The organism is Schaalia sp. JY-X159 (assembly GCF_014525425.1).
Taxonomy (GTDB): domain Bacteria; phylum Actinomycetota; class Actinomycetes; order Actinomycetales; family Actinomycetaceae; genus Scrofimicrobium.
Genome location: NZ_JACEXI010000002.1, coordinates 403,701 through 620,642, shown reverse-complemented (window position 1 = coordinate 620,642; position 216,942 = coordinate 403,701). Strand labels below are relative to the sequence as shown.

Annotated in this window: 187 protein-coding genes, 6 tRNA genes, 1 other RNA gene and 2 pseudogenes (1 of these 196 cut by a window edge); 100 read left to right on the top strand and 96 right to left on the bottom strand. The window is 58.6% G+C overall.

Annotated features, from left to right (window positions below):
• The 8 genes and pseudogenes from IDL90_RS05720 to IDL90_RS05690 form a co-directional block, all read left to right on the top strand.
• Window positions 1-723: pseudogene (locus tag IDL90_RS05720) on the top strand (hypothetical protein); the annotation flags it as partial.
• On the top strand, window positions 720-1,469 hold the full coding sequence (gene istB / locus IDL90_RS05715) for an IS21-like element helper ATPase IstB (RefSeq protein WP_187994661.1): 750 nt from the start codon (window positions 720-722) through the stop codon (window positions 1,467-1,469). The pseudogene IDL90_RS05720 and the gene istB, both read left to right, overlap by 4 nt.
• Before the next feature lie 623 nt (window positions 1,470-2,092).
• Complete coding sequence (locus IDL90_RS05710; protein WP_187994660.1) at window positions 2,093-5,119, top strand: hypothetical protein; 3,027 nt, start codon at window positions 2,093-2,095, stop codon at window positions 5,117-5,119.
• 518 nt (window positions 5,120-5,637) lie between these two features.
• Window positions 5,638-5,901 (top strand): ribbon-helix-helix domain-containing protein, encoded by a 264-nt coding sequence (locus IDL90_RS05705; RefSeq protein WP_182141493.1) that lies wholly within the window; start codon window positions 5,638-5,640, stop codon window positions 5,899-5,901.
• A 560-nt stretch (window positions 5,902-6,461) separates the two neighbouring features.
• Window positions 6,462-7,004 (top strand): hypothetical protein, encoded by a 543-nt coding sequence (locus IDL90_RS11290; protein WP_223175195.1) that lies wholly within the window; start codon window positions 6,462-6,464, stop codon window positions 7,002-7,004.
• A 78-nt stretch (window positions 7,005-7,082) separates the two neighbouring features.
• Window positions 7,083-8,114, top strand: a complete 1,032-nt coding sequence (locus IDL90_RS11285) for a Mu transposase domain-containing protein (RefSeq protein WP_223175194.1) — start codon at window positions 7,083-7,085, stop codon at window positions 8,112-8,114.
• Window positions 8,107-8,883, top strand: a complete 777-nt coding sequence (locus IDL90_RS05695; RefSeq protein ID WP_187994659.1) for an ATP-binding protein — start codon at window positions 8,107-8,109, stop codon at window positions 8,881-8,883. The genes IDL90_RS11285 and IDL90_RS05695 overlap by 8 nt, the downstream gene beginning before the upstream one ends.
• Before the next feature lie 186 nt (window positions 8,884-9,069).
• On the top strand, window positions 9,070-10,947 hold the full coding sequence (locus IDL90_RS05690; protein WP_182141495.1) for an AMP-binding protein: 1,878 nt from the start codon (window positions 9,070-9,072) through the stop codon (window positions 10,945-10,947).
• A 67-nt stretch (window positions 10,948-11,014) separates the two neighbouring features.
• Here IDL90_RS05690 and IDL90_RS05685 read toward each other — a convergent pair whose 3' ends face one another.
• Complete coding sequence (locus tag IDL90_RS05685) at window positions 11,015-12,199, bottom strand: class I SAM-dependent methyltransferase (RefSeq protein WP_187994658.1); 1,185 nt, start codon at window positions 12,197-12,199, stop codon at window positions 11,015-11,017.
• 59 nt (window positions 12,200-12,258) lie between these two features.
• Here IDL90_RS05685 and IDL90_RS05680 point away from each other — a divergent pair, with 59 nt between their 5' ends.
• A complete protein-coding gene (locus IDL90_RS05680; RefSeq protein ID WP_262509040.1) occupies window positions 12,259-13,491 on the top strand; it encodes a sugar MFS transporter in 1,233 nt (410 codons plus the stop codon).
• 76 nt (window positions 13,492-13,567) lie between these two features.
• Window positions 13,568-14,707 (top strand): UDP-N-acetylmuramate dehydrogenase, encoded by a 1,140-nt coding sequence (locus tag IDL90_RS05675; protein WP_187994706.1) that lies wholly within the window; start codon window positions 13,568-13,570, stop codon window positions 14,705-14,707.
• Here IDL90_RS05675 and IDL90_RS05670 read toward each other — a convergent pair whose 3' ends face one another.
• On the bottom strand, window positions 14,708-15,199 hold the full coding sequence (locus IDL90_RS05670) for a phosphoribosyltransferase (RefSeq protein WP_187994656.1): 492 nt from the start codon (window positions 15,197-15,199) through the stop codon (window positions 14,708-14,710).
• Between the two features lie 86 nt (window positions 15,200-15,285).
• Between IDL90_RS05670 and IDL90_RS05665 the strand changes: the two genes are divergently transcribed.
• On the top strand, window positions 15,286-16,455 hold the full coding sequence (locus IDL90_RS05665; RefSeq protein WP_187994655.1) for a cation:proton antiporter: 1,170 nt from the start codon (window positions 15,286-15,288) through the stop codon (window positions 16,453-16,455).
• Window positions 16,456-16,457: 2 nt separating this feature from the next.
• Window positions 16,458-17,078 (top strand): NUDIX domain-containing protein, encoded by a 621-nt coding sequence (locus IDL90_RS05660; protein ID WP_187994654.1) that lies wholly within the window; start codon window positions 16,458-16,460, stop codon window positions 17,076-17,078.
• 32 nt (window positions 17,079-17,110) lie between these two features.
• On the opposite strand, the gene IDL90_RS05655 is transcribed toward IDL90_RS05660, so the two are convergent.
• A complete protein-coding gene (locus IDL90_RS05655; RefSeq protein ID WP_187994653.1) occupies window positions 17,111-17,998 on the bottom strand; it encodes a D-hexose-6-phosphate mutarotase in 888 nt (295 codons plus the stop codon).
• A 100-nt stretch (window positions 17,999-18,098) separates the two neighbouring features.
• On the opposite strand from IDL90_RS05655, the gene IDL90_RS05650 reads away from it, so the two are divergent.
• From IDL90_RS05650 to IDL90_RS05630, 5 genes are all read left to right on the top strand, one after another.
• Entirely contained in the window at window positions 18,099-19,112 is a 1,014-nt protein-coding gene (locus tag IDL90_RS05650) for an aldo/keto reductase family protein (protein WP_187994652.1), read from the top strand.
• 10 nt (window positions 19,113-19,122) lie between these two features.
• Complete coding sequence (locus tag IDL90_RS05645; RefSeq protein WP_187994651.1) at window positions 19,123-19,707, top strand: hypothetical protein; 585 nt, start codon at window positions 19,123-19,125, stop codon at window positions 19,705-19,707.
• An 89-nt stretch (window positions 19,708-19,796) separates the two neighbouring features.
• Entirely contained in the window at window positions 19,797-20,306 is a 510-nt protein-coding gene (locus IDL90_RS05640; protein ID WP_187994650.1) for a phage holin family protein, read from the top strand.
• Window positions 20,303-20,611, top strand: a complete 309-nt coding sequence (locus tag IDL90_RS05635; protein ID WP_182141506.1) for a hypothetical protein — start codon at window positions 20,303-20,305, stop codon at window positions 20,609-20,611. The genes IDL90_RS05640 and IDL90_RS05635 overlap by 4 nt, the downstream gene beginning before the upstream one ends.
• Window positions 20,612-20,784: 173 nt before the next feature.
• Window positions 20,785-20,991 (top strand): DUF3073 family protein, encoded by a 207-nt coding sequence (locus IDL90_RS05630; protein ID WP_398401741.1) that lies wholly within the window; start codon window positions 20,785-20,787, stop codon window positions 20,989-20,991.
• A 144-nt stretch (window positions 20,992-21,135) separates the two neighbouring features.
• On the opposite strand, the gene mnhG is transcribed toward IDL90_RS05630, so the two are convergent.
• The 6 genes from mnhG to IDL90_RS05600 are packed head-to-tail and all read right to left on the bottom strand — an operon-like array spanning window position 21,136 to window position 27,542.
• Window positions 21,136-21,486, bottom strand: a complete 351-nt coding sequence (gene mnhG, locus IDL90_RS05625; protein ID WP_187994649.1) for a monovalent cation/H(+) antiporter subunit G — start codon at window positions 21,484-21,486, stop codon at window positions 21,136-21,138.
• Window positions 21,483-21,917, bottom strand: coding sequence for a monovalent cation/H+ antiporter complex subunit F (locus tag IDL90_RS05620; protein ID WP_187994648.1), 435 nt, complete (start codon window positions 21,915-21,917; stop codon window positions 21,483-21,485). The genes mnhG and IDL90_RS05620 overlap by 4 nt, the downstream gene beginning before the upstream one ends.
• Window positions 21,914-22,474, bottom strand: coding sequence for a Na+/H+ antiporter subunit E (locus IDL90_RS05615; protein ID WP_187994647.1), 561 nt, complete (start codon window positions 22,472-22,474; stop codon window positions 21,914-21,916). The genes IDL90_RS05620 and IDL90_RS05615 overlap by 4 nt, the downstream gene beginning before the upstream one ends.
• Complete coding sequence (locus IDL90_RS05610) at window positions 22,464-24,230, bottom strand: Na+/H+ antiporter subunit D (protein ID WP_316930289.1); 1,767 nt, start codon at window positions 24,228-24,230, stop codon at window positions 22,464-22,466. Before IDL90_RS05610 ends, IDL90_RS05615 begins: the two co-directional genes overlap by 11 nt.
• Window positions 24,227-24,664 carry a Na(+)/H(+) antiporter subunit C gene (locus IDL90_RS05605; RefSeq protein ID WP_220458747.1) on the bottom strand — a complete coding sequence of 146 codons (438 nt, stop codon included), beginning with the start codon at window positions 24,662-24,664 and terminating at the stop codon, window positions 24,227-24,229. Before IDL90_RS05605 ends, IDL90_RS05610 begins: the two co-directional genes overlap by 4 nt.
• A gap of 1 nt (window position 24,665) precedes the next feature.
• Window positions 24,666-27,542, bottom strand: coding sequence for a Na+/H+ antiporter subunit A (locus tag IDL90_RS05600; protein ID WP_187994646.1), 2,877 nt, complete (start codon window positions 27,540-27,542; stop codon window positions 24,666-24,668).
• A 171-nt stretch (window positions 27,543-27,713) separates the two neighbouring features.
• Here IDL90_RS05600 and IDL90_RS05595 point away from each other — a divergent pair, with 171 nt between their 5' ends.
• On the top strand, window positions 27,714-29,969 hold the full coding sequence (locus IDL90_RS05595; RefSeq protein ID WP_187994645.1) for a (Fe-S)-binding protein: 2,256 nt from the start codon (window positions 27,714-27,716) through the stop codon (window positions 29,967-29,969).
• Here IDL90_RS05595 and IDL90_RS05590 read toward each other — a convergent pair.
• From IDL90_RS05590 to IDL90_RS05575, 4 genes are all read right to left on the bottom strand, one after another.
• Window positions 29,899-31,017 carry a hypothetical protein gene (locus tag IDL90_RS05590; RefSeq protein WP_187994644.1) on the bottom strand — a complete coding sequence of 373 codons (1,119 nt, stop codon included), beginning with the start codon at window positions 31,015-31,017 and terminating at the stop codon, window positions 29,899-29,901. The two genes, IDL90_RS05595 and IDL90_RS05590, sit on opposite strands and share 71 nt — an antisense overlap.
• A 4-nt stretch (window positions 31,018-31,021) precedes the next feature.
• Window positions 31,022-31,648: a dCTP deaminase gene (gene dcd, locus IDL90_RS05585; RefSeq protein WP_182141514.1), complete on the bottom strand. Its 627-nt coding sequence runs from the start codon at window positions 31,646-31,648 to the stop codon at window positions 31,022-31,024.
• 24 nt (window positions 31,649-31,672) lie between these two features.
• On the bottom strand, window positions 31,673-32,707 hold the full coding sequence (locus tag IDL90_RS05580; protein ID WP_182141515.1) for a low specificity L-threonine aldolase: 1,035 nt from the start codon (window positions 32,705-32,707) through the stop codon (window positions 31,673-31,675).
• A 19-nt stretch (window positions 32,708-32,726) separates the two neighbouring features.
• A tRNA-Gly gene (locus tag IDL90_RS05575) sits at window positions 32,727-32,800 on the bottom strand.
• 214 nt (window positions 32,801-33,014) lie between these two features.
• Between IDL90_RS05575 and trxA the strand changes: the two genes are divergently transcribed.
• Window positions 33,015-33,374 carry a thioredoxin gene (gene trxA, locus IDL90_RS05570; protein WP_182141516.1) on the top strand — a complete coding sequence of 120 codons (360 nt, stop codon included), beginning with the start codon at window positions 33,015-33,017 and terminating at the stop codon, window positions 33,372-33,374.
• Between the two features lie 162 nt (window positions 33,375-33,536).
• On the opposite strand, the gene recR is transcribed toward trxA, so the two are convergent.
• The 3 genes from recR to ffs all read right to left on the bottom strand — a co-directional run bounded on the left by recR (window position 33,537) and on the right by ffs (window position 36,333).
• Window positions 33,537-34,136 (bottom strand): recombination mediator RecR, encoded by a 600-nt coding sequence (gene recR / locus IDL90_RS05565; protein ID WP_182141517.1) that lies wholly within the window; start codon window positions 34,134-34,136, stop codon window positions 33,537-33,539.
• Complete coding sequence (locus tag IDL90_RS05560) at window positions 34,133-36,139, bottom strand: DNA polymerase III subunit gamma and tau (RefSeq protein ID WP_316930288.1); 2,007 nt, start codon at window positions 36,137-36,139, stop codon at window positions 34,133-34,135. The genes recR and IDL90_RS05560 overlap by 4 nt, the downstream gene beginning before the upstream one ends.
• Window positions 36,140-36,237: 98 nt before the next feature.
• Window positions 36,238-36,333: signal recognition particle sRNA small type (ffs, locus tag IDL90_RS05555), an RNA gene on the bottom strand.
• Window positions 36,334-36,421: 88 nt separating this feature from the next.
• Between ffs and IDL90_RS05550 the strand changes: the two genes are divergently transcribed.
• Together IDL90_RS05550 and IDL90_RS05545 are read left to right on the top strand one after the other, a co-directional pair.
• Window positions 36,422-38,248 carry a glycerophosphoryl diester phosphodiesterase membrane domain-containing protein gene (locus IDL90_RS05550; protein WP_187994643.1) on the top strand — a complete coding sequence of 609 codons (1,827 nt, stop codon included), beginning with the start codon at window positions 36,422-36,424 and terminating at the stop codon, window positions 38,246-38,248.
• Between the two features lie 28 nt (window positions 38,249-38,276).
• On the top strand, window positions 38,277-38,690 hold the full coding sequence (locus IDL90_RS05545; RefSeq protein ID WP_223175193.1) for a phage holin family protein: 414 nt from the start codon (window positions 38,277-38,279) through the stop codon (window positions 38,688-38,690).
• A gap of 59 nt (window positions 38,691-38,749) precedes the next feature.
• Here the strand turns inward: IDL90_RS05545 and IDL90_RS05540 are convergent, their stop codons facing one another.
• The 3 genes from IDL90_RS05540 to IDL90_RS05530 all read right to left on the bottom strand — a co-directional run bounded on the left by IDL90_RS05540 (window position 38,750) and on the right by IDL90_RS05530 (window position 41,221).
• Window positions 38,750-38,899 (bottom strand): methionine/alanine import family NSS transporter small subunit, encoded by a 150-nt coding sequence (locus IDL90_RS05540; protein ID WP_182141521.1) that lies wholly within the window; start codon window positions 38,897-38,899, stop codon window positions 38,750-38,752.
• Window positions 38,896-40,527 carry a sodium-dependent transporter gene (locus IDL90_RS05535; RefSeq protein ID WP_187994642.1) on the bottom strand — a complete coding sequence of 544 codons (1,632 nt, stop codon included), beginning with the start codon at window positions 40,525-40,527 and terminating at the stop codon, window positions 38,896-38,898. Before IDL90_RS05535 ends, IDL90_RS05540 begins: the two co-directional genes overlap by 4 nt.
• Before the next feature lie 133 nt (window positions 40,528-40,660).
• Window positions 40,661-41,221: a tyrosine-protein phosphatase gene (locus IDL90_RS05530; protein ID WP_316930294.1), complete on the bottom strand. Its 561-nt coding sequence runs from the start codon at window positions 41,219-41,221 to the stop codon at window positions 40,661-40,663.
• An 83-nt stretch (window positions 41,222-41,304) separates the two neighbouring features.
• Between IDL90_RS05530 and IDL90_RS05525 the strand changes: the two genes are divergently transcribed.
• Window positions 41,305-43,539 carry a sensor histidine kinase gene (locus IDL90_RS05525; RefSeq protein WP_187994641.1) on the top strand — a complete coding sequence of 745 codons (2,235 nt, stop codon included), beginning with the start codon at window positions 41,305-41,307 and terminating at the stop codon, window positions 43,537-43,539.
• A gap of 69 nt (window positions 43,540-43,608) precedes the next feature.
• Here IDL90_RS05525 and IDL90_RS05520 read toward each other — a convergent pair.
• Window positions 43,609-43,693 (bottom strand) — tRNA-Ser (locus IDL90_RS05520).
• A gap of 200 nt (window positions 43,694-43,893) precedes the next feature.
• Between IDL90_RS05520 and nhaA the strand changes: the two genes are divergently transcribed.
• Genes nhaA through IDL90_RS05505 form a run of 3 tightly spaced genes read left to right on the top strand, consistent with a single transcriptional unit; the run spans window position 43,894 to window position 47,003 of the window.
• A complete protein-coding gene (gene nhaA / locus IDL90_RS05515; protein WP_187994640.1) occupies window positions 43,894-45,138 on the top strand; it encodes a Na+/H+ antiporter NhaA in 1,245 nt (414 codons plus the stop codon).
• A gap of 12 nt (window positions 45,139-45,150) precedes the next feature.
• The gene (locus IDL90_RS05510) at window positions 45,151-46,236 is read left to right on the top strand and encodes a DNA adenine methylase (RefSeq protein ID WP_187994639.1); all 1,086 of its coding nucleotides are present in this window, start codon (window positions 45,151-45,153) and stop codon (window positions 46,234-46,236) included.
• A 2-nt stretch (window positions 46,237-46,238) separates the two neighbouring features.
• Window positions 46,239-47,003 carry a LytR C-terminal domain-containing protein gene (locus IDL90_RS05505; RefSeq protein ID WP_187994638.1) on the top strand — a complete coding sequence of 255 codons (765 nt, stop codon included), beginning with the start codon at window positions 46,239-46,241 and terminating at the stop codon, window positions 47,001-47,003.
• Between the two features lie 5 nt (window positions 47,004-47,008).
• On the opposite strand, the gene IDL90_RS05500 is transcribed toward IDL90_RS05505, so the two are convergent.
• Window positions 47,009-47,602 (bottom strand): CDP-alcohol phosphatidyltransferase family protein, encoded by a 594-nt coding sequence (locus tag IDL90_RS05500; RefSeq protein WP_187994637.1) that lies wholly within the window; start codon window positions 47,600-47,602, stop codon window positions 47,009-47,011.
• A gap of 57 nt (window positions 47,603-47,659) precedes the next feature.
• Here IDL90_RS05500 and IDL90_RS05495 point away from each other — a divergent pair, with 57 nt between their 5' ends.
• Together IDL90_RS05495 and IDL90_RS05490 are read left to right on the top strand one after the other, a co-directional pair.
• Entirely contained in the window at window positions 47,660-48,556 is an 897-nt protein-coding gene (locus tag IDL90_RS05495; RefSeq protein WP_187994636.1) for an ABC transporter ATP-binding protein, read from the top strand.
• On the top strand, window positions 48,553-49,365 hold the full coding sequence (locus tag IDL90_RS05490; protein WP_223175192.1) for a hypothetical protein: 813 nt from the start codon (window positions 48,553-48,555) through the stop codon (window positions 49,363-49,365). Before IDL90_RS05495 ends, IDL90_RS05490 begins: the two co-directional genes overlap by 4 nt.
• A gap of 839 nt (window positions 49,366-50,204) precedes the next feature.
• On the opposite strand, the gene IDL90_RS05485 is transcribed toward IDL90_RS05490, so the two are convergent.
• A complete protein-coding gene (locus IDL90_RS05485) occupies window positions 50,205-51,641 on the bottom strand; it encodes a uracil-xanthine permease family protein (RefSeq protein WP_187994635.1) in 1,437 nt (478 codons plus the stop codon).
• 175 nt (window positions 51,642-51,816) lie between these two features.
• Between IDL90_RS05485 and IDL90_RS05480 the strand changes: the two genes are divergently transcribed.
• The gene (locus tag IDL90_RS05480) at window positions 51,817-52,836 is read left to right on the top strand and encodes a hypothetical protein (protein ID WP_187994634.1); all 1,020 of its coding nucleotides are present in this window, start codon (window positions 51,817-51,819) and stop codon (window positions 52,834-52,836) included.
• A gap of 6 nt (window positions 52,837-52,842) precedes the next feature.
• On the opposite strand, the gene IDL90_RS05475 is transcribed toward IDL90_RS05480, so the two are convergent.
• The 4 genes from IDL90_RS05475 to IDL90_RS11690 form a co-directional block, all read right to left on the bottom strand.
• Window positions 52,843-53,583 (bottom strand): glutamine amidotransferase-related protein, encoded by a 741-nt coding sequence (locus IDL90_RS05475; RefSeq protein WP_187994633.1) that lies wholly within the window; start codon window positions 53,581-53,583, stop codon window positions 52,843-52,845.
• A gap of 49 nt (window positions 53,584-53,632) precedes the next feature.
• Entirely contained in the window at window positions 53,633-54,346 is a 714-nt protein-coding gene (locus IDL90_RS05470) for an anaerobic ribonucleoside-triphosphate reductase activating protein (protein WP_187994632.1), read from the bottom strand.
• Entirely contained in the window at window positions 54,343-56,154 is a 1,812-nt protein-coding gene (locus IDL90_RS05465) for a ribonucleoside triphosphate reductase (protein WP_187994631.1), read from the bottom strand. Before IDL90_RS05465 ends, IDL90_RS05470 begins: the two co-directional genes overlap by 4 nt.
• A gap of 229 nt (window positions 56,155-56,383) precedes the next feature.
• On the bottom strand, window positions 56,384-57,262 hold the full coding sequence (locus tag IDL90_RS11690; protein ID WP_187994630.1) for a phosphatase PAP2 family protein: 879 nt from the start codon (window positions 57,260-57,262) through the stop codon (window positions 56,384-56,386).
• 94 nt (window positions 57,263-57,356) lie between these two features.
• Between IDL90_RS11690 and IDL90_RS05455 the strand changes: the two genes are divergently transcribed.
• The 3 genes from IDL90_RS05455 to IDL90_RS05445 are packed head-to-tail and all read left to right on the top strand — an operon-like array spanning window position 57,357 to window position 60,689.
• Window positions 57,357-57,800 (top strand): hypothetical protein, encoded by a 444-nt coding sequence (locus tag IDL90_RS05455; RefSeq protein WP_187994629.1) that lies wholly within the window; start codon window positions 57,357-57,359, stop codon window positions 57,798-57,800.
• The gene (locus IDL90_RS05450) at window positions 57,793-58,263 is read left to right on the top strand and encodes a YbjN domain-containing protein (protein ID WP_187994628.1); all 471 of its coding nucleotides are present in this window, start codon (window positions 57,793-57,795) and stop codon (window positions 58,261-58,263) included. The genes IDL90_RS05455 and IDL90_RS05450 overlap by 8 nt, the downstream gene beginning before the upstream one ends.
• The gene (locus tag IDL90_RS05445) at window positions 58,260-60,689 is read left to right on the top strand and encodes a DEAD/DEAH box helicase (RefSeq protein ID WP_187994627.1); all 2,430 of its coding nucleotides are present in this window, start codon (window positions 58,260-58,262) and stop codon (window positions 60,687-60,689) included. Before IDL90_RS05450 ends, IDL90_RS05445 begins: the two co-directional genes overlap by 4 nt.
• A 214-nt stretch (window positions 60,690-60,903) precedes the next feature.
• On the opposite strand, the gene IDL90_RS05440 is transcribed toward IDL90_RS05445, so the two are convergent.
• On the bottom strand, window positions 60,904-61,917 hold the full coding sequence (locus IDL90_RS05440; RefSeq protein ID WP_187994626.1) for a hypothetical protein: 1,014 nt from the start codon (window positions 61,915-61,917) through the stop codon (window positions 60,904-60,906).
• 179 nt (window positions 61,918-62,096) lie between these two features.
• Here IDL90_RS05440 and IDL90_RS05435 point away from each other — a divergent pair, with 179 nt between their 5' ends.
• Genes IDL90_RS05435 through IDL90_RS05420 form a run of 4 tightly spaced genes read left to right on the top strand, consistent with a single transcriptional unit; the run spans window position 62,097 to window position 70,051 of the window.
• Window positions 62,097-64,028 carry a hypothetical protein gene (locus tag IDL90_RS05435; RefSeq protein ID WP_187994625.1) on the top strand — a complete coding sequence of 644 codons (1,932 nt, stop codon included), beginning with the start codon at window positions 62,097-62,099 and terminating at the stop codon, window positions 64,026-64,028.
• Window positions 64,025-65,644, top strand: a complete 1,620-nt coding sequence (locus IDL90_RS05430) for a class I SAM-dependent DNA methyltransferase (RefSeq protein ID WP_223175191.1) — start codon at window positions 64,025-64,027, stop codon at window positions 65,642-65,644. The genes IDL90_RS05435 and IDL90_RS05430 overlap by 4 nt, the downstream gene beginning before the upstream one ends.
• On the top strand, window positions 65,641-66,867 hold the full coding sequence (locus IDL90_RS05425) for a restriction endonuclease subunit S (protein WP_187994624.1): 1,227 nt from the start codon (window positions 65,641-65,643) through the stop codon (window positions 66,865-66,867). Before IDL90_RS05430 ends, IDL90_RS05425 begins: the two co-directional genes overlap by 4 nt.
• Window position 66,868: 1 nt before the next feature.
• Entirely contained in the window at window positions 66,869-70,051 is a 3,183-nt protein-coding gene (locus IDL90_RS05420) for a type I restriction endonuclease subunit R (protein ID WP_223175190.1), read from the top strand.
• 226 nt (window positions 70,052-70,277) lie between these two features.
• On the opposite strand, the gene IDL90_RS05415 is transcribed toward IDL90_RS05420, so the two are convergent.
• Window positions 70,278-71,135 carry an SDR family oxidoreductase gene (locus IDL90_RS05415; protein WP_187994623.1) on the bottom strand — a complete coding sequence of 286 codons (858 nt, stop codon included), beginning with the start codon at window positions 71,133-71,135 and terminating at the stop codon, window positions 70,278-70,280.
• Between the two features lie 208 nt (window positions 71,136-71,343).
• On the opposite strand from IDL90_RS05415, the gene IDL90_RS05410 reads away from it, so the two are divergent.
• The gene (locus tag IDL90_RS05410; protein WP_187994622.1) at window positions 71,344-71,637 is read left to right on the top strand and encodes a DUF2249 domain-containing protein; all 294 of its coding nucleotides are present in this window, start codon (window positions 71,344-71,346) and stop codon (window positions 71,635-71,637) included.
• 3 nt (window positions 71,638-71,640) lie between these two features.
• Here IDL90_RS05410 and IDL90_RS05405 read toward each other — a convergent pair whose 3' ends face one another.
• The 9 genes from IDL90_RS05405 to IDL90_RS05365 form a co-directional block, all read right to left on the bottom strand.
• Window positions 71,641-72,090: a TIM-barrel domain-containing protein gene (locus tag IDL90_RS05405; protein WP_187994621.1), complete on the bottom strand. Its 450-nt coding sequence runs from the start codon at window positions 72,088-72,090 to the stop codon at window positions 71,641-71,643.
• Window positions 72,091-72,312: 222 nt separating this feature from the next.
• Window positions 72,313-72,531, bottom strand: a complete 219-nt coding sequence (locus IDL90_RS05400; RefSeq protein ID WP_223175189.1) for a LacI family DNA-binding transcriptional regulator — start codon at window positions 72,529-72,531, stop codon at window positions 72,313-72,315.
• Between the two features lie 68 nt (window positions 72,532-72,599).
• Window positions 72,600-72,947, bottom strand: a complete 348-nt coding sequence (locus IDL90_RS05395; protein ID WP_187994620.1) for an Rv3654c family TadE-like protein — start codon at window positions 72,945-72,947, stop codon at window positions 72,600-72,602.
• 106 nt (window positions 72,948-73,053) lie between these two features.
• Complete coding sequence (locus IDL90_RS05390) at window positions 73,054-73,383, bottom strand: hypothetical protein (RefSeq protein ID WP_182141546.1); 330 nt, start codon at window positions 73,381-73,383, stop codon at window positions 73,054-73,056.
• Window positions 73,384-73,468: 85 nt separating this feature from the next.
• Window positions 73,469-73,711, bottom strand: a complete 243-nt coding sequence (locus IDL90_RS05385; protein ID WP_187994619.1) for a DUF4244 domain-containing protein — start codon at window positions 73,709-73,711, stop codon at window positions 73,469-73,471.
• 136 nt (window positions 73,712-73,847) lie between these two features.
• A complete protein-coding gene (locus IDL90_RS05380) occupies window positions 73,848-74,990 on the bottom strand; it encodes a type II secretion system F family protein (protein ID WP_187994618.1) in 1,143 nt (380 codons plus the stop codon).
• Window positions 74,990-76,132 carry a TadA family conjugal transfer-associated ATPase gene (locus tag IDL90_RS05375; protein WP_187994617.1) on the bottom strand — a complete coding sequence of 381 codons (1,143 nt, stop codon included), beginning with the start codon at window positions 76,130-76,132 and terminating at the stop codon, window positions 74,990-74,992. Before IDL90_RS05375 ends, IDL90_RS05380 begins: the two co-directional genes overlap by 1 nt.
• Window positions 76,096-77,064 (bottom strand): hypothetical protein, encoded by a 969-nt coding sequence (locus tag IDL90_RS05370; protein WP_187994616.1) that lies wholly within the window; start codon window positions 77,062-77,064, stop codon window positions 76,096-76,098. The genes IDL90_RS05375 and IDL90_RS05370 overlap by 37 nt, the downstream gene beginning before the upstream one ends.
• Before the next feature lie 118 nt (window positions 77,065-77,182).
• The gene (locus IDL90_RS05365) at window positions 77,183-77,980 is read right to left on the bottom strand and encodes a hypothetical protein (protein ID WP_182141551.1); all 798 of its coding nucleotides are present in this window, start codon (window positions 77,978-77,980) and stop codon (window positions 77,183-77,185) included.
• A 126-nt stretch (window positions 77,981-78,106) separates the two neighbouring features.
• Between IDL90_RS05365 and IDL90_RS05360 the strand changes: the two genes are divergently transcribed.
• The 3 genes from IDL90_RS05360 to IDL90_RS05350 all read left to right on the top strand — a co-directional run bounded on the left by IDL90_RS05360 (window position 78,107) and on the right by IDL90_RS05350 (window position 80,994).
• Window positions 78,107-79,243: a hypothetical protein gene (locus tag IDL90_RS05360; RefSeq protein ID WP_187994615.1), complete on the top strand. Its 1,137-nt coding sequence runs from the start codon at window positions 78,107-78,109 to the stop codon at window positions 79,241-79,243.
• A complete protein-coding gene (locus IDL90_RS05355; RefSeq protein ID WP_187994614.1) occupies window positions 79,240-80,136 on the top strand; it encodes an alpha/beta fold hydrolase in 897 nt (298 codons plus the stop codon). Before IDL90_RS05360 ends, IDL90_RS05355 begins: the two co-directional genes overlap by 4 nt.
• A gap of 174 nt (window positions 80,137-80,310) precedes the next feature.
• On the top strand, window positions 80,311-80,994 hold the full coding sequence (locus IDL90_RS05350) for a Crp/Fnr family transcriptional regulator (RefSeq protein ID WP_187994613.1): 684 nt from the start codon (window positions 80,311-80,313) through the stop codon (window positions 80,992-80,994).
• Between the two features lie 345 nt (window positions 80,995-81,339).
• On the opposite strand, the gene IDL90_RS05345 is transcribed toward IDL90_RS05350, so the two are convergent.
• A complete protein-coding gene (locus IDL90_RS05345; RefSeq protein ID WP_182141556.1) occupies window positions 81,340-81,498 on the bottom strand; it encodes a DUF4177 domain-containing protein in 159 nt (52 codons plus the stop codon).
• A 27-nt stretch (window positions 81,499-81,525) separates the two neighbouring features.
• The gene (locus IDL90_RS05340; RefSeq protein WP_187994612.1) at window positions 81,526-81,867 is read right to left on the bottom strand and encodes a WhiB family transcriptional regulator; all 342 of its coding nucleotides are present in this window, start codon (window positions 81,865-81,867) and stop codon (window positions 81,526-81,528) included.
• A 102-nt stretch (window positions 81,868-81,969) separates the two neighbouring features.
• Between IDL90_RS05340 and IDL90_RS05335 the strand changes: the two genes are divergently transcribed.
• From IDL90_RS05335 to IDL90_RS05320, 4 genes are all read left to right on the top strand, one after another.
• The gene (locus tag IDL90_RS05335; RefSeq protein ID WP_187994611.1) at window positions 81,970-84,162 is read left to right on the top strand and encodes a transglycosylase domain-containing protein; all 2,193 of its coding nucleotides are present in this window, start codon (window positions 81,970-81,972) and stop codon (window positions 84,160-84,162) included.
• A gap of 6 nt (window positions 84,163-84,168) precedes the next feature.
• Window positions 84,169-85,176, top strand: coding sequence for a metallophosphoesterase (locus tag IDL90_RS05330; RefSeq protein ID WP_262509035.1), 1,008 nt, complete (start codon window positions 84,169-84,171; stop codon window positions 85,174-85,176).
• Window positions 85,177-85,199: 23 nt separating this feature from the next.
• Window positions 85,200-85,273, top strand: a tRNA-Pro gene (locus tag IDL90_RS05325).
• Window positions 85,274-85,385: 112 nt separating this feature from the next.
• On the top strand, window positions 85,386-86,270 hold the full coding sequence (locus IDL90_RS05320; RefSeq protein ID WP_187994610.1) for a YwiC-like family protein: 885 nt from the start codon (window positions 85,386-85,388) through the stop codon (window positions 86,268-86,270).
• A gap of 31 nt (window positions 86,271-86,301) precedes the next feature.
• Here IDL90_RS05320 and IDL90_RS05315 read toward each other — a convergent pair whose 3' ends face one another.
• The 5 genes from IDL90_RS05315 to IDL90_RS05295 all read right to left on the bottom strand — a co-directional run bounded on the left by IDL90_RS05315 (window position 86,302) and on the right by IDL90_RS05295 (window position 90,513).
• Window positions 86,302-86,766 (bottom strand): ribose-5-phosphate isomerase, encoded by a 465-nt coding sequence (locus IDL90_RS05315; RefSeq protein WP_187994609.1) that lies wholly within the window; start codon window positions 86,764-86,766, stop codon window positions 86,302-86,304.
• A gap of 75 nt (window positions 86,767-86,841) precedes the next feature.
• Window positions 86,842-88,092 (bottom strand): ornithine--oxo-acid transaminase, encoded by a 1,251-nt coding sequence (gene rocD, locus IDL90_RS05310; RefSeq protein ID WP_187994608.1) that lies wholly within the window; start codon window positions 88,090-88,092, stop codon window positions 86,842-86,844.
• A 52-nt stretch (window positions 88,093-88,144) separates the two neighbouring features.
• A complete protein-coding gene (locus IDL90_RS05305) occupies window positions 88,145-88,540 on the bottom strand; it encodes a phage holin family protein (RefSeq protein ID WP_187994607.1) in 396 nt (131 codons plus the stop codon).
• A gap of 57 nt (window positions 88,541-88,597) precedes the next feature.
• Complete coding sequence (locus IDL90_RS05300; protein ID WP_187994606.1) at window positions 88,598-90,256, bottom strand: hypothetical protein; 1,659 nt, start codon at window positions 90,254-90,256, stop codon at window positions 88,598-88,600.
• Entirely contained in the window at window positions 90,256-90,513 is a 258-nt protein-coding gene (locus IDL90_RS05295; protein ID WP_187994605.1) for a hypothetical protein, read from the bottom strand. The genes IDL90_RS05300 and IDL90_RS05295 overlap by 1 nt, the downstream gene beginning before the upstream one ends.
• Before the next feature lie 154 nt (window positions 90,514-90,667).
• Here IDL90_RS05295 and purB point away from each other — a divergent pair, with 154 nt between their 5' ends.
• A complete protein-coding gene (gene purB, locus IDL90_RS05290) occupies window positions 90,668-92,152 on the top strand; it encodes an adenylosuccinate lyase (RefSeq protein ID WP_187994696.1) in 1,485 nt (494 codons plus the stop codon).
• Window positions 92,153-92,191: 39 nt separating this feature from the next.
• On the opposite strand, the gene IDL90_RS05285 is transcribed toward purB, so the two are convergent.
• Complete coding sequence (locus tag IDL90_RS05285) at window positions 92,192-92,785, bottom strand: hypothetical protein (protein ID WP_187994604.1); 594 nt, start codon at window positions 92,783-92,785, stop codon at window positions 92,192-92,194.
• Entirely contained in the window at window positions 92,766-94,346 is a 1,581-nt protein-coding gene (locus IDL90_RS05280) for an alpha/beta hydrolase (RefSeq protein WP_187994603.1), read from the bottom strand. The genes IDL90_RS05285 and IDL90_RS05280 overlap by 20 nt, the downstream gene beginning before the upstream one ends.
• Before the next feature lie 128 nt (window positions 94,347-94,474).
• On the opposite strand from IDL90_RS05280, the gene IDL90_RS05275 reads away from it, so the two are divergent.
• Both IDL90_RS05275 and IDL90_RS05270 read left to right on the top strand, forming a co-directional pair.
• Window positions 94,475-94,714 carry a heavy-metal-associated domain-containing protein gene (locus tag IDL90_RS05275; protein WP_316930287.1) on the top strand — a complete coding sequence of 80 codons (240 nt, stop codon included), beginning with the start codon at window positions 94,475-94,477 and terminating at the stop codon, window positions 94,712-94,714.
• 1 nt (window position 94,715) lies between these two features.
• Complete coding sequence (locus IDL90_RS05270; RefSeq protein ID WP_187994601.1) at window positions 94,716-97,172, top strand: HAD-IC family P-type ATPase; 2,457 nt, start codon at window positions 94,716-94,718, stop codon at window positions 97,170-97,172.
• 170 nt (window positions 97,173-97,342) lie between these two features.
• Here IDL90_RS05270 and IDL90_RS05265 read toward each other — a convergent pair whose 3' ends face one another.
• Together IDL90_RS05265 and IDL90_RS05260 are read right to left on the bottom strand one after the other, a co-directional pair.
• The gene (locus IDL90_RS05265) at window positions 97,343-98,212 is read right to left on the bottom strand and encodes a glycosyltransferase (RefSeq protein ID WP_223175188.1); all 870 of its coding nucleotides are present in this window, start codon (window positions 98,210-98,212) and stop codon (window positions 97,343-97,345) included.
• A 443-nt stretch (window positions 98,213-98,655) separates the two neighbouring features.
• On the bottom strand, window positions 98,656-99,570 hold the full coding sequence (locus IDL90_RS05260; RefSeq protein ID WP_187994599.1) for a DUF5926 family protein: 915 nt from the start codon (window positions 99,568-99,570) through the stop codon (window positions 98,656-98,658).
• 106 nt (window positions 99,571-99,676) lie between these two features.
• Here IDL90_RS05260 and pgm point away from each other — a divergent pair, with 106 nt between their 5' ends.
• Both pgm and IDL90_RS05250 read left to right on the top strand, forming a co-directional pair.
• Window positions 99,677-101,347 (top strand): phosphoglucomutase (alpha-D-glucose-1,6-bisphosphate-dependent), encoded by a 1,671-nt coding sequence (gene pgm, locus IDL90_RS05255; protein WP_187994598.1) that lies wholly within the window; start codon window positions 99,677-99,679, stop codon window positions 101,345-101,347.
• 76 nt (window positions 101,348-101,423) lie between these two features.
• On the top strand, window positions 101,424-102,677 hold the full coding sequence (locus IDL90_RS05250; protein ID WP_187994597.1) for an MFS transporter: 1,254 nt from the start codon (window positions 101,424-101,426) through the stop codon (window positions 102,675-102,677).
• Between the two features lie 679 nt (window positions 102,678-103,356).
• Here IDL90_RS05250 and IDL90_RS05245 read toward each other — a convergent pair.
• Genes IDL90_RS05245 through mgtE form a run of 3 tightly spaced genes read right to left on the bottom strand, consistent with a single transcriptional unit; the run spans window position 103,357 to window position 108,614 of the window.
• The gene (locus IDL90_RS05245) at window positions 103,357-105,972 is read right to left on the bottom strand and encodes a hypothetical protein (protein ID WP_187994596.1); all 2,616 of its coding nucleotides are present in this window, start codon (window positions 105,970-105,972) and stop codon (window positions 103,357-103,359) included.
• A complete protein-coding gene (locus IDL90_RS05240) occupies window positions 105,969-107,168 on the bottom strand; it encodes an exonuclease SbcCD subunit D (RefSeq protein ID WP_223175187.1) in 1,200 nt (399 codons plus the stop codon). Before IDL90_RS05240 ends, IDL90_RS05245 begins: the two co-directional genes overlap by 4 nt.
• A gap of 51 nt (window positions 107,169-107,219) precedes the next feature.
• Window positions 107,220-108,614, bottom strand: a complete 1,395-nt coding sequence (gene mgtE / locus IDL90_RS05235; RefSeq protein ID WP_187994595.1) for a magnesium transporter — start codon at window positions 108,612-108,614, stop codon at window positions 107,220-107,222.
• 523 nt (window positions 108,615-109,137) lie between these two features.
• Here mgtE and IDL90_RS05230 point away from each other — a divergent pair.
• The 4 genes from IDL90_RS05230 to IDL90_RS05215 all read left to right on the top strand — a co-directional run bounded on the left by IDL90_RS05230 (window position 109,138) and on the right by IDL90_RS05215 (window position 114,745).
• Entirely contained in the window at window positions 109,138-110,775 is a 1,638-nt protein-coding gene (locus tag IDL90_RS05230) for an ABC transporter substrate-binding protein (protein ID WP_187994594.1), read from the top strand.
• Between the two features lie 106 nt (window positions 110,776-110,881).
• Window positions 110,882-111,808, top strand: coding sequence for an ABC transporter permease (locus IDL90_RS05225; RefSeq protein WP_182141576.1), 927 nt, complete (start codon window positions 110,882-110,884; stop codon window positions 111,806-111,808).
• Window positions 111,801-112,775 (top strand): ABC transporter permease, encoded by a 975-nt coding sequence (locus IDL90_RS05220; protein WP_187994593.1) that lies wholly within the window; start codon window positions 111,801-111,803, stop codon window positions 112,773-112,775. The genes IDL90_RS05225 and IDL90_RS05220 overlap by 8 nt, the downstream gene beginning before the upstream one ends.
• A gap of 182 nt (window positions 112,776-112,957) precedes the next feature.
• Complete coding sequence (locus tag IDL90_RS05215) at window positions 112,958-114,745, top strand: ABC transporter ATP-binding protein (protein WP_187994694.1); 1,788 nt, start codon at window positions 112,958-112,960, stop codon at window positions 114,743-114,745.
• 45 nt (window positions 114,746-114,790) lie between these two features.
• Here the strand turns inward: IDL90_RS05215 and IDL90_RS05210 are convergent, their stop codons facing one another.
• From IDL90_RS05210 to IDL90_RS05190, 5 genes are read right to left on the bottom strand one after another with little or no spacing between them, the layout of a single operon-like run.
• Window positions 114,791-115,474, bottom strand: a complete 684-nt coding sequence (locus IDL90_RS05210; RefSeq protein ID WP_187994592.1) for a uridine kinase — start codon at window positions 115,472-115,474, stop codon at window positions 114,791-114,793.
• A 45-nt stretch (window positions 115,475-115,519) separates the two neighbouring features.
• Window positions 115,520-117,160, bottom strand: coding sequence for an NAD(P)-binding protein (locus IDL90_RS05205; RefSeq protein WP_187994591.1), 1,641 nt, complete (start codon window positions 117,158-117,160; stop codon window positions 115,520-115,522).
• A gap of 2 nt (window positions 117,161-117,162) precedes the next feature.
• A complete protein-coding gene (locus tag IDL90_RS05200; protein ID WP_262509034.1) occupies window positions 117,163-118,623 on the bottom strand; it encodes a thiamine pyrophosphate-dependent enzyme in 1,461 nt (486 codons plus the stop codon).
• A gap of 8 nt (window positions 118,624-118,631) precedes the next feature.
• On the bottom strand, window positions 118,632-119,891 hold the full coding sequence (locus IDL90_RS05195) for a transketolase C-terminal domain-containing protein (RefSeq protein WP_182141580.1): 1,260 nt from the start codon (window positions 119,889-119,891) through the stop codon (window positions 118,632-118,634).
• Window positions 119,875-120,453 carry a 2-oxoacid:acceptor oxidoreductase family protein gene (locus tag IDL90_RS05190; RefSeq protein ID WP_187994590.1) on the bottom strand — a complete coding sequence of 193 codons (579 nt, stop codon included), beginning with the start codon at window positions 120,451-120,453 and terminating at the stop codon, window positions 119,875-119,877. Before IDL90_RS05190 ends, IDL90_RS05195 begins: the two co-directional genes overlap by 17 nt.
• Before the next feature lie 327 nt (window positions 120,454-120,780).
• Between IDL90_RS05190 and IDL90_RS05185 the strand changes: the two genes are divergently transcribed.
• Window positions 120,781-121,293 (top strand): hypothetical protein, encoded by a 513-nt coding sequence (locus tag IDL90_RS05185; protein ID WP_187994589.1) that lies wholly within the window; start codon window positions 120,781-120,783, stop codon window positions 121,291-121,293.
• Between the two features lie 319 nt (window positions 121,294-121,612).
• Here the strand turns inward: IDL90_RS05185 and dnaB are convergent, their stop codons facing one another.
• Window positions 121,613-122,965 carry a replicative DNA helicase gene (dnaB, locus tag IDL90_RS05180; RefSeq protein ID WP_259349523.1) on the bottom strand — a complete coding sequence of 451 codons (1,353 nt, stop codon included), beginning with the start codon at window positions 122,963-122,965 and terminating at the stop codon, window positions 121,613-121,615.
• 340 nt (window positions 122,966-123,305) lie between these two features.
• On the opposite strand from dnaB, the gene IDL90_RS05175 reads away from it, so the two are divergent.
• From IDL90_RS05175 to rplI, 5 genes are all read left to right on the top strand, one after another.
• Complete coding sequence (locus tag IDL90_RS05175; protein WP_259349524.1) at window positions 123,306-124,748, top strand: MATE family efflux transporter; 1,443 nt, start codon at window positions 123,306-123,308, stop codon at window positions 124,746-124,748.
• A gap of 175 nt (window positions 124,749-124,923) precedes the next feature.
• Entirely contained in the window at window positions 124,924-125,217 is a 294-nt protein-coding gene (rpsF, locus tag IDL90_RS05170) for a 30S ribosomal protein S6 (protein ID WP_182141584.1), read from the top strand.
• 32 nt (window positions 125,218-125,249) lie between these two features.
• Window positions 125,250-125,813, top strand: a complete 564-nt coding sequence (locus tag IDL90_RS05165; protein ID WP_182141585.1) for a single-stranded DNA-binding protein — start codon at window positions 125,250-125,252, stop codon at window positions 125,811-125,813.
• A 58-nt stretch (window positions 125,814-125,871) separates the two neighbouring features.
• Window positions 125,872-126,111 (top strand): 30S ribosomal protein S18, encoded by a 240-nt coding sequence (gene rpsR / locus IDL90_RS05160; protein ID WP_182141586.1) that lies wholly within the window; start codon window positions 125,872-125,874, stop codon window positions 126,109-126,111.
• An 18-nt stretch (window positions 126,112-126,129) separates the two neighbouring features.
• Window positions 126,130-126,591, top strand: a complete 462-nt coding sequence (gene rplI / locus IDL90_RS05155; RefSeq protein WP_182141587.1) for a 50S ribosomal protein L9 — start codon at window positions 126,130-126,132, stop codon at window positions 126,589-126,591.
• Window positions 126,592-126,677: 86 nt separating this feature from the next.
• Here the strand turns inward: rplI and IDL90_RS05150 are convergent, their stop codons facing one another.
• Window positions 126,678-129,053, bottom strand: coding sequence for a transglycosylase domain-containing protein (locus IDL90_RS05150; RefSeq protein ID WP_187994588.1), 2,376 nt, complete (start codon window positions 129,051-129,053; stop codon window positions 126,678-126,680).
• Window positions 129,054-129,146: 93 nt separating this feature from the next.
• Entirely contained in the window at window positions 129,147-130,631 is a 1,485-nt protein-coding gene (locus IDL90_RS05145; protein ID WP_259349525.1) for a CCA tRNA nucleotidyltransferase, read from the bottom strand.
• A 105-nt stretch (window positions 130,632-130,736) separates the two neighbouring features.
• Here IDL90_RS05145 and IDL90_RS05140 point away from each other — a divergent pair, with 105 nt between their 5' ends.
• The 6 genes from IDL90_RS05140 to IDL90_RS05115 all read left to right on the top strand — a co-directional run bounded on the left by IDL90_RS05140 (window position 130,737) and on the right by IDL90_RS05115 (window position 140,398).
• The gene (locus IDL90_RS05140; protein WP_182141590.1) at window positions 130,737-131,285 is read left to right on the top strand and encodes an NUDIX hydrolase; all 549 of its coding nucleotides are present in this window, start codon (window positions 130,737-130,739) and stop codon (window positions 131,283-131,285) included.
• A 19-nt stretch (window positions 131,286-131,304) separates the two neighbouring features.
• Window positions 131,305-133,422 carry a DUF6049 family protein gene (locus IDL90_RS05135; RefSeq protein ID WP_187994587.1) on the top strand — a complete coding sequence of 706 codons (2,118 nt, stop codon included), beginning with the start codon at window positions 131,305-131,307 and terminating at the stop codon, window positions 133,420-133,422.
• On the top strand, window positions 133,419-136,175 hold the full coding sequence (gene murJ, locus IDL90_RS05130; RefSeq protein ID WP_187994586.1) for a murein biosynthesis integral membrane protein MurJ: 2,757 nt from the start codon (window positions 133,419-133,421) through the stop codon (window positions 136,173-136,175). The genes IDL90_RS05135 and murJ overlap by 4 nt, the downstream gene beginning before the upstream one ends.
• Window positions 136,176-136,214: 39 nt before the next feature.
• Complete coding sequence (gene trxB / locus IDL90_RS05125) at window positions 136,215-137,147, top strand: thioredoxin-disulfide reductase (RefSeq protein ID WP_182142776.1); 933 nt, start codon at window positions 136,215-136,217, stop codon at window positions 137,145-137,147.
• A gap of 50 nt (window positions 137,148-137,197) precedes the next feature.
• On the top strand, window positions 137,198-138,451 hold the full coding sequence (locus IDL90_RS05120; RefSeq protein ID WP_182141593.1) for a PLP-dependent aminotransferase family protein: 1,254 nt from the start codon (window positions 137,198-137,200) through the stop codon (window positions 138,449-138,451).
• Between the two features lie 381 nt (window positions 138,452-138,832).
• Window positions 138,833-140,398 carry an IS1634 family transposase gene (locus IDL90_RS05115; RefSeq protein WP_187994585.1) on the top strand — a complete coding sequence of 522 codons (1,566 nt, stop codon included), beginning with the start codon at window positions 138,833-138,835 and terminating at the stop codon, window positions 140,396-140,398.
• A 252-nt stretch (window positions 140,399-140,650) separates the two neighbouring features.
• Here IDL90_RS05115 and IDL90_RS05110 read toward each other — a convergent pair whose 3' ends face one another.
• From IDL90_RS05110 to rpmH, 8 genes are all read right to left on the bottom strand, one after another.
• Window positions 140,651-141,904 (bottom strand): ParB/RepB/Spo0J family partition protein, encoded by a 1,254-nt coding sequence (locus IDL90_RS05110; protein ID WP_262509033.1) that lies wholly within the window; start codon window positions 141,902-141,904, stop codon window positions 140,651-140,653.
• Between the two features lie 6 nt (window positions 141,905-141,910).
• Entirely contained in the window at window positions 141,911-142,795 is an 885-nt protein-coding gene (locus IDL90_RS05105; RefSeq protein WP_310649230.1) for a ParA family protein, read from the bottom strand.
• 71 nt (window positions 142,796-142,866) lie between these two features.
• Window positions 142,867-143,487, bottom strand: coding sequence for a 16S rRNA (guanine(527)-N(7))-methyltransferase RsmG (gene rsmG / locus IDL90_RS05100; RefSeq protein ID WP_182141597.1), 621 nt, complete (start codon window positions 143,485-143,487; stop codon window positions 142,867-142,869).
• A complete protein-coding gene (locus IDL90_RS05095; protein ID WP_182141598.1) occupies window positions 143,487-144,044 on the bottom strand; it encodes a R3H domain-containing nucleic acid-binding protein in 558 nt (185 codons plus the stop codon). The genes rsmG and IDL90_RS05095 overlap by 1 nt, the downstream gene beginning before the upstream one ends.
• 29 nt (window positions 144,045-144,073) lie before the next feature.
• Window positions 144,074-145,429 (bottom strand): membrane protein insertase YidC, encoded by a 1,356-nt coding sequence (gene yidC / locus IDL90_RS05090; protein ID WP_182141599.1) that lies wholly within the window; start codon window positions 145,427-145,429, stop codon window positions 144,074-144,076.
• Window positions 145,430-145,510: 81 nt separating this feature from the next.
• Window positions 145,511-145,807, bottom strand: a complete 297-nt coding sequence (yidD, locus tag IDL90_RS05085; protein WP_182141600.1) for a membrane protein insertion efficiency factor YidD — start codon at window positions 145,805-145,807, stop codon at window positions 145,511-145,513.
• Complete coding sequence (gene rnpA / locus IDL90_RS05080; RefSeq protein WP_182141601.1) at window positions 145,804-146,184, bottom strand: ribonuclease P protein component; 381 nt, start codon at window positions 146,182-146,184, stop codon at window positions 145,804-145,806. The genes yidD and rnpA overlap by 4 nt, the downstream gene beginning before the upstream one ends.
• 27 nt (window positions 146,185-146,211) lie before the next feature.
• A complete protein-coding gene (rpmH, locus tag IDL90_RS05075; protein WP_182141602.1) occupies window positions 146,212-146,349 on the bottom strand; it encodes a 50S ribosomal protein L34 in 138 nt (45 codons plus the stop codon).
• Between the two features lie 417 nt (window positions 146,350-146,766).
• Between rpmH and dnaA the strand changes: the two genes are divergently transcribed.
• The 9 genes from dnaA (at window position 146,767) to IDL90_RS05030 (ending at window position 157,735) form a co-directional block, all read left to right on the top strand.
• Complete coding sequence (gene dnaA / locus IDL90_RS05070) at window positions 146,767-148,200, top strand: chromosomal replication initiator protein DnaA (protein ID WP_182141603.1); 1,434 nt, start codon at window positions 146,767-146,769, stop codon at window positions 148,198-148,200.
• Between the two features lie 437 nt (window positions 148,201-148,637).
• Window positions 148,638-149,774: a DNA polymerase III subunit beta gene (dnaN, locus tag IDL90_RS05065; protein ID WP_182141604.1), complete on the top strand. Its 1,137-nt coding sequence runs from the start codon at window positions 148,638-148,640 to the stop codon at window positions 149,772-149,774.
• A gap of 20 nt (window positions 149,775-149,794) precedes the next feature.
• Window positions 149,795-151,021: a DNA replication/repair protein RecF gene (recF, locus tag IDL90_RS05060; RefSeq protein ID WP_187994584.1), complete on the top strand. Its 1,227-nt coding sequence runs from the start codon at window positions 149,795-149,797 to the stop codon at window positions 151,019-151,021.
• On the top strand, window positions 151,014-151,673 hold the full coding sequence (locus IDL90_RS11845; RefSeq protein ID WP_182141606.1) for a DUF721 domain-containing protein: 660 nt from the start codon (window positions 151,014-151,016) through the stop codon (window positions 151,671-151,673). The genes recF and IDL90_RS11845 overlap by 8 nt, the downstream gene beginning before the upstream one ends.
• Window positions 151,674-152,017: 344 nt before the next feature.
• A complete protein-coding gene (gene gyrB / locus IDL90_RS05050) occupies window positions 152,018-154,096 on the top strand; it encodes a DNA topoisomerase (ATP-hydrolyzing) subunit B (protein WP_187994583.1) in 2,079 nt (692 codons plus the stop codon).
• Window positions 154,097-154,323: 227 nt separating this feature from the next.
• A complete protein-coding gene (gene gyrA, locus IDL90_RS05045) occupies window positions 154,324-156,849 on the top strand; it encodes a DNA gyrase subunit A (protein WP_316930293.1) in 2,526 nt (841 codons plus the stop codon).
• Window positions 156,842-157,291 (top strand): DUF3566 domain-containing protein, encoded by a 450-nt coding sequence (locus IDL90_RS05040; protein ID WP_187994582.1) that lies wholly within the window; start codon window positions 156,842-156,844, stop codon window positions 157,289-157,291. The genes gyrA and IDL90_RS05040 overlap by 8 nt, the downstream gene beginning before the upstream one ends.
• A 91-nt stretch (window positions 157,292-157,382) precedes the next feature.
• Window positions 157,383-157,459: transfer RNA gene (locus IDL90_RS05035), tRNA-Ile, on the top strand.
• A gap of 203 nt (window positions 157,460-157,662) precedes the next feature.
• Window positions 157,663-157,735, top strand: a tRNA-Ala gene (locus IDL90_RS05030).
• 100 nt (window positions 157,736-157,835) lie between these two features.
• On the opposite strand, the gene IDL90_RS05025 is transcribed toward IDL90_RS05030, so the two are convergent.
• On the bottom strand, window positions 157,836-158,894 hold the full coding sequence (locus IDL90_RS05025; protein ID WP_187994581.1) for a mechanosensitive ion channel family protein: 1,059 nt from the start codon (window positions 158,892-158,894) through the stop codon (window positions 157,836-157,838).
• 164 nt (window positions 158,895-159,058) lie between these two features.
• On the opposite strand from IDL90_RS05025, the gene IDL90_RS05020 reads away from it, so the two are divergent.
• The 4 genes from IDL90_RS05020 (at window position 159,059) to IDL90_RS05005 (ending at window position 162,968) form a co-directional block, all read left to right on the top strand.
• A complete protein-coding gene (locus IDL90_RS05020; protein WP_187994580.1) occupies window positions 159,059-160,036 on the top strand; it encodes a DUF1648 domain-containing protein in 978 nt (325 codons plus the stop codon).
• Complete coding sequence (locus IDL90_RS05015; RefSeq protein ID WP_187994579.1) at window positions 160,020-160,418, top strand: GntR family transcriptional regulator; 399 nt, start codon at window positions 160,020-160,022, stop codon at window positions 160,416-160,418. Before IDL90_RS05020 ends, IDL90_RS05015 begins: the two co-directional genes overlap by 17 nt.
• Window positions 160,411-161,238 (top strand): NAD(P)H-hydrate epimerase, encoded by an 828-nt coding sequence (locus IDL90_RS05010; protein ID WP_187994578.1) that lies wholly within the window; start codon window positions 160,411-160,413, stop codon window positions 161,236-161,238. The genes IDL90_RS05015 and IDL90_RS05010 overlap by 8 nt, the downstream gene beginning before the upstream one ends.
• Window positions 161,239-161,381: 143 nt before the next feature.
• Window positions 161,382-162,968, top strand: coding sequence for an HNH endonuclease signature motif containing protein (locus IDL90_RS05005; RefSeq protein WP_187994577.1), 1,587 nt, complete (start codon window positions 161,382-161,384; stop codon window positions 162,966-162,968).
• Between the two features lie 75 nt (window positions 162,969-163,043).
• On the opposite strand, the gene IDL90_RS05000 is transcribed toward IDL90_RS05005, so the two are convergent.
• The 3 genes from IDL90_RS05000 to IDL90_RS04990 form a co-directional block, all read right to left on the bottom strand.
• Window positions 163,044-164,522 (bottom strand): glycoside hydrolase family 1 protein, encoded by a 1,479-nt coding sequence (locus IDL90_RS05000; RefSeq protein ID WP_187994576.1) that lies wholly within the window; start codon window positions 164,520-164,522, stop codon window positions 163,044-163,046.
• 23 nt (window positions 164,523-164,545) lie between these two features.
• Window positions 164,546-166,459, bottom strand: a complete 1,914-nt coding sequence (locus IDL90_RS04995; RefSeq protein WP_187994575.1) for a glucose PTS transporter subunit IIA — start codon at window positions 166,457-166,459, stop codon at window positions 164,546-164,548.
• Window positions 166,460-166,607: 148 nt separating this feature from the next.
• Window positions 166,608-167,444, bottom strand: coding sequence for a PRD domain-containing protein (locus IDL90_RS04990; RefSeq protein ID WP_187994574.1), 837 nt, complete (start codon window positions 167,442-167,444; stop codon window positions 166,608-166,610).
• A 171-nt stretch (window positions 167,445-167,615) separates the two neighbouring features.
• Between IDL90_RS04990 and IDL90_RS04985 the strand changes: the two genes are divergently transcribed.
• Window positions 167,616-169,460 carry a glycoside hydrolase family 2 protein gene (locus tag IDL90_RS04985; RefSeq protein WP_223175186.1) on the top strand — a complete coding sequence of 615 codons (1,845 nt, stop codon included), beginning with the start codon at window positions 167,616-167,618 and terminating at the stop codon, window positions 169,458-169,460.
• Here IDL90_RS04985 and IDL90_RS04980 read toward each other — a convergent pair.
• From IDL90_RS04980 to IDL90_RS04960, 5 genes are all read right to left on the bottom strand, one after another.
• The gene (locus tag IDL90_RS04980; RefSeq protein ID WP_187994573.1) at window positions 169,434-170,255 is read right to left on the bottom strand and encodes an amino acid ABC transporter permease; all 822 of its coding nucleotides are present in this window, start codon (window positions 170,253-170,255) and stop codon (window positions 169,434-169,436) included. The two genes, IDL90_RS04985 and IDL90_RS04980, sit on opposite strands and share 27 nt — an antisense overlap.
• On the bottom strand, window positions 170,252-170,893 hold the full coding sequence (locus IDL90_RS04975; RefSeq protein WP_187994572.1) for an amino acid ABC transporter permease: 642 nt from the start codon (window positions 170,891-170,893) through the stop codon (window positions 170,252-170,254). The genes IDL90_RS04980 and IDL90_RS04975 overlap by 4 nt, the downstream gene beginning before the upstream one ends.
• Before the next feature lie 40 nt (window positions 170,894-170,933).
• Window positions 170,934-171,929 carry a glutamate ABC transporter substrate-binding protein gene (locus tag IDL90_RS04970; protein ID WP_187994571.1) on the bottom strand — a complete coding sequence of 332 codons (996 nt, stop codon included), beginning with the start codon at window positions 171,927-171,929 and terminating at the stop codon, window positions 170,934-170,936.
• Between the two features lie 160 nt (window positions 171,930-172,089).
• On the bottom strand, window positions 172,090-172,875 hold the full coding sequence (locus IDL90_RS04965) for a gamma-glutamyl-gamma-aminobutyrate hydrolase family protein (protein ID WP_182141619.1): 786 nt from the start codon (window positions 172,873-172,875) through the stop codon (window positions 172,090-172,092).
• Between the two features lie 59 nt (window positions 172,876-172,934).
• Window positions 172,935-173,696 carry an amino acid ABC transporter ATP-binding protein gene (locus tag IDL90_RS04960; protein WP_182141620.1) on the bottom strand — a complete coding sequence of 254 codons (762 nt, stop codon included), beginning with the start codon at window positions 173,694-173,696 and terminating at the stop codon, window positions 172,935-172,937.
• A gap of 135 nt (window positions 173,697-173,831) precedes the next feature.
• On the opposite strand from IDL90_RS04960, the gene IDL90_RS04955 reads away from it, so the two are divergent.
• The gene (locus IDL90_RS04955) at window positions 173,832-175,211 is read left to right on the top strand and encodes an NAD(P)/FAD-dependent oxidoreductase (RefSeq protein ID WP_182141621.1); all 1,380 of its coding nucleotides are present in this window, start codon (window positions 173,832-173,834) and stop codon (window positions 175,209-175,211) included.
• A gap of 59 nt (window positions 175,212-175,270) precedes the next feature.
• Here IDL90_RS04955 and IDL90_RS04950 read toward each other — a convergent pair whose 3' ends face one another.
• Window positions 175,271-175,744: a hypothetical protein gene (locus tag IDL90_RS04950; protein WP_182141622.1), complete on the bottom strand. Its 474-nt coding sequence runs from the start codon at window positions 175,742-175,744 to the stop codon at window positions 175,271-175,273.
• 163 nt (window positions 175,745-175,907) lie between these two features.
• Here IDL90_RS04950 and IDL90_RS04945 point away from each other — a divergent pair, with 163 nt between their 5' ends.
• The 4 genes and pseudogenes from IDL90_RS04945 to IDL90_RS11465 all read left to right on the top strand — a co-directional run bounded on the left by IDL90_RS04945 (window position 175,908) and on the right by IDL90_RS11465 (window position 178,489).
• Entirely contained in the window at window positions 175,908-176,978 is a 1,071-nt protein-coding gene (locus tag IDL90_RS04945; protein WP_182141623.1) for an NAD(P)-dependent alcohol dehydrogenase, read from the top strand.
• A 53-nt stretch (window positions 176,979-177,031) separates the two neighbouring features.
• Window positions 177,032-177,556: a peptidylprolyl isomerase gene (locus IDL90_RS04940; protein ID WP_182141624.1), complete on the top strand. Its 525-nt coding sequence runs from the start codon at window positions 177,032-177,034 to the stop codon at window positions 177,554-177,556.
• Between the two features lie 45 nt (window positions 177,557-177,601).
• Window positions 177,602-177,718 (top strand): annotated as a pseudogene (locus tag IDL90_RS11840) (B-box zinc finger protein); the annotation flags it as partial.
• A 33-nt stretch (window positions 177,719-177,751) separates the two neighbouring features.
• Window positions 177,752-178,489, top strand: a complete 738-nt coding sequence (locus IDL90_RS11465) for a rhomboid family intramembrane serine protease (protein WP_316930286.1) — start codon at window positions 177,752-177,754, stop codon at window positions 178,487-178,489.
• 124 nt (window positions 178,490-178,613) lie between these two features.
• On the opposite strand, the gene IDL90_RS04930 is transcribed toward IDL90_RS11465, so the two are convergent.
• Entirely contained in the window at window positions 178,614-178,880 is a 267-nt protein-coding gene (locus IDL90_RS04930) for a cell division protein CrgA (protein WP_182141626.1), read from the bottom strand.
• A gap of 137 nt (window positions 178,881-179,017) precedes the next feature.
• On the opposite strand from IDL90_RS04930, the gene IDL90_RS04925 reads away from it, so the two are divergent.
• From IDL90_RS04925 to IDL90_RS04915, 3 genes are read left to right on the top strand one after another with little or no spacing between them, the layout of a single operon-like run.
• Complete coding sequence (locus IDL90_RS04925) at window positions 179,018-179,710, top strand: DUF881 domain-containing protein (RefSeq protein ID WP_187994569.1); 693 nt, start codon at window positions 179,018-179,020, stop codon at window positions 179,708-179,710.
• Between the two features lies 1 nt (window position 179,711).
• Entirely contained in the window at window positions 179,712-180,479 is a 768-nt protein-coding gene (locus IDL90_RS04920; protein WP_316930285.1) for a class E sortase, read from the top strand.
• A 10-nt stretch (window positions 180,480-180,489) separates the two neighbouring features.
• Entirely contained in the window at window positions 180,490-180,642 is a 153-nt protein-coding gene (locus IDL90_RS04915; protein ID WP_182141628.1) for a hypothetical protein, read from the top strand.
• Window positions 180,643-180,649: 7 nt separating this feature from the next.
• Here the strand turns inward: IDL90_RS04915 and pknB are convergent, their stop codons facing one another.
• From pknB to IDL90_RS04880, 7 genes are read right to left on the bottom strand one after another with little or no spacing between them, the layout of a single operon-like run.
• A complete protein-coding gene (gene pknB / locus IDL90_RS04910; protein WP_187994567.1) occupies window positions 180,650-182,503 on the bottom strand; it encodes a Stk1 family PASTA domain-containing Ser/Thr kinase in 1,854 nt (617 codons plus the stop codon).
• Window positions 182,476-183,738 (bottom strand): serine/threonine-protein kinase, encoded by a 1,263-nt coding sequence (locus IDL90_RS04905; RefSeq protein WP_262509032.1) that lies wholly within the window; start codon window positions 183,736-183,738, stop codon window positions 182,476-182,478. The genes pknB and IDL90_RS04905 overlap by 28 nt, the downstream gene beginning before the upstream one ends.
• Window positions 183,735-185,186 (bottom strand): penicillin-binding protein 2, encoded by a 1,452-nt coding sequence (locus IDL90_RS04900; protein ID WP_187994566.1) that lies wholly within the window; start codon window positions 185,184-185,186, stop codon window positions 183,735-183,737. The genes IDL90_RS04905 and IDL90_RS04900 overlap by 4 nt, the downstream gene beginning before the upstream one ends.
• Window positions 185,183-186,598 carry an FtsW/RodA/SpoVE family cell cycle protein gene (locus tag IDL90_RS04895; protein ID WP_187994565.1) on the bottom strand — a complete coding sequence of 472 codons (1,416 nt, stop codon included), beginning with the start codon at window positions 186,596-186,598 and terminating at the stop codon, window positions 185,183-185,185. The genes IDL90_RS04900 and IDL90_RS04895 overlap by 4 nt, the downstream gene beginning before the upstream one ends.
• Window positions 186,598-187,878 carry a PP2C family serine/threonine-protein phosphatase gene (locus IDL90_RS04890; RefSeq protein ID WP_187994564.1) on the bottom strand — a complete coding sequence of 427 codons (1,281 nt, stop codon included), beginning with the start codon at window positions 187,876-187,878 and terminating at the stop codon, window positions 186,598-186,600. Before IDL90_RS04890 ends, IDL90_RS04895 begins: the two co-directional genes overlap by 1 nt.
• Window positions 187,878-188,363 carry an FHA domain-containing protein gene (locus IDL90_RS04885; RefSeq protein WP_187994563.1) on the bottom strand — a complete coding sequence of 162 codons (486 nt, stop codon included), beginning with the start codon at window positions 188,361-188,363 and terminating at the stop codon, window positions 187,878-187,880. Before IDL90_RS04885 ends, IDL90_RS04890 begins: the two co-directional genes overlap by 1 nt.
• 6 nt (window positions 188,364-188,369) lie before the next feature.
• The gene (locus tag IDL90_RS04880; protein WP_187994562.1) at window positions 188,370-189,080 is read right to left on the bottom strand and encodes an FhaA domain-containing protein; all 711 of its coding nucleotides are present in this window, start codon (window positions 189,078-189,080) and stop codon (window positions 188,370-188,372) included.
• A gap of 277 nt (window positions 189,081-189,357) precedes the next feature.
• Here IDL90_RS04880 and IDL90_RS04875 point away from each other — a divergent pair.
• The 4 genes from IDL90_RS04875 (at window position 189,358) to IDL90_RS04860 (ending at window position 193,673) form a co-directional block, all read left to right on the top strand.
• Window positions 189,358-189,441 (top strand) — tRNA-Leu (locus IDL90_RS04875).
• Between the two features lie 235 nt (window positions 189,442-189,676).
• Window positions 189,677-189,898, top strand: coding sequence for a hypothetical protein (locus IDL90_RS04870; RefSeq protein ID WP_187994561.1), 222 nt, complete (start codon window positions 189,677-189,679; stop codon window positions 189,896-189,898).
• A 142-nt stretch (window positions 189,899-190,040) separates the two neighbouring features.
• Entirely contained in the window at window positions 190,041-190,976 is a 936-nt protein-coding gene (locus tag IDL90_RS04865; protein WP_223175182.1) for a phospholipase D-like domain-containing protein, read from the top strand.
• A 240-nt stretch (window positions 190,977-191,216) separates the two neighbouring features.
• A complete protein-coding gene (locus IDL90_RS04860; protein ID WP_187994560.1) occupies window positions 191,217-193,673 on the top strand; it encodes a GH36-type glycosyl hydrolase domain-containing protein in 2,457 nt (818 codons plus the stop codon).
• Here IDL90_RS04860 and IDL90_RS04855 read toward each other — a convergent pair.
• From IDL90_RS04855 to IDL90_RS04825, 7 genes are all read right to left on the bottom strand, one after another.
• Window positions 193,670-194,719: a LacI family DNA-binding transcriptional regulator gene (locus tag IDL90_RS04855; protein ID WP_187994559.1), complete on the bottom strand. Its 1,050-nt coding sequence runs from the start codon at window positions 194,717-194,719 to the stop codon at window positions 193,670-193,672. The genes IDL90_RS04860 and IDL90_RS04855 overlap by 4 nt on opposite strands.
• A 155-nt stretch (window positions 194,720-194,874) precedes the next feature.
• Complete coding sequence (locus IDL90_RS04850; RefSeq protein WP_187994558.1) at window positions 194,875-196,089, bottom strand: ABC transporter permease; 1,215 nt, start codon at window positions 196,087-196,089, stop codon at window positions 194,875-194,877.
• Window positions 196,089-196,823 carry an ABC transporter ATP-binding protein gene (locus IDL90_RS04845; RefSeq protein ID WP_187994557.1) on the bottom strand — a complete coding sequence of 245 codons (735 nt, stop codon included), beginning with the start codon at window positions 196,821-196,823 and terminating at the stop codon, window positions 196,089-196,091. The genes IDL90_RS04850 and IDL90_RS04845 overlap by 1 nt, the downstream gene beginning before the upstream one ends.
• Entirely contained in the window at window positions 196,777-198,135 is a 1,359-nt protein-coding gene (locus tag IDL90_RS04840; protein ID WP_223175181.1) for a hypothetical protein, read from the bottom strand. Before IDL90_RS04840 ends, IDL90_RS04845 begins: the two co-directional genes overlap by 47 nt.
• An 8-nt stretch (window positions 198,136-198,143) precedes the next feature.
• The gene (locus IDL90_RS04835; RefSeq protein ID WP_187994556.1) at window positions 198,144-199,169 is read right to left on the bottom strand and encodes a hypothetical protein; all 1,026 of its coding nucleotides are present in this window, start codon (window positions 199,167-199,169) and stop codon (window positions 198,144-198,146) included.
• Window positions 199,170-199,294: 125 nt separating this feature from the next.
• Entirely contained in the window at window positions 199,295-200,029 is a 735-nt protein-coding gene (locus tag IDL90_RS04830; protein ID WP_187994555.1) for a 5'-methylthioadenosine/adenosylhomocysteine nucleosidase, read from the bottom strand.
• The gene (locus IDL90_RS04825; protein WP_187994554.1) at window positions 200,026-200,583 is read right to left on the bottom strand and encodes an S-ribosylhomocysteine lyase; all 558 of its coding nucleotides are present in this window, start codon (window positions 200,581-200,583) and stop codon (window positions 200,026-200,028) included. Before IDL90_RS04825 ends, IDL90_RS04830 begins: the two co-directional genes overlap by 4 nt.
• Window positions 200,584-200,640: 57 nt before the next feature.
• On the opposite strand from IDL90_RS04825, the gene IDL90_RS04820 reads away from it, so the two are divergent.
• The 5 genes from IDL90_RS04820 to IDL90_RS04800 all read left to right on the top strand — a co-directional run bounded on the left by IDL90_RS04820 (window position 200,641) and on the right by IDL90_RS04800 (window position 206,665).
• Window positions 200,641-202,143 carry an L-serine ammonia-lyase, iron-sulfur-dependent, subunit alpha gene (locus tag IDL90_RS04820; RefSeq protein WP_187994553.1) on the top strand — a complete coding sequence of 501 codons (1,503 nt, stop codon included), beginning with the start codon at window positions 200,641-200,643 and terminating at the stop codon, window positions 202,141-202,143.
• Between the two features lie 337 nt (window positions 202,144-202,480).
• Window positions 202,481-202,726, top strand: coding sequence for a glutaredoxin-like protein NrdH (nrdH, locus tag IDL90_RS04815; RefSeq protein WP_182141645.1), 246 nt, complete (start codon window positions 202,481-202,483; stop codon window positions 202,724-202,726).
• A 22-nt stretch (window positions 202,727-202,748) separates the two neighbouring features.
• Complete coding sequence (nrdI, locus tag IDL90_RS04810; protein ID WP_182141646.1) at window positions 202,749-203,180, top strand: class Ib ribonucleoside-diphosphate reductase assembly flavoprotein NrdI; 432 nt, start codon at window positions 202,749-202,751, stop codon at window positions 203,178-203,180.
• Window positions 203,150-205,306, top strand: coding sequence for a class 1b ribonucleoside-diphosphate reductase subunit alpha (gene nrdE / locus IDL90_RS04805; protein ID WP_182141647.1), 2,157 nt, complete (start codon window positions 203,150-203,152; stop codon window positions 205,304-205,306). The genes nrdI and nrdE overlap by 31 nt, the downstream gene beginning before the upstream one ends.
• 45 nt (window positions 205,307-205,351) lie before the next feature.
• Entirely contained in the window at window positions 205,352-206,665 is a 1,314-nt protein-coding gene (locus IDL90_RS04800; protein ID WP_187994552.1) for a serpin family protein, read from the top strand.
• Between the two features lie 36 nt (window positions 206,666-206,701).
• Here IDL90_RS04800 and IDL90_RS04795 read toward each other — a convergent pair whose 3' ends face one another.
• Together IDL90_RS04795 and IDL90_RS04790 are read right to left on the bottom strand one after the other, a co-directional pair.
• Window positions 206,702-207,757 (bottom strand): NADPH-dependent oxidoreductase, encoded by a 1,056-nt coding sequence (locus IDL90_RS04795; protein ID WP_316930284.1) that lies wholly within the window; start codon window positions 207,755-207,757, stop codon window positions 206,702-206,704.
• Window positions 207,758-207,837: 80 nt separating this feature from the next.
• The gene (locus IDL90_RS04790) at window positions 207,838-209,607 is read right to left on the bottom strand and encodes an ABC-ATPase domain-containing protein (RefSeq protein ID WP_187994551.1); all 1,770 of its coding nucleotides are present in this window, start codon (window positions 209,605-209,607) and stop codon (window positions 207,838-207,840) included.
• Window positions 209,608-209,652: 45 nt separating this feature from the next.
• On the opposite strand from IDL90_RS04790, the gene IDL90_RS04785 reads away from it, so the two are divergent.
• The 3 genes from IDL90_RS04785 (at window position 209,653) to nrdF (ending at window position 212,860) form a co-directional block, all read left to right on the top strand.
• Window positions 209,653-210,411, top strand: coding sequence for a ribonuclease H (locus tag IDL90_RS04785; RefSeq protein ID WP_187994550.1), 759 nt, complete (start codon window positions 209,653-209,655; stop codon window positions 210,409-210,411).
• A 7-nt stretch (window positions 210,412-210,418) separates the two neighbouring features.
• Window positions 210,419-211,726: an alpha/beta fold hydrolase gene (locus IDL90_RS04780; RefSeq protein ID WP_187994549.1), complete on the top strand. Its 1,308-nt coding sequence runs from the start codon at window positions 210,419-210,421 to the stop codon at window positions 211,724-211,726.
• A 123-nt stretch (window positions 211,727-211,849) separates the two neighbouring features.
• Window positions 211,850-212,860: a class 1b ribonucleoside-diphosphate reductase subunit beta gene (gene nrdF / locus IDL90_RS04775; RefSeq protein WP_182141652.1), complete on the top strand. Its 1,011-nt coding sequence runs from the start codon at window positions 211,850-211,852 to the stop codon at window positions 212,858-212,860.
• 44 nt (window positions 212,861-212,904) lie between these two features.
• Here nrdF and IDL90_RS04770 read toward each other — a convergent pair whose 3' ends face one another.
• Complete coding sequence (locus IDL90_RS04770; protein WP_316930283.1) at window positions 212,905-215,037, bottom strand: MMPL family transporter; 2,133 nt, start codon at window positions 215,035-215,037, stop codon at window positions 212,905-212,907.
• Between the two features lie 136 nt (window positions 215,038-215,173).
• On the opposite strand from IDL90_RS04770, the gene IDL90_RS04765 reads away from it, so the two are divergent.
• Window positions 215,174-215,773 carry a MarR family winged helix-turn-helix transcriptional regulator gene (locus IDL90_RS04765; protein WP_182142581.1) on the top strand — a complete coding sequence of 200 codons (600 nt, stop codon included), beginning with the start codon at window positions 215,174-215,176 and terminating at the stop codon, window positions 215,771-215,773.
• Here IDL90_RS04765 and IDL90_RS04760 read toward each other — a convergent pair.
• The gene (locus IDL90_RS04760; protein ID WP_187994547.1) at window positions 215,770-216,459 is read right to left on the bottom strand and encodes a TetR/AcrR family transcriptional regulator; all 690 of its coding nucleotides are present in this window, start codon (window positions 216,457-216,459) and stop codon (window positions 215,770-215,772) included. The genes IDL90_RS04765 and IDL90_RS04760 overlap by 4 nt on opposite strands.
• A gap of 109 nt (window positions 216,460-216,568) precedes the next feature.
• On the opposite strand from IDL90_RS04760, the gene IDL90_RS04755 reads away from it, so the two are divergent.
• Window positions 216,569-216,942, top strand: partial view of an aldo/keto reductase gene (locus tag IDL90_RS04755; RefSeq protein ID WP_187994546.1) — the start only. 505 nt of this gene lie beyond the right edge of the window; only the first 374 of its 879 coding nucleotides appear in the window; it begins with the start codon at window positions 216,569-216,571; its stop codon lies off the right edge, out of view.

Genomic DNA, 216,942 nt, shown 5'->3' with positions numbered 1-216,942 from the left:
CTACGCCGGAACCTCATGGTCCCCACCCCAGTAATCACTGATCTAGCGGTCTTCAACCAAAACTTACTCACCCGCTGCGACGAGCTCTTGGATCAAGACCATTACCGCAAGAAACAAGCCGTCAAAGACTTGTTCGCCCAGGACCACACTGCCGGACTGCCCCTACCAGCCATTACCTTCTCCCCGGTGCGTTACACCACCCGCAAAGCAGACCGGGAAGGCAAGATCAAGTTCGAGAATAACTACTACCTAACCCACCCCGGACTAGCGGGCGGGGAAGTCACTCTCGGGGTCGGACACGAAACCATTACATTCCATAACCGCCAAGGTACCCACATGGGAGAACTCCCCAGAAGTTTCACACACCAAGAAAACACAGTATCTAACCCCCAAACTCTCCTAGACCTACTCGCCACCCGGGCCGGGGCATGGAAACAAACCCCGCTACGAGACCATATGCCCCCACACCTAGTCACCGCCCTTGACCAGGTTGACTACGAAGAACGCCGCCGAACACTACGTGTTCTGCAAACCACCAGCCACACCCTAGGCTTCGCCGAAACCATGCTGGCAGCAGCCAAACTCACCTCTGACAAGCAACGCATAACCCAAGGCCCACTAGAACTCTTAGCCGCAAGAGTCGGCATCACCCACCACAATGACCCAGCCGTTGACCTGAACATCTACGACCAACTACTCAACAACGAGAACACCCCAGCATGAACACTCAAACCGCAACCCCGTTGACACTAACCAATCAGATCCGCACTCACGCAAAAGAAGCACGCCTAACCGGAGCAGTTCTAGAAGAACACCTCCAAGACGCGCACCCAGAAAACCTCAGCTTCCTCGCCACCTACCTAAAAGCCGAAGTCGCATCCCGCAAAGCCTCCGCCCGCAAAAGACTCATCACCACCGCCCGACTCCCGTCCATCAAAACCCTAGAAAACTACGACTGGTCCAAAGTCGTGCTCCCACCCGGACTCACCAGCCAGTCCCTAACCAGCCTAGAGTTCCTCACCACAAGTGAAGACCTCATCTGCTACGGCAACGTCGGCTGCGGCAAAACCCACCTCGCTACCGCCCTGACCTACCAAGCCTGCCAAATGGGCATCCGCACCCGTTTCACCACCGCAGCCGACCTAATCATGGAACTACGCAAAGCCAAAAACGAAGGCCACCTAGACAAAGCCCTCAACACCTACAAAAAGTTCCAACTACTCACCATCGACGAACTCGGCTACCTACCCATCGACCCCGAAGGCGCCCGACTCCTCTTCCAAATCATCGCCAACACCTACGAAACCAGCAGCCTCATCATCACCACAAACATCCCCTTCTCCAAATGGGGAACCATCTTCGGAGACGACAACATCGCCGCCGCCATCATCGACCGACTCATCCACCACGGACACCTCCTACGCCACCAAGGCAAATCCTGGCGAGTAACCCACGCCCTCATGCAATAACCAACTGGCCGGAAAAAACCCTGCAACATGGCCGACTAAAACTTGACAGAACACAAAGCACGATAGTCGACCACCTATCAGGCATGATTGGGACTGCTGCCAGTTTGGACTTGGAGTCAATGCGACGAGCGCGTCCTCCGCACCCCCTACTAGATTGCTAATCGATGAGTCCTCTGATCAACTCAGCGCGGTCCGTACCTCGAGGTCAGAAACCCCGCATCTATCCCGCAGACACAGCAGCAGCCGCCGACCAGCAACAGTATCTGAAATCAAGTTCCACCAGGCCAAAGCAAAGACAGCGGTATCCCGCAGCAACCTCCTGATGAAATGGGCTTCAAAATCGAGGGTTTTAAATCTAAAGGTCGGTAGCTTGGTGAGATCAGCCAACTAACCACAACTGGATCAAAACCGGGGCATCTGCATATTTCATCGATCGTCGATTCGCCATATATGTATGGTCAGGTCGAGGAGAGTGCTGGTCGTGGAGACTTCACATACTGAAGATTCCAGCACGCCGTGAACAAATCATTCTGAACAACTCGTCCGGTTGGTGCCGCCTAAGAAAACCCACAGTGCGCCTATTATTGAGATCACACTGACCATCAAGGAACGACGGAGGCGCGGTGTCAGAGTTCGTAAGCCCTTACTCCAAAGGTGGCGGCGGGTCACGATTTGAAAACCTGGTAGGCCTTCAATATGCCACGAATCTGCTGAGTGGAAGGCTCTGTTCCTTTGGCGAGCAAATCGAAGAGATAGCATGGCAGACAGATAGAGATGGCTTCGATGACATACGTCTGGCCTTCGTGCCAGACAGTGGACTGCTAGACACAATAGATATCCAGTGCCGACATCGCCAGGCGTTCACGGGCGGTGACTCTAAGTTTCAAGATCTCGTGGCGGACTCGGTCGGGTTCGTTCGTGAGTACGAAGGATCTGTTCCAGTAACTCATGCGCTGGCGATAGTTGTTGACTGGGCATCTCCGGCCAATAGAGATATGCGGGATCTCTGCGATCTTGCGCGGTCATATCCGACTTTAGAGGGCTTTCAGGCAAATCTCGACGTCGTTCGCGGAAAACTGTTCCAGCGCTGGAAACACGCCCAAAAAGCAGCTAAGGGATTATGTACAGATGAGGAGCTCTTTCGCGCGCTTCAGGTCCTTCGTATTGATTCGGTGGATATTGAGCAAGAAAGCTCGCCCGCCAGGATTCAAATTCTGGAGGAACTGTCCTCGTTCTGGACGCCGCCCGACCGACACCGCGGTATTGCCTTGGTCGGAGCGATCTTTGAGATCGTAACGGAGCTAAACAGTTCAGGCGGACACATTGATCGCTCGCAGCTACTGAAACGACTTGGTCCCCTGGCTCCCCCAACAAGCCACACCAAAACTCGCCGCGAACGATTGAAGAATTTGGCGGAAGCGGGGGTCAGCCGATCTGCTTCAGTAATCGGCATGATTGGTCTAGAACCGCATCACGCAAGCAATCTTGCACGTAGGCTCATCACTGAGCCCACTCGAGTGACTACTGAATCCTCCATCGCTGTCGTGACAGGACCAATAGGAATAGGAAAAACTACCGAGCTTGAAAGGCACCACCGCAGAGCGATAGAGCAGGCACTTGACAATCCGAAAGCACCATTACCGATACACGTGCTCGCAGCCCAGATAGCAACCGAATCCCTTGAATCAATAGTGGAGCGAGAAAGGGCATTCCTCAGCGGGGAGCCTTCGGCTCCTGTCGCTTTAACGATCGATGGTCTAGACGAAGTAGACCTCACGCTGGAGAGGATACTTCCAACCCTCAACACCCTCACCACGCGGTCACCTGGTTCCACAGTGCTGATTTCAACTAGAGCAACTGTTAGCAAAAGCATCAAGCAGCTCAAGATCCCGAAGCTTACTGACGAGGAAGCGACAGCTCTAATAGACGAAGTCAGGAAGCACAGGGCATTCCATGTGCATGGGCGGCCTGAACGAGTGGAAATGCTTCAGCGACCTCTCTTTGCCCTCTACTTCGCAATTAGCGGCAATACGTCCGAAAAGCGGAAGACTGAGGCGGAGCTCATTGATTCGATTGCCCGTCAGGCATGCAGTGAAGTTAAACCTGCCGTATTCGAGAAGCTCATTCAACTCGCGGTGAAGTGTCTTAATCAAGGTGGCGGGGCGGTGCCACAACTAGAAGTTGCTTTGCTTCCTGCAGAGCTGAACCAGCTCCTCAAGTCACGGATCGTGGTCACTGTTGACGGGAAGTTACGCTTCCAACTCGCGGTGCTCACTGAGTGGTTTGCTTGCTTCGCTTTGTTACGTACTCCTGACCTACTTGAAGAGACAGTCTCTTCACCGACAATGGCACGACGCTGGCGTTATGCCCACGCACAGGCGCTGAGGCAATCAGATGAAGTGAACGCCGATCGCATAATGGCCTGCCTCACCGAACACTCTCCGGGCACAGCAGCATGGGTATCAAACGAAGCAAAGGACATCGTGAGCTTTGGCCGGGCCAACGATTTTGCCCCTGACATCGTCACGCCTAAGAGCAGGATCCTGCTGGCAGACTCACATTGGTATCGCACACTTGCCAAACTTCCGGATCTTCATAATCCAAGTAATCCCGAGATCGAATTCGAGATCGAGACAATCCCCGGAGAAGTGCGATTAGGCACCCGACCGCGAGGAACTGGGGGACCAACAAGAGTCCAGTCCGTATTCAGTCGCGACAATGCATGGTGGTGGGTTCGCCAAGCCCAACCGCGTGACAGCGGGAAGTGGATCTGGGAATGGACATTGGATTCTGCGATACGAACGGTCGACAAGTGGCTGGAGAACGGAGCCAGCCTAAACGCAGTACCTGCTGCACGCGCCGAACTCGCGTTCGACTTCGCGCATCACATTCTCGATACCTCCCACCGAAGAACCACGGAGCCAATCCGTATCGAGGATCTGGAAGCTGTAATTCGGCCGATCCGCGAACAAGCACCCGATAGTCGGGTCACATTTGTCCGAGGTAGCCGCAAGCTTGATTTACAGGAAGCCGAACTCTTCGTCGCTTCACTGAAGTCCTGGGGTTGGGTGGAAGTCAAGAGTCCGTGGCCGACCCCGGACCGTCTCGCCAGATGGGTATGGGACAATTGGTCACCAGAGCAACTCTTGAAACGACTAACAGTTTCGACAAAGGCAGCACTCAACATCTACCAGCAGCTCGTCGATTCGTTTCTTCCAGACCTCAAACCGAGCTTGAATACCTATGCGATGCTTCCAGCTCGAGTGTTAGGTTCTGTCGCTTTCACAGACGACGAAGGATGGGAAGGTCAGCCACGCATACACTGGCGTTTGCAGCCTCTGCCACCAGACCAGAACAACGACGCCCTATGGACCATTGCTAACATCGAGACGGCCTACGCCAGGACAGACTGGAACGAATTGTCGGCAGAATTCGAGGCTGTACGCGGACGACAGGCTCAGCCGCCATCCTTCACAGTACATGGAGGCCTGCCAGGGATCTATGAGAGCAGACCCGCTGGTCTCATGGCACTCGATCTCCTTTCCTCCGATCTCAAAGCAATCAAATGGTGTACCACAATTCGAAAACTCGATAGCAGCGTTCGTTTTGCCCCCATTGACGCCGGTCCGACAGACGAGCTTGCGTATTGACCCACGTGCACTAACAGTCCGTCTAGCCATGAGATTTCTGGGAACCACTGCCGCTTCGACGCTGCCTCCCGGCAGAAAACCGCAGCCCGACCGAGCCGCCGTCATTGTTGCTGCCCAAAATAGCTCTTCCGTCCGTCGTTTTACGGCTGCACAGGTCGCCAGCTAGTCTCTTCTGGTGGGTCACATATCGTCTAGCGGCCCCACGAAGACTGACTTTCCGAGTCGGGATTATCCCCACCCAATGGCTACACAACCCCGCATCTATCCCGCAAATACGGAAGCAACCACCAACAAGCATCAGCAACTGAAAGCAAGTCCCATCAGGTCAAAGCGAAGATAGCGCTATCCCGCAGTAACTCCTGATAAGCGGGGGTTCAAAATCGAAAGGTCACGGGATCGACGCCCGTCGGAGCCACGAAAATCCCAGCGTGTTCTACCCGCTGGGATTCTTTTTGCCTACACCCACCCTCCAACCCCAAAATCCCTGAACCACACCATTTTCGTTATACGATATTGGTATGGGTACCAACGAGACAATCGACGGCAAGCCGGTAACCGAAGAACAGATTCAGGCATGGGCTGATGAGGCCGAGGCCGGATACGACTACGTCGCAATGAAGAAGCGCGGAAGGGGTCGGCCCGGACGCGGAGCAGTTGCTTCCCAAGTTATCGCCCTGCGTCTGACCAAAGAGGAAGTCGAGAGACTTGACGCTCGCGTGAAAGAAGAAGGAACCACACGCTCGGAAGTTATCCGAGAGGCGCTGCACCTGGCCTCAGCATGAAGGTCAACCCCTCCCCGCACGTAAACACGGGATAACAGACGACGACGCACTTTACGCCGCCGAGTGGGCACTGTGGATTGACGACCTCGACGAAGACAATCCATCGCGTCAGCTAAGAGTCGGATTCGACGCCAAAGGACGACTACTTGAACTGGTCATCCTCGTTTTTGACAGCGGAAACGAACTGGTCATTCACGCAATGGAAGCCCGACCAGGAGTAATCGACCTACTACCGTGACGAACCCGGTCGCAACCCTCAGCCGCGCCACCCGCCGCGCCTCGCTTCACTGCGCTGCGCGAAATGTATACGTTGGGATGAAATGTGCGTCTGGGGTAGCCCCCCACGCGGGGTTTTCACCCCCACATATGCATTTCACGACGTGTCGGTCTTGCCCCGAAATTACCAGCGTGCGCCATTGTGTTTAGCCGCCCCTTTCGGTAGCGCCTGTGGGTCGAACCGGAGCAAGCGCGGGTGTATCTGGTAGCGCGGTGGTAGGTCTTGCCGCAGGATTGCTTTCACCCATGCCCATAGGGGTCATGGCTGATGGAAGGAATCCTTGATGGCTGAGTACCGACAAATCATGTTGCTCCTGCTCGAGCAGCGCCCTTATCGACAAATCGAGGTGATGGCCGACTGTTCACATCGATCAATCGCGAGAGCCCGCCGCGTTCTCAATGAACAAAACCTCACGAACGCAGCTCAGGTTGAATCCCTCACCATGGAAGATCTCGATCGGCTCTTCACTGACGGGAGGAAGAGCGTCACGGGAGAGTTTGCGCCGATCAATATTGAGAAGGTCGTTGCAGCGAGAGTCGGACGGAAGAAACCACCATTGAAAGTGCTGTGGGCAAAGTATGTGCAATCAGAGGCTCCTGCTGGGGTGCGCCATTACGGGTACGACCGATTCTGCGAACTCGTTGCCGAGCATGTGCGCGTGAATGACCTCACTGCCCCGATCACGCATGTGTCTGGGCATACGATGCAAGTCGACTGGGCAGGCACCCGCATGCAACTCATCGACCCGATCAGTAGGGCCACCACCCCGGTGTCGGTGTTCATCGCGTCGCTGCCGTACTCGGGGCTCGTATTCGCTCGTGGGTAACTTGATGAGAAACAGCCCGCTTGGCATGACGCTCACCGACGCGCATTCGAATATGTTGGCGGCGTCACCTTGCTGGTGGTGCCCGACAACGCGTCGACGGCATCGAACCAGATCAGTAAGGCCTCGCGTGCCCGAGACGTGAACGACTCATATGCCGAGTTTCTAGAGCATTACCGGACCGCTGCTGTTCCCACACGATCAGCTGCGCCAAGAGATAAAGGGAACGTGGAAGCGGGCGTGAAAGTCGTCACGAACTGGGTGATTCACTACCTCGCAGATCACGTGTTCGCGTCTCTCGATGATCTCAACGAAGCAGTCGCAGAACGTGTGGAATGGATTAACCATAGAACCCCGTTCCGGGGCGAACAACGCAGCCGGATGGACTGGTTTGACGAGGCCGAGAGAACAGAGCTCCTCGAATTACCGGCCCAGAGATGGGAGCCCGTGGCATGGCGCAAAGCGAAGGTGCATCGCGACTGGCATATCCAAATCGACACGATCAAATATTCAGTCCCGTACGAGTTTGCTGGGTTGAATGTCGACGTTCGTATCGTCGGTGAACAGCTAGACGTGCTTGCCGACGGCGAGATCATCGCGACGCATCAGCGCGGGAGCCGTCGGAATGGGTACGTCACCGATGCTGAACATGCGCCCGCCTATCTCAAAGAAACAGCGGGACTTTGGACGCGCGCATATTTCCTTCGGCAGGCCGCGAAAGTAGGACCCGGAACGGTTGCTGCGCTCACGAGGCTGCTTGATGGGAAGAAGATCGAGGCACAAGGGTTCCGGTCGTGCATGAACATCCTCGATCTGGGGAAACGTGGCAGCCGACAACAACTCGAACACGCCTGCAAACAGCTCACCGACAACGACGCGCGCCGGCAGATCAGTTACACCGCCGTGAAACACGCGCTGGCGGTGGTGAGAGCTACGCAAGACGAACGCCCCCAAATCATGCGGTCTGATGCGAGAACAGCGGGGACTGAGTCGTCTCACTCGCATCGAACCGCTGATCGTGACACGAGCGGCGCGCATCTGGCAGGGCCCGGGGCGTTCAGCCTCGAAGTACTCACCAGCACCCAGTCAGAAGCGGAAGGGACCAATGTTTGAGCAGCACCTCACCGAGGACGATATGCCCCTGTTCACCAAGCTGCGCATGACTGCGTTTGGTGAAACCGTCATTGATATGGCGAACGATCCCGCCTGTGATGAGTGGTCGTTCTCGCAGAAGATCAGGCACGCCTTGAACCGAGAGATCGAGGCTCGGGGTGAGCGCCGTATGTTGAAACTGTTGAAAGCGTCGCGCACCCCGAACCCTGCCGCCTGTGTTGAGGACATTCACTACCTCGATGGGCGTTCGCTCAATCGTGAAGTCGTGGCCAGGCTTGCGGCTTGTAGATGGGTAGATCACTGCACAAACCTGATCATTCTTGGGTCATCAAGCGTGGGGAAATCATATCTTGCGCAAGCCATGGTGAATGCTGCCTGTCGTCGTGATTACTCAGCGAAGTATTACCGGTTGGATGATCTCGCGAACCAGCTCGCCGTTTACCATCACACCGACCCAGCCCGACTGAAGTTCCTGCAGGAGCTTCACTCGTGTGATGCCTTGGTTCTAGATGATTTTCTTACGACGCCGATCAGTAGTGAGACCGCGGCTGAACTCCTCAACATCCTCGCCGCGAGAGAAGGTCGCGGCTCGACCATGGTCACAAGTCAGTTCGATCCCGAGGACTGGTACAAATCGTTGCATGATGCCGTGATCGCGGAATCCATCTTGAATCGGATCGTGTCGAACGCAGAGATCGTGCAACTGGCTGGCCCGAACATGCGCAGACATGCCATTATTGATGCCAGCATCGAGGGCAACGGCGGGTAACGCACCCCAAACGCGGGCGGGAGAGCGCTCCGGTTACACCCGCCCGCGCTACCAGTTCGACCCACACGCGCTACCAAATAGCTCCGCTCTACACATTGTGCGCCGCGCTTACGACGCACCAGAACTAGGACTATCGGCGTACGATATCGAGAGGATATTTGAGGTAAAGGTTGAGGAGCTACTTCCGTGGCTAAACGCGAAACAATTGCTGAGCAGGCGCACAAGCACTACGAGCCCGGAGTTCCCTTTGAAATCCCCATCCCAACGGAGTCGGTCTACCACCTGCTCGAGGACGCAGCAAAGCGCTACCCCAACACCGTTGCCCTGGACTACTTCGGAAAAACCATCACCTACGCAGAGGTCCTTGACCAGGCTGAACGTGGCGCTCAAGTGCTGACTGACCTGGGCGTTGAACGCGGGGACGTAGTTGCACTCTCACTGCCGAACTGTCCCCAGGCTTTCGTCGCCTTCTACGCGTGTCAAAGGATTGGGGCGATTGCCGCCCAACACAACCCCATGGCACCCGCCGATGAGATTGCCGGTCAGGTCGCGCGTCACAAGGCCAAGGTTGCCATCGCGTGGGAAGGGTCGGTCGCTCACCTCCCAATCGGCGGGGACTCCACTTTGGAGACTGTGCTGTCCGTCGACATCACCGCTCACATGCCCGTCAAGACCCGCATCCTACTTACCCTTCCTGTCAAGGCCGCCCGCAAGCAGCGTGCTTCGCTGAGATCCCCGGTCCCGTCCTCGGCCCTATCGTGGGATAGGGCCGTCCGGGAAGCCAGCCCACTTCCCGCTCACTACCCGCACGCCAAAGTCGATGACATCGCGGTCATTCTCCACACCGGCGGAACCAACGGGGTCCCCAAGTCGGTTCCCCTCACCCACCGCAACCTCGGCGCCAACGTCGACCAGTGCCTGTTCTGGGTCTTCAAGTTGCACGAGGGCGCAGAAGTCTTCTTCTCACTCCTCCCCTACTTTCACGCTTTCGGTCTGACCTTCTTCCTACTGGCCTCGGTGAAGAAGGCTGCGACCCAGGTCGTGCTCCCCAAGTTTGACGTCGACCTCGCCCTCGAAGCACACCGCCGACGCCCCGTGACCTTTTTCGTCGGCGTCCCTCCAATGTTTGAACGGATCGCCAAGGGAGCGTTGGAGACGAACACCGACATCTCCACGATTCGTTTCGCAGTTTCCGGCGCCATGCCGCTCAGCGAAAAGGTTGCGCACCTCTGGCAGTCGGCCTCGCACGGCATCATTTTGGAGGGCTACGGACTCTCTGAGACCTCCCCTGTTATCTCCGGTTCTCCCCTCAGCAACAACCGTCGCCTCGGCACCCTGGGCCTGCCGTTCCCTTCCACACAGGTGCGCCTGGTCGACCTCGACGACCCCACCAAGGACGTGAAAGAGGGCGTGCGCGGGGAGATCCTGGTCAAGGGACCCCAGGTTTTCTCCGGGTACCTCAACGCCCCCGAAGAGACCGCGCGCGCATTCACCGAGGACGGGTGGTTCCGCACGGGTGATGTCGCAATCAACGACGACGGGTACCTCTATATGGAGGACCGAATCAAGGAACTCATCCTCTCCGGTGGTTTCAACGTCTACCCCAGCCAGGTTGAAGAGGTGATGCGCCTCTACCCGGGCGTTCGTGACGTTGCGGTGGTCGGATACCCCGTCGACGACAGTCGGGAAGTCGTGGCCGCCGCTTTGGTGATGGACGAGGGCGCAACCCTGCCCACGTTAGAGCAGGTCCGCGAGTGGGCCGGAGAGAAGCTCTCTGCTTACGCGATCCCCCGCAAACTGGAAGTGATCAGCGAACTACCCCGCAACCAACTGGGCAAGGTGCTGCGCCGCAGCGTCAAAGAGCAGCTCTTGGACCCGATGTCGAGGGCGTGGGAGAGCACAACAAAAGCAGTGACCGAGTTCGTGACGGACGGGCCCTACAAGGGTTCCGATGACCCGACCGCAAACGTCGAGTCCGCGGACACCCTCGGTGAGGCGCAGCCGGACCACGCTCCCGCTGACCCCCCAGCACCGGACTCAGAAGAGGCTCCCGAGGCCAAGTAGCCAACAAACCAGGCACCCACCACTAAACGCGTTCCCGCCACACCCGGGGCGCTCAAGTCACCAAGGCTTAGACCCGCCGCCCGACCCTGTGGCAAACAATGGCGCTGTGCTTCCCGAGGACGCGCGTCAAGATCACTGTCGCGGCCCCAGCACCTTTGAGTTTCAACGTCTTACGGAACTGATCGGGGTCGAGGTCGACTCCCCTCTTGAGGATCTCCAGCGAGCCAACCCCCCGCGCCCTCAAGTAGCTCTTGAGCGCCTTGATAGGCATCACATCAACAACCTCGAACGCGCGAGCCAGCGGGGTGTCCACAAGGTTGTCGCCGGTTAGGTAAGCGATGGACTCAGAGACCGGAGCTGCTCGCAAGAGATCCGCCGCCACGTGGAGACCGCCGGAGCGAATCACCGCCCCATCAGGCTCGTAAAGGTACTTCCCAAGCGGCGCCGGCTCCACCATCACCGCTTCTGAACGCGGATCCTGGGACGTCTCAATCTCCACTGAATGCGTCCCAGAAATGACCAGGGCGGATCGGCCCGGACTCCCCCCAAGCGGCCCGAACCACAACCCGGCCTCGACCACATCCCCGTCCACTGAAACCCACTGGGCGTGCACGTCGGCGGGCAAATCCGCGTAGGCAATTCCGGGGGCAATCTTGACGCCGAGGGCGGGGACCACGTCTCGAATGGCGAGGACACGGTCCAGCGGCGGAGAGTAGTCGGCTGGGTTGAACGTCCGCCCTCGGGCACTGCGCCGAGCCGGGTCTGCGAACACGCCGTCAAACGGGGCGAAATCCACGCCGAGCCCATCCCCGAAGACAACCGTCGCCTTTGGAAACGGCGCCAGGTTATGCCGGGCGAAACCCGCGGTCGCCTGGTCGAACTCGACCGCCGTGACCGCCAGTCCAGCTCGTGAGAACGCCAGTGAATCCGCCCCCAAACCACACGTGATATCCGCTACTGCACGGCAGCCAGCCGCAACATATCTGGCTGCGTGAAGATCTGCGACAACCGCCCTCGTCGCCTGTTGAAGACCTGCTTCGGTGAACAGCATCGATGCTGCGTGTTCGCCAAACTTTGCGGCGGCGCGGTCCCGCAAGCGTTGCTGCGTAAGGGCTGCAGCGATCAGGCCCGGATCGTAGCCTTGTTTGCGCAGTTGCATTGAGAGGGCGTCCACCGTGGAGGGGTCATACGGCGGTAGGGAATCCAGCAGCGTCGACCCGACCGGAGTTTGTAAGAGAGAGACACCGTCCATGCTGAGTATTGTCTCAGTAGTAGCAAACCCACTCTCCAAGGACGACCAACTTGTACTCCATGCTTCTGGCGATAATCTACTTCGCGTTCATCAGTCTCGGCCTCCCGGATGCTCTGGTGGGTGCGGGTTGGCCAGTCATGCATCAGGACCTGGGCGTGCCGGTGTCCTACGCGGGGTTCATCACGATGACGATCGCAATCGGGACAATTTTGTCGAGCCTGCAGTCGGATCGCCTCACCCGCAAACTCGGTACGGGGCTGGTGACAACGCTAAGTGTGGCGCTGACGGCCGTCGCCCTCCTTGGTTTTTCAGTTTCCACTGAGTTCTGGATGCTGATTCTCTGGGCGATCCCCTACGGCTTGGGCGCCGGGGCGGTCGATGCGGCACTGAACAACTATGTGGCACTGCACTACGCCTCCCGCCACATGAGTTGGCTGCACAGTTTCTGGGGCGTTGGGGCGGCCATCAGCCCGTTCATCATGAGCTACTCGCTCACCCAGGGGTTGGGGTGGAACACCGGGTACCGCGTTGTCGCCATCCTCCAGATGGTGCTGGTCGCCATCCTCTTTGCTGGGCTGCCACTGTGGAGAAAGGTTCATCCAACGGTTCCTGCCGCCGCTGCCGGTGAAGGTGGCGACGAGGGCGAGGGCGGACAAACCCTGGAACGCACTACAGGCAACGACGGCAAAGAGAAGCCCCTCGGCCTCATCGGAGCGTTGAAAATCAAGGGAGTTCCCTTCGTCCTCCTCGGGTTCTTGGCCTATTGCGCACTTGAGGCGACGGCGATCCTCTGGGCATCCACCTACCTGGTGCAGCAACGCGATGTTGCGGCAAGCACGGCGGCAAGTTTTGCCTCCCTCTATCTGCTTGGCATCACGGCGGGTCGCTTCCTCAGCGGCTTCGTTGCCGACAGGGTCGGGGACCGCAACATGATCCGACTGGGCATCCTGGGGGTCTGCGTCGGCGTCATACTGATTGCACTTCCCTTGGAGAACGACACCCTCGCGCTTGCTGGCCTGGTCATTGCTGGCTTTGGCAGTGCGCCGATCTACCCCTCCATCATTCACTCCACACCCGCGAACTTTGGGCCAAGCAAGAGCCATGCCATCATCGGCATCCAGATGGCATCGGCCTACCTGGGTGCGACATTGGCTCCACCATTGTTTGGATTCTTGGGGCAGGCCGTGGGCATGTGGTTATTCCCCTTCTACTTGGCGGCTCTGGCTGCGCTGATGCTGGTGATGACTGAGGCACTCAACCGCTCAGTCGCGGCCCACCCAGCCCAGCCGTAGGCAGAGCCTGCCCCACCGTAGGACATTAGTCCCACGCGCCCCTTTCTTCTGGGCGGAGGGGGACGTAGTGTGGAGTATGGACTTCTCAGAACTAACCACCCTGCGGGTTGGGGGCTTGGCTCCCCCGATAGTCAACGCCGACTCGGAGTCAGAGTTGGCGCAAGTCATTACGGAAGCGGACTCTGCGGGCGAGGACGTCCTCGTCCTTGGAAGTGGCTCACACCTGGTTGTTTCAGACCGGGGCTTCTCAGGTCTACTGGTGAGGGACAGGCGCAAGGACATTGCAGAGGTCGACTCGTATGTTTCGTGCGGGGGTTCGACCGTCAAGGCAACCGCAGGCACAGACTGGGACACGTTCGTTCAGTTCACCCTAGAAAACGACCTGGCCGGCCTGGAAGCACTGTCCGGCATCCCCGGGACCGTCGGAGCCGCTCCCGTGCAGAACCTTGGGGCATTCGGGCAAGAAGTGGCACAAACACTGGCGTCGGTTCGAGCCCTAGACCGCCTGACCGGTCGCATCCGCACCCTGAGTCGTTTCGACTTGCACCTGGGTTATCGCAGCTCCATCATCAAACGCTCAAGGTTCTCCGCGGATGCTGGCGGAGGTCAGGTGTGGGGACCAACCGGGCGATGGGTTGTGCTTGAAGTTGCCTTCCAACTGCGCAGCGCAAGCCTCTCAGAGCCGGCTCGCTACCGGAGTCTGGCGGAGTCTCTGGGGGTCGACCTCGGAACCCGAGTGCCCTCGTGGGAGTTGCGCGAACACGTGCTGAAGCTGCGTGCCGAGTCCGGAATGCTCGTGGGTGCTCACGACACCGACCACGACACCTGGTCGGCGGGATCCTTCTTCGGCAACCCAATACTCTCCAGCCAAGACGCCGCCAAGCTTCCCGAAGAGGCGCCGCGGTTTCCGGTGCGTAACCAGGCCATGTTCGTAAGTGGAACTGTCCACAAGCAGGCGCCTCTTGTTGAAGGAAAACAGAAGGTGCCGGCTGCTTGGCTGATACGTCAGTCGGGGTTTGAGCCCGGATATCGGGTCAACACCGACTCTCGTGCCGCACTGTCTTCGAAGCATGTCTCAGCAATTACAAACCGCGGGGGCGCAACCGCAACGGAGATCATGGAACTGGCCGACGCGGTGCACGATGGGGTGGCGGCAAAGTTTGGGATTTCACTGGTGCCAGAACCTGTCCTGGTCGGTTTGGAGGGCCTCGACTAGTCAGTTGTCGCGGTTCGACTCCCCGTTGACCGGCGGCAACGATGACCAGGGGAACGCAATCCACTCCGAGGTCGGCTTCCACACGAAGTCGCAGTCGATCACCGAAGTGGGCTTTTGGTATAGAACGGCAACCTTGATCTGGTCCGTGTACTCGCCACAAATGTCATATACGAACTGCAGCGTTCGGCCAGAATCCGCCACGTCGTCAACGATTAGCACCCTCTTGTCGCGCAGGCCATGGTGCGCCGGCACCGGGTCGATCAGACGCGGGTCAGGCAGGGTGGTCCCAATTCCCGTGTAGAACTCAACATTGAGCACCAGTAGAGATTTGAGGTCGAGGGCGTACGCAATAGCACCCGCCGGAATCAAACCTCCGCGCGCAACGCAGACAATGATCTCCGGCTCAAAACCCGAGCGCCACACCTGCGCCGCCAGAGCTCGTGACGCCTCACCAAACTGATCCCATTCAAGCACTTCACGCTCATTCTCCATCGTCCCATTGTTCCAGCGATCGCCACCTCAACCAACCCTGCCCGAAGTAAGATTGACCGACCGCGAAGGTGACCGCTAGGAGCGACATGGCATTGGAGATCCTTCTTATCCCCTTAGCAGCGCTCCTCGCACCGATCTTGGGGGCACTGCTACGCCGCTGGGTCTCAATACCTTTAATTGTTTTTGAGATCCTCCTTGGCATTCTGATCGGGCCGTCAGTGCTTGGATGGGTCCAGGGTGGAAACGCTCTAGATCTGATGTCAAACCTCGGCCTGGCACTGCTCTTCTTCATGGCGGGCAACGAAATCGACATTGCAAGCATTCGCGGGCGAACCGGGAAACGTGCGCTCGCCGCCTGGGGAATCTCCATTGCCATTGCCCTGGCCGCAGCCCTCATCATTGGTACCACCCCCGCAGCAATCGCGATCATCACCATTGCCCTGGTTGGCACCGCTTTGGGGACAATCACCCCAATCCTCCGGGATGCTGGACTGAACAAAGGCCCCATCGGCACTGCGATCTCTGCCGCGGGAGCCATTGGCGAGTTTGGGCCCCTTGTGGCGATAACCATCTTCCTCGGCAGCAACAGCCCCATCGTTGCCTTCGGCTACCTTGCAGTGTTCGCAGGTGTCGCTGCCTTTGCGTTCTTCGGGGCGTCACATCGCGAACGCCCGCGACTAGTAGCACTGATCAGCGCCTCCCTACACACATCAGGTCAGTTCGCTGTCCGTGTCGTGATCGCGCTGTTGGCTGCGTTGGTAACACTCGCCCTGACACTGGGCGTCGACTTCCTGCTCGGTGCGTTCTGCGCCGGAATGCTCTCAAAGGTGCTCCTCCGTGGCATTCCCGCCAACGAACAAGAATTCGTCGAAGGCAAACTCGAAGGCCTCGCCTACGGCTTCATGATCCCCATCTTCTTTGTCACCTCCGGGGTGATGTTCCCCCTGTCAGCACTGCTTGAAGACGCCCGGGCCCTAATCATGGTGCCTGTGTTCGCCCTCGTCATCCTGGTCGTTCGCGGAGTTCCGGGCTTCTTCACTCTGGACCGTGGAGCAACAGTGCGCGACCGCGCCACCGTGTCGCTCTTTACCGCCACCTCACTGCCCCTGATCATCGCTGTCACCAACATTGGTGTCCAAGAAGGGGCGCTCTCTACGGAACTTGCCGCAGCCCTCGTGGGGGCCGGCATGCTGACTGTGCTCCTCTATCCGTTGCTCGCCCTCGCCGTATCCAAGACCCAGAAAGTAGACAGGTAGTCATGCGCGGAGACGCCAAGAAGTCCTGGCCCGTTGAAGAGCGGACAACCCTGGGATGCGGAGCCATTTCCACGTTTGTGAACGAGGTCGTCCTCACCCCGGCGGGCACTAGGATGAACCGCCAGTTCCTCACCCACCCCGGCGCTGTCGCGGTGGTTGCCTGGGATGAGGCTGCGGATGAGATCCTGGTGCTGCGTCAGTACCGCCACCCCGTCGGCATGGAACTTGTGGAGATTCCCGCCGGGCTGCTTGACGTCGAGGGCGAAGACTACTGTCTTGCTGCCCAACGCGAACTGGCTGAGGAGGCGGAGATTCAGGCGGGACGCTGGGATGTGCTGGTCGACATCTTCTCAACGCCGGGTGCCTGCGAAGAATCACTGCGGGTTTTCCTTGCCCGCGACCTCTCCAGCGCCCCGCGTCCGCAGGGTTTTGTTCCCGAAGACGAGGAGGCCGAAATGACCTCAACCTTCACGTCCCGGGCCGCGATCGTGGAGATGATCCTCAATGGGGAATGCGAAAGCCCCTCTCTTGTCTCGGGCGTTTTGGCTCTGGAGACGGCGCGGCTGCTCGGCAAACTTGACGACCTGCGCCCGTCCGACGCGCCGTGGCTGGCGCGTCAGTAGCCGCCTGAGTTACAGGGCAGTAGCCGTCTGGGCTACAGGGCAGTGACCTCGTAGCGCACTCGCATCGTGTGCTCTTCTCCCGGTTGCAGGGTCACTGCAGACTCAGCGGCGTTTGCCGCCTCAACACAGACGAAATCCCGGTACTCTTCATCCCCCAAATGACTCATCGTTCTTGCAAGGTCCGGCCCTGGATTCCACACGATGGTTGCGCCGGAGCGTTCTTTCACGATGCGGATGGAACGTCCATTGCCGACGTCGCGCAACTCCAGCGCTGCGGGCGACTGGAAAACCCTGTCGACCTCGGCCCCAAACGTGACGGGTCCATCCTGAACCCCGGACGCACCACCGGCAGCCTTATCAACGTAGCCGGTACCTTCGAGGCCGAACAGTTCAGTCGAGGTCGAATCCGCAACCGCAAAGTATGTGTGCAGGGCTTCTTCGTACCAGAAGGGATCGCTGCCGGTGTTTTTCACGGTGAACGTCAAGTCCAAAAGGACATCTGAGAACACGGCCTCCAAAGTTGCAAGGAACGGCTGCAGGGAGGGGCCCGAGGGCGCGTCGGGAAGATCCTCATCGCTTAGTTCATAACGCACCAGCCACGCCCCGTCCTCGCCAACACTGCTGGCAGCCTGTCTCCAGTTGACGTTGCGGGCAAACCCGTGGCTGCCTGCGGCGCGTGAACGACCGAGGAGCACCACACCGCCCTCGTCCTCGTCTCGCAACGCGCCAAACCAGGGGAAGCACAGTGGAATCCCCCCGCGAATCGGGGAGCCAACCCCGTAGGCGCTCTCTTTGGAAACAAAGAGGAGCGGGCCGAAGCTTGCGCTATCCCAGCGGGTGATTTGACCACCGGCCGAGTGGGCTGCAAACCCGCCCTGAGAGGTCTCTACTTCTGCAACCACATCTTCATTTCGCAACATGACTCCATTGTTCACCGTTTGGGCCGATCCGTCACCGCGTTTCTCACCGCGTCCCATAATCGCAGTACCCCAAAGACGTCTCCACTGCTAGTTTTGAGGCATGGTTGAATATCGCTACTTAGGCAACTCCGGACTGAGAATCACTGAGATCACCTACGGCAACTGGGTGACACACGGCCTTCAAGTCGATCGAGACAAGGCCATCGCAACGGTGCACCGCGCCCTCGACCTCGGCATCACCTCTTTTGACACCGCAGACGTGTACGCAAACACGGGGGCGGAGAAGATCCTTGGTAAGGCGTTGAAGGGCATCCCCCGGGAGGACCTGGAGATTTTCACCAAGGTGTACTGGCCGGTTGGCAATAGGGGCCCGAACAACGCGGGACTGTCACGCAAGCACATTTTTGACGGCATCCATGGTTCACTACGGCGCTTGAAGGTCGACTACGTGGACCTCTACCAGGCTCACCGCTTCGACTATGAAACTCCCCTCGAAGAGACGATGCGCGCGTTTGGCGACATTGTTCGCCAGGGCAAAGCCATGTACATCGGGGTGTCGGAGTGGACGGCTGAGCAGATTCGGGAAGGACACGCCCTCGCCGAAGAACTTGGCTTTCAGTTGGTGTCCAACCAGCCCCAGTATTCGGCGCTGTGGCGTGTTATCGAAGACAAGGTCGTCCCAACCTGTGAAGAGCTTGGCATGTCACAGATCGTCTGGTCGCCCATGGCTCAGGGTGTCCTCTCTGGGAAGTACATTCCTGGCGAGCAGCCTCCCGCGGGATCACGCGCCACAGATGACAAGGGCGGGGCGAACTTCGTCAAGAGGTTCATGGATCTAGAGACCTTGCAGGCCGTGCAGCGCCTCAAGCCGATTGCGGCCGAGGCCGGACTCTCGATGCCGCAGATGGCCATCGCATGGGTGCTAGCAAATCCAAATGTTGCCGCCGCACTAGTGGGTGCATCACGGCCAGAGCAGCTGGATGAAACCGTGAAGGCATCCGCGATCACCCTGGACACTAACACGGTGGAGGCAATCAACTCGGCACTGGCCGGTGTGAGCAACCAGGATCCTCAGGCGACCTACTCAGTTTCCCCACGCACGCGCCCGATCTAGACTTTGTTCCATGCCCGCCGGAGTCCTCTTTGCCAGCCCCGTACTGGTCTCTCACCTGAACGTCCTCGACAACATTAGGTTGCCCTGGGTCGTCGACGGGGAACGCCTGGACCAGGCATACCTGGATATCCTTGTCGACACGTTGGAGCTGCGGGACGTGTTGCTATCCTTTCCCGCTGACCTGTCAGAGGAGCTTCAGTTCCGCGTTGCCGGAGTGCGGGCTTTGGCTGGACGGCCCTCGACCGTGCGCGTCTATCCACGTACGCAGGCTTCGCAGTGCCTAGACGACCTGGTCTTTCTTGCCGGTGCGCTGGGGCAGGAAGTCGAACTGGTTGACGCGGTAACCGAGTCCGAGGGCGACGGATCCCTAAAGCCTGCTGTCGCTCTCCTCCCGGAGTCCCTTGACGACATTGCTCCTGCCCGAGAACTGTCGGCCAGCCAGGTACGACTTGTCGATCAGGCTCAGCAAATACTGGACCTCCTCCCGGGGCCTGTCATAGAGACGGGCGAGTTTCTGCACCGCGGTTCCGAGGGGACTTCGTTACACGGGACGAAAAACAGTGCACACAATCATGATCTGGCCGACAATTCATGACAGACTAATGCTTGTATGGAGAAGGGGTCGCTACGGCTGGCCCCGAGGGTCGATTAGACCCACAGATGAAGGACAAAGAGGAGAGCGTCATGACTTCCCCTAGTGAAGAGGGCATCGAAGTAGTTGTGGAAGAGGTGGAATGGATTGATCCAACACCTCCAAAGCGTGCCCGACGGCCTCGGCCCACACCTCCGGCTCCACACGCGTCGATTCCGGTGCTAATTGAGAATGCAGTCCAAGAGGTCAAGAGCTACTTTGAGTCCCAGCTGGAGGTGTTGAAGCTCAAGGCCAAGAGGACAGCTAGCCAGGCCGCAGCTTCGATCGTCATGATCGTCGCTGCCGTCCTTTTTGCCCTGCTTCTCCTGTGGTGGACATTCCACACCGCCGAGGTCGCTTTGGCATTGGTAGTACCCGCTTGGGCAGCTGCCCTGATTGTCTGGGGCATTCTTCTTCTCTTGGTCATCATCTTCGCCGCCATTGGGGCGATTATGGCTTTGGGAGCAAAGAATGATGCACCGAACCCCAAAGAGATGGTCGAAGATGATATTCAGACGCTTAAGTCTGACCTCACACAAGCCAAGGAAGGACTGGACAAGTGAGCAAGACGTTTGCGCAGACCATCGAGGATCTGCAGAATAAGGCCACCTCAAGCAATGAGAAGCTGTCTGAAACCCTGCAGCAACTACTGTATGAAGTTCAGCCTCAGACCCAACTTGACTACCTGCTCGCTCAGGCCAAGTATCAGGCCGAAGTGGCAGCCTACAATGCCCTAACGACCCTGGATGAGGCGCGTGACGGTGATGAGGATGCCCGCATGAAGGTGGCCAAGGCCGCGGCCATCGGTGCTGCAGTTGTGGGGATCTGCATCCTTCGCCGCTCAATGAAGCGGCGACGCAGGCACTAACAGCGTGAGCCGGTGCGAGCACGCCCACCACGTGGTCGTGTAGCAAACCGTCCGCACAACGCGGTAGAATGTGCCCGCGACAGAATTATTTGGATCCAGGGGACCGGATTACGGACCCGCAAGAGGTAGAGGGGGTCGACGCCATGGGGCGCGGCCGTCAAAAGGCAAAGCACATGAAAGTGGCGCGCAGCCTCAAGTATTACAGTCCTGAGACTGATCTTGATGCACTGCAGCGTGAGTTAACCATGTCCGGCGACCAGACGTCGGGGGCGGATGAAGAGTCCGACCCTAAAGACGATGACGAGTGGGATGAAGATCCATGGGATACGCCCTCATCGTCCTATGCGGGCGCTTGGGAAGAGTACGAGGATAAGGATTAGCCTGCCGGTGCGTTCTGCCACCCCACATCCGTGAAATGTATACGTGGGGACCAGAAGTGACTCTGGGGTACGCACCCCAGGCATACATTTGGCCCCGCCGTATACATTTCAAGAAGACTCGGGTGGTGGACGCACGTCTTGGGCCTAGTCCTCTTCCTCAGGCTCAAGCTGGTCCACAACCAGGAACGCTGTCTTTGCCAGCCCTCCACGGTAGGCTGCCCGCCCCAACAGGTGTGATGCAACCGGAGCCGCAATCATTTGGATTGCGAGCACCGCAAGACTGATGGCCACCCAAGCCCACGACCGCAACGTCAAGGTCAAACCGCCCAGGATCAGTATCAACCCCAAGAGTTGTGGCTTCGCTGCTGCGTGGGTACGGGAAAATAGGTCGGGCAGCCTGACAAGGCCAAGCGCAGCAACAAAAGTGAAGAACGCTCCCGCAAGAACCATTAGTGCGCCGACCACATCAAGGATCGCGCCGAAGTCTATGCTCATGCTGTTCCCTCCGACTGCGAGGGATCTGCCCCGCCGACGTCGCCCGTCGTCTGAGCCGCTTCGTCCTGGCCCACTATCTGAGCCGCATCGGGGTCACCAACTAACGCAGGCTCATCCGCGTCGCCCCTTACCTGCGGTGGAACAATTCGGTGTCCAGGGCGGCGACTCATGCCAACGCCTGTGAATCGCGAAACGGTCACAGTGGAGAAGAAGGCTGTGAGGGCAAAGACGATCATCAGGGCCGCGAGGTCGTAGCGGTTTTGGAAAATGATCAGGATCGCCACCACACCGACGATGGACGCCGAGAAGACATCGATCGAAACGGCGCGGTCCAAAGCCGTCGGCCCCTTAATTAGTCGGTAGGTCGCCAAGACCATAGCCACGACGAGGGCGACTATTGCGACTGCAAGTATAGTTGCCACTGGCGTCATACCGCGCTCTCCTTACCCTGTCGGCTCCTGGCCAGCCCTGTTTCTCTCAGCACCTTCGAGGGCGCAAATGCGAGCAGCACCCGCTTCTCTTGAGCGGACACCTCTTTACGTACGCCCTCTATCCCGCCGTGGGTCTTCATATCGAGGACGTGCAAATACAGCGCCTTTTCAGTCCGTGAGGCCTCAACAACGATGGTTCCAGGCACCATGGAAGTCATGACCGCAACCATGGTCATGTACACCGGGTTGTCGCTTCTGACAGGGCACTTGACGATTCCATCCTCATGGGGATGGCCAGACACCACCAGCCACGAAACCTGCACACCTGCAACAAGCAGGTCGTAGAGGAAACGTAGTGCCAGAACAATGAAAGACACGGGGCGTACGTGCCAGAGGTTAGGCATGATCGGTAAGGGAAAGACTATCTGCACCCCAACCGCAACCAGCAGCCCACCTACGATGACTAGCCAGTCAAGCGACCCAAACACCGCTAGCCACACAAGGAGAAGCCAGGCAGTCATCGAGAAGGAGACATGACGTCGCACTTTAGCTGGCATCAGAACCCCCGATCTCTGGCAAAGTCGGCTCGGCAGGAAGAAGCGGTGGAGCTGGATTCAGGTTCTCCCATGGCGGGTGGAAGGGAGGAAGTTTCGACGTGCCACCGCCGCGACCGTCCTCGCCCAAGACCGCGGTCACGTAACTATCCCGATCCATCATGTTCTCTGCAGCGCCTGCTGCAAAGGAGTAGATGGGACCAGAGAATGCTGCCATTCCGAGCTGGAGCGCAACCAGTGCTGTAGCAACCGCGTACATGATGGCATTCGATGCTCCCCCACCACGTTCCACTTCGGTCTTGGCTGCCAGCGCGTACTTCTCCGTTGCACGCCCATCACGCACAGCCTGTTCGAAGCGACGCAGTCGACGCTCCTGACGACCAGAGAGCCTCTGTCCCTCTGTGGGGACAACAAAGTCGTCAAACTCCACTCTCTTGGGTTGCCAGAATGCCCTACTCCAGAACTTAACCGCCACATAGAGCGTCAGGAAGGACGTCAGAATACCGGCAGCCATAAGGGAGTACGCCATAGGAGTACCGACCTGCACGGATGCTTGGGCCAAACCAAGCTTCCCAATGAACCCCGTCATGGGCGGCATCCCCACCAGGTTCAGTGCCGTGATCAGAAAGAGGATCGAAAGCCCAGGATGATCCCGAGCAAGGTCGTGCAAGCGGGTCAGTGATGTCGTCCCACGCGCGCGCTCGATCAGACCAACGATGAGGAACAGTGCTGTCTGCACAATAATGTGGTGCGCCGCGTAGTAGATGGCGCCACCGAGGCCGGCCACAGTCCCCAAGGAAATGCCCCACATCATGAAACCAATGTGAGAAATCAGAGTAAACGACAGGAGTCGTTTGGCGTCATCTTGGGCGACCGCCCCCAAAATGCCAATCAACATTGAGAGAATTCCAACGACCCCGAGGAGCAGACTCAAACGGTCGCCCGGGAAAATCACGAACTGCAGACGAATGATCGCGTAGACGCCAACCTTAGTTAGGAGGCCGGCGAACACGGCGGTGACTGGTGCGGGTGCTGTTGGATACGAGTCGGGAAGCCATGATGCCAGCGGGAAGATAGCCGCCTTGACACCGAACGCAACCAGGAGGATCCCCTGCATGATCAGCGTCGTCGAGGGCGGTAGCTCCGCTAACCTGACCGACAGTTGAGCCATGTTAACCGTGCCCGTTGCGCCGTAAATCCATGCGATGCCGATCAGGAAAAGCACCGAAGACATGAGGGAGACGACGACGTAAACAGTCCCGGATCGGACGCGCCCTCGGGTCCCACCAAGAGTGATGAGGACGAATGAGGCCGCAAGGAGGATCTCAAACCCAACGTACAGGTTGAAGAGGTCGCCGGTCAGGAACGAGTTGGACACCCCGGCTGAGAGGATGAGGAACGTCGGGTAGAAGACAGCAACCGGGGAAGTCGGCACAGGATCAGAAACATTCTCACCTATGGAGTAGATGAGGACCGCAAGCGCAACAATCTGCGACACCACCAACATCAGTGTCGACAGGCGGTCCGCCACCAGTGTGATACCAATCGGCGCCGCCCACGATCCGACGTCGAGGACGATTGGCCCCTGCGCTGCACCGAAAATGAGGAACACTCCGACGATTGTCGCGGCCAGCATTCCAGCGAGTGCGATGACCTGCTGAATGCGGGGATGGCGACTCGCTACCAGAGCGGCTCCCGCAGAAACCATGGGGATAAGGACGGGAAGCGGCACTAACCACGCCAGGGATGCCGGGTTCACCTGTTGTCCTCTTGGTCGTAGAAGATCTCAGCGTCCTCGGTGCCTTGCGTGTAGAGCTCCTCCAGGCTTTCATCACCTTGCCGGCGGGCCTGACGCGCAACGCGGCGGTCCTCAATATCGTCCACAACCTCGTCATTGCCCGTCAGAAGCCAGGAGCGGTAAGCCAGCGCGAGGCCGAATGCAGTCGTCCCCAGGGAGAGGACGATGGAGGTGAGGATCAGGGCCTGCGGGAGCGGGTCCACTATGGTGTCAGCCGTCCCGCCCAGTAGTGGCGGCATCCCTCCTGAGCCTCCCATTGCAAGGATGAGGACGTTAACGCCGTTGGTGATTAGTGCCAGACCAATAAAGATGCGGGACAGGGTGCGTTCAAGGGTGAGGTAAACCCCTGCGCCGACCAGCACACCCACGAAAATGAAGACAACTAGCGAAGGCAACTTACACACCCCCCTTGGTGCGCGTAGGAGTGGATGAGCCGTAAGCTCTTGCCGGTCGATCGCCCTGGCGGTCCACTTCTGCCCCCAATGCCGAAACCAAGTCGACAATCAGCCCCATGACAAGGATGTAAACGCCGACATCCAGGATCATTGCAGTTGTGAAGTGCAGTTCCCCAAGGGCGCCCAAGGGAATGTCTACCGGTGTGGACTGGAACGGCACGTTGCCGAAGAGGAGTGGTGCCGCGCCACCTGCCGCTGCAACAAACAGGCCTGTTCCAAGCAGATAACCCGCAGGGATCGGCATTGCTTCACCCAGCTCATAGCGCCCGCCAGCCAGGTAGCGCAGCACGAATGCCAGTCCAGCGACGACGCCCCCGACAAACCCACCACCCGGTTCGTTGTGCCCAATCAGTAAGAGCCAGATCGACAGAACAATCATGGTGGGGAACAGCAACCGGGTCGCAACTTCCAAAACCATGGAGCGGTCGTGCGGGCGCAATGCTGAAGCTCCCGGCAGGAAGCGGCCGGGCTTAGCGGAACGCTTGCTGATCCGGTCGATCCGGCCCGTCCTCGACATCACGTAGATCAGTGATGCGACACCTGTTGCAGTGACCAGAAGGACCGACAGTTCGCCCATTGTGTCCCAGGCTCGGATGTCAACCAGGATGACGTTGACTATGTTGCGTCCGTGGCCGAACTCTAGGGCCTCCCTTGGCATCAGTTCTGAGACAGGGGTGTGGATGCGAGCAGAGAAAGCGTAGTAGCCACCGACAGCGGTGATGGTGCCCGCAAGGGTGCCGACGAATACTTTAGAAATCTTGCTGGAGACCAGCGGTCGTGTGGAGAAGTAGGTTGGCAGCTTGCGGAAGACGAGGATGAACACCACGAGGCTGACGGCCTCGACCGCGAGCTGTGTCAGAGCCAAGTCTGGGGCGCCGTGGATCGCAAAGAGTAGGGAGACCGACATTCCAACAGCACCCAACGCCAGGGCTGCGCGGATGCGCCTTCGCGCCCTGACGGTGACGAACACAGCGATGATCCCCACCCCCACAATTGCAGCTTGAAGCGCTGAATCCCATAGCGGAGGAAGGTTGCGCGGCGGGTTGGCCCGCAAGATCGCATAGGTGGTCAAGGCAGCCGCTGAAAGCATGATCGTTGCGAGTTCGCCCGGCAGGGAACCCCTTTGAATAAAGGAGGTGACGCGGTTCGCGAAAAGCTCAAGATCCCTCAGGGACAGGGCAAAGATTCGGGCTGCAGATATTGGTGTGTGGATTGACCTTTGGAACTTGGAGACCTGGGGGCGGAACACTGCCAGCAGGACACCGCCGATCAGAATGACCAGGGTAATGAGGGCGGGAGCCCAACCGGACCAGAGAGCAATATGCGGATAGCCCGACATGCCTTTGGTGGGGCCTGTTGGTGAGGTGAGTAGCTGCTCAAGCGGGTGCGCCGCAAAACCAAGGAATGCACCGCTGGCAAGAATAACAATCGGAGCGATAACAAGCTTCGAGAGCGGGCGAACCTTGACGTCCACCTTGATCTTCTTGGTCCCGAAAGCCCCCCACCAGAAACGCCAGGCGTAACCAATTGTCATCATCGACCCGAGGGCGAGCACCACGAGCATCATCATGTTCGCCGTGGACCCTCCGGGAAGTCCAGGCGAATAGCCGCCTTCAAGCAGCGCTGAGATTAGAGACTCTTTGCCAACGTAGCCCAGGGTGATTGGAATCCCGGCCATCGACAGCGCAGCCAGGCCCGCAAAAGTTGCCAGCACCGGCATGCGGCGTGCGAGCCCTGTTAGCTCCCAGAGATCTCGGGTTCCCGTGGCACTTTCTACAGCACCGACGGTCAGGAACAGCGAAGATTTGAAGAGCGCGTGGGACAGCATGATAACGAGGCCGGCTGCAAGTGCGGCTGCGGTCCCCATGCCCACAGCGGCAATCATCAGTCCCAGCTGCGAAACTGTGCCGTAAGCGAGGATTAGTTTGAGGTCACGCTGACGCAGGGCCAGATAGGAGCCGTGCAGCATCGTGTAGAGGCCTATGACCACAGCTAGCATCGACCAACCGGGAACGAACGTGAACCCGGGCGTGAACCGTGCAATTAGATAAACGCCGGCCTTCACCATTGCGGCTGCATGGAGGTAGGCAGAGACCGGGGTGGGAGCAGCCATCGCGCCCGGGAGCCAGAAGCTAAACGGCACCTGCGCAGACTTGGAGAGACCCCCGACTAAGACCAACAGCGCCGCCACAATAACGAGGGGCTGAGTAGGGTCCAAACCCCCTGTTTGTAGCGAGTGGATTAGCTCTGAAGCCCGGAAAGAGCCTCCCGGTGTAACGCCGAGTATAACTAGCCCAGCGAACATGACTAAACCGCCGAAACCCGTGACTAAGAACGCCTGACGGGCAGCGACTCGTGCTGGGGCGCGCGTGGAGTGGTGACCAATCAGCAGGTACGACAGAACCGCCGTCATCTCCCAGAAGAGGTACATGATCATCGTCTGGTCGGCGACCACCACGCCATACATGGCTGCAGCAAAAGCCATGAAGAAGGTTGCGAACCTTGTCAGGCCAGCAGCGCTGCTTGAAAAATAGCGCGACGAGTACACCAGAACGGCAGCTCCGACGCCACCGACCAGTATCATCATCAACCAGGACAGCGTGTCCAGGCGGAAGACGATGTCCAGGCTCAAAGTGGGAACCCAAGAAACGACCTCGAATCGATCCTCACGGAACACACTCGGCGTCTGTAAGAGGGCCCAAATTGCAGCAGATGCTGGCGCAAGAGCCAGAACTAGAAAAGAGTTTCGCCCCCACAGTCGCACTGCAAGCGGTGCGCAAAGCGCAGCAACAAGTTGCACTATGAGCAGCGCGAACATTCTCTGTGCAAGCCTCTCGTCTTGGGGGTGGGCATATTAGGAACCAAGCGTGCAGAACGGAAGATTCAACATAGGTTGACTACTAGCAGAATGATTCTAGCTTGCCTGTTTCATCGCTCTCACCCTGAAAGGGGATAATGAGCCATCCGCGGAATTGTTAGGAGCCCCACCATGGCGTCGGCTGCAGTGACCTATCTCTGTATAGGTCTGGCACTTTTTACAAGCGTCATTGGCTGGACCGTGTTCATTCGCGGTGTGGCGCGTATTGTCACGGTGATCCGAGCCGGCGCGGCTGAGAGTGGCCGGTGGAACTCCCCGTGGAAGAGGCTGTGGACGTCGCTGCGTGTCTCACTATCCCACGACACCTTTAAGAACCGGCCGGTGGTTCGCGTCGCACACTGGCTGGTCATGGTGTCGTTTGTCGTCCTCGTCCTGACGCTTGTGGCATCGTACGGGCAGCTCTTCAACCCTCTCTACACCCTCCCAATCCTGGGCCACTCTGTCGTGTGGAACTGGGTTGTTGAGGTACTGGCCGCCCTCGGAGCCGCGTCGATCATCGCTCTTTTTACCATCAGGATCGCCACGATGGCTCGGGCTAAGCGAAGCGGCCAACCCCGCTCTTCCCGCTTCTTCGGGTCCACCCGCTGGCAGGCATGGTTTGTGGAAGGTGTCGTCGCGACCGTCTGCCTGGCTGTCCTTTTCAGCCACGGTTTCCAGTACGCCCTCGGACAACACATTGGCGATCCGTTTGCCACACCGTTGCACTACCCCCTGACCTCATGGTTCGGATCCCTCGTCTCCGGGTGGAGCGGCGAAGCCCTCGCCAACGCGGTCGTCATCGTTGTCACCGTGAAGATTGTGGCGTCGATGGTGTGGATGCTCATCGTTGGTTCGGACATTGCCATGAGTATTTCGTGGCACCGCTTCCTGGCGCCCGTGAACATCGCGGCCGGGCGCAACGCCGACGGAGGCAAGTCTTTGGGTGCGCTTGCACTTCCGCTGGTCGCCGGCAACCCCACTCCCCATCTGGCTGAGGAATTTGAAGAGGCCGAGGTCGAGGACGCCCAGGCTGACACTGACTCCTCCCCCCAGACACGACCCGCTGTGATCGGCCTCGGATCCACCGAAGACCTGACGTGGAAAGACCGGCTGGACTTCATGTCCTGCACGGAGTGTGGCCGGTGTCAGGACCTGTGCCCCGCATGGAACACTGAGAAACCACTGTCACCGAAGCTCATGATCATGGCGCTTCGTGACAATGCCGTCGCCGCATCCGGCTTCACCCCGACAAACCAGGCCGGCCCAGACACGTCAGACGTCCTCGGCGCACTGAAGGCCGCCAACACTGCTGGTCCCGAGGGCGTCTCCCCAGACAATGCCGCCCTCGCAGGGGGCGTTCTCAACCCGGACATACTCTGGGATTGCACCATGTGCGGGGCGTGCGTCGACCAGTGTCCCGTCGACATTGAACACATCGACCACATCGGCAACATGCGCCGCTTCCAAGTACTATTGGAATCCGCGTTCCCCCGCGAACTGACGCGACCCTTCAGGGCCATGGAAACCAAGTCCAACCCCTACAACCAGTCCCGCCGCAAGCGCCTGGACTGGGCGGCCAAACTCGACTTTGATTTCCCTGTGATCGGCGAGGACGTAGAGGACGCCACCGACCTCGACTACCTCTTCTGGGTGGGGTGCGCCGGAGCATACGATGAGAAGGCGAAACGCACCACCGCCGCGGTCGCCGAACTGCTTCACACCGCGGGTGTTTCCTTCGGTGTCCTCGGATCCGCGGAGGGTTGCACGGGCGACCCTGCTCGCCGCGCCGGCAATGAGATCCTCTTCCAAATGCTTGCGGAAGCGTCCATTGAAACCCTGGATGAAATCAAAGCCAAGCGGATCGTGGTGACATGCGCGCACTGCTTCAACTCGATTGCCAACGAGTTCCCCCAGCTTGGTGGCCACTACGACGTCATCCACCACACGCAACTGCTAAACCGTCTGGTCCGGGAGGGGGCGCTGACTCCGGTTGCGCCAGACCCGGAGCAGGCGCAAACCGTGACCTACCACGACCCGTGCTTCCTTGGGCGTCACAACAGGATCTATGCGCCACCCCGGGAGCTCCTTGGCTCTGATGTGAACCTGAACCTGGTTGAAATGCCCCAAAACCGGGAACTCGCGATGTGTTGCGGTGCCGGCGGTGCCAGGGCATGGATGGAAGAGACCCGTGGAACCCGCATTGCTTCCGCAAGGGTTGATCAAGCCCTCTCCACCGGTGCGACCACCGTTGCCACAGCATGCCCCTTCTGCACACAAATGTTGGACTCGGCGATACCTTCCGAGGCAGAACTAGAAGTTAAGGACGTGGCTGTTCTTCTACTTGAGGGGGTTCATCGAGGGAAAGAAGGAACCCGTCCTCGTCAATAACTGCGCAGTTGGGCAGGGACGTCGCTATCACGGCAGCAACGGTCTCAGCGATCTGTTCCGCCCTGTTGCGTTCAAGGCGCACGCGTCGGGAGCGCGGGGCCTGGTGGGAAGATGAAGAAAGCTCTTCGGGGACGGCCCAGACGACCTCGTAAACAAAGAGAGGTGGTTTCGCCCAACGTTCCCAACGCAAAACCCGGGGGACAAATGTCTCGGGTCGCACCCCGATGAGGATCTGTGAAGCCGACGTCACCGGAGCCAATAACGCGTAGGGTATGCCCGGCGCAACAGATGCGGGACCGTCCTCGTTGGGTAACGCGACATCTGGAATGTAGGTGGACAGCCAGTCGAGCAGCTGCTCGGGCCCAACCCACTGATCGGTGAGGACACGCAAACTCACTGACGCATCCGCGTCAGCCCGAATGACGACCCCACTACCCGCAACCCGCACGCTACCGCGCAGGCGGTGTGCGATGCGGCGCATGACATCAAGGACCTTCTGCTCAACCCCAACCGGCATCCCCGTCGGGAACGCCCTCGCCCACTCATCAAACGCCATCACTGCGCTACTTGGCGGTGCGCCTCGCCTGGCGGGACAGCGCAACAGCCACACCTGTTCGTTGTCCGAGGGCGACCCGAGGGCGGCGGCGGTATCCTCATCTAGTGACCAGGGCCCCTCAAGAGTCACACTCTCTTGCAACTGGAGGATCCCGGGTGCCAGCCACCCGGCCTCATTCCACACGGAAACCGCCAGCGCTTCCACGTCATCAGGCGTGACTTCGTCAGGCACCAGCAAGAGGTGGTAAGCCTGCGCCATTGATGCCTCAAGGTTGCCACGGGGCTGCGAACGTTCAACACTTAGGGGCAGGGGGGCGGCCTCATCCACAACCAATTCCCCCGTCTCCGCGAAACTGAAGGTTGCGGTCGACCCAACCCCATCCAGCACGTTCAAATCGGTCTCAACCAGGGGGTTGGGACTTTCCTTGAGGTGCGCGATGCGGTCGTAAATGGACCTGCGCGGCGGGGTCGGCGCGCCACTCATCTGCCGCATCCCATCATTGGACTCCACCTGCGTCAGATGAGTCGGCTGGCACAGGGGCCGAGGGCGGAACATGAACCCGGTCAAACCGCAGGTGAGAGCGGGAGGCCGTGGGGCCACGCTGTCCCTGATAGTGGGAGCCGAGCGTTGCGGACCCATACGGCGCCTGGGCTGGGCTCGACAGGTTGAAGAAGCACAACTGTCCGATGCGCATGCCAGGGTAGAGCAGGATCGGCATGGTCGCAGTGTTGGACAACTCGAGGGTAACGTGTCCGGCGAAACCCGGATCGATGAAGCCCGCGGTTGAGTGTGTCAACAACCCGAGGCGCCCCAAGGAAGACTTGCCCTCCAAACGGGCCGCGACGTCGTCACCAAGTGCAACCTTCTCCAGTGTGGCGCCAAGGACGAACTCCCCGGGATGGAGAACAAACGGCTCGTCCTCGTTGACCTCAACCCTTCGGGTCAGCTCTGGTTGCGCCACGGAAGGGTCAATCACCGCGTACCGATGGTTGTCGAAAAGCCTGAAGACGCGGTCCAGCCGGACGTCAATGCTGGCTGGCTGCACCAGCCCAAGGTCAAGCGGGTCCAACTGGATGCGACCGCCCTCGATGGCAGTGTGAATATCACGATCACTCAGAAGCATAGGAGCATCATCCCACGTCCGGGCTCAGCATCCGCGAATTGCCCGGACGAGGTCGACTATGTCCCTTTCAGTAGTGTCAAAAGAGGCCATGAGGCGAACAAGGTCGGGGTCGCCCGGCCAGTCATAGAAATGGAAGCGGCTGCGGGCGCGCTTCTTCTGCTCCGCGTTCAACTTGGCGAAGACCACGTTGGACTCAACCGCGTAGGGAATTGGCACCACTGCCTGTAGTTCATCCCCGAGGCGGGTGGCCATTTCATTAGCGTGGAGTGCCGATTGCCGCCACAGATCGCCCTCGTATAAAGCGAGAAGCTGGGCCGATATGAAGCGCATTTTGGACCCCAACGCCATGTTGGTCTTGCGCAGGTAGTCAATCCCGGTGGCGAGTTGCGGGTTCAAGACCACGACGGCCTCGGCGCCCATCGCCCCATTCTTTGTTCCACCCAGGCTCAGAACGTCAACGCCAACGTCCGTGGTGATCTCACGGAATGTCGAGTTCAGGTGTGCGGCAGCGTTGGAAAGTCGTGAGCCATCGACGTGAAGAGCCATGCCGTTGTCGTGGGCAAAGTCGGCGAGGGCGCGTACCTCTTGCGGCGTGTAGCAGGTGCCGAGCTCCGTGACCTGCGAGATTGACAGCGCAAGAGGTTGGGAGCGATGCGGATCCCCCCACCCCCACGCTTCAGTAGCAGCCAGATCCGGGGTTAGTTTTCCGTCGGGAGTGTCGACGCCCAGGATTTTGATTGCGCCGACTTTTTCAGGGGCTCCGCCCTCGTCCCGATTGATGTGGGCAGTGTGAGGGGCGATCACCGCGCCCCACCGCGGGAGGACTGACTGCAACGCAATAACGTTGGCGCCTGTACCGTTGAAAACCGGGTAGATCTGGGTTTCGTCACCGAAGAGTTGGGTTGCGAGGGCGCCTAGGCGCTGCGTCCAAGGGTCTTCCCCATACGAGGTCGCGTGTCCGACATTGGCTTCGGCGAGGGCGGCCAGGATCTCCGGGTGGACGCCCGAATAGTTGTCGGAGGCAAAACTGCGTGAACGATCAGCATTGTTGTCAGTCATGAGGTAACGCTAAATCAAATGGAGCGGATGACGAGAATCGAACTCGCGCTATCTGCTTGGGAAGCAGAAGTTCTACCATTGAACTACATCCGCATGTCGCTTGGACGTCCTACAGTCTAGCAAGAAAATTTTCGGGCGGGTAACTGGTGCTCAGACTCGTCACCCCCTCGGCCGTGACGAAGCTAATACCCCACCCGGTATTTCTACGCGGGGAGCGGAAACAACCGACTGATTGGCCTTCTGCCCTGCCCTGGAGTTGCAAAAGTCAGTACGCTGGGCATAGCAATCTGATTTACGGAGGAGAACAATGAGCACCAAAGACCTCACGGCCGAAGACTTCGAGGCAACGGTAACTGAAAACCCGATCGTCCTGGTCGACTTCTGGGCCGCGTGGTGTGGCCCTTGCCGCCAGTTCGCACCTGTCTATGACAAGGCTTCTGAAAAGAATGCCGACATTGTCTTCGGCAAGGTGGACACGGAGGCTCAGCAGGAACTGGCTGCCATGGCTCAGATCACTTCCATCCCAACGCTTATGGCATTCCGTGATGGAATCGCTGTTTTCCGTCAGGCTGGCGCACTGCCAGGACATGCACTTGATGATTTGATCGGACAGATCCGCGACCTCGACATGGATGAGGTACGCAAGCAGATCGACGCCGCAAACTAGCAGGCGCTTGACAGCCCCTACGCCCGTCCCCACGCGAAATGTATACGTGGGGACGGAATGTGCGTCTGGGGTACGTACCCCACGGTCACTTTTGGCCCCCACGTATACATTTGGGGAGGGCCAGCCTTAGGTTGGGCTAGATGCGTAGTCTCCCCTCCAAAGTTAGATGCGCAGTCGCCCCTCCAGAGCTCGACCCAAGGTCACCTCATCGGCATACTCAAGGTCGCCGCCGACCGGAAGCCCTGATGCCAGGCGCGTAACAGACACACCCATCGGTATGACGCTGCGCGCAATGTACGAGGACGTGGCCTCGCCCTCGACCGTTGGGTTCGTCGCAAGAATTACCTCTTGCACAGTCCCGTCACCCAGGCGAGCAAAGAGCTCCCGGATTCGCAAGGAATCAGCTCCCACCCCCGCAAGTGGATCTATAACGCCCCCCAACACGTGATACATGCCGCGGAAGGCCCGCGTCTTTTCAATTGCGTTGATGTCTTTCGCTTCTTCCACAACGCAGAGGACGGTACTGTCTCTACGGGTGTCAGAGCAGATCGAGCAAACCTCAGCCTCTGTGACATTGCCGCAGATCGAGCAGAAATGGACGTTCTGCTTCACAGCTTCGATTGCTGAGACCAACTCCTGAACTTCGGAACCTTCAGCTCCAAGCAGGTGAAAAGCCAATCTCTGTGCACTCTTCGGCCCGATCCCGGGCAGAGCACCCAACTGATCTATCAGATCCTGGATCGCTCCTTCGAAGCCACTCATTCCTCACCGTCCAGGTCAAACGCCGACAGTTCCTCTTCCGGGGGTTCCACTGGCTCTGGGCCATCGAAATCCCCTGGTGACTGGGCATCGGAGGGGGTCGCCACAATCTTCTCGTCTATCACCGAGCCCCCAAGAATACCGAGGACCATATCCACCGCCGGGCGTCCCTTGTAGGACGGGGTTGAGTTGGGTTCCGGCACCGGGCCGGCATCCGGGGTCGGCTCCGGTTCCGGGGTCGGCTCCGGTTCCGGGGTCGGCTCCAGGGTCTGGGCGGAATCTGTGTCCGTCTGGGAATCCTCCACGTCCGCGCGAGGTTCCCGTTCAGCCTCTGCACTTTCGTCACCGCGCCCAAATCCCGCAATGACGTTGTCGAGATCTTCAATCCAGTGTGCCTGCACCGACACGGTCGCGTCCAACATGTTGCTCAAGATCAACGCCAGCTTCTCAGAGCCCCCCATGCGGTCAAACTGGTTGACGGTTGTCGGATCAAGCAAGAAGATATGTGAGGTGAAACCATCGGCTTCCACCCCGCGGAAGTTCCGAAGCAATGAGGGAAAAACGGACCCCATCTGGCCCATCTTCTCGATGATCTCTACCCAGTGCAGCCTGACAAAAGCAGCATCTGGGAACTGCGTGTCACCATCGGACTGCGGCAGAGCAGGTGACGCACCGGGTCGATCCGCAGGCACCGACCGGGCAGGTGGCGGTCCCGTCTGCGGCGCAGGAGCCGAGCGGGCAGGGGTCGACTGAACTGGCGCGGGTCCTTGCGGCGCAGGTGCGGATTGGGCAGATGTGGATTGGGCAGATGCGGATTGCGCGGGTATAGATCGGGCCGGCACCTGGCGGGCAGGCGCCAACTGAACGGGTGCCGGTGCGTCCTGCATGGATGGCTGCACCGCCGGAGCCTGCCCCTTCACCAACAGGCGGGCTAGGAGCAGTTCCAATTGCAGTCGGGGCGCCGTAGCCCCCGACATCTCCCGGAGTGCAGATTCAACTATGTCCGCACTCCGCGACAGCAGGCGGCTACCCCACTTTGAGGCCTGTGTATGCATGACAACCAACTGGTCAGCAGGTGTTTCCACCAGGATGTCTGATGCCCTTTCCCCAGCCAAAGCGCATACCATCAGGTCACGTAAGCGCTGCAGCAGATCCTCAACAAAACGTCGGGGCTCCTGGCCTGTCGCGATGATCTCTTCAACGATCCTGAACGCGGCGGCACCATCACCATCACCCAGTGCGTCGACCGCCCTCTCCAGTATGGATGCGTCGGTGTACCCGAGCAGTTCAACAGCCTTCTCAACGGTCACGACACCGTCAGACCCCGCGATGAGCTGGTCGAGCACAGACAGTGAGTCCCGCACAGATCCGCCGCCGCTACGAATGATGAGCGGATACACGCCCTCGTCAACCTGAACGCCCTCCTTCGCTGCCAGATCGCGCAGGAACGGACCAAGTACGGATGGTGCGACCAGGCGGAACGGGTAGTGGTACGTGCGTGACCGGATTGTGTTGATGACCTTGTCCGGCTCAGTTGTCGCGAAAATGAACTTGACGTGTTCGGGTGGTTCCTCAACCACCTTCAGAAGGGCATTGAACCCCTGTGGTGTCACCATGTGGGCTTCGTCAAGGATGAAAATGCGGTAGCGATCACGCGTTGGGGCGAACGCAACCCGGTCACGAAGAGTCCTTGCGTCCTCGACCTTATTGTTGGACGCCGCATCAATTTCCACTACGTCCAGGGAACCCGGGCCCCCTGATGCCAACTCCACACATGAATCGCAGACTCCACACGGACTCGAAGTCGGCCCTTGGGCACAGTTCAAACTGCGCGCAAGTATTCGCGCCGACGTGGTCTTGCCACAACCACGCGGACCTGAAAAGAGGTATGCGTGCGTGACGCGTCCACTGTCGAGGGCGGTCTGCAACGCATCGGTCACGTGACTTTGACCGATGACGTCCTGGAATGTGTCTGGCCTATAACGGCGGTACAGTGCTGTGCTCACAATTAGACCTTAGAACCTCCGGGAAACAGCGGCACCTAACGACGAAGTCACTGCGGAAAACGCCAATCACAGCGAACTGTGGAAAACCGCATTTAGGTATAAGTGATCCCCCGCGCACCCGACAGAGCGACCGTATCCTTGCTGCCTTCCGGCCCTGGGGAGGTTCGGGTGATGCCGTCGCACGGGGGATCGCCACAATCCTACACGCTCGGGGCCGACCCGACGGAATCCCGAAGTGATGAGAGAATCACTACCAGGTTCAAGTTGAGGGAGCCCCGAGCAATGCCAGATGGTCCAAGAGTCACCCCGAACGAGGACGTCCCTTCCACTTCGGGTCCACTGTCCCTATTGAAGACCTCCTGGAATGCCGTCATGGCCGTCAAGGGTCGACTTTTCCTCCTCATCATCCTCAGCAACCTAGTTCTCACGGCGTTGGCATTTCCCCTTGCCCACTGGGTTTTCCGTGAAGCACTGCGCGCGGACGGCATGTATGCCATTGATATGGATGACTTTGCGATTGCGCCGGGGTTCCCCATCACCGTACTACTGCTCGCGATTGCCCTGCTCATAGTGTTACTCGCGTTGGTCGTTGAGTTTGCCGCGATCCTCCTGCTCCTGCACGACCCCGCGCTGACATGGAAGCAACTGGGTCGTGAGGTACTCAGGGTTGGTAGGAAGGTTCTCCACCCCTCGTCCATTTGGCTCGCCCTCTACCTCCTTGTCCTAGTTCCCCTCTCCGGCTTCGGATTCACTTCGGCGGCTCTGAACGGAGTCGCCGTCCCAAACTTCATCACCGAGGAGCTCGACAAACAGACCTTCACCCGAGTCGCCCTCGTCGTTCTTTACGTGATTCTAGGTTACGTCAACATCCGCCTGGCAGCAACGCTTCCGATCTTTGTACTTTCCAAAGATGGTCAGACGAGGGCGCTTTCAACCAGTTGGCGCATTACTCGTGGTTTGCGCCCATGGACGCTGGTCGTTGCCGTCGTCGTCTTGATCGCCGGATTGTCCGCGGTTTCAGTTGCTGGTTTCTACCTTCTTCTTTCTCCCACGTTCCTCGCGGACAACGTGGCTCCCGCAGCCTCACCCGTGGTCGCAGGACTCTCTTTCGGGGCCGCGCAGGTCCTCTCTCTTCTCTTGACCGGTTTTGCCGTCGCGCTCCTCGCGGGAGTTCTGACCGCCTACAGTGCCGTCCACACGAGCAAAGTCACGCCCATCTCCCAGCCCCCCACTCCGAAGAAGAGCAGGCGGATCGGCGTGGCCAACACCGCGATTACCGTTTCTGCCATGGCAGTCCTTGGCGCCCTCGCCATTCCCACAATGTACGCAATCTCTGACCATCCCGAGACAATCGTCATTGCTCACCGGGGCTTCACGCAGGGCGGGGTTGAGAACACGATTGAGGCGCTCGAGGCCGCAAATGCCGCGGGTGCTGAGATTGTCGAGTTCGACACCATGCAAACCAAAGACGGCAGGTTTGTTGTCATGCACGACACCGACCTCGGACGCCTCACCGGGAAGTCCGTCAAGGTGAAGGACCTTACCCTGGACGAACTGACCGCGATGACTGTGCACGACAATGCAGGCAACAGTGGGCAGATCCCCTCCCTGGTCGAGTACGTCACGCGCGCGAATGAACTGGATCAGCCGCTACTCATCGAACTTAAGCTTTCGGGGGCAGAGACTGAAACACACGTTCAGGATCTGTTGGACACGTTGGACGAGGGCGATCTACTTGGGGGCCACCTTTTCCATACGTTGGACAAGGCATCTGCAGATGAGCTGAAGAGCCTTCTCCCCAACACGACCATTGGCTACATCATGCCGTTTGCAGGACTGGGGATTCCACAGACTCACGCTGACTTCCTCGTCCTCGAAGAATCTTCCGCTGGTGCGCAGATGCAGCGGAACACGACCGATGCGGGCATGGGCTTCGTCGTTTGGACCGTCAACACTAAGGATGGACTGAACGTGAGGATGATTGACGGCGTGGACGCAGTCATCACTGATCGGCCAGACTGGGCACTGACAATCCGCGAGCACCTTCAAGAGGACAGCGGACTAGCCGGCAGGCTCTCCCACATTATGTCGTCGCTGTTCACCATCTAGTTGTTGAAGAGTCCCCCGAGGGACGAAGATGGGCCATACACAGTATCCGCCGAACAATCTGAAAGGCGCCACCATGAAGAACATGGGCATCAAACTGGCAATATTCTTTGGCTCGTCCGCGATCGGGTTGCTGGTGGCATCCCTGTCACTGCGTGGGTTCAGGATGACCTTCTGGGGCTTCCTGGTAGCCGTGGTGGTTTTCTCCGTGGCCCAGTCGATCGTGGCGCCACTTGTCGCCAAGCTCATCGAAAAATACGCGGCGTCCGCCATCAGCCTCGTCGGGATCATCTCAGCGTTCCTGGCCCTTTTGGTGGCCACGCTGTTCACGGGCGGTTTGCGGATCTCAGGTGTTGGCACATGGGTGCTCGCCACGCTCCTGGTGTGGATCATTCCCGCGATTGCAACGATGCTTCTCCCGAAGGTTTTCTCTTCGGCCGACTAGACGTACCTGTCGCTGGGCGCCTAGGGGTGGACCTCCCTTTGGGGCCGGTCGCCCCGGGTTTAGTCGTCCCCCGGGTCATCTCCCGCTTCGCCACCGGGTGGGAAGTGGGAAACCTCAGGGTTGCGCACCAGGAAAATGATGCTGGCAACAAGCCCGCCCCAGATAATGAGCAGCGCGAACACTAAGAAGAGGATTGCCGTCGTCGTCACTTTTGCTCTCCTTCGCTGGTACTCGCCGCGCTGGTAGCGCCCGCCTCACTGTGGTTCGTATGCGACTGGGAAAGGGCAGTGTACGAGGGCGAGTACGGCGGCCAAACCTCAAACTTCATCGGGTCCGTACGCCACTTAGTCGCTGTTAGTATCCCAGCGCCGACAATCATCGCGGCGATGACACCCCACCCGAATATCAGCAGATACCCCGTGGAATACCCGCCGTAGGGCTCAGCGATGAGCGCCTCGATAGCAGATAGCAGCATGTAGGTGAGGACAACGGGACTGAGAACCGACACCAGCACCCACCATCCCCATTTCACTTTGAATGTGGACAGTTCACTGAGGTGGGTGAACAGTTCCGGACCGCTACGTTGTACCCACATCACCGTGATCGTCATGGCTATGGCAGCTCCGACAATCCCCAGGTTGTTGGCCCAATTGTCAATGGTCTCGAGGGCGAACAGGCCGGTGGCTGTCCCAAAAAGCGCCACGGAAACCAGTGCCAACGGGATGCCCAACCTGTAGACGGCTTGCGCCCTGGTGAGACCGAACTTGTCGATAAACCCGGCGAAGATAACCTCGAGGATGGAGATCAAGGATGTCAGACCCGCAAGCGTCAGGGACCCGAAGAAGAGCAGGCCGAAGAACTCACCCCCGGGCATCTCAGAGATGATTGCCGGGAAGGTCATAAACGCGAGCGTTACGCCTGTGAGTCCTTCGAGTTCGCTGACCGCAACTCCCTGCTGGTGAGCGAAGAACCCCAGCGTTGAGAACACTCCGATCCCGGCCAGGATCTCGAAAGAGGAGTTGCCAAAGGCAATGATCAGTCCAGGGGAGGTCAGGTTGGTGCGGCGCTTGCGGTAGGACGAGTACGTCATCATTATGCCGAAGCCAACCGACAGGGAGAAGAAGATTTGGGAGTAGGCGGCAACCCATACCGATGGGTCGCCGAGGGCGCTCAGGTCGGGTGTGAAGAGTGCGTTGAGGCCTTCACTTGCACCGGGCAGGAAGAGGGCGCGGACCACCAGAATCAGGAAGCCAACTACCAGAAGAGGGATGGCCACGATGTTGACGCGCTGCACACCTTTCGCGACACCAGCACGCAAGACCGCAAGCGTGATGATCCACATGAGCGCAAGTGGGACGAGGACGCTGGGCACGAATGCCATTGAGAACAGTGAGCCGTCCGTTGGGACCTGCAGGTAATCGCCGGTGAAGAAGCCGGGTGCATCCGCGCCCCACCGCAGATCGAATGAGTAGACAAAGAAGCTCGAGGACCAGGCAAGCACCGCCGTGTAGTAGATCGCGATGAAGACGCAGATCATGACTTGGAACCACCCGATGCTCTCCCCGAGGAAGCCCGCAACTCGGCGTAGTGCCAGCGGCGGGGAGCCCTTGAAGCGGTGTCCGATCGCGTAGTCGAGGAAGAGGATGGGGATCCCGGCGGTGAGAAGGGCAATCAGGTATGGGATGAGAAAGGCTCCACCGCCACTCTCATACGCGACTCCAGGGAAGCGCCAGATGTTCCCTAGTCCAACTGCCGAGCCGATGGCAGAGAGGATAAAGCCAACCTGTCCGGTCCATTCGCCCCGCTTGGGTGCAACTTGCGCTTCTACTGCTGCCACGCTCTGGTATCCCCACTACTTCCACTGGTGCTGTCCGGTGCAAGTTTAGGGATTTGTTGGAAACATGCGTCCTCGTCTCGCCAGTTGTCGGACGAGGGCGCCTGCAGTTTGAAGCGCCCTCGCGCACAGCGAGCTACTTAACGAGCAGCGTGTCCTTAAGTGAATCAATCTCTTCCTGGGTCAGACCATTGGAGAGGACGAACGCTTCAACTGTGCCGTGCTCCTTGCGGATTGTGGCAAACGCATCTTGGATGGCGTCTGCCGGGCTTCCCGTTGCGAGGGCCGCAACAGCGGCCATGTCAATGCTTCCGGAATCTGGAACCTTCGCCATCATGTCTTTCATATTGGCTTCCATCTTTGCGAGCCACGCGCCCTGCAAGTTGGCCTGCGTCTGCACATAGTTGGCGACAATGTCGTCGTCGGATACCCCCAGCAGGGCCTGCGTTAGTGCGATGACCACACCCGTGCGGTCCTTTCCTGCCGTGCAGTGAACCAGTGCCGCACCACTTTGAGTTGCGGTTGCGATAGCTGCGATGCTCTGCGCTAGTTCGGTCGGAGAACTTGCGATCATTGATTGGTAGAGGTCGCTGACGGTTGGAACGTTCGCCATCATCGACTTGATGGATCCCGAGAGGATCGGAATCTTCACAACATTGAACCCAGCGTCTTTGAAGTATCGTGGTTGCGACTCGATCTCTGGATCTGTGTGAGAATTTGTCCCATGACAGAAGAAGGGGAAACCGCGGACAGAGCCGATTCCAAGGCGGTGTGACCTAGGTGAACCACGGGAAGAACGGCGAGCACCAAGGACTTCACTCAGCGCTGATTAGGCGGATGTCGGGAGTGATTATCGCTGGCGGATCGCTGGCGAACCTCGTCATGTTTGCAGCATCTCAACCTGGATCGGTGCCGTTGCTGGTTCGCTATCATCCCGTGGTCTTAGCACTGCTCTTCATCACTCCGATTGTCGGTGGCGCTGCAGCACTTCTTGGAATATCGGACACGCGAAGGCAAGCAACCGTAGCGGTGCTGGACCGACTGTGGACCACGTCCGTTGTCGCCACGCTTGTCTGCTACCTGTGGCTACTGGTCTTCCCCGCTTCTAGTAGTGACACGAGCACTGGTTATGCACTTGTCGCACTCCTCACGTCCTACTGGATGTGCGCTACCGCCCTGTCAAGTGTGGCTTTGCCAATGTGGGGGCGCCTAGTCTTCATGGCGGTAGTCACCCTGTTGCTTTTGACGCTTCCCGTGCGTTACGGGCTTGTGTATGACTCCTCCGAAGTCGTGACTGTTCTCTACACAATGTGCTTCAACTTGCCGCTACTACTGGGGATCTCTTGGGTCTATGCGCAAGCCGATGAACTAGACGACACCAGTGCCGACTTCCGTGAGGCTCAACTTGCACTTGCCGATGAAGAAGCAGAGAACACGGCCCTTCGTCGTAGCAACGAGTTCATCCATGACCACGTCCTCTCCGTCCTCACCGCCATTTCTCAACACCACCAAAACTCCCCCGTGTTGCAGAAAGCCGCGCGGGACGCGACGTTGGTAATCCACAGCTCAGAATCATCCGGTCCGAGGACGATAGACGACATTGTCTACTCCCTGTCCGAGAAGTTCCCCCAAGTACAGGTTCAAGTCGATGGCGACACCCCAGCCTTTCACTTCGGTGCTGCTGGAGATGCGCTGGTGGGCGCGGCGATCGAAGCGATCCGTAATGCTCGCCGACATGGTCGACAAGACGGCGGCGAACCCGAGATCTCTGTGCAGATCTCCACGCAGGGACCAACTGTGATTTTGACTGTTCAGGACAATGGCAAGGGATTTTCACAAGCGCAGGTGGCGGAGGCTGGCCGCTTTGGAGTCGACCAGGGGATCCGGGCCCGAATGGAAGAAGTGGGTGGGAGCGCCAGCATCATTTCGGCCCCCGGCAGAGGCACAAGAGTGACGCTGACATGGTCTGGGCCACTCACGCCCGTCACTGAGCAGACCCTGTTAGAGGCGTCAAGCAATCGGTGGCTGTCAGGAATTAGACACTCCCTGGACACACCGTTTGCGCCCGTCTTGGTGGCGGTCCTCTTCATCGCGTACGCCGCAATCATCACGTTGAACATTCCGGGCTTCACCTCCCTGGCCCCCTCACTGGTCGCGCTGATTCTGTATGCGGTGTCCTCCGCAGGTCTGTTGTTCAGGCGGTGGCCTCAGGGAAGGATTACGACTTGGGCTGCACTGCTGATGGTTGCAATTGCTGGGGGTGCTAACTACCTGGCTCTCCTGTCGGTTCCCGGCACTCCAGACGCGGCCCGATTGACCTGGAGCCTTGGGCTAACAACACTGATTGCCTGCGGGCTGCTTGTTCGTGGACGCCCGGCATTTGCATGGGCCCTTCTTGGCGTGCTCTTCGCTACGACTTCACTATGGGCACTCAGGGTCAGTCTTCCTATGCAAACTGCGTTTGCCCTGGTGGCCGGGCAGGTGGTCACACTCCTGTTCTGGAACCTGATCGTTGGGAGATCAGCTGCGACGGTGCGTGACCTGACACTTATGGACCAGGCGTGGGTACATATGCACGCGGACCAGGTGATATCTGCTGGAGTTCGACGGAAGATGGACGAGGTGCTTGCCCAGATGCGCGTGGTCGCCCTCCCGATTCTGGAGCCGGTTGCGAGCGGGCTTCCACTAACGCCACAGCAGAGTCTTGCGGCTCGGTTGCTTGAGGCCGAACTCCGCGACGGGATTCGGGCCGCGTCCTTCACGGGAACGCCCATAGCTGCGGCCGCGCGAAGTGCCCGCGAGCGTGGAATTGAGGTTGTCCTCCTCGATGAAGGTATTGCGACGTCGCCGCCTTCGGCGATACCGCAATCATTTGAGAAGAAGGCGGTTCAGGTACTCGAAGCTTCCGCTCGAGGACGAGTGGTTGTGAGACTCCTCCCCCCTGGGAGCCCCACTGTGGGGACCATCCACAGCGAGGGCGTTCTCACCACGGTGCCTCACGCTGTGGAGGCGTGACAAAGCGGCGATAGCGCGCATCATTGCAACGAAAAACCCCGGTATTTCAACGAAACACCGGGGTCGCTGCGGAGGATGGGGGATTCGAACCCCCGAGGGCTTGCACCCAACACGCTTTCCAAGCGTGCGCCATAGGCCACTAGGCGAATCCTCCGGCATTGGATTAGCTTGTGGCTGCACCAACGTCCCACAGCCTAGCGAAGTATCACCCCTCTTGAGAACTTTGCAGATTGTGGCGTTAGACCCACCCCGGTAGCGGAGGCACGTGCCGAACGTGCCAAAAGCGCCAAATCTAGCCGGTCACACCCCCGGAATGGCCACCGACCCCTGGTAACTGTGCCAGACTAAATAGCGATGACAAACCAACCTGTTACCCATTCCCCCTTTTCGCGCGTTACCAACTGGGTCCGTAAAGAGACCTCGGGTGGAATCCTGCTGATCATTGCTGCAGGCATCGCACTAATCTGGGCGAACACGCCGTGGCGCGACAGCTACCACGCACTCTCGCAAACGGTAGTCGGCCCGGCCTCGCTTCACCTTGACCTCACTCTGGCGACCTGGGCGGCTGACGGGGTTCTTGCCATCTTCTTCTTTGTGGTCGGGGTAGAACTCAAGCGGGAGTTGGTGGTCGGGAGCCTCTCCTCCCCCCGCGAAGCAGCTGTCCCCATGATTGCTGCTGTTGGCGGCATGACACTGCCCGCAGTCATCTTCGTCTCGATCGTCGCCCTCTCGGGGGATGCGTCGTCTCTGGTTGGCTGGGCCGTCCCCACGGCCACCGATATCGCCTTCGCAGTTGGGGTCTTGGCCGTGTTTGGAAGGGGTCTTCCCCGCGCATTGCGGACCTTCCTCCTGACCCTTGCAGTCGTTGACGACCTGCTGGCGATTGTCATCATTGCCATTTTCTACACCGAACAATTGAACTTTGCCGCCCTCGCCGTGTCCCTTCTTTTCATCGCAGCCTTCGCGGCTGTGGTGAGGGCCCGCAAGGTCCATGTCCTTCCCCTCATCCTGCTAGCGATTTGCGCCTGGTTCTTCATGCATGAATCTGGCGTGCACGCCACTGTCGCCGGCGTTGCCATGGGTCTCACCGTCCCAGCACGCCCCATTCACCTTGAGAACTCAGACAGAAGCGCCCGTTTTTCGTACGCCCTCGATCCGCTCTCTTCCGGGATTGTGCTACCGATTTTCGCCTTCTTCGCCGCGGGCGTGACCATTGTTGGCTTCGGCACGGAGATCTTCACACAACCGGTGTTCTTTGCGGCAGCCACCGCCCTCGTCGTCGGGAAGTTCTTCGGCATCCTCCTCACAACCACTGCAACGGTCAAACTCACCCCGCTGCGCCTGCCCGACGCCATTGGTTTGCGGGACCTCATCCCGATTGGCTTCCTGACTGGAATGGGTTTCACCGTCTCCCTGCTCATCACCGAACTCTCCTTCGGAGGCACCGACCACATGGCCCCCACTAAAGTCGGCGTGCTGGTGGGCACCCTGATCGCAGCGATCCTTGGTGCGGTCGCCCTGCGTCGCGCAGCCAAGAAGCCGAGGACGTCTGACATGAACCTAGACGGGATTCTTGATAAAGACACTCGGCCCATCTAAGGGGCAGCTGCGTTGATCAAATACCTCGGGTCCAAACGGCGCTTTGTTGGTGTCATTGGGTCCCTTTTTGAGGCGAGTGGCGCGGCCACCGCCCTCGACCTTTTTACCGGGACGACGCGGGTTGCCCAGGAGTTCTGCCGACGAGGCGCCCACACCACCGCCGTCGATGTGGCGACCTACTCTGAGGTCTTGGGCCAGTGCTATGTGGAGATCGACGCCGATACGGTCGATATGGACGAGGTCGAGGACGCCTTGGAACACCTTTCTTCCTTGAAACCCGTACGCGGGTACTTCACGGAAACGTTTTGTGAGCAGAGCCGCTACCTTCACCCCGACAATGGCATGCGAGTCGACGCCATCCGTGACGGTATCGAAGAGTTCTACGCTTCTGACCCGCTGAAGTCCATCTACCTGACGTCCCTACTCCTAGCTGCGGACGCAGTTGACTCCACAGTCGGTCTGCAGATGGCGTACTTGAAGAAGTGGGCCCCCAGAGCCCTCAAACCACTTGAGCTGCGGGTCCCCAAACTCACCCATGGCACGGGCAAAGCGATCCGTGGGGACGCGCTCACGGTTGCACGCACGCTACCTCACGTCGACTTCGCGTACCTGGACCCGCCTTACAATCAGCACCGCTACTTCACGAACTACCATGTTTGGGAGACGCTGATCCGCTGGGATAGCCCCGACCACTACGGTGTGGCGTGCAAACGCACTGATGCGCGCGAGGACGAAACCAAGAGTGCCTTCAACTCCAAGCGAACGATGCCCATCGCCCTCGCGCAGACCATTTCTGCAGTCCGCGCAGACGTCCTCGTACTCAGTTTCTCAAATGAGGGCTTCGTCCCCCTGGCGGAGCTGGTTGCCATGTGCGAATCGAGAGGTGACCACGTGGAGGTTCTGGGGTTTGATGCGCAACGCTATGTGGGTGCCAAGATTGGTATTCACAACTTGGATGGGGAAAAGGTAGGAAGGGTGTCCCACCTGAGGAACACGGAATACATGATTGTGTCTGGACCCGAAGAGTTAGTGATGGAAATGATTGACCGGTCAGCCTTGCGTCATACTGCCCACGGGGCAGAGTCGGGTAGGTTATGAACGTGACTTCAGCACCACCGCCACCAGAGAACCCGAACCGCCTCACAACCGGTCCGACGGAAGGCTACTACTCAAGCCCTCGGACTGAGTTTCGCCGTGCGCGCGCCCGAAGCCAAACAGTTGTATTTGGGTCGGCCATCATTGGCGTGATAGCACTCTTCCTACTGGGGTTTCTCGGCGTCAACGGCGCCCTCCCAGTTCCCTTTGGTGGCGACTTCTCCAAGGAAGAAGTCTTTGCAGAACCAGGTGATATTCCATGCCCAACTGCGGGAGCCCGTGCTGAAAACCCAGCCGGGGTCTCACTGAGGATTCTGAATACAACCTCAACTCCGGGACTGGCTGGTTCAGTCGGCGCAAGTCTTGAGGAACTTGGCTACACCATTGCTGGCACGGACAACGCCGCCCAATACCACGGCGTGGCGCGGATTGAGGCAGGGCCGCGTGGAGTTGATGCGGCCTACACCATCGCCAGATACTTCCCAGGGGATGTGCGGATCATTCTGAACTCGTCGGAGGATCTTTCCCTGACAATCCTTCTTGGGAACCAGTTCACTACTCTTGTTCCGCCAGAGGAACGTGCAACGCTGCTTGAGAGCAAAGGACCTCTGGTTCCTCTTTCCGGTTGCTTGCCAGTAGCAGAACCTGCCGACGGCTGGGAGGTTCCCGAGTCCGGCCAGTCGGGCCAGTCGGGCCAGTCGGGTGCTTCAGGCGCTTCGGGCGAAGACCAAACGTCCGTCGAAGAAGGGACTGACGAGGGCGAAGGCTAGTCTCTCTACCGCTTGTTGGTCCGGGTGGAACGCCAGGACTGCACCATTTGCTGCACGTAGGTTGCGCCAGCAACCCAGTGGATGCCCACCCCCACCCACACCACGACCAATGCTGCAACCCTCCAGCCCGGACTGTGAAGAGCTTCCGCAAAGAGGAGCATCGGCAGGCCGACAAGGAGAAGCGCCGTCCTAACTTTTCCGAAGATGTTGACGTGGGAGTTCGGGTACCCCTTGAAGAGGACCAGTGCTATGCCCGCGAGTGTTACATCCACGACTGCGATGAGGGCGAATACTTCCCAGGGAAGAATCCCCGTGAAAACCATGGTGAGCGACGTGAGAAGGATTGAGGCACGATCCGCAATGGGATCCAGTTCTTCCCCAAGGCGGCTGCGCTGGTTGAGTCTTCGCGCAAGGTATCCGTCTAACCAATCGGAACTTCCCAGAAGGAAGAGGGCGACCAGGGACCATGCGTAATGGCCGGAGACTATTAGGGCCAGAGACAATGGCATGAACACAACAATTCTCAAATAAGAAAGAATGTTGGGAATCGTCCATACCTTCTCCATCGGATCCGGCGATGGGTTCCTACCTGTGGCCATTATCCCCTCTGTAAGCTGGACACTATTCGAAGTCCCATTATCCCCCGGGGAAGGCCTATGCAAGGACACACGATCCACATCGACCACCTATCGAAGAATTACGGCTCCATTGCAGCGGTGTCTGACCTGTCTTTTGCTGTCCTCCCGGGTAGGGTGACAGGCTTCTTGGGGCCCAATGGTGCGGGGAAGACGACAACGTTGCAGATCCTCCTCAATCTGGTTCGCCCCAGCTCGGGTTCGGCGACATTTGATGGGTCTACCTACAGCCAGATACCACGGCCAATGCACGAGGTCGGGGCACACCTCTCCTCGGACGCCTTCCATCCAGGTCGGACGGCTGGGGACCATCTGCGGGTGATGGCTGCTGGCAGTGGTCTCAGCGTTGCACGAATCCCGGCCCTGCTTGAGCTTGTCGGCCTCAGTACTGATGCAGACCGGAGGGTCGGTGGCTACTCACTGGGGATGCGGCAACGGCTGGGACTTGCAACCGCTCTTCTTGGCGATCCTTCGGTGCTGATCCTTGACGAGCCTGCGAATGGTCTCGATCCTGAGGGGATTTCTTGGCTGCGCACCTTCCTGCGGAGTCAGGCTGATGAGGGCCGCACCGTCTTCCTCTCTTCACACCTTCTCAGCGAAGTCCAGCAAATGGCAGATGACATTGTCATCATCAACCGCGGGAAACTGGTTACCGCCGGTGGCGTGCATGCTTTGGAGCAGGCTGGTGGCACTGTGGTTCTGGTTGATTCCCCCCAGAGGGAGCAGTTGATGCACGCTCTAACTGTCGCCAATTTGCCGGTCGCAGATCACCCTGGAAGTCCGTTGCGGATCGCTGGAGCCAACGCGCGCGATGTCGGTAACATCGCCCTCGTTACCGGCATACCACTGAGTCACTTGAGCGAAGAGACTACCGGCCTCGAGGCACTGTTCCTGTCAATGGTGGGGGGTGCGCGATGAGTCGCTTCATGGATGCAGTAAGAGCGGAATGGTTGAAGGTCTTCACGACAAGATCGTGGTGGGTCTTGGGCCTTGTCATGGTGCTCTACATTGGTTTCACGGCGGCCCTCATGGCACTGCTCACCAGTTCCCTGTTCGGTCCATCCGGAGACATGCCGCTCGAGGGCACTGGCCTGACAACAATGGTCTACTCTTTGGGAACCGCAATGGGTTATGTGTTCCCCGTGCTGATCGGCGCACTTTCGGTTACCGCTGAATACCGCCACAACACGATCACACCCACGTTTATTTCCGTGGGACAACGCGGCCCGGTCCTAACTGCGAAGGTTGCGGTTCAGGGCACGCTGGGCCTGCTATACGGGGTTGCAGCGCTACTCAGTGCCGTCCTCGCCAGTGTCTTTTTCTTCATGGGTCAGGGGATGTCGACGGGCCTCGCAGAAGGCGAAACCTGGATGATGTTCTTGCGTTCAGTCATTGCAATGGGTTTGTGGGCTGTGGTTGGCGTTGGTTTGGGTGCGCTGATTCGTTCCCAGGCCGGTGCGATCGTGGTGGTTTTGGTCTTCACCCAGTTCATCGAGCCGCTGGCCCGCATGGCTGGGGGATTCAACGACACCATCTCTCAGGTCACCAAGTTCCTCCCTGGGTCTGCGTCTGATGCATTTGTCGGGTCAAGCATTTATTCCGAGATCACCGTGGGCGGTGCCGGGCAAACGCTACTTTGGTGGCAGGGCGGTCTGGTCATGGCAGGGTATGGAGTGGTGGTGGTCGTCGCGGCGTGGTTGACTCGCTGGCGTGCTGACGTTTCGTAGGCACTCCGGGGCGCGGTCATACGGAGCCCGCTAGGCCATGGCGAGCCCGCCCGGCCATACCGAGCCCGCCCGGCCATACCGAGCCCGCTAGGCCCAGTTCACCCTGGATCACACCGTTATGTAAGCCTAGTCGGCTCGCTATGGCTTGGCTGGCTCGCTATGGCTCAACGGCCCTCCATGCACCGGGCTGCGGGCGTCCCTCTCGCCTCTACAGCCAGCGGCCGCCCGAATCCCGCCGCCCACCATCAGGTACGTCAGCCCGAATCCCGCCGCCCACCATCACGTACACCCCTCGCCCGCCTGCAGTTTCGTGAAATGCATATGTGGGGAACGGGAGTGCCCCTGGGGTACGTACCCCAAGCGATCATCTCGCCCCCACATATACATTTAGTGACGCGGCAATGCGTGTCGGACTGCCTGTGAGTTTGGGTTGGGAGATTGAGAACCTTGAATGCTGCGCCATACGGAGCGAGTTACGCCTTACGGAGCGAGTTTGGCCCCATTTGCCCCGAAATGACATTGTTATGCAAGCCAAACTCGCTCCGTAAGGCGTAACTCGCTCCCTTATGACACGGGGTAGCGCCGGCACCAACCTTAACAACAAGCCAACGACAATTCACCGACTCCAGATAGTCTGGCCGTCCGCGGTGCGCATCTAGGGTTGCCGCCGTCGCGTAAGGTTGCCCGAAAACTCGCAAGAAACGGGCAACCTTATGTGATACCGGCAACCTTAGGGTGGGCTGGGGGCCGGGGGCCGGAGCCAGTGGGCCGGGGGCCGGCGACGGCCCGCACCAAACGGGGCTGGGCCGGGCCGGGTCTCTTCGAACCAACCGCGCAGCCTACTTCTGAGGTTCCCCATCCCACATGTGTTGGATGTCGTCCTCGGGTAGCACCCCGTCGAGGCCGTCGGGAACAGCATCTGGGCGTGGCGACCGACGCCGCTTAGCGTAAGCAACAGACTCCAGTTCGGTCCCCGAGGGCGCGGAAGCAGGTGTCGCGGCCTCCAGGTTCGTTCCGCGGACCTTGGAAATCCAGTTCATCACCTGGTAGATCAAGATCGCCGAGAAGGAGCCGAGTGCGATCCCCTCAAACACCAGCCCACCTGGCGCCCAGGTGAAGTTCGCAATACCGATGATCAGGGCGACAGCTGCCGTGTTCAGATTGACCGGGTTCGAAAAGTCAACCTGGTTCTGCACCCAAATGCGCACACCCAACAGGCCGATCATTCCGTAGAGGACGGTTGCCGCACCGCCGAGGACGCCCGGGGGAATGGTTGCAATGATCGCTCCGAACTTAGGCATCATTGACAGAGCGAGGGCGGTAAACGCGGCGATCAAGTATGCGGCGGAAGAGTAGACGCGGGTTGCGGCCATAACCCCGATGTTTTCCGCGTAGGTTGTTGTCCCAGAGCCACCACCTGAGCCAGCCAGCATCGTGGAAATGCCGTCTGCAAACAGGGCGCGCCCGGTCATGTCGTCAAGATTCTCCCCAGTCATCGCTGCTACGGACTTCACGTGCCCCACGTTCTCTGCAATCAACACGAACACAACCGGGACAAATAGACCCAGGGTTGACGGGTCGAACGCCGGCGCCGTGAAGTGCGGCAGTCCAATCCAAGCCGCCTCACCAATCGCTGAAAAGTCAACCTGGTTCTGCAGGAGGGCGGCCCCGTAACCGATGAGGACGCCAAAGAGGATCGAAAGGCGACCTATGATCCCTTTGAAGAGAACTGTGATGAGGATGATTGACACGATGGTGATGACCGCGGTCAATGCGCCTTCTTTGACCCAGTTCCACGCGGCAGGAGCCAGGTTGAACCCGATCAGTGCGACGATAGCGCCAGTGACCACCGGGGGCATGACGACGTCAATCCACCGTGCGCCAGCGAAATGAACCACGACCCCAACCAGGGCGAGCGTGGCACCGGTTGCAATGATGCCACCCTGCGCGTAGTTGGCTCCCAGGCTGGAGCTGACCGCCAAGATCGGCGCTATCAGGGCGAAAGAAGACCCGAGGTATGAGGGAATACGGCCCGAGGTGATCAGGAAGAAGAGGATCGTACCAATGGCCGTGAAGAACAGTGTCGTATTGGGTGGGAACCCTGTCAGAAGGGGAACTAGGAACGTGGCGCCGAACATGGCGACAACGTGCTGCATGCCAATGCCGGTGGTTCGCCCCCATGAGAGCCGCTCGTGTGGAAGAACGACCTCTCCCGGCCCAACTTTTGCTCCATCACCATGAAGCTGCCACTTGAAGAGGGGTTTCTTAGCAACCATCAAATGCTCCGATCAGTCGTTTGTGCGGATCTATCCGCAGCCACACCGGCCGGAATACCACCATATTCGATAGTCCCTGTCCTAGTTCTGTGCCTCATCACATGCCGACCAGGATTGCGGAATTGCCCAGAATTGGGTGATTATGGACCAGGCTATTTCCTAATTTGGAGTTGAGATGTCGCGCGAAGAGCTGGAAGCCGAGGCCGCAAGCCCGAGTACAACTCCGACGCGCCTCCAAGAGCTAGCCAACAGCTACCCGAAGTTGCGTCCTCTGATCGCCATGAATCCCGCCACATACCCCGCGTTGGTGAAGTGGCTGGCAGATCTTAACGATCCAGCGATCAACGTGGCATTGGCACAACGAACTGCTGCAACCAGTTCTTCACCCGGGGGCCCTCGACGGGTTTCTGTGATGGGGCGTAGTGACGAAGCGTCACTCCCGACTGCGGCAGCATCGGCTCGCCCGTTCGCCTCTGAACCCATGCAGACTGCCGAACCCGTGGCTGAGCCGTCACAACCATCAACTCAAACTGGGGAACTTGGCATCGCCCAGCAGGCAGCAAATCCAAACAGGACGCCACTGATCATTGTGGGTGTCCTCTTGGCTGTCATAGCCGTAACCCTTATGGCGCTGCTTTTTGGGGGTGGCAATCAATCTGACCCCGCTGACGGTGCTGGCCAGTCTGACTCCACTGCCGCAGCCTCCCCAGAAGATCAGGGGGATGCTCCAGATTCGCAGGATGAAGCAGTCGACAACTCGCAGGATAGCGCTGCGGAGGACGCGGATGAAATTATCGCATATCCTGCTCCAGACACAGCGTTGGTGAGCGACCATTTTGTGTCACCCAGCGGAAACATTGCCTGCAAGCTCGGTTCCGAGGGCGTAACGTGCACCATCAATGCCCACGCCTTTGCCGACCCTGCTTTGCCATCATGTGGGGCTGGGCCGACATCCCTCACAGCAACTCGCGCGACTGCGGATCTGGACTGTAGTGCCGCGCAGGTCTCAGGGTCGGGAGCAACAAGCCTGGCGTACGGGGACTACGCGACCTACGAGACTTTTGCCTGCCGATCGACGGAGTCTGGAATAGCCTGCTGGAACATGGTTTCCGGGGTTGGATTCGGAATTGCGCGCGACGGCTATCAGATTTCACTGACAGGTCCGATCGACCCGAACAACTTCCCCTGGAACTAGCAGCCCTTAGGCGCCTTCCTTGAAGTGCCGTGCAAAGCCTTTGATCACCGAGGCGGCAGCGTGGGTTCCCGACGTGTATCGACCTGCGGCAACCAGGGCCTCAACGTCACCAAAACCCGTATCTCCCGCATCCTCGAAGGCTTGCGCCTTGCTTGAGATCAGGCCCGCATCTAGTTCCGGGTTGAACTGGGTCGCATAGACGTTCTCACCATGGCGGACGATCTGAATCGGAGCGTAGAGTGAGCGCGCCAATCTCACTGACCCTTCAGGCAACTCATCAATCGCCTCACTGTGATTGGCGTAGGCAATGAACACGGCCGGGGATTCAGAAAGAACCGGGTCCTTCTTTCCCTCGTCAGTGAGTTCAATATCGACTAATTCGGCAAACTCGGCGTTGGTCGCAGATACGGTTGCGCCAAGGACTTCACCAAGAACCGTCATTGCGGTGCCTGTTGCCAAGAGAGGGGTGCCAGCCTCTAGGAGCTGGGTGAAGAGATCACTCAGTTCAGCGCGCACATCCTGTTGGGTTTGCGAGACGTAGAGGTCGTCAGATGCCCCTCCGTAGGGCGAGCCCGCAACGAACACACCGGCGTAGTCTTTCGGCTCGATTGGTGGCAGACCCAACAGGTCAAACTCAGCTAACTGCAGCTCGTCGCGTTCCAGTCCAGACGCGCGCAGGTAGGCCTGGTATTCGCTATCAAGGGCTTCTTCTTCCCCACGGGTGGAGACCAACAGAAATGGCTTCATAAAAGCCAGCTTAGCCGCGATCCAGCACCCACCACCCGACAACCGGCTATCAGCGGATGATCAAGGTGTCGAAACCAAGCTCCCCGAGCCTGCCGCGCGCCTCTTCATCCATCCATCCGACCTCGGGAAGAGCGTGTGGAGTAGATGCGGGATAACGGTAGCGTTGCAGGGCAAACGTCCTCGTCCCCCGCTCCCGCGCCCATGCCGCCACCTGCTGCCCGTATCCGACCAAGTCACCCCCGGGTGCCAATCCCGGCCACAGTGTCAAGCGAACTTCGTGGTCAACTTCCCCATGTTTGACGAGGACGGCCAGCGACTCTTCAGCCTTGTCACCACCCCCACGCCCGGTCGCCAGCGGGTAGTCTTCCGGCAACGCTTTGATGTCGAGGCCGACCCAGTCAAGCAGACCCTCCTCCAACAGGGTCTGAAGCGCCCTCGGATAGGCACCTCCCGCGTGAAGTCCCGTGAGGAACCCCCGTCCTCGCACCTGCCTGAGGGCATCCGCAAGCGCGCCGGAGGACGCCTGCATGAGCGCCTCTCCCCCTGAAAAAGCAACCCCATCAAGGAGCCCAACGCGAGAGTCGAGAATGTCGAGGACGTCCCCCCACTCAACAGAGCCACTGGCCCGTGGATCAAGGATTTCCGCATTGTGGCAGTACGGGCACCTCCAGGGGCACCCCTGGAGGAACACGACCGCAACGAGCTTTCCCGGCCAGTCGACCGTTGAGAAGGGGACGAATCCGGCGATGTTGAGTTCGCTCAAGCGAAGGCGACCTCCTTGAAGGGAACACGTTCGGCGTGTTCGCCTTTCTTGCCGATATTGAATGAGGAGACGGGACGGAAGTACCCCATGACCCGCGTCCACACCTCACATTCTTGGGGTTCCCGGTCGGGGAACTGGGTGGCGCACTTCGGGCAGGTGGGCTGTTCGCCCTCGAGGTATCCGTGGCGCGGGCAGATCGAGAATGTCGGTGTGATCGTGATGTAGGGCAGCCGGAAGGCCGTCAGTGAGCGGCGCACCATTTCCTTGCAGGCCTCGCCACTTGTCATGCGTTCACCCATGTAGAGGTGGAGGACGGTGCCGCCTGTGTACTTCCCTTGCAGCTCTTCCTGCTCCATCAGCGCCTGGAACGGGTCATCTGTGTAGCCAACGGGCAACTGGGAGGAGTTGGTGTAGTAGGGCTGGTCGTATGTCCCCGCCTGGATGATGTCGGGGTACTGCTTGCGGTCTTCCTTTGCGAAGCGGTAGGTGGTGCCCTCAGCTGGCGTGGCCTCAAGGTTGTACATGTGTCCCGTGGACTCTTGCAGTTCCACCATGCGCTCGCGAACGTGGTCGAGGACGCGGACCGCGAACGCGTGCCCCGCCGGGGTCGTGATGTCGTCGAGGTCGTTCGTGAAGTTGCGGATCGCCTCATTCATCCCGTTGACACCGAGTGTTGAGAAGTGGTTGTCGAGCGTGCCCAGGTAGTGGCGGGTAAAGGGGAAAAGCCCCCCGTCCATCTGCTCCTGAATGACTTCACGTTTGGTTTCCAGTGTTGCGGCACCAATGTCGATGAGGCGGTCAAGTTCCGCGATAAATCCGCCCTCGTCCCCCTTGTATTCGTACCCCAGCCGCGCCAGGTTGATGGTGACAACCCCGATTGACCCGGTGAGTTCAGCGGATCCGAACAGACCGTTACCCCGCTTCAGCAGTTCGCGCAGGTCTAGCTGCAGTCTGCAGCACATCGAACGAATCATTCCGGGGTCGAGGTCGGAGTTGATGAAGTTCTGGAAGTAGGGCAGTCCGTACTTGGCCGTCATCGCGAAGAGCCGATCGGCGTTGGGGCTGTCCCATTCGAAATCTTTGGTGATGTTGTAGGTGGGGATTGGGAAGGTGAAGATTCGCCCTTCGCTATCTCCCTGCTGCATGACATCCATGAAGGCCTGGTTGATCAGGTCCATTTCGACCTGCAGGTCACCGTATGTGAAGTCGCAAACTTCCCCGCCGATCAGCGGGTGTTCGTCGACGAGGTCGCTCGGGCAAGTCCAGTCAAACGTCAGGTTGGTGAACGGACACTGGCTTCCCCACCGGCTTGGAACGTTGAGGTTGAAGATCAGTTCCTGCATATTCTGGCGGATCTCTTCGTACGTCATGGAGTCCAGTCGAACGAAGGGCGCCATGTAGGTGTCGAAGGAGGAGAATGCCTGCGCACCTGCCCACTCATTCTGCAGGGTGCCCAGGAAGTTGACGATCTGCCCTGAGGCTGAGGAGAAGTGCTTCGGCGGGCATGACGCGATAGCGCCGGGAACGCCGTTGAAGCCTTCTTCCAGAAGTCGACGCAGGGACCAACCGGCACAGTAGCCAGAAAACATGTCGAGGTCATGGATGTGCAACGCCCCGCTGCGGTGCGCGACAGAAGCTTCAGGCTGGTAGCACTTCTCTAGCCAGTAGTTGGCAATCATCTTCCCCGCCACGTTGAGGATCATTCCCCCCAGCGAGTATCCCTGGTTGGCGTTGGCGTTGACGCGCCAGTCGGAACGCCCCAAGTACTCATCAATCGTTGTCAGTGCATCAACATTGGTGCCTGCCATAGTCGGCTCCTTTTCAGTGGACACAATCCGCGTAAAGCACACGCGAGGTCGCTACAGAATGATCTCTTTGTGGAAGTTTTGGGCTAAATCCCGGCCCTCTGCCAGAACCCAAACTAACGCTACACCACTACATATAGTGTACGACACGCAGGGAGACACTACATATCGTGTTTTTGCCCAAAAGTGGGCACACTAATTCCGAAAGCTCCTAGGACCTTGGTCTGCAACCCTAATTTCCTGCCAGGTGGTCCACACCAAGCACACTCAGGGACGAAACCGCAAAGATAAGAACTGTTGAAAACACGGCAAGAAACACTCCCGGCTGCACCATGACAGCCAGCTCTGTGATCTGCATCGCACTAACCGGTTGGCCTATTTCCGTCCTCGACCCCCATGCCATCAGCGCCACGCCAATGGCAGAAACCACCAGGGCCACCCACGCCAAGACAGCAGGAGAACGCCCTCGGAAGTGGTCGTTGAACGGTCGCCACTCCGACGGCACAACCAACAGCGCCACTGCCGTTGCAACCAGGATCCCGGCCAGTACGTCACTGAGGCGATGCCACCCCAAAGAAAGCACCGTCACCCCAACGAATGCGATCGCCACCCACGCAACCCCACCCGCAACTGACTTCCACCTCTGCGGAACCGCGGCAATCAGAGCCAGACCCACGGAGGTGGCCAGGGTGACGTGACCGGATGGGAACGAGTTCGCCAGAGAATGACCCACTTCCATGTCGGGTCGAACCAAAAGGTACTTGAGCATCTGCGTCGCACCGTTCGACACAACAAGCAGAGCAACGATGCGCACCAACAGGGCAAACCGCTTCCTCAACAACACCGTGACTATCAGGATCAGCGCGAACAGCAAAAGTGCAGGTATGGAAGCCAGTGTGTGCAGAACTGTCCGCGCCACGTCTTGGAACGGCATGTGCGCCTGGAATGAGTACATGATCAGGGTGTCCAGCCACTGCCCTGTGACCGTGAAAAGCGAGAGGTACGCGAGCGCGACAACGGACACCACCGCCGCGACTACTCCGAGGACGCGAAAGCGCAGTACGCGTCGAGCAAAGGTAGCGATGTACTGCTCCCGGCTCTGATCCGACACCTCAATCTCCCAACCATTTACTGTTCGCTACCTACTGAATCTTCCACCCAATAGCGTTAGTGTGGTGTGACTGACGAAATGGGAAGGGGGAAGAATGCCAACACCACGTCCAGTAAGTATGCAACGGATTCGGGGCGCATTCGACTCTCTACACATGCCTTTCCAAGAGGTTGGCTCCGGCCTGTGGCAGCAGGTGCAAGCCACCCACGTTGTGTGCGGGACGGTCGAGGGCGGGAAGATTCTTTGTTTCAAAGGCACCTCCACTAGGACTTACACCGCAGATGAGGACCTGGTCCAACTGGGCCACTTCGTCACCATGTCCAACCGGAATCGCGCCTTCCCAAAGGCATACATCGAGGCTTTTGAGACGCCCGGGAAGTACACCGTGGGGGCTGAGACAAGTCGTCTCATTACATCGGGTTTGAGTGAAGCCCAGTTCAATGACTTCTTAGAACATGCCTTCCTGGTCCTCACCTCTTTCTTCCAAGAATTTGAGGGATCCGCAATCGCACAGGCGGGGGTGAGAGACGATGACTGAGACGACGCTGCACTCCGCGCCCGAAGGCAAGGAAGACCCGTACCCCGTGTCGATGTCCCGAGTGAAGGCAGCACTCGCAAAACTTCAGCCGCAACCCGACCTCAGCGGTGTTGCGGACGAGGGCGGTACGGTGCAGGTCGGTGACAGGACCTATAGCATTTCCTTTTTTGGGCGCCGCGACTACCTTTCTGTTCGGTCAAACTGGGATCCGAACCCACAGAGCTCTGCCCGCAGCCTGTTTCGGGCCGTGAACTCTTGGAATAGGTTCCGCCACTTTCCAACCGCTTACGTTGATCGCAAGAAGGATGATTCGTTCACCGTTGTCGCAGACATGGTTATCCACTGCCGCCACGGGCTCTCGGACTTGCAGCTCGATGAAGAAGTTGCCCATGCAATACCGTGTTGTGCGCAAGCGATCGACTACGTGCAATGGGCATATGAGCAGATGCAAATCGACCAGTGAGCGACGCTTCCTCTTGCCAACCCTCCTCCCTGGTCGACTACCTCCGCACTGCCGGAGCGCGTGACCAGAGGCTGCTCCACATTGAAGAGATCCCCGGCCGAAGCGCATCCCGGGCGCCGTGGCCCGACTTCATTCACCCGGAAGTCGTCAGCGCATACAGCGCCGGTGGCGCCAGCTCTCTGTGGTCCCACCAGGAAGAGGCTCTCCGCCAGCTCCATGCCGGAAAGCACGTTGTTATCGCGACGGGCACAGGATCTGGCAAGTCGTTGCCTGCTTGGGTGCCAATCCTCTCCGACCTCATGGACACTGCTGGCGACACGTCGCTTGCGGGCTACCGCAGCAGGCCTTCAGCCCTCTACCTGGCCCCCACCAAGGCTTTGGGTGCCGACCAGTTGGAATCCCTCAACAAGGCGGCAGCACTCTTATCAGAGCCGATACACATTTCCGCCGCCGACGGTGACACTGCCACCGAGGTGAAGAAGTGGGCGCGGGCCCACGCTGACGTTGTCCTTTCCAACCCCGACTATGTTCACCACGTTCTGCTTTCCGGCCATGAAAGGTGGACGCGGTTCCTGCGTTCGCTGCGTTACATCGTGGTTGACGAACTGCACTACTGGCGGGGTGTCACAGGTTCGCACGTGGCGCTGATTCTGCGCCGCCTGCTCCGCATCGCGCGGAGCCTGGGCGCGCACCCGCAGGTCATCATGCTTTCCGCGACAGTGCGCAATCCAGAAGAGCTGGCACAGCGGATGGTCGGCGCAGACAATGTCGCAGCAATTACCAACGACGGGTCACCCGCTGCGCCTAAGACCCTGGCGTTCTGGCAGCCCGCCCTCAGCCCAGCAGAGAAGACCAAACTTGAGTACGCGGGTGATGAAAATGCGCCCGCTTACCCCATTCCCGCCCTGCGCATCAGCCCGTGGACTGAGGCAGCTAACCTGGCTGCAGCTTTCATTGAACGGGATGCCCGGATGCTGACATTCGTTCTCTCCCGTTACGGGGCCGAGGCCGTGGCATCACAAACCCAAGATCGCCTGGAGCGGATGGGTTCGTCACGGGCTCACAGGGTCAGTCCTTACCGTGGCGGGTATCTGCCCGAGGAGAGGCGCGAACTGGAAAAGCAGTTGCGTGAGGGCGTCCTACAGGCCGTTGTCACCACAAATGCCTTGGAGCTCGGTATCGACATTTCCGGCCTCGACGCCACCATCACCTGTGAGTGGCCCGGTTCCCGCGCCTCACTTATGCAACAGGTTGGACGCGCGGGCCGCGCTGGCCGCAGCGGTGTCAGTGTTTTCATTGCTGGTGAGAACCCTTTGGATAATTACCTGGTGCACCACCCTGACGAGGCCCTCGCCGAAGTGGAAGCGAACGTCCTCGACCTGACGAACCCTTACGTCTTATCACCCCACCTCTGTGCGGCAGCGGCAGAGAAGCCGCTCCAAGAAGAAGACCTACAGCTGTTTGGCCTCACCAGCACCGCGCTGCTGGACGCCCTCTCTGAGCAGGGTTACCTGTGGAAGCGCCCGACCGGTTGGCACTGGAACTACTCGCTGACCATAAACCCTCACGACCTCACCGATATTCGGGGCGGCGGCGGGGACGTCCAGGTTGTCGACATCAAAACTGGGGCCGTTATTGGCACAGTCCCCGAGGACAAGGCTGACGCTGAGGTGTTTCCCGACGCGATCTACATCCACCAGGGCAAGACATTCCACGTCCTCGAACTCTCTGGAGTGAACGCACCTGGCGAGGGGCGTCGCCCCCAGCGTGTGGCAGTGGTGGAGCGCGTTTCCACCCCACTACGAACCCGAACTGGGCGCCATTCGGATGTCAAGATTCTCAAAGAGACCCGTACTTGGACGTCCGAGGACGGCTTGGTGGAATGGCATGTTGGCGAGGTCGAGGTTTCCTCCCGGGTCACTGACTACGACCTTCTTCGCCTTCCCCATATGGAATTCATTGCCAACTATGAACTGTCTCTGCCGCAGCGCATCCTGCCAACCATGTCGACCTGGTACACGCTGAAGCCCGGGGCGCTCACCGTCGCGGGTATTGATGGCCCGGATGTGCCCGGGGCGCTACACGCAGCCGAACATGCCGCAATTGGCATGCTGCCCCTGGTGGGAACGTGTGACCGTTGGGACCTGGGCGGACTGTCGATTGCGGAACACAGCCAAACGAACCTCCCGACCGTGTTTGTCCACGATGCCCTGCGCGGCGGCGCCGGTTACGCGGAGTACGGATTCCGTCACGCAACCGAGTGGATCAAGATGACCGCCCAGGTTGTTGCGGATTGCCCGTGCGAGGACGGGTGCCCCTCTTGCATCCAGTCACCAAAGTGCGGCAACCGCAATGAGCCACTCTCAAAGCGCGGCGCCCTGGCCCTTCTGACGTTCTTGGCAGAGCGCAGCCCGGGTACCCGCTGACGGCACCCCCGCCCGGGCCGGCGGGGGCAAATCCGCTAACTTCACTCCTGTGGCGCCGTTTCGCTGTTATTTTGCCGGATTTCACGCCACAACAGTGAAGTTAGCGGCAATCATCCATCAGCCAGCAGCCCCGCAACAAACTCTGGGTTAGCACCGATGTGACCACCAACGCGGACCCATTCCCCGATGCGGCGCAGTCGCCTCATCCAAGCGGTTACCCGTCACGACCTGTCACTTGCAGGTCAGAACCTTCTGCACTCAGTAGCGGTAGTTCGATGGTCGCACCCAAGACACTCGTGTAACTGGTCAACCCAGCAGACGCTGCGGTGAACGAAACAATGTCGTCCTCAAGTAGCTTCTGGGGCGTCTCCCCGGACACCATGAGCATCACGGTGTCTTCCCAGAAGACCCTGGAGTATCCCTGGTCTGCTGTGATGTTGATGCGATAGCCGCTTGTTGTCCCTGAGGCCCCAAGAGTCTGGATGATCTTGCCTTCAAACCGGAAGTACTGCCCGATCAGCGTGTCGCCGGCCCTGAACAGATCCTCGTAGCCAATAGGCTGCGCGGCACTCTTCTTCTGCGCAATCTCAGCTTCAAGCCTTTCCTTCTCTGCGGCAATCCGCGCTTCTTCATCAGCCTCCTTCTTGGCTGCGACCGAATCATAAACAGCCGCAACAAGAGCATCAAGGGCGACGGTTTGCGCCCGAAGACTCTCAGTCTCGTTGGATATCCGCGAGGTCAACGCCTCTACTTCCTCATTCGACTGTCCCTCGATGTCAATCACCGTCGTGTCCTCAGCGTCAGCATGAGCCTGAGTGGCCCGCTCCAGTTCACCCGATAAATCGCTCAAAGTGGAGGGATCCGCAACAGCGCTCTCCTCCACAGACACCAATGCTGTTCTCGCGCTAGAGAGTGACTCTGACAGTTCATGAAGGGCATCTTCGTGAGAGGTGACTGCTGCGGCGAAAGCCCCTTCAACGTCAGCCCGCAGCTCACTCCGTTCCTTGACTGCACCCAATGCAGCAATAATCCCAAAGATCACAACAGCAACCAACGCCGTCACCACCGCGGCAAGTACCCAGAACTTTCTCCGCCTGTAGAAGGGCGCGGGTCCTTCACATTCAACGTCAACTGCATCCGCTCCGTCCTCTGCCACCTCCACTTCGTCGTTCACCACCGCCACTGCGTCGCCACTTACTTCTAGGTCTGGCGTGTCCATGCCACTCATCAGGTCTCCCTACTGGTTGTTGTCCTGTTGGACGAGGTCGAAACTTCAGGAAGACCAACACTAAGACCGCTAGACGCAGTTGCTGCCTCCCTCTATCGATAAGCCCTCTTATCACTTGTTCACCTACCTAGGCGAGCAGACTTCCATTACCCTCAGATAACCGAACAAAAGGGGGCACGATGGCAACCATCACCATGCAGGGGATAGCTGATCTGGCTGGGGTGAAACGTCCCGTGGTATCGATGTGGCGCAAACGCTTCGCAGACTCGGGCAACCCATTTCCAGCTCCCCTCGACAACGCGAAGCTGAAGTTTGACGCAACCGAAGTCGGCCAGTGGCTGCGCGGCACAGGACACGGCAACAACCCGGATGCCCACCTTGAGACCCTGCTGCACTCCTCCTCTATTGCCGACGCACAGGAGGACCTCAACACCACAAGCGCCCTCCTCCTTCTTAGTGAACTGTGTGGGGAATCAATCCAGACCCTGCCGACACAAGTAGCCGTCGACACAGCTGTGGCCGTGGGTGCGCAACCTGTCCTGACGACACCCCAGATTGAACAGGCCTTGCAAGATCCAGCGCTCGCTCAAGCAATCGATGAACTGGTAGAAGCTGCTTACTCCGGCACCGGCGCCCTAGATGGTTTCTACAGCAAGGAGCGGTTGCGTAATCCTGAGCTAAATCGGGAAACCTTCACTGCCCAAGCGGAAGCGTTTCTAGCTGAAATCCTCAGTGAGGTGATGCGTTCCGGCTCACGCGTCCTCGCACCTCACGGCACCGCCGCACTCCTTCTTGTCAACGCTCTCGCTGACCTGTTAACGGAGGATGACCACATATATGTGGTCACCGAAGAGCTGGCTTCACCCACCCCTTCGCAACTTCTGGCTTGGCGCCGTCTGGTTGCCAAAGGCGTAACGCTGATCAACTTCGAGGACGCCCTGCGCGGCTCTGAGCCAACCACCCACCTTTACGTCGCCTTCGATCCAGCCTCTGGCACGTTCTTCAACGACATTGAGGACCTGGTTGAAGACCTTGATCTTGACGACCAACTGATTGTGATTGGACCAACCCGGCTTCTACTGGACAGCGCGGGCGCTCCGGGACGGCGCAACCTGCTCACCCCACACCCTGATTACACCGAACGCCTGCGCTACATCACAGAACTTCCCCGCGGTCTGAGCCGCACCCAAACACGGCTTCGTTTGGGACTATGGGCATTCGGCTCCCCTCAATCCAGGCTCACGGTCACGTCGTCACACGCCTGCGCGCCCGTGACGTCTGTCGGAGCAAACTCCTTGGCTTCCGACCTGGCCGCCGCCCTCGACGGTGATGGCTCCATCACAGTGCACGCCTTTCCCAACAGTGCTGTCCGTGCATCTAGGTATCTACTGCGTCGCGAGTCCCTTTCACTGACCCCAGACCTACTGCCACCCGTCGACGGTGGTGAACGTTTGGCCCTCATCTGGCAACTCGATGACGGCATCATGGGAGACACTCCCCTTATCGCCACCGAGTCCGACCGGGTTACCGTCCCGTTCTCCGAAGCCGCGCAGACCCGAGGGCGCGACCTCTCCGGCTCCCTGATCCCAGATGATGACCTCACCAATCCAAATCCCGGTCACGTCCCGGTTCTCGGAGTCGAGGAAATCGCGGGAAACTCCCTGCCCGGTACCCGCACAATCGATCGCCTCCTCCTTGAGAAGGTTGCACCCAGGTCACGCTTCACCAAACCCGGCGACGTCATCTACGCGGCCGGTACCGGGGCGATGGTTGACGAGGTCGGGGGCAACGCCGTACAAACCCCCGCCCGCATCTTCCGCTGCAATGAGGATCCCTACCTGGGCCGCGTCCTCACCCCAGAAGTGGTCTGCCAGGACATCGCCACCCAAGCTCACATGGAGCGCGGCACCTGGCAACTTCGGCCAGTCACGCCGCAAGCGGCCGAACTCATTTCCCCCTTGGCTGCGCGCATTGCCGCCCGACGCGCCGAACTGGAAACGGAGCTGGCAAACCTCGCCACGCTCCATGAACAGCTGCTGAATGGCCTTGCCGATGGCACACTGAATGTAGAAGAAGAATCGTTAGAATCCAGCGAAGCAGGCTCCGAATGACTGACACCATGTCCCGCCCATCCACGCCCGGAAATGGGGTCGCTACCACCTCTAAGGAACTGAAGGACACGTTGTGGAAGGCAGCCGATAAACTGCGTGGCTCCATGGGAGCGGGTCAGTACAAGGACGTTGTTCTCGGCCTGGTCTTCCTCAAATATGTTTCTGACGCTTTCGAAGAGCGTCGCGACGCCATACGTGCCGAACTTGCGGGTGAGGATCCTGACTACCTTGCCGACACCCTTGAGGAGGCTGACGAATACCTTGGTGAAGGCGTCTTCTGGGTCGCCCCCGAAGCGCGCTGGGACTACATTTCCGCCAACGCCAAGGGCATCCCAGCCACCGCCACGCAGGATGCCCAATCGATCGGTGAGATCATCGATCACGCCATGCGCACTATCTCTTCCGATAACCGCGCCCTTTCCGGCACCCTCCCCACCATGTTTGGTCGTGACAACATTGACCAGCGCCGCCTGGGCGAGTTAGTTGACCTCTTCAACTCCGCACGCTTCACCGGCGAGGGCGCCACGAAGGCCCGAGACCTGCTCGGTGAGGTTTACGAGTACTTCCTTGATAAGTTCGCCAAAGCCGAAGGTAAACGTGGCGGGGAGTTCTACACGCCCCCCGTCCTTGTCCAAACCCTGGTTGAGATCCTTGAACCAGATGAGGGCCGCGTTTACGACCCCTGCTGCGGTTCCGGCGGCATGTTTGTTCAGGCTGAAAAGTTCCTCACCCGCCACGATCAAGACCCCACCAAGATCGCGGTGTACGGTCAGGAACTCAATGAGCAGACCTGGCGCATGGCGAAGATGAACCTCGCCATCCACGGTATTGACTCCACTGGCCTGGGCTCCCGTTGGGGTGACACTTTTGCCCGCGACATTCACCCGGGCATCCAAGCCGACTATGTCCTGGCCAACCCACCCTTCAACATTAAGGATTGGGCCCGCTCCGAAGAGGATTCCCGCTGGCGCTACGGCGTCCCCCCGGTCCGCAACGCCAACTACGCCTGGATGCAGCACATCCTCAGCAAACTCAGCGTGCAGGGTGAAGCCGCCGTGGTGATGGCAAACGGCACCATGGCTTCCAACACGGGGGGCGAGGGCGATATCCGCAAAGCCATGCTTCAAGACGACGTGGTTTCCTGCGTGATCGCCATGCCCCCTAACCTGTTCCGCAGCGTCGCGATCCCTGTCTGCGTCTGGTTCTTCGCCAAGGACAAGGGCATCGGCACCAAGGGCAACATCGACCGTCAGGGTGAGGTCTTGTTCATCGACGCCCGCGAAATGGGCCACATGGTTGACCGCGTGGAACGCACGTTCAGCCAGGACGACATCGACACCATTGCCACCACCTACCGCACCTGGCGCGGCAGGGACTCTGCGGAAGGTGAGTACGAGGACGTTCCCGGCTTCTCCAAATCCGCCACACTGCAAGAGATCGAAGATGCCGGTTGGGCACTAACCCCCGGCCGCTACGTCGGCATGCCTGAAGCCCCCGAGGACGACGAACCCATCGACGACAAGATCACCCGCCTCACCGACGCCCTAACCGAAGCCCTCAACGAGTCCTCCCGCCTTGACACCGTGGTACGGGAGCAGATGGGGAGGCTCGCGTGAGTATTCGGACCAGCAGCAGTCACCCCCTCGTGGCGCTGGGTGATGTCTTAGAGTCCATCTCTATGGGTCCCTTCGGATCGAACCTGAAAGTCGAAACATTCCGAGAGTCAGGCGTTCCTGTACTGAGGGGCGGGAATCTAGCAGGTCACAGGGTCGATGACTCAGACACGGTATTTGTGACACCCGAGAAGGCGGCGGAACTCAGTAGATCACTTGCGCGTCCGGGCGATATCGTCATCACGCACCGAGGGACGCTCGGCCAAGTATCGCTGATTCCCAGGGATGCGAAGTACCCTGAGTACCTTGTCTCTCAAAGTCAGTTGCGGATCACGCCCGATGCCAACCAGGCCGCTTCCGAGTACATAACCTACTGGCTGCATTCCCGCGTGGGGCAGCAGCAACTCCTTTCCTACGCGAGCCAAACTGGTGTTCCAGCAATCTCCCAACCAACCACGAGCATCAAATGCTTACAGATCCCACTTCCACCGCTCGAAACGCAACGTGCCATCGCAGAAGTCCTCGGGGCGTTGGACGACAAGATCGCGGCAAACCACCGAGCAATTGAGATAGGCCGCGCCCTGCTCCTCGCGAAGTGGCAGCGTGCAACGAGCGGATCAACTGACATTGTGTTCTTGGAGGACATCGCAAGCATCAACCCTCGGACCCCAGTTGCAAGTGAGCCTGAACCTCCCTATCTGGACATGAAGAATCTTCCAGAGTTTGGATTGCTTGTCTCGGACTGGGGCTCACGAGAACCTCGTGGGGGCGCTCGTTTCCAGAATGGAGATTCACTACTTGCTCGAATCACTCCATGTTTTGAGAATGGAAAAATGGCGTTCGTTGACTTCCTCGAAGAGGGTCAGGTTGGCTACGGATCTACTGAGTACATCGTTCTCAGACCGAAGCCCGGTATCCCAGCTGCAGTTCCGTACGTGATAAGTGCGAATCCAGAGTTTCGTGCGGCTGCAGCGTTGCTTCGTACCGGTACCTCAGGGCGTCAGAGAGTTCAGGGCTCCGAGCTCGCCAGCTCTGTCATAGTCATCCCCGACCGCGAGTCACTGTGTGAATTTGGCAAGTTCTCTCAAGCGTTACTGAAGCGACTCGGCGCGGCACGCACTGAAAACCAAGTCCTCGCCTCCACCCGCGATGAACTACTGCCCCTGTTGATGAGTGGGCGGATTACGGTGGGGGCGGCCTCGTCGCGTGTGGAAGAGGTGGTGTGAGGTGACGGTGTTGTTCAGTGAGGATGCGCTTGAGCATTTGATGTTGGACTGGCTGGAAGAGTCTGGTTGGTCTATTGCTGCCGGTGCGACGGTGGCTCCAGGGTCAGGTGAGCGGACATCGTGGGATGACATTGTGCTACACGGAAGTGTGGCGGCAGCACTGCGGAATCTGAACCCAGAAGTCCCTGAAGAGTACCTGCGCCAGGCTGCAGCAGAGGTGCTGACGCCTCAGTCGCAGGATGCGATCACGGAGAACTACAGGCTGCATTCCGTCCTCGTCTCCGGATATCGCGGGATCACTTACATTGATGAGTCCGGGCAGCAGGTGACGCCGACAATTCGGTTCATTTCTGCTGACGTCACGAAGAACCGCTATCTGGCAGTCAACCAGGTGACGGTGGCGGACAGGGAGTACTCGCGCCGCTTTGACGTGGTGCTTTACGTCAATGGGTTGCCGCTAAGTGTCGTGGAACTGAAGCGCTCCGGGGATGAGGCAACCAGCGCTGAGATGGCGTTTGACCAGTTGCAGACGTACGTTGCTGAGTTCCCTATGGCGTTCAGGTTTGCGGTTCTGGTGGTGGCAAGTGACGGGGTGACAGCCCGGTACGGAACGCCTTTCACCCCGTGGAACCACTTCGCACGTTGGAATGTGGATGAGCATGGCGAACTGGTGGACGAGGGGTATCACGGGGTGCGGGCATCCGACCTCGAACTCCTAGTTAGCGGCTTGTTGAACGTAGAGACGTTCGGCGAAGTGCAGCGGGACTACGTTGCTTTCGATGCATCCGAGAAGGGTTTGCTGAAGAGGATTGCCAAACCCCACCAGTACTTCGCCGTGAGGAAGGCGATCGACAGTACTGTGCGGGCGGTGGATTCCGACGGTCGCGCGGGGGTGGTGTGGCATACGCAGGGGTCCGGCAAGTCGATGGAGATGGAGCTGTTCACCGCTAAGGTGATGCGCCACCCCAGACTTGCGAACCCCACCATCATTGTCATTACTGACAGGACGGAGTTGGATAACCAGCTTTCGGACTCGTTCACATCCAGCACACTGTTGCCAGAAAAGCCGCAGAAAGTAGTGAGTCGGGCGGCGTTGCGTGAAGAGTTGGCGCAGAGGCGCACCGGAGGAATCTACTTCACGACCCTGCAGAAGTTCGGGCTGACCGAAGATGAGAAGGCTGCGGGACAGAAGCATCCACTGCTGTCTGACCGGCGCAACATCATTGTCATTGTTGATGAGGCGCACCGCAGTCACTACGACAACATTGACGGGTATGCGGCCCACCTCAAGTCGGCGCTCCCCCACGCGACACTGATCGCTTTCACCGGGACGCCCATTGCCGAGGGCGAGAGGGATACGCGTCGGGTCTTCGGGGATGACATTGACACCTACGACCTCCTTCGGGCTGTCGAAGATGGGGCGACGGTGCCGGTGGCGTTTGAGCCGCGCCTCATCAAGTTGGAACGGGCCGAAGGTGTGCGGGATGTAGACATCGACGACGCTGCTGAAGAGGCTACTGAGTCTTTGGATGAGGCCGATCGGGACCGCTTACAGAAGAGCGTGGCGGTGCTCAATACCGTGTACGGGTCTCCGCAGCGGCTCAAAGAACTGGCTGGCGACCTCGTAAAACACTGGGAGGTGCGTCGTGATCTGATGCAGCCGTTCATCGGCGGGCCCGGCAAGGCGATGGTGGTGTGTTCGACGCGGGAGAATGCGGCGAAACTCTACGAAGAGATCATTGCGCTGCGGCCCGACTGGCATAACGAGGCTCCCGATAAGGGCGTGGTCAAGGTTGTCTACACGGGAAGCGCCTCTGACAAGCCGCTTATCCGTCAGCATGTGCTGCGTCCCAGCCAGTCAAAATTGGTGAAGAACCGTATCAAGGACATTGACGACGAACTGGAACTGGTCATCGTCAAAGACATGATGCTCACGGGGTTTGATGCGCCGCCGCTGCACACCATCTACCTAGACCGCCCCCTCAAGGGTGCGTTGCTGATGCAGACGCTGGCTCGCGTCAACCGCACCTTCGGTGGGAAAAGAGACGGGCTGCTGGTCGCATATGCGCCGGTCACCGACAACTTGGCTGCGGCGATGAGAGAGTGGACGCAGACAACAGAAAAAGGGGGAGCTCGAGGGAGCGGAACCACTGCTGCAGAAGCCGCAGAAGTTGCGATGGACGCGGTAGAAGAGTTGCGCGCCCTGGTCGGCACGGAGTGGAAAGCACTGGTCAACCAGGATCCAAAACGGGGATGGATACGGGCCATCCAACAGGTGGCGACCATGCTGCTGTCCCCGAAGACGCCCGGCAACATTGATCCGCAGCGCCCCAACAAGAGGTTGGTTGCAGAGAAGTTCAAGGCGATTGCCACCGGGCTGGCGCGGGCCTACGCGATTGCGGCGAACATGCCTGAGATGGAGCCGATCAGCCACGAGGTGCGATTCTATGAAGAAGTGCGCGTGTGGATGGCGAAGCTGGAAGCACAGGACCGGATCGCCCGTGGTGAACCATTGCCAGAGGATGTGCGACGGCTGCTTGGGGACATCATCGTCACTTCGACCTCGACCGAAGGTGTCATCGACATCTATAAGGAGGCCGGCCTGGAACGTCCTCGTCTGGACGCGGTGAGGGGCGCGTGGACTGACGATGTCATGAAGCGCGGTAGGGCCGAGTTGGCGATCGAAGCGTTGAAGGCGACCCTGCTGGCCGAATCCGGAAAGGTTACCAAATACAACGAGGTCCGCAAGAAGGTCTTCTCAGAGCGTGTCAATGAGTTGATGAACCGCTACGCCAACCAGCAGCTCACCGCCGCGGAAGTCATTGCGGCAATGGCGGAGATGGCCGACGACATCCTCGAAGAGGCGAAACGTGGCGAGCAGTTCGATCCTCCGTTGGAAGAAGACGAGCTGACCTTCTACGACCTCATTGCCCAAAATGAGTCTGCGGTTGATGTGCTTGGCGGTGGCGTCCTCGCACAAATTGCGCGGGAGCTGGTCGACACCATGAGGAAGGATGTGCGGACCGACTGGACGGTGCGGGAAGACGTCAAGGCGCGGCTGCGAGCCAACGTGAAACGGTTGCTGCGCAAGTACAAGTACCCGCCCGATCGAGCGCCAGAAGCAGTGCTGCAGGTCATGGCACAGATGGAGGCGATGGCGCCACGCTTGGCACTCAGGGGTTAGGTCGCCGCTGTCAGCATAGAAACAAGGCTAGGTCGCCGCTGTCAGCATAGAAACAAGGCTAGGTCGCCGCTGTCAGCATATGTCGCCGATAATTCGCCGAAACAATGGCGACCTCCGCCGACTTCGGCGACCTTGGGGATATGAGGTGCACCCCAACTGCGGCGACCTTGGGATTGCGGTGGCGCCACGCCTCGCCCCAATTGGCTAGACGTGGCGCCACTTGGTGTTACTCGGGCTTAACCGCGTTGAACTCCTGCATCTTCTGAATGTAGCGTGGCATTTCGTCAGCCGGTAGCGGCTGAGGCCAGTCATCCGCACGGAAGTAAGCGTCGGTACCACCGTCCAGGAAGATGACGGAGCCACACAGGAAGTTAGCGGCCGGGGACAACATAAAGATGACCCACTTGGCGACTTCCTCAGGCTTACCGAACTCCCGCACTGGGATTGGGAACGACTTGATGGCTTTGGCAAGCTCCGGGTCAGCCAGCTGCTTGTCGATCAGAGGCGTGCGAACCGCACCCGGCGCTAGGGCGTTGACGCGAATGCCGCGCCCTGCCCATTCCTCCGTGACGCCGATGGTGCGCATCCAGTGAGTGATAGCGATCTTTGAACCGGCATACATGAAGTTCGGGAAGGCGTCTGGGCCAGCAGCCTCACCAATCGCTAGGACTGAGTCCATGTCCCTGGCCTTGAAGGCTGCGATCAGCTCCTTGGGGATGCCCGGAACAGTGGTGGTGGAGTTCGAAGAGAAGATGACAACTTTGGCGTTGCCTGCTGCTGCGAGAAGATCATGGATCCCTTCCAGCAGCTCAACCACACCGAGGAAGTTGACCTTCGCGACCAGTTCTTCACGACCCGGGATTGGCCCAAGACCAGCAGCAAGAACAGCACCATCAAGGCGGTTCCCGGCTGACTTATAGATCTCTTCAATTGCGTGGCGGCGACCGTCCTCGGTCGACAGGTCGGCGATCACGTCGGCGTTGTGTAGGTCAACACCGATGGCGCGGTGACCCTCCCAACGCAACTGCTCAACTGCTGCTCGCCCCATACCGGAGGCTGCGCCGGTAACTACATATACTCCCACTTTGGCTCCTTTGCCTTGCGTCTCAACGGAACTGGGCAGAAACGCCTGGTAGTGGCGTTACTGCCCACCATTCGATCGTACGCGTGGATCCCGGCTAGCACGCAGGAAAGGTAGTGAAAGCCCACTTGAACACAACTGTACGACACCTGTCGTTTAGATGTATGGTGGCGGCGTGAGCTTTTCAAGTCGATAAGTGTGAGGAACAGAAGTGCCTGAGAGCATTGAGATTGCCAGCCAGAAGCCAGGCGGATGCGCGTGCGGACACACCGATGTGAGCACACCGGTGCTCGACGTTCGCACCATCCCACACCAGATCCGCCACGCCACCATTCACGGGGCGTTCGACGCAATCGCGCCCGGGGACGCCCTCGTCCTTATCGCACCACACGCCCCGGTTCCCCTACTGCGGGAGCTGGAAGGTCGATTCCCAATCGACGTTGAGTACCTCCAAGAGGGACCGGAGGAATGGCACGTCAAGGTGACGCGAGGGGCTGCCGGCTGACGGCTAACGCACCCGCTCAAAGACCTGTAGCGTCTCTAAGGTGACGGGAACGGTGATGGTTTGGCGTCCGCCAATAGGGTCGCCCTCTGTACCGAGCTGTTGCCAAGATCCGTCCGGCAGCGTGACACTGCGAACTGTCGCGCCCTTCTCAAGCACAGGTGCAACCACATAGTCCGAACCGAGCATGAACTGGTCGGTGATGTCCGCAAGCGAGGCGTCCTCGTAGGCGAGCGGACGGATGACCGGCTCCCCACTTCGGGTCGACTCCCCGGCGAGCCCCAGAATGACCGGCATCATCTGTTCACGTGTCTCAACAGCATTCCTGACCGCGCGGTAGTGCGTTTCGTCGAGGACGCGGGAGGGAAGAACAGAGAACTGCATCATCGGTGACAGAGCAGCCAACTGGGCGTAGCGGACAAAGAACTCCTGGTCAACGCTCGACTGGTCTTCCATCGCATTGATCTCCCCACCCCAATCATGTCGGGGCAGACAATGGCGTAACCCATCATGGACTGTGCCAGCATCTCCGGAATCAGCGATCCCAGCCCCAGCAGACCCCACATGGGAGGCTTGTCGGCAAGGCGCTGACCCAGGGGCTGTCCCGCCATGTTCCAGCATGTACGGAACTCGTTGAATGGATAACGCAACCCAACGCGCGCCAAGTTCTGGCACATCTCAACCGGGGATGCGTGCATGAATCAGGCCGATGACGTTGGCGCGGTTCGAGGCAAGGGCTCGTGCATTGGCATTGGGATGATAGCCGAGCTCTGTCATAGCAGCCTCGACACGCTCCCTTGTCTGAGGAGAAATTGAGCGCGTACCACTCATGACATATGAGACGGTGCTCTGAGAAACACCGGCAAGCGCAGCAACGTCGCGCGATGTGGCCATCATCGTCCCTCTCTCCGCTACGGAACCATTTCCATGTAACCATAGACGGAGTCAAGCGGGTACGCCCACGGTCACCAGTTTGGCGACGGGCCAGCGCGGGCCCTTGCCGAGACGGCCGCGGTGAAGACAAACAGGGACACGGGTCTTTGGACCACGACCCTGGTGTCCGCGTCGGTGACCCAACATTCACTGAGAACCGCCCCGTTGCGTTTGGCGACCTCTTCCGCCTGAGCACACGGCAAACTCCGCGTGGGTGCGGCCTCAAAGACCGCAACTGAGGAGATGTCCGCACCGGCTAGAGCAGCCATGTCCGCAACCGCTTGCACGTGAGTCTTGGCCGACCACACGGCGGTCACCGAAGAGATGAGGAGGGCAATCACCACCAGGGCGGCCGAGAAGCCGGCAAACCAGATGGTCATAGAACCCTCCTCACCGCCTGTGGTGTCACCCGTGTCAATGGCACGCGTCCTCGGGCTCACCGAGCTGCGCCGAGCAAGAGCACCGGTCAGAGGGGACATTTCCTTCTTATCCACCGCCGAGGCCGCCAACAAATGGTTCCTTTACCCCCGTGACTTCACACCTCACAGCCGGAGCCTGCCAGGGACCGACCTGGAATGGTGCTGCCGATGCCCTAGCAGTTATCCATGAGCCCGCGTCACTAACCTGAACCGCAACGTCCACCCGGGTCACAGCTGTTGGGCCCATGTCGGCCATGCCCAAGGAATGTGCCCTTGCAGCATCCCGGGCAACCTGGCACACCTCCCCGTGCAGACCCGCAACCGAAACAGCCACAATCAGAGCCAAGGCCACAAAGACCACCCCACCCAGGGACAGAGCGGTCTCAACGGTAACCATCCCTTCCTCATGGTGATTTTTGGGGTTCTCTTCGCGCCGAGGACGAGTTCGCAAAGATACCTGACGCCGCGCCACCGCCTGACTCCTACAGAGACAATGCGGACTGGATGATGCTGGTGAGCATGCCCTTAACGCCACCACTCTTCAGCACCGCCAGCAAGAGACCGGCAAATGCTGCGGTTGCAACTGCGCCCAGGGCGTACTCAACAGTCGTCGATCCTTCCTCCGCATCCCGGGCCGCCACGACGGCAAATGCCGACTCTGGCAGCCGCACAAGGGAGTCTTCTGATGGACGCCCCACCATGTTGTTCGGTACCGGTAGTTTCATTTTGTTTCCCCTTCTTTCGTTTCTTTGAGCCGATTGGCTCGACCGTGCCGTGGGGTAACCATTGCTGAACGCAGATCCAGAATCCACCACCTCAAAGCAAATCTGTTGACAACACCAGATTCCTCGTCCTGTGGATTCAACCGACACCCAGGAGCGTTTGACTGCCCAGCAAGGAGAAGACAATCGGAACCAAGCCCAGCAAAACGAATGAGGGCAATAGCAGGAGACCCAGAGGAACAGCCAGCTTCACTGCGAGGCGCTCAGCAGCCTCCTTGGCCTGGCTAACGGTTCTACGCCGCGAGTCACCAGCAACCTGCTCAAGGAGAGGTGTGGGGGAAACCCCGTCCTCCCACGCTGGCCGCAGCGCACGTTCAAGGAGGCCACCATCCGGAGGGCAGGGAGTCCAGGCTTCGTCCCAACGCGCGCCAAGCAACAGCTCCCGCGCGATCCGTCCGTAAGGCGGCTCTTGGAGCGAAGAGCCCAGTGACTCGAGGACGGAAGGTATCCCGCCCCCGCCGCGCAATCCGGAGACCATCAGGTCGCAGAGTACGGGCGCCCGTAGCTCATCCTGCGCTCTACCAGCAGCGCTACTGATGAGGCGCCGACTAACCAAGTGTCCAGCAACACCCAGAACCACCCCGGTAGAACCCACCAAAGAGGGCACTAAACCAGAAAGGAACCAGGTCAGAGGCGCTGCACCCAGAGCCTCTCCGCCAAGAATGCCGACCACCGGAAGTGCGGTGAGAACCCGGGAGGACAGGCGCGGGCCCGCAAAGGCGATTCTCTGCGCTGCCGCAGCCTCTTCCAACTCGTTGAGGCTACGCGCACAGGACAGAAGAACATCCACCAGCGGCGCACCCGTTTCCACTGAGAAACGCGTCGCTGCCACCACCATCTGTGAACCCTCGGTATCCATCGCTTCCAACGGCTCTGGGACACCGCTGCTTCCCATCGTCACATCCGAGTCACCGCTGGCTAACAACCAGCTCCTCCTCCACGCTTCCTGTGTGCCGCCCCCGGCCCTCAACCTGGTTGCCACCTGGACGCATAGTGCCGCCAAATCAATGTCGTCACCACCGCGTCTGGAACGCCGTCTCAGCAAGGGCACACCAGATTGTTGAGCCTTCCCAGAGGGATCCCCACCCAACGCTCCCGAATCAGCGCGTGGAGTAAGACCCTTGAGGATCTGCCTTTCTCTGGCACGCGATTGGGACCACACCACCCCAATAAACACGATGACAGAGACAACAAGGCCCGTTACCGCTGTCTCCAGATCCATCACTGTCGCCCAGACGCCGAGTTTGAGGCGTGCCTGCCACGAGGAACCTTGCGATCATCGCGCCAAGAGGTTGATCCCACCAACCGTTCTTCCACCAGACGCAACTCTCCGATCGCCTGCACGTAGCGGCACCCGCCCTCGTCCCTATTCAGGAAAACAACCAGGTCAAAGGCAGAGGCCGCCATGGCCGCGACTGCTGCACGCTCCATGTCTGCCAATAGTCCGAGGGCGAGCAAACGGGCGGGGACGTCCTCGATCGAATTGGCGTGAATCGTTGCCATCCCTCCGCGGTGACCCGTGTTCAAAGCAGTGAGAACCTCACGCACTTCACCACCCCTGCACTCACCTAAAACCAGCCGGTCCGGCCGCATCCGCATACCGCCGCGCACCAACTCCTCAAGACCAACACCTCCCTCACCTTCAATGTTGGCCGGACGTGCCTGCAGGGACACAACGTGGGGATGGTTGATGGCAAGCTCTGTAACCTCCTCGATCACCACAATCCGCTCATTTGCAGCAGATAGTCCCAGGAGAGTCGCAAGCAGAGTGGTCTTGCCAGCGCCGGTTGCGCCAGCGATGAGGATGGAAGCTCTGCTAGCAATGGCTTCCCGCAGCAGTTCCGCGGCGGCGGGTGACAGGGTCTGCCTTTCAACCAGGTCTTCCAAAGTGAATGGGTGAGAACGAAGAACCCGCAGGGAGATTGATGTTCCGCTCTGCGCCAAAGGAGGAATTACGGCATGCAGGCGAACCGGGCCTGGAAGAACACCGTCAACAATCGGCTTCGCATCATCCAACCTCTGAGAAGCGGCTGCTGCCATCTGGGTTGCGAGCCTTCTTACCTGGTCCTCACCTTCAAGATGCAGGTCAACACGTTCCAAACCCGTTCCTCTGTCCACCCACGCGTTGACACCGGATATGACAACATCCGTCACCGCCGGTTGGCGCAGAAGAAGCCACAGGGGCGTGGACATGCCGACCCTGGCGGCCTGGATCTCATGCCACTGGTCAATCCGCGCCCGAGGGCCATCCGCGGGAGGACCGTGCTCTATGATCGCCTCCGACGCGCGCCCGCCCTCGGCAACCAGCCTGCGCGCCCCCGCGATCCCTAAGCGACCCACAGCTTCTCTTGAGTTCTTCTCCATCCTCGAGTCGACCCCAACCGCGGTGACCTGCGCCATTTGAGATCGAACCTGTCAGCCACAGCATGAAAAATTGGATGGGGGCGCCCATTCAAGAGATAGAGCGGCTCCTGCACCTCGGAAGTGCTGGCTTTCCAACGCCCGAGAGCAGCTGCCCCGCGCTCATTACCAGTGCCAGTCAGCACCGTCAGCACCCTTTTCTCAGTGGTCTCCAACCTCTCAGCTAACTCAAACAGCGCATCAAGATGCACCCCACAATCGACGACAACACCGCGGTTCAGTGAGCGCGCAACAGCAAAAACCCGGTCATCATCCGGCCTTAGTGGAATCCCCAGGCTCATGGTCAAAGTTGGTACGCCAGCAATTCTGGGGAGGTTCGCTATCAGCCGTGGAGACGGCGGAAGATCACGGGGATCGATGTCGTCCCACACGAGTACTTCATCCTCCAGTGCCAGGTCACCACCCCAGTTACCCGCCGCGTCAAGAAGCACGGAACGCGATGCTCTGGCAAGCCGGTACGAGGCCGTCGTTGCCCCACCGCCACCATGCCACGCACCGACCAGGACAATCACATCTTCCTTGGCCCTCTCCCCCACATCGTCCTCGTCAGCCGCTCTTGAAAGCAGGTGCAGAAGTGCGACCTCGTCCCCTGGAATCACGATGTCGACATGTCCGTGCGCGTCACTGTCTTGCGCCCCAGTGACTGTGATTCGACGTAGGGAGGCAAACAGCTCCGGCACCTGGACGCCATGCTCCATCACTAAGATGTCGTTTCTCTTCACGCCTCTGCGGAGCGTGATCGCGCCATCAGCAACAACGGCAATGGGACGCAGCAGGGCCAGCCGACACATGTCCGCAAGCGACTCACGTAGCTCCGCGTCCTCGGTCATGACCCACACCCTGGGACGTGGATGTTCGTTTGTTTCGTTATTCATACCCCAAGAAAACAAGATTGCGGGCATGCCTGCCACCACGAATTGGCCTCCCTGTGGAACACGCTGTAAACCGTGTATTGGGGACAAACTCCACGTTGCAGGTCTACTCCGGGAGTCCCTAGCGGGTTGGGAACCTTCCAGCTTGGACGGATCGTGCGACCACTTCCCCCGCGGCGCACCCGTCGATGACGCACCTGTTGACCAGTTCACTCCATGCCGCATTTGGTGCCGCATGGTCGTTGACGATCCCCGCGTAGGTGGACCTGTTCCTCGATGGCCAGTCGGAGAGAACTGCAACACCGGTTGGTTCCACGCCGGATCTTGCAAGCATCCATTTCGCGAATATCACGCCCGTTGCACCCGACCCGACCTCGAACAACTGATTGGAAACTATCAGGCGCCAGGACTCCGACGCCTTGTGGAGCGCTGTGGTCTCAGGTTCCGCGCTGAGCGTTAGGAGTCGACGAAGCACGGTCGGCTCCCGGGGGACAGCAACGGAAGCCGGTGAAAGGAACCCGGCTGCGACCAGGTACGAGCAGACATCTCGGTTGATCCCTGCCAACACTGCGGGAACGGCCCTGGGCGCACCGGCTTGGGATGGCTCGCGCTGGTTGAGGGCTGGAAGCTGCTGCTCGATCTCCCACACGGCCCTCCAGATTCCCAAGGTCTGCGCCTCACCAGCGTCAACTTGGTCGAGGGCGTCTGCTTGTGAGACCAGCACCCTCAAGTCGGCAGCTGGCAGACGAACGCCCTCGATGAAGGAAATCCCCATTGCCTCCTGGATGGCCGCTTCTGCCCGGGCCTCACGCCACCGGCGCCGCAGACCTTCCGCAAAGCGGAGCTGGGAGCACGCGGAGTGCACCATGCCGTCTGTCGTCTCCACTCCGACCTCGCAATCAGTTTCATGGATCTTCAACGCCAATCCACGCCAGCTTAGGTGCGCCAAACACGAATAGTTGGACAATCAATGCAACGAGCCGGGCGGGGTCCTTTGGATCACGGCGTTGTAGCGATATGTTTGCACCAAATAAGGAGGTCCCCAGTGGTTGAGCACAATAGAGATGCTGACTTTGATCCAGCAGTCCCCGCCGCGTCCGACGACATCGTTGAACCCACCCCCCGCGTTGAAGAAGATGTGACTTGGGCATCTGTCCTCACCGGTGAAGAACTGGATGCCCCAGCAGGTGGGGCTAGTGGTAACACGGAGGAACTTGTGGGGGTCACAGATTCCGCTGCCGCAGAAGGAGACACCGCCCTCGAACCCACGGGCGATGAAGATGACTTTATGGGGTTTGAAGAGAACATCAGCGTTGCGCACACCGACTTTAGTCGTCCAACACTTGCCTCACAGCGTGGCACCGCAATGGGTGAGGCCGTGGCAACCGACGAGGTGACGACGAACACTCCCCCCGTGGATAACTTTGAAGAAGAGGACGCGACACAGATACTCCGCCGATCACTCATTCAGGGTGATGCCGCAACAGAGACTGTCGTTGAGGCAGCATCTGCGGCGACCCTAGCGGGTGGAACATCGACACTCCACCCTGCTGCCGCCACTTTTGAAGAGGCAATGACGACTGCGCCGCCCTCAATCACGTTCGAGGCCGAAGCGCTTCCCGTACTTCCCAGCCGCGCAATGCCGCGAGTACTCTCCGTTCTCTTCACTCTCTTGTTTACGCCTGTTGCCTGGTACCTACTGGCTGATGCTGCCGCTCGGTTGGCTTTTGCCCAGGGAAACCCGATGGTTTCCGGGAACATCAACGCGGCTGCTCTCGGTGAGTTGTTTGCGGGACTTATAGCAGTCACCATCATCGCGATCCTTGCTGCCCAGTCATCACTGGGGCTAATTGTGGTCGGAACGTTGGTGATGATTGCGGGCGCACCGTTCCTCGTTGTTCCCGCACTGGTGGGGGAGACTGGCTACTGGGGCGCGACAACCATCGCTGATTGGAACGATTTTGGCGGCAACATCGCCAACCATTTCCTCGCTTCTGGTTTCACCGGGTTGCTGTTTGCTTTTGGCTTCCTCATGGTGGCACTTGGCTGGGTAATTGCTGCAGTACGTCGGGCTGGGCGCAGTGAGGAGGCGCTGCGGATATCTGTGGCAACAACGAATCCCCATGCCATGAAGGCCCGATGGGCGCGCAAAGCTACGGAGAAGGCCCAGCGTTACCAGTGAGTGCTGCCTCCCAAGTCCGCACTGCTGGTCCGTGGGTTCACCGCGATGTACATGCTCGCGGAGTCTCGTTTCACGTGGTTGTTGCCGGGGATAAACCAGGCAGACCAACGGTCTTTCTACTCCATGACTTTCCGCTGAACTGGTGGTCATGGCGTGAGCAGATCAAGGCTCTTTCAGACGGCGGGTTCCGTGTCATTGCAATGGATTTGCGCGGGATGGGAGGAAGCGACCTCCAACCCGATTCAGTAGAGCTTCTCGACCTCGCGGAAGATGTCGTGGCAGTAGCCAACGCCACGGGGACACCTTCATACACCCTGGTTGGCGCCGGTATCGGGGGTGCCGTGGCATGGACGGTGGCTCATTTGGCACCGGCGGAGCTGCGTTCCGTCGTGACGTTTGCTGCGCCCCACCCCCTGTCTCGCGTGGGTCGCGGCTCAAGCGACGTCACAAGGGTCCCCCTGTCACGCAAACGCAAGCTGCGTAGCGGCTCTCTGGTCGAGTCAATGCTGACCTCGTGGTGCGGACCGTCCCATGCCAACCACATGTCAGGGCTGGCCGAGCAATACGCTTCCCCACTGCGGCGCGTGTTTGCAGCAAATGCGGCTCTGGAAGTTGAACAGGCAACTAAGAAGCCATCGTCAGCATCCAAGAAGGTCTTGGAAGGACGGGTTGAAGTTCCAGTCTGGTCAGTGCGGGGGATGCGGGACGGGCACGTTCCTCCGTCCTCGTACGCGGACGACTCAACTCTCAGCGGGCAGGTGGTTTCGCATGTGGAACTAGCAGAGTCAGGGCACTTTCCGAATGAAGAGGAACCCGAGGCCGTCTCACAGATCCTGCTTGATCACTTGGCAACGACATATCCCGATCGTGAAGGAACCCGCAGTCAAGGTTAGGAGACAATGAGGTTTAGCCACATCTGGTGGATTCACCGTATTGTCGGTCTGTTGGTCATCTGGCAAGCTAGTATTACATTGGCGTGGGGTCACTCACATGGCGTGAGTGCGCGAGCCGGGGGACCCCTCCTTCAGCAACCGCAAAAGATGTAGTAGATATGGAGTCAATGGAACATGAGTGTGGACGATCAGTTCATCAGTCGAGTGCCCCTATTTGCCGGCCTCAACGAACAGCAATTCGCAGCCTTGGCAGCACGCACCAGTCACACTTCACTCCGAAGAGGAGAGGTGCTTTTCGAAGAGGGTGACCCGGGAGACCGGCTGTACATCGTTACCGAAGGCAAGATTAAGCTCGGTCATACCTCAAGTGACGGTCGGGAATCACTTCTGGCAATTCTTGGTCCGGGTGAAATCATCGGGGAACTAACCCTGTTCGATCCGGGGGCACGTTCCACGACGGCCACAGCAGTTTCCTCAGCGACGCTTTTGTCGCTGAACCATTCGGATCTGTCGACGATGCTGGACACGAACCCAGAGGCTGCAAAGCATATGCTCCGTGCCCTGGCACAAAGGCTCCGCAGGACAAATGAGTCCCTCTCTGACCTGGTCTTCTCGGATGTTCCAGGACGCGTCGCAAAGTCGCTCTTGGATCTGGCGCGCCGATTCGGCACTCAGACGGATTCAGGAATCCATGTCCCTCACGATCTAACTCAGGAAGAGCTGGCCCAGTTGGTTGGTGCTTCTCGTGAGACGGTCAACAAGTCGCTCGCTGACTTCGTGTCGCGTGGGTGGATTCGGTTGGAAGGCCGGGCTGTGACCCTGCTCGATGTGGAACGGCTGCAGCGCCGCGCTCACTAGAGCCCCCTCGCACCACTGGTGACCCTCGGCCGCACTGGTGACTTCCCACGGTACTTTCGCTGAGGTTCCTGCAACAAACAGAAGGTGGAGCACCCCTTAAGTCGGGGGGCTCCACCTGTTTTTGTTGGAACTCTTGCGCGCCCACACACGCAGACTCGGATCTTCGCCTCTACGACCGGTCACCAATGCCGTCACTACCCACCTCAAACCGCGAAATCGAATAGTATCGACAGTTTCGGGCCGAATAACAGCGTTATGTGTCGACACTGTTCGATTTCGCGGTTTGAGCGCGGCCCAAGTGCAAGGCAACAGCAGCGGCAAAGCCCAACCAAAAAGGCGAGGCTGCTACTGCTTTTCGCGCTTCAAATACGCCACCAGGTTCTCCGGGTTTGAGGGTCCAGGAATAACCTGCACCAGCTCCCACCCATCATCACCCCAGGTATCAAGAATCGCCTTGGTGTTGTGAATGAGCAGCGGAATCGTTACATACTCCCATTTTTTCATGAGCCAAGCCTACCTGCCCATGTCGAATCAGCCACGCACCAGCGCCAATACCTTTGGGGTCTGGGACTTACGAAGCTCCATCGCAACAGTCTCCTCAGACGTCTCCAGCCACCCGGGCCAATCGTCCACGGTTGGGAACCTGCGCCTGATGGCTCTTCGTTCCCTCTCTGTCAGACCCCCCCAAACCCCATAGTCACAACCACATTGCAATGCATCTGCCAAGCACTGCAGGCGAACAGGGCACCCCGAGCATCTTTGCTTGGCTGTGCGCTGTGCTGCTCCCTTCACAAACAGTGAGTCGGGCGGATCTGACGCGCAGCGTGCATGAACCACCCAGTTCTGGTCTTCCCAGTCTTCAGACGTAAACATTTAGCACCTCCGCACATCTACAGCCCTTCACTCCAGTGTGAGGCGAGCCTCGCAAGATGTGCTTCTATTCCACACGCCTACTCTACTGACTAGGCTAGTGTTATGGCCAGTTCTACCCGTAACAGCAGTTCACGCAGGCTCAACCTTGTACAGTTTGTCGCAATTATCGCCGCTATCGCGTTGGTATCGACACTGCTGGGGGCCCTTGCAGCTGGATTCGCGCTGCCAGCCGCTGGTGCCGGGGGCGCGATCATCAAAGCCGTACCCGCGACATTCCGCGAGCTCCCCTCCGATATGGAAGTGATTGAGCCGGCGGAAGAGTCCCGGATGCTGAACTCCGATGGAAACGTCGTGGCGCGCTTCTTTGCTGAGAGACGGACCGTTGTCCAGTCTGAACAAATCGCGCCGATCATGAAGAACGCCATCATCGCGATCGAAGACCGGCGCTTCTACACTCACCACGGCATTGACCCTGATGGCATGGCACGCGCCCTCGTCAACAACCTCACCAGTGGGGACACTCAAGGCGCATCAACCATCACCCAGCAGTACGTGAAGAACATGCTCCTTGAAAAAGGTCTGCAGGCAGGGGACCAAGACCTCATTGATGAAGCTACGGAGTTCTCAGCGGAACGTAAGTTGCGTGAGGCCCGCTATGCGATCGCTTTAGAAACCAAGCTCACCAAAGATGAAATTCTTACCGGGTACCTCAACCTTGCAACTTTTGGAGTCAACCTCTATGGGGTCGAGGCCGCGTCGAGAACCTACTTCTCTAAGTCAGCAGCAGATTTGACTCCCGCAGAAGCCGCGCTACTCGCTGGAACTGTTCAGCAGCCAAGCCTTTTTGACCCCCTTGTGAATCCCGAAGAATCACAGAACCGCCGAAACGTTGTGCTTGGGGAGATGCGTGAAGAAGGCTTCATTACCCAGGCTGAGTATAACGAGGCCGTTGCAACACCTATCGAGGAGATGCTCAACCCAAGTTACGCTGTCGCGGGTTGCGGTGGTGCCGGCTCTGCCGCATACTTCTGCCGTTTCGCAATCGAAACCTTCCTGGCAGATGAGACCTTTGGAGCAGACCGTGCAGAACGCGAACACCTTCTGAACACAGGCGGACTCACGCTACGAACATCTCTGAGCCGACAGGATCAAGACGCAGCCGTGGCGGCAGTTAATGGCCGTGTCCCGGTTGGGGATGGCTCCGGCCTGAATGTTGCCCTGTCTTCGGTTGTTCCACAGAACGGGTACATCGTTGCCATGGCACAGAACACGCCCTACGGGCCAGCCACCGAAGCGAACCCTACGGCCACTGAAGTCTCTTTCAATGCGGATTCCGCTCACGGAGGCGGCATGGGATTCCAGGCTGGTTCAACATTCAAAATGTTCACGCTGGTCCAGTGGTTCTACGAGTCCCGCTCGGCATACGAGGTCGTGGGCGGTCGTGGAAACACATTCCCAAATGGCTCTTTCAAATGTGGGGGTCAACCAATCTACACAGAGCCTTGGTCCCCCGGTGAATCAAACCAAGGGAAAGCGGGCGCATACAGCGTACTTGATGCGACCCGACTCTCCGTAAACCAAGCCTTTGGCGACATGGCAACAAAGGTCGACTTCTGCCAAATCTTTGAACGGGCCAAGGCCATGGGGATCACGGACCCGGAAGGGAATACAGTGCTTACTGTGCCGGGTAATATCATTGGTTCCTCAGAAGTTACCCCCCTTGAACTCACCGCGGCGTACGGTACCCTAGCGAACCATGGGACCCTCTGTTCCCCAATGGCCCTCCTTGAAGTAGAGGATCGCGATGGCACCATCCTCAAGACCTACCAGCCGGAGTGTGCCTCCGCCATTGACTCAACCGTCGCCAAGCAAGTTACGAACGTCCTCTACAAGGCCTACCAATCCCAGCCGTACCAAATCGGGCGTCCCTACGCGGGCAAGTCGGGCACGACCGACGAAAACTCGAGTGTGTGGTTCGTTGGCTTCACCCCCCAGCTTTCCACCGCCATTTGGGCCGGAGTGGCAGACAACCCGATGCGGCCTGGCCAAAACCTTATGATCAATGGCGAGTACTTCGACTATCTTTACGGTGGTCCTTTCCTTGGGCACACTTGGGCCAATTACATGGTGAATGCTCTTGAGGGCCAAGAAGTTCAAGGCTTTGAAGACGTATTCATTGGGAATAGGCCTGTAGCCCAGCCTGTGCAGCGAGCCAACACCGCGACCGCCCAGCAGGGCGCAGCTACCCAAGACGCAGCGACACCTGATACCCCTGAAACCAACACCGGAGGATAGTCCGCCATGCCTCGACCCTCTCTTGAGGAAATTGGTAGTCGACAGTCCCTAATGGGATCGCGGTTTGTCGGCTTCATGCGCTGGTCCAGTGGAGCGCTGGCCGGACTAACAGCAGCCGCTGGAGCAGGGGTGGGTCTTGCAGCCCTCGAGGCGCGTTTCCCAATTGTGCGGCACTTCAACGTTTCAGTGCCAGCCCGTCCCGGGTTGCGCGAAACAACCATTCTGCATATCTCTGATTTGCACATGTTTGAGCGCCAGGGTTTCATAGTCGATTTTCTTGCACGGGCTGCACGCACTGAGAAATTCGACATGGTGATCTCGACGGGCGACAACCTCGGCTCAGCAGACGGTGTTCCCCTCCTTTTGGAAGCCTTGGAACCCCTGCTGGACAAGCCGGGTGCATTCGTCCTCGGCTCCAATGACTACTACCTACCCCAGGCGAAACTCTGGACCTCCTACTTGATGCCGGGCCATTCGGCGACCAACGCAGCGAACAGGGCGGCGCTCCAACCCGACCTTCCCTGGTTAGAAACAGTCAATGCCATGACCGGGGCGGGCTGGATCGACCTCACCAATCAAGCTGGCTCCCTGCATGTTCCAATCGAAGACTCACACCAGACAGTTGCGTTGGTCGGAGTCGATGACCCTCACATCAAGCGTGACCGGCCAACTGCTCCCAACGCGGATTGGTGGGAACCTTCGTCGCTGAGGATCGGCGTTACGCACGCCCCATACCGCCGCGTCCTCGACAACTTCACAGGCCTTGATTCCGATCTAATCCTGGCGGGGCACACCCACGGTGGTCAGATACGCCTTCCCGTTTACGGAGCGATTGTGACCAATACCGATATTCCACGACGTCACAGTCGCGGACTCACCCACTGGTCTACATCGACACCGCCTGCATCCTCGTCTTTGCACGTCTCCGCGGGTTTGGGGACTTCCCGATACGCTCCCGTCCGCCTCTTCTGCCGCCCGGAGGTTTCACTTCTGCGGGTTTGTCCCACGGTCTAGAGAGCCATATACTTGTGCAGTCACGGGGTGTGGCGCAGCTTGGTAGCGCGCTTCGTTCGGGACGAAGAGGTCGTGGGTTCAATTCCCGCCACCCCGACCGTGATGTGTCGGGACACCAGCACTGGTGTCCCGACATTTTTGTCACCACGTCCTCCGATCCGCGGGGGATTTCGAGGCCGGGTAGAGCAGGATCTCGGCAGTAGGTGAACATGAACAGTACAGAGACAACGACCTCGGCTCCGCACGGCGCGCGGGTTCACGCACTGGTTCGTAAAGGATGGCTCACAAACCAGCACGGGGCTTGGGCCATGATGCTGGTCCCCATACTGGTGGGCAGTATCCTGGGTGGCTTCACATGGCCGCAAGCGCTCCTAACCTTCGCCTGGCTGGCTGCTTTCTTCTTCTTCAACGCCCTTGGATTGTGGATCAAGGTGGGTGCGAGCGCCCGGAAGAGAGCCGGTGGCAAACCCCTGGACCCGAAGCGTAAAGCCGCCGTTGCCCGTCGACAGGCTCGCTATCGTAGTGCGCTCATCACCTATGCTTCATTGGCCGCTGTGGGTGCATTGGGGCTGGTGTTGATCAAGCCGGACCTGGTGGTCTGGGCGCCGGCCCTTGCAGTGTGCTTTGGCGTTGCCGTATGGGAAATGTGGAGGGATGCAGACCGTAGTTTCCTTGCGCGCGCATCTGCTGTCATGGCCTCCCAGCTTCTCACTCCTATTGCATTCTCCCTGGGTTCCAACCCGCAGGACTGGGCTCGCATGTGGCTTGCGACGGCGGTTCTCACGCTCTATTTCGTTGGAACAATCCCCTACGTGAAGACGTTGATTCGGGAGAGGGGTAGCAGGGCGTGGATACGCGGTTCCATCGCATACCATGGCGTCGTGCTGACCGTTGCGCTCGTCATCGCAAGTTTGGGGATGTTGTCCTGGTGGATTGTTGCCCTGTGGGTTCTTCTACTGGTGAGGTCCGTGGCGTTCCCCGCATGGTCGAACAAACTGGGCAAACCCTTGCGTCCCGCGATTGTCGGCTTCACGGAGTTCGCTGTTTCCACAGCGGTCGTCCTCGTCCTCGTCCTTCCTGCTACCCTGTCTTAGGGCGCCCGGTACGCTGGCCCGTTCGCACGCGCTATCCGTCGCAGCGAGTCGCCTCATATTCAGCCATCATGTCTATGCGCTCGATGTGCCGTTCATCGTCTGAGAACGGCGTCTCTAGGAAAATGTCCACCAATCGGGTCGCCTCGTCAATGGTGTGTTGACGGGCACCAATGGAAATAACGTTGGCTTTGTTGTGCTCGCGGGAGAGTCTTGCCGTGGATTCATTCCACACCAGAGCGGCCCGAACACCATCAACCAGATTCGCAGCCATCTGTTCGCCGTTGCCCGATCCGCCGAGGACGATGCCGAGCGCATTCTCACCATCTTGAACCACCGCTTCACCACAGGCGATACACATGGGCGGGTAGGCGTCGAGCGCATCGTAGACGTATGCACCATGGTCCACGACCTCGTATCCACTGTCCTTGAGGTGTTCCACAAGAGCCTCCCGCAGCTCAAAAGCAGCGTGATCAGCGGCAATATGTACAGTCTTCATCGCATTTCCCTCTCCATCAGTGTCGACGTGGTCAAGCACGTCCGCCCTGGTTCATCCTTGCAGTTCCGACAAACTTCAGGAAGCCACTTGTCCCAATGTTGCTTCTAGCGCATCACACAGGAAGTCTATGTCCGCCTCAGTTGCACACAGGGGCGGACTGATTCGCACAACAGAACCGTGAGCATCCTTCATCAGTACCCTATGTGCCATCATAAGCTCACAGACTTCCCTTCCAGTCACCACGTCTGGGTTGAAGTCGATTCCCACCCACAGTCCAATCTGGCGGAACCCATCAATCAGACCCGCGTGCTCAACCATCATCCCTTCAAGCCTGTGACGTAGTTGAACACCGCGGTCGAGGGCGTTTTGCTGGAACTCCCCCGTCTTGGTGATTTCGATGACCTCGAGGCCGATCGCAGCCGCTATCGGGTTTCCACCAAATGTGGACCCGTGGGTACCCGGGGTGAAGACTTCGAGGACGCCACGCCGACCCACAACTGCTGACACCGGGTAGACACCCCCACCGAGGGCTTTGCCAAGTGTATAAAGATCAGGTTGAACACCGAGGAGTTCACAGGCGAAAGTCGCTCCCGTTCGCCCGAAACCCGACTGGATCTCATCAACGATCATGAGAACGTTGTTGTCGTCGCAGATCTTCCGGATGTCGGGTAGGAAGCTTTCGGGTGGGATCACGACGCCTGCTTCGCCTTGAATTGGTTCGGTGAGGACAGCGACTGTGTTCGGTGTGATCGCTTCCCGGACTGCCTGAGCATCTCCAAATGGAACGGAGATGAACCCCGGTGTGTAGGGGCCATATCCTTCCTTGGCGTCCTCGTCCGTTGAGAAGGAGACGATGGTGGATGTGCGTCCGTGGAAGTTGTCGTCCATGACGATGATTTCGGCTTGGTCGTCGCCAACACCCTTCACGGTGTAGCCCCATTTCCTAGCTGCTTTGATCGCGGTCTCCACAGCCTCTGCGCCACTGTTTGCCGGGAGGACCATGTCCATCCCCGTGAGATCCGCGAGGGCGTTGCAGAAGGCCCCCAAGTTCGCACTGTGAAAGGCCCTGGCGATGAGGCCGAGCTTGGCGATCTGCTCTTGCGCCGCGGCGACGATCCGCGGATTCGAATGTCCAAAGTTCACTGCAGAATACCCTGACAGAGCGTCCAAGTACCTCACGCCGTCCACGTCGGTGACCCAGGCTCCATCACCTTCGGCAAGGACAACAGGAAGTGGGTGGTAGTTGGTGGTAACCGTGTGTCGTTCGGCCTCGATCGCCAGGGCGGTCAGTGGACCGAGGGTGGTCTGCTGCGAATTTTCCGTCATTGGATATCCTCCCAAGTTCTCTTCATAGCAACGTACCGCAAAGGGGGCTGCCTCAGACCATATTCTGTGCTGGTTTCGAGGGGAGGATCGCGCTGAGGAGTCCCCCCACAATGGCGGCCACGATTGCGGTGATGGTTCCGCCCCAAATTGCCCCGCCCCACCCGTCAACTACGAGCGGAACTCGGACAATCGATGACCCCCAACCCACGATGAAGAAGACCAGGCCATTCGTCACCAGCGCGAAGAGACCTAGCGTGAGGATGTAAAGGGGGAATGCCAGAACGCGGATTACCGGGCGAATCAACCAGTTCACGCCCGTCAGAACAGTTGCGATCACGAAGAGGTAGAAGAGGGTCGACTGCCATGCCTCACCCTGGCGAAAATCTACGGTCGGGAGGAGCCATGCAGCAACCCAGATGCCCGCCATGTTACCGAGTGTTGTAGTCAAGAAGCGCATAGTGGATTCTCCCACGACCAGCGCGGTAACGCGATTCCCACCCCGCCGTCATCGCGCTCTTGAGGTGCGGAAATACAAGGCCTCAGAACTCTCAACATTGCTGAGATCCAGTGAGGTCACCCGCGACTGCGACCACTTAGCAACTTCGCTTGCCATTGGGTTCGTAGCCGCCTCACTGTCGATCTGTGTCGCCGCCGCTGCATAGGTTCGCAGCGAATGTGCATTGCCCTGTGAAGAACCTGGGAGGGCCCGTGGATCAAAAAGTACCGTCACCCTCTCTTTGCCAGCATCCGCGGGAGCCCCGTCAAGCGAAGGAACAATGTCGCTGAGGTTTTCCAGGTTCAGCACCGGAACATCAACGTCCGCCCCAACGCCGGCTGTTGGCGCACCAGCCGTCAACACGGAGACGACGTTGTACTTCTCTTTGACCTGTTTGTTCCCCGCCAGGTCAAGCGCTATCGCACCTCCCTGAGAATGGCCCACAAACTCGACGGGTTCACCCGGTCCTATGTCTGCGAGGTGCATCGCTAACTGAACGGCAGCGGTCTGGTCAGAGTTTCTCCCTGCGACAACCTCAAGGTTGGACTGCATATCTTGAGGGTTGTTGCTTCCCGGTAGCCACTCTTGCGTTCCGCGCACCACCACGGACCACGAATAGCGCGGCGGGCCGCTTTGACGCGATCCTCCCCCGCGTCCTTTCACCGCGGCCGAGGGCGGAGCCACAATCCGATGACGGAGTATCTGCACTTCTCCGACCGAGGGCGAAGACCCAGAGATGGCAATCCGAGCCAGTAGGGCGGAGGCAGTGAAGGGGGTCGCAACCTTTGTGTCCGGCACGTACGGCATCATCGGTGATACCTGGCCGCCACCACCCAGAGCCGCTGCCAACACGTCCTCCTCGGATCCCCGCTTCAAGACCGCGGAGTCCAACCGTGACCGTGCTCGCACCACGGCGTCCTCGTTGTTGCCCGCGGGGTGAGACGGAATGGCTACCGGAGCCCCTACCGCCAGGGTTGCGGGAGAACCCCAGACGGCATTGCCTGCCTGGTCAGCGACGACAACCCCACCGCCCCGCCCGGAAAAGAAGTCTCCCAAAGACTTCCACCAGCGGGCGATCGTGACCACGCTTGAGTGAAAGCCAGTCGTAGTGCCCGTGACTGAAAGAAGGTGAGCTTGCGCCTCAACACCACCGGAGGGAACCGTCCCGTTTACCGGTCCCCCATTTGACTGGAACTGTCCCACCATGGCGGGTAGGGCGCCCAACAGTGCCATTCCGGCGCCGAATCGCGCCCCCAACCCCTGACCAGCCGGAAAGTCACACCCTAAAGAAGTCAGAGAGGCACAAGCTGCAGCGTAACCTTCAACGCCCGCCTCAGCACCGGCATAGATCAAGGCTGCTTGGCTCAACCACTCGGCGTGACGATCGCTGAGAATAGTGAACTGTTGCAGGTCCTGCCGCACCTGCACCAGCTGGACTTGGGCAACTGCAACCTGCTCCTCCAGTTCTACGCCGAGCGGCGTTGTCACCGCCCCCATGGAACCAGCAGGCCACGCCCCGCCAAACCCAACTTGGTGCCCAACCTCCCACAGCACCATGGCCGCGCGACGAGCCGCCGCAAGCGCATCGGACATCTGCACCACTGCAGAAACCAGTTCCGAAGTGTCCACCTGCGTCTGTCCGTCGCTGACCCACATCCACTGCTCCATCACCCCACCCCCTGTAAGGCGGCAGCGGCCAGCACCTCAGCCCGCAGTTGCTCAATCATTTCCAACCTGACGCGGAGGACATGCAACTGCCTGTAGACCTCTGAACCAAGGCCGACAATCTGCGTGAGATTGTCAGCGCAAGCAATAGAGGCACTGCCCTTCCACGTCGGACAGTACGTGTGACTCAACGCAGCAAGGGCATAGTCAACTGACCTTTGCGCCGCCGCTACGGATTCTCCATGAGTTTCTCTAAACATCCCTCGAAGGTAGACGGCCCCCGGGTTCACGGCATCCGCATAAACCCACTTCTGTGGAAAACACCGCCTTCGGCGTTCTGGGAAGAATCCGTTGATGTCTATCCTTAGGGAAGACGTACGCGCCGCCCAAGCCTTTGGAGACACCGTGACCACCATGCCAACCCAGGGACTCCCTCCCTTCAGTGCTGACCCAGATGCAGACCGCGGATGGGCACTGTCCCCCCTTGATGGACGCTACCGCGCACAGACCCACCGTTTGACCAACTACCTGTCCGAGGACGCAATCAACCGACTGCGTATCTACATTGAAGTTGAATGGCTGGTCTTTATCTCGACCAACGACCTTGTCGACGGTCTGCCTCCACTTTCCGCTGAAGACATCGCCTACCTGCGAAGCCTGCCCGCGGATTTCACGGATGACCGTCGCGCACGCCTTGCGGCCCTTGAGGCGCAGACACGCCACGACGTCAAGGCCGTTGAGTACCTGGTTCGCGAACACATTCTTGCCCACACCGTCAGCGAAGATACTGGCGGTGTCCCTTCCGCCCTCGACCGCTACGCCGAGGCCGTCCACCTGCTGTGCACATCTGAGGACATCAACAACCTCTCAGTGGCCCTGGGGGTGTGCGGTGCCGTCGAGGACGTCTGGCTGCCTGCCGCACGGGGCCTGGTGAGCGGGCTTTCCAAGATGGCGCACCACCTTGGCGATACTCCAATGCTGGCGAGGACGCACGGACAGAGCGCCACCCCCACCACTGTGGGCAAAGAACTTGGTGTTTTCGCCTGGAGACTGCAGCGCGCCCTCAAACGCATCGAAAAAGCCGAGTACCTGGGGAAGTTCAACGGGGCGACAGGAACTTATTCGGCGCACGTTGTGGCGCTTCCAAACGTCGACTGGCTCACTACCAGTCGCAACTTCGTGCACGGCTTAGGTTTGACGTGGAACCCTCTTACAACCCAGATTGAATCCCACGACTGGCAGTCCGAACTCTATTCTGACATCACGCGTTTCAACCGCATCGCCCACAACCTTGCGACAGACATGTGGACATACATTTCGTTGGGATACTTCAAGCAGGAGCTCGCCGCCCAGGGGTCCACTGGTTCATCAACCATGCCCCACAAAGTGAACCCGATCCGCTTCGAGAACGCCGAATCGAACCTGGAGCTCTCAAATGGCGTCCTCGACGTCCTCGTCCAAGCCCTGTCTACATCGCGTATGCAGCGCGACCTTTCAGACTCTTCCACCCAGAGGAACATCGGGGTTGGACTTGGATACTCGCTGGTTGCGATTGATAATCTGGTTCGGGGGTTGGCGGGGCTCACAGCCAACGTGTCCCTACTTGCCGAAGAGCTGGATGCCCACTGGGAGGTGGTCTCTGAAGCGATTCAACAGGGACTGCGGATCGCGGAACTCCAGGACGCCCAGAACAGCGCGGGTGGCGCGGAGGACAGGGAATCCACACTTGGACCCTATGAACTCCTCAAGGCCGCAACGCGGGGGCGCACTGTCTCCCGAGACGACATGCTTGAGGTCATCAATCACGCCGATTTGCCAGACGATCTAGCGGAGCGCCTCCGCAACCTCACACCGGCGACCTACACGGGCTTGGCTGCCCGTCTGGTCGACCTTCTCTAGTCGGCTCCGTCTGGCACAGCTTCCCGGCAGGCAGTCCTCTTACGGGTGCCAATCGGGGTCAGCTAGAGGAGCACCAAAACGCTGATAGAGGTCCTCCACCCGCGCAATTTCGTCCTCGAACCCCAAGGTGGTCATGTCGGCGACAGTGATTGCCTTGGCGCCCTCGTCCCCCGTATTTTCAAAAATGATCCGTCCGCGCACCGCCACCGGGGCTATCTCCGGGTTGTCCCACGCCACCAGTACGGCACGATCCAGAAGGTCCGAAAGCAGACCCGATAAGGTCTTCTGTTCCGCTTCAGAGTAGGCCCTAAGCTCCTCGATTGTCGCCATCATGACCACGTCAAGAGTGAGGAGAAGCGGCTTACCGAAGCTCTCGTCCAAATCAACCTTGACCACGACCCTCGCGCCCTCGGGCAGCATTTTGAGGAGGGGGCTCAGCCTGAGTTTCTCTCTGACAACCAAACGGATGCGTTCAGTCCGGCCCGGAACCGGGGTCGGCTTGACGTTGCCCAACAGGTTCTTAACGGTTCCCGCCACCACGGCTAGGCCCGCACGCGGCGCATATTTGCTCAGGTCCCGCAGAGGACGCACCAGTTTCAGGTCAAGGACCCATTCACCCAATCGTCGAGGCATTCTCTTCCTCCCCGTTGTCTTGGCTTGTTTCGTCCCCGGCTCCCTCAATCAATTTTGTTGCTGCAGTCACCAGATCAGAACTTGCGACCACGCTTGTCACGTGACCGGCAAGTTCCCCAATGCGTTCCACAGCTGGCCTAGCAACCTCTTCGTCGATCAGCACCTCGCTGTCATATCGCACGGGTTGCCATCCGGTCGGAGCAGCCACGTCAAACATATTGGTCCAAGGGAAGCGGTCGACCTCACTACGCAACTCCTGCCACACATAGAGATGGAAAACCCGGGTGGGTTCACCGTCCTTGGGGAGGTAGTCCTGGAGAGCGCCCACCGCCTTGCCAGTTCGTCCAAATGGCGCGACTATCCTCTGGCGTTCCATCCTTCGCACGGTTTCCGTGTAGGTCGAGGACGAATGCGCGTAGAAGAGTGGGTTCATGCGAGGTGCATGCAATTTGCGCTGAACCGTCACGCGTTGATCAAGGTTGCGTCGCGGCGTGCCGTCAAGCGAGGGGACAATATCCTGGTCGTGTTCGACCGCAACCGCTACCACATCGTCGCGCAGTCTCAAGCGTCGTGTTGGTGAACCCAGTGTGAGGATGCGGTCGACCTTTACTCCAACTTCATCGACAGGCGTGGCCGCTAGCGCCGCAGCAATCATGCCGCCTTGAGAGTGGCCGCAGATGAAGACCTTCTCTTCAGCCATCGCCTCAGGCGCGATACCGTCCCGATACATTGCTGTGCGGATGGCATCTATGGTTCCCCGCCGCATCGCGTTGGGCATGTTCAACTCTTCACGCAGGTTTGCTTCCAAATCGGCGGGGTTGGGCTGGGTCGCGTACTCCGCATGGTCTGTTCCTGGCAGTGAGACTAGCCAGCGCCGAGTCGCGCCCTCACCGACCCTTGTCACCTTGATGCTCTGACCGTAGGCGCGGGCCCAATAGAGGTCGTCAATATCTGCCGCCATGTCCCGCAGGGATGTCGGGGCGCCGTAGCGGCGCACCCCCGGCTTCGGGTGGCCTGGATCCAAGTCCAGGGGTGCGTCAGGGTTGGCGCTGTCCCACCACAGCCTTGTTAGGACACGGCCGCCCTTGAAGTAGCCGAGGGTTTTCCCTGCGGCCAGTCCCGTCACCATCAAAGCGTCGTAGCCGGTTGCGGGGATTGCTTTGAGATTTCTTGCGGCCCGCCCCTCTGGGTCTAAACCCAGCACGACTTGAACCCGCAGAATGCGGGCTCCGAAATAGGCGATCTCTCTGCCAAGTTTGCTAAGGGCACGCACCGTAACCGTATCGAGGCCGGGGTTGTCAAAGTAGATGTGCTGCACCTGAGAGAACACGGCGTCACCGGATTGGCGTGCACGCTCCTCCAACGTGGATCGCACCAGTGGGTCCCTGCTGAACACGAGTGAAGAAACAGCGGATACTGCAACACTCTTTGCAAGGGGCCGAACCAAGACGTTCAAGTGGTCCCACAGAACCCTCTGGGAAACTGCCTGCGGGACACGGCGTAGGGGATAGTAGTGTTCCACTTCATCCTCTCCGTCGGCTGCCCCAATCGTATAGGCCATGGGAGCCGTAGGTCCGACTTCACCCCGCCAAGCAACAGTTCGCCTTGAGCATTGAGCTCTGGAGCATGTCGGAGGCTGTGGGTATCGTTGGGGGTGAGCGAACACCGCTCCAGACGAAAGGACCCACCGTGGAACAGATTGATCGCACTACAGAGTTGTATGTGGATGGACTGACTTGCGGGCACTGCGTTGCAAGCGTGACGGAAGAGGTCTCAGAGGTGCCGGGCGTAAAGAACGTCGAAGTGATTCTCAATTCGGGTGGAACATCCAGAGTCACGGTCGTTTCGGATGTGCTCCTTGATGATGAAGCCCTACGCGATGCTGTCTCCGAGGCCGGCTACGTGCTGAAGGAAATCAAGCGCGACTAACATGGAAACTCTTTACGATTCCACTCCCCGAGTTGGTGAGGACGCGTCGGCTCGGGCGCAGGCATTACGAACCCGCTTCTTTGTCGCGCTTCCCTTGGGAATCGTCATCATGGTGGTTTCGATGGTTCAACCACTGCAGTTTCCTGGTTGGCAATGGGTGATTGCTGCCCTCACCCTCCCTGTCGTGACCTGGTGTGCTTGGCCTTTCCATAAGGCTGCCTTCATGGCTCTGCGTCATGGTTCAACCACCATGGACACCCTGGTGAGCCTGGGCATTATCGCCTCGGCAGGATGGAGCTACTGGGCACTGTTTTTCGGCGGAGCAGGCGAAATCGGCATGAAGATGAGCATGACGCTCATTCCACGTCTGGACCACTCGGCCCATTCGGGTCACGCTGAACTCTACTTTGAGGCCGCCGCGATGATTGTCGTCTTCCTTCTGGCCGGGCGCTGGGCTGAAGCTCGAACACGCTACCGAGCCGGGGACGCCCTAAGAAATCTCTTGGACCTGGGTGCCAAAGAGGCAACTTTGGTCACGTGGACTGCCGCGGGGCGACGCTTAGAAACAACCGTTCCGGCACGTAGCCTCAAAGTCGATGACTACTTCCTGGTCCGCCCGGGAGAGAAGGTCGCGACCGACGGCATCGTCACAGAAGGTGCCTCGGCTATCGATACCTCCCTGCTCACTGGGGAATCCCTACCCCAAGACGTCGCCATTCACGATGATGTCACCGGTGGAACAATCAACACGTGGGGTGCGCTCGTTGTCAAAGCGACCCGCGTTGGTGAGGAAACCACGCTGGCTCAAATCGGAAGAATGGTGTCTGACGCGCAGGCAACCAAGGCCCCCGTTCAGAGGCTCGCAGACCGGGTCTCCGCGGTCTTCGTCCCAATCATCATTGCGATTTCCCTCCTCACACTGATCGTCTGGATCGCTCTTGGGAACCCGTTGCAGGCAGCGTTCACTGCTGCTGTCTCCGTGTTGGTAGTCGCATGCCCATGCGCCCTCGGACTTGCCACACCCACCGCGCTGCTGGTCGGCTCGGGTCGCGCATCGCAACTCGGAATCCTTATCCGTAATGCAGAGGTATTGGAACAGACCAGGACGATCACCACCGCCGTCCTCGACAAAACCGGCACGGTCACCAGTGGCGTGCTTTCCATCGACAAGGTTCTGCCCGCAGCACCTGATCAGGATGAAGAATCTCTTTTGGCTCTGGGGGCTGCTGTGGAAGCAGGATCTGAGCATCCACTCGCCAAGGCTATCTACCGGACGGCAGCAGAACGTGGTTTGCAAATGCCAAGTATCAGCGCATTCGCTAACCACGCAGGCAAGGGCGTTTCAGCGGGTCTGGGCAGTGGGAACGACGCTGTCGTCCTCGTCGGTGGTTCAAGATGGTTGGCTAAGCACGGTATCGCGCTTCCGGTTGGACTGGCGGACCAGCAGGCCTCGTTTGAGGATTCGGGGGCGACTGTGGTCGCTGTTGTCTCGGCACCCGCCTCAAATTTTGTGGCCAACGGTGATCTGCAATCCGGGGAGGAACTCTCGACAGACTCCCTGGAAGGTCTACTTGACCAGACTCTGGAAGCAAGCCACCTAGCGCAGGTCACCATGGGTGTCACCGGGATGACCTGTGCGTCGTGCGTGGGGCGGGTGGAACGTAAACTCAAGAAGCTCCCAGGCGTATCTGCGCAGGTCAACCTGGCTACAGAGACAGCAACGATCACGCTGGATCAGGACTACTCCGACAGGGAGCTTGAGGACGTTGTGGCCGCAGCCGGTTATGGCGGAACCGTTCAGCGTCGCGAGAACCTGGAGGGCGCCCCGCTCGGCGCGCCAGACACACCCCCACAACGCGAGCGAGTCCTTCCCGAGAAGATCACGGGAGCGGTAGTTCTGGGTTTGATCGTGTTGCGTGACACCATCAAACCTGACTCGGCCGAAGCGATCGCGGAACTGTCCAGCCTTGGAATCGACTCGGTCCTGCTCTCCGGGGATAACACTGCGGCGGCCCGCCACGTCGCATCCCAGGTGGGGATAACTGAGGTGCGGGCTGAGGTACTTCCATCGGAGAAGCGGGACGAGGTCGAGCGGCTGCAAAATGAGGGGAAAACCGTTGTCATGATCGGAGACGGCGTCAATGATGCCGCTGCGATGGCTCAGGCTTCCAAACGGGGCCTGGGGATGGCTATGGGATCCGGCACGGATGTGGCGATGGCTGTTGCCGACATAACCTTGGTGAACTCGGATTTGCGCTCCGCGCCCCGCGCGATTCGCATCTCACGCAAGACACTACGCGTCATCAAGGGGAACCTGTTCTGGGCTTTCTTCTACAATCTGCTGGCCGTGCCGTTGGCTGTCTTGGGACTGCTGAATCCGATGATTGCGGCGGCTGCGATGGCGTTCTCTTCGGTGTTCGTGGTTGCCAACTCGCTGCGGTTGCGCACAGCGGGCTAGCGAAACCCGACCCGGGTCCAAGCAAGCCCACGTGGCCCAAGAGACCCCCGCGTGGACCATGACCGGTCGGAATCCTGTCCCTAAGGTTGCCGCCGCACGAACGGGGGCAACCTTACGTGATACCGGCAACCTTAGGCTTGCTGGAAGAGTGGGTGACGCCCCTTGCAACCCTATGAGAGGTCTGCAACCTTAGAAGAGTGCGGCGGCTCGGCCTCATCCGTATCACCGGGCGGGCGCGCAGGTCCGGAGATCATTCCGTAGGGGATACCCAATCCCTGGCGGAGCTTCTCCAGGCGGTCAGCGCGCTTGATCCTGCGGGAGCGAAGACGTTTCGCCCTCACTGTCCACCAAATGTCGCCGCGCCGGGGCACAGCATAGTTGTCGCGCCGACCTGCCTCACCCCTGAACTCAAACGCGCAGGGAATTTCAACAACCGTGAAGCCCAACGAAATCAAGTCGACCGTCATTGCGACGTCCACTGCCAACCCGGTAGAAAAAGGCATTATGGCATTGACCGCTTCACGGGTTAGGCAACGATCCGAAGACAGCGGGTCGAACGTCAGCCACCCGGTAATTCCCCGAATCGTCTTGTAGGCCGCCTTCTCTGCGGCTCCACGGCGCCCCGACTTGGTCTCCTCTGGAATAACGCCGATCGCGCAGGCCGCGAGCTTGCTGTTGACCGCATCAACCAGCGCCGTTGCCTCAACTGCACTATCCCCAAGGTTCGGATCCAGGAAAAGCAGGTGACGCGCAGGCCAGTCGACACGATCACGCATCGCCACGACCTTGACGCCTGTTTCCAGTGCAGATGCCCTTCCCCGAGGCACGGAGTGACGCACCACGACAGCGCCAGCTCCCCTGGCTGCATGAGCTGTATCGTCATCAGACCCGTCATCCACAACCACAATCAAATCCACATCCGGGATCGCGTAGCAGGCGCGCACAGTCGCAGGAATCGTCTCCCTGTCATCGCGCGCGGCGATAACAACAGCTACCCTCTGGGGCCCGGAACTCGCTGTGGAATGACTCACGCCGACCATCTTAGTCGTGTCCGCGGATAACTTCTCGGCTGCTCGCAAACGCCCTCGGCAAGGTTTGCTGCCGAAGGTGTTTTGAGGAGCTGCCGAGGGCGTTTTAGTGACTAAGCAGCACCCCCGCCAAATGGAGATGCTTGGCAGCCAAAGCCCTATAAAATGCAAGCCCGCGCAATCCTACGCAAGACCAAGCCCAAACCCCGCGGATTCGTGAAATGTATACGGCGGGAGCAATGGTGACCCTGGGGTCCGTACCCTACGAGCGCATCGGTTCCCCACGTATACATTTCACGACACGGCGCTCACGCTGCGATGTGTTCGCCTCATCGAAGGCTCTTCGGTCGCCGCGCGGGACACCGCCACTAACTTCACTGCTGTGGCAGATTTCCAGCGCGAATTCACCGGTTTTCACGCCACAACAGTGCAGTTAGTAGCTGCTGACCGTCTACCTAGCGAATTGTCACCTGTCGGGAGATGAGCCCGGCCCGCGCGCGGCGTTCATCATCAGTCAGTGGCGTGTCATTGGTCAGCGCCTTCGCGAGCTGATCGCGGAGCGCAAGAGCCGGGGCTTCCAGGTCTGCCGGGGTCGCTTCGGGGTCCACCTGGAACACCGGGATTGCAACACCACACGCCCGGAAAGCGCCGACAAACTTCGAGTTCTCCCCAAGTTTTGCAGTGCCACTCGCTTGCAGTCGCGCTAGAGCCGTGAACAGCGGGTCCTCTTCAATCTCGGTGACGTAGCGGACGAAGTTATTGTTCATCTGGCACCAGAACATCCCATCCACGCCCTCGACGGCAGCGGTTGGAACCATATCGTCACGGTTCTGCTGCAATGCGACCAGCATGTCCTCATCCAGATCTTCTTCCGGATTGAACCAGTACTCGAAATCTTCGCGGATCTCCACCTGCGTTGGGTGCGCCGCATTCTTCATCTTCTTGTCGTCAGCAATGAATGCGCGGTTGAGGACGTCTTGGAGTCGCGGAGCAGGATCACGCACGTCAAACTTGACGACACCTGTTTCACCCGAATCCTCCATGGCAATCGCCGCTGTCAGCGCGCCCGCCAGGTCGTGAGAGAGGTCGGAAGAGTTGAAGCGGGTCTGCAGGCCCACCAGAATACGGCCGTCCTCGCGCACCATCGCGGGTGCACCATCAGGCAGGAGTGTCACAAAATCAAACTCAGACGAACCATTGTCAGCGTTGGTCTTTGCGGGCAGGACGGCACAGGGAATCAGTTCGCGCATGGCGACCAGATCCCTCTCAATCGTCAGCCCTTCAAACGGACGGTCAACAAATGGAATGAGAGGACGGAACTTCTCACGTTTTGACGGATCAATCTTTTTGCGTCGGCTAGCTTTTCCCATGGCAGACAGAGTAGCCGCAAACGGGTGGAAACTGCCTAGTATTGGTGGTGACGAACACTCCGACACCGGTTAGGAGTCGGTTCAATAACATAAGGAAGTGTTATCCATGCATGAGCGCGCTGGAACGGTAGCAAGGCCCGAAGATCTGATTGATGTCGACGCCCTTTTGGCGTCCTACTACGACATTGTCCCCGACTACAACGACCCAATCCAAAGGGTTTCATTCGGCACTTCGGGACACCGTGGTACGTCCTCGAACGGAACATTTAATGAGGCGCACATCATTTCGATAACGACCGCTATCGTGGAGTATCGCGCCGCGCAGGGAACAGACGGACCACTTTTCGTCGGTGCTGACCCACACGCCCTGTCTGAGCCGGCATGGCGAAGTGCCCTCGAGGTCCTCTCAGCCGCGGGAATCACCACCTACATCGACGCAAGACGTTCATGGACCCCAACACCTGCCGTGTCGCTGGCGATTCTTGAGGCGAACGGCGCTCCCGATGCGCTGCGCCAAGAAGGCCCCGGCCTCGCAGACGGTATCGTCATCACCCCTTCACACAACCCGCCCTCGGACGGTGGTTTCAAGTACAACCCACCGACCGGAGGCCCCGCACAGTCTGATGCAACCAAGTGGATTGCAGATCGCGCGAACGAACTGCTCTCCGGGGGGTGGCGCGATGTTCCCCGCACCTTCTCACAAGAACCATCGTCAATGGCGAACGTGGAGTTCTACGACTTCCTAGGACGGTATGTCGACGCACTCGAGAGCGTCATTGATTTTGAGGTGATCCGCGAAGCGGGGATTCGCATAGGTGCGGACCCCCTCGGCGGAGCTGCAGTGGACTACTGGGGAGCAATCGGCGAACGCTACGGCCTCGACCTCACCGTTGTCAATGAAACAGTGGATCCACGCTGGTCCTTCATGACGCTGGACTGGGACGGGAAAATCCGCATGGACTGTTCTTCGCCGAACGCCATGGCATCACTGCTTGCCAAGATGGTTCCGGACGAGGACGGTGTGTATCCCTACGACATCGCAACCGGCAACGATGCCGATTCCGATCGGCACGGGATCGTCACTTCCGATGGGCTGATGAACCCCAATCACTTCCTAGCGGTCGCCATCCAGTACCTGTTCACGCACCGTGAGAACTGGCCTGCCAATGCACGGATCGGGAAGACCCTGGTTTCGTCTTCGCTGATCGACCGTGTTGGTAAGGCCATTTCTCGCGACGTCATGGAAGTGCCGGTTGGTTTCAAGTACTTCGTTACCGGTCTCTTGGATGCCTCCCTCGGATTTGGGGGTGAGGAGTCAGCAGGAGCCTCCTTCCTCCGCAAGGACGGCACGGTGTGGACTACGGATAAGGACGGCCTCGTCATGTGCCTCTTGGCCGCTGAGATCATGGCTGTAACCGGTAAGACTCCCTCACAAATCCACAGGGAGCAGACCGCTGAGTTTGGTGAGTCCTGGTACGCCCGAATCGACCAGGTGGCAACGAAGGCTGAGAAGGCGAAACTTGCTCAGTTGTCCCCCGAGGACGTCACAGCAGATACCCTGGCTGGCGAATCCATTACTGCAAAGCTTGTCCGCGCACCGGGAGACAACGAACCCATCGGTGGGTTGAAGGTGACGACGGAGAACAGTTGGTTTGCTGCCCGCCCCTCCGGCACCGAGGACGTCTACAAGATTTATGCCGAATCGTTTGTGAGCCCCGAGCACCTGCGGGAGGTTCAGGAAGCAGCGAAAGTGGTGGTTGCAGCAGCTCTCGAGTAGGGCTGTGAGGATGCGCTGCCTGTGAGTTCCCAAACAGCGTGCTTGCTAGGGGTTGCAGGGTCCCTAGAATGCTGTGGTGCTGAATCGTTACCGCGAAATCCTCTCCCTGCCTGGAGCCCTTCAGTTTGCCCTGGCTGGCCTCTTGGCGCGCGCACCCATGTCGATGGTCGGCATATCGATCATTCTGGCTATTCGCGCACTGTATTCCAGCTACTCGCTGGCTGGACTAATAAGCGCGATGCAGGTTGTTGCTTTCGCAGTGTGTGCTCCGGTGTTGGCACGGATGGTTGACCGTTATGGGCAGATGCAAGTCATGCTGCCTTCGGTCATGGTCTCTTCCCTTTCTGTTGTGGCGTTGATTTTTGCGATTCTAAACCTTGCACCCCCAGCCATCTTGGCGATCCTGGCAGTTGTCATGGGTGCGACCTCGGGTTCACTGGGTGCCCTAGTCAGAGCCCGTTGGGCCTACGTCTGCAAGAGCCCCGCTCAACTTCAGGTTGCCTACGCTATGGAAGCCGCTTTCGATGAGCTGGTGTTTGTCTTGGGCCCAGTTGCTGCAACACTGCTTGCCGCCTCGGTGCATCCTGTTGCTGGACTCTGGGTTTCACTGGCATTCATGGTGGTTGGCTCTCTACTGTTCCTTCTTCAGCGTTCCACCCAACCACCAACCAACCGTCCCGTACCCGGACAGAAGAAGCGCTCCGTCATGCGCAGTGGCACTATGCTTGCCCTGGCCGGAACCTACGTCTTCACTGGTGCTCTCTTCGGTGCGAATGACCTTTCGGTAGTCGCTTTCGCAGATGAAGTGCAGATGTCCTACATGGCTGGGGTCATCCTGGCTTCTATGTCTCTGGGCTCACTGATCGCTGCCGTTGTTTATGGGGCGCGCGTATGGTCCACTCCTCTATGGAAGCTGTTCATCGGCGGCGTTGTGATCCTTGCCTTCTGGGCCAGCACGTTTGTCTTTGCCCCCAATCTGATGGTGCTTGCCATCCTGATGTTCTTCTCGGGTCTGGCAATTGCACCGACAATGACTAACGTCAACACGGTGGTGCAGAGAATCAGTCCGCCTGAGCGTCTGACTGAAGGTTTGACTTGGATGTCTACGGCAATGACGCTTGGGGTCTCGCTTGGCTCAGCGTTGGCTGGGCCTGCCATTGACTTAGCTGGGCACCGCGGTGGCTTTGCCTTCACGCTGATCTTTGCGTGGCTCATGGTCATTGCGGCGCTGCTGGGCATCAAGACTCTGCGACGCGTCTTGCAGCAAAAGCCGGTACCACTTCCCGAGTTCGAAGCGGTGCAACCATCCCACGAAACAGCCCAGCATTAGCGAGCCAGGTAGGCTTGCATAACGGTGTGATTCTCGACCAACTCGGGCCTAGCCGACTCCGCATGCCTCAAGTGGCTCCGTAGTGCTGGCACACCCAGCGGGGTCAGCATTCCAGGCACCGGGCCGGCACGTCCAGGAACCGCAGTGAGCTGTCCAGGCACCGGTGCGCGAAATGTATAGGTTGGGATGAAATGTGCATTTGGGGTATGTACCCCAGACATACATTTGACGCCCACGTATACATCTCAGGGCGGGCGGCAGGCGCGGGCTGCCAGACTGTGCGGAGTCGGAGGGTTGTTGCCTGCTTGGCGTTGGCGTTGGCGTTGGTACCGGTGCTGCCCCGTGTCATAAGGGAGCGGGTTGTGCCTTACGGTGCGAGTTTGGTTTGCATAACAGTGTCATTCGAGGGCAAATGCGGCCAAACTCGCACCGTAAGGCGCAACCCGCTCCGTAAAGCTTGAGTGCCCCGAGCTGCCGGGCACACACGGGGGGGGACCGAGGCGCAGTGGGTCGAGCGGCGCGGTCGCGGTCGCGGGGACCTGTCAAGCGGCACGGGGGCGGGCGGGCAGCGGAGGCTTGCCAGTGGGCAGACCTGTGGGTGTGTCCGTGTGTGTCATGCTGGGTGTGTGCGGAAGGGCGCGCCGTGGGTGTGTGCGGCGGGGCGAGGCCGGATCGGACGCTACAGCCCGATGAAGCTTGCGCTCCCCACGTCCTCAAACCTATCTCTTTGGCATGTCAACACAATGACCTGAGAGTCTTGGCCGACACTGTTGAGAATCAGGTTCAGCCCGGCAAGTCGATCCGGGTCTGCGAATCCCAAGGAGTCATCAAGCACAACCGGAGCTCCCGAACTGGAGTCCACCAAACTTGCACACACGAGACGACCCAGCAACGCCAACTGTTCCTTGGCCCCCGCAGACAGGGAAGCGAAAGGCACGACCACCCCATTGAGCGTCCGAGAAACGATGCTCAAGTCCCTATCCACTTGGACCGCAAAGTCCGCGCCAAACAGCGTTCTCCCCCACCTATCGATTCCCTGTTCGAACGGTCGAACATACTGTTCCTGCGCATGCTGCTTGTGCTTGATCAGGACGTTCCGCAGCAGTTCTACGGCTCTCGCACGTCTCTCCACACGCTCATTCTCTACGGTTGCAGACTGAAGATCTGCCTCCAGAGTTTGCACCCTGTCAAACACCCCTTCGTCGCCGCGATCTTTCAGAAGGGCAGAAAGCTCAACATTCCTATCCTCGAGGGCCTTGAGGCGGTCCGCCTTCGCTGGCACTGCCTGGCGCAAGTTGAGGAGTCGGAGCGCTATTGCCTCACCCCCACCCTCTTCCAACCTGTCCGCAAGCGCCCACGCCTCTTTGTCAGAGTCTGCTTTCTTTCCTCCAAGTTCCTCGAGCTGCACCGCGACGTCGTCATCAGACATTCGTTTCCGCAAGTCGGCGAGCCGTGCCTGCTTGTTCCCCAGCTCAGCTACAAGCTTGGCCACCGCAAGGTTTTGCTCCGCAAGCCGTTCCCTTGTTCTATCCTCCTGTTTGCGGGCTGCCTGCAGCATGGTGCGGACGTCGGCGTGCTCTTCCTGTGCCCTGTCTTCGTCAGAATGAAGCTGCTCCTGGGCATCCGCCAGTTCCGCAACGTCTCCATCTGCGACCGTGGCAACGTCGCGCCCGGTGAGCTTTCCTTCGAGGACGGCCACCGCGGAGCGGAGGTCATCGAGGCTGGAATCTTCGGTAATGGCCTGCAGTGCATCCGTGGCCCGTAGCACTTCAGATTGAGCAAGGCCATGCTCCACGCTGCCCTCCCGCGCCTGGTCAACCGTGGTAGCCCCCACCTCTTCAAGTGCACGAGCCAACTCCCGCCGAGCACCCCTAAGTCCCTCTTCAAGCTTCTCTGGCGACCGGCCCGCTGCCACTTCTATCTTCACGACTCCGGGAACATCGACCGTCAACCTTCCGAGGACTTCTGTGGTGAAGGAGTCTTGGACAACCGTCACGTCGTCTTCCCCGGCTCCTAACACTGAGACATCCCGTTCACCGAGTGGATGAACGGTGACCACGGGAGCGCCAGCCCTCCACGCCCCCTCAGCGGCATCTGCCCGGTTGGAGCATTCGAGGATCTTCCCCCACTTCTCACCAGTGACCGGGAGGGATGCAAGCTTCTTGACGGCCGCACGAAGGCGTTTATCAGCCGCTTCAGCTCTAGCAACCAACCGTCGTGCCGCATTGAGATCTTCCACATCGCGACGTAGGGACAGCTGATCTTGCGCAACCCGAACCTTCTTCCGGGCAACCTCAAGAGCCTTTTCTGCAGCAGAGTCCTCCTCTTCCCTCTCCGCCCGCTCCGCAACCTCTTCGGCTAGCCGCGCCGTCAGTTCCTCAGCCCTGATACCCGACTCTTTGACGCCCTGCGCCGCACTTGCAATCTGCTCTTCCAGGCCAACGCGTAGCGCACGCTCAGCCTTCAGCGCCTCAATACTCTGCTCCGCCTCAGCCGCGTCTGCACGCGCCCGTTCCAGTTGCCCTTGCAACTCTTCCAGTGCCCTATTCTCTTCCTGCGCCGCCGTGAGGTTTGTCTTGTCGAGTTCCAGCTTCTTCGTGAGTTTCTCTATCAAACGCTCATTGCCCGAGAATTCTGCAGTCCATTCTTCCGCTGCCCGATAGCGTTCACTAGCGGCGTCCAAATCGGTAGCCAGTTGCTCCACTGCCTCACGCGAGCTTCTCAAAGTACCGGTGGCTTTGCCGCCCGCGGTGAAGTACTCCCGATATTCCTTCTCTACCCGTTCCATGAGGACATCAGCTCCGTCCCCTTCAGGCATCTCTCCTAGAGCCTGCTGTAGTGCTGTCACATCCGCCAACTTCGCCTGTTGCAAAGAGTCGCCCTGAGCCACATCGACCTGATCCAGAAGGTTGAGGTCGACCGTCTCTGCCAACAATCGCTCAAACCGTTCGTGCGCTTCATCACCGGTAAAGTGCTGCAACCGTCCAGCTCCGTCGGTCACTTCAAGTTCCGTGAGAGGACGTCGCAACCACTGCTTCCGATAGGTCACGGCGTACGGGCCCGTAGCCAGGTCCAGTTCAACAAAGGGAGCACCATCGCGACCAATTGGCGCAACGTCTTTGATTGCAGCTGCCTTGGAAGAGTCCTTATATCTGCGCAGAAGGCCGATCGCCTCCCGGATTGAGGACTTGCCAACTTCATTGGGCCCCCAAACAACATTGACACCCCCACCCAGCTCCAGCTCCGCGTGGTCAATGCCCCGGAAGTTACGCAGCAACACCCTGTTGTACTTCACGACGTCCCCCCGGCAAGTCGATAGAGCAGCCCCAACGAGTCGGCTGCCACCGTTGCGTCCGTCCCGGCTTCGTTGCGTGCCTGCGCCTGGAGATCACCCGCCGCCGCCAGTGTGAACCCACCCAGGCCCAGACCAGAAAAGTCATCGTCTTCAGACAGCACCGCCAGGTCAGTGTGGCTCTCCCAAACATCGAGGCGTGCGAACAGGTCACCCATGCGGTCGAGGACGTCATCAAGTCGCGCCTTTTCCCGCACGGACAGCGTGCCCGTCAGCGCTAACTTCAGTCCCGTCTTCTCTTTGTTCGTCACCTGTTCCAACTCTGCCAACAGGCGGGCCACGTCGTCATCATTGTTGAGAGCAAAGGCCAGTGCACGCAGTTCCCAACTGCCAACGTGTTCCACCGCTACCTCTGCACGTCGCGACTCTCCATCAATATCAACGACGAGGACGTTGCCCGGATTGATCTCGCGTTCCGCAGTGACCTCAGGGGTTCCGGGATACCAGATGCTTGGCTCCACCTCAAGCGTCCCGTGTCTGTCTCCCAGAACCACAAAGTCAATTGCCCCCTTGCTGATCTGCGCCATTAGGAACGCGTCGTCGACCAGTCCTAATGCGTCGGGAGCCGCGGACAGCGAGCGAACCGCGCCGTGAGCAACCACAAGGCGCAGCGGCCCACCGCCATCGGGAGCCGTACCCTCTTCCCCATCATCCGAGCTCGCTACCTGCTCAACGGCTGCCCTGGTCAGATCTGTACGGGGAGTTTTGCTAAACCAAGGCGCGGCAATGAGCTGAACCGTCGAGCCGTCACGGCAAGAGATTGTTTCAGCCACTCCGCTTTCCCTGAGGACCTGCACTCCGCGCGGGCACCCCCGCAAGAACTCTGGAGAGTCGTAGATTGAAGCAGCATCGAGCGGGTCGTGATTACCCGGTAGAAGGTAGACGGGAACCGTGTACCCCCGCAAGACTTCAAACGTTCGGCTGAGAATCTGTCTGTCCAACTGGTTGGATTCAAACACGTCCCCGCACACAACAACGAAGTCCGCGTTCTTTTCTTCCGCTACCCGGCCCACCCGCGCGACCGCGTCGAGGCGAGCCTGGGAGTAGCGCGCGCGAGCCTCAGGCGGCAGGAATGCCGCCTGTTTCCCCAGTTGCCAGTCGGCTGTTGCAATGAAACGCACCGTCTCCCCCTGTCTCACCCTTCCCCTGAAAGGCTACCGAGCACCTCCGACATCTGCCGGATGAACGCCCTAGAGGCCGGGTATCAAGAGCTTGGCCACGCTGAAATAGATCAGCAACCCTGTCCCATCAACGATGGTGGAAATCATCGGGGCCGACACGACCGCGGGGTCAAGGCGCATCCTCTTGAGAATCAGCGGCAGTATTGCTGCAACCATCGAAGACCACATGACAATTGCGGCCAGCGAAATAATCACCGTTATTGTGATCGGCCACCCGACTCCCAGGGTCCACGCACGCACCAACCCTGCAATAGCCATCGTTCCAGCTATCAGAAATCCTGTGCGGAACTCCTTCCACATCACGCCCCAGACGTCGCGTAATCGCACACCGTCAGCAGCAATCGCACGGATCAAAGTCGTAGTGATCTGGGTTCCGACGTTTCCACCTGTACCAATCAAAAGAGGGATGAAGAAGTTCAAAGCAATCGCTGCTGCCAAAACGTCCTCGAACGCCTGCATAACGTTCGACGTGTACATGGAGGCAAGAAAGAGTACCAACAACCACACGACACGCTTCGACCACAGCCTGACGGGCGAGGCCTGCATGTAGGGCACCTCGAGTGGCGCGGATCCACCCATCATTTCAACGTCCTCGGTCGTCTCCTCGCGAAGAATCTCATTGACCGAGTCCATGGTGATCACACCGAGGATATACTTCCCGTCCATCACCGGAACGACCTCGGAATCACGTGCCCGCACGCGGTGGACAACCCGTTCCTGGTCTGCCAGAGGTTTCACCGACCACTGCTGGAGCCGGTCCGCCGGAACCATGTGGTCCGCAACGAGGTCGGCCCGCTTCGCAAGAACCATGGCGTTCTGGGAAACCCATCCGAGGGCGACCTGACCCTGGCTGGTCTGTTCGGTTACGAAAACGCCCTCTTCGAGAGAATCGGGGTCCCTCCGTGCCACTGCGACAGCGTCGGCCATGGTCGCTTCGCTACCGACTTGAAGGAAAATCGGACGCATACGGGACGCTGCCGAATCATCGGGCCAAGCCAATAGTCCACGAACGAGGGCGGAGCGGGAGTACTCCATCGCTCGCAGGACCTCATGACGGTCGTCCTCGTCCATCAGTTCGATGACCTGGGTTGCCTCATCTGCATCCAACGTATCGAGGAGCCCCGCGGCTACCGGCAGTGGCAGCTTCCTTAGGAACATGTACGCCTGATAGTCCCCAATGGACTCGAGGAGCTCGCGGGCTGATGCGGGCGTGAGCAGTTCGGTAAGCCGTTCCGCCTGCGGCACGTCGAGGTCGTCGATCTGGTTACCCATGAGGTCGTGATCCACGTCTGTGAGCCACAGAGAAAGAGCGCGCGGAGTCCCGACAGCCACAACTTCTCTGAGCGTTTCGGGCACAGTTGATAGTGGTTCAGGAGCCCGACTCTTGAACATCTTGAATTTCATGATGAGCCTTGGATTGAGGTTGGCTAACTGGCTGTTTTCCTCGCATCCGTTCCCCGGCCCACTTCAAACAGAATGAACTGTCTTTGCGAATCGGCTACCCGTGGCAGCGCTGGGGAGGCGGACACGAGTTGCTACTTTGACTTCCCAAGTCCTGGGCCACCCCCTTAGGTACTGAGGCAGAGCCTCTTTCCATGTCCGGGAACCCGAAATGTAGGGGCTCCGAACCCATGAAGAGTCTACCCCCCGATAATGTGGGGTAGGGGTGGGTTGGAACACCCCGGAGAGCCCGGATTTCATTCATATTTTGAAGCAGAAGTGCCAATCTTTGTCTCAGGGAATTTTGGAACCATTCTGTTATCTTTGGCTGCAAACCCTCTCCGACCTGTGCGTTTATCAAACCGTTACCGAAAATTTGCGTTCGGATGATGAACGTGGCCTTCGCAAAACGCACATTACTCCCTATGGTGCAGAGGTCTGGGCGCCCAATGCGCCCCGAAACCTATAGATCCTGTAAGGAGGGACTATGAGTCTGAAGAGGACTTGGCTGGCAGTACCGGCCGTACTCGCACTCTCACTAGCCGCCTGCTCCAGTGGCGGTGGCACCGGCTCTGAGAGCGGCACGGACCAGAGTGGCGATGCCGGAGCCGGAGAAGTTTCAGCGGAGATGATCACCGCTAACTCAACCGAACCCCAGAACCCACTTATTCCCACCAACACGAACGAGGTCGGTGGCGGTAGGGTTGTTGACCTGCTGTTCTCCGGTTTGGTTTACTACGCAGCTGACGGTTCAGTCCACAACGAGGCCGCAGAGTCGATCGAGACCGAAGACTCTCAGACCTACACTGTGACCCTCAAGGCCGATCAGACCTTCTCTGACGGTACGCCGGTCACCGCTGCCTCCTACGTTGACGCGTGGAACCTTGGAGCAAAGGGCGAGCACCTTTCCGCTTACTTCTTCGCTCCTATCGCAGGTACCACCGAGGACGGCCTCATCGAGAGCGGCGATACAATCTCCGGTCTAACCGTCGTTGACGACACCACCTTCACCATTGAACTCAAGCAGCCAGAATCTGACTTCCCGCTACGCTTGGGCTACTCGGCATTCTTCCCGCTCCCCCAGTCCACTCTTGACGATCCTGAAAAGGGTGGCGAAGAGCCAATTGGCAACGGCCCCTACAAGCTCGGTGGCGAAGGATGGGTTCACAACGAACGCCTCCAGCTGGTTCCTTCTGAGAGCTACACCGGCGGACGCACTCCGGCAAACGGTGGCATCGACTTCATCTTCTACCCGACTCAGACCGCTGCTTACGCAGACCTGCTGTCCGGTCAGTTAGACGTCCTCGACGCCATCCCGGATGAGGCACTGGCAACCTTCGAGCAGGAACTTGGCGATCGCGCCATCAACCAGCCCGCAGCTATCTTCCAGTCCTTCACGATCCCGGAGAGCCTTGAGCATTTCGCCGGCGAAGAGGGCATCCTCCGTCGCCAGGCCATCTCAATGGCGATCAACCGCGAAGAAATCACGACTGCGATCTTCTCCGGCACCCGCACCCCTGCCCGCGACTTCACCTCGCCTGTTATTGACGGATGGGACGGCAACCTCACCAACGCTACCGTCCTCGACTTCAACGCTGACAAGGCCAAGGAACTCTGGGCACAGGCAGAGGCCATCAGCCCCTACACCGGCAAGTTTGAGATTGCCTACAACTCAGACGGTGGTCACCAGGCATGGGTTGACGCAGTTGCAAACCAGTTGGTGAACAACCTCGGTATTGACGCTGCTGGCAAGCCCTACCCGGACTTCAAGTCACTCCGTGACGAAGTCACGAGCCGCACCATCAAGACGGCCTTCCGCACCGGCTGGCAGGCTGACTACCCGGCTCTGGGCAACTTCCTCGGCCCGCTCTACGGCACCGGCGCAGGCTCGAACGATGGCGACTACTCGAACCCTGACTTTGACGCTCTCCTGAGCGATGCTGCTGCAGCCGCAACCCCTGAAGAAGGCACCGCCCTTCTCCAGGATGCACAGGAAATCCTCCTTGAGGACCTCCCGGCAGTTCCGCTGTGGTACTCGAACGTAACCGGTGGTTACGCCGAGGTCGCACAGAACGTTGAGTTTGGATGGAACTCCGTCCCGCTGTACTACGAGATCTCCAAGTAATCAGCACTTAACGCAAAAGTGTTCACGGGGTGGCGACCTATGGTCGTCACCCCGTGTTCGCGTTATAGTGCATGCCATCCTGTAGGCCCAGCCGAGGACCCTTTTTATGCCTAGATATATCGGGCGCCGCCTGTTGCAAACCATTCCGGTTTTCTTCGGCGCCACATTTTTGATCTTCGCCATGGTGTATTTGATGCCTGGCGATCCTGTTGCCGCCCTGGGCGGTGACCGCGGGCTTGACCCGACCGTCCAAGCGCGCATCCGCGCCGAGTACAACCTTGATAAGCCTTTCTGGATGCAGTACCTGCTCTACCTGAAGGGTGTTGTGACGTTTGACTTTGGGAAGACCTTCTCCGGTCGACCCGTTGTTGAGCAAATGGCACACGCATTCCCCATCACGATTCGCTTGGCATTCATGGCGATCGCCATTGAGGCAATCTTCGGAATCCTCTTGGGTGTCATTGCAGGAATGCGCAAGGGCAAGTGGTTTGACTCCACTATTCTGGTTTTCTCCATGGTGTTGATCTCTGTCCCCACGTTCGTGATCGGCTTCTTACTCCAGTACTTTGTCGGAGTGAAATGGGGGCTTCTTCCAACCACTGTGGGCGCAAACGTGAGCTTCAAATCGCTGCTTATGCCAGCGATTGTGCTATCCGCAGTCTCTCTTGCATACATCATTCGGCTAACGCGCCAGTCGATTTCAGAGACAGCCGGTGCCGACTTTGTCCGTACGGCGCGCGCTAAAGGCCTGACGTCCGGATCCGTGATGAACCGCCACATTCTGCGCAACTCCCTCATCCCTGTCGTCACCTTTATCGGTGCCGACCTCGGGGCCCTAATGGGCGGCGCGATTGTCACCGAAGGTATTTTCGGAATCAACGGTGTTGGCGGCATGCTCTGGCAGGGCATCATCCGCGGCGAGCCCTCTTCGGTTGTCTCCGTGACGACCGCCCTCGTCCTCGTCTACATCGTCGCCAACCTTCTAGTTGACCTGCTCTACGCGGTCTTGGACCCAAGGATCCGCTATGCCTAACTCTCCTGTCCCCTCGCTGGGCCTGAAAAAAGCACGGCCCGGCCAAGAACGCTATGTCTCTCCGACAGACGAAACCGGCCTCGGAGCCGTCGACGCAGTCGCAGATGACTCAGCACCGTCATCCATGTGGGGTGAAGCGTGGAAGAACCTCCGCACCCGACCCCTATTCTGGATCGCCCTCGCGATCATTACACTCGCGGTGCTGCTTTCCCTGTTTCCCTCCTGGTTTACCAGCCAGAACCCCAAGTTCTGCGAACTCTCAAACTCACTAGCGGACCCCCGCTCCGGACACCCCTTCGGGTTTGACCGCCAGGGCTGTGACATCTACTCACGCGTGATCTATGGGGCACGCGCCTCCGTATCCGTAGGTCTGTTCACCACCATCATCGTCACCCTGTTGGGCACCGTGATCGGCACACTGGCGGGCTACTTCGGCGGGTGGATTGACGCAGTAATGTCACGACTTACCGACATCTTCTTCGCGGTTCCGCTGGTCCTCGCGGCCATCGTTTTCATGCAGCTTTTCAAGGACAACCGCAACGTCTTCATGGTCGTCTTCATCCTCTCCGTATTTGGCTGGACCTCAATCGCACGAATTGCTCGAGGAGCTGTCCTATCCGGGAAGAATGAAGAGTACGTCACAGCAGCGCGCGCCACAGGGGCGTCACGCTGGCGTATTGTCACGTCGCACATTCTGCCGAACGCCGCCGCGCCGATCATCGTTTATGCGACCGTCGCCCTCGGAACTTTCATTGTTGCCGAAGCAACCCTGTCGTTCCTTGGTGTTGGCCTCCCACCGGACATCGTCTCTTGGGGTGGCGACATTAGCCGCGCCCAAGCGGCCCTGCGAACACAGCCGATGGTGCTTTTCTACCCGGCTATCGCACTGGGTATGACTGTCCTTAGCTTCATCATGATGGGCGACGCTGTGCGTGACGCCCTCGACCCGAAGGCACGTAAACGATGACAGATATGGGTTTCATTCCGGACGACAAGAACCTCAACAAGTCGTTCCGTCCTGCTCGCGATGGCGACTCTCCGGTGCCACCGGATGATGAGTCCTTCTTTGCCGGGGCCGATCCCCTAGCGGAGTACGAGGACGCCTCCGACGCGCCCAGCCGCCTCACCGAGACAGAAGATCGCCAAGAGATGCGCGATTCCACTGCCGATGAGTCCGATGCTCCCGACGGTCGGACCGTCTACGAAGAGTCACTGGTCGAGGACGCCGTCGCCATTGCGGCGGCGCAGAAGCGCGACTTGGATACTTCCAAGCCGCTCCTGAAGATCACCGACCTCAGTGTCGCCTTCGAGTCGTCGACAGGTATGGTCCCCGCGGTAAGAGAGGCCAACCTGACCATTTACCCCGGTCAGACTGTGGCCATCGTGGGTGAGTCGGGCTCGGGGAAGTCAACCACTGCGGCCGCAATCATCGGGCTTCTTCCCGGCACCGGCAAGGTGACCGGAGGCAGTATTGAGTTTGACGGCGAAGACCTCGCCAAACTTGGCCCCAAAGACTGGGTCAAGTATCGCGGCAGCGAGATCGGCATGGTTCCCCAGGACCCCATGACTAACCTCAACCCGGTGTGGCGCATCGGGTCCCAGGTCAAGGAGGCACTGACCGCCAACAATGTGGTGCCGCGCTCTGAACGGGGCCAGCGGGTCGCCGACCTCCTTGAAGAGGCCGGCCTGCCTGACGCGCCTCGCCGAGCTAAGCAGTATCCACATGAGTTCTCTGGCGGTATGCGCCAGAGGGCGCTCATTGCCATCGGCCTTGCCGCACACCCGAAGCTGCTCATCGCTGATGAGCCGACCTCGGCGTTGGACGTGACGGTCCAAAAGCGTATCTTGAACCACCTGGCAACCATGACCGCCGAGATGGGAACAGCGGTTCTGTTCATCACCCACGACCTCGGCCTTGCTGCTGAGCGTGCTGAGCAACTGATCGTCATGCACCGAGGGCGGGTTGTTGAGTCGGGTGCTGCGTTGGATATTCTGCAGAATCCCCAGCACCCCTACACGCAGCGTCTGGTCGCCGCAGCACCTTCGCTCGCATCGAAGCGAATCATTTCCGCCCATGAGCGGGGTGTGCAAACCACCGAAGAGGAACTGACTGGAACCGGTGCGGGCGCGACCTCGACCGAAGAGATCGTTCGCGTCGAGAACCTGGTCAAAGAGTTTGAGGTGCGCGGCGCAAAGGGTGAGGAGAAGATCCTCAGGGCTGTTAACGACGTCACCTTCGGGGTTCGCACCGGGACAACCATGGCTATCGTGGGCGAGTCGGGGTCGGGCAAGTCAACGGTTGCGAACATTATTCTCAACCTGCTGGACCCGACATCTGGAAAGGTTTTCCTCCGAGGACACGACCTTGCGACTCTGGGCCGGAAGGAACTGTTCGACCTGCGGCGCACGTTGCAGGTGGTCTTCCAAAACCCCTACGGCTCGCTGGACCCGATGTATTCAGTGTTCAGAATTGTTGAGGAACCCCTGCGAGTTCACGGGGTTGGCAACAAGAAGGAACGCCTGGCAAGGGTCGCTGAACTGCTCGACCTGGTTTCCTTGCCCCGCTCAGCGATGCGACGCTACCCGAACGAGCTGTCGGGCGGCCAGCGTCAGCGTGTAGCAATCGCGCGTGCCCTGGCGTTGAAGCCTGAAGTCGTGGTCTTGGATGAGGCGGTGTCCGCGCTGGACGTCCTCGTACAGAACCAGATCCTCAACCTGCTCAATGACCTGCAGGCGGAACTGGACTTGACCTACTTGTTTATCACCCACGACCTCGCAGTTGTCCGTCTGATTGCAGATGACGTCGTGGTTATGGAGAACGGCAAGGTTGTCGAGGCCGCTTCTTCGGAACAGCTGTTTGCAAACCCGAAGCAGCCCTACACTCAGGAACTCATCAGCGCGGTTCCCGGTCACTCGATCCCGCTCGGTATCGGTTAGGGTCTCCGTTTCAGCCTCAGCAAGGGCTGTGGTTGTGGCATGAAGTCAGCGGTTATTCTGCTGGTTCACCGCCACTGCCACAGCCTTTTGCGTTACCTGTGCTTCGGGTCGTTCCGATGTTCCGAGGACGGTGAAGTCGGCGCGATGCCAGGGCATATCTTCCTCAAGGAATGCGCACTCTGACGCGTCCCACTCATCCCAGAAGCGCTCCGATTCTTCCGCGTCACCATTCCCACCATGCGCGATATCGCGCGCCAGCCCGAGGCGCCGTGCCACCAGGTAGTCGGACTGCACCCAGATGCTGGCGTCTAGGTATTCCGCAAATGCGATCTGCGATGCACCCACGCCCTCAAAAATAACAACCTCTGTGTCTTGGGGAATCTCGATTGACCCCTCTCGACCCTTTTCCCGCCACATCGGTGGGACGAGGGCGACCCCCTGACCACGTCGCAGCGCCTCAAACACGCCATCGATCGCAAGGGGGGCCCACTGCCACATGGGTTCCCACCACATCAGGTCATCCGCCTCAAGGATGGCTGCGTCGCCAAGCCCCGCCCTCGAGCATGCTTCCGCAAGCGCCCTCGTCAGCGTCGACTTGCCTGCCCCACTGCGGCCGTTGATCGCAATGATTGTCGGACCGAGAGCCCCACGTGCATCGTGGTTCTGCCGGGCCTGCTCAATGACGAGTTTCGCGAAGTCCGGGAGGGCGATATCCTCCCAGGACTCCACTCGGGGTTCTTTGGTGTTTGGCGCTAGCGTAATCACGCTAAGAGCCTAGACCTCCTCTGGGATCATTGAGATCGCGCCGCACGGGCACTCTTCAGCGCAAAGACCGCAGCCCTTGCAGTAGTCGTACTTGAACTCGTACTCCCCCGGCTTCAGTTTGGTGATGGCGTTGTCTGGGCAAACCCCGAAGCAGTTGTCGCAACCAAAGCAGTTGCCGCATGACATGCAGCGTCGCGCTTCAAAGACCGCTGATTCCTCATCTAGCCCCTGAACGACCTCATCGAAGGTTGACGCGCGGCGCGCCCCTTCAATCCTCTGCCGCACCTGCTTGGGAGCATCCGCGTAATACCAGGTGTTCATGCGCCCAAGTGTCGCTACGGGGTGCTTTTCCGGGGCCGTGTACTGCCCGCCACGAAGGTAGGCATCGATGTAGCGCGCGGCCTTCTTGCCATGGCCGATCGCAACCGTGACCGTCCGCTCCGAAGGAACCATGTCGCCGCCGGCGAAGACGCCCTGCAGCCCGGTCATCATCTGGGAGTTGACCTTGACGACCCCGTCCTCGATCTCAATGGAATCAGCTTTCTCCATGAGACTGAGGTCAGCCTCTTGCCCCAGCGCCATGATGAGGGAGTCGGCACCAAGCTCTTCGGTTTCGCCCGTCGGCTGCGGGAAGCCCTTGTCGTCAAGTTCCATCTTTTCAATGGTGATCGAGCCGCCGTCGACGTGCTTGACGGTTGAAAGCCAGCGCATCATGATGCCCTCTTCTTCTGCCTCTGCGACCTCGGAATCATGGGCGGGCATTTTATCCCTGGTGCGGCGGTAGAGAATGACTGCTTCTTCAGCCCCCAGACGTTTCGCGGTTCGGGCTGCGTCAACCGCGGTGTTACCACCACCGTAAACAACCACCCTGCGACCCAGAAGCGGCTTCTCACCGACCTCAGTATCCGCCAGCATGGTCACTGCATCCATGATTTTCGCTGACTCGCCGGCGGGGATGTGCGCGCGACGCCCAATGTGGGCACCCACGGCCACGAAGACAGCGTCATACTGCTTCGCTGCGGCCTCGACATCTTCAACTTTGGAGTTGAACTCGAAATGGACACCCATTTCACGAATGCGTTCCACTTCCGCATCAAGGATCTCGCGTGGCAGACGGTACTTGGGAATTCCAAAACGCATCATTCCACCAGCCATGGGCCCAGCGTCCTTGACGGTGACACGGTGGCCGAGCCTGCGTAGGTGATACGCGGCGGAAAGCCCCGACGGTCCGGCACCAATCACCAGGACACGTTTGCCCGTGGGTGGGGCTGTTACAGAAATCTTCCAACCCTCTTCGATCGCCTTGTCGCCAAGGAAGCGCTCAATGGAGTTGATCCCCACGGCCTCGTCCACAAACCCGCGGTTGCACACCGACTGGCAGGGGTGGTAGCAAACGCGTCCCATCACTGCGGGCAGAGGATTGTCGGACATGATCTGCCGCCAGGCGCCCTCGTAGTCACCTTCTTCGGCACGGTACAGCCACTGCTGAACGTTCTCACCAGCAGGGCAGCCCTGGTTGCAGGGAGGAAGCAGGTCGACGTAGATGGGACGCTCGCTGCGCCAGGATCCGGTCTCATTCAGAAGCGAGGAACCGACCTCCAGAGTGATTGCGAACGGTTCGGTCGCGGGACGTGGGTCAACGGTTGTCATCTCTACTTCTCCTCTTCATTCGAGGTGGCTTCTACGTCGCCCTCGTACTTCGTGGTGCCGGGGTCGTGGACTCCGAACGTTTCAGTCTCGGGGTCGAGGACGGATGGCCCCGCTTCGATTCCTGAAGAATCAATGAGCACCTCGCTGCGTCGCTCCGCAAGCGGCTTGTCGGTTGCCGAACCGGACCCGGCCTTTGTGTGCGACCGCCCCTGCGAACTGCCAGCCTGCGAGCGGGCGTCGCCCTCGAACTCGGGGCGCATGACGGTTGAGAAACTCTCTCCCTCAAGCTTGCTCTTCTTCCGCTTGCCGAATGCGGCCTCAACCTGGGCCCGCTTAGTTTCGGCAGTTGCCTGGCGGATGGAGTCGAAGCGCCCTTCAGGATCCTCAGGCGCATTGACAACGCGTTCGAGGACGTCCGAGTCCAACTTGTCTTCCTCGATCAGCCCGTAGCGGCGGATATTGCGGTCGCAAATTGCCTGCAGGCGTGCCAGTGCCTCTTCGTCGCGTTCCGGGCGGAACAGGGATGCGAAGCGACGCTGGGATTTCAAGTACTCCTCGATTGGGGCGGGGCGGCGAATCTTCGATACTGAAGTGACTTCTCCGGCTTCGGCCTCGAACACTGGGAAGAACCCAGTTTGCGTCGCAAGTCTTGCCAGTTTGATCGTTTCGTTCGAGGGCGTCCCCCAGCCCAGCGGGCACGGTACCAACACGTGAATGTAGCGCGCCCCGCGGAACGTCATGGCCTTACGGACCTTGTATTCGAGGTCGCGCAGGTCAGCCACGGTAGCGGTCGCCACGTAGGGGATCTCATGGGCCATCGCAATGCGTGCCATGTCTTTGCCCTGGCCGAAGACATTTCCGGGATGGTCCCCCACTGCCTGGGTGGTTGCGGTGCGTGCGGTCGGGGGCGTAGCACCGGAACGTTGCACGCCGGTGTTCATGTAGGCCTCATTGTCGTAGCAGATGTAGAGAACGTCATCGTTGCGTTCAAACATGCCTGACAGACAGCCCATACCAATATCGACAGTTCCACCATCGCCGCCCTGCGCAACAACCCGGGTGTTTCGCCCCTTCGCTTTCATCGCCGCAGCCACACCCGTCGCGACAGCCGGGGCATTCCCGAACAGGGAGTGTAACCACGGAACGGTCCATGCTGACTCCGGGTAGGGGGTTGAGAACACCTCCAGGCACCCGGTGGCGTTCACGGCAACCAGGTCACCATCGGTTTCCGCCATCGCGGTGTCGAGGGCGTAGCGGGCGCCAAGCGCCTCACCGCACCCCTGGCATGCGCGGTGACCGGAGGTGAGGGAGTTGTAGCGGTGAGGATCGGACTGTATCGACCTGTCGATCACCTCGGCAAGGCGGTTGCCCACGGCGTAGGAACCAACCTGATAGAACTTCACGTTGTCGCGGGAGGGAATCTCGGTCTCCCGCGTGGCAGGTATTCCTAGTTCAACCTTCATTGTCTTTCCTACCTTCCGAGAGCCGAGTCGGTACGTTCGCGAGCGAGGCGAACCAGGTTCTCTGCCGCGGGACCCGACTGACGTGATTCGGCTTCGCGAGCCAGTTCCTTGTCGACAAGCTCTTGGTCGAGGTCGAGGAATGTCAGTGGTTCCAGATCGTCCCGGGCAGCCTGGTCGATCATCTTGTGAAGTGAACGTTTCGTGATTGGGCGACCGCCCAGTCCGGCAATGACTTCAAAGAAGGACACGTCGCCGTCAGGTAGTGCGGGCCGCAGGTGAGCGCCGACAATGCCACCGATCCCGACGCTGAAAGCCTTCTCAACAACGATGACGCGGCTTATCCCAGCGAGAGCCTCACGGAGCGCTTCTGTCGGGAAGGGACGGAATGAGACGATGCCTAGGACTCCGATCTTCTCACCCTGTTCACGGCGCTCATCGACAACATCCTTGATGGTGCCAAGCACGGATCCGAGGGCGACGATCACCGTGTCCGCATCCTCCATGCGGTATGGCTTCACCAGCCCGCCCGAGTCGCGTCCAAACAACTCTTTCCACTCCTCTTGGACCTGGGGAATGAGGTCGAGTGCCTGCATTTGCCGGTGGTGGGCCAGGTAGCGCACCTCCGTGTAAGCCTCTGGGCCAACCATGGCGCCGATCGAGAGAGGGTGTTTGGGGTCAAGCACTTGCCGTGGCTCGAATGGCGGCAGGAATGCGCGAATCTTTGCTTCTTCGGGAATGTCAACGACCTCAACTGCGTGGGTGAGGATGAACCCGTCCATGCACACCATGACAGGAAGTGACAGTTCCTCGGCAATCTTGAAAGCCTGAACATGCAGGTCGGCCGCCTCTTGGTTGTCTTCAGCGTAGAGCTGCAACCACCCGGAATCCCTCTGGCTCATGGCGTCAGTGTGATCATTCCAGATGTTGATAGGTGCGCCGATGGCTCGGTTGGCGACAGTCATGACAATGGGCATTCCCAAGCCAGAGGCGTTGTAGACGGCCTCGGCCATGAACAAGAGGCCCTGTGATGCCGTCGCGGTGTACGTCCTCGCCCCTGCGGCGCTGGCGCCGATGCAGGCAGACATGGCGGCAAACTCCGACTCAACGTTGATATATTCGCAGCCTTTGAGGACGTCGCGCTTCACCAGGTTAGAAAGCTCCTCAACAATGTGTGTTTGAGGGCTAATCGGGTAGGCGGCAATCACCTCGGGGTGGCAGTGCGCGACCGTCTCAGCGACGGCCTTGGACCCCTCAATTTGCTTCCGCATCCGCGCTCTCCTTTACATAGTCGTAGGCCGCGCGGGCTGCGGCCGAGTTCGAGTCACCCAAACGCCCATGAAAGCGCTGCTTGATCGCGCCCTCGACACTGGCGATGTCTACCAGGCCAGTCAAAGCGGACATGGCGCCCAGCAGGGCCGCGTTGGGAAGAGGACGTCCCAGGTGTTCGCGTGCCAGTTCTGAGGCCGGCACTGTTACCAAGTGGTCGGCATCCGTCTTCTTGAGGACGTCCTCAAGCTCAAGTTCTTCAAGAGTCTTACTTGAGTTGATGAGGGCGTACCCGCCGGGCTTCAGTCCGGAGAAGACGTCCATGACCGTGAGCAGAGTGGGGTCCTGGACAATGATGATGTCGGGTTCGAGGACGGGTTCGCGACTGCGGATCTCCCTGTCCTCAACGCGGCAGTAGGAGACGACCGGCGCACCTGTGCGCTCGGAGCCAAACGATGGAAATGCCTGCGCGTGGTGGCCCTCGTGGAATGCGGCCATGGCGACTAGGTCAGAAGCCGTGACAACCCCTTGGCCCCCTCGCCCGTGGATTCTAATTTCAACCATGTTTCAAATCTAGGAACATCGTGGCCTACGTGCACGCAATCACATTCGCAACTTTCAAATAGTGTTTGACCTGGGAGTTTGTATTTTACAACTTGGGCCTTACGTCCCAGATTGGCGCGGGTCCGCGCCGATAAACAAAAGGTCGGCGTTGGTAAACAACTCACAGCTCACTGGCTGAGGCACACCCAAGTCCGCGGTCCCAAAACCGCATCACGACCATTTGGCTCCGCAAGCGACGGCCACCATCGCAGCCACTCCGTCCACAGCACAGCATTTCCGGTGGAATCCACAGGTGACCGCTTTGGTCCTTGTCCACTTGTTTGACGGATGGGACCATTTCTGAACCGTGACAATGGCTTGGTACTGGGCGATAATCAGGAGATGGTGACAATGTCGGTGGAACTGGTGGCGATAATCGTCTCTGCGCTTGGGATAATCCTGACGCTAATTGGCACCATGGTGGGTTTCTCATCTAGCCTCCGTACCGAGATGCGGGCTGGTGACCAAGCACTCCGGAACGAAATGGGTGCTATGCGCACCGAGTTGCGTGGCGAGATCCAAGCACTCGATACCAACCTCCGCAAAGAAATCAAGGCCGTTGACACCAACCTCCAAGACAAGATCCAGGCGGTTGACACCAACCTCCAAGAACGAATCCAAACGCTCGACATTAGCCAACAGGCAAGAACCCAAGCACTGGAAGCCTCTCTCCGTGGTGAGATCGCGGAGTTTCGAATGGACACCAAAGCCGAGCTTCGTACTATCAACGAGCGCATCGATGCAACGAACGCGCGTATCGATCGTCTGTCCGACTCGTTGCGTGTCCCGGCAGCCTCATAGGCTCACAAGCACACCTGTATCGCCAGCAAGGCACAGCAGTAGGCATTTGTGAGGACCGGATCGCCGCGCGAACCCGATGCTCACCCCCACGCTCGCCCCCACAATGGCCGGAATGCGCGCAGCGGGGTCTTGAGGCCTGTCACCAAGGATCAGTGTCCAAGCACTACGGAGCCAACTAGGGCATAGGGAGCCGAATGGGCCCGGTTTGAACGTCAATCACACTGTTATAGATGCCTAGTCGGCTCGCTAAGGCGCAATCGGCTCGCTAATGAGAATGGGGGTTGGTGGGTGTGGCGCCGGGCTGCGATCCCCTGGGGGCCTACCCGAACTCGCCCGGGTGCCTCGCCAAGTTGCCAAACCGGGCCTGGGCGCCCTGGAAGACAACTGGGATGGTATCGGTTGGACCATTGCGATGCTTCGCAACGATTATGTCGGCCTCACCAGGACGGTCCTCGGCATCATAGTAGTCGGGCCTATGCAACAGGAAAACCACGTCGGCATCCTGTTCCAGCGAACCGGATTCGCGTAGGTCAGCCATCATTGGCTTGTGATCACTGCGCTGCTCAGGTCCGCGATTCAACTGTGCTACAGCAATCACCGGGAGTTCCAGCTCCTTAGCCAGCAGTTTCAGCGAACGAGAGAATTCTGAAACCTCTTGCTGACGGGATTCAACCCTCTTGCCGCTGGACATCAGTTGCAGGTAGTCGAGGACCACAAGGCCCAGGTTGTGCTGTTGCTTGAGACGGCGGCACTTCGAGCGGATCTCCAGCATTGACATGTTCGGAGAATCATCAATATAGAGCGGTGCTGACGATACTTCACCCACACGTTTCGAGACCCTGGTCCAGTCGTCAGCTGTCATGTCACCCGAACGCATCTTCCCCAGAAAAACCCCCGTCTCCGCAGAAAGTAGGCGCATGGCTATCTCTGAACGCGACATTTCCAGACTGAACATGGCGGCCGCAATGTTGTTGTGAATGGCGGCGCTGCGACAGATGTCGAGGGCGAGAGTTGACTTACCCATTGCCGGACGCGCAGCGATAATGACCATCTGTCCGGGGTGAAGCCCCTGCGTCAAGGAATCAAGATCAGAAAACCCTGTAGGTACGCCCGTTAGCTTGTTCTTGTTGTTGGCTATCCGCTCGAGTTCGGTGAGGATGTCATCCGACATCTCTCCTAGAGCAATGTAGTCCTGCTTCTGGCGCCCTTCGGCAACTGCGTGAACCTCGGCTTGAGCGGCATCCATGAGGTCGTCCACCTCGCCACCGTCCTCGGAGTAACCGAGTTGGACAATGCGCGTCCCCGCACTAACTAGGCGCCGCAACATCGCCTTCTCACGGACGATCCGCGCATAGTGAGTCGCGTTCGCGGTTGTTGGAACGGATGCCGTAAGACTGTGGAGATACGCTCCCCCACCAATCCTCTTAAGAGCACCAGCTCGTTCCAGTTCCGCAGCGACGGTGATTGGGTCGGCAGGTTCGCCCCGCGAATAGAGGTCGAGGATGGTGTTGTAGATAGTTTCATTCTGTGGCCGATAGAAATCGATCCCCGAGATGATCTCACCTATTTCACCGATCGCATCCTTGCTGAGCAGCATGGACCCAAGCACTGACTGCTCAGCCTCCAGCGCCTGAGGCGGGACACGATCAAAATCGCTCGGTGAGTTATCCACTGTTCTCCTGATCTCGCTTCTCAAAACCCGCAGGTTGTGGGAAAACTTCTTGATGCAAGCTCCAGACATCAACATGAACGATGCGTGACACCCTTGGGAACACTATGGGGCATCGGAAGTAATTTCCAATCCTCAATGTGGGTAGAGTGTGGAAAACCTGGGGATGTGAACAACTTATCGGTGGATTGTTTGTGGATTAGTTGTGGAAATAGGGTGGATGAGTGCGGGTGAACAGTTTTTCTAGCTTGGGTCCTCTGTGGCGTCATCTCGCGCCTAGATGGGTTCACACATATCCACAGTGTTGTTCACAAGCTGTGTAAAAGAACTGGAAGCAGAATTGGTGGAAAGAACTTCTCCCGACACGCCGGCAGATGACAATTACCCTCAAGTGTCCCGTGAAGGTTCCAACCGAGGCCCTCATGGAGGTGTTGAACTCGACTTTTCCAGTAGGACAATCCTCGGGCTTGCCGTCCCTGCACTTGGCGCCCTTGTAATAGAGCCGCTGCTGCTGATGATCGACTCGATCATGGTCGGATCCCTTGGAACCGCGCCGTTAGCTGGTCTTTCACTCGCCTCAACCATCCTTACGACCCTCGTTGGTGTATTCGTATTTCTTGCGTATGCAACGACCGCGCTGACCGCCCGCGCACTGGGGGCTGGGCGCCCTAAGGAGGGCATCCAGGCGGGCCTCGATGCAATGTGGTTGGCACTGGGAATCGGCATCCTCGTGGTGACAGTCTTAGTGTTCTCTGCACCCACAATCATCACCTTCATGGGCGCTGATGCACAGGTGTTTCCACAGGCGGTTGCTTACCTGAGGGGCGCCTCCTTCGGTATGCTCCCCATGCTGGTTATCCTGGCCGCAACTGGAACTCTCCGGGGCGTCCTCGACATGAAGACTCCCCTGTATGTCCTAGCTGGCGGTTCAATCGTCAATGTCGGACTGAACCTGCTCCTGATTTTCGGCCTCAACTTGGGGATACTCGGCGCGGGCATCGGCCTCTCGGTGACCCAGACGCTGATGTGCGTGGCGTTGGTGTCCGTGGTGGTCAGAAAGGCGCGCCCACTTGGTGTTTCTTTCAAGCCCTCACTCACAGGTCTCGGCGGTGCGTTTGGCGCGGGCCTGCCACTGCTGGTTAGGACAATCTCTCTCAGGCTTGCACTCCTTGCGACAGTTGCGATCGCAACGCAGGCCGGCGTCATTGCCCTTGCTGCACACCAGGTGGTCAACACTGTGTGGACCATGGCATCATTCGCGCTCGACGCCCTCGCCATCGCCGCGCAGAGCCTAGTCGGAGTCGCACTGGGCAGTGGTCACCGCAACGTTTTGCGCTCTCTGGTACGCAAAATGACACTCTGGGGCGCCGGATCCGCGGCGGTCCTCGGAGTAGTCATGGCGGTGCTTTCACCGTGGATACCGCTTGCCTTTGGGACCGATCCCGTAATGCACCAGGCAGCATCGGGAGCGCTTCTTGTCGCGGGTCTGCTCATGCCTATCGGGGGCGTTGTGTTTCTTCTCGACGGCGTCCTCATCGGAGCATCGGAGGGGAGATACCTGGCGTGGACAGGCATTGTCACCCTTGTCCTCTACCTTCCGGCACTGTGGATGCTCCACCAGCGAATCAGCGCACTCTCAGCGATGGACGAGGGCGCCGCTCTGACGGGCACCCAACAGAGTGAGATACTCCTGTGGCTCTGGGTCACATTCGCCGGCTGGTTCATGTTGCTGCGGGCGACGACCAACACATTCCGTGCCTACTCACCGAGAATGGGTGGGTTGTGACGCGCTCAACCGCCCTGGGTGTCCAAACCGGGTAGTCCTCAGCTCGGTGAGTCGGTAGAGTAGAGCGTTGGGTGTCAAGACTTGGCCAAAAGGGCCGAATCAGACTCCCACATCGCAAGACCCTCCTGCCACGGACCGTCCGTGGCCGTCTAGACCGTAGGAGGTGGGGAATACATTGCGCGCATATGAAATGATGATCATCCTCGACCCATCACTCGAGGAACGTACCGTGGGCTCCTCCATGGAAAAGATTCTGAAGCAGGTGACCGTTGCTGGCGGTACCGTTGACAACATTGATGTTTGGGGCAAGCGCACGCTGGCCTACCAGATCAATAAGAACGACGAAGGTATCTACGTCGTTGTCACCGCACACACCACACCTGAAGTTATCCAGGAAATCGACCGTCAGCTCAACCTGAACGAGTCCGTCCTGCGTACCAAGGTCCTTCGCCTCGACAACGAAGGCTAACTTAAACCCGTTTTGGTTTAGAAGGTAGATCAATGGCGAACGACACAGTTATCACCGTAATCGGCAACCTAACTGGCGACCCTAACTTGAGGTACACAACCTCCGGTGCGGCCGTGGTCGACTTCACCGTGGCATCAACGCCCCGCACATTCGACCGTAACTCCAACCAGTGGAAAGACGGGGACACCTTGTTCCTACGTTGCTCTGCTTGGCGAGAGTATGCGGAGAACATCGCAGAGTCCCTCACCAAGGGGACCCGCGTGATCGTGCAGGGCCGCCTGGTGCAACGCTCATACACGCCCCGCGACGGTGGCGAACAGCGCACGGTAGTCGAACTGCAGGTGGACGAGGTCGGGCCGGCACTGCGTTACGCAAAGGCACAGATCACCCGCACACCACGCCAAGGTGGAGGAAACTTCTCCGGCGGTGGCAACAGCGGTGGATTCGGCGGCCAGCAAGCAGCTCCCGCTCAGTCAGCACCACAGGCGGCTCCCGACTACTCACAGGGCGGATATGGCGCTCCTGCAGGTGGTCAGGCGGATGACCCGTGGGGCGCACCTGGGAACGCTCAGTTCGACAAAGAGCCACCTTTCTAAGCTTTCAGAATTTCTTGTGGTCGCCATCGCGACCTAGGTATTTTTTAGAGGAGACATTATGGCGAAGCCAAATCTTCGCAAGCCGATGAAGAAGAAGGTCGGCCCCGTCCGCACCGTCAAGGTCGGCAACATCAATTACAAAGACACCGCTGTGCTACGCAAGTTCATTTCGGACCGTGGCAAGATTCGCGCTCGTCGCGTTACCGGCGTCTCCGTCCAGGAACAGCGCAAGCTCGCAAAGGCGATCAAGAACGCCCGCGAAATGGCACTGCTCCCCTACTCGACCACCGGTCGCTAGGAAGAGGGGAAGTAACTAATGGCTACCAAACTCATCCTTAACCGCGACGTTGAGCGCCTTGGCGCTGCCGGCGAAGTTGTAGAGGTAAAAGACGGCTACGCACGCAACTACCTGGTGCCCCGCGGTTACGCGGTTCGCTGGACAAAGGGCGCGCAGCGTCATATCGATCAGAACCTTGAGCAGCGGCGCAAGCGTGAGATTGCTTCCGCCGAGGACGCAATCGCATTGCGTGACCGCATTGCAGAAGAGGGTGCAACCACCCTGTTCGTGAAGGCTGGCTCAACGGGACGCCTCTTCGGCGCAGTTAGCCCTAAACATATGGCTGCCGCCCTTCAGAAGCAGTTCGGGGTTCCTTTCGATCCCCGCAACATTGAGTTCGGTTCACCGATCAAGACAACCGGAACGTACACGGTGACAATCAAGTTACTGCCGGAAGTCTCGGTTACCACAGAGCTGGTTGTAAAGTCTGACAACAAGTAACCCTTGAAGGTCAACTAAGCAGGTCAAACCTGAGAAACTCCCTCGGTCCGTCTGGGCCGAGGGAGTTTCTTGCTCAAGCGTGGCTATTAACCCGCGTTTTCACCTGACTGGCCCGGTTCTGGTTCCGGCCCAGGCTCTGGTTCAGGAGTCGGCGTGGGCGTGGGCGTGGGCGTGGGGGTTGGCGCAGGAGCCGGGGTCGGCAGCGACTGTGGAATCTCCGGTCGCTTCTGTAGGACCGTGCTGTTGAACCATGGGAAATCGATTACTGGGACATCCTGCAGCGCTACCTGCATGTATGCCAGCCAAATGTCGGTGGGCCAATCGCCACCATGGACCGACGAGACATCGCCGATGGGTGGCAGCGCAAGCATCTCTCCGCCCTCGCCAACGTTATACATCGACACGACCGTGGTGAGCTGGGGGACAAAACCGGCAAACAGTGCGGAATTTGTTTCCTCAGAAGTACCTGTCTTACCACCGACCGGTCGATTCAGGGCAGAGACCTTGCTTGCGCTACCTCCGTCTTCTGCTGGCGCAAGCAACGCTGGCATGGCCATGGACAATGTGTCGCTATCAAAAATACGTTCCTTGGGAGCCTGTGCCCTGTAAACCTCATTTCCCCGCGAGTCCGCAACTGAGCGAACAATGTGAGGATCGATTTTTTCCCCGCCGTTCGCCAGGGTTGCGAAGGCTCGGGTCAAGTCAATGTTGTGGGGAGAAGCCGATCCCAGGACGTTAAGAAGCGTCGGCTCTAGGCCTGCAGTATCCTCCGGTAGCCCCGCCGCGATAACTGTGTCCATGAAGCTTTGAGGTGTGATCATCTCATTAATCGCCACGTAGACCGTGTTTGCGGATACAGCCGTCGCCTCAATGACATCAATCTGCCCATACGAGTAGTTGTCGACATTTTGCACAGTCAAGCCCTGGAACTCCAGGGGTGAGTTCCCATCGAATGTCTTCCACAGGGAGTTGCCCTGCTCAAGATATGGAATGAGGGCGAAGGGTTTGAGCGTGGAACCGGCCATCGCGGTGTCTTGCGTGACCGAGTTGACCTGCCTCTGCGTGTAGTCACCTCCCGCATACTCCGCGACGATCTCTCCTGTCGCGTTATCTACCGAGGACAGGGCGACCTGGACGGAAGCTGGCGTATCTCCGGGGAGAATTCCAACAGATGCGACAGCCGCCTGCTGCTGGGCGACAGATAGTGTAGACGTAATCGACAGTCCACCAGCATTGATCTCTTCTTCCGTGAAGGATTCAGAGCCAAGCAACTCGCTCTTGATCTGCTGGAGCAAATACCCACTCCAACCACTGAGTTGATTGGCTTGCTGGAGGGCGTCCGCAGCAACAGTCTCCGGGAACGTTTGGGATGCCGCTTCCGCAGCGGAGATGTAACCGTCCTCAACCATCAGGTTCAAGACCCTCTCCCACCTCTCCTGCGCCTTCTGCGGATCAACAGCAGGGTCCCACGCGCTCGGTGCGGGGATGATCCCCGCCAGCATCGCGGCCTCGGACAACGTCATCTCTGATGCCGGCTTCCCAAAATATGCCTGCGATGCCGCCTCTATTCCGTACGTGTTTCGACCGAAATAGATGGTATTCATGTAGTTGTCGAGGATCTCATCTTTCGTCTGACTACGGTTGATTTTGAGCGCAATAAGCGCCTCTTCCATCTTGTCAACGTAGGTCTTCGTTGGATTGCCTATGTAGTAGTTCTCAACATACTGCTGCGACAGGGTTGAAGCCCCCTGGCGAGCACCACCGCGAAGATTGTTGACCGCGGCACGAGCAATACCCTTCACGTCGACACCCGAGTTGGTGTAGAAGGTCCTGTCTTCCGAAGCGATCACGGCCTCGGTCACATACGATGGCAGGGTTGCAACATCAATGATTGTGCGGTTCACCTCAGAGAAGCGCCCCAGTTCAGTTTCCCCGTCGTTGTAGTAAACGACGGTGGTTTGAGCCAACGCGAACTCAGTGGGTTCCGGGATACTCACCCGGTTGTAAGCCCACAAGAAGAACGCCCCAACCGCAATCACGAGGACGCTGATGGCAACAACAAGCCCGATGGCGAGCCGCTTGGGCCACTTGCGCTTCTTCACTGCCACTTCGCCACCGTTCTCTCCTGTTATTTGGGCGACATCCCCACCGCTTGGGAACACTTCTGAAGCCAGAGGTGGGGGCGGTGCTTGCCGCCCCGACTCGACCGTGGCTTCGCCGCCTGTATCGCCCAGCACAACTTCAGGTTCTGCCGCCGAGGCCGCGATTGAAGTCGCCGAAACGGGCGTTAGGGGAATCCCAGATGCGGTAGGTAGAGTCCCCTGATCTGGCTCCGCATCTTCCGGCGGCCGATGACGAGCGGATCGACTACCAATCGGGGGTGGTGGAGGCGTGAACTTGCGGCCGCCGAAACCTTCGTCTTCAGCGCCCCCATTACGCCCAACCTGCGGTTTGTCAGCCACTGATCCCCCAATCTTCGACCCGTACACACTTGTTCTGTGATCAGGGTAAACCAGCAATCTACTCTATTCAGAGAGGTGCTCCAAGAATTGTGACTAAACCGAGTCGTTTGATTCTTTATCCCACCACTGTCTAAGCCTCGCAGCGGCCTGTTCCTTGCCGAGTTCGCCCTCGTCCATCCGTAGAGACAAGAGGTACTTGTACGCGCGACCAACCGCAGGTGAGGGACCCACATTGAGGATCGCCATGATCTCCTCACCGTCAAGGTCTGGGCGAATGGAATCCAGTTCTTCCTTCTCCCTTAACTCGGCAATCCTCTGTTCGAGGTCGTCGTAGGCAGCAGCAAGATATGCAGCTTTCCGACGGTTTCCGGTGGTGACATCTGCGCGGGTCAATCGGTGTAGTCGCTCCAACTGATCTCCCGCATCCGTAACATAGCGCCTTACTGCGGAATCAGTCCAAGCCTGCTCCCCGTAACCGTGAAACCGTAGGTGACCCGCTACCAACTCCGCCACCGCATTGGTCGTGGATTTGTCGAACCGCAGGGCTTTCATGCGCTTCCGGGTAATCTTGGCTCCCTCGACATCGTGGTGATGGAAGGTGACCTTTTTCCCTTCAAAGCGACGCGTCGCTGGCTTACCGATGTCGTGCATGAGGGCGGCAAAGCGGAGGATGAAATCTGGCCCGGGAACGGGACCATCCGGCCCAGTCTCAAGCGCCATTGCTTGGTCGAGGACGGTCAGGGTGTGTTCGTATACGTCCTTGTGCCGTCCATGCTCATCTACCGTGTCCTGGAGAGCGGACAGCTCAGGAAGAACATAGGGTGCCACACCCGTATAGACCAGTAGCTCGAGTCCACGTCGTGGGAAGGGACTGACGATGAGACGTTCCAGCTCAGAACGGATCCGCTCGGCGGAGACAATCTCGAGACGCTCGGCCTCGGCCCCCATCGCCTTCACTACCTCCGGCGCAACATCGACTCCCAGCTGCGCCGCAAAACGTGCGGCCCGCATGATCCTCAAGGGGTCGTCTCGGAACGACTGTGTAGCTGACACGGGGGTCCTCAACACGCCTTCAGCCAGGTCTTCCAATCCGTTGAACGGGTCAACCAAGACGAGGTCGGGAAGCCGCATTGCCATGGCATTCACGGTGAAGTCTCGTCGCGACAGGTCGCCCTCGAGCGTTTTTCCATAGATGACAACTGGCTTGCGGGAGTTCTCTTCATACTCCTCTGTCCGATAGGTGGTCACTTCAACCTGCAAGGAACCTTTGCGCCCCGCGATGGTTCCGAACTCCCTACCAACCGTCCAAACAGCGTCCGCCCACTGACGCATGATGGCCTCGGTTTGATCGGGGAGGGCCGAGGTCGTGAGGTCGAAGTCGTGTGCTTCCACGCCCAGGAACGCGTCACGAACAGGACCGCCAACAAGAGCAATCTCGTGGCCGGCGCTACCAAAACGGGCGGCTAGCGCCAGAATAGACTCCGGAAGGCCGGATAGTGTTGTCAAGCCAGAAGCCAACAGGGCTGGAATATCGCCTCGTCCAACCAACTTGTGACCAACTACCTTTTCTTCCGCCATAAGTTCCATCCAAGTCTTGATAAAGCTACACAATTACATGCTCGCATCCGAGGACGCACGGCTCAAAGCAGGTGCTCATTTGCCACTCCACCCTAAGCTGGGGCCATGCATAGTCAGAAGAGCGTTCGTGGGGCAGCCTATCCGGTCCCACGCCGTCCTCTTACCCCCAGGGTAATTACTGTGCGTAAAACCGCCATTCACACGCGAGCAGTGCAGGAAACCAGTGCGGGAGGCCTGTGTATTGATGTCAGAGACGGTGTTGCCTACGTTGCTCTGATAATGCGCCGTAACCGTGGGGGCCGTTTGGAGTGGTGTCTCCCGAAGGGACACCTCGAAGGTCGGGAGACACCCGCTCAAGCTGCAGTTCGGGAGGTCCAAGAAGAGACAGGTGCTCGCGGCCGAGTAGTCTGCAAGCTAGGAACTGTTGACTACTGGTTCTCAGGTACTTCAACCCGGATCCACAAGCTTGTTCACCACTTTCTCCTGGAATACCTCGACGGCGAACTTACCGTAGAGAACGACCCTGACCAAGAGGCTGAGGACACCGAATGGGTTCCCCTTCTGGAAGCGCAGAATCGCCTGTCATATCCAAATGAGAGACGCGTAGTAGCGGCCGCCATCGACCTCCTCTACTCGCCCTCACCGAACAAGTGACTATCTTCAGTAACGCGACATGAATAGACTTCCGCTAGCGAACCCCGAGTTGCGCGCAAAAGCAATGGCTGTGTTCTTTGCCGTCTTCATAGTATTCGTCGGCCTGTTCGCTGCGCCCACGGCAATCGCCAGTTCACAGGGTGATTCTGACTCTGCCTCTCCAACGATAAGGATTAGTGACCTGTCGCCTGAGATCCTTGTGGACGAGGACGAACTGGTGCTGACTGTCCACGTCGAAGCAGCGAGTCCAGAGCAGCTGCAGAGGGCTCGCATCATCACATTTGTGCATGCAGATCCGTTTGGTTCCATGGCCGAAGTTGACGATTTTCTCTCGGAGGGGCGCAACGACAGCTGGTCGGCTAACGAGCTCACCATGGAACAAGCGGATATTGAGCGCGCAACTACCGGAGGAACCGACATACGCATCAGGATCCCCGTTGATGATCTTCCTCTGTGGAATTCTGCCGCGTGGGGACCATACGGGGTGACGGTGCGCCTCCTAACGTCCACGAGCATTTTGGGTTTGAGTCCCGCACAGGACCGTACCCTGCTCTTGTGGTATCCCCCTGGTGCTACGGGAAAGATGCAGGCGAATGTCACTGTGACTGGAGTGGCGGACACGCTGAGCCCCGGCGCATGGTCGAGACTTGCGGGCGTTGGAACAACGGTCACACTGACGCACGAAGACCTCCGTGTCCTGTTGGCCAACGACTTGGGTCACGGACTTGAAATTGCGTCCATTCCCTCCGGAGATGCATCGCTATCTCTGCTTGCTGTTACTGAGCAGACTGAACTATATGGACTGGCCGCATCAACGCGCACCCTCCACGAGCCAGGCGTGGATGTACAGGAGTCGGACCCGCAGGACTCGCAGTCCGGGCAGTCTCAAAGTGGTGAGCAAGTCGGTGCAGACACAGGCTTTTCCGCAGGATCCCCCCAGAGTCTTGAGGCCGCCCTCCGCAGGTCCGACATATCTCTACTTGATAATCTTGTGATAGCAGACAATGAGTGGTGGGGGTTGCAGGTTCTGCGTGCCGGAGCAGGGGAAACGGTTCTTACAGATACCGAGGGCGTCGCTGAGAGCTCTGCGGACTCAACTACACCATCGGCCAGGTTCCTTGTGGATGCAAGAACGGGCTCGACGATCGTTGACGGCGATCAGAGAACTGCAGATTCTCAGGAGACCGTGACAGTCTTAGACTCTTGGGGGGCCGCCGCAGAGTCGCTCTCGTCGAAGGCTAGATCTGAGTATGGGGATCTGAGTGCGCGCCAGCGTGTTCGCGCCCTAACAGCGATTTCTGCTGCACAGGACGTGGGTGACCTATCCGTGTGGATAAATATTGCGGCCCCTGAGCTAGGCAAGAACCCATCCGAACGACTAGCAGAACTACTTGAAAACCCCTGGGTCAATCCGCTCTCTCTGCAAGACATGCTCGAAAGCCCACTGTCTACCATTCCAAGGCAGCCGATTGGTGAGTCCACGTCTACTTCGGCCGCGGAGGTTGAAGCCATTCTGCACCCGCTCAATCAAGAACTCGTTGCGACCGAGGACGTCCTCCTCGCAACCGTTGATGGTGAACGGCCAACACCGGTGCAACTTCTGCCCGTTCTGGCCTCAACCGCCAGTGATCTAACCACCCAGCAACGCCAAGTACGAGTTGATAGCGCACTGGACATCCTTTCAAGTTTCACAAGGACGATCGATGTCATTCCTTCGGGACCCGTAAACGTCGTGGGTCGCAACGCCCCGTTCCCGATTACTGTCCGCAACAGTGGTCCTTATGCCCTGCAAATTCTTGTTGGGCTCGAAGCGGGAGACCCGCGTCTCTCAGCGAAGGACTGGGTACCTACTGTGGTTCCCAGCGGGGGTTCCGTGACGGTTCAAGTTCCGGTTCAGGCGGTGGGGACCGGGCAGGTCGAGGTAACCGCAGTCGCCATGACGGAGGGTGGTACTACCCTGGATGCTTCCGAACCGATAACCGTGAGGGTGCGTGCAGACTGGGAAGGTCCCGGCCTGTGGATCGTCGCCGGTCTGCTTTCAGCGGCACTAGTTGCTGGAGTCATTAGAACGATCAGAAAGGGGAAGCGTCGAATGTCTCCTCTCGCTACCGCTAGTTCCAATAAGGACAACGGGTGAACGATAATCACGACGAACGGCAGGACGACGAAGAGGACGAGGTCGGAGGCTTAGAGCCGAAACAGCAGACACTTCTCAGGTCGTCAGTTCTCATGGCGTCAGGCACGCTGACGTCGCGTATCCTCGGCTTCATTAAGTCTGCGCTGCTTGTCGCGGCACTGGGCGCCAGTGCTGGGGCAATGGGTTCATTCCAGGTCGCCAACACACTGCCCAACATGGTTTACAACCTTCTGGCTGCCGGAATCATCGATGCGGTATTGATCCCTCAGATCGTCAGGGCACTGAAGAGCAGAGCCGGTAACGAGTACGTCAATAAACTCCTCACGGCCGCGGGTGCCCTGCTGTTCCTCCTGACGCTGGCAGCAATGGTGGCGACACCTGTGATCGTCACGATTCTTGCGTCTGCTTACAGCCCGGAGATGCGGGCCCTAACAATCACGTTCGCACTCATTTGCGTACCGCAGATTTTCTTCTACGGGCTTTACAATCTCCTCGGTGAACTCCTGAATGCCCGGGGAATCTTCGGGCCGTACATGTGGGCGCCGGTTGTCAACAACATCGTCGGCATCGCGTCACTTATCGCATTCCTAGTGCTCTGGGGGCAGGCGGGAGATATTCGCCCCGCCGAGTCCATGACTTCCGAGCAGATCCTCATGGTCGCCGGAATGGCAACTGTTGGCGTCATTGCGCAAGCTCTGATCCTGTTGATCCCCCTGCGGAAGTCGGGCCTCAAGCTTCGAATTGACTTCAGACTCAAAGGAACCAACTTCGGCTCCGCATCCAAGGTGGCGTTTTGGACATTCGCAACACTTCTGATGAGCCAGTTTGCTGTTGTCTCCACCTCGCAGTTGGCGACTCGCGCGGATGCCTACACCTCTGCCACCGGTGACCTTGTAGCGGGCAATCCGGCGTATCAGTACGCCTACATGATCTATATGGTTCCGTCGTCCCTGATCGCCCTCACACTGGCGACTGCTATTTTCACACGTTTAGCCAACGATGTCGCGGACGGGAACATAAAGGGGGTGGCAGAGAACTACCACCGGGGCGTGGATCTGATTGTCCTACTGTCGTTCTACGCGGCAGCTGTGCTGATTGTGGCAGCCAACCCAATGATGCAGATCATCATGCCTACGCTCTCCCCCAGCAGTGCGTCCTTGTATGGCATGGTCTTGGTCGCCCTCGTCTTTGCATTGCCGTCAGGCGGATTAACAATGATGTCTCAGAGGGTGTTCTTCGCGTTTGAGAACGCCCGGCCCGTCTTCCTCATCGCGATAGTGCCCACTATTTTGCAGATTGCCGTCGGCTGGTCCGTGTATCTCATAGCGGAACCAAAGTGGTGGACCGTAGGCGCAGCAGCTGGAGAGACCGTGTATCGCGTAGTACAGGGATTCGTTGCCCTGGTCTGGGCTGGAATCTTGGTGAGACAGATCAATGTCGGTCGAGTAGTTGCCTTCTATCTGCGCTGTATGTTCTCTTTCGCAGTCTCTGGGTTTGTAGCATGGGCCGTGCTTCATTTCATCGGCCCCTCGTCATCAGCAGAGTCAACAATTGGGCGCTTCTTTGACGGCACATGGAAGACTGTGCTCGTTGCGGTCATTGTGGCGTTCGTCTACTTCGGTCTCCTTCGAGTCTTTGATCCGGCCGGCATGAACGAAGCGGCGGGATCTCTGGTGGCCCGCTTCCGTCCTCGCCCCCAATCTGAGAGTGCGTCCCCTGCCGAACCGCTTCCACCAGGTAAAGAAGTTGATAGTGAGGCAGAGCTGGACGACCCGTCTGCAGGTGGGGAGACCGGCGAACAACCACTAGTCCAGAGACATGCGCGTGAACTTCCGCAGGCTGCAAGTTGGGCCGACGAACCTCCACAGTGGAACGAACTATTCTCCAGTTCAACCCAGGCAGCCGTGTTGGCCACACAGACATTGAACCGCGGAACCTCCTTTTTGGATATGGCGTCGACCGGGGCAATCCCTACCCTTACAGGAGAGTTAGGGGTCTCGCCGCGCGCCCGCGGGGTCGAAGAGCAAGGTAACGTGGAGAACCATGAAGTTAGGAAGGACCAGTTCGTGAGCGAACACAGAACCTCATCACAGGGAGCCCCGGTTGCCGCGACGGCTGGAAAGAAGGGGTTTAATCCGACCATTCCAGCGTTGATACTCGGACTTGTCCTTGTGCTGGCCGCCGGTTTCTTCGCTGTTCGCACGCTCATGGGCCCCGGACCTACCGATCTCTTTGCAGAAATGGGTGGCAACATCGCCCAGTCCGCACAATCTGGGCAATCTGGGCAATCTGAGGAGGAGGAAGTGGTTGAGGGGCCTGTCCCCGCAGTCGCACCCGTTGTCACTAGTGCAACAGTTTTCTCGTGGAACGATGATGATGGAGATCACCCCGAGCTGGCGTCGGCGATCGTAGATACTGATCCGTCCACGGTCTGGCGTTCCCGGTACTTCACACAAAACGCGTTTGAAGAGGGTAGCGAGATCTCTGTTCTTCTGACACTTGCAGAGCCCGCTGTAGTCTCAGAAATCACCCTGAACGTTGTTGGCTCAGGAGGTGAGGTTGTAGTACGTAATCCTGCCGATGGCAATCCTAGAGCGGGGGATGTTCTAGCAACCGCGCCAATTGACGGTCAGACTGTTATTCGCCTGGCACAACCGACAGAGCTTTCAGCAATCGGTCTAACTTTCAACACGCTGCCAGTTGATGATGAGGGGATGAACAGGGCAAAGATTGCTGGAATTTCAGTCCAGTAGACTGGCGTGAGTACCAGATTGATGGAAGCGAAGGGAATTATGCCTGAAGTGTTTGAGGATGTCGTTGTTCTTGGATCCGGACCCGCCGGATACACGGCCGCAATCTATGCGGCCCGCGCCGGCCTGCAGCCCCTAGTGATCGCAGGGGCGCTGGATGCCGGGGGTGCCCTCATGACTACAACAGAGGTAGAGAACTTTCCGGGCTTTCCTGAAGGTATTCAGGGGCCGGACCTCATGGACCATATGAAGGTTCAGGCTGAGAGATTTGGGGCACGTATCGAGTTTGATGATGCCAGTGCTGTTGAGTTCGACGGAGAGCATCTGAGGGTAACTACCTACGACCAGATTATTGAAGCAAGAACCGTCATCATTGCAACCGGGTCCGCATACAAGCACCTCAATGTGCCCGGAGAGGATCTACTAAGTGGGCGTGGTGTTTCATACTGCGCAACCTGTGACGGGTTCTTCTTTAGAGATAAGGAACTGGCAGTAGTCGGTGGTGGGGACTCAGCGATGGAGGAGGCATTGTTCCTCACGCGATTTGCCTCGAAGGTCACGGTCATTCATCGACGCGATGAGCTCCGTGCTTCACGAGTGATGGTTGAGCGCGCCAAAGCCCACGAGAAGATCGAGTTTGTTTGGGATTCTGTAGTGTCGGAGGTTCTCGGGACCGAGGGCGTTGAAGGTGTGCGCCTCACAAACGTGAAGACCTCAGAGGAATCTGTTCTCCCAGTTCAGGGAGTATTCGTCGCGATTGGCCACGACCCTCGATCTGAACTATTTCAGGATCAGATCAATCTTGACGACGCAGGATACATTGTTGTGAGCGAACCGGGTACCGCTACATCTCACCCAGGAGTATTCGCGTGTGGTGACGTTGTAGATCACACCTACCGGCAGGCCATTACAGCCGCAGGAACCGGTTGCAGGGCAGCGCTTGACGCGCAACGATACCTCGAAGATATCAAGTAAGGAACGCTTCCGCATCTGCGGAAAGAGAAAGAGATTTGGCGGAATTTATCATGACCGTGTCAGAAACCAGCACTGCGGAATCGGGTTCGGGAGACTGGTTGCACCTTCTCTCAGAAGATGGGCTGAACCTGCGCGAGTCCGAGATTCGCGCTCTGTTCTCAGTAGTTTCCCGTCCTGAAGTGGTGTCACTAGCTGGAGGAATGCCGAACCTTCAGGACCTTCCTCTGGACGGCATCGGGGAAATGACCTCGAAGCTCATCGAGACAGACGGTACAAGGGCCCTGCAGTATGGTGACGGACACGGGTGGAACCGATTGCGCGAACAGATTACCGAAATCATGAGCAAGGAGGGGATCGACGCTGATCCCTACCAGATCCAGATCACCACCGGGTCACAACAGGCCCTGCAACTAGCATCCGACATTCTGGTCAATCCGGGTGATGTCATTCTGGCAGAGTCACCTTCATACGTTGGCGCTCTGGGGGTGTTCCACTCACGACGAGCAGAGGTTGAGCATATCGAAATGGACGAGGATGGACTTCGTCCAGATGCACTTCGGGAGGCGATTCGGAGCGTACGGGCGTCGGGGCGTGAAGTGAAGTTTCTTTATACGATCCCAAACTTCCACAATCCTGCAGGCGTATCAATGTCCGAAACTAGACGGCCTGAGATTGTAGATATCTGCAGGTCAGAGGGCGTTTTGATCGTTGAAGACAACCCATATGGACTTCTCGGCTTCGACCAGGAACCAACTCGAGCCCTGCAACCTCTCTGGCCCGAAGGCGTCATCTACCTAGGTAGCTTTTCGAAGATTTTTGCTCCCGGCTACAGGATTGGTTGGGCACTGGCTCCTCAGGCGCTCTACGAGAAGCTGGTGTTGGCAGCAGAATCGGACATTCTCAGCCCGTCTATGATGGGGCAGATGTCCATAAGCAAGTACCTCGAGGACTTTGACTGGTACGCGCAGGTACGTGATTTTGCCAAGATGTATAAAGGTCGTTGGGAAGCGATGCGCGATGCACTTGAGGCGGAGATGCCCGAAGGCTGCACGTGGACAACACCCACGGGTGGCTTCTATACCTGGGTTTCATTGCCGGAAGGCGTTGACTCCAAGGCAATGCTTCCAAGGGCTGTGGAGGGACTAGTTGCCTACGTTCCTGGAACTGCCTTCTACTATGACGGTCGCGGGCGTGATCATGTCCGCCTTTCATTCTGCTACCCCACCGAAGAAACAATTCGAGAGGGCGTGCGCAGATTCGCATCTGTGCTCAAGAAGGAGATGGCAGAGGTAGCCAAGGACTAGTTGCCCGCTGGAGCACAGGGGGGTTGCACCCCTGCACTTGGGTATCTCTGCACCTGCGCCGCTTGGCACGGTCCCCCGTCAACCCGGCCGTTGGTCGGCACGGTCCCCCGTTAACCTGAAACGTATGCGTGGGGACCAAACGTGTGTCTGGGGTTGCTACCCCAAGCGATCATTTTGTCCCCACGCATACGTTTCGGAGGGGGGGCCCAACGGTGCCCGCACAGCGGTTGATACACGCGCGCATCGATGGTGTGAGCAAGTGCGTTAGGCCTGACTTGGACCACCTGGGGCTCTTTTGGTGTGTTGGGTTTGTGTTTGTGCTGGTCATGGGTGGTTTGGGTTTGGGGTTTGGGTAACTAACGGGGTTGGTAGAATGCCCAGGTGAGTCCCTTTTTGCGTAAAGTTCCCACTGCTTCGGGGGCAACCGCGGTGCAGATCGTGGTCAAGGAATCTGGGCGGGTGCGGGTGCTTGAACATCTGGGGTCAGCTCACAGCCCCGGTGAGCTTGCCGCACTAATGCAGGTAGGTCGGGAGCGGCTGCATCCGGGTCAAGAGGAACTGGATTTAGGTTTAGACCCAGCCGTGCGTGGTGGGGCTGTTGTGCAGTCTCAGTCATCACGCTTGTTGGTGGAAGTGATCCAGAATGCGTGGGATGCTCTGGGGTTTGATGTAATTGCAGATGAGGGGTTCTTTCAACTGGTCCTGGCCCGTTTGGTGGAGCCAACTTCAATGGTTGATAGTCGCCGCGTGTTGGAAGAACTGGGGGTCACCCCCGTGCATTACTCAACCTTCAAACGAGCCTTGACGCGGGCTGGGGAGCGTGATTACCGGGGCCAAATCGCGAAGGCCTGTTTCAATCATTCCCTGGTTACGAGTGGCCTGTCCCTGCTGCTTTACGATGTGACGACCTTGTATTTTGAGGCTGAGAAGGAGGATGACTACCGCAAGGTCGGGTTCTCTAAAGAACGCCGGGTTGATCCCCAAATCGTGGTGGGCTTACTGGTGGATCGGGCGGGTTTCCCTTTAGAGATTCACTGTTTTGCTGGTAACAAACCCGAAACCCAAACCATCCTTCCAGTCGTGAAAGCCTTCGCTGACCGTAACAATGTGGTTGACATGGTGGTGGTAGCAGATGCGGGAATGCTGTCAGCCACCAACCTTGATGCTATCGAGGAAGCCGGGTTGCGGTTCATTGTGGGATCGCGGATGACTAAAGCACCCCAGGACTTGGCGGGCCACTTCCACTGGCACGGCAGTGACGCTACCGATGGCCAAATCGTTGACACCACTACCTTGAAACGCGGTAAGCCCCGCCCTGACCCGGAAGGCCGTGTTCCTCTCACCCAGCCGGTGTGGGACCCAAACAATGCGGCACACGCCAGGTCGTGGCGCACAGTGTGGCAACACCGCCACAAACGCGCAGTAAGAGACCGTCACACTCTCCAGAAGCAGCGTGAACGAGCCGATGCAGTCATCAGCGGTGACAAGCCCGGTAAAGCGGCCAGGTTTGTGAAAACCACTGGCACCAAACGTGTTTTTGACCAAGCCACTTTTGAGCGGGCCCTACTGCTTGCCGGGTGGAAAGGCTACATCACTAACATCCCCAAAACCGTGATGGACGCCCAAGAGATCGTGGGTTCCTACCACGAACTGTGGCATGTGGAGCAGTCTTTCCGCATGAGTAAAACCGACCTGCAGGCTCGCCCTATCTTCCACCGTGAGCGAGATGCTGTTGAAGCCCATTTGACCGTGGTCTTCACTGCCCTAGCCATCAACCGCTACCTCTACGCAGCGACTGGGACCACCTTGAAAAAACTGGTGCAAACCCTACGTCCCTTGCGAGACGTCACCATTCAGATCAGCGGCCAACAAATCACCGCCACCCCCAAAATCAGCGCCCAAACACAAAAAATACTCACCAACCTCAAAACCAACACGGGTAACTAAAGTGGTCCAACTCAGGTGGGGACCAAACGTGTGTCTGGGGTTGCTACCCCAAGCGATCATTTTGTCCCCACGCATACGTTTCGGAGGGGGGGCCCAACGGTGCCCGCACAGCGGTTGATACACGCGCGCATCGGTGGTGTGAGCAAGTGCGTTAGGCGAGGACGGCAAGCAGCAATGGATCAATGGCGGTGGCAGAAGAACGTATATCTACAACCCCGCTTGTGAACTGCTGGCTCGCGCCAAGCGCTGGCTCTATAGACCCAGTTCAGAGGCTATTCGATCTAGATCAGCCTGGTCCGCAAATTCGATAATCAACCTGCTCTTCCTAGCACCTGGAACCACCCTCACCGAAGTGTCCAGGCGTGTAGCAGCTGCATCGGCAATCCTCTGTGCCGCCTCTGAAGGCGCTGCTTGCGGACGCGTTCTCCTCTTTACCGAGGGCTTCTTTCCAAACTTTGCTAGCTCCTCGGTAGCGCGTACTGACAAGCCCTCGCTAACAATTCGGTCTGCCATCGATTGCATTTCTGCTTGGGTTCCCAAACTGAGAATTGTGCGTGCGTGTCCTGGGCTGATGACACCCGCAGCAAGCATTCGTTGAACGGATGTCGGAAGTTTCAACAGTCTAAGAGTGTTGGCCACCTGCGGACGGGACTTCGAAACCCGGGTGGCTAGCTGCTCTTGCGTGTATCCAAAATCCTCCATTAGTTGCGAATAGGCTGCCGCTTCCTCCAGAGCATTTAGTTGTACTCGATGAATGTTTTCGATGAGTGCTTCACGGAGCAGCTCGTCCTCACCCGTTGAGCGGACAATTATTGGGATGGACTGAAGCCCGGCTTGTTTTGAAGCTCTCCAACGCCTTTCTCCCATGACCAGTTCGTATCTAGCTTCTGGCTGATCGACAAGTGCCTCCCGAAGACGGTCGGCCTGCCCCTCTTCAGCCAAGCTCTCCGCAGTGATCCGCCGAACCACAACGGGTTGGAGCACACCAACTTCTGCGATCGATGTTGCAAGCTCTTCAAGCTCGCCCTCATCAAAAATACTTCTTGGCTGTTTGAGGTTCGGGATAATCCAAGTCGGATCGACGTGCCCGAATGTTACGCCGGGGACAGGTAGAAGCTCTTCGTCAGCACGTGCCTCAATGTCAATATCCGCTTTGGAGCTGTTGCCCGTAATTGTTTCACGTGAAACATTTTCCCTGTGAACAGTTCTGTTCGACCGGTCAGAAAAGGCACCAGATGAGTCAATTGTTTCACGTGAAACACTCTTAGAGCCACCTCGGGGAGAAAGGAGGTCTCTGGCGGACCCGCCCCTCTGAACTGCCAGATCGGCAGACCTTCCGGTCAAATCAGGAAAGAGTACATCTAGAGGCTTCTCTTGCTTTTGTTGCGTCGGCTCCCTATCCGGGATCAAGGCGCCTAGCCCCTGTCCCAGTCCGCCACGCGCCCTCGATGTGCGCTGGACCCGCGGGCGACGTCCAGCATCCTTCTCACCTGGTTCTGCCATCATCAACTCCTAAGCTAGGGCGTTGGCAAGTTCAGCTGCAACCTTACGGTAAGCAATCGCGCCTGTACCACGCTCATCGTAGGTAATGACCGTCTCTCCATAGGAGGGAGCCTCAGATATCCTCACAGATCTTGGAATATCCGTGTTGAACACCGCTTCTCCGAAGTGAGTGCGGACCTCATTGGCTACCTCTGAACTCAGCTTCGTTCTACCATCCATCATTGTCATTAGGATGAACGGGGCTTGAAGGTCGGGGTTCAAGTCATTCTGAATGCGTCCGATAGTCTTTAGCAGCAGTGACAGTCCTTCTAATGCGTAATACTCTGCCTGAACTGGAACAATCATTCCAGTTGCTGCCACCAAGGCATTCAACGTCAGCATTCCCAGGGAGGGCGGGCAATCAATCAGTACCAAGTCGAACTGGTTGTCGTTCCCGTCCTCGAGAAGGTCGGAAATCGCAAACTTCAACAGGTGCGCCCGCTGAGCTTCGTCGACGAGTTCAACTTCCGCACCTGCGAGGTCGATCGTCGCTGGACACACGAAGATACCCGGAACCTCTTCACACTGAACGAGGGTATTGGCCAAATCAACTTCCCCAAGCAACACTTCGTACGTCGACGGTGTCCCGCCACCATGGGGGATTCCGAGGGCGGTGGATGCGTTGCCCTGAGGATCGGAGTCAATAACGAGCACTCTCAGTCCACCCACAGCCAGTGCTGCAGCGAGGTTCACTGCGGTGGTTGTCTTGCCAACGCCACCTTTTTGATTCGCAACTACAAGAATCGGTGTTCCCTGAGGCTTTGGGAGCTGGCTCCCATCCATTGCAGCAAACTCCGAGTAGTTCTTCGCCAGCTGATCTGCCAAAGGTGACGATTTTCCGACATCCTGCTTCACAAGACCACCTCTCAACCGTCTTAGCATAGTTTGCGGCTCCAATATCAGTTAACGCGCAGGTCAGAGTGGGTTTAGATAGTGCGTTTACACTCCACAACGTAGGTTGTTTCCCCATCGAGCACCGAGACGACCTCGTGTACCTGTGCAACCAGGTGTCTGCGTTTCAGTTCATCCGCTGCCTCATTGACTTCCTCATATGCGCGCCTTCCCTTGAGTGCCAAGAGACGCCCGCCAGGCGCAATCATCTTTGAGGTAAGACGCAGCAACTTAGGCATCGCGGCCACTGCGCGGGCTGTGACAACGTCCGCGCGAATCTTCTTGCCGATGTTTTCGCTGCGATCACGAACGATGCTGACGTTGTCGAGTCCGATCTCTTCAGCGGCTTCAGCCAACCATTCACACCGCCGCTCCATCGGTTCAACAAGTGTCACTTCAAGATCGGGTCGTGCGGCAGCAATTACTAGACCTGGCAATCCCGCACCAGATCCAACATCAATAACAGTTCCCCGTCTGGGGAGGAACGGCAATAGTGCAGCAGAATTCACGATGTGTCGTGACCAGATCCGTTCAGCTTCCTGAGGTCCGATCAGGCCACGCCTCTCACCCTCCGCCGCCAACAAGTCTGCAAACGCGACAACGGCTGACGCACCAGTTCCAAACAGCGACAGAGTGACCTGGTTCGGGCTTTCCATCAGTCTTCTACAACCAATGTTGCCTGCGTATCAACATCTTCAACGTCGCCCTCGTCGCCTGCAGCCAATGAAATCACCACGCAACGCGACGGTTCACTCCCCGCTGACTCGGAAACCAGACCAGCCTGAGCAACCACATCGTGACAGACCTTGCGTTCAAACGGGTTCATTGGATCAAGTCGCACCGGCGAACCAGTGTCTTTGACCTCTGCAACAGCATCCGCAGCGATCTGCTGCAGCTCTGCTCGCCTCCCAGCACGGTACCCGGCCACATCCAGCATCAGTCGAGACCGCTCACCCATGGCTGTCTGCACTGCTAGACGCGTTAGTTCCTGCAGCGCTTCCAGTACTTCCCCATCTTCTCCGACCAAACGAGAGAGTCGAGAGCGAGGATCATCGCTGACGATTGCTACAGAAGGTCGATCATTCTCCACGTCGATCTCAATGTCTCCATCGAGATCCATGATGTCCAAGACTTCCTCAAGGTAGTCTGCGGCGACCTCGCCCTCTTCCTCAAGCTGCTTCAAGCGCGTTTTACCGCCGGTACTGTTCGTCATTCGTTCCTCCGGTTGCCCACGTAGTACTTCTAATTCCCCGAATTGGTCTTCTTCTGGGGGTTATCCTTGCCCTGAGAACGCCGCTCCTGGCGACGCTGTTGGCGCCTCTGCTCGATTTCCTCAGGTGTAAGCGAGTTCTTGGCATTCGATGCCTTCTTAGCGTTGCGCTGCGCCCGCTTATCAGCGGCCTGCTGTTCCATACGTTCGCGCTCAGCAACCCTCATACGTTGCTCGCGCGACATCTTCTTGGGTCGGTTCTTGCGTGCAGCCTCTACCTGTTCTTGGCTCTTCCGTGCCATGATCTGTTGCTTCATCCAGATCTCGTCTGGAATTGTCTTCCAGGGCTCCATGGCCAAAGCGCGGTATACGGATAGCCTGTCTGCAACTGACCAATCCTCAGGGAACTTCCTGTAAACCTTTTGGCGGCCGGCCTGACGCTCCACTGTCGCAAGTGTGGTCGATTGCAACTTCTCAAGAGCAGGCTCGTCACCTTTGTCTTCTTGAGCCTTGGCGTCGTAGTTCTCAAATTCTCCCACGGCCCACTTCTTGTAGTTACCTTCGCGGCGCTCAAGCAGCTCGTTGAATGCTGGAGATCCAGGATTGGGAATCGTTTTGTTAACCCACAGCTGCTGGCAGTAGCCGAACACGGTGGTTGTCACCATGTAGACCAACAAACCCATCTGGAAGATGACACCCGTAAATACGAACATCAAGGGCATCATGTACATCATGGACTTCTGGCTGCGAACCATGGGGTTGTTGGGATCCTGATTAGGCGCCATGTTCTTTGTCATCGACAGACGCATAGTCAGGAACTGAACCACCACAAGAACAGCAATAAGCACAATAAAGACTGCCTTGAGCGCACCATTCGTTGTTGCTAGCGTCTCGGTAAGACCGACGCCCACAACAGTTGAGTCGGCAACGTCAGCGGCCATTGCCGCATTAAGTGGACCGAGGGCGTCCCAAGCATATGTGCCAGCCATAATCTGGCTGACTGAGAAGAAGACCCTGTAGAGAGCGAAGAGGATTGGCATCTGCACCAACATTGGCAAACAGGAAGCATAAGGAGATGCCCCATGCTTCTTGTACAACGCCATTGTCTCTTCGCTTTGACGCTGACGGGAGACCGAATCCTTCTTCCCCTTGTACTTGGCCTGGATCTTCTGCATCTCCGGCTGAAGCAGCTGCATGCTACGCATGGACTTGATCTGCTTCAAGTACAGAGGCAGAATCGCGAACCGTACCAGAACGGTCAAGATGACGATGGAGAGAACCCAGCCGATACCGGGACCGCTAGGGATACCAATGAAAGTCAGTGCCCTATAGATGGAAACCCAGATCCACGCGAAGGCCACAATAATCGGGTGAAGAATTGAATCCACTGAGGACTCCTTACAAGAACGCTCGTATTGTCAAACTAGAATCTAATAGCATCTCAACTGCTAACCGTGAACCGCTAACTCTCACGGCCCCTCTTCGATGTCGTGGCCGGCCCAGTCGTCGGGCGGGACCCACTCAGGTGCTTTCCAAAAACCCTTTGAGGGAACGTGATTCACGCCCCCTCGGCTCCACGGGTTGCATCGAACAATTCGCGCAACTCCGAGGAGAAAACCTTTCCCAACTCCGTGTATCTGCACCGCTTCAACAAAGTACTGTGAACAACTCGGGTAATAACGACACCTCGGAGCCATTAGCGGTGAAACATAGCGCTGATACAACCTCACGGGAGCAAGAAATATCGGGACAAATGGGTTCTTCATTCGTCACACCTAAGCTCAGAAGCCGTGTCCACGGATGCCTTCTTAAGTGCCGAAGCGAGGAGTCGGTCGAAGTTTCGGCCAAGCTCCTCGCTAGACATACCTACTGCTCCCTCGAGACTTCGGACCACAAGAGTCCAGCCCGCTGGCAGCGTCACGACGCGCGACTGAATGACATGCCTCAGTCTCCGCTTCACTTGATTGCGTGCAGTGGCCCTCGGTACTTGCCTCTTTCCAACAATCAGTCCCGCCCTTGCAGGCATCTGTCCGGGGCAGGGTAACACCGAGACAACCAGGACATAGTTCCCGGATTTGCACCCCTTCTTCAGAGTTCGTGCGAATCCCTCACGCCTGGTTATTCGGCGATCAGCGCTGAGCACACCATCAACTGTCGTCGACGAGGGCGATCAGACAGCGATCTGCGAGCGGCCCTTGCGACGACGGCTAGAAAGGATTGACCGTCCGGCACGCGTGCGCATACGCAAGCGGAAACCGTGAACCTTGTGCCGGCGACGGTTATTCGGCTGGAAAGTACGCTTCGTCATCTTAGTTCTCCTAGAAAGGACAGCACGTTGCTGCCAGGTTTAGTGTCGGCCACACGAATATAACCATCACAAATACGCCAAAACAGACTACGCCGAACCGTTCGCCGTGGTCAATGAAGGCACGCTTAAGCGGCGCGCCTCATAGGTAGTTCCACAACTGTGGATATCCCCGTGGATACATATGCTACTTTGTCCCCAGCCAGATGTGGAGATCTTGTTACCGACCACCCATAATTGATAACGCTGATGCCAAGTTTCCGCTAAATAACAACGGTGTAAGACGTGCCCATACTTTCCACAATTTTTTCCACAATCGTCAATTCTGCGACATCCAGATAGGCTAAGGGCCGAGCCAGGCTGAGACCTGGTGTTCAAAATCACCATCAACAAGCGCTGAATTACAGGAAGGCACCATCCATGGAGGGCTCCTCACTCACATCCGCCTGGGACCACGTAGTCACCCAGGTCAACCCGGATGAACTAGGGCCAGCCCACGCCGCGTTTCTCCAGATGGTGAAGCCCCTCGGAGACATTGAAGGGACGATTCTCCTCGCTGTTCCAAACGATTTCACCAAGTCCTACATCGAGAACAGGATGTCTTCGCGCCTCACTGAGGCCCTAACACAAACACTTGGTAAACCAGTTCGTATCGCCGTCACCGTCGACCCTTCCCTGGAGGCAACGCCTGAGAGAGAAGAGCAACCTGACGTTTGGTCACATTCAGAGTTCGAGAGAATGGATCTGACGTCCCAGGAATCAAATACTCCCGGTCCCGAGGCAACGCGGCGTCAACTTCTCAATATGCCGACCCAGAGAATTGCTCTGAATCCGAAGTATCTTTTCGATACATTTGTTATTGGCAGCTCAAACCGCTTCGCACACGCCGCTGCCCTCGCCGTTGCAGAGGCCCCTGGACGTGCTTACAACCCACTGTTCATCTACGGTGATTCCGGATTGGGAAAGACCCATCTTCTCCACGCGATCGGTCACTACGCACTTTCCCTCTACCCACACCTGAAAGTCACCTACGTCAACTCCGAAGAGTTCCTCAACGATTTCATTAGTGCCATCGGCGAGGGCGGAAGAGATGCGTTTAAGAAGAGATATCGCCAAAGCGACATTCTTCTTATCGACGACATACAGTTCATTCAAGGCAAGAAGGAGACCGTGGAAGAGTTCTTCCACACCTTCAATGCGCTCAATGATGCCGGTAAGCAAATCGTCATAACTTCCGATCTTCCCCCGAAGGAGTTAGGCGGCTTTGAGGATCGCCTTCGCTCACGCTTCGCCTCGGGACTGACAACAGACGTTCAGCCACCTGACCTAGAGACCCGCATTGCAATCCTTCAAATGAAAGCAGCTGCAGAACACATCACGGTCCGCTCAGAGGTCCTGGAATACATTGCTTCGCGCATCTCCGCCAATATTCGTGAACTTGAGGGCTCGCTGCTGCGAGTGACCGCGTTTGCAAACCTGACGCGCCAAGAGATCGACCTCCAGTTGGCCCAAATGGTTCTGAAAGACCTACTGTCGGACCCCGAGGACATCGAGATATCTTCGTCCCTCATCATGGGACAGACAGCGTCCTATTTCGGCGTCACCATAGAACAACTCTGCGGCCCCGACCGTTCCAGACCGATGGTGGAAGCCCGGCAGATTGCAATGTACATCTGTCGCGAGCTAACGGATCTGTCCCTTCCAAAGATTGGTGAAGCTTTTGGCGGCCGGGACCACACCACAGTGATGCATGCAAACAAGAAGATCCAGGGACTAATGGCTGAACGCCGCGAAACTTACAACAATGTGACTGAGATTACAAATAGGGTCAAGAGGCAGGCTCGTGGCGCCTAGTTGGAGCTTCCGCTCCACAGGGAATCCTCTCCCAATTCACATCTTTCACTCATGTAGTTCCAAGTCTCGGCCAACGAAACTCACCTGCCTGTGTATACCTGGGGCTGCCTCTCCTGATAACTACAATTTTCAGTGCATAACTATCGCCGTTCTGGTGATAGATGGATGACAACAGATTTGTAATTCACACCCGCCCGTCTATCTCCACTGGTTTGTCAACAATCTTTCAACAGCTAGTTTTGTTGCACAGTGTGCCAGAAGCGGTGATTTCCACAGTTTGCACAGGTGCTACTACTACTACCAATTCAATTAATGAAAGATCTAACTAGGCCCGCAGTTGGGATTATTGGTTGTTTCTTGAGGCCCACCAAACCCGCGTCAGTTGCGGGTACAGTTAAGTTCCGCGCCACTAACCAGCGCTAGCAAATGGAGGAAATGTGAAGTTCAGACTCTCCCGTGATGTATTTTCGGATGCCGTTCAGTGGACTTCTCGTGCTGTGCAACAAAGACCTACAATTCCCATCCTCTCTGCGGTGAGGATTACCGCCCGTGAAAATGAAGTTGAGTTTTCGACGTTTGACTACGAAGTATCCGCGAGGTCAAAAGTAGAGGCCGTGGTTACAGAGGCCGGTGAAGCTCTTGTATCCGGCAGATTGATAACAGAGATAGCTAAGGCGCTACCTAACCAAGATGTCGTGCTAACTCTCAATGACAACCACGTCGATGTGGAGTGCGGACGTGCGAAGTTTGCCCTGCAGGTGATGCCGATAGAAGACTATCCGGATTTGCCCACACTCCCGACGCTCGCAGGGAAGGTTGACGGGCAAGCCTTTTCCCAGGCAGTCTCCCAAGTTGCGATCGCCACATCCAAGGACGACACACTACCGCTGCTTACCGGTGTCAGAGTTGAGATTGATGGATCGCGCATCACCTTGCTTGCCACAGACAGGTACAGGTTGGCTCTGCGGGAACTGGAATGGAATCCTGAAAGCCCATCATTTTCAACGGAATTTCTCGTCAAGGCGCGAGTATTGAACGACGTCGCTCGAAACCTCGGTGGCGGGGGAGCAGTTGATGTTTCTCTGACCCAAGGAGGCGCAACTGAGAGAGCAGCCATAATCGGATTTAGTGCTGGTGAACGACAGGCGACCTCGTCGCTCATGGATGGGGACTACCCACCCGTAAGGAAGTTGTTTCCGGAAGTGACTCCGATGGAGTATGTGTGTGCAAGACAGGAGCTCCTCGAAGCAGTAAAGCGCGTCTCCCTGGTTGTTGAACGTAAGACTCCGGTTCGTCTCGTGTTCGAGGACGGTGCGCTAACGCTGGACGCCGGGGCTGGAGAGTCGGCGCAGGCTCAGGAAGCAGTTCCGCTGGTTGCAGCTGGTGACCCTTTGCGGACTGCATTCAACCCCGAATACTTGCGCGATGGTTTGGCCTCTCTCGACACAGAGTTCGTTCGTTTTGGATTCACCGACGCTAACAAGGCAGCTGTAATGATGGGCCAGCCCGAAGAGAATGGCGAGGGTGATTCGATGTTCAAGTATTTGCTCATGCCGATTCGTTTTGGTGCGTAGGAAGGTCAGTTGCATACGCGGTGTACGTCTCTCATCTAGCTCTCAATGACTTTCGTTCCTATCGGGAACAGGTCGTAGAACTGGCGCCGGGTATCGTTGTTTTTCAGGGGCAGAACGGGCGCGGAAAGACCAACCTGGTTGAGGCGATTGCCTACCTGTCGACATTTTCTTCACACAGGGTTTCGTCCTCGTCCAATTTGGTGAGGGTCGACAGGGACGGCGAAAAGCAACCCGGCGGTGCGGTAGTTCGGGTTCGGGTTCAAGAAGAGAATCGCAGCGTGCTCCTTGAACTTGAAATTGCGCGAGGACGTGCGAATAGGGCGCGTCTAAATAGGGCTAACGTTGCTCCCCGGGAGATCTTGGGGAAGCTCCGAACTGTTGTTTTTGCTCCGGAAGACCTCGAACTATTGCGGGGTGACCCGGCTGTGCGACGGCGGTTCCTGGATGAGATCATCACCAAATTGCGACCCCATTTCTTAGGGGTTCGTCAAGATTTTGAGCGTGTGCTACGCCAGCGCGGCGCAGTCTTGAAGCAGTTTGGGCGTTCGGGATATCCGCTTTCTCCAGAAGATGAAGGGGTTATGGAGGTCTGGGACCGGCAGTTGGCCGGTCTTTCAGCACAAATAGTTGTGAACAGGTTGGCTGTTGTCCAAGCACTGCAACCTCTGGTGGCAAATTCATACCGGCAGATAACGGATGGCGATCGGTTAGCGGACGTTCAGTATCGAACTCACCTTCGGACGGAACAAGCCGCTGATTCACCGCTCACCTACGGTAGCTTGAAAGTTGTGGAGGGCAGGATAGAGGGGAACGCCGACGAACAAGTTGCAGAACTTACGCTGCGGTACCGGGAGCGTTTGGCTGAGATACGTAGTGATGAACTGAGACGGGGGATCAACCTTGAAGGTGCGCACCGCGATGATCTTGCAATCACTCTGGATGGGCTTCCAGTTCGCGGATTTGCTAGCCACGGCGAGATTTGGTCCTCGGCTTTGATGCTCCGACTGGCGGAGTTGGAACTCCTCCGTTTGGATGGGGACTATCCGGTTTTGATCCTTGATGATGTGTTTGCGGAACTTGACGTGAGCCGCCGACAGGGTCTGCTCTCACAGATGAAGCAGGTAGAGCAGGTTTTGGTCACCGTTGCAGTGGAGGCAGATGTTCCCCAGGAGCTGCACGCGCAGAGAATCAGTATTTCGCGCAGTGGGGATGGCACCAGTCAGGTTGAGGTGCTTGTAGATGAGTGAAGACCGGGACAGAGAGCGCCGTTCTGAGACGGCTAGAGCCTTCTATAGGCGCTATCGCGCACAAACGTTCCAAAGTGGCCAGTTCACGACGCCGTCGTCAGGGAACACGAGTGGAGTTGCAGGCTTCGGTTTGCCAAAGAAGGGCAGCACAACAGGCGACGGGGCGGGAGCTAACAGGCCGGGTGAAGAAGCCACAGACAAGGGAGATTTGCCCCGAATTACAGACCAACTTGAGACAGGCTGGACTGCTCCCCCGGGAACATACAGATCAAAAAATGGTACGGGTCGGTCCCGGTGGGACCCAGCTGCGCTGGGAGACGTACTTGGAATTGAAGTAGCGAAGAGAGGTTGGGATCGAACGCTGTCAGTCGCCTCAGTTACTGGTGACTGGGAACAGATCGTTGGTCCACAGGTTGCGCAACACTGTCCGATAGAGAGTTTCGAGGGCGGTACGCTTATCGCCCGGGCCGATTCAACAGCGTGGGCTCAACAGTTGCAGATCCTTCTCCCACATATCCACAGACGGATAGATGAGCGAGTCGGACCGGGCATTGTGGAAAAGGTGATTGTTCGAGCGCCACAAGCCCCGTCATGGGTAAAGGGCAAGAGGACTTTTCGTGGGGGTCGGGGTCCTAGGGACACCTACGGCTAGGCGCTTGGCAAACCCACCACGGGATGTCCTAAATATTTGCCAACTTCATGACTGGGGTTGTTTCACGTACGAGGACGGCGATCAACCCCCTCCCTCGTGGGGGATACCACGGCACAGACATTGGGTGCTGCACGCGCGAAATTGATAGGATTAGGACAGGTTGTAGCCTGGCCTCCGCAACGCGGAAAACGGCTTGGGCTACACGTCAGAAGACAGGTAACGACAACGCTCTCAACTTCCGGTGAATGTGCGGTGCAAAAGGACCGCTGCAGGATTGAGGGTTCAACAGGACTGACCTCTAGGTCAAACGATGCGCCTCAAGACGCAGGTAAGGGGAGTAGTAAGTGAGCGACTCCGCCCAAGAAGTAACCAGAGATACAGAAGGCACAAATCGCCCTAAGCCCAATGGAGCAGAGTACGGCGAAGCAAACATCACCGTACTTGAGGGCCTGGAGGCCGTTCGTAAACGTCCTGGAATGTACATCGGTTCCACAGGGGAACGCGGACTTCATCACCTGGTGTACGAGGTTGTGGACAATGCTGTGGATGAGGCCCTGGCAGGATACTGCGACCATATCGAAGTGGTGATCCTGGAGGACGGTGGCCTGCGGGTAACGGACAACGGGCGTGGAATTCCTGTTGGAATCCACCCAACTGAGGGTCTTCCCACCGTTGAGGTTGTCATGACGATTCTGCACGCTGGAGGCAAGTTCGGTGGTGGCGGATACGCCGTGTCGGGTGGACTGCACGGGGTTGGCATCTCTGTTGTCAACGCGCTGTCCCGGCGAGTGAACACGGAAGTTTATAGGGACGGGCACCGCTGGACGATTGCGTTTGCCAATGGTGGCAAAACCGTGCAGCAGCTTGAACAGAAGGAAGTAACTGACAAGACGGGTACCGTCCAGACTTTCTGGCCCGATCCTGAAATTTTCGAGACTGTTGAGTTCAGCTTCGAGACACTTCGTCAGCGATTCCAGCAGATGGCTTTCCTGAACAAAGGGCTGAGAATCAGTCTGATTGACCAGCGCGTCCTCGAACCCGTTGTTGGTGATGAGATCACAGGTGAGACGATTCCCGGAGATGTCCCCGAGGACGTTGATGCTGCAGACGAAATGGCATACCGCCAGGTGTCCTACTGCTACGAACGTGGGCTACCCGATTATGTTGAGTACCTTGATGCAACCAAACGAGTCACACCTCTGCACGCCGATGTGATTGATCTGGATGCGGAAAATGATGCGGGCACCATGTCATTGGAACTGGCGATGCGGTGGACGTCCTCGTACACAGAGACCCTGTACACCTACGCGAACACGATCAACACGTCCGAGGGCGGTGCACATGAGGAAGGTTTCCGCGCCGCACTCACCACGATCGTCAACAAGTATGGGCGCGACAAGTCAATACTGCGCGACAAAGATGAGAATCTATCCGGCGATGATGTTCGTGAGGGGCTGACCGCAGTCCTCTCAGTGAAGCTAACCGAACCACAGTTTGAGGGTCAGACCAAGACAAAACTTGGCAACACTGAAGCGCGGACCTTCGTGCAGCAGCAGACATACGCCCTGATGGGGGATTGGTTTGATGCTCACCCCGCAGAGGCGAAAATCATTATCCTCAAGGCGCAGGCTGCTCAGCAGGCAAGGCTCGCGGCCCGCAAGGCTCGCGAAGCAACCCGCCGTAAGAGCGTCCTGGACGCTGTCTCGCTGCCCTCAAAGTTGCATGATTGCTCGTCGCGGGATCCACGTGTTTCCGAACTGTTTATCGTCGAGGGCGACTCAGCGGGCGGCTCTGCTGTGATGGGACGGAACCCCAACCGCCAGGCAATCCTTCCCTTGCGCGGGAAGATTCTTAACGTTGAGAAGGCTCGCCTAGAGCGTGCCATGAGTAGTGACACGATTCAGGCCCTAATTGGCGCCCTGGGTACGGGTATAGGTGAAGAGTTTGCCATTGAGAAGTTGCGCTACTGGAAGATCATCATGATGGCCGACGCCGATGTTGACGGCCAGCACATTGCGACACTGTTGATGACTTTCTTCTTCCGCTACATGAAGCCGCTGGTCGAGGACGGCCACATCTATTTGGCCACGCCTCCTCTTTACCGACTCAAGTGGTCAAATGCCCCACACCAGTATGTTTATTCGGACGCGGAGCGTGACCGCATGCTTGAAGAAGGAGTTGCCAAGGGGTGGCGCCTACCGAAGCAGGGCGGAATTCAGCGTTACAAGGGACTGGGGGAGATGGACTACTCGGAGTTGTGGGAAACCACGATGGATCCAGATTCCCGCCTCCTCAAGAAGATTGAGGTCGGTGAAGCCGCAGCGGCGGATGAGATTTTCACGGTTCTGATGGGCGATGATGTCGAATCGCGGCGCCAGTTCATTCAGCGTAATGCCGCCGATGTTCGATTCATTGACGCGTAACGGGACAAGAGGAACGACAAGTGACTGACAAGACCCCAGAAGACAACACTGACAACAGTGGCGCGGACAATCCCAACACCGGTGGTGAAGACGTGAACACCGAGGATTTTGAGCCCTCAGAGATTGCTGACGCTGTAGCAGATGACACCGAGGACGCCCTCGAACAAGTCCGTGTTGATGACACTGTTGTAGGCGCCGACCCGGACGGGGAAGAGACGCACGGGCGAATCGACCCGGTCGATCTTGAGAATGAGATGCAGCGGTCCTACTTGGACTATGCAATGTCCGTAATCGTTGGGCGTGCACTGCCAGACGTCAGAGATGGGCTGAAGCCCGTCCACCGTCGCATCATCTACACCATGTTCGACGGTGGCTACCGACCCAATGCTGGCTTCTATAAGTGCATGCGTGTTGTCGGTGACGTGATGTCGCACTACCACCCGCATGGTGACGCTTCCGTGTATGACGCCTTGGCGCGCATGGTTCAGCCCTGGTCAATGCGTTATCCGCTGGTGCTTGGGCAGGGCAACTTCGGTTCTCCTGGCAACCTCGGCCCGGCAGCTCCCAGGTACACGGAGTGCAAGATGGCGCCACTTTCAATGGAGCTGGTGCGCGACATTGATGAGAACACGGTTGATTTCCAAGACAACTACGATGGGCGAAACCAGGAGCCTGTGGTTCTTCCTGCCCGATACCCAAACCTTTTGGTCAACGGATCTGAAGGCATCGCAGTCGGTATGGCGACCCGTATTCCTCCCCACAACTTGCGGGAGGTAATCAATGGCGTCCAGTGGTATCTGAGCAATCCGGAAGCGACACGCGAGGAACTACTCGAAGCCCTCCTTGTAAGGATCAAGGGCCCAGACTTCCCATCGCGGGCGACAATCCTTGGACACAAGGGCATTGAGGACGCATATAGAACTGGACGCGGCTCCATTGTTCAGCGTGCCATTGTGGATGTTGAAGAGATCCACAACCGCACCTGCCTGGTCATCAAGGCGTTGCCATATCAGGTCAATCCGGACACACTGTCCGCCAAGATTGCCGAGTTGACTCGCAGCGGTGAAATCCAGGGAATTTCTGATATTCGTGATGAGACCTCAGGACACAATGGTCAGCGTTTGATCATTGTGCTGAAGAGGGACGCGATTCCAACCGTTGTCCTCAACAACCTCTATAAGAGGACTTCGCTTCAGGAGTCGTTCCCCGCCAACATGTTGGCGCTGGTTGACGGGGTGCCAAGGACACTGTCGATTGACGGCTTTGTCCACTACTGGGTCAAGCACCAGATTGACGTCATCGTGCGACGCACGCAGTTCCGACTGGCGAAGGCCAGGGAGCGCCTGCACATTCTTCAGGCCTACCTGAAAGCACTTGACCTGCTTGACGAAGTCATCGCCCTCATTCGTCGTAGCCCCACAGTGGAGCAGGCGCGCCAAGGCTTGATGACGCTGCTTGAGGTTGATCAAGTCCAGGCTGACGCGATCCTCTCACTTCAGCTGCGTCGCTTGGCAGCCATGGAACGCCAGAAAATTCTTGATGAGCATGCTGAAATCACCGCACGTGTTGAAGAGCTACAGGGAATCCTCAACAGTCCTGCGCGGCAGAGAGAGATCATCAGCGAGGAACTTGCCGAAATTGATGAGAAGTTTGGTGATGACAGAGTCACCAAGATTGTCCCCTATGGGCCAGAGATTTCCATTGAGGCTCTGGTTCCCCAGGAGGATGTTGTCGTAACCATCAGCCGTGAGGGCTTCGCGAAGCGGACCAGACTGGACCAGTACAGGGCCCAGAAGCGTGGGGGCAAGGGCGTACGTGGCACGTCTTTGCGCACCGATGATGAGATCGCGCAATTCTTCGTCACCAACACTCACGACTGGTTGCTCTTCTTCACAAATAAGGGCCAGGTCTACCGGGTCAAGGCCTACGAGTTGCCCGAGGGCGGTAGGGACGCGAAGGGGCAGCATGTCGCCAACCAGTTGGCGTTCCGACCGGGTGAGACGATCGCGCAAGTCATGGCAATCACCACCTACGACGATGCGGAGTACCTGGTGCTCGCGACCCGTGACGGGTTGGTGAAGAAGACCGCGTTGTCCGCGTACAACTCACCTCGGTCAGCCGGCGTTATCGCGATTAACCTTCGTGAGGACGAGGACGGAAACTCGGATGAACTCGTGTCGGCCCGCATTGCCAACTCGGATGATGACCTCATGTTGGTTACACGAAAAGGCATGTCATTGCGTTTTGAGGCGTCCGATGAAGCCTTGCGGCCGACAGGGCGCACGACCTCGGGTGTCCGTGGCATCAAACTCCGTAGCGGCGATGAGTTGCTGACGATGGAAGTTGTTGTTGACGATGCTGACTTCGTGGTGGTGACCGAGGGCGGATACGCCAAGCGGACTCCGCTTTCTGAGTACCGGGTGCAGGGCCGCGGCGGACTGGGAATCAAGGTTGCCAACGTTCGAGAAGACCGCGGCGCACTTGTGGGGGCCTTGGTTACGTCAGGTGACGAAGAGCTCTTGGCGATCAGCGAGGGCGGCAAGATCGTGAGAGTCAACGTTTCGGACGTCCGTCCGACAGGTAGAACCACGGCCGGGGTGATCCTTGCGCGTCCAGACGAGGACGACCGCTTAATCGCAGTAACTCGAAACACTGAGTCGCAGGTGGATGATGAAGCGCCTCAGGTAGAGTCAGACCAGGCTGTAGAAGACCAGGGAGACACAGTTAGCGGTGAGGAGAACGCAGATGACTGAGCAGGTTGAGGTTGACCAAGTAGTTGTTGCGGATTACGACGCGTACCAGAGTGCGGAGCCGGAGGCTGTGCAGTACGTTGATGAGCCGCGCAGCGTTGAGCTAACAATTGCCAAGATTGATCCCTGGTCAATTCTTAAGACTTCATTCTTGTTGTCGATCGCTCTCGGGATTGCCACCGTTGTCGGGGTCATTGTGGTGTGGTTCGTCCTCGACGGAATGAATGTATTTGGAACTGTCGAGGATTTCCTGATTGAGCTGGGTGCGGAGCGATTCCTCTCTCTTCTGGAGTTTGTACGTCTACCACGTGTCATCTCTTACGCAACCATCATCGGTGTTGGAAATATCGTCATCCTCACGGCGATTTCAACTCTGATTGCTCTGCTTTACAACCTGATCGCAACCCTGGTTGGTGGCATCAAGGTATCCCTGATGGATGAGTGAGTCTGAGGACGGTGAGCGGAATCGCACCTTTTGATGCCCGTTTTGGTTTGGAGTTTCGCGGTGGCGACAGGTAGTCTTTCTCATTGTTGATGGGCCTATAGCTCAGTTGGTTAGAGCGCAGTCCTGATAAGACTGAGGTCGATGGTTCGAGTCCATCTAGGCCCACCATCAACTAGGCCGAAAGGTGTGGGATGAAGTTCTTTGGAAGTGTAGTGATTGCCACTGCGGTTCTAGGAACCTCCATTCTTGCAACTTCAATGGTTATGGATATGATGGACAACGATCGCTTCTGGCATCAGATCAAGCCCGGTAACGGGAACTAGTCGGAGGAAGCGGGATGACTGGGGTTTCGGCCTCGGAAATCCAACGTAGGGGCCGTGGCGCAATTGGTAGCGCACCTGCTTTGCAAGCAGGGGGTTAGGGGTTCAAGTCCCCTCGGCTCCACTTTTTATGCTCCAAGCCATCGGCTCTGTATTTTGAAAGTCGATGCTGTACTTACCCCGGAAAAACCTCCGCGTTGGTGGGTGCATGTCCAGGGTATCAACTATGCTTGCGCCGGTGGCGGTGCTGCGCCCTCTGCCAATGTCCTTGTTACAGGTAGCGCATCGGTAGCCTGGGACGATATCCACTCCACCAGTTCCTCACGGACTTGCGCCCGGAGGTCAAATAGGTCGCTTGAATCCGCCGCGCTGACCACGGCGCGAACGCGAACCACACCCCCGGTGGCGTCCTCTACTATGAGGCCGCTCGACTTTCCATCCCACAGGGGTGCCTTCGCAAGTACTTCCTCCAGTCTCTTGCGCAGGGAAGCGGGGCTAACCCGCCAGTCAACATCTAGTTGCACGACACCCATCATCTCGGAGGAGCCGTGAGTCCAGTTCTCAAATGGTGTTGTCGTGAAGTATGTCGACGGGAGCACTAGGTGGCGACCATCCCAAGTCTTCACAACCACGGTTGTTAGAGTTACTTCCTCGACCCGCCCTTGCTGTCCCGTTGCGACGACAAGGTCGCCAACGCGAACCGAGCCACTTAACGCCAATTGAAGTCCGGCGAACACGTTACCGAGGAGAGATTGGGCTGCAATACCGGCAATGACAGAGGCTACGCCGGCGGAGGCGAGGATGCTGGTTCCGACGGCTTCTGCTCCGGGAATAGTGAAGAAGGCAAAACCAAGCGCAACAAGCCAGATTGCGGCGTTGACGAAACCCCTGATCAAAGAGAGCTGCGTTTGGATACGGCGAGAGTTCTGGTCGTCATCTCCTTCGATGGGGTGGTGGGAGCGAATGTTGTTTATCGTCCCCGTGACGACGGAGGTGAGGAACCCGGCTGCTGCGGCCACGGTTGCGATCACCAGAACGTGTTGCAGGACCGTTTTAGAACCTTCATGTGGCCAAGACGTCGCTACAGCGATGAGGAGGAATATGACCCCTGAGAGGATCAGAAGCTGGCGACGGGCACGTGTGTATTGATCCATGAGCAGAGGGTGGCGACGCCGAAGAATTTGGGTAGACAGCCTGAGGATGATGAAGAGGGCGACTTCTGCCAGCACAGCCAGACCAACAGCCAGGGCAAAGCCGCCCAGGGAACTCCACTCAGGTCCCATGACCCTCCCAATCGTCCGTCTGGCTCAAGAACAGGGCCGAACCATTGACTGAATGGTGCACGCTCAGCGTGGAATCGGTTCCCATCTCTCTAAATACTACTTCTCAGGACTCGTTACGCTGGGTGAGACGTTTATAATCTAGTTATTCTAGTATAGTTAGAACTATGAGAAAGAACCTCGTAGCCTCCCTTGCAGTGGGCGTACCGCTTGTAGTCGGCGTGGTTGCCACCGTCCTCGTCCTCATCTGGCTGCCGCAGATCCCCAATCCCGCAGCGGTCCACTGGGGGTTTGATGGCGCACCGGATGGCTTTGCGCCAAGGTGGGTTTACGTGCCGATGACCGCGGGTCTTGCCGGAGTGTTGCCTCTGGTGATGGGCGCAACCGCGGTCAGGTCGGCATGGCAGACCGTGTATACGACCACCACCCGCATGATCGTGGCCACAACCGTGGGCCTGTCCTTCTTCATGGGCATCATCTTGGCTGGTTCGGTCCTTATCCAACGTGGGGTTGCTTCCGCCGAGGACGCCCCAGGGATAGTGCCCCTGATCCTGATAGGCGCAGCGGTTTCGCTTGCGTTCGGGGTGGTGGCCTACCTTCTAATGCCAACTTCATCCGAGCGCGGTCCCAGTGGTGACGCCGTTGCTCCGCTCAAGTTAAGCCCCGGAGAAGTGGCGGTGTGGACGTCCTCGGCCACTGGGAGTCTCCCATTCACTGTCGTAGTGATCGGGATGGGGGTGGTCGTGGCTATATTAGGTGTCGCCGGTGGGCCTCACTACCTGCTCCTAGTTGCCGCTCTACTCGCGATACTGCCAATAGCATTCGCAGTGTTTCACGTGTCAGTGGGGAGGGAGGGTCTGCTGGTTCGCTCAGTGTTGGGATGGCCCCGGCGGCGTATCGACCTTTCGCAAATAGCTTCGGTCGAGGTCGTAGACGTTCACCCATTTCAACAGTGGGGTGGATGGGGATGGCGCAGCAGCCCCCAGGGAACCGCGGTCGTCACACGCAAAGGGCCCGCCTTACAGACAACCCTGACGAATGGTCGGGTGTTTGTGGTTACATGCGAGGACGCTCGGAGGGGTGCCGCTACACTAACCGCCCTCGTCGAGCGGGAGCGTGAGGGTCGCGATGCTGCTACTAGTTGACCAGGCGTCGGATGAACCCCTCTTCTCCCAGATCGCAGGGGAAGTTCGCAAGCAGATCGCAACCGGCGAGGTCGGCGCGGGCACGAGGCTCCCTTCGGCTCGTCTCCTTGCCGACCAGTTGGGTATCAACCTGCACACGGTCCTCAAGGGGTACCAGATGTTACGCGATGAGGGACTGGTGGAACTGCGGCGCGGGCGGGGGGCGGTTGTGACCGAAAAGGCTGTTGGTCTGGCCAGCCTCGCGACCGCCGCGGACGAACTACTGGATCAGGCGCAACGTGCGGGTATCGACGTCGAGGGTGTCATCTCATTGCTTCGCTCACGCCGCGCAGATTCTGGTGACGGAAGACGCCCAACAGGTGTTGAATCGAAGCATGACTGACTACTACGCACGCCTGAAGATCTTCGAGGGCGCTTCGAACAGCGTCCCAACCTACACCGCCGCGCAAGTCCGGGAGGCCGAACAACCGTTGCTCGAAGATGGTGTCCCGCTCATGGCGAGGGCGTCATGGGCGCTGGCTCAAGTTGCACTAGCAGAGCTGGGATTGACCGAGGGCGAAAGGGGAGTTGCACCGGTCGCGCGGCGACGCGCCCTCGTCCTCGTCGGCAGTGGCAACAACGGGGGAGACGCGCTGTATGCGGGCGCGTTGCTGGCGGATGCTGGGGTTCAGGTCGACGTGGTTCCGGTGGCCACCCGGTGGCACCAGGAAGGTATGGACGCAGCACTCGCGGCCGGAGCCAAGCGGGTTCTGCCGTTTGAGGTTAGCGAGACGCTGGAAGCAGTCGCCACTGCTGCTGGGAGTGAACGTCCTGATTCCCCCTACGACCTCGTCATTGATGGGATCCTGGGCACCGGCACAGGTCCCGACCCGTCTCTTCGTGGGGAAGCTGCGGACCTGGTTTCTGACATCTGGGACTTCTTAGACGGCGCAAGATACTGGCACCAGGTGGTTGCAGTGGATATACCCAGCGGCATGCACCCTGACACGGGAGAATGTCCTGGCGTGTCCTTGGCGGCTGACGTGACTGTGACGTTTGGTGGCGTCAAGCAGGGCTTGGTCAGGGATGACGCAAAGTGGTTGGTCGGCGAAGTAATTCTGGTGCAAATCGGGCTCGAGGACGAGTTGGCAAAAATGGATGCGACCGGTGAAGCGGAAGTTCAGAGGATATTGCGGGTCGGTGACACGATTGTGGATGACTAGCGACTTTCCTTGGCCTCCTGTCGGAAAGGTCATTTGTCGGAACCCCTTGTTAGGGTTTCTCTATAGAACAAATGTTCGATTGGGTGGGTTCGCTGCTGGGTCTCTGGTCGACTCGGACAGTTAGGTATGGGAAGAGGTGGGTCATGGTTGAGATGGTTGCTACCGGCACGGCATCCTCAACTGGAGCGACGGTGCGCGCGCTGCAAGACGCACTAGCCATCCTGCCAACCGCGGCAGAACTTGCTGCCATGCCAAGCCCTGACTTGTTGGAGCTCACGAGGGTGGCAGCATTCGCCGTGAGGCGGTTAGAGGGCGTGGAGGTTGCTTGCGCTGGCGCATTGGATCGAAACCTCTCCTCTATACAAGTGGATCAGGTCCTAGAAGATCAGGTTGGATATGTGAACACTGCAGAACTGGTGCGGAACGTTACTGGTTCAACTCTGAATCGAGCCCGTCAACGCGTCAGGCTAGCAGCGGAAGTCCTCCCCAGACCTGGATGCCGTGGTGATGAGGAATGGGGTAGAGCTCCCTTTGCTCTAGTTGCTGCGGGCCTTGATGCGGGGTGCCTGACCGAACTGGGTGCGGCGAAGATTGTTGCGACTGTTTCTAAGCAGGTGCTTGCACCCACCGAAACATCTATGGAGATGGAGACCTACCTTGTGGGTCGCGCTCTTGGCATGACAACCACGCGGGAATCCGTTGACTCTGTCGAAGGAGCTGCCGCTCCCAGTCGTGCCGAGGTATTTGAAGCAATCCGCGCCATGGCATCCCCGAGCACCGCGGGACCTGTGATGGCCATGCACTTTGATGAGTTGCGTAAGGCGTGCACAGATGCTGAGGTGGAGTGGCTGGACTTCAAGGTGACATTTGAAGATCGCATGACCTGTGAGGAGCGGTGCTTCTCGATTGGGCGCGAACGTGAAGGGCTGGTGCCGATCCGCGGGAAGCTTCTCCCCGAAGTTGCCGCCACGTTGGAAGCCATGGTCAACGCGATTACTTCGCCGCGAACCACTGTGGGAGGGGTGGAGGGGGTCTCCTACCGTCCAGCCGTACCCGACTTGAGTGATCCCACAACCGCAGCAGAGAACCGCGCCCGCTTCATGCTTGAAAATGGTATCGAGCACGGTACCCCGACCCAGCTGCGCCATGACGCATTGGCCGCGATCCTCAACGTGGCGGCGACCTCAAAGGGCCTCCCCTCTCTGGGTGGAGGGCCGCTGACCGTGATGATTCAAACCACCCAAGAGGACATGCAGCAGCGTCGCGCAGGCACGGTCCAGACCAACCAGGGGCAACTCCGCATCTCTGGCATAGGGGTGGCTCATGCTACCTGTGCCGGATCTATCCAGTACTACGCCACCAACTCCAAGGGAAAGATCATTGAGTTGGGAAGCCGGCAGCGAATCTTCACCGCTAATCAGAGGCGTGCAATCCTGGCAAGGGATGGTGGATGTGTAATACCGGGCTGCCAGACACCGGCTGACTGGTGCGAAATCCACCATGTCACTCCCCATGCTCAGGGCGGAGCGACGCATACCGACAATGGGGTGATGCTGTGCTATTCGCATCACCGCCACATTGAGGCAAACGGGTGGAATGTGCGAATGGAGGACGGTGTTCCTCACGTTAGGGCGCCAGAGTGGAGGGACCCAAGCCAATCTTGGTGGCGAATCGAGAAACATAAGCCGCCGCGCGTTTTAAGGCGTCCGTCTGCCTTCCCAGAGACCTAAGTGCCTGAGAGAAGTGGGGCGCGCCCGAAAACTCTTCGGAGCGCGCCCCACTGGTTTGGCAGCTACCCCGGGGGATCAGTACAGGGCGGCGCCGTTTGAGCCAATTACGTCTTTGTACCAGAAGAAGGAATCCTTGCGGCTGCGCGCAAGGCTGCCTTTGCCGTAGTTGTCCTGGTCCACGTAAATGAACCCATACCTCTTTGACATCTGCGAGGTTCCACAGGAAACCAAGTCGATGGGTCCCCAGGTCGTGTACCCGAGGACTTGCACGCCGTCCTTGATGGCTTCATGCAGTTGGATGAGGTGGGACTTGAGGTAGTCGATGCGGTACTGGTCGTGGACAGACCCATCCTCCTCGAGCACATCGTTCGCACCGAGGCCGTTTTCGACCGGGTAGAGCGGAATTTGGTAGCGATCCCACATCTCATTGAGGCTGATGCGGAACCCAACAGGATCGATGGGCCAACCCCACTGGGTGAGCTCCAAATACTCGTTCTTGTCGGTACCGACGAAGTGTCCTGCAGTTGCATCGGCTCCCGGATGGTCCTTGGACAGGTGCGACATGTAGTAGCTAAACGCCACAAAATCGACCGTTCCCTCGGCAAGGATCGCGTCGTCACCCTCTTCCATGACCACGTTGATTTCCTGCTCATCGAAGTAGCGCAACATGTACCCGGGGTAGTAGCCACGCACCTGCACGTCTGAATAAAACAGGTTGATCTGGTCATCCTTGCACGCGCGATATACGTCCTCGGGCTTGGTTGTCAGTGGGTAGTACTGGTGCCGGTTGATCATGCAGCCGATCATTGCGTCTGCTGGAAGGATCTCCCTGCCAGCCTTTACAGCGAGTGCACTGGCCAGGAACTGGTGGTGTGATGCCTGGAAGGCGACCTCACGCAGCGGGCGGTCTGAACGCTCAGCCAACACCCCGCCGCCCGTGTAGACGCTCACCAGATTCATGTTCATCTCATTGAACGTGATCCAGTACTTCACCTTTGACTTGTAGCGTTCGAAGCATGTTGTCGCAAAGCGAACGAATGGTTCAATGGTTTCCCGCGACAACCAACCGTTGAACTTGTCGGTCAGGGTCACAGGCGGCTCGTAGTGTGACAGTGTGACCAGTGGTTCAATCCCATTCGCCAACAGTTCGTCAAACACTGCATCGTAGAAGGCTAGGCCCTCCTCGTTGGGCTCGGCTTCCAAGCCAGTTGGGAAGATCCGTGGCCATGAGATCGACATGCGGAACGTTGTGAATCCCATTTCCGCCAATAGTGCGATGTCTTCTTTGTAGTGGTGGTAAAAATCGATTCCCCACCGCTTCGGGTAGACGCCGTCACCCTTCCCACCGTTGGCCATGAGTTCGTCAAACTCTACAGATGACACCTCGAAGGTGAAGTTGTCCGCGCCGTCGCTAACCTTCTCTTTGTACTGGGCGAAGTCCGAGGTCGTCAGCCCCTTTCCGCCCTCGTCAAAAGCACCCTCGATCTGGTTGGCTGCGGTTGCGCCTCCCCAGAGAAACCCCTCAGGAAATGTCAGACTATCGTTCTTAATCATTGAAAACTCTTCTCTCTGCAGTGTTAGTTGCGTGCGGTTGCTGTGGCGGGGATGGCAGTGGCGCTGGCCGTAGCGACTTTCGCGACGGGGGAGGTTGCCGTGATCTCGGTGCCGGGGTGAAGCAAATCTTCCTTGCAGTCGGCCTTGGTGTTCGTCAGGGCCAGAATGACCGTCGGATCAACGTTGTTGCTGCGTAGAGCTTCAAGGTCGGTTTCCAGAAGGACCTGGCCGGTGGTGACCTGATCGCCGACAGCCACTTTGACAGTGAATGGCGACCCACCCATCTTGACGGTGTCAATTCCGACGTGAAGCAACACTTCTGTTCCACCGTCCGACTTGATGCCGAGGGCGTGGCCCGTGTCGGCAACCAACGTGACGATACCGTCGACCGGGGAAATGATCGTTCCATTTGTGGGCACGAAGGCAAGTGATGGTCCTAGCAGTTGTTTCGCGAAACTCGGGTCGTTCACGCCTCCGATGGCGACAGTGGTCCCGGCGACCAGCGGGCTGTGGAGGATGACGGCGTCGCCGTTTCCTTCAACCGCGGAGGGCGCAATCCCTGCATCGGCTGCCTCAGAAGCCGTCGCAGAGCTGCCCTTCCACCACACCACCGTGATCGCAAAGGCTACGGCGAACGCGGTGGCAGCAGCAATGAGGACGCCAGCCAAAGTGCTACCTTGCTCTGCATTCATGTAGGTCGGAATGGACAGGACAGATGGAAGTGCGAATGCGTAGGCGCGAACACCAAGTAGGTAGCCGACTGCACCAGCTGTGCCCGAGCCGATCAGCGCTGCAATGAAAGGTTTCTTCAAGGGAAGGTTGACGCCATACATTGCCGGCTCTGTAATGCCCAGGAATGCTGCGATACCCGTAGAAACTGAAGTACCGCGCAGGTCGACGTTGCGCGTCTTGAAGAAGACTGCGAAGGCTGCGCCCGACATCGCTAGGGTCTGGAAGAAGAACAGCGGCAGCATGTAGTCGTAGCCAATGGACTGAACGTTCTGCAGCATCAGGGGTTGCAAGGCTGTATGCATGCCGAACATTACGATCACAGGGATCAGTGCGCCCAGAATCGCACTGGCAATGAAGCCAGAGACTTCAAAAAGCCAGGTCACCCCGGCGGCCAGTCCGCCGGCAACATACGAGCCCAACGGTGCGAGGAACGCTAGGGCGAGCGGCACCGTGATCAACAGGGTCAGGGTGGGAACGAAGACAATCTTTACGGTGTCCGGGATGATTCGCTCGATCAGTTTGTAAACCCACTTCATCAGGTACACGGAGAGAATGATGGGGATGACGGAGGATGCGTAACTCTGCAGAGGAATGTTGATGCCCCACAGGGTCAAAGCGTGAACGTCCTCGCTGAGACCATTCATGACGGTCGGATACATGAGTGTTCCGGCCAAAACTAGAGCCAGCGTCTGGTTAACCTTGAAGAAGCGTGCGGAAGTGACCGCAAGGATGAACGGGAGGAACCAGAAGGTCGCGTCGCCAATGATGTTCAGCATTGCCGACCAGTCACTCTCGGGGCTCAGCCACCCCGCGGTCTGCAGCAATACCGTCAGGGATTTGACCATGCCGCCGCCGACAAGTGCCGGGAGGACGGGAAGGAAGATTGCGGCAAAGAAGCCGGTGATTTTGTCTAGGACGGACTTCTTAGGCGCGTCGCCCTCGTCCTCCTTGGGTTGATAGTGGGTCATGAGGTTGTCGTACGACGTTTTCACATCAGGTCCGATGAAGACCTGCAGCTCACTGCCGACAAACTGCGCCCCACTCGTGCCGGGAATCTTGCCTATCTTCTCAACATTTGCTTTCTTCTGATCTTTCAGTGAGAAGCGCAGGCGCGTTATGCAGTGGTAAACCTGAGCGATGTTGTCGGGGCCCCCAACTTCTTGGAGCAACTGCACCGACAGTGCATCGTAATCCTTCTTGGCCATTTCATATCCTTCGTTGGATTTGTTCTTGTGGTTGTAAGGGGTTCTTGAAACAAGAACCCCACAGTTCTGCAGGTGCAGAAATGCGGGGTAAAGCCAACTGAATGTAACTCCCGGGGTTCGCCACCCTCATTGGTGACGGTTGCTGATGCTACTTGGAGGCATCAACAAACGTGTGAACGTGTAGTAGTAGGTACCCCCTTTCCGCGTCTCCGATGGGTTGTCCGAACGATTCCTCAACGTAGAGAGAAATCGATTCAACAATCTCGCGGGCAACCGGGGACGCCTCCTCGTAGATGACTTGGAAGAGGCGGTTGTTCTCTGGTTCCTGCACCATGTCCGGGTGGGCAATACGGTTGAGGAGGAATCGCAGATGGGTGACAAACCGTGAATAGCCCAAGGAATTCCTGTCGAGGCTGCGATTTAGTTTGTACTCGACGAGGGTGACGACCCGCAGCACATGCATGGTGTCGTCAATGCTCTGAGGCATCGTTGAGGCATCTTGATTGTTGATCATGTGCAGTGCGATTGCGGTTGCTTCTGAGTGGGGGATCGACATTTTTTGGGGCCCGCTCGCGAGTTCCTCAATCATCCACTTGGCGCCCTCGTACTCATTGGGGTGCAGCTTCTTGACGATCCACCGAAACGGATGCTCATCGTCGGGGTAGGTGCGTGTCGCAGAGTTGCGCAAGTGATCAACCAGAGAGAAAAGCATGCTGGGGCGGAACGTATATCCGAGCTTTTCCTCGGCTCGGTTCACCAGGGTCTTCACCGCAATGAGGTCTCTGGAGTCAAGTTGCTCAAGCAAACCTAGATTCAACTTCTCCAGTTCATCACTGGTGAATGGGAAACGCATATCCACCTTCGTTGGGTCGACTGCGTCGCCAGGCTTCTTCCCGAAACCACACCCTGTGCCGATGACAATGACGTGGCGATCGTGGATGCGTGCGAGGACGATGCTGTTGTTGTAGACCTTGACAACTTTCATTCGAGCACCCCCTTTGTGCATGAAAAAAGCCACTCCGCATCCCCAAAGTAACGGGGTTGAGAGTGGCGCTCTGACGATAACGCTTCCGACCAATCTGAAACTAACACAGTCAGATGCTCCGCGCAAGGAACTTGAGACGGTAGCGTTGCTACAACAACAAATGTGAAGGAAGTGGGCGGTGTGGTCGAGGTGATGTTGACCCCGTGGGGTGAGCAATTGGATTCGTGCAACCCTTTGCCGGATTACCCACGCCCCCAGATGGTGCGCGCCGACTGGACAAACTTGAACGGGCCCTGGAAGTACGCCATTGTTGACAGCAAGGAAGACGCCGCAGGCCCGATGACGGCGCCCGATTGGCGGGGTGAGATCATCGTTCCGTTCTCTCCCGAGGTGCCGCTGTCCGGGGTAAACCGGACGCTGATGCCTTCACAAACCCTCTGGTACCAGCGGACATTTACCATCGAGGAGGGTGCCGTGGATGGACGCCACCGCGTCCTCCTACACTTTGGGGCAGTTGATCAAAGTTGCCGCGTTGCCGTCGATGGGGTCGAGGTCGGGGGCAACATCGGTGGCTATCTACCCTTCACCATCGACATCACGGACGCACTTTCTCCTCATACCTCCAGTCCCACAGAACACACGGTGACCGTGGCGGTTCGGGATGTCACAGACACCTCCTACTTCGCAACGGGAAAGCAGTCGTTGACACCGGGCGGCATTTGGTACACCCCGCAGTCCGGGATCTGGCAGACCGTGTGGATTGAGGTTGTTCCGGACGCCCACATCCACAAGCTCGTTTTCACCCCAGGTTTGGACAGTGTGGAGGTGACGGTGGTTGCCGGTGGCGAAGGAACGGCCCGACTGCAGATTGGCGCGCCAGACCTATATCGAGACGGTTCGCCCTCTTCCACACCGCGCGGGGAAAGCGACCTCGATGTGGATATCCCCGTCAATGAGCCGACTGTTGTCCCAGTGGCCAATCCACAGTGGTGGTCCCCAGAGAATCCATTCCTCTACCCTGTGCGGGTCACTTACGACGAGGACGAAGTCACCTCATACTTCGCACTACGTACCCTGGGGGTGGGGGAGCGTGAGGACAGTCATCCCGCCCTCCTCCTCAACGGTGAACCCTACTTCGCGGTCGGCCTCCTGGACCAGGGATACTGGCCCGATGGTGGATACACCGCCCCCGCTGACGAAGCCCTCATCTTCGACATCACCACCGCCAAAGACATGGGCTACAACATGCTGCGCAAGCACATCAAGGTTGAGCCACAACGCTGGTACCACCACTGTGATCGCCTGGGGATGCTGGTGTGGCAAGACGCGGTCAACGGGGGGCGACCGCCACGCAAATCACTGCAGGTCAGTCGCGCCGTTGTACCCTACTGGCTTCCCGACCGCCCCACGCGACTGCTGGGGCGCCAGGACAGCGACGGGCTGCGCATGTTCGCGGCGGAACTGGCTGACATGATCGAGCTGCTCTACTCGACGCCCTCTGTCGTCATGTGGGTGCCGTTCAATGAGGGATGGGGTCAGTTCGATGCCGCCCTCGTCGCCGAAATGGTCCGCGGTCTGGATCCGACCCGGCCCGTGGATCACGCTTCTGGGTGGTTTGACCAGGGCGGGGGCGACCTGTTTTCCCGTCATGTCTACTTCCGACCTCCGACGATGGTGGGGCGCGGGCGACCGACGAGCGACAGGCGCGTCCTCGCCCTCACCGAATACGGGGGGCTGGGGTTAGAGGTGCCAGGACATCTGTGGGGTCGGAAGACTTTTGGCTACCAAAACTACCCGGACGAGGCCGCTCTGGCCGCCGCATTCACCAAGCTTCACGCCGTGAATCTTCCCAAAGTTGTCGACCGGGGGCTGGGTGCAACGGTGTACACGCAGCTAAGTGACGTGGAAGAAGAGGTCAATGGCCTGCTCACCTACGACAGGCGCGTCCTCAAAATCCCGGCGGAGACGGTGTGTGCGCTGAACGAAGGACTACGCGAGCGAGCGGCCGGCCTGTAGGTAGCGGCGTTGCTGGCGCTTGCTCCACCGGTCGGCCGTGCGGGTGATTGCCACATTGACCACGATGAACACGAGCGTTACCAGCAGATAGGTTTGGATGAGGTCTCCGGTGTTGGAAACCAAGACCTTCGCGCTGTACTGGAGCTCGCTGTAGGACACGACGTAACCCAGGGTTGTGTCTTTGATGAGGATGGCAACCTGTGCCAACAGGGACGGCATCACCAGGCGAAGCGCTTGCGGGAACACTACGTAGCGCAGGGTCTGCGCACGGGTCAGCCCCAGGGCCTCCGCGGCCTCGGTCTGCCCGCGTGGAAGTGCCAGTATACCGGCGCGGAACACCTCTGCAATCGTGGCGCCGGAGCAGAGGCCGATGGGGATCACCAGTTTCCAGTACAGGTCGGGGTTGATTCCATATTTCGGGAGAGCAATAAAGAAAATATAGATCAGCAGAAGCAGTGGGATTGAGCGGAAGAACTCAATGATTGCCGTCCCAATCCAGCGCACCCAGGTTGTTGGGGACAGGCGCAGGAGGGCGAGGACGACACCCAGAGGAAGCGCTATCGCAGCGGAGCCGGCCGCCGCAAGAAGTGTGTTTCCTAAGCCGTTTAGCAGGTAACGGATGATGGGCCACGTCGTGAAGACCTCCCACTTCTCAGGAGCCAGCTGTCCATTGACGCCAAACAGGTAGATCGCATAGCCGAGCGCCGCTGCAATAAGAAGCGTGGAAGCCACCGTGATGGCGCGGATGCGTGCCTGTGCTTTGGGGCCGGGCGCGTCGAACAGAATGGTACTCATCGCAGCACCCGCAGCTTACGTTCGAGTCGGTCGCCGATGGCACCCGCGCCCAGGGAGATAACAAGGTAGATGATTGCGGCGACCATGAAGGTCATGAGGCCCCGGGCCTCCCTGTTATTGATGTAGGTCACTGTCGCAGTGAGGTCCATGACGCCGACTGTGCCCGCCAGGGAGGACGACAGGAAGATTCCTATGAAGGTGGTAACAAGCGGCTGCACCATCGAACGGAATGCTTGGGGCAGTACCACGTAGCGAACGGTTCCAGTGAAGCCCAAACCCAGTGAGCGGGCCGCCTCGATTTGGCCAGCAGGAACCGAGTTGATGCCGGCACGCAAGGACTCGCAGATGAAGGCGCCACCGACCAGGCTCATGGAGATAATGACGGAGTTGTTGTAGCTCCACATCAGACCAATTTCGGGCAGGGCATAAACCACCACGATGATGAGGCTCAGCAGTGGGACGTTACGGAAGATGTCGACGTAGATCAGCCCGACCGCGCGCAGGGGTGCGATCGGGCTGATCCGGAAGATGGCCATGACGGTCCCGACAAGCATCGCAAACAAGAAACTCAGCACAGTTAGTTGCAGAGTTACTAGGAGCCCTTCAAAGAAGAGATCGCGATATTGCCATAGGACCACGATTGGAACCTATCTCGTTGTCGTTACACGGGAGGGGCGGCTAGTTACCTGCCGAACCGATCGCTGGCGCGGTTGGCTCTGTCAAAACACCGGTCATCTCGCCAATTGTTGCGTGCCACAGTGCCAGCCAGGTCCCGTCGCTGAAGATGGTCTCAAGCCACTCATTGATGAAGGTAGTGCCGTCCGTGTCGGTTTGTACACCGATTCCGTACAGGTCTTCATCGCCGAACGGTTCGCCAACAATCATCAGGTCGTCATTCTGTGAAACTGCATTGAGCAATAGCGTCTGGTCGATGACGTAGGCATCAGCTCGACCCTGTTTGAGTGCCTCAACTGCCTGTGCATGATCGGGCAGTGCTAGGACTTCGGCCTCGGGAGCGAACTCCTCGATGGTTGTCACACCGGTGGAACCCGCCTGAGTGACTACTGTTTTGCCCGCCAGATCTTCCACACTGTGGATATCCGTGTTGTCAGACTTCACCAGCACAGCGGAAGCAGAGGAGTAGTAGGGGCCTGCAAAGTCGATCCGCTCCTTGCGCTCGGGGGTGATTGAGTAGGTAGCGATGACGACATCCACCTGGCCATTGACCAGGAGTTCCTCGCGTGTATCAACACTGACCTGCGTCAGTGAGGTCTTGGTCGCATCCCCGAAGATGTATCGCGCTAGAAGCTGTGACATTCCGGCATCGAAGCCAATCACTTTGCCGGTGACCGGATCTAGCTTTGAGAAGAGGTCGGATGTTTCCGTGCCTCCGACGCGGAGTACGCCGGACTCTTTCACTTTGGTGGCCCACTCTGAAGCCGCAATGGTGGCTTCGTCGGCAACAGGTCCGAGGTTAACGACCTCGTCATACGTGGCGTTGCCACTGTCGAATGCACCCGAAGGCTCCACGGAACCAGACTCAGCGCTCTGTCCGGACGCGGGAGTCTCTGTGGATGTGCCGCCTGAGCAGGCAGATAGGATGAGGGCGGAAGCCGCCATGGCAGCCGCAATAGGGGCAAAACGTCGCCTGCGGGTTATTGTCGTCGTGGTCATTTCTTCTCCTTACCGCTGCACAAGGTTTTGCCTGCACAGACTGGTTGATTAACAAATGTAGGCGTAGAAGGTGGCGCTAGAGGGGGTTGTCCATCGTCAGCGAAACACGCGCTTGCCATTTGGCGGGCCAGCGTCGGCCCCAAATGTGGGATGCGCAGGCTCAAGCAGCGAGTGTGTGCGAACAGCTAGAACACATTCGCTCAAGCAAACACTGAAGCCCACCCTGGTCCGCATCCGGATCTTCCGGGTGCCATTGCACGCCGACCACAGGAGCGGACACGTGTTCAATGGCTTCGATTGTCCCGTCGTCGGCTGTCGCCGTGACCGCAAGATCGGATCCGAGGCGAGAGACCGCCTGGTGGTGTGCGCTGTGAATCATGGTGCGCAGTCCGCCATCCAGGGATACGGGATCGGCCGTGGGGCATGAACCCAATGCGGTGGCTAAGCGTGAACCCGCGGCAATGTTCACCGTGTGCCTAGCGAACTCGAAGTCCTTCATGAGGTCCGGGCTGGAATGGCCTGGATTGTCGCTGATGTCCTGGGTCAGTGTTCCCGACATTGCGACGTTCAGGGCTTGCATTCCCCGGCAAATCCCCAGGGTCGGAGTGTGGGTTGCAACTGCCCGACGGATGAGGGCGAGTTGCGCTCGGTCACTGCGGGGGAAGTGCTCGGTAGCGTTTTCGTAGCGGCTCTGCCCGTTGTAGAAACGGGGAGAAAGGTCCGGTCCGCCCATGATGACGAGGGCGTCTGCCGTGGAAAGCTTGTGAAGGGCCTTGCGAGGTCCGTCCTCTTCACCCCATGAAATCACCGTGTTCCAGCGATCCGCAGCCCGTTCGATGATTGAACCAAGCAGGCGCAGTGTCAACTCAGCTTCACGCGGATCATCGGAGCGATGCAGTGCAACGCCCGAAATCAGCAGTGTAGGACGAAAGTCTGAGGTTTCCACAAGACAGAAAACTACCAGGAACTCTCTACCCAGGGGAAGACGTCCAAATGTTGAATCGGCTAGTGGGGGAGAATGCGGGAAAGAAACTCCTTTGCCCGCTCCGACTTGGGGTTGTCGAAGAACTCGTTTGGCGTGGCCTCTTCAACAATCTTCCCGTCGGCCATGAACACCAGGGAATCCCCGGCCTTGCGCGCAAAACCCATCTCGTGGGTGACAACGACCATGGTCATTCCGCCGGCGGCCAGCCCCTCCATCACGTCGATAACCTCGGTGATCATTTCGGGGTCGAGGGCGGATGTGGGTTCATCGAACAACATCACCTTGGGGTGCATGGCCAGAGCGCGTGCGATGGCGGCTCGCTGCTGTTGGCCTCCCGAGAGCTGTGCGGGCAGCTTCTGCGCCTGGTCGGCGAGCCCAACCCGGGTCAGCAGCTCCATTGCCTCCGCTTCAGCCTGGTCCTTCTTCATCCCCTTCACCTTGATGGGCCCGAGAGTCACGTTATCCAAGACCGACATGTGAGAGAACAGGTTGAAGGATTGGAAGACCATTCCGACCTCGGACCGAAGGTTTGCTAGAGCCTTGCCTTCATCAGGTAGCACTTCACCATCGATGAGGATCTCTCCGGAGGTGATGGTTTCAAGACGGTTAATTGCCCGGCACAGGGTGGACTTTCCAGAACCGGACGGGCCGATGACAACGACGACCTCGCCGGGATTGACGGTGAGTGAGACGTCGTCCAACGCCATGAAGTCCCCGTAGTGTTTGGTGACGTTGCGAACTTGCACAACCGGCTCAACGCCCGGTCTTGTCGTTGCGCTCATCGAAATCCTTCTTCCCGTGAAAGCCCTCACGCCATAATTGCACAGCAGTCATCATCACACAGCATAGGAAAGGCAACCCTAAGTTAGTAGCCTGGGAACGGGTGCGCAGATCGCGCAACCCGATTGGGAGGAACTGTGGGCAAGCACCGTGTTGTAATCGTTGGTTCGGGATTTGGTGGGTTGTTTGCGGCCCGCTACCTGGCAAAGGCGGATGTGCAGGTCAAACTGATTTCCAAGGTGGGGCATCACCTTTTCCAGCCACTTCTCTATCAGGTCGCCACCGGAATTCTCTCCCAGGGTGAGATTGCCCCGGCAACGCGTGAGATCCTCAAGCGGCAACGCAACGCACAGGTTGTTTTGGGGACCGTCGAGGACGTTGACCCGGACAAGAAGGTTGTCTACTGGCGCAACTACGGCCGCCAGAAGGCCACACCCTACGACACGTTGATTATTGCTGCCGGGGTTGGCCAGTCCTACTTCGGCAACGACCACTTTTCGACCTTTGCGCCCGGGATGAAGACCATTGATGACGCGCTAGAACTGCGTGCGCGGATATTTGCCGCGTTTGAGCAGGCCGAGGTGGAGGACGATCCAGAGAAGATCAAGAAGCTGCTGACCTTCGTGGTTGTGGGAGCCGGTCCGACAGGCGTGGAGATCGCCGGACAGATCCGCGAGTTGGCGGTGCACACCCTGAAGCATGAGTTCCGCAACATCAATCCCAGTGACTCGCGGGTTCTCTTGGTCGAGGGCGGCCCGCACCCACTTCCCACCTTCGGTAAGGAGCTTGGTGCACGCACGGTTGAGGCACTCGACAAGTTGGGTGTGGAATTCCGCGGTAACACCTTTGTAACTGACATCGATGCGGACTCCGTAACGATGAAGAACAAGGTCGGCAACCACGAGGTGCTACCCAGTGCCTGCAAGGTCTGGGCGGCTGGGGTGCAGGGACCACCCCTTGCGAAGGTCCTTTCTGAAAGGACCGGTGTAACCCTTGATCGAGCTGGCCGCGTGCAGGTTAAGCCGGATCTGACTGTGAGTGGCTACCCTGACATCTTTGTCATAGGGGACATGATGAGCTTGGAGGGAGTTCCGGGGGTCGCCCAGGGAGCGATTCAGGCGGCACGATTTGCGACTGACAAGATCAAGGCTCGCCTGGCGGGGATCTCCCCCAAGCGAACCACATTTGGGTACCGCGACAAGGGGTCGATGGCAACGATTGCTCGTTCACAGGCAGTGGCCAGCATCGGCGATCTTCAGTTGGATGGTTTCCCCGCATGGACGGCGTGGTTGGGGTTGCACATCCTCTACATCACGGGCTTCAAGTCCAGGGTCTCGACACTGTTCCACTGGGGGGTCAGTTTCGCGTCGCAGGCGCGGTCGGAGCGAACCTCAACAAACCAGCAGCTGGTCGGACGCCTAGCCATCGCGGAACTTGGGCGTGGGGGATCAACCCGGTTGGTTCGCGGTGAAAGCCCCTTGGAGGTGTACGAGGCCGCTTTGTCCCAAGATGACTAAGAGGATGGCCCCCTCACCAGACTGGTTAGTCGGAAAGGGGACCACTTCTATGGTTCAGGCTACTTTTCTTCGTCAGCTGCCTCTTCGGCTGCTTCCTCTACGGCCTCTTCCGCAAGTGCTTCTTCGATGGCCTCCACCAGAGCCTCATCGAGTGCAGCATCAGCATCTACCTCGGCCTCGGCGTCCTCGTCCCGCAGGTCAACCCAGTATTCCTCAGCCCAGGGATCCTCAACGGGGCGCGAACGGCGCCACAGCAGGTAGGCAATCCCGCCCGCACCGGCGGCTGCTAGCGACCAGCCAAGCGCCTTCCGCCCACCGTGAGAGGACTTCGCCTTGGAGTGCTTCTCTAGGTTGGAAAGCGCGGCTTCGCCGTGTGCTTCCAAGTCATCCAACTTGCTCTTTGTCGCGTCTAGGGTCTTCTGTGCCACGGGGACACCTACCTCGATCGCCTTCTCAGCAACAGCCTCCGCGGCTTCCGCAGCGTTGGTCAGTATCTCCGATGCCTTCACTTTGAGTTCTTCTACGTCCCGCATTTTCGCCCTCGCTGTTCGTAAGCGTTTACATTCCCTACCTAAGTTAGTCTGGTTCGTCACGTCTCGCTACCTAAAGGGAGTGGATATTCATTTCTACATGAATCCACATACGTCGCAGTGCGGCTAGCATGGGGAAAAATAGCGTCCCAACACAGGAGTTGCCATGTCCAAGGTTCGTGCTTACGCGTGCAATGACACTTCGTCACAGTTTCACCCCCACACCATTGAACTTTCAGATCCGGGGCCCAAGGACGTCCTGTTTGACGTCAAATACGCGGGGATCTGCCACTCTGATATTCATACAGCTCGTGGGGAGTGGGGCCCGCAGAAGTATCCGCTCGTGCCGGGGCATGAGATTGCCGGAGTCGTCACCGCGGTCGGCGACCAAGTTACGAAATTCGCCATTGGCGATCATATCGGTGTGGGGTGCATGACCGGTTCGTGTCTGTCCGACCCGGATACGTCCGAGGACGAAATATGCGAGCAGTGCGCTGCGGGACATGAGAACTTCTGTGTCGGAAGCGGCACCCTGTGGACGTATGGTGACGACAGGGACGGTAACCCGACGGCTGGTGGCTACTCCCAGACATTCAAAGTTGATGAACGCTTCGGGTTGAAGATCCCCGATTCCATCCCCCTGGATACCGCAGCCCCTCTGCTGTGTGCCGGCATCACCACGTACTCTCCGCTGAAGCGGTGGGGTGCTGGACCCGGAAAGAAAGTTGCAGTCGTGGGGATGGGAGGCTTGGGGCACATGGGCGTGCAGTTAGCAGCCGCGATGGGTGCCGACGTTTCCGTGATCTCGCAGACCCGGGCAAAGGAAGAGGACGCTCGCAGGCTGGGTGCCAGTAGCTTTTATGCTTCAAGTGAAGAGGGAACCCTGCGTTCTCTGCGCAACACCTTTGACATTATTCTCTGCACGGTTTCAGCCTCTGACTTCGACTACAACTCTTACTTTGCTGCACTGAAGGCGTTCGGAGTTTTTGTGAATGTCGGTCTCCCGGAGGATCCGGCAACAATAGATCTCAACGCGCTCATATCTGGCGATAAAGTACTTGCCGGATCCAACATAGGTGGAATCCCCGTCACCCAGGAGATGCTCGACTTCTGCGCAGAGCACAACATTGCATCTGTAGTGGAAGTCATTGGGGGAGACGATATCACGCAGGCCTACGACAACGTTGTGAATTCAAAGGTCCGCTACCGTTACGTCATCGACACGGCGACGTTCTAGTCAGCCCGCGTAGACTGGTGACGAACTTTAACCACCAGAAGGTAGAGGACGAAATGCAGACTGCAGTAATTCACACCAGCATGGGTGACATCCGAGTAGAGCTTTACCCGGCACAGGCCCCCACCACTGTTAAGAACTTTGTTGGGCTTGCAAAAGGTGAGCGGGAATGGACCGACTCCGCTTCCGGATCCAAGACCTCCCGTCCCCTCTATGACGGAACAATCTTCCACCGTGTTATCCCTAACTTCATGATTCAGGGTGGGGACCCGGAAGGTACGGGCATGGGCGGCCCCGGCTACCAGTTCAATGATGAGATTTCGCCGGAACTGACCTTCTCCGAACCCTACTTGCTGGCAATGGCAAACGCTGGAAAACGGTTTGGTAAGGGCACGAATGGTTCGCAGTTCTTCATTACTGTTGCGCCAACACCGTGGCTGAATGGAAAGCACACGATTTTTGGCAAGGTCATCGATGAAGATTCGAAGGCACTGGTTGACGCCATCTCTAACGTTGCGACAGGCGCTCAGGATCGTCCGGTTACCCCCGTGGTCATTGAGAGTATTGAAGTAGAGGACTAGGAGAAGGCTTCACCGCTGGGCCTCCCGAGAGTCTGTAGGTAGAGAATGAGTGAAATCCCCAGGTTTGGACAACGGTCAACGTCACCGCGCCAAGAGATGTGTCCGAAGCATCCCGGACGTCCTGCCGTAGCGTTCTGTAAACGTTGCAACCGTCCAACGTGTCAGGATTGCACGATACCGACAGAGGTCGGTTCTGTGTGTGTCGACTGCGCAGGTCCGGGGGCAAAGCAGAGGCTTCGAAGGGTTTCCCTAGCGGGGACACAGTTCGCGGGAGCTCCTGTAACGCTGGCGTTGGTCATCATCAACGTGGTGATGTTTGTTGTCCAAGAGGTCTGGTCGGGGGCATTTCAGGTTCTTGCCATGTCGCCGTTGGCGGCTTACATGGAGCCGTGGCGCTTGCTCACCACCACCTTCCTCCATTCTGGGCTGTGGCACATCCTCTTCAATATGCTGATGTTGTACATCTTGGGGTCGGCGGTTGAGAGAGCTGTGGGGCACTGGAAGTTTGCTTCCATTTACCTCTTCAGTGCTCTGGTTGGCTCAATGGCCATTATCGCCTGGGTCTTTGTCAGTCCTGAGACCATCACTCAGGCAACCATCGGAGCATCTGGCGCAATCTACGGATTGTTTGGTGCAGTGTTCATTGCGCACCGCAGGTCCGGAATGTCCACCTCGGGGATCCTTGTGCTCCTGGGGATAAACCTGGCCTACGCATTGATTGTGCCGGGGATTTCCTGGCAGGCCCACATCGGTGGTTTCCTCGGGGGCCTACTGGCTACAGCCGTGTATATGTGGGTTGTTGATTTGACGCGCGGCCCAAGGCGCTCGCAACGAACACTTTGGGAGGTCGTTGCTACGGTCGGGCTTTTTGGGGCTTTCGCAATTGGTACTTGGGGACTGTATGCAGTACTTATCCCCAGCCTGCTTGGTTGATTGCCGGGGGAGCCGGCCGGTCAGACCCTGTTTACATCGATGTAGTTATCCCCACCTGTGGAAACGGGTGGGGATAACTATTTATCGCTGGGGATAAGTGGTTGCTCTTGGGTTGAGCGGCCTGCTAACGCCACTTTAAAGTCATGAGGAAACCAGCCATCATCAGAGCGATTCCAATTGCCATGTTGCCCCAGCCAATGCCTGGGATTGGGTAAAGGGTTCCCGAGAAGTAGTAGATGACGAGCCAGACAAGACCCACGATCATCAGCGTAATGAAGGTTGGTGCCCACCAGGATGGACTAAGGGGGATACCCTTCGTCCAGCTATCTGGAACATCTTCTTGGTCGACCATCTTCTGACGGTCGTTGTCCTTCTTCTTTGACTCAGCCACTTTTCCTCCGTCTGCACCGCTGCCTCACGACTTTCGCTTGGAGCCTTCCCATAGACTAGTATCTGCACTACTTTTCAACCAAGCGGGATGACTCTTACCACGTCAAGTTCGCCCTCCAGTACCGGAAAGGGGTCGTGATGCAGGCGAAGCATACGACGACGGTGCTGGTGGTAACCGTTATGGCAGGACTACTCTTCGGGATTTCTGCATCAAACGCGCGGGAGCAGGGTTCACTTGCTGAAACCGACCTTGCAGGCCTCGTAGCTCAGCAGCAGAATGCCGTCGTGGAGCTGGAAGAGTCCGTTGACGGGTTGCGACGACAGCAGGATGATTTGGTTGCCTTTCAGATTCCAGCAGCACAGGAGCAGAGTGCCATTCTGGCATTGCGTGGGGAGTTGGTGGGTCCGGGACTCACGGTGATGCTGGATGATGCTCCAGCGGATTTTCAACTGGACGATTCCGTCAGCGTCAATGACGCTGTTGTCCATCAGCAGGATGTTGATTCGGTCATGAACGCATTGTGGCTCGGCGGAGCAGAGGCCATGTCAGTGCAGGGTGTTCGCATCACGGCCAGCACTCCGGTTAGGTGCGTTGGCAATGTAATTCTGGTGGGTGTGCGATCGTTTGCGCCCCCCTACAGGATCATGGCGATCGGAAACGTCGCGGGGATGACCGCCAGCTTGGACGGTGACGAATCGGTTAGGCTCTATCGAGAAGACGCGGCACGGTATCAGATGGGTTGGGACGTGACTGTCGCTGATCGAGTAACAGTTCCGGCAGCAAATGAGCTGTCGTCACTGCAGTTCGCAAGCATTGAGAAAGGAAGCTAGCGTGGCAGAAACCGGAGCACCTCCACGCAGAAAGACCTCCCCGTGGAGGACCCTGGTTGGGGTTTTCGGTGAACTGCTCATCACAGTGGGCCTGTTCTTGATGCTCTTCATCGTCTGGCAGCTGTGGTGGACCTCTTTTCAGCTCGAAGGCAGTGTGAGGTCAGAGATCAGCAGGTTCCAAGAGGAATTTCCGCCCTCGCCAACCGGTACAGAGGAAACACAGTTCACGGATATTCAGAGGACGGATGACCCACCTCCAGCTGGTGATATCCCAGAGGACGAAATTTTCGCATTGCTGCACGTCCCAAGATGGAACTTCCGTGTTATGCCGATAGCCCAGGGTACAAGCCACTACGTTCTCGACAATGGGTGGGCCGGTCACTATCCAGAAACGCAGCAGGCCGGGGAAATTGGAAACTTCGCGATCGCTGCGCACCGCCGTACCTACATGAACAACTTCCGACATATCGACACGTTGGAGGACGGCGATCCGATCGTGGTTGAGACCGCCGATGCGTACCTCGTATATGCGGTGACCGGACGAGAGATTGTTGACCCCAGTGCAGTGAGAGTTGTCTTGCCGGTGCCAAACGAGCCCGGGGTTGAGCCTACAAAGCGCATCATGACCATGACAACATGCCATCCCGAGTTTGGGAACACGGAGCGCTTCATTGTCTGGAGCGAAATGCAGTACTGGGTCCCAAAGTCAGACGGGATACCCATTGTGTTGAAAGATGAACCTGCCGGCGGCGGGCACGACGGAACGTGAGGTAGACACAATGTACGGATGGATCTTCCGCCACCTACCGGGCCCGGTGTGGCTCAAAGTGGTCTGGGCACTGCTGCTTGTGGCTGCCGTGGTATTCGCCCTCTTCGAGTGGGTCTACCCATGGTTCAACGCCACCTTCTTTGATACGACGGTCACCACGTAGCCCCGCCTCAGTCTCCTGACTGCGGCGGGTCTGGCGTTGGGGCAGGCGCGGGACCCGTTGAAACAACCAGGTTAATCACCTGACCCTGGGGCACAACACCCGTGGGACTCATTGAGATCACCGCACCCTCCGGGACGGTGTCACTGTGCTCGTAAGTGATGTTTGGGACCCCTCTTAGAGCTTCAATTCGGGCAATAGCGTCGCTGATTGGTTGACCAACCATCCCCGGCATCTCAACCTGGCCCGATGAGACCGTCAGGTTAATCCGAGCGCCCTTCTTCTCCGTGCTGCCACTGGCGGGACTTGAGCGAATCACAATGTCCTTTGCAAACTCCGCATCATTTGCGGTGTCAACTCTGCCCACCACGAATCCTGCACCCTCCAGCAGTGCGGTCGCGTCTGTCAGTGAAAGGCCCGATGTCACAGGTACCTCTTCGGAGGACGCCCCACCCGAGAGGCGAACAACCACGGTTGTCCCAACCTCAGCTTCGCTGCCGGCCGACGGATTAGTCTCCGCGACGTTTCCCTCTTCAATTTCCGAATCCATCACGGGATTCGCACTATCTAAGCTGAACACAAGCCCTTCGGCCTCGATAGCGGTTCTGGCTTGCACCTGTGACAATCCAATGACATCTGGTACGGGGACCAACTCCGCCTCAGGCGTTGAACTGGGTCGCATCATCATGGAAATAACAAGCCCGACCATTGCTGCGGCCAAGGCAACCAGTAGCCATATGAGAACCGTCAGCCCCGTGTTCTTCTTTTTCTTCTGTGCTTGCCCAGTGGCTGGTATGGCCCCGGTTGTTGTCGGGTCCCCAACCCCAGTTTGCGTTCCCGCACGAGTGGGACCGGTGTAAGCCATCGTCTGCGTCGCGGCGTTCATCTGCTGGGTTGCTGCCCCCATTGCCTGGGTGACTGCCGTTTGGCTAAGGGCTGCGCCGGCAGCCGCTCCTGCCGCTCCTGCTGCCAAATAGGCTGCGACAGGTGGAGCCTGAATGGGGAGCCCATCGGCGGCACGCATCAGGTCAACTTCCATGTCGGACGCGCTCGCGTAGCGGTCTGTAGGGTTCTTAGCCAGGGCTTTCATTGTCACCCGGTCCAGTTCGGATGGCACATCACTAGCTAAAGAGGAAGGCACAGGCGGTGACTCGTTGACGTGTTGGTAGGCCAGGGAAACCGCGGAATCCCCGTTGAAAGGCGCCTGTCCGGTCAAGAGCTCAAACAGCAGACAGCCCGCAGAGTAGATATCAGATCTCTCATCCACAGACTCGCCGCGTGCCTGTTCAGGCGAAAGATATTGCGCCGTGCCAATGACCGCATTCGTCTGAGTCATTGTGGCTTGCGAATCTGCCAGCGCCCGGGCAATGCCGAAGTCCATGACTTTGACTTTGCCGCTATTCGTCAGCATGACGTTTCCTGGCTTGATGTCACGATGAACCAGCCCTGCAGAGTGCGCATACTGCAGGGCATTCAAGACCCCGCTGGTAATCTCAACGGCCTCGGGAATCGGCACGGGGGTAGCGTCGCTCAAGAGCTCCTTGACCGTATGCCCCTCCACGTACTCCATAACGATGTAGGGAACCGAGATGACCTTCCCATCTGAGCCACGCACCGGTTCGTCACCCGTGTCATACACGGCCACGATGTTCGGGTGGTTCAGAGAAGCTGATGCTTGCGCCTCGCGCCGGAACCGCGTCTGGAAGACGGCATCCCGAGCCAGGTCGATGCGGAGCATCTTGATCGCCACCAAGCGCGAAAGCCGAGTATCGCGGCCCAGATGCACCTGGGCCATTCCGCCCCGCCCAATGAGCGAACGGACCTCGTATCTTCCCCCTAGTAGACGGGAATCGGTGTCAGCCATGGTTCAACCTCCAGATATATGGATGCACTCCCCTGGGGGACGTACGCGGTGGTTTTAGGTTCATCCCGCAGCATCGCGATAATGATGAGGATGATTGTGAGGATGATCAGTCCCCCTATGACCAGTAGGCCAGGGTCCAGTGAAGGCTTGGTATCGGGTCTGGACTCTGCTCGGGTGGGTATCTTCTCCCGCGGAGAAGGGGCATTCCTTTCACCCTCCTTGAGCGGTACCCACTTCCGTGGTGGTGGTGCCGCGGGGCGCGGTGTGAAGGAAACCGCTGACGGTCGAATTCTCTGGGGTTCACGATCGACCTCAACGGCCGCGGCCGCTTCGGGTACGCGTCTCAGTGGTGTCATCCCAGCGGTTGTCCCAAGCTCTTCGGCCACATGGTTCAAGAGTCTTACAAGTGCGGTTCCTGAAGTGGGTCGGTCTGACGGGTCCTTCTCAAGCAACCTATACACAACATCCGCAAGAGGTTGAGGAACATCATCGGGAAGTGCAGGCACGTCCTCGTTCACGTGTGCCATCGCAATCTCAACAACAGTCTTGCCGGTGAACGGACGGTAGCCTGCAAGTGCCTCATATGCGATCACACCCAGGGAGTACAGGTCTCCTGAATGCGTGGCCACAGAACCCATGGCCTGTTCCGGCGCCAAGTACTGAGCGGTTCCCATGACCATCCCAATCGCGGTCAGGTTCGCTTGTCCGGCGGTGTACGAAATCCCGAAGTCAGTTAGCTTCACCATGCCGTCTGGGCGGACCATTATATTCGCGGGCTTTATGTCGCGGTGAATAATCCCTGCCTGGGCAGCTCCGTCGAGGGCGAATGCGGTTTGACTAAGGATAGGAATCAGTTCCTCTGCGCTCAGACGTTTGCCATCGCCAACGTAGTTCGTCAGGGGCTCACCCGCGACCAACTCCATGACGATCCACCCCTGACCATCACTTTCACCCGAATCGAGAACTGCGGCAATATTGGGGTGGTGGGCTTTCATGGCGTTGCGTGCTTCAATGCGCAGACGCGACAAAGAAATCTCCTCGCCTGTCAGCTCTGGCCGCAGCACCTTGGCTGCAACCAGTGTTCCGGTTCGCGTATCACGGGCACGCCACACCTCTCCCATCCCGCCTGTAGCGATGCGGTTGATGAGGTTGTAGCGTCCCTGCAACTGCAATCCCGGCCTCAGCGGGGGGACGGTCCCACTGTGGGACGAGGGCGAAACCGGAGTATTGGTCATCGCAAACCTACTTCCAAGAGGGCGCCTGCGATTGGGGCAGCCACGTCACCTCCGTGAGGTGCAGGTCGCGCCTCTGTGCCTTCAACCAACACCGCAACAACCAGCTGGGGGTCGTCTGCGGGTGCGTATGCGACAGTCCAAGCATTTGTCCTGGCACCGTCCCCGACCTCGGCAGTGCCCGTCTTGGCGGCAACTTGGATGTTAGGCAGAGCCGCAGCTTGCCCAGAGCCGTAGCTCTCGTTCACTGCGGCAACCATCATTGAGCCAATCTCGCTGGCAATACTTGCACTCACTGGGTTGCCGATCGACCTCGGGTCAGTAGTGGAGCGCACCTGGTTGTCGGCGTCAACAATCGACTCCACCATGAAAGGCTCCATCATTTCGCCACCGTTCGCGATGCTTTGGGTGACCATCGCCATCTGCATAGGGGTTGCCTGCACTTCGAACTGGCCGATCGAACTCATCGCGAGTTGGGCTGCATCCACATTGGCCGGGAAGGTTGACGGGGTGACGGTCAAGGGGATCTTGAAGGTCTCACCAAATCCGAACCGCTCGGCCATTTCGGCGAGGGCGCCCTCGGACAATGTCTGAGATTCGATGACGAAGGCCGTGTTGCAGGAACGAGCGAAGGCCTCGGTCAAGGTCGGATTGCCGTCCCCACACTCGGATTGATCCACGTTTGAGATTGACGTGTCAGTGTTAGGAAGCACGGTAGATACGGGGGCCTCAACGTTGGTGTTTGGTGAAACTCCGGCCTCCAGAAGTGCAGCCGTCGTAATGATCTTGAAAACAGATCCCGGTGCGTAGCGGTTTCCCGCAATGGCCCGATTATCAAGGGGACGAGCCGGGTCCGCTTCTAAGGTTGCGGCAGCCTCAGCGGCAATGGAGGTGTCCAGTGAGGAGAGTGGATTCGGGTCGAAAGACGGTGAGGAGTACAGTGCGCGAACTGCTGACGTCTTGGCGTCAAGCACGACAACAGCGCCAGGATTAGAGCCAAGAAGGTCAGCTGCGGAACGCTGCAAGTCTGGATTGATGGTGGTCACAACACCGCCGCCCTGGCGGGGTTTCCCAGCAATAAGCGAACGCATTCTCTGCCAGAACAGTGTGCTGCCCTCACCCTCCAACACGGATGACTCCGCGGCTTCCATTCCGGTTGCAGAAAGGTTCACGGCGGAGAAATATCCGGTGACTGCCGCGTACAGATCCCCTTCGGGGTAGGAACGTTGAAAGCGCGTAGAATCTTCCTCGCGTTCTGAGAACGCAACGGGACTTCCAGCAACGATGATCGGCCCACGATCACGTTCCGCTGCCTCAAGGTAGCGTCTGGCATTGCGGCTGTCAGCGACCAGGTCGGGTGCCTGCACAAACTGCACCCACGTCACGGCTATGCCGAGCATAGCGAAGAGGCCGAGGACGACCAGGAAGATGCGGCGGATCTGTGGGTTCATACGCTCACCTCCGGCACTGAGGCGGTGGTGGGAGCCGGTTCATCTCTCTTCGCGTCACCCACATACCACGGTTGGGGGCGTGGACCTGGCCGACGAGCACTGTCGGAGATGCGTAGCAGTAGACCAACCATGATCCACGAAGACAGAAGCGAGGAACCCCCCTGAGCAAGGAACGGAGCAGTAAGACCTGTCAGGGGGATGAGCAATGTGATCCCACCCAGGACAACAAACACCTGAAGTGCAAACGAAAATGACAGCCCGACAGCAAGCAGCTTTCCAAACCCGTCGCGGGACCCGAGGCCAGCCCGTAAGCCGCGTTCAATGAGCAGCAGATAGAGCAAGAGGATGGCGATAATACCCACCAGGCCAAGTTCTTCGGCTAGTGAAGAGAGTATGAAGTCAGAATGTGCGAGCGGTACCAGCTGCGGGTATCCCCGTCCCCATCCCGTCCCCAACAGCCCGCCCGTAGCCATTCCGAACAGTCCTTGTACGACTTGAAAGGACCCTCCCGTCGCATCGTAAACCGCTGGGTCGAGGGCGTTGAGCCAGACCGTGAACCTGTTCTGGACGTGAGGGAATGCCTTTATGGCAACGAATGCCGCAGGAATGAAAAGAACGGCGCCTATGACAAGCCAAGACATCCTATTCGTTGCCACGTAGAGCATCGCGACGAAGAGGCCGAAGAAGAGCAGTGAAGTTCCCAAGTCCTTCTGAAGCACCAAGATTGCGATACCGAGGAGCCAAACCACAAGGATTGGACCCAAGTCGCGGAGGCGGGGCATTCTCATACCGAGCACCTTTGGACCGCCGACAGACAGCTTGTCCCGGTTTGCCACCAGATAACCGGCAAAGAAGATTGCCAAAGTGACCTTCACGAACTCAGCTGGTTGGAATGTGAAACCGGCGATCTGTGCCCACACTTGCGAGCCGAAGTTCTCCACACCGATGCCCGGAATAACGGGTAGCAGGAGGAGCAGAAGCGAAATCACCATGAACGTGTAGGTGTACTTGGCAAGTGACCTGTGGTTGCGAACAACTACTAGGACAGCGGCCATCGCCACCACGCCACCGATTGCGAAAATCGCTTGCCGTGCGCTGTTCGTGCCATACCCCATCTGGGCATAGGAAAGGTCCAGGCGGTAAATCATCGCTAGTCCGAGGCCGGTCAGGGCAACCGCTATGGGCAGGATGACAGGGTCGGCGTAGGGGGCGGCGAAGCGAACTACGACCTCGGCGAAAACGGCGCTGCCGATGAACAGCGCCATGATCAGAGTGAGATTTGCCGGGGTCGCACCGGTCTTGTTGATACTTGCGAGGACGAGGCCGGAGAGGCCAATCGAGACGGCTATCACTAGCAGGACAAGCCGCGAAAACCCCAGGGTTCGCCCCGGTGAAACCTGAACGGTTGCCATCAGTCTCCCCCTGACATGGCTGGCAGTCCTGACTGCCCGCTCTGCGTCTCCCGGGCCAGCAGCGGCGGCTTCCGGGTGGAGGTTGTGATTGATCGTCCTCGTACTTCAGCAAGGTAGACGTCAATTTCTTCGAGGGATGAGCGCACGACAGGGTCTTCCAGGCGGACCTGGTCGGCTTCGGAGAGCTCATCGAGGGAAATGTCTGTCACTTCGATTGGTCTTGATAGCTCTAGCGAGAAAATCCGCTGAGGTATGCCTTGGAAGATGACGACGTTCCCATTGTCCTGCATCGCATAGTACTGGCTTTGAGACCACTTCCAGAGGGCTGCGTTTCCAGCTAGAACGACGAGGAGCGCCAAGAGTGTGACCCCTAGGATTGCCCACCGACGTCGACGCCGTGGTTTGGGTGAGGCTGCCTCCTGGTCGTCGAGCTCAGCGGCCTCGGCGGTTAGGGCCGCCGCTCTTCCGGCGGCCCCGTGGGTTCCCTTCGTGGGCTCGTTGTAGTTCACGGCTGCGGCCCCAACGACAATGGGCTGCTCACTGAGTGTCGAAAGATCGTCCTCGACATCCGCGACAATGCATGTCACATTGTCGGGACCGCCACCTAGTAGCGCGAGTTCCACAAGTTTTTCGCAGCAGGCGTCAGGGTCCTTCTTCTCAATCAGGACCTCTTGCAAGGTGTCCTCTGAAACGACTCCTGAAAGACCATCCGAACAGAGGAGCCAGCGGTCGCCCGGCACGGCCTCGCGCACCGTCTCATCCAGCTCAACCTCTCCAGGTGCGTCACCCAACACGCGAAGAATGTAGTTGCGTTTGGGGTGCGTCTCGGCCTCGTCCTTTGTGATTTGTCCGGTGTCGATCAGGTATTGAACAAAAGAGTGATCAGTGGTGATCTGGGTGAGCTTCCCATCGCGCAGCAGATAGGCGCGAGAGTCGCCGATGTGGGTCATGGCGAGCTTGTTGCCTGAACGAAGAATGGCTGTGCAGGTCGTGCCCAGTCCCCGCAGTTCACGATCATTCGAGGATCGTTCAACCAGCTCATTGTGTGCGTTTTGGAGAGCGCGGTTCATGGTCTCCAAAAGAGTGGAAGCAGTTCCGGAAAAGTCGTCCAATGGAGCCAGATTTGCAACCACAATCGAAGAAGCAATGTCTCCTCCCGCCGCCCCGCCCATTCCATCTGCGACAACTAGGAGTCGCGGTCCCGCATAAGCCGAATCCTGGTTGTTACGGCGAAGGAGGCCCACGTCGCTGCGCGCCGCGTAGACAAAGCCGATGGCCATCAGCTCACCAATTCGAAGGTAGTCTGGCCGATTCGTGCTGGAGTTCCGGTGACAAGGGCTTGTGGTTGGAAAACCCTCTCGTCCTCGACAAAAGTCCCGTTGGTTGATCCGAGGTCGATGAGGGTCCATTCTCCATCAACCTGGCGCAGTTCAGCATGTTTGGTGGACACGTATGGGTCGTCGAGAACAAGGGTTGATGACGGTGCGCGGCCTATGGAAATTGCCGCAGTGCCAAGTGGGAGCAGAGTTCCTGTTAGGGGACCCCCCGTGATCAGGAGCTTCGTAGGCTGACGACTGATTGCAGCCCGGCGTTCCTTCTTTGCCGACTTCTTCCTTCTCGCGGGATCAGGACGACCACTGCCGCGAGGTGTAACAAAGGTTCCGTAGATGTCACTACGCAGGGTTGCCACAACGGCAAGCACCATCAGCCACAAGAGGATGAGGAATCCAATGCGGAAAACAGTGAAAGCAAGGTCTGTGGTCACGGGCATCTACTCTTCCGGGTGTGTCCAAAACAAGATACGCGTTCGGCCAATGGTGATTTGGTTTCCATCTAGGAGCGTTGCGGCCTCGACTCGATGCCCTTCAACGAACGTGCCGTTGGTGGACCCCAGGTCGGTAAGGATCACTCCTTGGGGGGTAATCCGGAACTCAATGTGTTTGCGTGAAACTCCGGAGTCATCGACTTGAATATCTGCTTTCGAGGAGCGCCCAATCACCGTGACATCCTCCGTGAGGAGCCACTTTTCGCCATCAACGTCAATGATGGGGTGGGTCGGAGTTGGGGTGGCGCCGGTTGCGGGTGCCACGCTTCCCCGCCGAACTTCGGCGATGATCTCTAAGGTTCCGGTGGACTCTTCGTCAGTGCCTTCGAACTTGACAGAAACTGGGCCGGCTAGGACGTAGTTCTGCTCTTCCGCGTAACCAGTGGCACCACGCTCAAGCTCTTCGGCTGTGGCTTCGATTCCCTCGCCCTCTAGGGTTTCGAGGTCGGAGTTTGCGATGCGGACAACAAAGAAGTTGGGGGCAACAGGATTTGCGCTGTCAGCCGTTGCGCCCTCGGGAATCTCAATCTGGTCATCCATAACCCGATGGAGAGCTGAGGAAATGTCCACAGGCTTCAAGCCGGAGCGGAACACCTTGGAGAAGACGTTGTTGACACCCTTCTCAACAGCATTCTCAAAACGGTCAAATATCCCCACATCAGTTCCTCTTGCTAGCACGCGAACGTGATCCACCCACGGTGGACTATTGCATTCTACGTGTACGTGAAAGGTAATAGCAGTTAGTTGTTGTTGCAAACCCGGGCTGTGTCCTAGCTGGGGACGCGTGTGGCCGATATGATGACCGCGCCGACCGCTTCCACTGTGTCCGACACGACGACAGGTTTGTGGACTTCAGTTTGACTAGGGACCCGGGCAGTTCTGTATAGTTGCCTAGTCGCAGGACATCTGGGTAGCCGGTCTGTTCAGTGGCGAAGCGCGAGTGGCGGAATAGGCAGACGCGCACGGTTCAGGTCCGTGTGCCCGTGAGGGCGTGGGGGTTCAACTCCCCCCTCGCGCACTTTGTGATATCCCGGGTTATCGTTTTCGACGATGGCTCGGGATTTTTGTTGCGGTGCTGCCCGGTGAGTCCAAGCCGACTCGTCTGCCCCGCCCTGTCGAGCGGGCGCCATGTAGATCTTCCATTGACACATTTTGTCGGCACATACCTATCTAACATAGGGTAGATAGTGGGAGGGGTTGAACATCGTGGCGGTGTCAGCCAGCCCATATCACAACATGTGGAGGAGAAACTTATGAACATCGAGAAGCACAACGAGCGCGTTGAAAAGCACTACGAGCACAAGATCGAGGCGACTGAGGCTCGAGCGGAGAAGCGTGAGGAGCACATCGAAGGGCACCTCGAGAAGCAGGAGGCACGCTACGAGAAGCGGGCTGAGCACGCTGCCGAGCATGCTGAAAAGGTCGCTGACCGTGAGGCGAAGCATGAGGATCTCGAGGCGAAGAAGCTGAAGTAGTACCTGCCGATAGAGAAGGAGGGGCCCGTGCCAACTGTGCAGGCCCGTCTTTGTGCATCACTGCGGCAATCGGTTTTCAACTAAGATCTAACAGATGTTAGATTATCAAACTTGACTTAGCCTGTCGCCACTGATCCTTTTTGTGAAGAGCCACATTACCTATCACTACGAGGAGTCCATCGCGGCGATGGCCGCCGCGATTCGTGAGGCGGAGAACTATGTGCATGTGGAGTTCTATATTCTCTCCCATGATCACGCGACGCACGATGTTTTCGAGGCGATGAGAGAGGTAGTCGCACGCGGTGTCAAGGTTCGGGTGATGCTCGATCACATCGCTACCATGCGCCAGCCAAAACTCTCCGTAACCACCCGCATGCTGGATGAAGTGGGCGCCCAGTGGTGCTTCATGTTGCCGGTACGGCCCTGGCGTGGCCAGTGGCAGCGCCCGGATCTGCGCAACCACCGCAAGATCCTAGTGGTCGACGGACGCATCGGCTTCGTTGGTTCCCAGAACATGGTCGACGCGAGCTACAACAAACCAGGAAACCTGCGGCGGGGACTGAAGTGGCGAGACATCATGGTGAAGGTCTCGGGGCCTGTCGTATCTAGCCTCAACCGGGTGTTCATGGGCGACTGGTACATCGAAACTGGCGAGCTGCTTGAGGACAGCCCCCCTCGAGTAGCAGACCCCGTGAAGCCCAGCGATCAGCTCGACTGTCAAGTGCTTCCGAGCGGCCCCAGCTTTGGCGAAGAAAACAACCTGCAGGTGTTCATCGCCCTCATGGGAACTGCGAGCAAACGGATCAGCGTGACCAGCCCGTACTTCGTGCCCGATCAGGCGATCATGTACGCGCTCAGAGCAGCCACCGCGCGCGGCGTCGAGGTCGAGCTTTTCGTCTCTGAGACTGGCGATCAACCGATGGTTTATCACGCTCAGCGCTCGTATTATGAGGCGCTCCTGCGCGCGGGCGTCCGAATCTTCATGTTCAAGCCGCCGTACATTCTGCACTCCAAACACTTCACGATCGACAACTCGACGAGGTCAATGCTTACTACCATGACAACTCCCGAGAGCTAACACTCGAGGAGTGGCAGAAGCAGCCGCTACGCAGCCAGTTGCTCGACGGCCTCTTCCGCCTCACCTCGGCCCTGCAGTAGGCGTCTCAGAGGCGGTGCTGAACGAGGCAGATGGGCGCCAAACGAACCAGTCTTGGGCAAAGTGGTGGCCAGGCATAGTTTGAGAGCGCTCCCAGTTCTGGTAGAGTGTGGCCAATCGTCTAGCCAGTGTCAAGAGCGCCCTAGTGAAGAAGGTAGAACAATGAAGTACGGCCACTTCGACGACGCAGCACGCGAGTACGTTGTTACCACCCCACACACCCCCTACCCCTGGATCAACTACCTGGGCACCAAGGACTTCTTCTCCCTCATTTCCCACACCGGAGGCGGCTACGCCTTCTACCGTGATGCCAAGATGCGCCGCCTGCTGCGCTACCGCTACAACAATGTGCCCGTCGACGCTGGGGGACGAATCTTCACCATCAATGAGGGGGGAGACGTTTGGAGCCCCTCGTACTTCCCTTACAGGACCGACCTCGACTCGTTTGAAACCCGTCACGGCATGGGTTACACGCGCATCACCGGAAGCCGCCGCGGCCTGCACGCCTCTGTCCTCTACTTTGTCCCCGTGCAGGGGAACGCCGAGATTCAGATGGTCACCCTCACCAATGAGAGTGACCACGTCAAGACTGTGAATCTCATTAGCTTTGTGGAGTTTGCCCTGTGGAACGCCGAGGACGACCAGACCAACTACCAGCGCAATCTCTCTCTAGCGGAGGTCGAGGTCGAGGGCGGCGCGATCTTCCACAAGACAGAGTTCCGCGAGCGCCGCAACCACTACGCCGTCTACTCAGTCAACGAACCCATTGTCGGCTTCGATACGGACCGCGACACGTTCCTTGGTCCCCAGAATGGGTGGGACGAGGGCGTTGTTGCCCACAGCGCCACCTCCGGTAACTCCATCGCCTCCGGCTGGTACCCGATTGGCTCGCACAACCTTGAAGTTACCCTTCAACCGGGTGAGTCCAAGGAGTCCGTCTTCGTCCTCGCCTACGTTGAGACTCCGCAAGATGCAAAGTGGGAGTCCAAGGGCATTATCAACAAGACGCCAGCCAGAGAGATTCTGGCGCGCTTTGACACGCCTGAAAAGGTGGAGCGTGAGTTCGCAGCCCTGAAGAATTATTGGGACGACCTCCTGGACGTCTACAAGGTGGACTCCACAAGCCCCGAGCTGGACCGAATGGTCAACATCTGGAACCAGTATCAGTGCATGGTTACCTACAATCTGTCCCGTTCGGCCTCGTACTTTGAAACGGGAATCGGCAGAGGCATGGGATTCCGCGATTCCAACCAGGACCTGCTGGGGTTTGTCCACATGGTGCCCGGGCGGGCGCGCGAACGAATCCTCGACATCGCGGCGACCCAGCTGCCTGACGGATCGGCCTACCACCAGTATCAGCCGCTCACCAAGCGTGGCAACGACGCTGTCGGTTCAGGTTTCAACGACGACCCACTGTGGCTCATCCTCGGTGTGGCCGCCTATGTCAAAGAGACCGGGGACCTGGCCATACTCGACGAAATGGTTCCATTCGACAATGACCCCGCCCAGGCTGCCCCACTAATGGAGCACCTGCGCAGGTCGTTCAACTTCACCATGGACAACCGCGGACCTCACGGTCTGCCCCTGATTGGTCGCGCAGACTGGAACGACTGCCTCAACTTGAACGTGTTCTCCACCGAACCAAACGAGTCCTTCCAAACTGCCCCCAACCGCGAGGGCGGGGTCGCAGAGTCCGTCTTCATTGCCGGGATGGTGGCCGCAATCGGCCCTGAGTACGCGGAACTGGCTCGCCTAATGGGGGACGAGGACGAGGCCGCCCGCGCCGAAGCCAGCGTCCGGGACGTTGTTGAAGCCACGGAAAGGCACGGTTGGGACGGCAAGTGGTTCCGCCGCGCCTACGACTATTACGGTAACCCGGTTGGATCGGCCTCCAACGAAGAGGGACAGATCTGGATTGAGCCGCAAGGCTACTGCGTGATGGGCGGAATCGGGCTCGAGGACGGACGTGCGGTGCAGGCTCTTGACTCTGTTCGGGAACGCCTCAACACTCCCCACGGCTCCGTGCTGCTCAACCCGGCCTACACGCAGTACAAGGTCGAGTTGGGTGAGGTTTCCAGCTACCCGCCCGGGTACAAGGAAAACGCTGGAATCTTCTGCCACAACAACCCGTGGATAACTATCGCGGAAACCATGGTGGGAAGGCCGGAGTACGCCTGGGAGTACTACAAACAGATCGCCCCGGCGTTCCGTGAAGAAATCTCTGACATCCACCGCCTTGAGCCCTATGTGTACGCGCAAATGATTGCCGGCAAAGACGCCATCCGTCATGGCGAAGCCAAGAACTCTTGGCTCACCGGTACCGCATCATGGAACTTTGTGGCCGTCTCACAGTATCTTTTGGGGATTCGGCCCGGCTACGGCGGCCTCATCGTTGATCCGCGCATTGGCGCCGAGGTTGGGGAGTTCACTGTTCGGCGCTCCATCCGCGGAGCAGAATACGTTATCCACTATCTCAACACTCATGGTGGGAGAAATGCTGTTGGGGACGAGGGCGGATTCAAACCTGCGTCTCTGACGGTTGATGGCGCGGCGTGGGAGGGCAACACCGTTCCCTACGCACCCGCGGGTACGACCGTCGCGGTTGAGGTTCGCTTCTAAGCAGTCTCGCGAATCACCAGTTCTGTAGGCAGCTGGATCACGCGTGCTTCGCGGGGGTGCATCAGCAACTGCTCTTGGAGCATTTGCGCCATGGATCTGCCCTGCTCATAGGCGTCTTGCTTCACCGTTGTCAGGTATGGGTGCTCGGAGACCGCAGCGGGGGAGTCATCAAAGCCGACAACGGCAATGTCCTCAGGTACCCGCAACCCGCGGGCAATGAAGGTCTTGACAGCTGCCCGAGCCATGAGGTCATTTGCCGCAAACACAGCGTCAAAGGGTTCGTTGCCGTCAAGAAGCTCAAGTGCGGCCCTTGCGCCGCCCTCCGCCGTGAAGTCGCTCTCGACAAGCGGACCCGTGACCCCGGCGGCCCGGACGGCCTGGAGATAACCCGCCGCACGGTCCGCAGCGGACGGCATGTCCTGTGGGCCGGTGATGGCCGCTATGTGCTTGCAGCCCAGGCCAATCAAGTACTCTGTTGCCATCTTTGACGCAGCAGAGTTGTCGACATCAACGTAGCTGTGCGCTTCGTCTCCGAGGACGGGGCGCCCTCCAAATACCACTGGCATGCGCCGCTCCAGCGCATCGACCAGCTGGTGTTCGGTGTGGTGAGAGAAGACGAGGACCCCATCGGATTGTCCGCCTGCAAGTGAGGAAAGAACCTTGGGGAACGAGTCCCGTGAGGCGATCATCAGGTTGAGGACCAGATTGGTGCTGGCGAAATGGTCCTGGATGCCCGAAATCATGGCGTGAAAGTAGGGATCTTTGAAAAACAGATCCAAGTCTTCTGGGATCAGTGCAGTAACCACGGAAGCCTGTTTTGATGCCAATGCCGCAGCAACACGATTGTGAACATAGCCCAAATCCGCGATGGCTTTCATTACTGCGTCGACGGTCTTCTGGCTGACATTGGGAGAGCCATTGACTACGCGTGACACCGTGGAGCGGGAAACGCCCGCGGCTGCGCCGACAGACTCCAGCGTGATGCTTCCAAGCAGGCCCTCCGAAGGTGCCTCGACGGAAACCGGGTTCGTGATCTGGTTGGTCATCTGGCCCTTCACCTCACATCCAGTAGGGGTCGAAGTGCTTCAGGTCTGTTGAGGGGCTATTTGTCACCGATCATAGAGCACTAGAGGCCCTAAAGTCCCGGTGGTGGCAGCATTTGGTGAAGCAATTTGGAAGCGCTCCCTAATCGGAGCTAGGTTCAGGCGCTGCGCAAAGCGTCGACAGGCTCGATGCGTGCGGCCTTCAAAGCGGGATAGGTTCCCGCGACCAGGCCGACCAGGGCGCCAACAAAGACACCGCCCACCGGAACCCACGGGGCTATGACGGGGGTCCAGTGTTGGAACAAGCAGACACCTAGAAGAACGAAAAGACCGACGGCGACCCCGATCAGTCCCCCCAGCAACCCGGTGGTGAGGGACTCGAGGATGAACTGTTTTGCTATCTGGCTGGTCTTCGCCCCCAGTGCGCGCCGCAAACCAATTTCGCCGCGCCGCTCCGTTACGGACAGAAGTGTCACGTTGGCAATGCCGATTCCACCGCCCACCAGTGCGACCACGCCGATTGCCACAAAGAGGACGTTGATGTCTGCGGCAACCTGACCCTGCAGTGCGCTGGGTGGGGTTGGTGCCTTTACCTTGAAAGAGTCGGGATTGTTGGGGTCGAGGGCGATGGGCGCCTGATGTGCGACAACCTGACCAGCCCCCACGTCAGCTTCGATGTCGAGGCTTGTTGCCAACGTCAGCCCGAGGTCGGCGCGTGCTGTTTCAATGGGGACAATGGCGCTGCGAAGCAGGTTGTCGCGGACCCCAACCGCGTCAAGGATGCCGATGACAGAGTAGGCCCGCCCCCCAATGAACACCGCTGGCTGGCCGGAGACCCGGTTGATTCCCAGTCTCTCAGCGGCTTCCTTGCCGAGGACGACAACCCGGTCAGCGCGAACGTTGTGCCCCGCATCAAAGAAGCGCCCCGTCGTGAGGGTTCCCGCAACGACCTCTAAAAGTTCGGGGGAGGCTGCCACAACTGGTGGTGGGGCAACGGCAGCCTCGGCTGGATCTACGACCTGCACGGCCGCTACCTCGGGGGTGGGGCTCACCTCTGCGTACAGGGCCGCCCTCTGAACACCAACAAGGTTCTCTACCCGTTCCACGGAATTCCAGGGGAGCGCAACGGTCACCCTCTCAGTTCCGCCCCTGCCCTCCGCGGTTCCGGGCTCAACGGTCACGCGGGTGGCTTGAAGCAGGTCAAAGCTCTTTGCTATCTGCCCCGCAGTTGTTTGAGCAAGGCCCATAGTCGCGACCAGGGAAGCGATGCCGAGGACGGTGCCGAGAAGAGTGATGATGAGGCGGGAGGGCCTGGCTCCAACGCCCTCGAGCGATTCTGCAAGCAGATCTCGCAAGGTGAACCCGTGTGCCATCAGTCCAACTCCGTAAGTCGACCGTCGTGAATGCTCGCGCGCCGCCGCGCACTCTTCGCGACGACCGGGTCGTGGGTGATCATGACGATGGTAAGGCCGTCCTCGGAAAGCTCCTCAAACAAGGCCATCACCCCCTGGGAGTTGGTCTGGTCAAGGTTCCCGGTTGGCTCATCCGCAAGAAGGAGGCGTGGGGACGTGCTGACTGCTCGGGCGATGGCAACGCGCTGCTTCTCTCCGCCGGAAAGTGTTCCGGGGTAGAAGTCGGTGCGGTGGCTCATGTCCACGCGGGCCAGCGCACCGTGGGCCAGACGCTCGCGATCCTGGCGGGGCACCCCCGCATATGCGGTGGCGAGCATAACGTTTTCGAGGACGGTGCGGGTGGGAAGCAGGTGGAATGACTGGAAGACAAACCCGATCTCACCTCCGCGGATCTCGGCGCGGGCGTCCTCGGACAGGGATGACACGTCAACCCCTTCAAACCAGTAGGTGCCGGTACTGGGGCGGTCAAGCAAACCCAGGGTGTTGAGCATGGTGGACTTGCCGGAACCGGAGGGCCCAACAATAGCCAGATACTCGCCGGGATCAACCGTCAGGTCGATGCCCCGCAGGGCGTTGACGGCGGGAGGACCGGGAAATATGCGGGTAACGTCGTCCAGACGGATCAGAGGTTGCGGCCGCAAGTACAGATCAGCGGCCGACAACAACTTTTGCTCCGGGTTCGATCCGCGCGTCATCAGACTTGATTTCAACGAAGCCTCCGGCCGCGAGGCCAACTGAAACTGCCACGGTTTCAGTGGCGAACGGGTCGGCCTGTGTCGGAACCAGAATTTCCACCCGGTTGCCCCCATCGGGAGCGGCAGACAGGGCTGCAAGAGGAACAGCCATCACCGTTCCCTCGGTTGAAGCAACGGGGATTGTGACACGAACGTTTGTGCCGCGTAGTTCGCTGATCTGTTCTTCACTCAGAGATCCCGGGTCCAGTTCTAACTGGTAGCGGTCGGAAGTCTGCTCACCTTCGCCCTCGCCTGAAGACTTGGAAGTGGGTGCGTCGATGCTGACGATTGTGGCCGTGAGTTCCTCACCGCCCGGGCCCGCATAGACCGCGGGCATCCCGGGGGTAAGCAGTTCGGCATCCTGGCTGGACACCGTGCCTTGGATTGTCAAAGTCGCGCCGGACACGGTCATTGCCGGACCGTCGAGGGCGTCTCCGCGTTTCACGAACACTTCGTCAACCCTGCGGGGCAGAGAAGGCATGAAGAGAACCTCGCCGGAAGGGAGGGTCGGTTGGACTGCTATCTGGGCCTCTTCTAGGGCAGCGTAGGCATCCGAACGGGCGGCTTTGGCTTCAGTGATTCCCGCGTTTTCTACGCTGAGGTCGGTGGCCCCACCTGCTACGGCCGCATTCCACGCGGCGTTGGCTACAGTCACGGCAGTCTCTGCTGAGCGGACGGAGTTTTCTGCCATCCTCAAGGATTCTGTGGCTTCCGTTCCGCCGGTTGGGGGGCTGTAGCCAACCCGTTGAAACAGTTCCCCAACTGCGGTGGAAGTGTCCCATTCGAAAAGGTCTGATTCGGGATCGCCGGCCCAGTAGCCCAGGGCTGCGAGCGCCTGCTTCAACTGGAAAACATCGGGACCTCGCATGCCGATCGATAGTGAGCGATACGAGGGGAGTTCTCCGGGTAGGACAATGACGGGTCTACCAACGACCTCGAGTGCAACACTGGCAGCCTCAAAAACGGCGCCAACTTCGGGGACCTGACCCGTCACGATGGGCCTGCCTTCAGTGAATGCGGTATCCACCGTGACCTGGACGGGGTCCGCGTAGGTGACCTCCCCACGGGTGGTTACCATATTCTCGATGACGCGTTCTTCCACCACTGCTGTGACCGGACCCGGTTCGGGTGCCTCGGTTCGTGCCGCAAGTTCCGCGGGGGAGACCAGGAACTGCATGATGAGGACGCCCGCCAGAAGGGATACGACCGCAACCGCGGCAATAAGGGCGACAAGGCGCTTACCGGCCCAGGGGCGCTGCTTCTTCTTGCTCACCTTCGGGACTAGCCGTTCTGACTGGTCGCGTACTTGGCGAGCATGGCATCTAGTTCCGCCTTGTGTTCATCGAGGAATTTCTGTTGGGCGGCAAAGTCAACCTTTTGTTGGACTTCGGCGTAGTTGACTTCGTCGGCGCACTTCCAGTCCGCGGTTGCAGTAGCGATCTCTTGGGCGCGCAGCTCTTCGATGGCTTCCGCAGACGGTTCAACCCATTCCTCCCCAACCTGGGCGTCCTCGTAGAGGGCATTCTGGGCTTCATAGATGGAGTTCGACGCCTGATCCCTGGTTGAGAATTCGGGGAAGCCTGCGGAGGCCATGCATGCGGCCCACTCTTGGTTGACTGCAGTTAGCTCCGGGGCGTTTTGAACTGTTTCCCAGTGGGTGTTCATAGCATCGATGAGGTCGGTAAACTCCGGGTCCTCCCACATGCCCATCGTCGGGTCGTCCTGAGCGAGCTGGTTGTCAGCCCAGCCGAAGCAGCCGTTGTCTTCCCAGTTGTACTCATACGCCTCCTCGTCGTCCCCATCCACTTCCTCGAATTGGGGTTCGCCGTACAGGGTGGCATAGTAGGCCTCCTGCTCAGATGGACTCAGGGAGTTTACGTAGCCCTCATTGGGATCCACATAGATTTCTTCGTCTACCGGCGCCTCGTCATCTCCGGAGCTGCCGGGCCAATCGAAGACTCCATAGCCGTATTGCTGCGCAAACTCTAGGGAGTCCCACGCCGGTCCCTCTTGATCGTCGTCAGACATGACGGTTGTGCCACTGTTGGCGTTCGGGACATACTCGAAGCCCTCCTTGGCCATGCACTCCGCCATCAACTCTTCGCGTTGAAGGTCGATCTTGTCGTAGTGTTCCTGCGTGTAGTCCTGTCCCTCCCACAGGACGGACAGGTACTTATCGAGGGGGCCCATGGGCGCTTCCTCGCCAGCCGTGTTTCCGGACTGCTGGCCACCTCCTTGGGAGCAGGCGGCCAGAGCCAAGACACCAGCGGTCATCATGATGGTGAAAGAGGTGAGTTGTCTGCGCATCAGGGGCACCTTCGTCAGGATTGCGGACGCTCACAAGTGTGTCGTGAGCGAGTGGTTGAGTCACTGAAAACCTACCCGAGGGCAGGGCTGGAAATAGTGGAAATCAGGGATCAGTCAGGGTCTAATCAGGGGTGTAGTCGGCGTGGCGGCGAACCCAAGAGTGACTCTACTGCCGCGAAGCTCGTGGCTGCTGCGGACGGCGCCGACTGGTCAAACACTTCGCCCGCGTTCGGGTCGCAAAGATCAGAAATTGCCCGCAGTGAAACCCAGGGGATTGAGAACGACCAGCACACTTGCGCGCCTGCCGCAGTCTCCATATCCACAGCCAGCACATCGCGGAAGCGGGCACGTACCGGTTCAACCTGGGCCCCGTCCACAAATGAGTTACTGGCACTGATGGTGCCCGTGTGAAAAGCCAAGCCCTTTGCCCGCAGCGCGCCAGAGGCGGTGGCACGCAGCCAGGGGTCGGCCGGGTACTTTTCCGGCATTTGTGGGATTTGCCCTGGGGCGTAGCCGAAGGCTGTGGCATCTGCGTCGTGGTACAGCGCGTACTCAGACACCACCACATCACCGAGGTGAACGTTTGCGCCCAGACCCCCGGTCGTTCCCGCAAAAACCACTGCACGAGGACGGAGCTGGCTTGCGACAACCGCGGCTGCAAGCGCCGCGTTAGTCATGCCGATCCCCGTCGTCGCAATCACCACCGGGTGGCCCTGGAGGATTCCGCCCCTGAAATCTGCCGGGCCGCGAAAACCGGCGGGGAGGACCGGGACTTCAACGCTCGCGTCGGGTTCCAGAGCCTCAAGAAAAGGTTGCGCTTCTTCAGCCATTGCGCAGGCGATAACGACTGGTCGGCTCATGGTGTCACAACCCCTTGCGAGCCGCCCGCCTCATCGGCCGCAATGGCGGTGCCCGTGCCACTTTCCCAGCCCTCACGTCCCGCCAAGAACCTGCCCACTGCCAACTGGGCTGCCTCAAGGGAGTGGTTCGCCCCCCACCCACACTGGATCTCATTCGCCGCCGGCACCGATGTGGCAGCAAGCAAGTCCTGGAAAGCAGCCTGAAGAATCGGCAGGAAATCCGCCATTTCCAAGCCCAACGTCAATGCGTAGAAGCCCGTCTGACATCCCATCGGAGAGAAGTCGATCAGGGCATCCGTGTGGTTGCGCATGTGATGTGCCGTCATGTGCTCAATCGAATGCACCGCATCCATCTCGAGATGGTCGACGTTGGGTTGGGTGAACCGCACGTCATATTTGATCAGGACATCACCACCGGGGAGCACCTTGCGATCCGCAACCCGCACGTAGGGCGCGACAACGGTGCGGTGGTCCAAGTTGAAGGATTCAACGTTGAGGTTGGAGTCAACCCCGGTTGGTGGTTGACTGCTGCGGGAGGAGGTTTCTGGGCTCATAACCCTAGGATAAAGCCCCCCTCCGACAACCGGAAAAAGTGGTGGACAATAGGGTGCATGACTACTGATGCAAGTGCCTGCCAACTGGGCGTGTTCGACATGTTCACGCTCGGGATCGGTCCGTCCTCGTCCCACACGGTGGGACCGATGAGGGCGGGGCGGCATTTCGCCGACCTGCTCCTCTCGGCAGGGCTGGAACCTTCCAGGGTCCGGGTCACCCTGTTCGGGTCGCTTGCGGCCACGGGCATAGGACATGGAACGAATCGTGCTGTGCTGCTCGGCCTGGCGGGGGCGCGTCCCGAAACGGTTGAGACCGACCTCGTAGACCGGATCATTCCGAGGATTACTCAGTCTGGCCACCTGCCGCTACTGGGTGGGGCTAGCATTCCCTTCACACTGCCGCTGGACCTGCGGTTTGAACCTCGCGTCACCCGCACGTTTCACGTCAATGCTCTCACCATTGATGCCTGGGATGGCGGTCTAACCGATGTCGATGAGGCCGTTGTTTTGAGCCGCACCTACTACTCCACGGGCGGTGGCTTCGTCGTGGTTGACGAGGGCGGAGAGATGGTCCCCGTGGAGGTCGCGCGCGTGGTTGCGGATGCTGGTGAGACCGCTCCGCCCCCATTCCTCCCCTTCCTCTCAGGCGTCGAACTGTTGGACCGTTGTCGTGAAACAGGTGCCTGCGTCGCTGACATCATGAGGACAAATGAGGCGTCCCGACGACCCATTGCCGAGGTAGATGATTACCTGGATCTGGTAGTTTCCGCCATGTTCGCCTGCGTTGAGGAAGGCTGTCAGTCCGAGGGTGTTTTGCCAGGTGGACTGGGAGTGCCTCGGCGGGCAGCTGCTCTGCGAGCAGAGTTGCAGGGGGGCGAGGATGATCCGCTGGCGCCGCTTGACTGGGTGACCCTCTACGCCCTCGCCGTCAATGAGGAAAACGCAGCCGGGCACCGGGTTGTCACCGCCCCAACGAACGGTGCGGCCGGCATCATCCCCGCTGTTCTGGGGCACTTTGTGGTGACGAGGGCGGCCCGTCTGGTTGGGGGCATGGAGCAACTCGCTAAGGACTACGACCTGGCGAGGCCGAATGCGCTCCTCGAAGCGTTTCCGCAGCTGGTCCCAGGAGCTCGGGACTTCCTCCTTGCTGCCACCGCGGTTGGATCAATCATTAAGACCAACGCGTCAATAGCGGGGGCCGAGGTCGGCTGCCAGGGTGAAGTTGGTTCGGCGTCTGCAATGGCTGCAGCAGGATTGGCTCAGGCTATGGGGGGAACCCCGGCCCAGGTTGAGAATGCGGCGGAGATCGCGATGGAACACTCACTGGGCCTGACGTGCGACCCCGTTGGCGGCCTCGTACAGATTCCCTGCATCGAACGAAACGCCATCGGCGCAGTCAAAGCGATCTCCGCGGCGCGCATGGCCCTGTACGGGGACGGGCGCCATCAGGTATCACTGGATGTCGCTATTGAAACGATGCGGCAAACCGGGGTGGATATGCATTCCAAGTACAAGGAGACCTCAATCGGCGGGTTGGCCGTCAACGTCGTTGAGTGCTGAGGGTGCGACACGCCGGGCTCGCACGCAAACTACAGCGATGTCATCCACAGGTCCTCCTGCATCCACAGGCCACTTATACACAGGCTGTGGGTGGCAGGATCGGGGTTGTCCTGCGGCTCCAACGCCCTCGAACAACCACCGTGTCATTCGCTATCCACAGGGGTGACAGTTTCTTACACAGATTGGGCAAGACACGATATATAGGGGTTGTCCCTCTTTCGCACCACAAGGTGTAGTGTTGGCCAAAGCGAAACCGGTATGATTACCGTAAATCACAGACGTGTAGTTTATGTAGTGACAGTGGGCAGGAAGGTCCTCTGGTCAGAAGGAGTTTGACGTGACCATCACCGTTTATTCAAAGCCCCGTTGCGTACAGTGCGATGCCACCTACCGCGCGTTGGACAAGCACGGTGTGGCATACGAAACCGTCGATGTCTCCGTCGACCAGGACGCCCTGGCTTACATTGTCGGCCTCGGCTACAGCCAGGCACCTGTTGTCATTGTTGGCGACAGCCACTGGAGCGGCTTCCGCCCCGACCGCATCAACGCGGTCGTCGCAGCGCTACAGAGCGTGGCCGGCTGAGCCGAAGTCGTGAAGGTTTCTGATGTCTTCGCACACAGAGCCGCATATTGTTTACTTTTCTTCGGCCACAGAGAACACCAAACGGTTTGTTGACAAGCTGGGTTTCCCGGCCCAGCGCATTCCCCTTCGCCCTCGGGATGAACCAATCGAAGTGGCGCAGGAATACGTGCTCGTCGTTCCCACGTACGGTGGGGGAAACACCCGGGGGGCTGTTCCCAAGCAGGTCATTAAGTTCCTGAACGATGAGAAGAACCGCAGTCTATGCCGCGGGGTGATATCCGCTGGCAATACTAATTTTGGCACCGCATACTGTAAGGCAGGCGAGATAGTCGCCAGCAAGGTTGGTGTCCCACACCTCTACAGATTCGAGCTTCTCGGAACAAACGAGGACGTTTCGCGAGTACAAGAAGGACTGAGGAAATTTTGGTCGACAACTTCACCGACACAGGACTAGAAGCAGCTCTGGACCCCGAGCGTGACTACCATTCCCTGAACGCGCAGCTAAACCTGTACGACAAGGACGGCAAAATCCAGTTTGACGCGGACAAGAAGGCTGCTCGGCAGTACTTCCTGACCCACGTCAACCAGAACACCGTGTTCTTCCACGACCTGGCTGAAAAGCTCAACTACCTCACGACTGAGGGCTACTACGAAAAGGAGTTGCTGGACCTCTACCCCTTCGCGGACGTTAAGAAGCTGTTTCAGCAGGCCTACGCCTGGAAGTTCCGCTTCCCAACGTTCCTGGGGGCTTTCAAGTACTACACCTCTTACACCCTGAAGACCTTTGACGGTAAGCGCTACCTAGAGCGGTTTGAGGACCGCGTGTGCATGGTGGCTCTCTACCTGGCCCAGGGTGATATTGAGTTGGCGCGCCACCTGGTTGATGAGATGATGTCGGGCCGTTTCCAGCCCGCGACCCCCACCTTCCTCAACGCCGGCAAGCAGGCACGCGGCGAACTGGTGTCGTGCTTCCTTCTTCGCGTTGAGGACAACATGGAGTCCATTTCGAGGGCGATTAACGGCTCCCTGCAACTCTCAAAGCGTGGCGGTGGTGTCGCACTGTCCCTGACCAACCTGCGTGAGGCCGGGGCGCCGATCAAGCGCATTGAAAACCAGTCCTCCGGCGTTGTTCCAGTGATGAAGCTTCTTGAAGACTCCTTCTCTTACGCCAACCAGCTTGGGGCCCGCCAGGGTGCAGGCGCCGTTTACCTCAATGCCCACCACCCCGACATCATGTCGTTCCTGGACACCAAGCGAGAGAACGCGGATGAGAAGATCCGCATCAAGACGCTGTCTTTGGGTGTTGTCATCCCCGACATCACGTTCGAGCTGGCGCGCAACAAAGAGGACATGTACCTCTTCAGCCCATACGACGTAGAGCGGGTTTACGGCAAGCCGTTCTCTGACATCTCCGTCACCGAAAAATACCGTGAGATGGTCGATGATCCGCGCATCTCCAAGAAGAAGATCAGTGCGCGGCGCTTCTTCCAGACCCTTGCGGAAATCCAGTTTGAATCCGGCTACCCCTACATCATGTTTGAGGACACGGCGAACCGAGCCAACCCAATTGACGGGCGCATCTCGATGTCGAACCTGTGCTCGGAGATCCTCCAGGTCTCAGAGCCGTCGGAATACTACCCGGACCTTTCCTACAAACATGTTGGCAAGGATATTTCCTGCAACCTCGGCTCTCTAAACATTGCCAAAGCGATGGATTCAGAGGACTTCTCTGGAACCATCGAATACGCCATGCGCGCACTCACCGCCGTGTCGGACCTGTCAAACATTGAGTCGGTTCCCTCCGTTGCTGCCGGCAATGCCCGCTCGCACGCCGTGGGCCTCGGGGCCATGAACCTGCACGGCTACCTGGCGAGAGAGAGCATTCACTACGGTTCCCCCGACGCCCTTGAGTTCACTGGCACCTACTTCATGACCGTGGCGTATGAAGCAATCAAGGCGTCCAACAAGATCGCTAAGGAACGCCAAGAGAGCTTCGATGGCTTCGAACGTTCCAAGTACGCCTCCGGAGAGTTCTTTGAGAAGTACATCGAGGGCGATTGGGCTCCGAAGTCGGACAAAGTAGTGGAACTATTCGCCAAGTCCTCAGCCCACATTCCCACCCCTGAGGACTGGAAGGCGCTTGCCGACCAGGTTGGTGAGTACGGGATGTACAACCAGAACCTTCAGGCCATTCCTCCCACTGGCTCAATCTCCTACATCAACCATTCGACCTCGTCCATCCACCCGATCACTACGAAGATCGAGATCCGCAAGGAAGGCAAGATTGGTCGCGTCTACTACCCGGCGCCCTACATGACCAATGACAACCTTGAGTTCTATGCGGACGCGTATGAGATCGGCCCAGAGAAGATCATTGACACCTATGCGGCTGCAACCCAGCACGTCGACCAAGGTTTGTCTTTGACTCTCTTCTACCCGGACACGGTCACCACCAGGGAGCTCAACAAGTCCTACATTTACGCGTGGCGCAAGGGCATCAAGAGTCTCTACTACATGCGAATCCGCCAGGTCGCCCTCGAAGGGACAGAAATTGAAGGTTGCGTTTCCTGCATGTTGTAGTGAAACGCGCTACCAGATGAGGTAATCAGTTAGTAAAGTTATCTGATGGTCAAGTATTCGCGAAGTCTGGTTCTCAGCGCAGTTGCAGCATTCGGATTCTCCATGGCGGCATGTGCTGGTGGTGGGGAGGGCGGGGACATGCAAAGTGCAGGCGGCGTTGATGCGAACGGCAGCTCGGAAGCGACCTCGGTAGATTTTGAACAGGTGTCGATGGGTGACGTCCGCGATGCGGGTTCCGTGGTGAAGGCGACTCGGAAGCTCGGGTTGGAGGTTCTGGCTCATAGCCCCAAGGACACCCTGGTCACGTCACCCGTCTCAACCGTCGTTGCCCTGGCAACACTTGGAGCGACGGCAACGGGTGAGGCAGAAGACCAGTTCTCGGTGCTGCTAGGTGCCAGTGGCGAAGAGCGCAACAAAGTAGTCAACGCACTGCTTGGCACCCTTGATTCCTATCGTGTTCCTGCTGACCAGATCGACACGGAAGATCTTCCTGAAGAGCCGCAGGTTCACCTCGCAAACCAGATGGTCCTGGACACCGGCTTCAAAGTCGAACAGACCTACCAAGACGCCCTCAAACGCTGGTTCAACACCGGGACGGTCGAGGCCGAGCTCGGTGACGCGTCCGGCAAGAAGGTGCTGGATGAGTGGGTCCGGGAGAATACCGCGGGCCTGATTGAAAAGTCAGCAATTGAACCCGACCCCGACCTGCGCTTGGTTTTGCAAAACGCCATCGTCCTTGCCTCGCAGTGGCAACAGCCCTTCATGGCAGACATGACCGCGCCAGCCGAATTCCACAGCGCGGATGGCACCCTCATTGAGGTCGACTTTCTCAATGGCTCACAGCAGGTGAACTACGCCGAGGCAGACGGGTGGCAGATGGTTGAGCTGCCATACGGCAGTGATGGAAGACTAGTCGCCCACTTTGTTCTGCCACCGGAAGGTACGCCCGCTGCGACCGTGACCACGGACATTCTGGGGACCCTAGAGGGCGGCCTCGTTCAGAAGATGGTTGACGTCTCCATTCCTAAGTTGGATCTGAAGACGTCAGTGACCCTCAATGACCCGCTACAGAAGGCGGGGCTCACCTCGGTCTTCACGGATAACCCACCTGCGCTGCAGTACATTTCCGCCGCCGAGTCCCTGGTGGTTTCCGAGGTGATCCAGCAGGGATCGATCAGGGTGGATGAAGCGGGAACAGTGGCTGCTGCTGTGACAGAAATCGGGGTTCGCGCCACAATGATGCCCCCTGAGCCTGAGGTTTCCTTCGTTGCGAACCGGCCCTACCTGATGCTAATCACCGACACCAACACGGGTTGGGATCTGTTCCAGGTCCTCGTAAATAGCCCCACCGGTAAGTAGGCCGTGTAGCGACGTCGCCGGAGGACGAGGGCGCACCTAGCGCAGGCACATCCCCTGACTGCGCAGGACCGCCAGCATGTCCGTCTTCTCGGTCGGCCCGGTTCCCGGCTTGGTTTGCGCTTGCAGAGTGTAGGAGTCTTGACGCTTTCCGCCCTCGCGCAAGTCGTAGTAACCCTGGATGGTCTGGTCGTATTCCTCCATGGCAGCGAGGTATGACGGGTGCTCCCAATCGGGGTAGGTGTCTACGCCAGTCGTGACGTCGCGGGGGATGCGCGGCTTCTTCTGCGGCTCCTGGTTGGGGTGCCCAACCAGCATGCCCACCAGCGGGTATGTGAACTTGGGGAGCTGCAAGGCTTCGATCAGAGAGAGTGGATCCCTCCCGATAGAGCCCAGATAGCAGGTTCCAAGACCTAGGCTCTCGGCTGCCACGACCATGTTTTGCGCCGCAATCAGTGTGTCTTCAACCCCCTGGGTGTAAGCGCCCACTGTCTCAAGGGGGGTGAGGCTGAGGTCCGCAGACTCACGAATCCGCGCCAAACGGGATAGGTCAACCACGAACACAAATAGTTCGCCGAGGTCGCCACCGACGTAAGGCTGGCGTGAGGACTGGTAGATAACCTCGCGGATGGCAGGATCCTTGATCCGCAGCACCGTGCACGCCTGGTAGAAGCTGGTGGTCGGGGCGTGGCGGGCCACGTCCAACAGGGTGGCTACTTCGTCCTCGGACACCGGCTGCTCCGTGAAGGCACGGATGGTGCGGTGATTCAGCTGGGTGTCAATGGTTTGGTTGAGGACTAGTCCCGGATTTGTGTTTGCTTCCATACCCCCAACTGTATCCGCAACGTGCTCCGGTAGCAGTGCCTGCGCGGGAGCCGGATGAGGGCGGGTGATCTTCCAAATCCAGAAGACGTTGATCAGCGCGATTGAGCCGTTCATAAAGACAAAGGGCCAGTTGTAATCGATGACGGACGTCGTCGCCGCGATGGTGCTTCCAATCAGATTGAGAACCCTGAACCACATGACATTGGGTACCGCCAGTGAGACGACAACCAAAATGGGGCCAAGCCACCCGAACCAAAAAAGAAAATCCACCGCAACCTCCATGTCACATCGTGTGGGACGACGTTAGTGGAAATCGCCTTGTAGAACCAAGTTTCGGCAAAAAACGTGATCTAGACGTCTTTTATCTGCAGGGGTCGGTACCTGTTAACGGCGGCAGCTACATCAACCATTCGTGGGCGTGCCAAGAACGCCGGGTAGCGACGCGCACCAAACTTGGTGAGGGCGTCGAGTCCCGACTGATCGAGTTGCTGTTGGAGTTCTTCGAGTAGGTCGGCTAGGGGGCGGTTGCCGTCCGCGAGTTTTTCGAGGACGCCCCGCACAGCCCAGGCAATTGCCTCCGTCTGGCCCTGATCGACAATCTGTTCCACGTCGCTCACGTCAATCGCCTCTCGATCCAACGTGATGGTGTCGAGGCCGGACGTGCGGGTCTTGGGACGATCGGCGGCGCTGCGTGACTTCTCCGGGGCGCGTTGGGTGAGGGCGGGGAAGCCTGGAATATCACTGCGCACACGCGGCAGAGCCGCGCAGACTTGGTCGGCACGATCCGTCACGTCCTCGCACCTGTAAGAATCCATCTGCAGAACCAGGTCCGCCACATCCAGGTACGCGCCAGAACCACCCATGACCAGGATCAACGAGGTTGGGGTCGGGTTAGCTTGTGATGCGGTGGCGAGTCCCTGGATGCGGTCGATGAGGGGTGTGATGGGCTCTTGGGCAGCGGAAACCAGTTCCCGCATGCGTTCGTCGCGGATCATCAGGTTGGTGGCCGACGTGTCTTCGTCAATTAGCAGCAGGGGGGAGCGCAAGCCCAAAGCCTCGACAATAGACGCGGCCTGCGATGTGGAGCCCGAGGCATTCTGGGTGGAAAACGCCCTCGTGTCCGCGCCGGTAGGGAGGTGGTTTATGAAGGGGGAAACATCCACCTTCGTAATGGGGCGGCCATCCGCGGCGCGAATCTTCACGGCCTCGGGTAGTGCGGCGACCAGTTCGCGGCCGTCCCCGGGGATGTGTGCGTAAACGCCGCGTTGGATGGCCGACAACACCGTGGACTTACCGTGGTAGCCACCCCCAACGATCAGGGTGATACCCGGAGGGATCGCCATACCCTCCACCACTCCGGCGTGGGGGAGGACGACCGAGCGGCGCAGGCTCTCTGGTGATTCAAAGGGGACACCGTCTTCCAGCGGCAGTTGTGACACCCCGGAACGACGCGGCAGGATCGCGTTGTCATTGACGAACGCAACCCAGTCGTTGTCGCGCAGCGCGCGCGTCAGTGCAACGTGGTCCTCATAGGTACGGATGTGGCGGAGCAGGTCATCCAAGTAGTCGCGTGCTTCCGGGGACCAGAAGTCGAAGGCCTCGCCGACCGCGTCGGGCAGCTCGTCCTCGAAAATGGTGGCGGCTTGGCGTCCCTGTATGGTTCGCCCTCGGGCAGGAAGCTGCACTTGCATGCGCAGTTCAACCCGCTCGGGGGTGACGACTGCTGCAGAACGATCAAGGATTTCCTGGGTGGTGCGCACAATCGACAGCGCGGGGCGGCCGTCATGGCGGCGGATCGCGTCACCGAAGGCGCGGATCAAGAAGTCGCCGGTAGCAACGCGCTGGTCAGGTGTCGTCAGGGTCTCGGGCGGCAGGCCCATCTTGGAAGGATCCGCTGTGATGCGCAGGGACGAGGGCGGAGCATAGGGGTCCGACTGGACCCGATCCAGGTAGACCTTGAAGCCGCCGAAATCCCACTCCCCAATGGCGCGCTTGTAGGCGCCGTAAGAAGATCCGTCGATCTTGCGAAGAAGGGCTAGGAGGTCCTGCTGAGAGCCCGTTTTGGAGCTGTCATCAAACTTGCGGGGACCGGAGTTGGTGCGCTTGGAGTAGTTGCTCATGGGGACAGACTAGGTGATGTCGGAGGGGCTAGCTATCATCAGCGCATGACAATTACTGCTGCTGTGGATGGTTCCGCCCTCGGGAATCCGGGCCCTGCCGGTTGGGCCTGGGTTGTGTCCCCCGACGCCTGGGCTGCGGGGGGTTTTGACCGCGCGACCAACAATATTGGGGAACTCATGGCGCTGGTCCGCTTACTGGAAGACACGGCTGCGGCTGGGTTCGAGGACGAACCGCTGGTGGTTCTGGCTGATTCTCAGTACGTCATCAACTCTGTGACGAAGTGGATGCCAGGTTGGAAGAGGCGTGGATGGAAGAAGGCGGATGGCAAACCGGTGATGAACCGGGAACTGCTGGAGCGGATTGACAAGGCTATGAAGGGTCGGGATGTCCGCTTTGAGTGGGTGAAGGGGCACGCCGGACACGATATGAATGAGGCCGCGGACTTGCGGGCGAGGGCGGCTGCGGAAGCGCATAAGACCGGGCGGGCCGTGCCGACGGGACCCGGGTTCACTGAGACAGTCGGGTCGCGCACGGCGCTTGCGGCGGCCCGCGGTTCGGTGCGGGCAGCGGGAGGTACCTCTCGGGGGCACTCGCAGGCGCCCTCGGACGAATCCATTGTCGCGATTGCGGCGGCAGACGCGACACGGCGCTGGACGGATGTGCTGGCCAGTGCCCATTTGGACCCGGTGACCATCACAGAGCCTGGGAAGGCGCCGCTTCTGCTGTTGGATGCTGACTTGGCGTGGCAGGCACTCGCACTACTGGATGACGGGGGTGACGGCGGCGATGGTCGCCTGTTCTAATTGACCCATGCGTACTACTTCATACATCCAGCATTCCTGCCAGGTCCACGAGCACCGGCTCAACGTGCCTTTAGACCCGACGGGTCAGCACTACGGGGGCCGTGAGATTGAGGTGTTTGCGCGTCAGATTGTGGCTCCGGGCGGGGAAGATCGACCGTTGCTCGTCTTCCTTCAGGGCGGTCCCGGTGGTGCTGGACCGCGGGTAGGTAACTTCCGTGAGGGGTGGATTGGTGAGGCGCTGAGCGACTACCGGGTCTTGCTGCTCGACCAGCGTGGGACCGGACAGTCCACGGCTCTGTCCGCAGACGTGATCATGGGTGAAGATGACCCGGCACTGTTCACTTCCATGTTCTTGCAGAACCAGATACTCAGCGATGCAGAGGCGTTTCGTGCCGAGGTCGGCAAGGGCAAGAAGTGGTCGACTTTGGGGCAGTCGTACGGGGGCTTCCTTACTCTGGGCTACCTGTCGCAACACCCTGACGCCCTCAAAGAATCTTTCTTCACCGGGGGTTTGGCTGGCCTAGTGGGGATTGAGGAGATTTACAGGCTCACTTACCCGCTGACTGCCGGGCGCAATCAGACCTACTTCAAACGCTATGTTGAAGATGAACAGGCTATCCGCGAAGTGGCAGCCCACCTACGCGATAGTGATGAGAGGCTGCCGACTGGCGAGCGGCTTACCCCAACCCGGCTCAGGTCCCTGGGTCTTTCCCTGGGAGGGTCGATCAACTTTGACCTTCTGCACTACCTGTGGGAGGGTCCGTTTGAAATGCGTGGGGGGCAACGGCGTTTGACCAGCCGCTTCCTAGCTGAGGTCGGGGGCCACCTTTCAGGCGCGCTGTCTCCGCTGTACTGGGTTCTACAGGAAGCCATCTACGGGCAGACCACCGCTGAGGCAACCGGTGGGGGAACCAACTGGGCTGCGCTACGGCTTTCTTCAGAGTTTGAGGGTTTTGATTTGGACGCGGATCCTCTCGATCTGAGGGTTCCCTGGTACTTGACCGCCGAGCACCTGTTCCCCGCCCTCGTCGGTGAGGACCCCGCGACAGCAGCACTGCTACCGGTCGTTGAGTCGCTGGCACAGAGGGACGCGTGGCCGCAGACTTACGACCGGGACGTCCTCGCGCAGGTGGATGTGCCCAAGGCGGCGCTAATTTACGACGATGATATCTATGTTCCACGTGAGTTGTCGAAGCAAACGGCGAACCTAATGCCCAACACGCGGACGTGGGTGACCAATCGCATGCAGCACGATGGTCTGCGTTCTGGGGGCTCGAAGGTGTTTGATGGACTGAAAGAGCTCCTGGCTGAGTAGGTGGCGAGGATGGGCTAATGGAGTCGGGCCCGGGAAGTCGTTAGGCTAGGACGAAGGTCTAGCATGAAGCAGGATCTGCGGACCGCGTATGCAACTGAGAAATTGCGAAATGGAGGAGTCTCAATGTCACCTGAAGAGCGCAAAGCCCCACTGGGGGTTGGCAGCGAAACCGTTGATGGGCATGAGGTGTTTGAGGCCATTAACTGGAACAAGATTGAGGACGACAAGGACCTAGAGGTCTGGGATCGGCTCACCGGCAACTTCTGGTTGCCTGAAAAGATTCCGTTGTCGAATGACATCCCTTCGTGGAAGACACTCAGCCAGGAAGAGAAGGACACGTTCAGCAACGTCTTCACGAACCTGACCTTGCTCGACACCCTGCAGGGCACCGTCGGTGCGGTGAGCCTGATACCTGATTCCTACACCCAGCACGAAGAAGCGGTTTACACCAACATCGCATTCATGGAGTCGGTGCACGCCAAGTCGTACAGCTCCATCTTTTCCACACTGCTCAGCACTGAGGACATCAACAAGACTTTCCGCTGGGCCAAAGAGAACCCGCAGGTGCAGAAGAAGGCAGAGATCATCAACTCCTTCTACGTTGCTGATGACCCGGAGAAGAAGAAGATCGCTTCGGTGATGCTGGAGTCGTTCATGTTCTACTCCGGCTTTTACGATTCCCTGTACTGGGCGTCGCACGGCAAGTTGACGAACTCCGCCGACATCATCCGCCTGATCATTAGGGACGAGGCCGTTCACGGCTACTACATCGGGTACAAGTTCCAGGTGGCGTACAAGAAGGCTAGTGCGGAGCGCCAGGATGAGTTGCGCGGATTCGCCCTCGATCTGCTCATGGAGCTCTATGACAATGAAGAGCAGTTCACGGAGGATCTTTACGACCCGGTGGGGTTGACCGAGGACGTGAAGAAGTTCCTGCGCTACAACGCCAACAAGGCCCTGATGAACCTGGGTTTCGATGCGTTGTTCCCCGCTGATGCGACAAACGTGAATCCGGCGATCCTGGCACAGCTGGCCCCCGATGCCAATGAGACGCACGACTTCTTCTCTGGCTCCGGATCCTCCTATGTGATTGGGGAGATCGTGGAGACGGAGGATGAGGACTGGGACTTCTAGGACCGCCAACCTTAGCCAACGGTGGTTCGGGGCGGCGGGTGCGTCTAAGTGCGCGCCTCGCCATCTCCCGCCTTTGCCAACCTTGATGGCCACCAAATCGCCCGCCCAATGTCGTACGTCAAGGCGGGAACTAGCAATGTCCGCACCACGAACGTGTCAAGCAGCACCCCGAATGCAACAATGAACGCCAGTTGTACCAGGAAGAGGATCGGGATCACCGACAAGGCCGCAAAGGTCGCCGCAAGCACCAGACCCGCCGACGTAATTACACCTCCCGTGATGGTAAGACCCCGCAGAATCCCCTGCCGTGTGCCGTGTTTCAACGACTCCTCCCGAACTCGAGTCATCAGGAAGATGTTGTAGTCAATGCCGAGGGCAACCAAGAAGATAAACCCATACAGCGGCACAGCTGGGTCCGCGCCAGGGAAGTCCAAGACATGGTTGAACATGATTGCAGAAACCCCCATGGCCGTGCCGAACGACAGGACCGTTGTCGCGATCAACAAGATTGGCGCAACAATCGACCTCAGCAAGACCATCAAGATTGCAGTGATGACGACGAGGACTACAGGAATGATGAGGTTGCGGTCGTGGATCGACGCCTGGTTGGTGTCAACGGCAGTTGCGGTGACACCTCCGACGAGGGCGCTCGGAGCCGCGGCCTCGAACTCCGCTCTAATATCACGAACGGTCTGCCCCGCAGCATCAGAATCCGCCGCATCCGTCAGTGTTCCCTGCAGGAGCACTTGACCGTTCACAACAGTTGGTTCTGGACTGGGCGTCCCGGGTGGTCCGAGTGGTTGGATTCCGTCCTCTGTCACGGGCGCGCTTCCGCTGGGTGAGTCAGCCGCGGTGACCGAAACACTGTCGATGCCGTCGTTTGCTAGAAGAGTTGCGACCGCCGCTTGCATCTCACCATGGTCAACGATGATTTGCGCCGGTGATCCAGAACCGCCGGGGAAGTGCTCGCCCAAGGCGACTTGACCATCACGCGCCTCAGATTGTCCGAGGACGAGGTCGGATTGCGGGACCCCGACCGCATTCAGTTGGGTGACTCCCAGCGCCCCGATGAGCAGAACCATTGTGGTTGTCACCCAAATTGCTCGGGGGCGCCGCTTGATAACGTCCGCCAGTTTCGTCCAGATTCCTCGGTTCGGCAGTCCGCCCTCGGCCGCCACCACGACTGGTTCGAACTTGGGCACACGCGGCCAAAATGCTGCCCGTCCGAATGCAAAGAGAATGGCGGGCAACAGGGTTAATGCTGAAGCCATAGCAAAAAGGATGCCGATGGAAGCAACCGGGCCCAGGGTGCTGTTCGACTTGAGGTCACTGAGCAGCAGGCACATGAGGCCAGCAATGACTGTGCCCCCGGAGGCGAGAATCGGTTCGAAAGCTCCCTTGAGCGCTCCCTGGGTGGCCGCCCACTTGTCTGAGTGGACGCGCAGCTCCTCACGGTAGCGCGCCACGTAGAGCAACGAATAGTCAGTGGCTGCGCCGATGACCAGGATGAAGAGGATGCCTTGGGTTTGTCCGCTGAGCGCCAGGATTTCCCACTTCGCTAGCCACCACACGGTTAGTAGCGCTGCACAGAGCGCGAACATGCTGGTGGAGAGGACAGCAATGGGTAGCAGGAAGGACCTGTAGACCAGGATGAGGATGATCAAGACAGCCAGTAGTGCAACGCCGAGAAGGATACCGTCGATACCCGCAAAGCCCTCAACCAGATCGGACGTGAAACCCGCGGGTCCGGTCACGAAGACTTCAAGGCCGTCAGGTGTGGTGGACTTGAGTTCGTCGCTGAGTTGCGACACCACTTCAGCAATGTCCGAGTCCGTCGCGATGGGAACGAATGCCTGTGCGGCGAGGTCGTCTGCGGAGGGAATGAGTGGGGACACCTCCGTGACGCCCTCGGTGGCAGTTGCTTGTCTGAGGGCGTCTTCCAGGGCAGCAACCTGCGTCTCAGTCAGTGGTTCCGCGGCCGTGAAGACGACGATGGCCGGAATCGCGTTGGAGTCGTTGAATTCCCCAAGCAGAGATTGAACCTGGGTGGCATCCGCGCTTTCGGGAAGGTAGGTGGTTTGGTCATTGGACGCAACCTCAGACACCTTGCCAAAGTACGGGCCGCCGATGGCTGCAGCGGTGAGCCAGATGAGGACGAGGACGGCCGGAATGGCCACCCGTAACCATCGTGGAGCCGAAGATCTTTTTGTGGCTATCGTGTCCATATCGTCCCAAAAGTACCTAGATTATATAAATGCTAACGAGGCTAATAATAAACACATAATGAAATATGCGACAAGGTATAGTGTCCATATGGCGAATGAGGATGCGAACGTCCAGGCGGCAAGCGTGCGCCTCTATGACGTCAACATGAATGATCCGCACTCCGTCCTTGTCGATCGGTCTCATATATCCCCTGACGATCAGCGCCAAGTTACCGAAGTGATGAACGCCCTGGCCCGTCTCCGCGATGCGGAGCAGGGCTTGTCAGAGGCCTCCCAGCGTTACATGAAGCTGGGCAAAACGGACATGAAGGCGCTCCACTTCCTCATCGTCTCCCGGCACGCCGATGCCATTGTTACCCCCAGCATTATCGCCGCTCACCTGGGGATATCCACCGCGTCAACCACAAAACTTTTGGACCGGCTGGAAGCGGGTGGACATATTGTCCGTTCCCCGCATCCTACAGATCGGCGCGCTTTGGCCATCACCATTACGGACGAGACCAAGGAAGCGGCAATGCAGACTGTTGGGCTGGCTCAGGCGAGGCGGTTCAATGCGGCTGCCCGCCTCACCGCCGAGGAACGCGCTACCGTGATTCGGTTCCTCGACGACATGATTGGTGAGATAAGTGCGGGCAGCCAGGGGTGGGACGGGGCGGGGAATCGTGGTTCGGTTGGCGGCCGAGGCTAGGCTTCCGTCCTCAGCAACTCGTGTGTGTCGTCGACGCTCAGTGGTGGGACCGGGAGCGGCGACGGATCGCGGTCGGCGCGCAACCCGTCGAGGGTGATCCACAGGTAGCGCCGATACAGCTCGCTGGTGTCACTGCGGTCTGCGGGCTGGTGCCCGTCCTGAGCAACTGCCGCGACACTGCTGAGTGCCACCTGAATGAAGATGAGGTCGGTTCCCGTGACGTCTGCTCGGAGTTGCCCGGAGTTGCGGGCGCGCGCCGCGACCTCGTCCACCAGTGGGGCCAAACGGTCGCGGGTCTCGTCGTAACTGACGTTGCAGGAGTGGCGTCCGGTAAAAATCTGCGCCATTCCGCGGTCACGCGCCTGCATTGCCGTGGACCGCTCCAAGAAGAGGACGAGGCCGTCCCAGGGGTCCGGTTCGGCGAGGGCGTCAGCAAGGACCTGCTCCATCTCCTTGTTCTGCTGCTGCGAAATGGCGTCGATCAGCTCATCCTTGTTGGCGAAGCGACGGTACGCAGTGCCGACCCCAAGCCCGGCGTGACGGGCGACATCGTTGAGGGTTGCGCTGAGGCCGCGTTTGGCGAATAGGTCCCGACCTGCTTCTATGAGCCGTTCACGGTTGAGGGCGGCGTCCTTGCGGAGCGTTGGCTCCGCGGTGTCGGGTTCGGTACTTCCTGGTTCGGTCATGGAAATCACACTACCCTAAGCGGAGACAAACTATCCACTTACGTGTTACGCTCATGTAAACGGATAGAAACAATCCGTTTAGAGATTTTGAGTTTGAGAGGACCAGTCCATGACCACCACGCAGCCTCACTTCACGCTGAACAACGGCGTCACCCTTCCTCAGATCGGCTTCGGCGTCTACCAGACCCCTCCCGAGGAAACTATGGTGGCCGTGCAGGCCGCCCTCGAGGTCGGATACCGCCACATCGACACTGCCGCTGCCTACGGCAACGAAAAGGGGGTCGGGGAGGCGCTGCGCCGTTCCGGCCTCGACCGCTCTGACGTCTTTGTCGAGACCAAAGTTTGGGTCACCGACTACGGATACAACGAAACACTGCACGCGTTCGAGAAGGCTTCGGCGAAGCTCGGCCTCGAGCAGATTGATCTGCTCATCCTGCACCAGGCCAACCCGACCGAGTTCGACAAGACCATCGCGTCCTACAA

Coding starts and splice junctions, on each gene's coding strand:
- IDL90_RS05655 (WP_187994653.1), bottom strand. CDS start 17,998: ATGTTGCGAAATGAAGATGTGGTTGCAGAAGTAGAGACCTCTCAGGGC.
- IDL90_RS05270 (WP_187994601.1), top strand. CDS start 94,716: ATGGAAACTCTTTACGATTCCACTCCCCGAGTTGGTGAGGACGCGTCG.
- IDL90_RS05440 (WP_187994626.1), bottom strand. CDS start 61,917: ATGAGTGGCATGGACACGCCAGACCTAGAAGTAAGTGGCGACGCAGTG.
- IDL90_RS05185 (WP_187994589.1), top strand. CDS start 120,781: ATGGGACCATTTCTGAACCGTGACAATGGCTTGGTACTGGGCGATAAT.
- IDL90_RS04760 (WP_187994547.1), bottom strand. CDS start 216,459: ATGACCGAACCAGGAAGTACCGAACCCGACACCGCGGAGCCAACGCTC.
- dnaA (WP_182141603.1), top strand. CDS start 146,767: ATGGAGGGCTCCTCACTCACATCCGCCTGGGACCACGTAGTCACCCAG.
- IDL90_RS05215 (WP_187994694.1), top strand. CDS start 112,958: ATGCGCGATTCCACTGCCGATGAGTCCGATGCTCCCGACGGTCGGACC.
- IDL90_RS05025 (WP_187994581.1), bottom strand. CDS start 158,894: ATGGGACCTGAGTGGAGTTCCCTGGGCGGCTTTGCCCTGGCTGTTGGT.
- IDL90_RS05330 (WP_262509035.1), top strand. CDS start 84,169: ATGCCTCGACCCTCTCTTGAGGAAATTGGTAGTCGACAGTCCCTAATG.
- IDL90_RS05595 (WP_187994645.1), top strand. CDS start 27,714: ATGGCGTCGGCTGCAGTGACCTATCTCTGTATAGGTCTGGCACTTTTT.
- IDL90_RS05205 (WP_187994591.1), bottom strand. CDS start 117,160: ATGACAACCGTTGACCCACGTCCCGCGACCGAACCGTTCGCAATCACT.
- IDL90_RS05010 (WP_187994578.1), top strand. CDS start 160,411: ATGACTGACTACTACGCACGCCTGAAGATCTTCGAGGGCGCTTCGAAC.
- trxB (WP_182142776.1), top strand. CDS start 136,215: ATGCCTGAAGTGTTTGAGGATGTCGTTGTTCTTGGATCCGGACCCGCC.
- IDL90_RS04895 (WP_187994565.1), bottom strand. CDS start 186,598: ATGGCAACCGTTCAGGTTTCACCGGGGCGAACCCTGGGGTTTTCGCGG.
- IDL90_RS05120 (WP_182141593.1), top strand. CDS start 137,198: ATGACCGTGTCAGAAACCAGCACTGCGGAATCGGGTTCGGGAGACTGG.
- IDL90_RS05315 (WP_187994609.1), bottom strand. CDS start 86,766: ATGAAGACTGTACATATTGCCGCTGATCACGCTGCTTTTGAGCTGCGG.
- IDL90_RS05095 (WP_182141598.1), bottom strand. CDS start 144,044: ATGACGAACAGTACCGGCGGTAAAACGCGCTTGAAGCAGCTTGAGGAA.
- IDL90_RS05165 (WP_182141585.1), top strand. CDS start 125,250: ATGGCGAACGACACAGTTATCACCGTAATCGGCAACCTAACTGGCGAC.
- IDL90_RS05200 (WP_262509034.1), bottom strand. CDS start 118,623: ATGAAGGTTGAACTAGGAATACCTGCCACGCGGGAGACCGAGATTCCC.
- pgm (WP_187994598.1), top strand. CDS start 99,677: ATGCATGAGCGCGCTGGAACGGTAGCAAGGCCCGAAGATCTGATTGAT.
- IDL90_RS05020 (WP_187994580.1), top strand. CDS start 159,059: ATGAGAAAGAACCTCGTAGCCTCCCTTGCAGTGGGCGTACCGCTTGTA.
- IDL90_RS05295 (WP_187994605.1), bottom strand. CDS start 90,513: ATGTTTAGAGAAACTCATGGAGAATCCGTAGCGGCGGCGCAAAGGTCA.
- IDL90_RS04825 (WP_187994554.1), bottom strand. CDS start 200,583: ATGAGCCCAGAAACCTCCTCCCGCAGCAGTCAACCACCAACCGGGGTT.
- IDL90_RS05280 (WP_187994603.1), bottom strand. CDS start 94,346: ATGGCCTATACGATTGGGGCAGCCGACGGAGAGGATGAAGTGGAACAC.
- IDL90_RS04940 (WP_182141624.1), top strand. CDS start 177,032: ATGCAGACTGCAGTAATTCACACCAGCATGGGTGACATCCGAGTAGAG.
- IDL90_RS05480 (WP_187994634.1), top strand. CDS start 51,817: ATGTCGCGCGAAGAGCTGGAAGCCGAGGCCGCAAGCCCGAGTACAACT.
- IDL90_RS05640 (WP_187994650.1), top strand. CDS start 19,797: ATGACTTCCCCTAGTGAAGAGGGCATCGAAGTAGTTGTGGAAGAGGTG.
- IDL90_RS05225 (WP_182141576.1), top strand. CDS start 110,882: ATGCCTAGATATATCGGGCGCCGCCTGTTGCAAACCATTCCGGTTTTC.
- IDL90_RS04830 (WP_187994555.1), bottom strand. CDS start 200,029: ATGAGCCGACCAGTCGTTATCGCCTGCGCAATGGCTGAAGAAGCGCAA.
- IDL90_RS05040 (WP_187994582.1), top strand. CDS start 156,842: ATGACTGAGCAGGTTGAGGTTGACCAAGTAGTTGTTGCGGATTACGAC.
- IDL90_RS05145 (WP_259349525.1), bottom strand. CDS start 130,631: ATGGCGGAAGAAAAGGTAGTTGGTCACAAGTTGGTTGGACGAGGCGAT.
- IDL90_RS05430 (WP_223175191.1), top strand. CDS start 64,025: ATGACTGACACCATGTCCCGCCCATCCACGCCCGGAAATGGGGTCGCT.
- IDL90_RS11845 (WP_182141606.1), top strand. CDS start 151,014: ATGAGTGAAGACCGGGACAGAGAGCGCCGTTCTGAGACGGCTAGAGCC.
- IDL90_RS05675 (WP_187994706.1), top strand. CDS start 13,568: ATGGACTTCTCAGAACTAACCACCCTGCGGGTTGGGGGCTTGGCTCCC.
- IDL90_RS05485 (WP_187994635.1), bottom strand. CDS start 51,641: ATGGTTGCTAAGAAACCCCTCTTCAAGTGGCAGCTTCATGGTGATGGA.
- IDL90_RS04860 (WP_187994560.1), top strand. CDS start 191,217: ATGAAGTACGGCCACTTCGACGACGCAGCACGCGAGTACGTTGTTACC.
- nhaA (WP_187994640.1), top strand. CDS start 43,894: ATGACAAACCAACCTGTTACCCATTCCCCCTTTTCGCGCGTTACCAAC.
- IDL90_RS04945 (WP_182141623.1), top strand. CDS start 175,908: ATGTCCAAGGTTCGTGCTTACGCGTGCAATGACACTTCGTCACAGTTT.
- rplI (WP_182141587.1), top strand. CDS start 126,130: ATGGCTACCAAACTCATCCTTAACCGCGACGTTGAGCGCCTTGGCGCT.
- nrdF (WP_182141652.1), top strand. CDS start 211,850: ATGTCACCTGAAGAGCGCAAAGCCCCACTGGGGGTTGGCAGCGAAACC.
- trxA (WP_182141516.1), top strand. CDS start 33,015: ATGAGCACCAAAGACCTCACGGCCGAAGACTTCGAGGCAACGGTAACT.
- rsmG (WP_182141597.1), bottom strand. CDS start 143,487: ATGGAAAGCCCGAACCAGGTCACTCTGTCGCTGTTTGGAACTGGTGCG.
- IDL90_RS04960 (WP_182141620.1), bottom strand. CDS start 173,696: ATGAGCGCAACGACAAGACCGGGCGTTGAGCCGGTTGTGCAAGTTCGC.
- IDL90_RS05705 (WP_182141493.1), top strand. CDS start 5,638: ATGGGTACCAACGAGACAATCGACGGCAAGCCGGTAACCGAAGAACAG.
- IDL90_RS05465 (WP_187994631.1), bottom strand. CDS start 56,154: ATGGCAGGCACCAATGTTGATGCACTGACAACGATTGATGAGTACTTG.
- rocD (WP_187994608.1), bottom strand. CDS start 88,092: ATGACGGAAAATTCGCAGCAGACCACCCTCGGTCCACTGACCGCCCTG.
- IDL90_RS05680 (WP_262509040.1), top strand. CDS start 12,259: ATGCTTCTGGCGATAATCTACTTCGCGTTCATCAGTCTCGGCCTCCCG.
- IDL90_RS05495 (WP_187994636.1), top strand. CDS start 47,660: ATGCAAGGACACACGATCCACATCGACCACCTATCGAAGAATTACGGC.
- recR (WP_182141517.1), bottom strand. CDS start 34,136: ATGAGTGGCTTCGAAGGAGCGATCCAGGATCTGATAGATCAGTTGGGT.
- IDL90_RS05545 (WP_223175193.1), top strand. CDS start 38,277: ATGGGCCATACACAGTATCCGCCGAACAATCTGAAAGGCGCCACCATG.
- pknB (WP_187994567.1), bottom strand. CDS start 182,503: ATGGCTGACACCGATTCCCGTCTACTAGGGGGAAGATACGAGGTCCGT.
- IDL90_RS04870 (WP_187994561.1), top strand. CDS start 189,677: ATGAACATCGAGAAGCACAACGAGCGCGTTGAAAAGCACTACGAGCAC.
- IDL90_RS05320 (WP_187994610.1), top strand. CDS start 85,386: ATGAACAGTACAGAGACAACGACCTCGGCTCCGCACGGCGCGCGGGTT.
- IDL90_RS05190 (WP_187994590.1), bottom strand. CDS start 120,453: ATGGTTGAAATTAGAATCCACGGGCGAGGGGGCCAAGGGGTTGTCACG.
- IDL90_RS04990 (WP_187994574.1), bottom strand. CDS start 167,444: ATGAAAGTTGTCAAGGTCTACAACAACAGCATCGTCCTCGCACGCATC.
- IDL90_RS04835 (WP_187994556.1), bottom strand. CDS start 199,169: ATGCGCAGACAACTCACCTCTTTCACCATCATGATGACCGCTGGTGTC.
- IDL90_RS05230 (WP_187994594.1), top strand. CDS start 109,138: ATGAGTCTGAAGAGGACTTGGCTGGCAGTACCGGCCGTACTCGCACTC.
- IDL90_RS05000 (WP_187994576.1), bottom strand. CDS start 164,522: ATGATTAAGAACGATAGTCTGACATTTCCTGAGGGGTTTCTCTGGGGA.
- IDL90_RS05400 (WP_223175189.1), bottom strand. CDS start 72,531: ATGATGGCCACATCGCGCGACGTTGCTGCGCTTGCCGGTGTTTCTCAG.
- IDL90_RS05350 (WP_187994613.1), top strand. CDS start 80,311: ATGAGTGTGGACGATCAGTTCATCAGTCGAGTGCCCCTATTTGCCGGC.
- IDL90_RS05620 (WP_187994648.1), bottom strand. CDS start 21,917: ATGACGCCAGTGGCAACTATACTTGCAGTCGCAATAGTCGCCCTCGTC.
- IDL90_RS05665 (WP_187994655.1), top strand. CDS start 15,286: ATGGCATTGGAGATCCTTCTTATCCCCTTAGCAGCGCTCCTCGCACCG.
- istB (WP_187994661.1), top strand. CDS start 720: ATGAACACTCAAACCGCAACCCCGTTGACACTAACCAATCAGATCCGC.
- mgtE (WP_187994595.1), bottom strand. CDS start 108,614: ATGAAATTCAAGATGTTCAAGAGTCGGGCTCCTGAACCACTATCAACT.
- IDL90_RS04950 (WP_182141622.1), bottom strand. CDS start 175,744: ATGCGGGACGTAGAAGAACTCAAAGTGAAGGCATCGGAGATACTGACC.
- IDL90_RS04970 (WP_187994571.1), bottom strand. CDS start 171,929: ATGACCACGACGACAATAACCCGCAGGCGACGTTTTGCCCCTATTGCG.
- IDL90_RS05340 (WP_187994612.1), bottom strand. CDS start 81,867: ATGTTTACGTCTGAAGACTGGGAAGACCAGAACTGGGTGGTTCATGCA.
- IDL90_RS05615 (WP_187994647.1), bottom strand. CDS start 22,474: ATGCCAGCTAAAGTGCGACGTCATGTCTCCTTCTCGATGACTGCCTGG.
- IDL90_RS04915 (WP_182141628.1), top strand. CDS start 180,490: ATGTACGGATGGATCTTCCGCCACCTACCGGGCCCGGTGTGGCTCAAA.
- IDL90_RS04765 (WP_182142581.1), top strand. CDS start 215,174: ATGGCGAATGAGGATGCGAACGTCCAGGCGGCAAGCGTGCGCCTCTAT.
- IDL90_RS04780 (WP_187994549.1), top strand. CDS start 210,419: ATGCGTACTACTTCATACATCCAGCATTCCTGCCAGGTCCACGAGCAC.
- IDL90_RS05005 (WP_187994577.1), top strand. CDS start 161,382: ATGGTTGAGATGGTTGCTACCGGCACGGCATCCTCAACTGGAGCGACG.
- IDL90_RS05265 (WP_223175188.1), bottom strand. CDS start 98,212: ATGGTCGGCGTGAGTCATTCCACAGCGAGTTCCGGGCCCCAGAGGGTA.
- IDL90_RS05195 (WP_182141580.1), bottom strand. CDS start 119,891: ATGCGGAAGCAAATTGAGGGGTCCAAGGCCGTCGCTGAGACGGTCGCG.
- IDL90_RS04785 (WP_187994550.1), top strand. CDS start 209,653: ATGACAATTACTGCTGCTGTGGATGGTTCCGCCCTCGGGAATCCGGGC.
- IDL90_RS05670 (WP_187994656.1), bottom strand. CDS start 15,199: ATGGAGAATGAGCGTGAAGTGCTTGAATGGGATCAGTTTGGTGAGGCG.
- IDL90_RS05590 (WP_187994644.1), bottom strand. CDS start 31,017: ATGCGGCAGATGAGTGGCGCGCCGACCCCGCCGCGCAGGTCCATTTAC.
- IDL90_RS05285 (WP_187994604.1), bottom strand. CDS start 92,785: ATGCCTCGACGATTGGGTGAATGGGTCCTTGACCTGAAACTGGTGCGT.
- IDL90_RS05140 (WP_182141590.1), top strand. CDS start 130,737: ATGCATAGTCAGAAGAGCGTTCGTGGGGCAGCCTATCCGGTCCCACGC.
- IDL90_RS05110 (WP_262509033.1), bottom strand. CDS start 141,904: ATGATGGCAGAACCAGGTGAGAAGGATGCTGGACGTCGCCCGCGGGTC.
- IDL90_RS05550 (WP_187994643.1), top strand. CDS start 36,422: ATGCCAGATGGTCCAAGAGTCACCCCGAACGAGGACGTCCCTTCCACT.
- rpsR (WP_182141586.1), top strand. CDS start 125,872: ATGGCGAAGCCAAATCTTCGCAAGCCGATGAAGAAGAAGGTCGGCCCC.
- IDL90_RS05500 (WP_187994637.1), bottom strand. CDS start 47,602: ATGGCCACAGGTAGGAACCCATCGCCGGATCCGATGGAGAAGGTATGG.
- IDL90_RS05490 (WP_223175192.1), top strand. CDS start 48,553: ATGAGTCGCTTCATGGATGCAGTAAGAGCGGAATGGTTGAAGGTCTTC.
- IDL90_RS05695 (WP_187994659.1), top strand. CDS start 8,107: ATGTTTGAGCAGCACCTCACCGAGGACGATATGCCCCTGTTCACCAAG.
- nrdI (WP_182141646.1), top strand. CDS start 202,749: ATGTCTTCGCACACAGAGCCGCATATTGTTTACTTTTCTTCGGCCACA.
- purB (WP_187994696.1), top strand. CDS start 90,668: ATGCCAACCCAGGGACTCCCTCCCTTCAGTGCTGACCCAGATGCAGAC.
- IDL90_RS05385 (WP_187994619.1), bottom strand. CDS start 73,711: ATGAAACTACCGGTACCGAACAACATGGTGGGGCGTCCATCAGAAGAC.
- IDL90_RS05300 (WP_187994606.1), bottom strand. CDS start 90,256: ATGGAGCAGTGGATGTGGGTCAGCGACGGACAGACGCAGGTGGACACT.
- IDL90_RS04905 (WP_262509032.1), bottom strand. CDS start 183,738: ATGACCAATACTCCGGTTTCGCCCTCGTCCCACAGTGGGACCGTCCCC.
- IDL90_RS05600 (WP_187994646.1), bottom strand. CDS start 27,542: ATGTTCGCGCTGCTCATAGTGCAACTTGTTGCTGCGCTTTGCGCACCG.
- IDL90_RS04855 (WP_187994559.1), bottom strand. CDS start 194,719: ATGACCAACCAGATCACGAACCCGGTTTCCGTCGAGGCACCTTCGGAG.
- IDL90_RS05450 (WP_187994628.1), top strand. CDS start 57,793: ATGACTGAGACGACGCTGCACTCCGCGCCCGAAGGCAAGGAAGACCCG.
- dcd (WP_182141514.1), bottom strand. CDS start 31,648: ATGCTTCTGAGTGATCGTGATATTCACACTGCCATCGAGGGCGGTCGC.
- IDL90_RS05650 (WP_187994652.1), top strand. CDS start 18,099: ATGGTTGAATATCGCTACTTAGGCAACTCCGGACTGAGAATCACTGAG.
- IDL90_RS05630 (WP_398401741.1), top strand. CDS start 20,785: ATGAAAGTGGCGCGCAGCCTCAAGTATTACAGTCCTGAGACTGATCTT.
- IDL90_RS05475 (WP_187994633.1), bottom strand. CDS start 53,583: ATGAAGCCATTTCTGTTGGTCTCCACCCGTGGGGAAGAAGAAGCCCTT.
- IDL90_RS04790 (WP_187994551.1), bottom strand. CDS start 209,607: ATGAGCAACTACTCCAAGCGCACCAACTCCGGTCCCCGCAAGTTTGAT.
- IDL90_RS11290 (WP_223175195.1), top strand. CDS start 6,462: ATGGCTGAGTACCGACAAATCATGTTGCTCCTGCTCGAGCAGCGCCCT.
- IDL90_RS04995 (WP_187994575.1), bottom strand. CDS start 166,459: ATGGCCAAGAAGGATTACGATGCACTGTCGGTGCAGTTGCTCCAAGAA.
- IDL90_RS05395 (WP_187994620.1), bottom strand. CDS start 72,947: ATGACCATCTGGTTTGCCGGCTTCTCGGCCGCCCTGGTGGTGATTGCC.
- IDL90_RS05390 (WP_182141546.1), bottom strand. CDS start 73,383: ATGGTTACCGTTGAGACCGCTCTGTCCCTGGGTGGGGTGGTCTTTGTG.
- IDL90_RS05015 (WP_187994579.1), top strand. CDS start 160,020: ATGCTGCTACTAGTTGACCAGGCGTCGGATGAACCCCTCTTCTCCCAG.
- IDL90_RS05580 (WP_182141515.1), bottom strand. CDS start 32,707: ATGACTGACAACAATGCTGATCGTTCACGCAGTTTTGCCTCCGACAAC.
- IDL90_RS04820 (WP_187994553.1), top strand. CDS start 200,641: ATGACTACTGATGCAAGTGCCTGCCAACTGGGCGTGTTCGACATGTTC.
- IDL90_RS05375 (WP_187994617.1), bottom strand. CDS start 76,132: ATGGAGAAGAACTCAAGAGAAGCTGTGGGTCGCTTAGGGATCGCGGGG.
- IDL90_RS05220 (WP_187994593.1), top strand. CDS start 111,801: ATGCCTAACTCTCCTGTCCCCTCGCTGGGCCTGAAAAAAGCACGGCCC.
- IDL90_RS04890 (WP_187994564.1), bottom strand. CDS start 187,878: ATGGCCATCGGCTTTGTCTACGCGGCGCGCAGCGACGTGGGCCTCCTT.
- rpmH (WP_182141602.1), bottom strand. CDS start 146,349: ATGACGAAGCGTACTTTCCAGCCGAATAACCGTCGCCGGCACAAGGTT.
- IDL90_RS04850 (WP_187994558.1), bottom strand. CDS start 196,089: ATGGCACACGGGTTCACCTTGCGAGATCTGCTTGCAGAATCGCTCGAG.
- IDL90_RS05380 (WP_187994618.1), bottom strand. CDS start 74,990: ATGGATCTGGAGACAGCGGTAACGGGCCTTGTTGTCTCTGTCATCGTG.
- IDL90_RS04845 (WP_187994557.1), bottom strand. CDS start 196,823: ATGACGCGCGGATCGAACCCGGAGCAAAAGTTGTTGTCGGCCGCTGAT.
- yidD (WP_182141600.1), bottom strand. CDS start 145,807: ATGAAGAACCCATTTGTCCCGATATTTCTTGCTCCCGTGAGGTTGTAT.
- IDL90_RS04980 (WP_187994573.1), bottom strand. CDS start 170,255: ATGAGTACCATTCTGTTCGACGCGCCCGGCCCCAAAGCACAGGCACGC.
- IDL90_RS05435 (WP_187994625.1), top strand. CDS start 62,097: ATGGCAACCATCACCATGCAGGGGATAGCTGATCTGGCTGGGGTGAAA.
- IDL90_RS05685 (WP_187994658.1), bottom strand. CDS start 12,199: ATGGACGGTGTCTCTCTCTTACAAACTCCGGTCGGGTCGACGCTGCTG.
- IDL90_RS05135 (WP_187994587.1), top strand. CDS start 131,305: ATGAATAGACTTCCGCTAGCGAACCCCGAGTTGCGCGCAAAAGCAATG.
- IDL90_RS05335 (WP_187994611.1), top strand. CDS start 81,970: ATGGCCAGTTCTACCCGTAACAGCAGTTCACGCAGGCTCAACCTTGTA.
- mnhG (WP_187994649.1), bottom strand. CDS start 21,486: ATGAGCATAGACTTCGGCGCGATCCTTGATGTGGTCGGCGCACTAATG.
- IDL90_RS05660 (WP_187994654.1), top strand. CDS start 16,458: ATGCGCGGAGACGCCAAGAAGTCCTGGCCCGTTGAAGAGCGGACAACC.
- IDL90_RS04800 (WP_187994552.1), top strand. CDS start 205,352: ATGGTCAAGTATTCGCGAAGTCTGGTTCTCAGCGCAGTTGCAGCATTC.
- IDL90_RS05370 (WP_187994616.1), bottom strand. CDS start 77,064: ATGAATAACGAAACAAACGAACATCCACGTCCCAGGGTGTGGGTCATG.
- IDL90_RS04925 (WP_187994569.1), top strand. CDS start 179,018: ATGCAGGCGAAGCATACGACGACGGTGCTGGTGGTAACCGTTATGGCA.
- IDL90_RS05645 (WP_187994651.1), top strand. CDS start 19,123: ATGCCCGCCGGAGTCCTCTTTGCCAGCCCCGTACTGGTCTCTCACCTG.
- IDL90_RS04900 (WP_187994566.1), bottom strand. CDS start 185,186: ATGAACCCACAGATCCGCCGCATCTTCCTGGTCGTCCTCGGCCTCTTC.
- IDL90_RS05455 (WP_187994629.1), top strand. CDS start 57,357: ATGCCAACACCACGTCCAGTAAGTATGCAACGGATTCGGGGCGCATTC.
- IDL90_RS05345 (WP_182141556.1), bottom strand. CDS start 81,498: ATGAAAAAATGGGAGTATGTAACGATTCCGCTGCTCATTCACAACACC.
- IDL90_RS05260 (WP_187994599.1), bottom strand. CDS start 99,570: ATGGGAAAAGCTAGCCGACGCAAAAAGATTGATCCGTCAAAACGTGAG.
- IDL90_RS05405 (WP_187994621.1), bottom strand. CDS start 72,090: ATGGAAGACCAGTCGAGCGTTGACCAGGAGTTCTTTGTCCGCTACGCC.